This is a genomic window from Cohnella silvisoli (assembly GCF_021190915.1).
Lineage (GTDB): Bacteria > Bacillota > Bacilli > Paenibacillales > Paenibacillaceae > Cohnella > Cohnella silvisoli.
In genome coordinates, this window is record NZ_JAIOAP010000004.1 from 57672 (window position 1) to 288357 (window position 230686).

The following is a 230686-nucleotide window of genomic DNA, read 5'->3' on the forward strand; positions in this document are numbered from 1 at the left end:
TGGGCTATGATCTCCGTCATTATCGCTAACGTTTGGTATGGCGTCGCATTTTTCGCCATCATGCTTCTGGCTGCTTTGCAATCCGTCCCTTCCGAGTTGTACGAAGCTGCGGTCATGGACGGGGCAAGCTCATTTCGCAAACTGTGGAACGTAACTCTACCCTATATTATGCCAACGATCATCGCCACTACGCTGTTAAGGGCGATTTGGATATTCAATGATCCCACGATCATCTACGGATTAACGAACGGCGGTCCTGCGGGCAGCACGCATATTTTATCTTCATTGATGCTGGACAAAATCATTTACGGTGGAGATTACGGAGCCGCCTCGGCAATCGGGATCATCATGATCATTATTTTGCTGTTCTACACGATCTTCTTCCTATCGGTCACGAAGGCAGAGAAAGCGGGGGATTTCTAATGAAGCAGCGAATTCTGGGCCTGTCCAAGTTCGTCTATCTGGCGGTCTATCTGCTGATTATGGTTTTTCCGCTTTATTGGATCGTAATCACGTCGCTTAAGCCGCAAAAGGATATTTTCTCATTTCCGCTTAAATATTGGCCCGAGCGCTTTACGCTGGACAATTACGTGCACATTTTCAAAATATCGAAGTTCCACATTTACATCGGCAACAGCTTGCTGGTAGCCATTACATCCGCCGTCGTCGTACTCGTTATCGCGATCCTGAGCGCTTACGTGCTGGCACGCTTCAAGTTCCGGGGGCACAGGCAGATCATGCTCGCGTTCTTCGCTACCCAGATGCTGCCCGGTTTCGTTGCGCTTGCGCCGTTGTACTTGATGATGAGCAGCATGAACTTGATTAACAACCGTTTCTCTTTGGTGCTTATGTATACCGTTATACTCATCCCTTTCTCCACCATCATGCTGCGCGGATTTTTCCAACGGATTCCCGCCAGCCTGGAGGAAGCGGCGATGATCGACGGTTGCTCTCGGTGGTCGGCATTGGTGCGAATCATCATTCCCGTCATGCTGCCGGGGATCGCTTCGACCTTCATCTTCGCCTTCGTGCAGAACTGGAACGAATTGTTCCTAGCCGTTATGTTCATCGATAACGATGCGCTGAAGACGCTGCCGGTGGCAATGAACTCATTTATTCTTAAATTCGACGTCGATTGGGGTGCAATGTCGGCTGGAGCGGTGTTATCGATCATACCGACCATTCTTTTATTTGCTTTCGCCCAAAGATTCATCGTAGAAGGATTAACGCAAGGAGCAGAAAAAGGATGAGCAATCGAGAAGAACAATTTACTAAGGCGGCTTATGATCCGAGAGATGCCAGACATCACGGAGCCATTCATGTGCCGATTTATCAGAATAGCTTGTTCGCGTTCGATCGTCACGATCAATTCGACGATGCGATGAAAGAACTGCTAAATCATCACGTTTATTCGCGGGGCAACAATCCTACCGTTCAATATTTGGAACAGAAACTTGCGGACATGGAAGAGGCGGAATCGGCTAAATGTTTTGCCTCGGGAATGGCCGCGATCAGTTCGGCAATATTGTCCGTTGTCGGACAAGGAGATCATATCGTATGCGTTCATCAAGCTTACGGCCCGACGCGGGAGTTTCTTAGCTCCTACTTGAGCCGTTTCGGCGTGGAAACGACGTTCATCGACGGGAGCTCAATCGAGCAATGGCGCGGTGCGGCACGTCCGAACACGAAGCTGTTCTATCTGGAAAGTCCGACAACGTCTTTCTTTGAATTGCAGAATCTTCGGTTGTGCGCCGAACTCGCTAGAAGCTTGGGTGTCAAAACCATTATCGACAATACTTGGGCGACTCCGTGTTTTCAGAACCCACTTACTCTTGGCATTGATTTGGTGGTCCATTCGATCACAAAATATATCGGCGGGCACAGCGACTGCATTGGCGGAGTAGTTCTAGGCTCGAAGGAATTGATCGATCGGATCGGGTATATGGAATATATGCTGCTTGGCGGCATTATGACCCCGCAGACGGCAGCGATTGTATCCAAGGGATTGCGGACGCTCCCTCTTCGCATGCAAAGGCATGAAGAAAGCGGATTGCAGGTGGCGGAGTATATCGGAAAACAGAGCTTCGTAAATCGCGTCAACCATCCCGGACTGCCCTCCCATCCTCAGTATGAGTTGGGTTTAAGTCAGATGTCGGGCTTCAGCAGCCTGTTTTCTTTTATCTCGACGGAACCGATCGCGAAATTAAAAGAATGGGCAAACAGACTGAAGTATTTCAAGATCGGCGTTAGCTGGGGCGGATTCGAAAGTCTGGTAACGGTCAATCGTGTTGGAAACGAAGAAGCGGGGGAACAACCCTCTTCCGTCGTGAGGTTATATGTTGGAATGGAAAGTCCGAAGGACCTCATCGCTGACATGGACCAAGCTTGGAAATCGATATAGTGCCTAACCTTTACCATGTTCAGGGTGCCCTTGGGGTGCCCTTTTCGCATGTTCGGCGGATATAGGTTAGAATTGAGTAATGAAAGCAAATGGGAGCTGTAAATATGTCTAACGATGAAGTGATATTAACCAAAGAGGGTTTAGCTAAACTGCAGGCCGAACTAGACGATCTTAAATACGTTAAACGCAAAGAATTGGCCGCCCGTATTAAATTAGCGATCAGTTACGGCGATCTCAAGGAAAACAGCGAGTATCATTCGGCCAAGAACGACCAATCGTTCATGGAAACGAGAATCATCGTCCTGGAGAAAATGTTGAACAAGGCGCGCGTCGTCGATTCGGATGACTTAGACCTGACAACGGTCCGGGTGGGTGCAATGGTCATTCTAAATGACATAGAATTTGCCGAGAAAATCGAATATCGGATTGTCGGTCCCGCGGAAGCAGACGTTCTGGAAAATAAAATTTCCTATGAGAGCCCTCTTGGCAAGGAACTCGTCGGTAAAACGGTAGGCAGCATAATTAGCGTCAATGCCCCGATGGGGATCGTTAAATATGAGTTGCTTGAAATAAGGGCAGTCTAATGGAATATTATCCGAAGGTAGGAGTGCGCGTTGAAAAAACGGATTGGTTGCTTGCATGCCCATTATTCTAACATTGAGTATATTGAACAGGCGTTCTCTGCGTGCGAAGTCGAATTGCTTCATTTTGTCGATCCTGCTTTGGTTTACAGAGTATCGTCGGACGATACGTTTAGCTTAATGGATGCTCAGAAAAAGGTTATTGAGCAGATCGATTGGATCGTGCAAGCCCAAGTTGACGTTATCCTGATCACGTGCACGAATTACATTGCCGTACTTCATGAGGACCAGCTTGCAGTAACGGTCCCGATTATTAAGATCGATGAACCCTTTTTCAGCTACATATGCAACATAGAGCAACCGCAGATATTACTGTTTTCTAATCCCGCCACGGTAGAAGGCACAATGAAGCGGCTGAATGAGTATGCGCATGCTAATGATAAACACCCGGAAGTGGAAGCGCGAGTAATTGAGCATACTTTCGAACTAATCATGCAGGGAAAGAAAGAACAGTACCTCATTGTATTGTCTGGATATATACGCAATTTGCTGGCAACGCATAATAATAATGCTATATCCGTAGCGCAATTATCGATGGTGGAAGCAGCTAGGGATATTCAGAAAGAAACAAAAATTAATATCGGAAACCCCTTGGAAAGCTTAATGGCTTATATCGGTGAGAATTTTAGGTGAAGAGGGAGCTAGGAAAGCCGACCGCATGGTTGGCTTTTTTGACATGGAGCAGGGCGAGTGCACCGCATTTAATATTGACACATATAATATGTATATATATAATATGTATAAATATTGAAAATGAGGTGGGAAAAACATGTGGGAATTTGAGCATACGGTAACGACAACGGCAAAAGCGGAGACGATTTGGAAGCTGTACAGCGATATTACCTCTTGGGTGGAATGGGACAAAGGCATTGAGTATGCTTCGTTAGATGGGGCGTTCGCCGCGGGTACCCGGGGGATTCTGCAGCCGGAAGGACAAGAGCGTCTGGCTTTCGAGCTCACCGAGGTCGAACCTTTGCGTGGATTTTCGGACGTTACGGATATTCCGGACGCGGGCATTCGAATTCGCTTCGTACATCGCCTGCAACAAGCAGCCGAAGGAACGAGCGTTACGCATCATGTGACGATCACCGGTCCTAATGCACATCAGATTGGGGCCGGTATGGCCCAAGGCATTCCGCATACTATAGAAGGGCTTGTCGCATTGGCGCTGGAAAAGGAGCGTCAATATGCAGGCTGAACGGTTAAGCGAACAAACGCGATACTGGGTAGGCGTCGTGTCCGCATCCCATGTGAAGCTAGGAGTACAGGGCGGTTTCGCCCAGCTCTGCCACGGCAAGTCGGTTCCGTTGCGGCGGATGAGTCCCGGCGACTGGCTCGTCTACTACTCACCTCGCACCGACTTCACGCTAGGGGAGCCGCTGCAAGCATTCACCGCTATCGGACAAGTAGAGGATGACAGGGTCTACGAATATCGGATGTCGGATTCCTTTGTACCTTTCCGCCGCAATATTCGCTATACTCGGTGTAAGGAAACGAAGATCGGCAACTTGCTGGAGCACCTAAGCTTCACGCGAGGCAATCGGAATTGGGGATATCGGTTCCGTTCGGGTCATTTTGAGATCGGGCGGAAAGATTCTCTGACGATTGCGGGTGCCATGCTGGAGGAGCAAAATGAGTTCAGAATACAGTGAATCGAAAGAAAGCCCCGGATTTCTGCTGTGGCAGGTAACGAATATATGGCAAAAGGACATACGGCGCGCTCTGGAACCGTTCGAATTGACGCACCCTCAGTTCGTGCTGCTCTTCTCGTGCCAATGGTTGAATGACAAAAACGACAGTGCCGGCGTGACTCAGGTCCAACTAGCCCAGCATGCGCAAGTGGACGTGAACGTCACGTCCCAAGTGCTGAGAACGTTGGAGAAAAAAGGGTTCTTGAAACGCAGTCCCCATCCAACCGACACTAGAGCGAACATCATTACGATGACTCCGTCCGGAAGCGAACTCGCTTTCCGCGCCGTTCAAGCCGTCGAAACTGCCGATCGAACCTTTTTCGCCAGCATTGGCGACGACAGAGAGCAACTGATCCGGCTTATGCGGCAGCTGACGAGGCGTTAGATTAAGCAAGGTACAATAAGAGTTCATGGGGCATCCAATCGGGTGTCCTTTTTTTAGTCGACAAATTCATCAATAATAGTGTATATAAATACATATATAACCTTTTTCCGACAAGGAGATTACTACAATGATGCATCCGCATACGGAGCTTCGTTACATTGACGAGAAGATTGGCTTCGGAGTATTTGCTACCCAGTTTATTCCTAAAGGGACATTAACGTGGGCGCTCGATGATCTGGATCAGATTCTGGAGCCTGAGGTTGTAGACGCCTTGGATGAAGATCGCAAGAAATTGGTTTTGAAATACTCTTACCGCAACCAGAACGGAAAGTTCATCCTTTGCTGGGACAACGGGCGCTACGTGAACCACAGCTTCCATGCCAATTGCATCGGCACGGCGTATGAAGTTGAAATCGCCGTCCGCGATATTTATCCCGGGGAGCAGCTAACCGACGACTACGGTTCGCTCAACGTGGATGAACCGTTTGATTGTTTACCGGAGGAAGGTACCGATCGAAGCAAGGTCATGCCCGGCGATTTACTTCAATACGCGGAGGTATGGGATGCTCAGGCGATTGATGCTTTCAAGCAATATGATAAGGTTGAGCAGCCGCTCGCGCATCTGATTCGACCGGAGTTCAAAGATAAAATGGAAATCGCAGCCAAACAGCATAAACTCGTGGATTCTATTCGCGCCATTTACTTCGACCGACTCTCCATGAATTCCGCCAAATGAGGGGCATGCTTAAGTAGATCTTGGAAAAATTCACGCTGCAGCGTAATGAATACAACAGGCGTCAAAGTCTGAATGGAAGCCGTACGGGGAACGTTGCGCAACAAAGCCACTTCCCCGAAAAAATCGCCATCGGACAGAACCGCAACCCGCGCATTTCCTCCTAACTCATCCTTTTTCAATACCTCGACCTTACCTCGAACAATGACGTAAAATTTGTCGCCCGGATCCCCTTCGTGAATGATCGTCCGGTCTTTGGCATAGGATTCGGTCGCAAAGAAATGAGAAATTCCCTGTAAAAAAGAATCATCCATATCCGCGAAAATAGGAAACAATTTAAGTCGTTCCGCGCTAACTTCCACATGATAACCGTCTTCGCTGATCTCAAATCCGGTTTGCTTCTGCCAAGATTGCTTATACCGACCTGCCGGCAGCTTCAGCAATTGTTGGTGAGAGCCTTGTTCCGCAACTTCCCCTTGATTGAGCACATAAATGCAATCCGCATGCTCGGCCGAAGCGAGACGGTGGGTTACGGAAATGACGGTTCTGCGTGCGGTTAATCGTTGCAACGTTGCGTTGATTGCTACTTCCGTGGCCGGATCCAGTGCGGAGGTCGCTTCGTCTAATATGAGTATAGCCGGCTCTCGAATGATCGCACGGGCGATCGCAACGCGCTGTCTCTGCCCGCCGGACAGACGTCCTCCTCGTTCCCCGACATCCGTGTCGTATCCATCCGGAAGACTCATAATGAAATCGTGTATTTCCGCCGAACGCGCGGCTTGAACGACTTCTTCGTCGCTGGCCTCAGGCTTGCCTAGGCGAATATTTTCCCGAATGGAGGATCGGAACAGAAAGCTTTCCTGAAAGACAATGCCGATTTGCGAGCGAAGGGATTGCAGCGCGATTTGGCGGATATCGGTTCCGTCATAAAGAACGGCTCCTTGCTGCGGATCATAAAACCGCATCAATAAATTAATAATAGTGCTTTTACCGGAACCGCTGGCTCCGACGAAGGCGGCATAGGTACCTTTCGGAATCGTAAGGCTAATCCCGTTAAGGCTTAATTGCTCTGGGGTATAACCAAATTTGACTTCACGGAATTCAATTCCGCGTTCGAAGTGTGGGAGGTCGCGGGCTGTTTCGCTGTCGTATATGGATGGCTGTTCTTCAAGGAGCTCGCGGACGCGCTGCATTCCGGACGTGGCTTGAATAAACTGCGGAGCAAGCCATGTGATGGCTGCCACTAAATAGCTCAAGCTAATCAGAATAGAGCTGAACGCAAGAAGCGAGCCGATAGATAGAATTCCATGGTAAGCAAGCAACGACCCCACGCAGATCGTCGTGAGGTTCAGAATCATCGTACCCATATTCGTCGTACGATCTATAAGGAAGTTAGAAAAGCTGGAACGGCTGGATAGATTTCGATAATGGGTCATATGATCATCGAAACGCTTAATGAACAACGACTGCAAGCCGAATGCTTTAATAACGGGTTGGGCGCTGACATTTTCCTGAACGGCTGTAGCAATGTTTGCTTGTTCTTCTTTCAGCTTATAACTAGCGTCGTAAGCTTTCGGGCCGAATAACTTCGGCCCGACCAGACAGAGCGGCAGGCCGATTACGGCAATGAGGGCAAGCTGCCATTGCAGAATGAACAGCACAGCGACGTTAAAGATTAGCCCGAACAATGACAGAAGCGCATAGGGGATCAGCATAATGAAAGTATCGATGGAAATCAGGTCGTTATTGAATCGCGAAACAATGTCCCCTCCATTGGTACGGTGGTAAAATTCCGTTGGCAGGCTTTGGAGCTTCTCGAACAGTTGTTTATAGTAATCGGTAACGATGCGAGAACCCAGCTTCGTGAACATGCGGTCGCGCAGTATTCCAATGACGACTGAAGCGAGAGCCCCGGAAACCATTAGGCACAAAATAATGACAAGCAGAGTATATTCCCTGGGAACGATGGCAAAGTCGATTATAAATTTGAAGCTAAGCGGCATGAAGGTTTCGTAAGCGAGTTCAACAACGATGGCCGCTAGCAGCAACGCGGTCGGGAGTCTATATCGCAAGAAAGAAGAGACAACGATACGAACAAAGGAAAACATCGAGTACCCCCTGAGGAATTAGTCCGGCGGATATGCTTATCCTATATTAACATCAGGGATTAATTTGGGGTATCCCTATTCCGCTCACCCATTTTTCCGTTCGTTCCTCCCCTTTGCGCCGATGTTACATAGACTAATTTATTATGTCTGAGCTGCATTCGATGATGAGCGAGGAGGGAATTAAATCATCTACCAATCAAAGCTGGGGCGAAGGTTTAGTTCGATCGTGCAAGTGCTTACGGATAAAGGAAAGTTCTTCTTGAAACCTTTTTAGGGTCCGAAAACGCGCCTTGATCGCGTGTATGCCAGAATGGTTTGGTTTAATAATCATGTTTTCACAAACATGCCCCGATGGCTTAAAACGAGCAAAGGCAAACATTGGGTAAGAAGTAACGGGCGGCTTTATTATGTATCGGAGTAGATTCAAGGGACTAAATTGGACGAAAACGAGCAGGATTATGAGAGACTCGGTGAGGCGCTGGCACGGCTTCATCTTGTTCCTCATTTTGCTCCAGCCGAGGAGGGGATTGGCATTGTCGATAACCCGTGACATCGAGGAAACCTTTCCCGTGACGATAAGAAAAACGACGAGAATCCGCGACGTGTATCGGGTGTTGACAGTGAAGGGGCGTTTGCTTTGCAGTAAAAGCTACGATATCCCTGAGCCGGAGATGCATTTTATCGCACGAGTGATGATGCATCTTGCCGAAGCCGGATTTCATTACGGGCCGCGAATAATCCAGACTAAGAGCCAAGCTCAATGGGCGATAAGAAAAGGAAAACCGTATATGATCACCAACTGGGTACGGGGAAGGTCGCCCAACTTCAAGGAGCGGTCGGAGTGGAAGAAAGCAATTCGAACGTTGGCTGAATTCCATCAACATGCGGAAGGCATCGCGCTGGATGAGATACCCGCGGGAAGAGATCGAGTCGTTTTTTTGCCAAACATGATTGAACATTATCGTGCAACGATAAGCGATCATAAGGGAATTGGGGATATAAGCGCATTCCTTTCCCTCTTCGATATTGCAACTTCCTATATCAACCAACCGAAGAGCCTAGAGGCGATCGATCACGAAAAGTCCGTACGCGCATTCGCGCATGGAGACTATAATTATCCCAATCTTGTTCTCGATCGGAAGGATGCTATCCATCTTATTGATTTTGAGAACGCATCGCTGCAAGCAAGAATGACGGACCTTGCTCATATTTTACATCGTAATCATGCCTGGAACGGAGAAGATATGTTGCGATGGATCGAGTATTACGATCGTATAAGGCCTTTAAGCAACGAAGATAGGCATTTGTTATACGCGGTACTGCACGTCCCGAATCCGCTCGTTCGAGCGATTCGCTTAAATAAAAGCAATAAAACAATTGAAAACGAGATACCTCAAACGACGACGATCGATCAATATGTCACTGCACTAAGAATAATGATATGAACAAGAGAGTCCACGGGAATGGGAAATTTCCTTTGGGCTCTCTTTGTTTAGGAATAATGATTATCCAATAAAGAAATGAATTGTTTGGCCGCCGGGGAAAGATGTTTGCTGCGATGATAAATATAACAGATCCCCCTGTGAAAATTTACTCCTTTTATAGGGACCTTAACTAATATGCCGTTTTTGATCTCCTGTTGGATGGCGAAGTTAGAAACGATGGATACGCCGAGCTCATGAATGACGCCTTGTTTGATACCCTCCAGATTACTGATCTCCAGATATTTGGGGGAGCTAAATCCGTATTCTTTGAATTTTTCTTCCAAGAAAATTCGGGTAGCCGATTTATCCGGTTTAATAATTAAAGTTTCATTGACCAAATCCTCTAGCGTACACTCCTTCTTATGCGCAAGCGGATGTGAGGGATTGACGATAAGGACAAGCTCATCCTGATAAAAGGTCGTGCGTTGAAATCGCGATTCATCAATCATGACCCGATCGGAGAGAACCAAAAACTCTACTTTGTTGGATTCCAGCATGTGATTGAGGTGATGGGAGGTTGTAATATTCATGTTTATCTTAATATCCGGAAATTTTTTAGAATATTCCCTTAGTATCTTCGGGAGCAGATAGACGCCAACGAAATTGCTTGCTCCGAACGATAAGGTTCCGTAGGATAAGTCCTCCAGTTGCCTAATATGATCTTTAGCCGAATGAAGCAAATTAATAATTTGCTCCGCGTATGGCTTGAAATGCTCGCCTTGTTTGGTTAAATAAAGCTTTTTGCCGATCCGGTCGAAGAGAGGAACCCCTAAATCGTCCTCCATACTCTGAATTTGCATACTTACGGACGGTTGAGAGCAATAGAGCCGTTCCGCAGCCTCGGTAAAGTTTAAGCACTCCGATAGCGTGATAAAGGTTTGCAGTTTGTTGACGTTCATATCCTCGGCCCTTCCCCAAATGAGATTAGTAACTATAAGGTTATATTATTGTTTACTAAATATAATCAAATTGTTTAATAATTTTACTATGGATATACTGAAAGTGCAATCAACCCAAATAATGGAGAAAGGAGTAAACCGTGTCATACAGGATGCACTAGGAATCGGTATGAAAAAGGAGGGAATAGGATGGCAAAACCTTTTCAAATCATAGAGTTTGATGAGAGGGATGAGCTTCCTCTGCGGTTCCGAATGACAATGCAGCCCATACGTGATAATCCTAAAAATATCAACTTAAATGGGTTTGCAGAATTAAACATTTCAGGCAGTGGACAGTTTACAGAAGGCGGTTTGGCCGAAATGAGAAAGAGGTTCGGCAAAGTTCATTGCATCATTATAGATTTACGACAAGAAAGTCATGGCTTTTTTAACGGGAAAGCCGTTTCTTGGTTTGGAATTCATAATGAAGCGAATCAGGGATTAACCGGCGAACAAGTGGAACAGGATCAGAAGGAGAAGCTGAATTTTCTGGCAAATGCCACGTCCGTTCGGTTTGACCAATTGGAAGGGAAGTCAGTTGATTGGGACGGCGAATTAAATCCGATAAAGGTAAGCTCCGAGAAGGAGCTAGTGACCTCACAGGGCTTCCAATATGTTCGATTCTATGTAACAGACCACCATCGACCTGATGACGATGTTGTCGATCTTTTCATCGCATTTGTGAATGCGCTTACAGAAAACCCTTTGCTTCATTTTCATTGCAGGTTAGGAATTGGTCGAACAACGACCTTTATGCTGATGTTCGACATGATGCGAAACGCAAAGGATGTATCTTTCGATGATATTCTCGGTAGACATATTTTGATCGGTGGGCGGAATATGTACGAGATGGACCCCGTCAATGAACCTTATAAATACAATTCTGCTGTAAACCGACTAGACTTTATTCGTCAATTTTATGCATATTGTGCCGAGAATCAAGATCGTTTTAAAACGGTATGGTCAGAATGGATTGAACAATTGGAAGCTACTCCATTTACTAAAATGGAGCTTCAATAAAGATATTTAAGAAAATAAGGGGAGGTATTCAAGTGCGAAAAGCAAAAGAGAAGGGCAGGCTTACTGCGGCTTTATTGGTTACACTGGTGTTGGTCATGGCAGCGTGTTCAAAGAGTGGCACTAACACTAAAGAAAGTGCTGCCACGGCCTCTGGTACTGCTGCTCCTACTACTGCAACTGCAACTTCTGATCCGGGAAGCAGCAACTCAGGGGGGGCGGCAGTGCCATCATGGGGCGAGCAAGTTGGCCTGAACAAAGAGGAAACGGCTGCAGAGATTTATGAGAAGGCTAAACAGGAAGGCAAAGTGGTTGTTTATTCAGAATCCAGCAGGGTCAAAGACATTAAAGCGACATTCGAGGAGAAATATCCCGGAATTATCGTAGAGGCTTATGATATGAGCTCAGGGGAAATTGTTGAAAAAGTGATTCGCGAGCAGGAAGCTGGAATTTTCAATGGGGATGTCGTTTTTGTTAAGGATTCAAGCGGCTCTGTTTCCAGTGAAGTTCTGCCAAAGGGTTATTTAGTGCCCTATCTGCCTAAAGATATTACAAGCCTCATGATAGAGCCGTACAAAAGCTCTAATCTTGGAATTGTGCCTTACGTGTCTCTACGCGCCTTATACTACAATACGGAAGTCTATGACAAATCTCCAATCACTAACTATTGGGATCTTACCGACCCGAAATGGAAAGGCAAGGTTGTGATCCAAGATCCCTACCAGTCTGCTGACGCTTTGGATCATTTCCTCACCATGGTGGAGCATTCCGACGAGATGGCTGAAGCATATAAGGAAAAGTTTGGAAAAGAAATCGAACTTAACGGGACAGAAAATGCCGGATACGAATTCATCAAACGTCTATTAGCCAATGACCCGGTGTATATGACGGATACGGAGGAGATTGTAGATGCGGTTGGACAACCCGGGCAGAAGGAACCGCCTATCGGTATTTCAGCATCCAGTAAACAAAGAAATATTGAAAGTAAAGGATTGTCTGCAGCAGCGTCGTATGACGTAAAACCGAGAATTTCCAACATGCAGCCTTCTTATGTATACGTGATCAATAAAGCACCTCATCCAAACGCAGCCAAATTATTTATTCGCTGGATGACCGGAGAGGCTGATGGCCAAGGAAAAGGCATTGATCCTTACAATGTTATCGGTTCATGGCTGACTCGTTCAGATCTGGCTCGTAAAGATCAGCCTGGTTTGGAAGAGATAAAAACATGGGCTTACGACGGAGAATTCCTCTACAAAAATGCGGTGAAATTTAGAGATTTCTGGGTTTCAAATCAATAAGCCATAACCGTACTATAAACGGCTATGGGTTGCCTGACCATACGTCAGGCTGCTCATAGCCGCATAGATTATGTAAAGGAGTGCTACCGTGCAGGAATACGAATATGCAAAAACACAACCGCACAAGAGATTTACCCGATTAAAAAATAGAATAACGGGCATCTTGACCAATCCCTTTCATGTCATAAGCATCATTGCTCTCATCTTCCTCGTGTATACGATCGTCTTGCCGATGCAGGATATTATTAAAAATACGTTCATTTGGCAGGATTCGGATGTTCGATTGTCGAGTGAAGCCGATCCAGGCAGCTTTACGCTTTTTCATTGGATAAAGGTTTTATCCGGCAACATCAGTCATGCGATATTGTATTCACCCTTGTTCCATTCTCTGAGTATCGCCTTTACAGCTACATTTATTTCTTTGATTCTAGGTGGAGGATTAGCTTGGCTCGTCACCAGGACGGATATTCCTTACAAGAAAACGATCTCTTTCTTTTGCGTTGTACCGTATATGCTTCCGTCTTGGACGAAAGCGTTTGCTTGGCTCATCGTATTCAAGAACGATCGTATCGGAGGATCCCAAGGACTATTGCAAAACCTATTTCATCTCAATCCTCCCAATTGGCTGTCGTATGGATTCCTTCCCATAACACTCAACTTGTCGGCTCACTATTTTGTATTTTTCTTCTTGTTAATCGCTGTGGCTTTAAGATCGATAAACAGTAGTTTGGAGGAAAGCGCAAATATTCTGGGGGCAAACAGAGTTTCAATTCTGAGGAAAATTACATTTCCTCTGATCCTTCCGGCGATTTTATCCGGCATGATTTTAACCTTTTCCAAAGTGTTGGGGACGTTCGGCGTGCCGGCATTCCTTGGATTGCCGGTTAAATATTACACCATTTCTACGATGCTTTACGGCAGCATGAGAAACAGAATGGTTACCGAAGCCTATATCTTGTGCTTAATCTTGATTCTCATCTCTTCGATCATGATCTTTATTAACCAACGGGCGATCGGGAAGCGGAAGAGCTACGAGACGATCGGGGGCAAAGATTCTAGAAAAACCTTGACACCTTTAGGCAAATGGAGAATTCCCACTTTCTCGGGGGTAATCTTATTCTTGGGATCGGCCGCTATATTCCCGCTTATCCTTTTGCTTCTACAGTCCTTTATGTTAAAGGATGGAGATTACAGCTTAAGCAACCTAACCGCTCATTTTTGGACCGGTGAATCTAATCTGTCCATTGCCGCGGGCGAGGTTGGTGTGTTAAGAAATGCCGCAATTTGGTCCGGTGCTTTCAATTCTTTTAAAGTCGCTCTTATTGCTTCAGCCATAGCGTCAGTTATGGGATTAATTATGGGATATGTCATAAGCAAAGGAAGAAAGACGCTTTCCGCCAAAATCACGGAGCAGCTTTCCTTCTTGCCTTATTTGATTCCAAGTGTCGCGCTTTCCGCCATTTACTTGAGCATGTTTGCGAAACCACAGTTTTTATTGCCAAGCTTATACGGAACTTTAGGTTTAATTATGTTGATTACGATAGTGAAGGAGTTGCCATTCGCTACCCGTTCAGGAACTAGTACGATGTTCCAAATTGGCGGCGAATTGGAGGAAGCGGCCAAATTGGCCGGTGCGTCATGGTTTAGACGATTCTCTCGCATTATGGTCCCATTGTGTAAACAAGGATTGTTCAGCGCATTCCTATTACTTTTTATTAGCGCGATGAAGGAATTAGATTTAATCATATTGCTCGTTACACCAAAGACGGCAACATTAACGACACTTACTTTCCGCTATGCGGATCAAGGTTTTCACCAGTTCTCGGAAGCTATCATCATTATCATTATAGTCATTATATTAATCACATATTTCTTGGCAAGCAAGATTGGTAAAGCCGACATTTCCAAGGGCATAGGAGGATAACATGAGCCGTATTGTACTTAAAGGAGTTAATAAGCATTTTAACAATAATCACATTTTGAAGGATCTTGACCTGACGATCGAAGAAGGCGATTTCATGACATTGCTCGGTCCATCGGGCTGCGGCAAGACAACGACCCTGAGGATTATTACTGGGTTGGAAAATCCGGAATCCGGAATCATTACGATCAGTGACAAAGAAGTGGTTAACGGAGAGCTGCGCCACTATACGAAACCGTCAAAAAGAGGCTTGAATCTTGTATTTCAAAGCTATGCCCTATGGCCGCATATGACCGTATCGGAAAATGTATCGTTTGGCTTATCAGTTCAAAAATATTCGAAAGCCGAGACGAAAGAAAAAGTGGGCAATGCACTGGAAAAAATGCAAATTTTACATTTAAAGGATCGGTATCCCTCTGAGCTTTCCGGTGGACAACAGCAGCGTGTTGCTATAGCCAGAGCCATTGTAACAGAACCTAAGGTGCTGCTGCTCGACGAGCCCTTGTCCAATCTTGATGCGAAATTGCGGTTGGATATGAGGGCGGAATTGAAGAGGCTTCATCACGAATTAAAGACAACGATTATTTACGTTACGCATGATCAGGTCGAAGCCTTAACCATGTCTACAAAAATTGCGGTCTTCTTCGAGGGAGTTTTGGCGCAAGTGGCGCCGCCTAGAGACATTTATCGTTATCCTGCTAATATTCGGGTCGCCAGCTTTATTGGGAATCCGAAAATCAATTTTATTGATGCAGATTGCGAGGCGGTAAATACAGGAACATTAAAGATGGAAACCTCTTTAGGAACATTGCATATTCCATCTAAAAATGTTTACAGCGGAAAAGCGGATCTTGCCATTTATCCTGAAGATATTCAAATTTCTACTGAAAGGACAGCAAATGGAATACCATGTGCGATTTATTCCGTTCTGCCGGCAGGATCGGAGACATTGGTTCAGCTAACGACGAAAAGTAATTTGAACCTGCTGGTCAAAGTGATAGGCGAATTGGATGTAGAAATCGGCAAGACGGTTTGGATTGATTTTCCTATGGATAAAGTCAATGTTTATGATCGAGAAAATGGAGAACTTGTGCAGCTTCAATGAAAAACCAACAAAGGGAATGAGCGTAATTGACATTTTTCGGTGATCAAATATGGACGATCAGTCATTATGACTTGATTATACGGATGGTTATTGCGTCCGTTTTGGGCGGATTAGTTGGAATTGAGCGCGAGTGGAGCAATCATGCGGCGGGACTTCGAACTCACATTCTCGTCTGTTTAGGTTCCGCCACGATCATGCTTATGTCGATTTACGGATTTTCCGATTTTGTATATGAAGCAAATGTCAGGATTGACCCCGCCCGATTAGCCGCGCAAGTCATCAGCGGCATTGGTTTTCTTGGCGCGGGGGCTATTCTTCGCAACGGCAATATCATTAAAGGCCTGACTACAGCGGCATCCATTTGGGTGGTAGCCGCAATCGGATTATGCGTCGGAGCAGGATTTATTATCGGAGCCATTGTCTGTACGTTTCTCGTTCTGATTAACCTTTATTTCTTAAACAAATGGGAAAAGCACATGCATCGGCGTAAAAAAATCGATCAAGTAGACATTATGATCAAAGATGATCCAGGAGCAATGGGCAGGGTGATCGCGATATTGGAACAACAAGACATTGTCATTTCCAACTTGAAAATCACTTCCGTTGAAAAAATAGGGTTGGGGGATCGGGACAACCTGAACATGCATCTTACATTTAGCTTAAAAAGCCAAAAAAAGAAGAATGTCTTGGCAGCGCTAGAAGAGTTGTTGTCATTGGATTCGGTGATTTCCCTGGAAGCCCGCAATCCGGAATCATTCGAAAGCAATGAAGTTCTCCGCAACAATGGCGGTAAGATGACGATATAAACGGATATGCGAATAAAATAATGAGGGAGATGCTTAATCTTTATCCCTCATTATTTTTATTTATGAAAGGTCATTATTGAAGGAAAGGAAGTGATGCGATTATGAGGAAATCTATTCATTTCATGAACCCTTTGAAATCGGTAGGGATGAAGTTATTCATTATTTTCTTTGTTAGTATCGTAATGTTTGTTTTTGTTTCCGGTTATATTTCTTATACGGTATCCAAACAAATTTTGGAGGAAAAAATCTCGGATGCCTCGCACACTACCGTTACACTGGCCAGCCAAAAAGTCGATTTAATGCTGAAAAGCTATGAACAAATGACTGCGGAACTGGTCACTGGAACAGATTTTAAATTAAACGTATCCCATTTGAGTAATAAAAAAAATACATCAATTGAAAGGCTGCAACATCAAAGGCAATTACTAGATACGATCTCAAATCGCGTAAATATTAACAGTATGATCTCTTCGATAGCACTAATTCCATTAAATCAAGAAGATTTACCTGCGATCTCTTACATGAACATGGAGGTTAAAATTGATAGAAACAGTGATTCTTATAAGCGAGTTTTGGAAGGAAATGGACATGCGATTTGGTTAGGAATAAGTGAAAATCAATTTATAGGTAATTCCAATAATCCGGTTATTACTTTGGGTAGAACTATAAAAAGCATTACGACAAATGAAATGGAATATATGTTGGTTTTACAAATCAAAATCGGTGCGATAGATGAAATGTTCAAAGATGTTCATATTAGCGATTCAAGCGCAATCCAAATTGTAAACAATGAGAATGAGCTCTATTTTTCTACCCATTTGTCTGAAATGTTTCAACCGAGTTCCGTTGAATTTCGGGCAAGTGTGACTGAAGAGCCGTACATCGCGATGGATCAAAACGGTACGGAGCAAATCGTTGCATACCATCGATCGGAGTATATGGGGTGGAATGTGATGGCCATATCTCCTGTTGAAGAACTAGTTCGGGATACCAACGTTATTGAGAACGCAACACTCATCATTGCGGGTACCGCAGCGTTGCTAGCGATAGTCATTGGTTATTTCATTGCTAACATGATTGGGAAGCCATTAAGGAAATTAAGAGATTTAATGTTGAAAGGTGCTGAGGGGAACCTCGCTATCCGGACCGAAACTAGCAGATCGGATGAAATCGGGCAGGTTGGAGCAGGTTTTAACCAAATGATAGAGCAAATCACGCTTTTGGTCGAGCAAACGAATCGATCTGCTCAGGATGTGCTGGCTACCGCAGCAGAGCTATCCGAAGCATCCAAACAGACATCTATTTCCGCTAAAGAGATTGCCGTTGCGACCGATCAAATTGCCAATGGGGCGAGTGATTTAGCGATTGATGCGGAAAAGGGAAATGAAATAGCGTTTCGGATGGGCGTTAAAATGAAAAACGTGATGAATTCCAATGCAGAGATGGGTGAATCTGCTTCAGAGGTGCGCAAGGCGAGTGAACAAGGTACGATCTTTATGAATGAATTAATTGCAAAAACGATCGTAACCGAAGAATTGACACGGAATATGGTCGATAAGGTAGATAAGTTGAAGGAAAGTACGGCCTCTATCCGACAAATATTGGAATTGTTAAACAGCATTACAAAGCAAACGAACATATTATCTTTGAATGCAACCATTGAGGCAGCCAGAGCCGGAGCAGCGGGTAAAGGATTTATGGTCATAGCCGATGAAATTCGCAAGTTGGCAGATCAATCCAAGCAATCCATTCATGTCGTAGGTCAGATCGTAGAAACGATCCAGAATGAAATCAATGAAACTGTAAACGTATTATCCGAAGCGTATCCTATTTTCGAAGCACAAATTCATGCGGTGAAAGAAACGGATTTAATTTTCAAAAACGTACAAATTCAAATGGGCGGGTTTGAGACCTGTCTAAATGAAGTGACTGATTCTATCCAACAGCTGGATCAATCGCAGACGGTGTTATCGGAAGCTATGTCTAACGTAAGTACTATAGCTCAGCAATCTTCCGCAGCATCTGAGGAGGTTGCATCATTAAGTTCTCAGCAGCTAACGATAAGTGAAGATTTGGTCGGTCTTTCCGCGAGGCTTGATGCGTTATCCAGTGCATTGAAAGATTCGTTATCCCGTTTCCACATCTAATAAGCCCTGCATGCAGAATCATAACGAAAACTTATCATATACAAAATATAATCAAATTGTTTTATATAAATCCTATGAATATACTTAAAGTGCAAATAAATCACAGGTGAAGGTTGGGGTAGGATGGTTGATAAATATTTCATTCGATATTTAGCGTATGGGGATGAGTTGCTTTGAGATTAGGAGTTGGAGTAAGCGGAACGGGGAGAATCGGACGTCTATTAATTAGAAAAATATTATCGGATAATACCTGTCCAATTCTATTGAAGGCCATTAACACGTTATATCCTATTGAGACTATCGTCCATTTATTAAAATATGATTCCGTACATGGGTTATGGGAAGCTGAATTATCCATATCCGATAATTCCCTTGTTGTAAACGGTCGGCGAGTGGAGGTCATCCGCGAGAGAGAACCAGAGCTCATACCATGGAAAGACTTCGGTGTTGACATAGTGGTAGATGCGACAGGTAAATTCAATGATCGTTCTGGGGCTTCGAAACACCTTGTGGGCGGAGCATCAACCGTTGTATTAACCGCCCCGGGAAATCAGGTGGATCAAACGATAGTGATGGGTGTAAATGATCAAAAGTATGATCCTGCGAACCATTTTTTACTTTCGGCGGCTTCTTGTACCACTAACTGTTTGGTGCCTCTTCTGAATATTCTAGACCAATCGTTTGATGTGAACCGAGTTGGGTTTACAACGATTCATTCTTATACGAGTGACCAAAGACATCTTGATAATCCTCACCAAGACTTGCGCCGGGCTCGCGCATGCAGCCAATCAATCGTTCCTACCAGTACCGGGGCAGGAGATTCTATAAAAGATATTTTGCCTAGACTCGCTCCATTAGTCAGCGGATTTTCCATAAGGGTGCCTACGCCCGATGTATCTCTGCTTGATTTAACGGTCGGTGTGAGTCGTCGCTTATCGTACTCAGAGGTGCATGCCGCGCTGCTGTCGGCAGTTAGCGGGGAATATAGCAGTTATGTAGATTATATTGAAGCGCCATTAGTGTCAATAGATTTTGTCGGTTGTGATAAATCGGCGGTCATAGACGGATTGTCGTTAACGGTTAGGGACGATCAGATCAAGCTCCTAGCTTGGTATGACAATGAATGGGGATATGTAAGCAGAGTAATGGATTTAGTAAGTATGGTTATTCACAAAAAAACGGGAAGTGCTTAATTGATATGAACGGTGATAAAGATACATCAGTCGTGTTGGGGGTTATTCTGTGCAAGTATTGCGGCAGCGAAATCGCAACGGTAGATACGGAAAAAGTCGTCATTTATTATAGCGATTGCAAGCTTGAAGTTTGCCTGGATCAGAGGAAAGGGAAAGAACAGGAATGATAACAATACGTTATAGTTATCAGAAGTAAATCAAATTGTTTTATGATTGAAGATTGGATAAGATGAAAGCGGTAACATCACACATTAAGGAGGATGCAAGATGACTGAGGTCCCAGAGACCGTACAGAAGGATGGTAACAAGCCTTCTCCCGAGAAGAAAAGTAAGACGGAAGAAGTCATGAAGAAGCTTGGAATACCACTCGCAGTTATTGCTGCGTTACTTCTGTTCTTCATGCCTACACCGGAGGGCATGAGCTTAGAAGCCCAAAGAGCAATCGCTATATTTACCGGAGCGCTGATTCTTTGGATTACGACCCCGATCCCCATTTATCTAACGTCAATAATCGCGATTTTATTGCTTCCTTTGGTTGGAGCGGTTGAAGATCAGGAAGTCGCATTCGGGACATTAGGGTTTGACGTCATTTGGTTGATGGTTTCCGCATTTATCCTTACCTCTGCCATGATTAAATCAAATTTAGGCAGAAGGTTATCGTTATGGATGATCACGAGATTCGGGAAAACGCCGAAAATGACGTTGCTCGTATTGGTCATTATTAATTTTGTTCTAGCTTTCTTCGTTCCTTCCACAACTGCAAGGGCTACGCTCATGGTACCTATATGCTTGATTTTGCTGGAAGTCTACAAAGCCCTGCCCGGTCGAAGCAATCTTGGAAAAGTAATGATGCTTCAAGGGGTTCAGGCCGACGCTCTCGCTACTTCGGGTGTCATGACGGCTACTTCGGGCAACATCATTGCAGTCGGCTTCATCAATGACCAAGCGGGCGGCAACATCGGTTATATGGATTGGCTTCTAGCCTCTATGCCTACTGCGATCATCACGATGCTGATTACTTTCTTCATTGGCTTAAAGCTATTTTCGTTGAAGGATGAATCTAATTTCCACAATGCAACGAATACGCTGAAGGATGAGTTAAAGAAACTAGGTTCCTTTTCAATAGACGAGAAGAAGGCAGTGACTATCTTCATCTTTACCGTCATCCTGTGGGCTACCGGAGATTATCAGAAAGATTGGATCGGTTTTGAATTCAGTACGGAACAGACGGCCGTTCTTGGAGCACTCTTGTGCCTGCTTCCTAGAATAGGTTTGCTGACTTGGAAAGAAACGAATATCAAATGGGAGCTTATGATTTTTGCCGCAGGCGCCTATGCGGTAGGCAATGCGCTCGATAAATCGAAAGGCGCGGAATGGATCATCGGCAAAGTAGTCGGCGCATTGGGGTTGGAACAGATGAATCATGCCTTGGTTTACGTGGTCGTAGTCTTCCTTAGCATGTACAGCCATCTCATTTTTACGAGCAAGACAGTACGGGTCACGATTTTAATACCGGCTTTCATAGCGCTGGCCAAGACATTGGGCATGGACCCCGTTCCTCTTGCACTAGCCGCCGCCATGACCATGACGTATACCATTACGCTTCCACCGCATTCGAAAGTGAATACCATTTATTTCGGAACCGGTTATTTTTCGGTATTGGATCAAGTGAAGTATGCGATCGTAACTTGTTTTATCGGGGCTTGCGTAATTAGTTTGGCTTTATTTACTTGGTTTAAGGTGATCGGAATATAGATATTAGGAGGAAACCATGCTGCACAGAAAAGTCATCTTGGCGATTGCCGACGGGTTGGGGGACCGTCCGCATCCTTTATTGGAACATAAAACCCCGTTGGAATATGCCGAAACGCCTAATCTGGATAGACTAGCTTCGATGGGGATTACAGGTATGATGGATTTGATTGGTTCAGGCATTCCCGTGGGGACGGATATGGGGCATTTGATCTTATTTGGATACGAACCCCATCATTATCCGGGGCGTGGACCGATTGAAGCTTTAGGAATCGGAATGGACGTGCAGTCGGGAGATATCGTGCTTCGGTGTAATTTCGCTACGGTGGATGAAAACGGGATTGTCGTTGATCGCAGGGCAGGACGAATACGCGAAGGAACAGTTGAAATAGCGGACGCCATTAATGGTTTAGAGTTTGAGGGGGTAAAGGTTTATTTTAAACCGGCTACGGAGCATCGGGCTGCGCTTATCCTGCGAGGAATCGGATTAAGCGATAAAGTTAGCGATTCCGATCCCAAAGCGCCGAACGATGGAAGTCCTTATCACTTAGTAAGGCCGCTTGACTCTTCCGAAGAGTCCAAGAGAACGGCAGCGATTCTCAATTTATTTCTTGCGAAGGCTCATAGAATATTATCGCGTCATTCCGTTAATGCAGAGCGTCTTGAGAAGGGAAAATTGCCGGCTAATTTTATACTGACAAGGGGAGCTGGCCAGATGGCGCAGCTTGAACCCATAACGGATGAGCTTAATATAAAGGGGAGCTGCATCGCCGGGGAAAGCACGGTTCTAGGTGTTGCCCAATTAGCAGGCTTTGAGCCTATTACGGATAACAGCATGACAGGCAATATAGATACGAATATAGAATTGAAAGCCAAAATGGCGATCGAAGAAATTGCCAAGAAAGACATGGTTGTGGTACATGTAAAAGCGCCGGATCTTAAAGGCCATGATAATGAACCGTTTGAAAAAGCAAAAGCCATTGAACGGTTTGATCAGATGGTAGGCATTATCGCACAGGGATTACCCGAAGATGTGTACTTGGCCTTGGCTGCCGACCATTCTACGCCTTGCGAAGTCGGAGAACATACCGGCGACCCTGTTCCGATCCTTATTTACGGGCCCAGCATTCGTAGAGATCGAGTCATGCAATACAATGAATTGGATTGCGCTTATGGGGGATTAGGGCGGTTATCGGGAAATGAATTTATCCGAACACTGCATGGGTTAATGGGACGCGTGAAAAAACAAGGCAATTAGAATACTCCCAACCGTTTGATGAGGACATGAATAACGGCACCGTTCCTGGATTTCAAGGACGGTGCCGTTGTCGTTGCAGTTTAGTTACATGTGCAATTGCTTAATAATGACGTGCGGTAATAAATCGGTTTTTCCAATAACCCGAATTCAAATCGGAAATCGCAACGCCGGTACTAGGCGAATTGCCGATGAACTTACCATTGCCTATGTATATCCCTACGTGATTGATACGGCCTGGCGTGCTAATGCTGAACATGATCAGATCGCCGATGCTTAAATGGGCTTTGTCGGGAACCGGAATGCCGAAACGGGTTTGCGCATTGGATCCCCAAGGAATATCGATGCCGTTCTGCTTGAAGACGAATTGCGTAAAAGAAGAGCAATCAAAAATCAGACGTTGGGGGTCTCTGGTAGAAAATTTGTACTTCACCTTACCTATGTACGACATCGCTATACTTACCGTTCGATCTCCGTGAGTTGCATAAATTTCTTGGGCAGAAGCAGTGGATGGCATAGTCAAAGCGGAAGTAGAAAAAAGGAGGGATAAAGCGATCGCTGATGCAGCCACTATTTTTTTCACTGGTAACACCACATCCTTGTCCTATAATTGGTGAAATGCAGTACCCAAGGAGTAGTGTACCATGTCAAAATTTAAAGCGCCTTAGCGGGTTGTTGGGCTTCGAGTAAATTTTATCCACATTTAAGGTTGGCTGAACGGCTGGTCCGTTTTAGTTGGAAAAGCAGGTCTCATATGATATGTTTGATATGTATTGTTCACCGATCATTTATGAACGCAGTGTTGGAGGCTAGCAGGCATGAGCATGGACAGGGAACCCCTCTATATTCAGATTCAGAACCACTTTAAGGAATTGATCCATTCCAGGCAGCTTCAGGAAGACGATAAGATCCCGACGGAAAAGGAGATTCTGGAGCAGTTCAACGTAAGCCGGATTACGGTGGCCAATGCGCTGAACGAGCTTGCGAGGGAAGGTTGGATCTATCGGATTCCGGGGCGTGGCACATATGTGAAAGGCATTCCCGAGAAATATATTCCTAAGGTCGCCTCGATCACGGCTCCTCTCTCCACCCCAAACCGCTCGGAACTGCCTAAGATCGGCCTCATTATTCCCTTTGTCGGGGATTATTTTGCCATTCGGCTGGTTAGAGGGATTACGGTTGCCTTGGAGAAGGGCGGGTTTACACCGCTGTTGATGTTTACGTTCAACTCCAAGGAACGGGAAAAAGAAATGATCCAGGATCTCAAGGACAAGGTGCAAGGCCTGATCATCTTCCCGGTAGATGCCGAAGTGTATAACGAGGAAATCATCTCCCTTAAGATGATGAATTATCCTTTCGTACTCATTGACCGATACTTGCCGGGAGTCGAGACGAACGCCGTCTATGCGGATAGCGCGCTGGCGGCCAAGCTGGCCGTAGACCATCTGTGGAGCTTAGGCCATCGCGACATTGCCATTTGCTCGGATTCGCCGAGTCTCACGGTTTCGGTGGATGACCGGGTGAACGGTTATACCAATGCCCTTAAAGAAAAGGGCGCATTGATCAATCCCGCGCTCTTCCTGACCGAGTTCGCAACCAAATCTTCGGACATCGACCCGGAGCACCCGCTTTACCGATTTATCAAGAATCGAATGGCCACGGCATATATTGCTCTCAACGGTAACCTGGGCGTACAGATCTGGTCGATTGCAAAGCGGCTTGGTCTTCGCATCCCCGAGGATCTGTCTATCGTGACATTCGACAATCCGAGTCCAAACATTGAAGAATTCGGTTTGTTCACTTACATCGACCAATTCGAGGGAGACATAGGGAAGAAAGCCGGGGAGCTCATTCTTGAAGTCGTGAAAGCTAACCCGCAATCCGTTAAAAACCGCAAAATCGTATTGGAGCCCGCCTTGGTTGTTAAACAATCGACCGGCCCGATTTCTTTGCCGGAATAAAGCGTCCGAAAAAGCAGCACCTTAACATATAGCGACACGAATGAAATGCACTCCTTAGGGGTGCATTTTTCTTTGTAAATAGAATTGAATTAGCTGATATATATGATATATTAATACTATCGAATTTTGCGCAGCTCTCATAAGAATAAAATTAATTTGCACGACTACACAATTATTTAACCTTAAGGATGGTGCAACAGCAAGATGCCTTACACACCCATTAAAGTAGACACGCTTAAAGACACGCTCGAACGAATAGAGAAGTTGATTTATACGAAGGTAGCTCCATTAACGGTCACCGCTTTCGTTACGAAGGAGCCCGTAACCTTCTCCGAGAGAATGACCGGACAGCGCTTGGATATCCAGCCAGGAGAGAAATGGGGAGAACTGTGGGATTGCGCCTGGTTCCGTTTTCAAGGCCAAATTCCGCATTCCGCCGCAGGAAGCAAGATCGTGCTGCTCTTGGACGTTAATGGAGAGTTGTGCTTGGTAGATGAAGAAGGTACGCCTACGCAAGGACTCACTAACGTTAACTCGGAGTTTGACCTTTCGCTCGGTTTGCCGGGTAAACGCGTCGCGCATATCGCTGCATCAGCATCCGGCGGGGAGGTTATCGATCTTTGGGCGGACGCCGGTAACAACGATTTATTCGGATATTATCGGAGCGGAAAGCTTAAGGAAGCCGATATCGCCATCTGCAACGAAGAGACGAGACAGCTGTATTACGATTATGAAGTGTTGCTGGATCTGGCCGTGAATCTGGGAGATCAGTCCGCTAGAAGGGCGAAGATTCTACAAGCTCTCTACGATGTTCACCTTCTATTAAAAGGAGTATCGGAAGATCCTATCGCGCAAGCCCGGCGTATTCTGGCTCCGCAATTAAGTAAGCAGGGCGGGGACCCGACGCTCACCGCAACCGCGATCGGACATGCGCATATCGATCTGGCGTGGCTGTGGCCGATCCGCGAGACTTACCGCAAGGGCGCTCGGACTTTCGCCACCGCTCTGCGAATGATGGAGCAGTATCCCGATTATGTGTTCGGGGCCAGCCAGCCTCAATTATACGAGTGGATCAAACAGCAGCACCCGAAGCTGTATGAACAAATCAAGAAACGCATTGCGGAAGGCAGATGGGAAGTACAAGGGGCCATGTGGGTAGAGCCGGACTCCAATATTGCCGGCGGAGAAGCGCTCGTGCGGCAAATTTTGTACGGGAAACGGTTTTTCCGGCAGGAGTTCGGTCAGGATATGAAAATGCTGTGGGTTCCGGATATTTTCGGCTATTCGGCCAGCTTGCCGCAGCTTCTGCAGAAGTCCGGGGTCGAATACGTCATGACGCAGAAGCTGTCGTGGAACGTTCATAATGACCACCCTCATCATACTTTTTTCTGGGAAGGGCTGGACGGCAGCCGCGTGCTGACGCATTTGCCGCCCGAAGATACCTACAACGGCCCAGCGCTGCCAAGGTCGATCTTAAAAGCGGAAAGGGACTACTTGGATAAGAACGTGTCCGACCACTGTTTCGTCGTATTCGGGATCGGCGATGGCGGCGGCGGACCCGGGGAAGAGCATCTGGAACGGCTCTCTCGGGAGCAAAATCTTCAAGGCCTTATCCCAGTCAAGCAGGAGCCGGCCCTAAACTTTTTCGAGAAACTTGCCAACAACAAAGAACGCTACAAAACCTGGAAAGGCGAGCTGTACCTGGAGAAGCATCAAGGAACGTTCACCAGCCAAGCCCGCAATAAAAGATACAATCGGAAGATAGAGAAGGCGCTCAGAGAACTGGAATTCGCCGCTTCGCTTAATTACGCATACGGCAACGAATATCCGTCCGAAGAGCTGGACGTCATCTGGAAAGAAGTGCTGTTGTACCAATTCCACGACATCCTGCCCGGGTCTTCCATCAAGCGCGTGTTCGATGAATCTCTGGCCCGTTACGAAATTTTGCTGGCTAGGGTAAATGTGCTTACTCAGCAAGCGTACCAAGGTTTGGCATCCGGTATTCGGACCCCTGAAGCCGGGCGGCAAGCCGTCATCTTCAACTCCCTTCCTTGGGAGCGCAGCGAGTGGACGCGTATCCAAGATCAATGGGTGCGTGCAACGGTTCCGTCTATGGGCTACCAAATGATAGACACGCTCGCGTTGCCGCCGGTAACTTCAATTGAGCTCAAGGCGGCGGACGACGTACTGGAGAACGAGCTAATTAAAGTTACCTTCGGGGAAAACGGCAGCATTCGTTCGATTGTCGATAAGGTGCTGGGAAGAGAAGCACTGGCTGCCGGCGGGTTGGCCAACGTATTGTCCATCTATGCCGATGACGGCGACGCTTGGGATTTCCCGGAGGATTATGCGGGCTCTGTACCTGCGAAGATGGCGTTAACGGAATCGGTCGCTTATGTCGACGGTCCGCAGGCCGTGGTCAAGCAGATTTATCACTATGGCAAATCGGTGCTGACGCAGAAAATCATCCTGACGGCGGGCAGCAAACGAATCGATTTCGACACGGACGTCGACTGGCAGGAGGACGGCAAGATGCTGCGCGCTTCATTCCCGGTCAACGTGTACGCGGAGCAGGTCAACTGCGAAATCCAGTTCGGCCATCTGAAAAGGCAAACGCATCGCAATACATTATGGGATTATGCCAAAGACGAAATTTGCGCGCATCAGTGGATTGACCTTTCCCAGCCTGATTTCGGCGTCGCTCTTCTGAATGATTGCAAATATGGATACAGCGTCAACCGCAACGTGATGGACATCAATTTGCTCCGCAGCCCTTCGCATCCCGATCCGACTTGCGACCGTGCGCGCCATCAGTTCGTGTATGCGATCTTGCCTCATGCAGGCGACTTCATCCAAGCCGAAGTGTTCAAAGAAGGTTATGCAATGAACTCGCCGCTTACCAGCGTCTTGGCAAGCCCGGAAGCGGGCGCTAAAGCAAACAATCTACAGGAACAGTATTCCAGCTTCGAAATCGAAGGCGGCAGCGTAATGATCGAAGCGGTGAAAAAAGCCGAAGACGAAGACGGTGTTATTGTCCGGCTCTACGAAACTTCGGGTGGGAACGCGGATATCCATCTGGCGGTCAATCTTCCCAACAAAGGTGCGGCGTTAGTCGATCTGATGGAGAATACGTTGGAGTCGCTTAACGACGAGGGCGGGAAGTATAAGCTGTCCTTTGCTCCTTTCGAAATCAAAAGCGTTCTCGTCCGTTTGTCCAACTGAAGATCTCCCATCTCTAGCTTCTCAAGCTTCCCCAACATCAAATGCCTCCAATACCGCCACATGCCAGCGGTTATTGGAGGTTTTTTTACGACGTATTCCTTTGAAATGGATTGTGGTATCGTTATCGTAGGTTAATAAAATAGCTCGGAATCGGGGACTATGCTGATGAGAAGGTTCTGGAAATTTACGCGAAAAGGGATGTTATATGGACTCGCTCTTCTTATAGTTTTATTAGCAATCGGTTTTACGTACCAATGGGCAAGCGCTAGACACGATTGGGATAAATATAAACCCGTCGGCAGCCAATACGATGTTCTTGGTCATAAGATGCACATTTATACTGGAGGCCAAGGCGATACGACGGTCGTATTCAATGCAGGGTGGGGGACGGTTAATCCGTACGTCGATTTTTACCCGCTGTATGACAAGATCGAGAAGGACGCCCGATTTGCGGTTATCGACCGCTTTGGTTACGGGTATAGCGACATGACGGATCGCAAACGCGATATCGACAATATCGTCGAAGAAACTCACGAATTGCTAAAAGCATCGGGTGAACATCCGCCCTACATTTTCGTCGGACATTCTCTAGGCTCTCTCGAGACTATCCGCTACGCGCAGAAGTATCCCGAAGAAGTGAAAGGAATCGTGCTGGTGGATGGCGGAAGCCCGGAGTATTATGCGAAACAATCGCCGCTAACGGCTATTTCGTTGTTCCAACGGTTTCTTGTCCGATCGGGCGTGGCAAGGGCGTTGTATCATTTCGATGGATTTACTGAATCGGTGGCGAGCGAGCGAAACGGACTAAAGCTTTTGCCGGATGAACTCAAGGAGCTCGATCGCCTATCCACGCTGCTCAGAGCCAATAACAGAAATATTACCGACGAAATGCGCCAAAGCCAGAGAAATGCCCAAGAGGTTGTAAAAGGAAAGAAGCCCTTGGACATTCCGATAACCGTCCTAACAGCGGGGAGTTACGGCAAGGCGGCAAGCGATTGGCTGGAAAGCCAGAAAGCTCTACCCTCATGGTCCGTGCAGGGTAAACAAGTGATTGTAGAAGACGCCGAACATTATATTCATCACTATCATCCGGAACGGGTAGCCGATGAAATATTGGAACTGGTGAACGGTTAAACGTTGTAATTGACAACATAATTTTGCATTTCCGTATTATAGTAGCCTTCGCTGTATTCGATCACATCGCCCGTTTCGTCATAGGAATAACGCAATCTTTTCAATAAAGGTGTTTTCTCCTGCACGCGTAATTTCTCCTCGACAAGAGGAGGGGCGAACGCTACCGCAAAATGATCCCGATATTTCGCTAACGTTATCTCTTGCTCCTCAAGCCACCCGTACAGAGACTGAGCGTTCAGATCCGATTGTTCGATGTCTCCGATTCGCATGGTCAAATAATGCATGTAATGGATATAGGGTACGTCATTAAGGCGATACAGACGTTCTATGCGGACGCACTGCTCACCGAATAATCGATGCGGTTCCGTGCCTTCTTCCGTCTGTATCACTTCTACTTGCAACAATTCCTTCTGGATCTGATGGCCTTCTTCTACCAACAATTCCGTGAACCGTTTCCACGTAGACAGCTTGGAAGTAGTCGTATTACGAATAACCTTCGTCCCTTTGCCGCTGCCCTTCTCCAAGTAACCTTCTTGACATAGTTCTTTGATGGCGTTGCGGACCGTAATCTTGCTGACGTTGAACTCGTGCTCCAATTGGGGCTCCGAAGGGATATTCGACTCAATAGGATACACGCCGTGCAATATTCTATCCTTCAAAATATTTTTGATTTGCAAATATAATGGCCTTTGATTCCGGGATAAGTTCACTGCGGCATCCACTACCTTTCTACGTCGCCTATTGAGTCCGACATGGCCCGGAGTATCTCACTCTCCGATGACATCGGGGTATCTCCCGCAACCGTGTGCGCGAGCATGGCCGCCGCCGCGGCAAACTCGACTGTTCGGGCAGCCGGGAATCGTTCCAACTCGCCATGCACGATCCCGCTCGCGTAGGCATCTCCAGCCCCAATTCTATCATAGACGGAGAACGTGAGCGTTCTGGAGAAGGTGAAAACCTGATCTTTGAAAATAAAGCCCTGCAACGAATGCGTATTGTCGCCGTTGATGGAACGGTGGGTGCCTGCGATGACCGAGATATTATATTTTCGGGCAACGGCTGGAATAAGCTCCATGAGTTGCTCCTGCCGGTTTTCTTTATCCGTTTCCATCCTCAGGATGAATAGGGCATCATTCTCGTTCATCATGACGATATCCGCCAACTGAAGCATATCCTCATAGAACGGTTTTGCTTTCGCATATCCATCTTCTCCCCAGTGGGCAGTGCGGTAATTGCAGTCGAAGACAACCGTTCCTCCGTTCTCTTTGACCGCTTGCGCGAAGCATTTCATGTGATGCCGGACGGAATCGTTCATGGCTAGGGTGATCCCACAGAAGTGGACGACATCAACTTGCTTGGCGATTTCCGCGAAATCATACGTTCCATCGGGTGCGGTATTAAAGCTGCTATCCTGTCGATTGGAATAGGTAACGCGACTAGGCCGCGCGCCGAAACCATTTTCCAAGAAGTACATTCCGACGTAGTTGCCGCCGCGAACAACGAATGATTGCGTGATACCTAGCTTTCGAAGATACGAAACGGCAGCATCGCCAACCGAATTGGCGGGCAAAGTGGTGACGAGGTACCCTGTATGCCCGAAGCGCGTTAGCGCCGAGGATATATTCACCCCCGACCCAGAGAAAGAATAGCTTAGCGTGCTGGCTTGGGACAGCAAATCAAAACCCGGCACCTGCAAGCGCATCATGACCTCTCCGAATGCCGCGATTTTTTTAGCCATCGGAATCAACCAATCTTTTCATCGTTTCAAGCAGTTCGCGAACATCCTCGACCTTGGTGTTCCCCGTTTCCTTGTCGATAATCGAGGAGTACACATGCTGGATGATTTGAGGGACGTTAGCCTCCAAGCAAATACGTAAGATCGCCTCGAAATTGTCCTTGTCGATGCCGCCCGTCGGCTCTAGCGCGAACCCTTCTTCTCCGCAGGCTTGCGCGACTGCTCGGAGCTCGTCTTCATGGCTTAACCCGCCCATCGGAAAGTATTTCAAAGCATTGCCGCCCATGTCGCGTACGAGCGCAATCGCCGTCTTGACGGGAACAATCGCATGTTCGTCCTGCACGGCGCTGATAGGGCCTGTTGAGATGTTCACATAGCCAACGCGCCCGGAAGGAGATACCAGGCTGTTAATCCAACTATCTTGTCCGCCAAGGTTGGCGCGGGTAGCCCCCACGGAAGGAAACACTTGATTGATATGGCTTCCGGGATAGTGCTTAGCGATCTCCGCGACTACCGCGGCTTGGCGATTATCGCCCGCCCCTAATCCTATCGATACCGCTTCATCTATTTTTTTGCCGTATGCCTTCATCGCACCGACGGCTTGTTCGACCGTTGAATAATCTTTGGAGAGGACTCCGACCAACACATATCCTTCCGCCGCTTCGAACACTTCTTTGGCGTTGTCTACGTGGTTGGCTAAGACGTTTAATGCGGCGCGGCCTTTGTAGAAACGTTTGGTTATGTTGGACATCTTATTTGCCTCCCGCCAATTCGCGTATTCTAGATTCGATGACATGGATATCGTCCCCTTGAAGCGGACGCGGATCGATATCGAAATAGCCTTGTCTGACGCCGTAATCCCTTGTGTAGATCGCAATTTCGCCATCGCGGAGCTCCGTTACGACTTTCTTTGCGTCCGTGTTTGCTCGCTCTGGATCAATTTGAATGCGGGCTCGGAAAATGGCTCGACCGGCTTCATCCTGCACGATCGTCACCTTGATGCCTGCGATGTCATTCAGCGGCATTAACGCTTGCAACGCATCTTTCTCTTGCTCGCTTTTATCTTCCTTGACGCTGTACTCGTCAAGCGCTTGAAGCAAACCGAACGAGGTTTCTTTGCCGACCTTCATACTCCGCCCGATGCCATGCAATTGAACTTTAACCCATTCGATATAGTTTCTTTTACCGCCGACAATGCCCGAGGTAGGACCTTCGATAGCCTTGGAACCGCTGTAGATCGCAAGGTCGGAATATTTGACGTACTTCTGCAAGTCTTCTTCCGCCGCCGCATCCAAGATCAGGGGAACGCCATTTCGCTGCGCGATCTCCCAAGCTTCTTCGATGGAAATCATGTTTTTCTGGACGGCATGGTGCGACTTCACGTAAAGGATTGCTGCCGTATATGCAGTAATGGCATCTTCGATATGCTCAGCTTTTCCTTCATTGGCATAACCGACTTCGACGAGCTTTCCTCCGCCTAAATAGACCATTGTTTCAACGGGTGCCCCGTATTGGACGTTGTGGCCTTTCAATATAATGATTTCTCGCTTAGGAATGACATCTTGATGGAGACGCTCGCTCAACCGGCGATTCCCTTGCGTTACGATGGCCGCAACGGAGAGCGCAATGCCGCTCGATGCCGAATTCACGATAATGGCGGCCTCCGAACCAACAATACGCGCGATATAATCTCCCGCTTTATCTACCAGATCCGCGATCTCGACATAACTTTGACCGCCATGCTTCATCGCGTCCATAACGGAATCCGTCGGAGCGGATACCCCAAGAATACTCATCCGTCCGCTTGCATTGATTACGCGTTTAAGCCCGTATTTAACATTCAATGAAGACACCATTCGCAACGACTCCTTTGGCTTCTATGCTCCTATCGGCTACACGCTTGTCCCCTTCGGAATCAACAAGTGTAATCGGATCATTCTTTATGGCGAAGAGGGTTAAGTTGGCAACGTCCCCAACTTGTATTCGGCCAAGCTCCGGTTTCCCGAGCCAGTTGGCCGCATTTGTCGTAACGGCTGAGATCACTTCTTCAAGCGAGTATCCCAAGTGAAGAAACTTCGAGAGAACGTTGGCCATATTGTGCACCGGGCCATTTAATCGGTTCCCGCGGTAAATGTCCGTGCTGATCGTATTTAAGCCGATGCCATGCTGCTTGGCTGCCTCGGCAATCTTAAATGAAAAGCTCGCGGTACCATGGCCAACATCCAAATGAACGCCGCGTTCAATGGCATCTACTAATACTTGAAGGGGATTACCCTGATCATTGAAGAGATTGTTTTCTTTCCCGTGGAGATAGTGAGTGATAACGTCTCCCTTCTCTAAGAGAGGGATGATCTCCTCAATGCTCGGCGGCCCGGAACCGATGTGGACAATTAACGGCAGCGAGGTTTCATTAGAGAGTACTAGCGCCATCCTCAATGGTTCAATACCGGTTTCACCCACCACGCTTTTGCTGATTCGCGCTTTTAGTCCCACTATGAAATCCTTATGCTCGTTTACCGCCTGAACGACTTTGTTCGTATCTATCCATTGTAGATTGGATAATTCATCGATTCTTTGCAGGCCCACTCGCGAAATGTTCAGAAAGGCGAATAAGTTGGTTCGGGCATGCTGTTTGCTTGCGGCTAACGCTGCAATCCGGTCCGCGCCGCAGCTTCCGGCATCCACGATAGTCGTTACGCCTAGCTTAATTCCGATCTCATCGATTTCATCGCCATAAGGCTCGAATTCGGGAAACGCATGGGCATGCAGATCGATCCAACCGCTCGATACGTATAAACCTGAGCAGTCTATTATGCGCTGTCCTCGTCCGCTGCCGGCTGTTGTGATCTCGGCAATTTTACCGTCTATGATAACGATATCGATAGCTTCTCCATTCACGAGCTTTAGATTACGTAACACAAGCGGCTCTTTCATGCGCTTCACCTTTTTCCGCAGCTCGATTTAAGAACGCTTACAAATAGATTATTTTCTTAAGTTAAAATAATTATAACGTTATAATGTTAAGGTAACACAGGCACGGAATAAAGTAAATAAAACATTATAATGTTCCGTAATGGGGTGAACAGCGATTGAATAAAAATTAATATTAAAGTATATTTATACAAAAACAAGCGGGGGATTTTATAATGAGTAAGACAATCGAAGAGTACTCACTCAATGCCTGGCCAGCGCTGCAAACGCTTGTTCTAGACGGGTGGCTATTACGTTTTGCTGACGGCTACACGAAGAGATCGAATTCTATTAACGCAATTTATGCAGGAATGGAAGAGAACATCGGGGAGAAAATTACGAAGTGCGAAGAGATATATTCTAGATCAGACTTAGATGTCGTTTTTAAGATCACTCCTTTCGTACCGGATTTATTGGATAAAACGCTGGAGAATAGGGGGTACAATGTCCTCGACCCTTCGAGTGTAAAAACATTAGAGAGCTTAAAAAATATTAAAGATCCATTTATGAAAGACGTTGAGAATGCTGAATGCTTGAATGATAAATGGCTCGAAATAATGTCTGAATTTAACGGTCTTTCGGAGAGAAATAAATTCATTACGCAGAAGTTATTATCCGGCTTACTCGTGAGGAAAGGTTATTTTATTCTGTATAACAATTCGATTCCAGTGGCATGCGGGCTTGGGGCTGTAGAGGGAAATTACGTAGGATTATATGACATTGTCACGTCTGCACACTATAGAAATCACGGGTATGGGGAGCAATTAATCTTAAATATCCTTAATTGGGCGAAGTCTATTGGAGCAACTAAAAGCTATTTATTGGTCGTTCAGAATAACATGCCTGCAATAAAATTATATGAAAAGTTAAATTATCGAGAGATCTATACGTACTGGTATAGATGTAAGAGAATTCTGTAGTTTGGATCAATAAATGGAATAATTCGAGCATTTGAATCCTCATAATCGACCTCTAAACCCCATGAACGGTTGTTCAATTACTTCAATGGATTCATTTCCTGTGAAGAAGATATAGAACTCTCTCTGCGGATCGGCAAGGTGAAATTTTTTATATTCCCTCCACGCTTCTCTTGAATCTGGGAATTCCGACATAACAGACATCTCCTCAATGATTCGATGATTATTAACAGAGGAAGCCTTAATTGCTTCAACTAAAACCCAAGTATTTGGGTAGTGATCTCGAATGGTAGGCCATTTCATAAGGAAAACCTCCCAACAATTTTGATATGCTTTTATTTTATCATAAGGTAACAATTTTGAATGTAATTTGAAAATGTAAAACACACCTTAAGGAATACATTCCTAGAGGTGTCTCTTTGTTATACAGATTAGCAGTAGTTGGAAATAAGCAATAAGAGTACAATTGTTTCATAAGGGAGGGCGTTATTGTGGCTGCCACGCAATTAAATACGCAAATGGCAATTAAGCGTAATCCTCGGGTATCGACTCCAAAACATTATATTACCATTGTGTTCGGCATGTGGTTGATCGGCGGGATATTCGTAGACGGTTATGCCCATAATCACGGTGTCGTTGAGACGTTCTTCACGCCGTGGCATGCCATTCTGTACTCCGGATTTATAGCTTCGGCAATATGGATGACATGGCTCCTATATCTATCTAGACGGGCAACCGGTCTGCCATGGCTGCAAGCGGCGCCGATAGGTTACGGCTTAGGATTGGTTGGCGTTGTCGTGTTTCTTGCAGGCGGAGTCGGCGATATGATCTGGCATATCGTCTTCGGGATCGAACAGGATACTGCTGCGCTGCTTAGTCCCACTCACTTGGTATTGCTGGTAGGAGCCGTGCTGATCTTATCCAGTCCATATCGGGCCGAATGGCATAACAAGGAGAGCAAGGAACCAAGATGGCGAGAATTTGCCCCTCCGTTTCTCTCCGTAGTCATTACGATGGGCGCGGCCAGCTTTTTTCTCATGTACGCTTGGATGTTCCGCTTTAACCTGTCGGCCCAACCGGTTGTCGATTGGTATTGGAGTACTTTCTCCAACGAACATATTATCGAAGTGAACGAAACGCGCGGGCTTACCTACACTCTCTTGGACACGATATTGTATATGTTCCCGATTCTCCTCCTCATGAAAAGATGGAAATTGCCGTTTGGTGCGATCATGGCGTTATTTGCGATTATTACGATCATGATGAACGTATTGGACGGATTCGAGGGCTGGCGCACGATTCTAGTAGCGATGGCTGCCGGTTTGATTGGAGATCTGGTCTATCATGGGTTGCGCCCTTATGAGGGACGGATGTGGGCTTACCGGGTCGTGGCGTTTATAACGCCAGTCGCTTTGTGGACTATCTATTATATTTGGATGTTCATGCTGACCGGCATCGGGTGGTCGGTCGAGCTGTGGACCGGGTCCGTCGTTGAAGCTGGACTCGTGTCGCTGGGGCTTAGCGTGTTGGCGTTGTCGCCGAAAAGGGAATAGAGATGGGGAAGCGCAAGCTAACTTTTATTGTCGCGTGGATCATGGTCGGCACGTTCATTCTCGGAGGATGCTCCGATCCTAAGATTGTTAATGTAGACATTAACCCTCCGACCAAAGGTCTTCTGCATTACCTAAAGCAGGATCAAATGGTGAACGTGTCCGACAATGGCTACAAGGTGCGCGTGGAATCTTCCACTGCCGAAGTGAACAGCGAAACCGAAGTGAAGTTAACGTTGCGGGTACTGGACTCATCCGGACTCCCGGTTCGGAAGTTCTCCGAGGATATGACCAAGCTTATGCATTTAATCGTGGTGAGCAGCGACTTGTCGTCGTTCTCTCATTTGCACCCGGAATATAAAGGGAAAGGGATTTTCTCGGTTGCCTATAAGTTCCCTTTCGGAGGCGACTTTCTGCTCATCTCGGAATTCATGCCGGATAAGCAGGGAGTTACCGTCTATAAGCAATGGATTAGCGTGAAGGGCAAGTCCCCGCTGGCCGAGAAGCTTATCTCGGATACTGCGACTAAGCAGACGGTGGGCGGTCTGGATGTATCGTTGTCGATGATGCCGGATGCGAAGCATTTGGCGGCGGGGCAAACCGCCATGCTGAATTTCCGGTTTACCGACGCGAAGACGCATAAGCCGGTTAAATTGGAACCGTATTTAGGCACGGCCGGCCATTGCGTCATATTAAACGATACAGCGAACCAATACTTGCACGTACATGCTGCAACCGATATGAGCTCCGGCGAGAACGTTATGTTTCATACCCAGTTTCCGGCTAGCGGCACCTATAAGCTATGGGCTCAGGTTCAATATGGGGGCAAGGTCAATGTCGTTCCTTATGTTATACGGGTTCAGTAAGCTCTTGTTACCAATGGATGATACCCGTTCTGCATGGAAATGATGGTGGAAACGGAATCCCTAATTCAACAAAAGATGAGGTTAATAGATGAGCGACAATCAACGTTTCGCAGATTACGGCTTAAGCGAAGAGATTATCCGGGCGCTTGGCGGCTTAGGTTACGAGCAGCCGACGGAAGTTCAGCATAAAGTGATCCCTCTCGCGCTGCAGAACAAAGACCTGACCGTGAAATCGCGGACGGGAAGCGGCAAGACCGCCGCATTCGGAATTCCGGTCTGCGAGCTCGTTCAATGGGAAGAGAATAAGCCTCAGGCGTTGATCTTGACTCCAACGCGAGAGCTCGCGGTGCAGGTGAACGAGGACATTACGAATATCGGGAGATTCAAACGGATTAAAGCGACGGCTCTGTACGGCAAAGAGTCGTTTGCTAAGCAAACCGCGCAATTAAAACAGAAAACCCATGTCATTGTCGGTACGCCAGGCCGCGTAATGGATCATATCGATAGAGGAACTCTGGAGATGGATCGGATCGAATATTTGGTCATCGACGAAGCCGACGAGATGCTTAACATGGGATTTATCGAGCAAGTGGAGAAGATCGTCGGGAAGCTGCCTAAGAATAGGATGACCATGCTATTCTCGGCTACGTTGCCCAAAGATGTAGAGAAGCTCTGTCATAAAATCATGAGGAATCCGGTCGATATCGAGGTGTCAACGGCGGCGGGAGCAACGAATACCCTGATCGACCACTCCTTGATCACGGTGAGAGAGGGCGATAAACCGAACTTGCTTCACGATATTCTCGTCGTCGAGAATCCGGACAGCTGCATGATATTCGGCCGAACCCAGGAGCAGGTCGACCGAATCTATAAGCAGTTGGACCAACTTGGTTTCCGAACGGGCAGAATTCATGGAGGCATGGAGCAAGAGGATCGGTTTAAGGTGATGAATGAGTTCCGCAGAGGGGCTTTCCGTTATTTGGTCGCAACGGACGTGGCTGCACGGGGCATAGACATTGAGAATATCACGCATGTCATCAACTACGATCTTCCCCAAGATGCGGAAAGTTACGTGCATCGGACGGGGAGAACGGGCCGCGCGGGCAAGACGGGAGAAGCGATCAGCTTCGCCGCGCCGAATGAGGACAAGTTCTTGGCGGCTATCGAAAGCTACATCGGGTTTGAAATCCGCAAGCGGAAAATGCCTTCCAAGGACGAAGTCGCGCTTAGGCAAGCTGCCTTCGAGAAGAAGCTGAGCGTTCAGCCGACGATCAAGAAGGACAAGAACGAGCAATTAAATCAAGGCATCATGAAGCTATATTTCAATGGCGGCAAGAAAAAGAAGCTAAGAGCCGTAGACTTCGTAGGTACGCTTTCCCGAATCGAGGGCGTTACGGCGGAAGATATCGGCATCATTACGATTCAAGATAGCGTTACCTTCATTGATATCCTGAACGGCAAAGGCCCGCGCGTCATCGAAGCGATGAAGGACACGACGGTGAAAGGGAAGCTGTTAAAAGTACAAGCAGCTAAGCCTAATTCGTAGTAAAGAAAATAGGAACGGATGTAATGATTTTCAGGAAGAAGGGGGAGATTAATGTCCATAAAGGCAAAGGAGGATAACAAATGAAACGTCTTGTCATGATCTTAATCTTGGTATTGCTGGCGGCTTGCGGGAAGCAGAACACACCGATGAAAGCACAATCGCTTACTCGGTTGAGTTCGGTGGATACGACGCTCCCCGCCAACCAACATGTCGTTCAGAAAAATGAAACGATAAGGGATATCGCCGATCGATACCATGTGAGCATAGACGAATTGCTAAAGCTGAATCCGAATTTGGGGCAGAACATTAGCGCAAATCCTGAAGGGTCGGCCGACGTGCCAATCCAACCGAATCAGACGGTTACGCTCCCTGCCAACCAGAGCCTCGACGGCTATGAAGCGCAAGTGTTATCGCTAACGAATCAAGAGCGGCAGAAAGCGGGATTGTCGCCTTGCGCAGGGAACGATTCAAACCTTAATCGGTCTGCCCGGGCGAAGTCCGAGGATATGGCGGCCCACAACTATTTTTCCCACGAATCGCCTACCTACGGCGACCCGTTCGTAATGATGCGGAATTTCGGCGTGCAATATCAATCGGCCGGAGAGAATATCGCGAAAGGCCAACCAACCCCGCAAGAGGTCGTGACGGCTTGGATGAACTCGCCCGGACATCGGAAAAATATAATGAACGGTTCCTATACTCATCTGGGAGTCGGTTATGTACTAAAGAACGGGGAAGCCTATTGGACGCAGCAATTTATCGGAAAATAAAAATAATCCTCGACGTCCGCACGTCGAGGATTATAATAGGTCATCCCTTATTTAAAAGTTGGTTGCGGGGGCAGGATTTGAACCTGCGGCCTTCGGGTTATGAGCCCGACGAGCTACCGGGCTGCTCCACCCCGCGGCATTAATGAAACCGGCGACATCTTCACCACACTCGACCGGAGTTCTAACTCTATAGCATTCCCGCTAAATATGCAAGCCCATTAAATCACTAATTGTGGGTCTTGAAAAAAATATTTGGCATACGCTTGCGACATTTGAATATATATGTTATAGTTGAAATCTTACAAACAAATTAAAACCCTTGGAATCACATATTGCAAAGGTTATCATTTGTTCGATGATATCTTTTCCAATGTGTGATTTTTGTTTGAACGAAAAAAACATGTTAATAAATTTGTGGAGGTTATCTATTATGGAAACAGGTTCAGTGAAATGGTTTAACGCAGACAAAGGCTTTGGCTTTATCGAAGTGGAAGGCGGAAATGACGTATTCGTACATTTCTCCGCTATTCAAGGCGACGGCTACAAATCCCTTGACGAAGGCCAACGCGTTCAATTCAATGTGGTACAAGGCAATCGCGGACCGCAAGCAGAGAACGTTGTAAAGCTGTAAATTTCAACGAACGCAACTGCCCTTAACCTGGTTAAGGGTAGTTTTTTTTCACTCAAAGGAGGGGTTGGCGTTGTATTTTCGCAAAAAATCAACAGAGGATCTCCCTCATGAAGAAACAGCGATTTGGTCTTGCAATACCGCAGGATGCAAGGGCTGGATTCGCGACAACTTTGCTTTCGAGAACTTGCCGACCTGCCACTTATGCCTGTCTCCGATGGTAAGCGGAGTGAGAATGCTTCCGTTGCTTGCCAATACGAATAAAGATATGAAGACCCTTAAGCAAGGTACGCTCATTTCGTAAACGGTTCAATCAAACCACATAAATACGCATCGGGTTGTTGAGAGAATTTTCTCGACGGCTTTTTTGTTTTTAGGGCAGGAACATCTCCATGAAATGGCGGGCGCTCTTGGAGAGATGGCGGTTCTTCAACCATACGATCCCGATGTCGCTGTGAAATTCGGCATCCGAGATCGTCTTTTGTTTCACGTTCGGCGAGGCAAACGAGGTCATCACCGATTTAGGCAACAGGGCAACTCCGATTCCGGAAGCGACAAGCGCAACCGTAATGGCGACGCTGGAACATTCGCTCACGATTCGCGGTTCCAAGTTTTGCTGCTTGAAGGCTTGAAAGACGAGCTCATGCATTCCCGTGGTTCTATCCGTCTTTAAGGTAAGGAGGGGATAACGGGCTAGTTCTTGCAAGGACAAGGTCTCTTGAGCGGAGTTCGTGCACCATTCGCTGGGAATGAGGGCGACAAAAGGATCCGAAGGGAGAGGCAAGACGGAATAGTGCTGCGACTGGAAGTCGGATTCGAAAGGAAGGCGGCTTAAGATCAGTTCGATATCCCTATTCTCGAGCCATTCGCCCATCTGAAAATGGTCCCCTTCACGGATTTTGAAGGTCACCTGCGGATATTTTTCCGAGAACGTTCGTATGGCTTTGGGTAATAAGGAGATACAAGAAACGACGGCCCCGATCGATAAGACGCCCTGAACGCCTTCGCCCAGCTCTTGTACATAGGTAATCGTTTCATTAAACTGATGAAGCAGGGCGATCGCCTTCTGGCGCAGCCGTTCCCCGGCATGCGTAAGCTGCAATTGCTTCCCGTTGCGATCGAACAAGACAACCCCCAGCTCTTGCTCCATAAGCTTAAGCTGACGGCTTAAAGGCGGCTGTTCCATATTGAGTTGCTTGGCCGCGCGGGTAATTTGCCCTTCGTTCGCTATATACTTAACGCTCTGCTATCATTCAACTATAACCGACAGAGGCAAGGAGAAGATGTTTAAATGGGACTCACAATCGTGGTAGAGCGTACGACGGCGCATAAAGCAAAGCCGGCAATCGATCAGCTTAGCTTCGGGAAGTATTTTACGGATCATATGTTTATTATGGATTACGATGCGGGCAAAGGCTGGCATCATCCGAGAATCGTTCCTTACCAGCCGATTCTTCTGGATCCCGCGGCCAAAGTATTCCATTACGGGCAGACGGTGTTCGAAGGAATGAAGGCGTATCGGACCCCGAAGGGCCAGATTTTAATGTTCCGCCCCTATAAGAATTTACAGCGGCTTAATCGATCGAATGCGCGGTTAAGCATTCCGTCCCTTGATGAAGGACTGGTCATGGAAGCCTTAAGACAGCTCATCAAGGTGGATGAGGATTGGATTCCCGCCGAACAAGGAACATCGTTATATATTCGTCCATTCGTTATCGCCACGCAGGCAACGCTCGGCGTATCTCCTTCAGAACAGTACCATTTCATCATCATCCTATCGCCGGTGGGCTCTTATTACGAAGAAGGAATCAACCCGGTCAGCATCTATGTGGAATCGGAATATGTCCGGGCCGTTACGGGCGGGGTTGGCAACGCCAAGACCGGGGGTAATTATGCGGCAGGGCTTAAAGCGCAGCAAGAAGCGACCGACAAGGGATATTCTCAAGTGCTGTGGCTAGACGGCGTCCACCGGAAATATATCGAGGAAGTCGGCAGCATGAACGTATTCTTCAAAGTAGGCGATAAGGTCATTACGCCTGCTCTGAACGGCAGCATATTAGACGGAGTAACACGGGATTCGGTCATCCGTTTGCTTAAGCATTGGGACATTGAAGTCGAGGAGCGTGCGATCTCCATCGATGAATTGGTTGAAGCCTATCGAAGCGGCTTGCTGCAGGAAGCTTTCGGTACCGGAACGGCAGCCGTCATCTCGCCGATTGGGGAATTGAATTGGCAAGGCGACAAGTTGACGCTAAACGAAGGCCGGACAGGACCTGTTGCGGCCAAGCTGTATGACTTCATGACCGGAATTCAAAGAGGGGCGATAGAAGATCCGTTCGGTTGGGTCGTGGAAATCAAATAAAAGCCAACCTTCAGCAGAAAAAAGAACATTTTTTGACAAAAATCTTACATGCTATTGAAATGAATGCGACTATAAACATATAATAAGAGGATAAGAGCCTGTAAATAGGTTTCGGGATTCAAATCTCATAGTAATAAAGTTGTAAAAGACCTACCCACTAACGAGACGCACACACGAAAAGGCAAACCTCTTGAAAAAGAGGGACGCAAAGCTATGGGCCTAAGGAACTAACGTTCTACGGTCGCCAAGCTGCCGAATGGGGTGTAAGACATCTTCCATTCGGGGGATGTCTTTTTTTTGGTTTATAAACCGCATACATTTCGCACAATTCCATCAGTTTGTGATTCGAGAGGTGCAATTCATGAAGAAGTATATTTCCGAGGCAGAGCTGACTACGCTAATCAATCAATTAAACCTGGATGAAATGGACGATTATTCGGGGAGCGAAGAAACAAGCGTAGACGCCTCAAGTTCAGATAAGCACAATAATAAACAAGATGGATGGATTCGCATCGTAAATCAGCAAATTTACGTGCAAAATCCGATCAACGGCGGAGATTATGCCATTATCTATCCGATGAGTCCGGTTAAATTGTACATAAACGACAAGGAAGTTGCTTGGGAATCCAAAGTGACCGCGGAAGATAGACTATCCTGGGTCATTGAAGAGCAGCCCTTGTTCGATATATCCATTTCCGAGGATAAATTATTGGCCCACTTGCTTCTGCACGCGAAAGAACGATTTCCTTGGCGGCTCGTCGACGGCGGGCCAGCCAATCGACTCATGCTAAGGGTAGAAGAGGATCGAGACATCGTATTAAAGACGGTCCAATTGGGCGACGTGGTCTCCAAGCTCGAGGAGATGTCTATTAAGGCGCGTATTGAATTTGCCGCTATCCAACAAGAACTATTGCTGCCCACCTACCAACCCGTCATCGTCGCCAGAGGAAAAGAGCCGATACCCGGCAAAGACGCGCGGTTGGAAATTTATTTTGCCCAGCAGGTGGAAAGCCAGTTTTTCGAAGTGGAAGGCACGATTGATTACCGGAACCATTTAAGAATTCCGTCCGTCCAGAAAGGAGAGGTAATGGCGAGAAAAATCCCATTGGTCGACGGGATTGCCGGATATGACGTTCTTGGAAGCATCACGATACCGAGCACGCCCAAAGACTTGTTCATCGTGGCGAAATCGAATGTCGAACTGACCCCGGATGGAGCCGTAATCGCGCGGATACAAGGGAGACCCAGAATGACGGGGGGGAAAATCAAAACCTTCGACGTTTCTACGTCTTATATCGTGTCGGGGAACGTGGATATCGAAACGGGCAACATTGTATTTTCCGGAGACGTTGTTATATATGGGGACGTTACGGATAATATGATTATAGAGTCGCTTGGCAACGTGTATGTTTACGGAAACGTATACAACTCTACCATAACGGCCACCGGCAGCATTAACGTCAGAGGGAACGTTGTCGCGAGCAAGCTTTACTCGGGTTATTTTGGCGTATTGTTTAATCGTCTCTATCATACTTCGAAACTGTTATGCGACTATATTGAGAGGCTGTTGGCCGCGTCCAAACTGCTGGTAGAAGCGCTCGAATCCAAAAGGCAGGCCGTTCGTTACGGGCAAATCATTTTGCTGCTCATGGAAACGAAGATGAAAGAAATTCCCGATACGATTAAAGAATTACAGTTCGTCATCTCGAACATTCAACACATCAAACAAGAGGAATACGAGAAGCTGAAGGAAATATCCGGAATATTCTCGCAGCCTACGAAACTGCTGGAAGTAGCGACTTACGGTTTCGTTCAGAGTTTCCTGACATTGCTTCAGGATACCCATAAGGAAGTAGCCAGGATGCAGGAAGAGAATGTGGAAATCAGTATCAATCAATGCCACAACAGCGAATTGAAGTCCAACGGCGACATCGTGATTCACCGCGACGGGGTGCTGTTATGCGATCTGTATTCTGCCAGGAACATTATCTTTATGCATGATAATTCGATATGCCGCGGTTCCCGGCTTGAGGCGGGGGACAGCATATCGGCCAAAGTAATCGGGGGGCAAACGGGCGCCAATTCCGTCCTTAAGGCCAAAAGAAAAGTACAGGTTAAGAAGATGTATTCCGGACGGGTTTGCATAGGCAAATATTGCAAGGATATTTTTGAACCGGTCGATAATACGACTTTCGATATTCAGACCCTGAAGAAGAATGCTTAGACCGCACGAGAAAAGTCTGATAACGGAAAGTGGATGGTGAGATGAATAAGGATCAATCGCGACAGGATCTATATATGGGTATGCGCGTAAACAAGAACATATATAATGACCTGGGAACGCTGGTTATTCCGAATTTCACGGTATTGACGCAAAAAGATATCACATTGCTGGCCCAACAGCAAATTGCACTGTTCGATGACGACGTCGAGCCTGTGGCCATTATGCACCTAGTGGATTCCGCGATTAAAGAGGTCAAGGATTTATTCGATAAAGCAAGAAACGGGGATCAAATTCCGTTTATGGCCGTACGCGATAAGATTATCCCGATGGTTATATTCATGAGCAATCACCCGAAACTGAATCAAATATTCATTCATTTGGAGCAACGGGATGAGTATGTATATAGGCACAGTATCGGCGTAGCGATATTGTCTAAGTTAATCGGCAAAGCCCGGGGGTTAGACGAAGGGGAGTTGTTTGAACTAACGACCGCGGGTTTCTTGCATGACATCGGGAAAGCCAAGATACCGCTTGCTATTCTGAACAAGCCGGGGAAATTATCGGACGAAGAATACGAGATGGTTAAAGAACATACCGTCTACGGTTACGAGATCATCAGGCATTCGTCGGGAATATCGGAGCGATATGCTTATGTCGCGCTGCAGCATCATGAGCGAGAAGACGGTAGCGGATATCCCTTCGGCTTAAAGGGTTCTGAGGTCGATATTTACAGCAAGATCGTTGCGGTAGCGGACGTCTTTCACGCCATGGTTTCCAAGCGGGTGTACAAAAATCCGGTTCCGTTCTACAAGGTGCTTAAGGAAATGTCGGACAATGTGTACGGGGCACTGGATCCGGCGATAACGCTTAGCTTCTTGAAAAGAATCATGGATATGCTCATCGGGAACAGGGTTGTCTTATCGGATGGAAACGAAGGGAAAATCGTAATGGTGAGCGCTCATGATCCGGTGCATCCCGTCGTTGAGGTAAAAGGAAATTATATCGATCTTAGCAAGGAGCAGGAGCTCCATTTGGAAAGGCTTATATGATATCGATTGTTCATGCGTTATGGCACGTAAGCCCCTTCAACCGTTATGGCGAAAGCAGCTGGTCTTTACCTCGACCAGTCTTCACTGGCTAGATTTGCCCGACTTGGCTAGGCGCGAACTGTATTTACTACAGTTATTTTGCTTGAAAACGAGATATTCCGCAATCAAACTGTATTTCCTACATGTGTTCTAGCCCGAACCGGCTAATATGGCTCTCACTAACCCCAAACACCTGTACTATTTGCAGTTAAACGGTTAAAAAAACATTTTTTGGCGAATCAGCCTGCACTTTTTGCATTTTGTCATGCGAAAACATCCAGGCGTTAATAGACCAAAAATACAAAATGGTTGGGCAGGAATAAATCACTGCACAACCATTTCTTTCAGCATTCGCGAACAACTGCTTTAAGGCGGTCACGGAGTGACCGCCTCTCTCTTATTAATCCGTTAGTTTACTTCTACTGCAAGATGGTGTTTTTTGAAAACTTCGATCATAGCGGATTTGGCTTCCGTTTCGTCCGGACCATGAATCTCAAGCTTGTAGGTATCGGAATTTAGCAGAGTTATGCTCAAGCCAAGAATACTTTTTACATCAACCATTTTATGATTAATTTGGAGTACGATGCTTGATTTGAAGTTGGCGGCGGTTTGATTAATATCAACGATAGTTTTAATGCCAGCGCTCATTGGCGGCAGCCTCCTATGACTATAGTCAACGCTAAACGGCAAGCGCGTATTTATTCGGAAATAGGTTGATAGGATGCTTTCTTCTTAGCGGAAACCGTTTTTCCGATGATAACAACGAGTAAAGCCAACCCGATCGGAATGATATAATGGCCTATTTGGAAATTGGATTCGACAAAGCGATCAATCGCTTTATCGTTCAATACCATCTCTCCCGCCGTGTAGCCCAATAAACCTGCCCCTAATAGAACGATAATCGGGAAGCGATTCATTAGCCGCATCAACAGCTGACTTCCCCATATAATCAACGGTATGCTAATCGCGAGTCCAAGTCCGATCAACAATAGATTGCCATCCGCTGCGCCGGCCACGGCAAGGACGTTATCCAGACTCATGATTAAATCGGCAACGATAATCGTTTTAATCGCTTCGCCCATTCTGGTGCTTGATTTTAAGTTCTCCTCGTCTCCATCGTTTTTCAACAGCTTAATCGCAATATAAATGAGCAGCAGTCCGCCGAAGATTTGAATATAAGGAATTTGTAACAACCAAACGGCTATGAAAGTTAAAATGACCCGTAAACCGATTGCACCGACGCTGCCCCAGAAGATAGCCGTTTTTTGCTGATGCGCCGGGAGGTTGCGGCATGCCAATGCAATGACGACGGCATTATCACCGCTTAAGACGATATTAATGACCATAAGTTTAATCAAGCCGACTAATAAATCGCCAACCACGTTCATCTACCCCTCATCTGTACTCTCTAGGAATTCTCCGCGCCACGCCGGTCTTCATAGCGGCTTTAATAACGAGATCCCGAATCGCTTTCACGACTTGTTGATTAAACACGCTGGGTATAATATAAAACCGATTTCTTTCTTCATCTGTTATCGACGAGGCGATAGCTTCAGCTGCGGCAAGCTTCATTTCTTCATTGATCGTCGTAGCCCTGCAATCCAAGGCGCCGCGGAAGATGCCTGGAAAACACAATACGTTGTTGATTTGGTTAGGGTAATCCGATCGGCCGGTTGCCATGACCGCGACGATATCTTCCGCCTCTTCCGGCCTAATCTCCGGCGTCGGATTGGCCATCGCAAAGACGACCGGATTTTCGGCCATTTCCATGACGTCCTCACGGTGCAGAAGTCCGCCCGCCGAAAGGCCGATGAATACATCCGCGCCTTGAATGGCTTCTTGCAGAGAACCCTGAATGCGATAAGGATTGGTGTGCTCCGCATACCACTGCCATATGGCGTTGTCATACTTCTTATCGGCAGTTAAGGCACCATCCCGGTCCACGCCAACGATCTCTTTGACCCCTGCGGATAGAAGAATTTTACTGCAAGCAACGCCTGCCGCGCCAATACCGCAAACGACTACCTTAATCTCGTCAATGGATTTGCCTACGATTTTTAAAGCATTAATCAATGCCGCATATAAGACGACCGCCGTGCCATGCTGATCATCGTGGAACACGGGGATATCCAGCTCTTCGCGGAGCCGTTGTTCGATTTCAAAGCATCGAGGCGAAGAAATATCCTCGAGGTTGATCCCGCCGAAGCCGGGAGCGATGGCTTTGATCGTGGCGATAATCTGTTCCGTATCCTGCGTATCCAAACAGATCGGGTAAGAATCCACATCGGCGAATTGCTTGAAAAGCATGGATTTCCCTTCCATGACGGGCATCGCCGCGTAAGGGCCGATATTGCCAAGACCTAACACAGCGCTTCCGTCCGATATAACGGCAACGGTGTTTCTTTTGACGGTTAACGTAAAAGCTTTCCTTGGCTCTTCATGAATAGCCATGCATACGCGGGCGACATCCGGAGTATAGACACGAGAGAGGTCATCCCGATTCTGAATGGGCGTTTTCGGTTTGATTTCGATTTTGCCGCCCAGATGCAACAGAAAAGTTCTGTCGGATACGTTTACCAGGCTGACGCCTTGCAAGTTCTTGACCGCTTCCGTGATTTTATGGATATCGATCGCGTCGGCAACGGTGATCGTGATGTCTCGCACGGTCATGTTCTGGCTCGTCTGAATGACGTCCATGGCAACAATGTCGCCGCCTGCTTCGAATATTGCCGCTGCTACCTTGCCGAATTTGATTTCATGGATATTGATTTCGAGTCTGAGAATAATGCTTTTTCCGCCGAGCATGTTGTTGTCCATTGTAACCTCCATCTGGTTTCTTGATCTCGACGTGAATTAACCTTCTTCATTGACGATTACTTGTTTTCCTCTCTTTTTCATCAAGAGCGGGACAATAATCCAGAGCGCCGCGATCAGCAAGAACACGGCGGACATCGGTTTTTGCAGGAAAATCATAAAATCGCCGTTGGAAGTGGTCAGCGCTCTGCGCATATTATTCTCAATCATCGGTCCGAGCACTAAGCCGAGCACCAAGGGGGCTAAAGGATAGTCGTTCCTTACGAGAAAATAGCCGGCAATACCGCAGCCAAGAAGCAGCATGAGATCGAAGATTTGCGCTTGAACCGCATATACGCCGAAGATGGAGATCGCTACAATGATCGGAATTAAATATTTCGCCGGCGTCTGAATGACTTTGGCGAATACTTTAACAAGCGGCATATTGAGAATAAGAAGCATCAAGTTTCCGATAAACATGCTCGCAATCAGCCCCCAAGCCACTTGGGGATGTTCATCGAATAATAAAGGACCCGGCTGGACGTTATACATGATTAGGGCACCCATTAGAATGGCAGTTGTACCAGAGCCGGGAATTCCTAAGGTGAGCAGCGGGATCATTGCTCCGCCGGATGCCGCATTATTGGCGGATTCGGGAGCGGCAACCCCGGCGATATTCCCTTTGCCGAACGTTTCGGGCCGTTTACTCATTTTCTTTTCCATAATATAGCTGAAGAAGGAAGCCAACGTAGCGCCGGCGCCCGGCAATATTCCAATAAAGAACCCTAATAACGAGCCCCGGGCTATGGGAGCTGCGCTGTCCTTGAGATCCTGTTTGGTCGGTAAGACTCGCCCTATCTTAGCTATTTTTCCGCTGGAATAGTCTTTTTCCAGAATCGTTTTAAATACTTCGCCCAAAGCAAACAAACCGACCGCTACCGTCAGAAATTCGAGACCGGAATAAAGCACCGGTATGTCATAAGTGAATCGTGCGACACCGGAAACCGTATCCATCCCGATGGTGGCCAGAAGTAAGCCTAGCACGGTCATGATCAACGCCTTAGTCATCGATTTCCCGGCCAGACCGCTCACGGCGGCAAGTCCCAGAAGCATTAAAGAGAAATAATCCGCGGGTCCGAACTTGATCGCTACTGTAGATAAAGGCTGCGCTAATACAACAAGCGCGATAAGCGCGAACAATCCGGCAACAAAAGATCCGATCGCTGCTATGGCTAGGGCCGCTCCAGCCCTTCCTTGCCGAGCCATTTGATAACCGTCCAAGGTAGTCACGACAGAGGAGGATTCCCCTGGCGTATTTAATAAAATGGAGGTGGTCGATCCCCCGTACATCGCACCGTAATAGACGCCTGCCAGAAGAATAATGGAGCTTGTCGCCGCTTCTTCCGGTCCAAGGCCTCCGGTCATCGACGCCGTAATGGGAATCAGCAAAGCTACGCCGCTCATGGGGCCGATTCCGGGAAGAACCCCGACAGCCGTACCGATTAATACCCCTACAAAAGCGAATAGTAAATTATGCCACTGGAGAGCGGTTGCGAAACCATGCGCCAGATAGTTTAAGGTTTCCATTCAAATACCCCCTAGGATAAAGATAGCCAAGAAGGAAAGCCTGGCATCGATCCTTCCAGAATAACGACAAACAAGACGTAAACACCGACTGAAAACAGGCTGGCAATAAGCAGCGACTTTAGCCATTTTCCTCGTTCCAGTACTTGGAAGCTGAATAGGAGAAAGAGGAAGGTGCCCAGGATATAGCCGATGTCTTCAAAGAAGAAAGCATAGAGAACAGCCGCGGCAAAAATCATCAAAAATCTTTTGTAGTCGAGTTTTTCTTTTTCTCCGCCATGATCTTTAGCCTTTAATACTTCGTAAAATAAGCGGATACTTAGCAGGATAAGCAGCGACCCAAGCCCAAGGGGAAAGATATTGGGCCCCACGTTACTGCCATAGGACGAAGCGCTGATCGTCGTACTCTGCCACACGAATCCGATTCCAATCAGTAGATAGACGAAGCTGGCGTAGCGATCGAATTTTTTGTTCAAGATTGTGCACCGCCTTTGGATAAATAAAGAAAGGGGGAGGAAGGACCTCCCCCGATATAAGCTGATTATTTCTGCATGCCGAGCGCCGTCAGCAACTCTTTTACGACCGATTCTTGGCTTGCCAGAAAGCTTGCGAAGTCGGCGGAATTTTTATATTCGCTTTGCCAATCGTTTGATTGCAGTTCCTTTTTCCATTCTTCGTTCTCGGAGAGAGCCTTTAATTTGCCGTCCCAATAACTAAGTTCATCCTTGGTCATTTCTTTCGGGCCAAATACGCCGCGCCAAATCGTAAATTCCGCGTCGATGCCCAGCTCTTTCAAAGTAGGAACATCCTTAAAATCTCCGCCGAGTCTTTCGGTTGAAGTAACGGCGAGGATTTTGATTTTTCCGGCTTTGAGATAACTGCCTAAAGACGAAACATCAGTTCCGATGGCATCGGCATTATTTCCGAGCAGAGCGGCTATCGCTTCGCCTCCGCCATCGTAGGACAAGTATTTAACCGATTTCGGATCGATTCCGGATTTGAATGCAGGCAGGATGGAGATTAGATGATCCATGGAACCGGGCGCCGACCCTCCCGCAAACGTGAGCTTCGTCGGATCTGCTTTAATGTCGTCGATTAAGGATTTGAGATCGTTGTATTTAGAGTCGGCAGATACCGCGATCGCGCCGTAATCTTTGGTTAGCTGAGCCAGCGGTGTCGTATCTTTATAACCGAAAGGGCTGTTTCCTTCTTTTTTAAGATTGTTAATGAGAATAGGCGGTGAGCTTACGAACAGTTTATAGGGGTTATTTTTGTCTTCTGTAGCATAAGCTGCCAAGAATACGGCGCCACCGCCGCCCGGTTTGTTTTCCACGGTCATCGTTTTATCCACGAGCTTCGTTGCGCCCAGCACTTTGGTAAGGGATCTTGCTGTTTTATCCCATCCGCCGCCAGCGCCTGAAGGCGCAACTACGGTAATGGGCTTCTCCGGATACTTGGAAGCGGGTTCTTGCGTTCCTGCGTCCTTTGTATTAGTCGTACCGCATGCGGTTAGACTAACAACAAGGAGAGTCGCAGTCATCATGGTTTTCCAATTCATTAATTTGTGTCCTCCCTTAAATTAGAATGCGTATTTGTAAACGCTTTCTTTTCTTTCTGTCCTTAATATAAACGCCCTCTGAATGCGCTGGATAGTATAACGAAATAAGTTGAAAAATAATCATAAGGCGTATTTTGTTCATAAAATTCACGGCTGCAATTATAGTGCCGTGTTATCATATATTCAACGAGCCCTTTTGGAAGGAGTGACTTGTATGCGGTTACAAACCAGGTTGATCCTGCTGATTGGCGCCCTTTTATTTATTATTATCAGCGGTCTGGCCTTTACTTTTGAAAGACTGCTGGAAACTACGCTCAAAGGGCATATCGGTTCTTCTGCGCTCAAGATCGCTAAGACGGTAGCCTCTATGCAAGTCATAAAGGATGCTTTTTCCGAGCCTGATCCATCGAAGATCATTCAACCGATTGCGGAAACGATCCGCATAGAAACCGATGCGGAATTCATCGTAGTCGGCAACTTAGACGAAATCCGTTATTCTCACCCGGTTCCGAGTCAAATCGGCAAGGAAATGGTCGGCGGGGACAACGGGCCGGTATTGCAAGGACAATCGATTATTTCGGAAGCCGTCGGCTCTTTAGGACTTTCTTTGCGGGGAAAGGCGCCTATCTTTGATAACAACAAACAAGTCATCGGTATCGTATCGGTCGGATTTCTGGTGGAGGATATTAATAAAACGGCCGTTGCTTATCGGAACAATTTGATCCTATTGGCGGCAATCGCGATTATGATTGGAAGCGGAGGGGCTATCTTTATTGCGAATGGCGTGAAACGGTCCATCTTCGGGTTGGAACCGAAGGAAATTGGTTTGCTGTATCAAGAAAAGAAAGCTATTCTCGAGTCCATCCATGAAGGAATCATCGCCATCAATAAAGAAGGATCGATTACCCTGGCGAATCAAGCCGCATTAAAGCTGTTGAGTCCGCACGAGGAAATGGATATTTCGGGGAAACCTATCTTGGATGTATTGCCGGAATCCCGTTTGTTGGAGGTCATGAATACGGGGGCAGCCGAGTTTGACAAGGAAATGATTATTAACGATAGCTTGGTGGTAGTCAATCGTTTGCCTATCCTTAATCATCAGCAACAAGTCATTGGTGCCGTATCCAGCTTTCGTAATAAATCGGAGCTGCTCCGGTTAACGGAAGAGCTCTCTCAGGTGAAACGTTATGCGGAAGCGCTGCGTGCGCAAACCCACGAATATTCAAACAAGCTGTATACGATTTACGGGCTCATCCAATTGGAATCGTATCAGGAAGCCATGGATCTTATTACGCATGAAACAGACGTTCATCAGGGTCTCATCCACTTTCTGATGAAAGAGATTCCGGACCCTATCCTTGGAGGAATTCTAATCGGCAAGTTCAACCGCGCGAATGAGCTTAAGGTGCAATTGGAAATTGATCAGGAAAGTACGTTCCGAGATGTCCCCCATTCCGTGAGTCGCAATCATCTGGTCACCATCATCGGAAATTTAATTGATAATTCATTTGACGCCGTGCTTGCCGCTGATCGCGAAACCAGGAAGGTTAAGCTATTCATGACCGATCTCGGCGATGATTTAATCATCGAAGTGGAGGACAATGGGGTAGGCATACCGCCGGAAGCAGAGGATCGTATTTTCGAGGTCGGGTTTTCCACTAAAAATGGGACTGAAGGCGGTTTTGGCCTTGCTTTAGTCAAGCAGGCGGTGCAGCAATTGAACGGCTATATTACGTTTCAAGCACATCCTCACGGGGGAACGATTTTTACTGTGGCCATTCCAAAAGGAAGGAAGTAAAAGGATGATCCAAGTGCTAATTATCGAAGATGACCTCCGCATCGCGCAGATCAATCGCCGGTTCGTGGAAAAGGTAGAAGGATACGAAGTCGTTGGCATCGCAACGGACGAGCAGCAGGCGCGGGATCATCTGGAAATATTTAAACCCCATTTGGTGCTGTTGGATTTGTATTTTCCGGATATGAAAGGCCTTGATCTTCTGCGCGATATTCAAAAAAACGATCCGCTAACGGATGTTATCATCATTACCGCGGCCAAGGAAATTGATGCCGTAAGAGAAGCCATACGCGGCGGCGTGTATGACTTCATGATTAAACCGGTTGTTTTCGATCGATTTGAAACAAAGTTGAAATCTTATCAGAAGTACCGTCAAAAAATGCGCCAATTAGAGGACGCCAATAAACAAGTAGATCAGGAAGAGGTTGACCAGCTGTTATGGGGAACGAACGAGAAAGGATACAAGGACTCCTACCTTCCTAAAGGAATCGACAAGCTTACGATGGAAAAGATTGCTTCAGTCATCCATCGGAGCGCGGAGGAATTGACGGCGGAAGAGCTGGGGAAAAGGGTCGGCGTCAGCCGTTCAACCTCCCGTAGGTATCTGGAGTATTTTGTGGCAAAAGGCGAGCTGATCGCAGATATCTCGTACGGAACCGTTGGAAGGCCGGAGAGAGTATACAGAAGCACGCGGCGTGAAGAATAACCCTCGCTACGGAGAAGAGCGACTTAATTCCGAGTATTCTTCTTGACAATATACAAGTTAACCGATAGGATATAAAATTATGCTGACTGACTAGTCGATCAAGAGGTGAGGATGATTCCGAATTCGGATCGCGATGATTCATACAGCAACGAGCGTAGAAGGCATCTCATGGAAATTGCTCTTAAACGCTTCGCGAAGGACGGCTACCACCCGACCAAAATATCGGATATCGTCGGCGAGGCGGGTGTAGCTCAAGGTACGTTCTATTGGTATTTCAAGAGCAAAGAAGCGGTTGCCCTCGAAATCGTTGAGGATGGACGAAATCAGTTGCTTGACGTTATCGCCCAAGGTTATCGTCAGGATTCCGGTACGGTTCAAGATATGGTGCAGGCTTCGGAAACTTTGCTTTGCAGGCTGTTCCTCTTTGCCGAAGCCAACCGACATCTGATGGAATTGCTGCTGGGAAGCATGGCCGCAAGCGACACGATCCGTCAAGCGATCGGGGAAACCCGTATCGCGATGGAAAATGCGTTTCTGCTTAATATCGAACGGGCGATTGAACTGGGAATGCTACCGGCGACAATAGACGCCAAGCTTAGGTCGGCGTTTCTTATGAGCTTGATTGAGGGAGTCATCTCGCGTTGGCTGTTCGCGACGATGTTGCCCGGCAACGGTACCCAGGCCAAAACGGCTCAACAGCTTGCTTCCGAAACGGCCCGATTTGAATTTTTCGGATTGCTGGGCATATAACGGTTGATGGTTTTAACTGGCGAGAGCCGGGCACCTTATAGACAAATAGATAACAGGGAGAGAATAACCCATGCTTACCAAATCAAAGAATTCATTGATCCTTACGATATCCGTCATCCTGCTTGTTGCGCTGGCGCTCGCCGGATGCGGCTCTAAGTCCAACTCCAATGACAATCAAGCTGCAAGCTCGCCTGCGGCTAGCGATAGCGGAACTGCGAACACCGATAATCTGCTGAACCAAGTCAAGAGCGCCGGCGTCTTGAAAGTAGGGCTCATGGGCACATACGCACCCTATAACTTTCTGAATGAGAACAAAGAGATCGACGGTTTCGACGCAGACATCGCTAAAGAAATCGCCAAGCGTCTCGGGGTTAAGGCCGAATTCGCCCCGCAGGAGTTCTCGGGGTTGATCCCCAGCCTGCAAGCCGGCAAAATCGATGCGATCATCAGCCAGGTGACGATTACGGACGAACGCAAACAGCAAATCGACTTCACGCAGCCGTACATTACGAACGAAGTCAAAATCATCGTCCGCCAGGATAACGATTCGATTACGAAGCTGGAAGATTTCAAAGGTCGAAATATCGGCGTAGGTCTCGGCACGAACGATGAAACTTATTTGCGTAAAGAAGTGTTGCCTAAAATAGGGAAGTTCGATATCAAAACCTACGACGACGTCATTACTTCGCTTCAAGATTTGAATGCCGGACGGATCGATGCCACTATCAACAACCTGTATGCTTTGAAGCCAATCGTCGATAAGAACGGATTCAAGATCAAAGCCGTCGGGGAAGCCCTTAAGGCCGATAAAGCCGGAGTCGCGGTTCGCAAAGACAATCCCGAATTCCGCGATGCGCTCGATAAAGCTTTGACGGACATTAAAGCGGACGGAAACTACAAAACCATTTTCAAAAAATGGTTCGGCGAGGAACCAGCGGCGGAATAACAAGGGAATCAGAAGGGAATCGGCGGTTATGGATCTTTTATTGGATAACGGGTTCTTCCTGCTTAAAGGAGCCTATTATACGCTGTTGATCACCGTCATATCGATTTTTTTCGGACTGATCATCGGCATCGCGGTTGCCTTAGCCAGATTGAAAGGCAGCCGTCCAATCCGGTGGCTGGCGCGCGCTTACGTATCCGTCATTCGCGGTACGCCCGCTCTCGTGCAAATTTTTATCGTTTATTACGGGCTGGTGGATTACGGCATTACCCTTGATTCGTTAACCGCTGCTTGCATGGCGCTAAGCATCAATGTCGGCGCTTATTTGTCCGAGACTTTCCGCGGCGCGATTCTTTCCATACCGAAAGGGCAGACAGAGGCGGCTTATGCGTCGGGGATGACTTCGTGGCAGGCTCTGAGAAGAATCGTCTTTCCTCAAGCTGCCCGCGTGGCCATCGCGCCGATGGGCAACACTTTTATCGGGATGCTCAAAGAATCTTCGCTCGTTGCCGTTATTGCCGTAACCGAGTTGCTCCGGTCCGCACAATTGCTGATCGCACAGTATTATGTGAACATGCCTTTTTATCTGGGCATTGCTGTTATGTACTGGGTGATGAGCACCGTATTTTCGGCTATTCTGGAGCAGATCGAGAAGCGGCTTTCCAAGGCATATTGAGGTTGGGACGTGAACATACGATGATTCAAACGATCGGACTATCGAAAACATTTCATGACGCGGAAGTGTTGAAAAATATCGATTTACGGGTTGCCAAAAGCGAGATCGTCGTTCTGCTCGGTCCCAGCGGATCAGGGAAAAGCACGCTTTTGCGCTGTCTGAATGGGTTGGAGGAACTGAGCGGAGGCGTCGTCGAAGTGAACGGTATCCGGGTGGATGCGGCTATGAAATCTCGGGAGAAGCATGCGAAATTTCGGGAAATTCGGCGGCAAACCGGAATGGTTTTCCAACAGTTTAATCTGTATCCGCATAAGACGGCACTCGGTAACGTGATCGAATCGCTGCTGATCGTTAAGAAAATGCCGCGCGAACAGGCCGTGCAGGTCGGCGAACAGCTGCTTGAGCGGGTCGGGTTGGCCGATAAGAAGGATGCATTTCCTTCCCGGTTGTCCGGCGGTCAGCAGCAACGGGTGGCCATCGCCCGGGCTTTAGCCATGGAACCGGCCATTATGCTGTTCGATGAGCCGACATCGGCGCTGGATCCGGAATTGGTCGGAGAAGTACTAGATGTCATGCGGCAGCTGGCGAAGGAAGGGATGACGATGGTTGTCGTCACGCACGAGATGAAGTTTGCGCGTCAGGTTGCGAATCGAATCGTGTTTATGGATGGCGGAAGCATCGTAGAGGAGGCTGAGCCGGCAGCCTTTTTCCGGGAGCCCCAAACTGAAAGAGCGAGAAGGTTTCTGAACCAACTCAGCGATTATTAACTGTATTATCACTAATCTCACGTGAGAAAGCGGGTATACACAATGAGAGTAACGACAACATGGCAAGGGAAACGCGCATTTTCTTCGGTGGGGGATTCTGGCTATCCGATCGGTATGGATGCGACGGCTGCCTACGGCGGCGATGGCAAGGGCGCGACACCAATGGAACTGTTGCTAGCGGGTTTAGCCGGTTGCATCGGGATTGACGTTACCATGATCTTGGAACAATTTCTGGGAACGATTCGGAATATCGAGATTGATGCCGATGGAGCCCGTAAGGAAGAAATGCCGACAGGATTCACGTCGATCGAGTTGACCTTCAAAGTGGACGGGGATATTCCGGACTACAGAATTTGGAAGGCGATTGAAATGGGGAGCAAAAAGTACTGCGCGGTATCCGACTCGCTCAAAGCCGATATCCGCTACAAACTCATTTTGAACGGCGTCGAAGCAACCAAAGGTTAAGAATGAGTTATAACTGCACTTCTTGAACGGGTTGGGCAGCATCCTCTTGATTTCGGCGGTTGGGCTTGTTTTTTTTCTCGGAAAACATCTTTCGGTCTGAGATTTTAATGAGATCGTCCAGGCGATTGCCTTCATCGGGATAGACGGAGTAGCCAAGGGAGACGGAAATCTCGATTGAAGTATAGCTGCTAATGTGACTCAATCTATTCTCGAGGTTACTATACAGCAGGGTAATGGTCTTCTCGTCTACTCGCGGCATAATGACCAGAAACTCATCCCCGCCCCACCGGATGACATAATCCGTATTCCTGAAGGAATCGGTAAGGACATTGGCAACTTGCCGTAACACTAGATCGCCCATCTCATGATCATGCTTTTCGTTAATGGACTTGAAATTATCGATATCAAGGACGAACACCATTACCTTCTCAGACTTCCTATCGGCTGAAAGCTTGAGCTTTGGAAAGATTTGAAGGGCATAACGTCGATTGTAAACTTCGGTTAGCGCATCATTCTCGGAATTGTATTTGGCTTGGTCATATTTTTTTCCGAGCGACCAGCTAGTAAACGCATAGATAACGGACATGCAGGTCAACGCAACTACAGTATAATCTTGTTCTAAATAATAATCGGCAAACAGAAGCACAGAAATGGCAACGGCAATCTGAAGCGTTAGTATTCTGCCTCTGTAATTCATGATCGAGGCACCGTCCTTCTCGAGGTTATATGACGACTAGCAGGACTTCGTTGCCGATGAGCGACTGCATGATTTTCCCCAGAAATAATCGCGTGATCTCCGGATCCAGCGCCCCGAAAGTATCATTCTGCATTTGCCTCAGAATATCGTAGAACGGCGACGCATTGCGGTAAGACCTTCTCGAGGACATCGCATGGAAAATATCCGCAACCGCTATGATTCGGCTAAAGAGGTCAATGTCGGACGATTGAATTCCATGCGGATAACCGCTTCCGTCTTGCCTTTCATGATGCTGCAGAGCGACTAACGCCTGTCTGTGATTTGTCCCCGGCGTCTGTTTGATGATTTCATATCCGAATTCGGCGTGTTTCTTCATCATGGCGTATTCTTCATCCGTTAGCTTGCCTGGTTTGTTCAGAATGTCCAAAGGGATTTTCACTTTGCCTACGTCATGAAGCGTTGCCGCCATCGTTAATTCCGATAGATCGGACTCCTCCATATCGAGCCATTGGCCAATCAGGGTAGAGATGACTCCAACCCCTAGATTGTGCCGATACGTATAATCGTCTTTGGATTGCAACGTAGCAAATAAACCGAACAGGTTCTGGTGCTCGGTCGTGTGATGAATCATCGGTATGATATTGTGGCTGGCGAATATCCAGAAGCGGTACTTCTTGCGTGTGGCGCATCCCCTGAAAAATCCCTTCCATTTGCAGGATGCATTCATCCATCATCGCGCTTTGCTCGAAGTCTACATCCTCTACAAAGGAAGGGGTAATCGTGACATCGTAATCTTCCAGTAAAATTTGATGCTTTTCTAATAGGCTTAATTGCTCCCGGTCAAGCACCGAATCCGCAGGGACGACAAGAAGCATGGACTGATTGTACACGTCCCGGTTTAACCGTTCTCCGAGAAATCTGTCGTTCGTGTATAAGCTCTGACCGATCATTCTCATCCCGCCGAGTCGAATATTAAATTTTACTTTAAATATAGACCTGTACGCGGCAAAAAAAACTATGACGGCACAATTAGCGAACGCATATTTGTTCCCACCGATCCTCAAGTTGCTGTAGGTATATCTGTGGAGATCGATTAAATCGTCTTCGTTGGACGCCGTCAGGAAGGCGAGCGCTCCACTGGACCTTAAGCGCAGCATAGGTTTCGTAGCTCACGGATTGCAAACGAACCTTGACGTGTTTTTGGCGAAGCGCATCATCCAACATGTTCCCTGAGACTTAACACTTGTTATACAGCTACAGAGAAGCCTCCAATGCCACGAATGTGACTGGAGGCTTCTTTCTTAAAGTTCATGTATTTACCGATACGTAAAGGCGTATAGAACCTCACCGGAGTTTGCGTCAACGACGACATTGAACTCGTGATTAACGACAGGTTCTTGACCTCTGAGGGCATGCCCTTTTTTTGTAATTCCTTTGAAGGTTACGATATAGACTGGAGTATCTTTCAGGAAACCTTCTTCATTGAGTTTCGGGTTTTTTTCCTTGGCTGCATCCGAGAACAATGCAAATTGATTGTTCGTCATGAGTTGGTACTCCGCATTAATCTCATTGGCTTCCTTCGCATATCCTGGCGCGTATTTCGAGGCAATCGAAATGGCTTGGTCATTGCTGAGGGCAGTAGCGACATCCGGTTTTTTGAGCGTCACGCCATCCAATAGAAGCTCAGCTTGGTCTTGTGCCGTTATCGGGGAGTTATCCTGCCCCGCATTCGCCTTAATGGCATAACTTGAAACAGCCGTCACAGCAGCGGCAAGCATAAGTACAGTTATCCAATTTTTTCTTTTCATGGTCAGTCACCTCGTCCTTTCAGTTTTCTAAGTATCCCAAGAGTACCAGTAGCCGCTAGAGCTCCAATTGGATGTACTGATGGAGCTGCCCGTATCATTAGTGAAGGTAAGAGTAGGCTTTTTCCATACCCACTTTGACATGTCCGAAGAGGAAGCACTGCCATCCCAGTAAGTTACACTTTCTATTTTCATTTTATCCGTTGAAGTGCCGATGTAGCTCGTGCTTGACGAATCATTTTCGTTATAGTACTGAATGCAGTTGGGCGCAATCGAAGCGTTGGTCGAAGAGATTAGGGTAGACCCGACATAACCTTCCCAATAACCGCTACTCGACTTTTTAACGATATAGACATGTGAACTGCCTCGAGCCGGACCAACGGTGGATGTGACTTCATGGTAGGTACTTGAATTTGGCATCCACCCAAAAAAGTAATGCGGATCTTGGATCCCAAGATCAGGTTCAAAGGCAAAGCCCGTCTGAGCAATCGTCATGGTAGTATAGTTACCAACCGCGCTCCATGCCGTAGTCATCTCTGAGCCTGTAATGGACGGATAATTATTCGGCGTTACAATTGTAGCCTGGGCACCTTGTACTACCTGAATTGGTCCCGTTAAGCTAGCACTCTGGCCTCCAACAGAAACATTTGCACTTGCGAGAGACGGAAAACTTAGAAGCATGACGGATGCTGCAGCTACTGCCCATTTCTTAAACAACGCTCCTCGCCAACTCATTTGATCATCACTCCCATAATTTTTTATATATTACTATATTTAGTATATTTGGAATACCCTTTTTTTTACAGGGACTTTAGAATCAATTTCAAAATTATGGGACTTCACTTGTTTAGACTTCTACAATACCGGAAATGTTGCACTTTTTTTCTACGACTGACCAATGCAGGCTCCGCGTTTTTTTTCTACGACGGCTCAATTATCTAACAGATTTTTCCTATCTATTGTCGAAGGTATAAGGGACAAAGAATTTAACAAGAGTTGGTCCCTTATGCTATCCAAAAATCGACTCGGTTCTGCGCCGAAAGTATACTTCAGACCTGAATTGCATAACTGCCCGCATTGCGGGATCAAGCTAACACGTTCCCAAAACGCATGGAACAAGAAAATTTCAACGCTAACCGGGGTCGTTCATGCATGGAGCATGGCTTACGCATGCCCCAACGAAAGCTGTTCGTATGCTGGCGTTGCCTATAAATCAGCGGAGGCGGAAGCGCTCAGCATGAAGCATTCTTCTTATGGTTACGACGTGCTCTGCCTCGTTGGCGAGCTGCGCTTCAAGCAGCACCGCGCTTGCAAGGAAATTGCGGATGCGTTGAATGAACGTGGCATTGTGACCAGCGAACGATATGCACAGACGCTATATGAACGTTATCAAACACTGTTAGCAGCTAGCCTCGACGATCATGTCAGACAAAGCTTGGCGGAGACAACTGCTGAAAATGGGGGGAGCATCCTTTCCATGGACGGTGTCCAACCCGAGAAGGGAAATGAGATGCTGTATGTCATTCGCGAAGTCTTCAGCGGCACGATTCTCGTAGCTCAGAACATGAAGAGCGGAGCCGCTGCCGAGCTGAGAACGCTGATCGATCCGATTATCGAAATGGGGTATTCCCGTTGTAGGCATCGTCAGCGACGGACAGGTTTCCATCCGGCAGGCTTTCGAATCCCTCTTGCCTGACGTGCCGTATCAATACTGCCAGTACCATTATCTGAAAGACATTGCCAAGCCCGTCGTGGATGCGGATCGAAAGCTCAAAATGGAACTGAAAAAGAGCATGCGCGGCTTGCGGGATGTGGAGCGAAAAATCGAGAAGGCCGAGAAAAAAACAACGGAAGCCGCACAGACAAACGAGGATGCGACTTCTGACTCATTGGGCGCAGCAGCGGAAAAAACCGTGCCCTCGGAAGTGCAGGTGGCGAAGGGGTATGTTGCCGCTATCCGCGCATTGCTCTTGGAAGACGGTGAACCGCCACTCGAGTTACCCGGCATGTTGATCTATGAACGCGCCCAGGCCATACAGGCGTCGCTTGCGTGATGCTTGACTAAAAAAAGAGCCACATCTCCTTCAAGGTCTATTCAGAATTTTCAGTAAACTTGATGAACAAGCCTCAAGATATGAAGCCGTAGGCCGCTGGGCGACGCCGATTGCCTACATTGCAGCAGCACTGGAACTAGGCGAAGATAAGACGAGCGAAACCGTAGAATGGGAAATGGCCCATGTGTTGAGCTGGCTCAAACAGACCTATACGGAAGAGAATGATTCCGTCATGGTCGATAACGTGACCAGCTATTCCCGCGGGTTCTGGAAAGGGCTGTTTACCTGTTACGATCATTATTACATTCCGTGAACGAACAACGATCTGGAACAATTTTTCCGCCGAACGAAAGCAGGTCATCGCCGAATCACGGGTCTTCGTAATTGGAACAGCTACATCATTCGAAACGGAGAAATGATTGTACTTGTGGACGACGCGCTTCGTCAAAAACACGTCATCGCCCGTCTGAGAACTGTCAGCTATGAAGTATATGCAAAGCGCAGAGCACGATGGGCCGAACGCCTTTCCGAAGGTGTTCAACGCAGACGGTTTAACCGGAATCCTCACACTTTTTTGCAACAGCTAGAGGCACAGTGGGATCAAATAGATATTGTTCGTTAATTGTGCCGTCGTAGAAAAAAAATCCCCCAAATAGGGGAGGAAGGGGGGGAGCGTGACTTAGAGTTCGAGCCACCACACGCCCGCGCATTCGGGTAAGCGGACGAGATTTTGTTCAATGACCCGGTCGGCTACCTCGTCTCCGAAGAAAAACCGCGTCAATCGCTCGGCTTGTTGAATGCTGTCGAATTCATAGTCCGTTCGAATCCAGCGGTGAGAGAAGCCGTAAGTGTCTACCAACGCAGAATAGTATTGTTGCAGAAAATCGGGAGCATTGGGCGACTCAAAGCAAGTGCCTAACGTCTCGAAAATAATAACCGTCCCATTCGGTCTAAGCACACGTTTGATTTCCCCTATAACTTCGCTTATGTTTTGTTCCCAGTTATTTACGTTCGTGCTTCCCAAGTAACAGATTGTCCAGCCGGCGACGATAAGGTCCGCGCTTTGATCGGCTAGCGGGAGCTTCCGATGATCGGATACTTGCGTTGTCCAGTTCGTTAGATCCGCTTGGCGAAGCCTTTCCGCCGTAATCTCTAGCATCGCTTCCGAGGCATCGAGCGCGACTATCGATTTGGCTTTAGGCGCGAGAACCGTTGTCAGCCTCCCCGTTCCTGCTCCGATATCAACAATGTCCAATCCGCTGATCGGCCTGATTTCCTCGATGAATACGGTTAAATCAGGCTGTTTCGAGATTAGCTCGTGATAGTTGGCCGCTTCCTGCTGATAGATGTGATCATGATCCGGCATCGTAGCATTCCTCCTTGTAGGCATATAGGATATGAAGCAGAGGGTTGATTTGATGAGATTTTACGTGGAATCCATTGGATTCAAACCAATCATTCAAGATTTGAATGGAAGGGTATTGATCGATGTTTTCATCGCTAGGAGCATTCGAAACCATGAGATCGGCTATGCAAATACGCCCATGAGGCTTAAGAACCCGCCGCATTTCTTCTAATGCCAGCAGCTGTTGGACATCGTTCAGGTGATGAAAGGCAAAACTGGATACGACGAAATCAAATTGTCCTTCGAGATAGGGGAGGGCAAGGAAATTCCCTAATCTCGTTTCCAGAGCGGGGTATTTTCTTTGGCAAAGCCGCAGCATTTCTTTGGACTGATCAACGGCCGACATAGCGATATTCAGCTCCATAAACCTCGCGGCCAAATTCCCCGTTCCCGTTCCAATGTCCAAGCCCAGTTCGTTTTGAGCAGGCGCAATCGATTCAACGATTATATCCAGCGCCTCATCATAATCCGCATAATGTCCGGAATGACTGGCTACTTGTTCATCATGGGTGGAAGCTAATAAATTGAAATCCCATTTATCCGTCCAACTGCTTCGTTGTTCCCGTAATTTCTTGGAAGCTTCCGCAAGTCGGTAGATATGTTCTAGGGGTAAGGACTTCTCGGTTTTGAGAAGCGTGATCATCTGGTCCGTCGTGTCAATCACCTGTTTGATTTGCAACCACTCGGACATCATGACCGTTCGCTGGAGCTCAAGATAATATTGAAGCTCCTCTTTGTTGTTCTCGTCCCATGTTTCCAATGCGCTCTTAATATCCGATATGGACATTCCGGCTTCACGAAGAGAAATAATGGTTTGCAGTCTCCATACATCCTTTTCGGTAAAGGTGCGATAGAGATTGTTTGCCTGCTTAGCGGGTGAGAACAAACCTTTTTCTTCGTAGAAGCGTACTGCTCTCGCAGATATTTTAAGCTTGGCGGCTACTTCATTAATTTTCATTCTAAACGATCCCTCCATAACCATTGTAAACTGTAACGTTACGTTAAAGTAAAGGGGTTATTGAAATCGCCGGATAAGGTTATATAGGTCTGCCGTTGCAGCTTTGTCATTCAAGGAAGTGACAAAAACGATGACAGGGGTCACTATTAGGTAAAAAAATCCAGAAATATAATGAGTAGGAGGAAACAATCGCAAAATTCGGGAGGAGCATCGCATAATGGTCGTTAACCCAACAATTGCACTAGTAACAGGAGCTAATAAAGGAATCGGGTTTGAAATCGCACGGCAGTTAGGAGAACGAGGAATTACGGTTTTGGTGGGGGCGAGAAACGAGAAAAGGGGAGAAGAGGCCGTACAGAAGCTCATCGCTCAAGGAGTGAACGCATATTTCGTACCATTGGATGTAACCGATCAACAGACTATAGATGACGCTGCCGCTCATATCTTAACGACCTTCGGCAAGCTGGATATCCTAATCAACAATGCGGGAATATTTTTGCAGGAAAGCCCGCCGAGCAGCCTCGACGTGGAAACGATGAAAGCCGTGTACGATACGAATGTTTTCGGTGTTTTTAGGGTTACGAAGGCGATGATCCCGTTGCTGCGGCGTTCCGAAAGCGGAAGGATCGTGAATATGTCCAGTTCCCTGGGCTCGCTTGGGCTAAACAGCGATCCTAACTTCGAGCTGGCGTCGTTTCTCGTTCTTGGCTACAATTCTTCCAAAACAGCCGTTAACGCGATGACCGTATTCTTCGCGAACGAGCTGAGGGGTACCTCCATTAAAGTAAGTTCAGCGGATCCCGGCTACTGCGCCACAAGCATGACCAACTACTCCGGTTCTCGCTCTCCGCAAGAAGGCGCCCAAACGGCAGTCCGTTTGGCTACTTTGCCGTCAGAAGAAGCTACCGGCGGCTTCTACAATGAGAACGGAGTTGTGAGTTGGTAATGTAGTGATAAGACAGGGGGATCTTATGAATTATTTAACAAGCTCAAACGTTATTGATTACGATCACGCAGTTATTGATGATTTGTTTGATGAACTCAACACGGACAATTCCGACGCTACTTTTGTCAAAAACGCGTTTCATTTCGTTAGAGACTCTATTCAATTCGAATTTAGTCCTTTTGAAGATAAAATCAGTGATACGGCAATCAAAAAGAAGGGGCAATGTTACCATAAAACAAACCTTCTAGTTGGCCTATGCAGAAAGAAAGGCATAAAAGCCGGCATAAAATATAGCATTATTGATATTCAAGTGATGGAACCCGTTTTCTCCGAGGAAATACTGGAATTGTTTAAAAGCGAACCTATAGGTCATTTTTTTCCTGCCATTATGATTGAGGGCGAGTGGGTTTCCGTAGATCCCATGTTTGATACGGAGCTATTGGAATATTCGAATAGGCTGAATTGGGATAATGCCAAAGATTGGGATGGGAATCAATTTGCCAAGCTTCCCGAAAGCCTTATCCTATCGGAGCAAAGTGAAGTACTAGAAAGTGCGTTTAAGGAGAATGAAATACCGCATAATCCTATTGTGGATAAAATGAATGAAAGATTGAAAAGTATCAGGAACGGTATTGCGAAATAGAGTCATTAAGGGGTCGCACCATTACTCTTCGTAGGAAAAGAAGCCGTCAGCATTCTCCATATGGAGAATGCTGACGGCTTCTTCTTATGATCTTCTGGAGCTTCTATCTATCGCCCGCCGACGAACGGATATTGATCAGCACATTGATCGCGAACAGGAGGACGCTAAGAACAACCAGAATCGCGCCGATCGGAATGAGGAACTCGAATGACTCCGCTCCGCTGATCAACAGGAACAATCCTAGCATCATCGGGGGCAGACCGATATTGTGCAGCAAGAAGTGAATGACGGACAACCGACTGCGCCCCGCCCTTGAAACAAGTGATAGACGATGCCCGCCACCGCAAACCCGAAGGTATTATACCTTAGTATAATATTGATCCTCCGATGGGGCAGATGCTTATGCACGCTGGCTCAAGACTTGCCGACGAGAAGCTTGATCAAATGATTGCGATTCTTTACAGCCAGCTTGCCGAATATGGAACCCATATGCTTCTTCACCGTAACCACGCTAATATAGAGCGCATTGGCGATTTCTCCGTTGGTCAAGCCTTCAAGCGCGAGCAGGGCGACCTCGCGTTCCCGCTCCGTCAGTCGCTCAAGCATGCCATCCGGCAGGCGTGGCCTAGGATCGGAATATCCACCCTGCTTAAGCAGAAATCGAAGAAACTGCTCAAGCTTCTCTCCGCGGGTGTCGAGCACGAATGTAGGTGTCGGCGTCCTGCCGTCATAATGAAGATGGAAGATGCCGGGCGCAATTTTGAAGCCCATATTCAGATGAGCGGATTTAAAAAACTCCATAGGCGGCGGTGAAGCGATGAACAGGCCGCCCGAACACAAGTAGGAGAAAATCAAATACATCGATTCGATGATCAGATCGACATTTTGCCAGTCCACGTAGTCAATCGTGCGAATAAACCATCCCGATTGCCCCGAAGGTTCAACCGCCAGAAGTTTCAGGTCCTCCGGTGGCAGGGAAGACAGATATGGAGAGGAGAAAGGGTCGGTCATCAAATAAGGCAGGGTAGCTGAATGGATCGGGATAATCGAGGCAAGTCCGACAGCTTCACCGCTTCCCGAGCGAAGCAGCATGACCGACTGCCGATCGAGTTCGACCAGTGAATGCAGATCGAAATCCTTGATCGTCAGTTTCATATCCTCCATGGCTACGAACTCATGATAGCGCTGATCCGTCTCGGAGTTCGATCCGGAGAGCAACAGAGCTGTCGCTGCTTCCCCTCTTCTTCGCAGGTAAGCTTCGCCTTCCCTGATATTGGTCATCGTCAGCGCCTCCCAGGCGTACTGGCCTCTGGAGGAGGATTGAATTAAAGCCCGCACCATGCTGTTCCCCGTCGTATAGTAGAACAGCTCGCCTACTTCCCATTCCGTGCTGCGGGAGCCTGAGATCCGTCGGAGCAGATCGGCATAATAATACGCCGATCTGCCCATCAATCGGTGCAAATATTCCGGTGTCCGCTCCTCCAACTGCTTGCGTGCGGCCAATCGCATCAGATCGTGCAGCATCCAGCCGCGTCTTGTTTTGCGTACAAAGGACAGGGAGATCAGCGCGTCGAACGATTCATCATTGACGTCTGCCTCCATTACGAAGGCCAGCACTTCTCGGTTGACATGCAGCAAAACGGCTGCCGCCTCGACCATACGGCGGAGCCGATCATCCGGTACCTCGCGCAGCCAGGCTTTTACCAGAAGGTCGAACCAGCTGGTATCTTCCGTCGGCTGATCTGTCCATTCGACTCGCAGAGGCATTGAAGCCGCAAGCGATAGCGCGAGCGGATGTCCGCCGGTTTTCAGTTGAATTTGCGCGATCTGCCTGTCATCTATGATGCCGGAACGGCGAAGGTAAGCTTCGCACTCGCCGTCGGTCAGATTCCCAAGCGGAATATAGAGAATTCGCTCTCTCAGAGCCGGGGACAGAATCCACTGGTCACTCAGCATATAGCGGCCGGCAAGAATAAGCAGCACGTTGTCCGGGAGCCGCTTGAACAGCCTCTCCCGCAGCCAACCGTCTAGCTCCCCCATTTCCTCATACGTATCGAAAGCCAGCACGACCCGAGTCGTCTGAGCCAGCCGTTTCAGCTGAGCCAAGCAAGCCTCCAGCGGCAGCAGCTGCTCGTCGCTGTTGCCTTCCTCCTGCTGCGGAAGCAGCTGACGGAGCAGTTGACGGCACAACAGCTCGCCCTTATGATTGAAGTCGCGGCTGTCCAGATGGAGCATGGGGACACCCGCCAGCCGCGCTTTCCGGCGAAACGAATCGAGGAGGAAGCTCTTGCCTACGCCCGCCGTTCCGTAGATGTTCCAGATTGAATGTTCTGAGTCGCTTTCCCCGGTCAGATAGCGGTTAAACCGCTCCAGTTGCCCCTTCCGACCGACCAGAAACTGTTCCTCCCGTATGTCGAATCCGCTCATCATCCCGTCGGTTTCTATTTCATGCACCATGATCACCCTTCTTCTAGCTCGGGATTTTAACTGTTGTGCAATATTTTACCATAGGCAGAGTGGGGAGCTAAATGGACGATGTTAGATAATCTATATCAAATTTTGTCCATCTTGCTGTTAGCGGCGGTGTTATGGGCTTCGCTGTCTATCGTATACGTAAGCTGGAAGAACGGAATTTCCCCGATGCCTTCATCGGCTCCTGTGCGTCAAGCCGTGGCGGAAGAGATTAGTCGGTTATCGAAAAAAGGTGTAATCGTAGAGGCGGGCTCGGGCTGGGGGACGCTTGCGCTTCATGTCGCGAAGCGCTGTAGAGGTTGGCGGATTGTCGGCATTGAGAATTCAGCGGTCCCTTTGTGGGTTTCTCGGCTTATAGCGCGGCTCTCCCGTGCGTCGGTTACTTTTGTCCGGGGCGATCTCTACGCTTACTCGTATGAGGAAGTTGAACTTGTCCTCTGTTACCTATACCCAGGCGCGATGAAGCGGTTAAGCCCTATTTTTCAAGAACAACTGAAACCGGGAGCACGAATAATAAGCGTCTGCTTCTCGTTGCCCGGTTGGCAGCCGGACAAAATCATTACATGCAGGGACCTCTATCGCACGAAAATTTATGTATATGACGTAAAGAATAGCGTTATCGAAAAATAGCCAGTCACCGCCCATGCAATCAAGGGAAGTGACTAGCTATTTTTCTTTTATTTGACCACGGAAGAATGGGCCTGGCCCGATTCGATTAACTGTTCGACGGTTGCGAATTCATAACCCCTCTCTCTCAGGTCCTTAATGATGATAGGAAGAAGCTTCACGGTATGATCGATCGCATGCTTGCGGCCGCCGAATGAATGCATGAGGATGATTCCGCCTTTATGGGTGTGGGCGAGCACGTTTTTATGCATTTCCGCGACAGAACTGCCAGCCCAATCTCTAGTGTCGACGGTCCAGAAAACATGCTTCATGTTTTCTTGGTGAACGGAATTCAATAAAGCGTTGGATATCGCCCCGTAGGGTGCCCGCATCAATAGCGAAGTAACTCCCGTAGCATTTAGAATGACTTGTTGGGTTTTGTTGAGCTCGTTATCGAGCGCTTTGCTTGAGAGCTTCGACAAATCCCTGTGCGACCAGGAATGATTGCCGATGGAATGTCCTTCTTCCACGATTTTCTTCGCGATTTCCGGATACTTCTCAACCTGTAAGCCGACCACGAAGAACGTAGCTTTAACGTTGTACTCCTCTAAGATTTCTAGAATCTGCTGCGTATATTTGCCGTCGGGACCGTCGTCGAACGTTAAGGCGACGAGTTTTTTATTTTTGTACTTTTCCGGGTTCGGTACGATTGGAAAAGGCGCCGGTATTTCCTTATCGGGCGGTTTTACTGCCGGTTGCTCCGGCTTGACAACATCCGGCGTCGCTGTTTCATTCGGTACGGATGTTTCCGTCGCGGGAGCGGCATCCGCAATGCCGGGCCCCGACAATCCGTTGCCATCCCATTGCTGCGCGATTGAGCATCCGCCCAACCATACGGCAAGCGCCATAAAGACGAGCGTACGCGATAATGCGTACGTTCTGTTTGTTCGTTTTCCCCGCATAACCTGTTCCTCCACAATTCCACTTTCCAGTCAGAAACGAGAGGCGTTTGGGGATGATCTGCGCAGGAGGGATCCCCATCCCCGCCCGAGAAGACCGATTTCGCTTTCTGTTCTTATTGGTTATCTATTAGACGGAGGAAGACAGGGAAAAGTTAGAGGGAATTCGTCGATTTATTAGAAAAAAGAACGAAAAAAGCCGCGTTTTTTTGCGGGAGTCGAAGTTTTATCTACGATGGGAAAACGAAAGTCACTTTCCGGTGCCGAAGGCTTCGTTCCCGTTCGTTGCATATTTTCCACGGAGGCTGCCAACTGCGCGATCGCTAGCCGCAACTCATCAAGCTCGGCACGGTGCTGCAGAACTTGGGCGGATACGACTTCATCGGCTTTCTGTTGCAACGAGCGTTCGACTTCGCGAATGCGGGATATTACGTCATCATCTTCGCGAGAAGCAGGGACTAACCCAATCTTCCGTTCGGACGGGGAAACGAGGTTTACCGGAAGCGTAATGCGGCCCAAAGTGTTTCCTTGCTCGATTTGGTCCTTAATAAATCGGAGCAGACTGATTTCATGGTCGGAGAATAGATAATGGCCAAAGCTGTCCTTCTGGAAATAAGGGGAATAATAAGAAACCCATCTTTTGACGGTCGTCTGGCTGACACCTAGCAACTCGGATGCATCCTTCGTTTTTACGGTCATCATAACCACTCCATTCGAAAAGGTTGCTTACTAATTCGAGGCTGGCGGTCTGCAACCTTCAAGGGTGACAAAGGAAGTGTCGATTCGATAAATAAAGTGATATTTCGTGTGATAAATTGGAGGGCTAGGTATTAGGCAGCGGGTTGTGGTTTAATAAATTAGCAATGGGAAGGTGGAGAACAATGCCCGCAAAGCTCAGGAAGAAACTGCTGGATTATTATTACTCGCTGTCGATCAAGAAAAAAATGACTCTCGCATTTATGTTTACATTGTCGCTGCTGATCATTTTGCTGGCGATTTTTACTTTTCGCATTTCATCGGGCATCCTTATCGATAAAGCCATTGAAAACACGGCGCAAAATCTGAAATTGGTATCCGAGAAATTGGAAATCATATTCGAGAATGCAGAAAATTACTCCAATATCGCGATTACGAACAACACGATTCAGCAAATCGTAAGCGAGCCTCCGACGGATATTCCGTTGGAAAATTACAATAAATATTTCGCCATGCAGGAATCGTTGAGAAATATCGTGGATTCCAAGACGTTCGTCGATGCCTTGATCGTTTACGATCTTAACCGCAAAATATACGACTCGGGAAATCTCGGCAACATATCCAATATAAGCGTTACGTACTTCAGCAAATTCGCCGGTTCCTTCTACGGGCTCACTTGGGAGGATACCCATGCAAGCAACTATTTGAAAGGCAATGACAGCCGCAACGTCATTTCATTGTTCCAGAAATTCAATTCGGCGAGAACGGGAAGCCCCTTGGGGTTGCTCCAACTGTCCATCGATGAAAGATATGTCGCCAATCAATATGCGAATATCGACATCGGTGAAAGCGGAAATATTTTTATCGTCAATAAAGAAGGAATGGTCGCTTCCGATACCCGCAAAGACAGGCTGTATTCTTCCATAAGCAAAGATGTTTATTTTCCGTGGGCGCTCAGCCATGAAGGCGGGAAAATATTTCATATGGACGGACAAGATGTGCTGGTCGTATCGCGAGGGTATGCGCGGTTGAATTGGGTCATCATCGGGATCGTTCCGATCTATGAGATTACGAAGGACAATCAAATTCTGACCGAGAAGTTTTTCGGAATCGGCGCTCTTTTTGTCATTGCGGCTGTCATCCTTACGTTGTTAATCGCCAAGTCGATCACGCAGCCTTTGAATAAAATTAAAAAAACTGTTCAGTCCGTTCAGGATGGCAACCTCGACGTTCGGCTTGATATCAAATCGAGGGATGAGATCGGCGCCTTGGCGAAAGAGTTCAACAAGATGGTCGGCAATACCAAAGTATTAATGGAGAACATCATCGACGAGCAGAAGAAGAAGAAGGAATATGAGCTCGCCGTCATGCAGTCGCAAATCAATCCGCACTTCTTATATAACACGCTCGAAAGCATTTGCGGCCTTGCCGATCTGAAAAGAAATGCGGACATCGTGAAAATCGTGAACCAGCTCGCTCTTTTTTACCGCGGAGTGCTGAGTAAAGGAAGCCCTATTATTTCGGTGGAGGACGAGATCGTCATTACGCAAACGTATTTGGAAATCTTGAAGATCCGTTACGGCGACCAAATTGACTACACTTTGGATTTCGATCCGCAGGTATATAAATATAAGACCATCAAGCTGCTGCTTCAGCCGATCGTGGAAAATTCGATCTACCATGGTTTAAAGAACAAACGGGGGAAAGGCCATATTCATATTCAAGGCAGCGTCAAAGGCGAGCAGTTGGTCATTAGCGTTGAAGATGATGGGATCGGCATCAAGAAGGAGCAGTTGGACAAAATCTTCAGCATTGGGGATACGGATTCGGATACGGATTCGGATTATAAGAACAGAGGCTTCGGTCTGAAAAGCACGGACGAGCGGATCAAACTTTATTTCGGGCCGGAGTACGGCTTGGTCATTCATAGCGAATACGGCAAAGGCACAAGGGTTACGCTGACATTGCCGACTTTAGAGACGCGGGGTGAAGCGTAATGATCAAAGTGTTAATCGTCGACGACGAATATTTGGTCCGGGAAAGATTAAAGCAGGTCGTGGACTGGAACGAGCTCGGCTATGAAATCGCTGGGGAAGCCGCCAACGGCGAAGATGCGCTGATGATGCTCGAGCATATTCCGGTGCAGCTGGCGATCGTAGATATCAACATGCCGATCATCGACGGTTTGGAGTTTGCCCAAGCGGTGCAGGATCGCTATCCGGACGTGAAGATCATCATTCTGACAGGTTATAGCAGCTTTGATTATGCGAAATCCGCCTTGAAAGCAGGCGTTTCCGATTATTTGCTGAAGCCGATTAATATGGACGAACTGTTGCAAGTATTAAAGAGGCTGCATGAACGTATCGAGGCGGATAGGCAGCAGAAGCATTTGAACGTACATTTGCAGCAAAGCTTAGTGGAAAGCGACAGCATCCTGAAGAGGAAATTTATTCAGTCGTACTTGGAAGGGACCGCCGCCGGAACGGCAAAAGATAAATTCCTAATCTATTGCCCGCAGATGCGGGACGGACCTTTGTTCGTTATCGCCATCAGTATCGACAGGACCATAGGTGCGGGGTCTGAGAGCAAGCCGTTATGGAAAAGGTTTGCCGTATCGAATATTTTTAACGAGATATTCGTAGAGGGTGGAGTCAAACCTTTCGAAATGACTTATGACGAAGAAAATAGGATCGTTATGATAATCAACGTACATGCGAACGACGGCGTAAATGCGGAGCTTGGATTTATGCTGAAGACGTGTCAGAATGCAATCCGCGCGGTAAACGGGTTTTTGAAGTTTACGGTGACGGCGGGGGTTGGATCCGTCGTGGAGAGCATCGCGGACGCAGCGGCTTCTTACAGAGAAGCGGTTGCGGCATGCAAGCATAAAACGATTTACGGAGGAGACAGGATCATCCGCTACGATACCCTTCCGGATATGAAGGTATCCGATGATCTTTCGTACATCCGTGAAGATATGATCATTAAATTAAGATTAGGCAATGCTACAGCGTTAGAGGCGGAATTGCACAAGCGGCTTCATACGATAGTGGAGCACAAGCAATCTATCGACAAACTTTATTTGACTCTCTATGAGCTCATCGTCACCTTGAACATATTCGCCGCGGAAAATAAGGTCGATTTGAGCCCGTCAATCAGCCAAATCAACCCGGCCCGGCTCGTCGACGAACTGGAAACGATAGAGGAGATCGAGCGCTGGATTCAGGACACCTATCGCAACGTGCTCCTTCAGGCGAGCAATCTTAAGCAATCGACCCCTGCTAAGCTGGTGGAGAAAGCCAAGCAGTATATTGACCTTAATTATGCCAATGCGGAGCTGGATTTAACTGAAATCGCCGGAAGCATCTTCGTGAATCCCAGCTATCTCAGCCGTATTTTCAAGCACGAATCGGGTTACTCCGTTGTCGAATATTTAACGAAATGCAGAATGGAAAAAGCCAAAACTTTAATGGAGCAAGGCTGCAAAAACTTGTATTTTATCGCGGAAACGGTTGGTTATAAAGACACTCATTATTTCAGCAAACGATTTAAGAAACATTACAGCATTTCCCCGTCACAATTCATCGCTGCCGATTAACGAATGTTAAAAATATTCCCCCTGCGGTAAAGATATTGCATTTAACGAAGGAAGCGCCGTCCTTATAATAACGTTATGTCGGGCCGACAAAGAGTTTCATATTTGTATCCGCATTCAGAAAAGGGGAGGCAACCTATCGTGACCAAAAAGACACTTTCATTGATTCTTATTTCCATCGTTGTCATGGCCACCGTTTTGGCCGCCTGTGGGAATTCCAAAGACAACTCCACAACACCTGCACCGTCGCAAAGCGAAGGAAATCAAAGCACGGGCAGTACAGACGAGAAAGTTACGTTAAGGATTATGACGAGGACTGCCGGTACAAGTCCGACCGTAACCGCCTATCAAGGTTTGCTGAAAAAGTTCATGGAAGAAAATCCGAACATTACGGTAGTGGACGAATCCTTGAACGATGAAGCCGCTTTTAACAATAAATTCAAAACAGGCCTGGCAACAGGAAACCTGCCGGAAATTTGGATGAACTACGGCGGGGAATCGTTTAAGGAATATGCGAAGAACGTCGCTTTGGATTTACAGCCGTTCTTGGACGCGGATAAGAAATGGTCGGGAGACTTCTTGCCGCTGCTAGGCACATGGCAATATAAAGATGTACCGGGTACATTCGGTGTCCCAACAGAATTTTACAGTGTAGCTGTTTATTATAACAAAGAACTATTCGAGAAAGCCGGTGCGGAAGTGCCGAAAACAGTAGAGGAAATTCCTGCGTTGGTAGAAAAGTTCAAGGCAGTCGGTGCAGTACCGATGGCAATGGGAGAGAAAGAAAACTTCCGCGGAGGACACTTGATCTCCAATCTGGCGCTTAAGAAATACGGCTTCCAGAAAACGCAGGATCTGATTAGCGGAACTGCGAAGTGGAACGATGCAGATATGGTTTCCTTGCTGACGACGATGAAGGAATGGCAGGATGCCGGCGTTTTCGGTAAAAATATCGTGACGATGGATGGCAATTCGGCATCTACAATGTTCTTTGAAGGAAAAAGCGCGATGTACTTCGAGGGAGTATGGGCATTGTCGCAAATGGCGGCTTCCCCGATTGCAGATAAAATCGGCGTCATTACGTTCCCGGGTTATAAAGACAAGCCCGATTTGAAAGACAACTGGTTCGGCGGCGCAGGCGGATATTCCGTATCCAAAGCGGCTACCGGTGCCAAGCAAGACGCGGCGATCAAATTGCTTAAATATATGACATCGGCTGAAGCGTTCCAGTATTACTTGAAGGAAACCAAAGGCGGAGTTTATCCGGTTAAGATGGAAGTGGATCCGGCTACGGTAGATCCGATTACGGCTCAATATATGGCGGCGCTCAAAACCGCATCAGATTTCAAAGGCGAGATCACGGAGTACAGCCCGATCACGCAGTTGCTGGATAAAACCCGCAATGAAATCCAAGGCATGTTTGCCGGCAACAGCCCGCAAACAACAGGCGATGCGATCCAGAAGTTCGTTGATTCCAACACCAAGTAAATTGAACGCAACTACACATCATACCGCCTGTCTTCGGGCGGTATGATCCATCTTAAGGGGTGGATTCGGGTTCTAATGGAGGGATTCATGTGGCGAAGAGAAGACCTTATTTGATTGCGGCTGCCTTCTTGCTGCCTGCATTTTTTTTGTACACGCTCGTATACGTCGTTCCTATGTTTCAGACCGCGTACATGTCTTTTTTTACTTGGAATGGCATAAAGAGCGTACCTTTGGAGTTCGTCGGCTGGCAAAACTACAACGAGATGTTTCATAAGCCGGAGTTTTATCGCTCCTTGAAAAACATCGGCGTATTTATCCTTGCTTCGTTTGTCTTGATTTTGCCCATTGCGTTCACCTTTGCTCTCATTATTACGAGCAAGTTGAAAGGCAAACGGTTTTTCAAAGTGGCTTTTTTCATGCCGTCCATTCTTCCGCTCACCGCTGTCGGCTTAATGTGGCAGTTTCTGTTGAAGGGAGACGGAGGACTTGTTAACGCCGTGATCTCCGCGCTGGGCATGAGCTCGTTAACGAGGGATTGGCTCGGGGAACCGGCCATAGCCATCTACGTGGTCGTCATCGTAAACGCGTGGATTTATTGCGGATTGAACATGATTATTTTCGCCAGCGGACTTGTCGCCATTCCGGAAGATCTTTACGAGGCGGCGTCATTGGACGGAGCGACCGGCTTTAAGAAACTTAAATACATTACGATACCCTTGATGCAGGAAACGATCAAAATTTTCTCGATCTTGGCTGTGACGCAGTCACTGAGGGTATTCGGGCAAATTTTCGTTATGACGAACGGCGGTCCGAACGGGGCGACGGATGTACCTACGACATTGCTGTATTACGAGTCATTTAAATACAACAATTTCGGAGTAGGGAACAGTATAGGAACATTTATTATCGTTGCGGCTTTGCTATCGACCGTCCTCTTAAATCAGTTGATGAACACCCGTGACGCAAGATAATCGAGATCGGCAGGTGATACAGCAAATGACAAGCATTAGAAGGTTGGGCGTCTACAGTTTCTCGGCGATATGTTCCTTGGTATTAATATATCCGCTCGTTTTTTCCTTGTTATCCTCCTTTAAGGACAACACGGGTATCTACAGCAGTAAAATATTCGCTTTGCCCGACGTATGGCTTTGGAGCAACTTCAAAATGGCGTTTACCGATGCGCATATCCATTACGCCGTTCTAAACTCGTTTTTATATGCGATTGCCGGTACGGTAGTGACGCTTTTTTTAGGTACTATGGCATCGTATGTGCTCTCGAGATTTAATTTGAAAATAAACGGATTCGTATATATTTATTTTATTCTTGGTTTGATGATCCCGGTGTTCTCCTTGGTCATTCCGATTTCGCGAATGATCGGCAGCATTAGCGGCTTTAATAACTACTTCGTGATGATGGTTCTTTACGGCGTATTCGAATTGCCTCTGGCGATTTTCTTGATTACCGGATTTATGAAAGGCATTCACAAGGAAATCGACGAATCCGCATTAATGGATGGTTGCGGTCCATTCCGGTTTCTGTTTCAAATATTGGCTCCATTGGCGATGCCCGCGATTTCGACTGCCGGAATTCTGGCGTTTTTCAGCATCTACAATGACCTCCTATGGAACGTCATTCTGATCACGGACAGGGATATGTACAACATCTCGATGGCCTTGATGTCGTTCGTCGGAGAACGGGGATCGGCCCAGATGGGACCTACTTTCGCGAGTATTATGCTAACGATCATTCCAACGGTTGTCGTATATTTGCTGTTCCAAGAAAAAGTCGAAGGCGGTCTGAGCTCGGGCGCCGTGAAAGCATAGTAAAGTGTTAGGGAACGTTGAAGGGAGAGAGATTGAGGATGCGGTTTAGACAAATACACTTGGACTTCCATACGTCCGAAATGATCAAGGATATCGGCAAGCGGTTTTCCAAGTCGCAGTTTCAAGAAATGCTGAAGGCAGGGCACGTCGATTCGATTACGATATTCGCCAAATGCCATCATGGTTGGGCTTATTTTCCTTCGGAAACGAACGAGATGCATCCCCACCTCGATTTCGATTTGCTCGGGGCACAGATTGAAGCCGCTCATGAGATTGGCGTAAAAACTCCGGTGTATCTATCGGTAGGGTTTGACGAGAAGTTGGCGCGGCACCACCCGGAGTGGTTGATGCGGGACGAGAACGACCAGACGAACTGGGTTAAAGGGTTTATGACGGCGGGCTGGCATCAATTTTGCCTGAATTCGCCTTATCTTGATCTGATGGTTAGCCAAGTAGAGGAAGCCGTGCGGAAATATGACGGCGACGGCATTTTCCTGGATATCGTAGGGGTACGTACTTGTTATTGTCATACTTGCGTGGCTGATCTGAGAGCAGAAGGGAAAGATCCTCGCAACAAGAGCGACGTGGTCGCTCAAGGTGAACGAATTTATGCCAACTATACGCGCCGGATTAAAGAAGCGGTTCATGCCATCAAACCGGATATGCCGATCTTCCATAATGCGGGACACATTTCCCAAGGGCGCAGGGATTTGGCGGCAATGAACTCTCACCTGGAGTTGGAGTCGTTGCCGACCGGCGGTTGGGGTTACGACCATTTTCCGCTGTCGGCCCGTTATGCTCAATTGCTCGGCATGGATTTTCTGGGGATGACCGGCAAATTCCATACGTTCTGGGGAGAGTTCGGCGGATACAAACATCCGAACGCTTTGCGTTATGAAACGGCATTAAGCCTGGCGAACGGGGCGCGTTGTTCGATCGGAGATCAGTTGCACCCCGAAGGCTTGATGGATCGAGGCACTTATGAGCTGATCGGTGCGGCTTACTCGGAAGTGGAGCAGAAAGAGGCTTGGATTACGGATACGGTTAACATCGCGGATGTTGCTTTATTGACGGCTGAGGCAGCCGGAGTAGGCAGCGCGGATAGCTCTATGTTTACCGGCAGAGCCGATGCGGGAGCGGTGCGGATGCTGCTGGAAGGCAAATTCTTATTTGATGTCGTCGATCTGGATGTCGATTTCAAAGCGTACAAAGTATTGGTTTTGCCGGACCAGATCGTTATCTCCGATCAATTGAAAGCTAAGCTGGACGATTTCTTCAATCAAGGCGGGAAAGTGCTGGCGACGGGCAAATCCGGATTGGATCCGACGGGGAATGAATTTGTCATCAATCTAGGCGTTAAGCGCATCATGGAAAATCCTTATCAGCCGGATTATTTCCGCCCAGCGTTTTCGTTGGCCAACTTAGGCGACTCCTCTTTCATCATGTACGCGAAAGGCCAGAAGGTTGCTTTGAATGGGGGAACGGAGATCGGACGGCGCGAGGATCCGTATTTTAACCGCGACGTATTCACGTTCTGCTCGCACCAACATACGCCAAGCAGCATGAATGACGGCGGCCCTGGTATGGTCGAGAGCGACAAGGGCATTTATATCGCGTGGAACCTTTTTGAGGATTACGCCGTTAAAGGAAGTTTGTCGCTTAAGGAAACGGCGGTGTATGCTCTAAATCGGCTGCTGCCGGACAAGACGCTAACGACCAACCTTCCTGCGCAGGGTATTGTTACCCTTCAGGAGCAGCAAGCGCAAGGAAGAATCGTTAACCATTTGCTCTACGCTTCTCCGGTTAAACGGGGAGAGAATGTTGAGATTATTGAGGATATATTACCGGTGTATGATATCTCGGTGAGTATAATCGTTCAGGATATGGCGAAACAGGTGTATTTGGCTCCGCAGATGACTCCGATTCCTTATCAACAAAATGGCCAGAAAATCGATTATGTCGTTCCGAAGCTGGAATGCCATCAGATGGTCGTTATTGATTTCGAAAGCCGGAGTAGTAACTGAATAGTTAGCGAATCAGCACTGCCACTAGGTAGTGCTGATTTTTTGGCCAGAGCTGCTTGAATCGGCTCCTGAGATGGTCAACTTTCTTTTACATAGCGTCAACAGTCCAATAATATGGTTAATATTCTTATTGGGTACAATATAGATAAACGTCCACAAAAAGGAGTCTTTATGACAACTGACCAAATCTCCCAATTCGAGAAGAAAATCATCATCCGTAATATTGAACGAGAAGACTTCGATAAAATCATCGAGCTGCAAAACATTTGCTTCCCCAATATGCACCCTTGGACAAAGGATCAACTAGAGAGCCACATTCGAATATTTCCCGAGGGACAAATCTGCGTCGAGCTGGATGGCGAGATTATTGGCTCTTGTTCGAGCCTGATCGTTAACTTCGACGATTACCTGGAGCAGCATACGTATTCGGAAATTACGGACAAGGGTTACATCCGGAATCATAACCGACGCGGAGAGAGCCTTTACGGGATGGAGGTCATGGTCCACCCAGACTTCCGTCGCATGAAGATCGGTAGACGATTGTATGAGGCGCGCAAGCGCTTGGCGGAGAAACTCAACCTGAAGAGTATTATCGTAGGGGGACGCATTCCGGGTTATCACCATTATAGCGACAAAATGTCACCCAGAGACTATGCCGAGGAAGTGCTGCAGCAGAACATTTACGACCCCGTCCTTACTTTCCAGATGATGAACGGGTTCACCCTGAAGCGGATTATAACCAATTATTTGTCCGACGATGCGGATTCCAAGAACTATGCGGCTCTGCTAGAATGGAATAATATCGAATACAAACCGAACATCAATAAAACTCATTATAAAATGTCTTTTCCCGTCCGCATCTGCGTCATTCAGTATATGATGAAGAAGATCGACTCCTTCGAGGAATTCGCCACGCAATGCGAGCATTACGTTGACGTCGCGTCGGACTACAAATCGGATTTCGCCGTATTTCCGGAAAATTTCAGGATGCAGCTGCTTTCTTTTCTGGATGAACGCTCTCCGAGCTTGGCGATTCGGAAATTAAGCACGTTCACGACGAATTACGTGGAACTTTTCTCGGAATTAGCGGTCAAATATAACGTGAATATCGTAGGCGGATCTCACTTCGTGGAAAATAATAACCGCATCTACAATGTGGCGCATTTGTTCCGTCGGGACGGCTCGATCGAGCAGCAGTACAAGCTCCATATTTCCCCGAACGAGCGCAAGTGGTGGGGCATCAATGGCGGCTCCAAGCTGCAAGTGTTCGATACGGACTGCGGCAAAATTTCAATCCAGCTCAGCAGCGATATCGAGTATCCGGAAATTTCCCGTATCGTCGCGGAAGAAGGAGCGCAGATCATCTTCGTGCCCTTCTGCGCGGAGGATAGGCAAACATTCCTTCGGGTCAAGTATTGCGCGCAAGCAAGGGCCATCGAGAATCAAGTGTTTACGGTCACAGCCGGCACCGTAGGGAATCTGACCCACGTAGACAACGTAGATATTCAGTACGCCCAATCGGGCATCTATACGCCGGCGGACTTCTCGTTCTCGCGAGATGGAATTGCGGGCGAATGCAGCGAGAACACGGAAACGGTTATCATGGTGGAAGTGGATATGGAAACGTTGCAGCGGTATCGTAAGTCCACGGACGCATTGACGTTCAGAGATCGCCGCACCGATATTTATTCGCTACAAATACGTTCATAACTAGACAGAGGTGCAGACATTGGTTCATATGAAAAATCTTACGATCGCAACGACACAATACGGACTTACCGATATTCAATCGGAAGAGCAATTTTGGACGGGAATCACGGCGAAGATTCGCGATGCATCCGAGAAGGGGGCGGCGATTATCGTTTTTCCCGAATATGTGACCGCGCATCTGCTTAGCCTTGAACATACGATGCTCCATGATGAAGCGTGCCATTTTCTCGATCATCGTACAGAGCAATACGTGCAGTTTTTCCAACGGCAGAGCAGGGAATGGAATATTGCCATCCTTGCTGGAACGCATATTTGCAAGGCTGAGAAAGACCACGAGTACGTAAACAAGGCGTTCCTCTTCTTCCCCGATGGCCGGATCGAGACGCAAAGCAAGCTGCATCTGACGCCGGAGGAGCAGATCCGCTGGCCTTTAGCGGCAGGGGATGAGCTGAATGTTTTCGAGACCGAGTGGGGCAACATGGCTATACTGACCTGTTACGATATCGAATTTCCTGAGCTAGCCAGGGTTGCGGCCCTTAGGGGGGCGGAATTGATACTTTGTCCGTCCTACACCGATAGCACTCATGGTTATTATCGCGTGCGGCATTGCTGTCAGGCTAGAGCGATCGAGAATCAGCTCTTCGTCGTGTTGAGCGGATTGGTCGGCTCTCTATCGGAGGATCGTCCTCAGGTTGACCAAGGGTACAGCCAAGCAGGTGTGTTCACGCCATGCGATACTCCTTTTGCCGCGGACGGTATACTGATAGTCGGGGAACTGGGCGATGATATGACGGTGATCGCGGAAGTCGATTTCCACAAGCTTCGCGAGAACCGCGAACGCGGCACGGTAGCTCCTTTCTACGACCGCCGGCCGGAGCTGTATGAGCAGGAGCATCGCAAAACATTTAGTTAGGGTTGCTGAACCAAAGAACGCTGACCGCATTCGGTCAGTGTTTTTTTGGGACGATCATAAAGTATAAAATTGAATGTCTCTATACTCATCTGATCGCTCGATACAAACGTTTACCGCCGTTTATTTGACAGTTAAGAAAGTTTAAGTGATTCATCACGCTCCTAGTGCCCCCAACCAACCTTTTGCCCGAAATCCCGCTCGCTCAGGACTGATTATTTTACCCGAAATCCCGCTCGCTCAGGACTGATTAATTTATGGATAAAACTTGAAATATCGCTTGCAGTACGAACGTATGTTTGGTAAAATTTAGATAGGAACAAACGTTCGTGATAGGGGTGTGCGTGATGGAAAATGTTTCTTTCGAAGCTTTCTGCGACCTGTATGCCACAGAGGCCGACTGCATTTCCGCTTTGTTCGCGGCGAAATGGCCGGACGGTTTCCGCTGCCCACGCTGCGGGCACTCGCAAGCTTATCTCATCCATACGCGTCGTCTCCCCCTCTATGAATGCCGCGCTTGTAAAGCCCAGCCTTCCTTGACCTCCGGTACCGTTATGGAGCGCACCCGCACGCCTCTTCGTTTGTGGTTTCAGGCTATCTATCTTCATGCGCGCCCGGATGGCATTAACGCTTTGCGACTTTCTCAGATCATTAGCGTTACCTATAAAACAGCCTGGCTCATCTGCCACAAGCTACGCTATGCCATGTCTCAGGCGGAGGCAGAGGTATTGCTGAGCGGGCTTGTCAAAGTGACCGATGCGGTACTTTATCCTCGAATTCCGCTAGCAAGCGGGGAGTGGCAGAAGAAGGAGCAAGCGCTGCTGGCCGGCGTTTCGGAAGCCGAAGATGGAGAGAAGACCCACATTAAAATCAAATGGTTCGACAAGAAGACGCTTCCGGACAGGCGGACCTCGCCAGATGTAGCGCCTTTTATCGCGCAATTCGTGGTCCCTGCGGCAAAGACGATCATTGCTCGTCGCTATGACAAAAAAGAGAACCGAATCCTCGGACATCCACTGCGCGGCGTATGCGGAGCGGCAGGATGGTGGCTTGGTTGGAAATTCGGGGGCATAGGTCCTAAGCATTTGCAGGTGTATTTGGATCATTACTGCTATATGTATAACCGTAAAGGGGAGGCCATCTGTCAAATCTTGTTACAGGATTGTGCGACCCGATCGACGATAACATACCCGGAGTTGATTGCAACGACGAACCGTCGATCCTATCGCCTTCCTCGAACAGCCGTTCAAAACCATGTCATCGCCAGCTAGTTCATGATTACGGAGGATAATCGTTTGTTGAGCAACAATTCCTATGGAGGGAATCTGGTTCGTATAGCAATAAACGTTGCTTCAAATATTTCCCTGAGCGACGGGGATTTCGGGCAAAAGGGGTTTGAAGGCATACTTCGCCTAACGGTGCTTGATCGACGATTCGCCTGAGTGACGGGGATTTCGGGTAAAAGGGAAGTTGAGGATATAAACGAGGTAGGATTCACTGAGCCGATTGGGTTACCGAACAGCGATAACAGCTGAGAAGTCAGACTAACAGATGTTAAGTTACACCTATGAGAGTCCTAAATAAGGTGCTCTTTCGGAGGAAACCAAATCGTGCGAAGATTCACCCAGCCTTGTGAGTTAAAGGTGACTCCCCGAACGGATGGAAGAAAAGCGGTGGGCAGAGGTTTTTCAGATAGAATGTACAATTGGTGCTCTTTGATAAGAACCTGCTCGATTTTGTCGAGATAGATCGCCCGGGTTCTGGGATCTGGCTCCTTCTTGGCAGCGGCGAGGGCTAGCTCGATATCGGTTCGGGTATGGGGCTCGACGTGCTCGGCTATCGTCAAATAGAGGTCGAACAGGCGAAGTTGCTCGTCCTGATCGCGCAGCAAGGAGAACAAGATCAAGTCCGACTCTAACCGAACGGCTCCTTTGAATTCCTCGGGGGAAACGGATACGACTTTGCACGCATAACCGGATTTCCCCAGCTTGTCGGCCAAGGCATCTGCGTCTTGTTGGTATTGAGGAATCGTAGCGATTTGAATGAGAGTGAGCTGAGTAGGCTGATCGCATGGGCGGTCGCCGTCCTCTACTGCAGACACAGGCACCTCCGTACGAAGGCAAGCAAATAAACGCGCGCGAACGGTCGGATCGTTTAACGGTCCGGCCTTTTTGGTATTGCACGTAATGAACTTTCGGACGGTCGTCTCCGAGTGGATGTAGCTTAAGGTATTGGCCGCGGTGGAAGGGTTAGGTATGACATGAAAGGGAGAAAGGTTATCGTTGTATCCGGTCTCGTTATCCAACGGAACGTGCACGATTTCCACCCGATCGAGATGAGCTCGTCCCTGGAAATAAGGACTGAACACCTCCAATACGCAAATCCCCTCATTCATCTCCGTAATCTTGAACGGTCCCGTCCCTACAGGTGATTTGCCGAAACGCTGACTGCCCAAATGATTCAAATTTTTCGGAACGATGGCAGCCCGGCTCGTGCATAAGAATGGAAGGAACAACTCGTTAGGCTCTTCCAGCTCAAAGCTCACGGTCAGAGGGCTAAGGGCACTGACAAGCTTGATTTGCTTGAAAATAAAGCTGTACAACGTTCTGCGCGACGACCGGATCAATCGCTCGAACGTATAGACGACATCATCGGCGGTCATTACTTTGCCATGATGGAATAAAACCTCTTTCCGCAGGTGGAAAGTCCACTTCGTACGAGCGGCATCCACCTCCCAAGCATGGGCGATACCCGGAACAATCCCATCGCGCTGATCGGTTCTTCGTGCAAGTCCGTCGAACACGTGGCTGGACACAAAGGATTCGGCTAGGAGATTCATATAGAGAGGATCGACGGTGTGAAGCTGTTGACGAATCGGAATGCGAAGGGTGTCGATCTGACGGTCGCTCCTGATCTCGGAGTGGTGGCCGAAATACGTGAGCAGCCAGTCTTGCAGATGCCCTTGCAGGGCAGAGGATTGCCGATGGATTCTAATCTGATCAATTGCGCGCGTGATGTCCTTCCGGTTGATGGCTTGCATCATGGATTGTACCGCGATTTCTTCGGGCTGAACAAGGAACCGCAGGTGGGAGCGGCGTCCTCGCCCACGGTAGGCGTCCCAGGATATCCAACCCCAATCGCTCATCTTACGGACAATATTCGTCGCATTGCGATGGGTACATTCCAGCACTTGGGCGAGCTCATCCAAAGTCATGTCGACGGACGGCATACTTCCATAATGGGAATGGAGCCGAAGGAATTGCTGATGCAGCTTCATACCGAAACGAACCTCCCGCCATCAAAGCGTAAAATAGGAAAAATATCCTCGAGTTATTTCTCTTTATTTTCCTATTTTAGCATCTACAATAGGCATTAGAAAGTCAGGAAGCGGAGGTATTATGTTGAACTTAAGAAGAAAACCAGCCATAGAGCGCTCCTTTATGGCTCTGATCGGTGCGTTCGTGCTGGCCTTTGTCCATCAGTATTTGTTTTACGGCAACGATCTCGGAGTGTCTTTCCCTATTTTCGTGCTGCTGTTTTACTTGTACATGGTTCACGACATCAAGGACCGGCTGCGTCTCATTCCGTGGTTTGGGTGGTTCTTGTTCGTGATCATTCTGATGCTCACTATGACTTACGCGATGTTTAACAACCCCATCTTCTACGCCTTGAATTTCGTCGTGGTCCTGTCGCTCATCTTCGCGCATCTCGCCTATATCCGCAGTGAGAAGAAATTAGAGTGGTGGGATATCCGGTTAGTCGGCAGCGCGCTCGATCATCTTATCCCGCAGAGCCTGCGGCATATTCCCACGGTTCTGCGCATCCTGAAGATCTCGACCGTCAGGAAGATGGGAAACCGGCAGAAGAGCGCAGTTGGCAAAGTACTCATCGGGCTCGTCATTGCGGTACCGCTGCTCGCTATCGTAATTAACTTGCTGGCCTCGGCTGACGGTGTCTTTAATCGTTTGCTGATGGGGTTTCCGGAGTGGTTAAGCCATCTCTCCATAGGCGAAAGTATCGCTCGTGGTATCTGGATAGTGATTTTCGGCGTCGTATTCTTCGGTTATCTGTGGGGGTTCGTTAAGCCCAAATACAGTCGAAGGGTAGTCGAAGCTGAGGACGGGGAAACGGGCAGCGAACGCCTCAAGGTCGATCCGATTATTCTAGCCACCGTGTTAATATCGGTTAACGTTGTATATGTCCTATTCGTGTGCGTGCAGTTTGCTTATTTATTCGGCGCGGGGAACGGGGTGTTGCCGGATGGAAAAACCTATGCGGAGTATGCGAGAAGCGGGTTCGTCGAACTCGTAGTCGTAACGGTTATTAATTTTGCCATCCTCATGGTGACTCTCGTTTATAGCGGCATGAAAGAATCCGGTATATTGGGGAAAATAAATGCGATTCTGCTTTACATATTGGTCGGATGCTCAGGCGTTATGCTGTACTCGGCCTATATGCGGCTCATTCTGTATGAAGAGGTTTACGGCTACACGTATATCCGTTTTCTCGTGCATGCTTTTATGATCTATCTCGGAATTTTACTGGTTATCGCGGCGCTGCGGATATGGAGCGAGGCGATTCCTCTTGCGAAGTGTTTCATCGTCATCAGCTTGTTCGCATATGTGCTAATCAATTACGTGGGAGTAGATCGGATTATAGCGGAGAACAATATCGAGCGTTTCAGGGAAACCGGGAAAATAGACGCAAGGTACTTAAGTGAACTCTCTACCGACTCGATTCCCTTGCTTATTCGGTTCAGCAAGGAGGAATACCCCGAAATGAAGCCCTATTTGAAAAAAAGGTTTGCGGAGCTAGTGGAAGTGGATTACGATTGGCAGTCTTTTAACGTTTCGCGTCACCGAGCGGTCAAGGAGTTATATTCTTTCATTGAGGTACCTTAATAAGTGTATAATGGTTATGAGGTATAGGAAGGATGAGGACATGCTTACGATTGCGGAATACAGCGTGGAGCTGGTGAAGGACCCGTTTAAGATTTTATCGGGCAAGCGGTACGAATTTAAGCTCGATTTGGAAATCGAAGAGGACGATGAGCTTTACTCCGAGAACGGAATATACGTGAAGGTTGTTTATAAGGTGGATGAGGAGCAGGGCAGCATCGTGACCTACGACTTGATCGAGAAATCGACCGACCGTTACCTCGACCTCGACATGGAGGCCGAAGAGGAGGAAGCATTGGCCGCTTTCTGCAAGGAGCATTGTTCGGAGGCATAGTAATGTAGACGGCAGCGGAAATATATCCACTGCCGTTTTTTACGGTTCTTTTATGTGAATAACGTCCACCCGGAAGATCAGGCAGAGCAATAAGGTGATGAAGAAAAAGACAAAGACGGCCAGAGCCGGTCTCTTCTGATGCAGAATGACGAACGGAAAAGCAAGGCAATTAATGACAATGGACCACCACATATTCCATCCGTCATTGTACTTGAACACCCCAAGCTTAACGACTATCCATTCGTGAAGGCTAAAGACTCCAGCCCAGAGCGCAAGATACAGCGCTTGCTTGAGTCGCGATTTCTCGGGATAGTGCGACAGAAAGAGCATGATTGCGAACGGCGTCGCGCATAGGCTGATCAGGACTTGTATAAAATGATGCGAAAAATGAAACGTCGGGGATAAGAACATCCATAGATGATGGTTTTTCGTCAGAAGATTGTATAGGAAGTCACCGATGATGACCACGTATATACTTGCCCGGAATTCTCTGAACCTGCTCCAGTCCGCCCATCTCCAAGCGCTCCAGGTCCACCCGACGATACCTGCCATATAAATCAATTCCACTATCGTATACTGCCCCCGCTATTATGGCATACCCATCATTCCCAACGTTGTCTAGAGTATTAACTCCAAGCTTTAAATGTATTCAAGATGGACTGCGTCAGCAGGATATGAATGCTGTATAATTCACTTCTCCACAGGAAATCACTTTTCGATTTTCACCCGACCTCAAGGCGTACCTTCGAGAACCTCGTCTAGCACCGTATTCTCCCATTGGCCATTCGCTTTTCAGTCCGGCACAACAAACCATTTATAAGATCACATTTTTCGGATACAATAATAATATGCAATATATAATAACAATAACGAGGTGGTTGTATGTCGAAAGCAAAAAATGTAACCTTTAATCTACCGCCGGATTTAATTGACAAATATAAAGTATACGTTAAACACAAGTATATTCCTTCCGTTAATGCTGGCGTTAAAGAAGCGCTTGAAGAATATTCAAAGCGTATTGAAAAGGAAATGTTGAAAAGCGAGATGATAAAAGCTGCAAAAGATCCGCTCTTTATGGATGATTTGAACGAAAACATGAAGGCTTTTGAAGAAAGTGATGCTGAGGCTGAGAAGGGGAACACGGAATGGTAACCTATCAATGGGGGATTTTTTGGGCTGACTTGAATCCAACCAAGGGATCTGAACAAACGGGGACAAGACCGGTACTTGTCGTATCCACGGAAGAAGTTAATGAAGTACTTCCCATAGTAACGATTATCTCCATTACAAGCTTAAAACAAGGAAGACGAGTGTATCCAATTGAGGTTTTGTTAACAAGTAATGAAACAGGACTATCCAAAGATTCAATTGTAATGGCACATCAAATTCGGTCCATAAGCAAAGAACGACTTGGTGTAAAATGTGGTTTTGTTGGATCTGAAGAAATTCGAGAATCAATAAAGAAAGCAATAAAATTATATTTAGATTTGGAGTAGGCGGAATCAGCTGGGTTAAAGGGAACCAATTCCACTCCTCACGATTGATACGAACATATGTGCTGTGATATTATCATAAGGTGGTAAATTTTTTTGGAACGAGGTGGAATGATTGTCCTTTGTCGCTCGGCTGAAATGGTTTTTCAAGGATAGGTGGGGCAGCTATGCGATAGCCGTTTGTCTTATGACCGCTGTCAGCTTGTTATCCACGATCCCGCCCAAGATGATTGGGAACACGATTGATTTAATGAATAAAGGAACTCTCACATCCTCTGCATTAAACCAAACCGTTCTGTTGCTCGTCTGCCTCTCTTTGCTCTTATATGTGATGGTATACATATGGATTACGACCTTATTCGGCAATTCCGCGTTGATCGAGATGATGTTAAGAGGGCGGCTGCTGAAACATCTCACGAAGATGACGCCGGCATTCTTTCAACGCAACAGCACGGGCCAGCTGATGGCGCTCGCGACCAATGACATCCTGGCGATCGGACAAACGGCCGGGTATGGCGTTATGACATTAGTAAACACGTTGGTAGGGGCTTCCGTCGTCATTGCGATGATGCTTTCATTTATAAGCGCCAAGTTAATGATCGCGGCGTTAATTCCTTTGCCTCTTCTTGTTGTGGTCATTAGCAAGTTAGGCGGTAAAGTGAGAACTCGGTTTATCGCGGCGCAAGAGTCGTTCGGTAAAATGAACGATCATGTGCTGGAATCGATTTCCGGTATTCGCGTTATTCGTTCGTATGTGCAGGAAAGTCACGATCTTAACGCATTCGATCGAATGACCTCTGAGGTTATGGACAAGAACAAACGCGTATCTATCTTAAACGCGCTGTTCCAACCGCTAATCTCGCTTATCGTTGGCGTGAGCTATAGCATCGGAATCGGTTACGGGTCCTACCTCGTTTTCCAAGATGAAATTTCGCTCGGCCAGCTGATTTCATTCAACATTTACCTCGGAATGCTCATATGGCCTATGATTTCTTTCGGAGAGTTTATCAACGTTCTGCAACGGGGCAGCGCCTCTGCGGACCGCGTAGAAACCGCATTTGCCCAACAAGCGGATATTCAGGATGCGTTGGAACCGGTCCGGATCGAAGTGCCGACCGTTATCGAGATGAGAGATTTAACCTTTACTTACCCGACGGCAAACCATGCAAGCTTGGACAGAGTCTCTTTCCGGCTTGAGCGCGGGCACACCTTGGGCATCGTCGGCAGGACGGGAAGCGGGAAAAGCACGCTGCTTAAGCAATTGCTGCGCCAGTACCCGATCGAGCGGGAAAAGTTGTTCATCTCTCATATTCCCATAGAGAATATAGAATTGGACCAAGTGAAGCGATGGATCGCTTATGTTCCGCAGGAGCATCTTCTGCTGTCCAAGTCGATTCGCGACAATATCGCGCTGGGCAAGCCGAATGCCACTCCGGATGAAATCGCCCGCGCGATAGAGATGGCCTCCTTCACCCAGGATATCGCCCAGATGCCCGAGGGGCTTGGGACGATCGTCGGCGAGAATGGCGTTATGCTGTCAGGCGGACAGAAGCAACGTCTAGCGATTGCGCGCGCGTTATTGATAGATTCGGAAATATTGCTCTTAGATGATTCCTTGTCGGCCGTAGACGCACGGACCGAAAGTCGAATCATTCGCCAAATCCGTCAGGAACGCGCGGGCAAAACAACCTTGATTACGACGCACCGGCTGTCCGCGGTTAGCCATGCCAATTGGATTCTCGTGCTTGATGAAGGCCGAATTCGGGAAGAAGGCACGCACGACGAGCTTATGCTGCTTGGCGGCTGGTATAAGGAACAATGGGAACGTCAGCAAATGGAAGCCAGCCTGGAAGAATAAACAAACGCATTCGCCCATCCTACAAAGGAGGCTTATATGATCGACAAACCATCCACGTCGAGAAGACTTCTCGACTACGCCTTACGGTATAAGTTCAGGATTATAGGATCGTTGCTCGTTCTTTGTTTAGCCGTAGGAGCGGAGCTTGGCGGGCCTTATATTATTAAGACCATCATCGATAAGCATCTGTCGATCCGAACGGGCGAGATAACGCCCGTGCTTACGCTGCTTGCCTTTTATATGGGACTTATCATAATCGCGGGTATTAGCAATTTTACTCAAGCCTACACCTTGCAATCCACCGCTTTGAGGATCATCAAGAACATGCGGATGGATCTAATGAAGCATATTCAGCGGATTCCGCTCCGTTACTTCGACAATACGCCGATTGGACAGGTTGTATCGCGGATTGCCAATGATACCGAGGCGGTTCGGGATTTGTTCATGAGCTTCATGGCGACGTTCGTCGTCAGCTTCGTGCAACTGACCGGTATTTTCATCGCGTTGTTCATTTTGGATGCGCGACTCGCCGTGTTTTGTCTGCTGCTGCCTCCTTTGTTCGTGCTTATCATGTACATTCATCTTAAATACTCGAAGAAATATATTTCCGTCATGCGCGCCCGGTTAAGCGATATGAATGCCATGATTAACGAGTCGATCACCGTTATGCCGGTTATTCAGGCATTCCGCAGGGAGACGGTTACTCTGGATGAATTCGAGGTGCTTAACAACGATCGTTACGTCAACCAAATCAAGCAATTTCGCGTGTTCTCCTTGTCCTCGCGCAATATCGTGGGTACGATCGGAAGCTTGGTTACAGCGATGGTCATTTGGTATTTCGGCCGGGGTTCGCTGCTCGAAACGGGCATTACGTTCGGTGTGTTTTATGCTTTTATCGATTACCTCGGCCGCGTGTTTAACCCGATCATCGGGATTTTCGATCAACTGACGAATGCTCAGAGAGCGTTCGTGTCCGCGGACAAAGTATTCGCGATTATGGATATGGAAGGCAAGGAAGTCGAGGAAACCGATCAAGTGAGCCGTCCGCAAGGCATAGTGAAGTTCGACGACGTTACGTTTGCCTACAATGAAGGCGATAACGTGCTGAAGGGAATTTCCTTCGAAGCTCGCAAGGGCGAGACGGTAGCGCTGGTCGGCCACACGGGCTCAGGCAAAAGCTCGATTATTAACTTATTGCTCGGCTTCTATGAACCGGGCGCAGGCAAAATCACGATTGATGGCGAGGACATTTCCTCTATGTCCAAGCAAGCTCTGCGCAAGCATATGGGCATCGTGCTGCAAGACCCTTACCTGTTCGCGGGAGATATTAAGTTTAACGTGAGCTTATACAACGAAGAGATTACGCTGGACCGGGTGAAAAAAGCTTTGAAAGACGTAGGCGCGGCAACGTTCATCGAACAGCTTCCGCACGGTTATGACGAGCAGGTGGTGGAGCGGGGAAGCACGCTGTCTTCGGGCCAACGGCAACTGATTTCCTTCGCCCGGGCGCTTGCTTTCGATCCGGCTATTCTTATCTTGGATGAAGCGACAGCCAGTATCGACAGCGAGACCGAGGGTCTTATTCAACAAGCGCTGAAGGTTGTTAGCGAAGGGCGAACGACGTTAGTTATCGCGCACAGACTGTCAACGATCAGGGAAGCCGATCAAATTCTCGTGCTGCATCGCGGAGAGATTGTCGAGAGGGGCAATCATGATGCGCTAATGGCGCTCGAAGGCCGCTATTACAAGATGTATCAGCTGCAAAAAGGGGAAAAAGCTGTATTGTCTGCATAGAGGTTTGCTCGCTATCGCAAAAGCGACTGCTCACGATCACGGTTATACGTGCTTGTGCAGTCGCTTTTTCTATGTTTCTAGCGTGGAACGGGATAACGCTGCCGGAGACGCTCGGACATCTCCATGATGGAACGGGGCTCCGGCATGTGAATCCTGGCATTCGTTAAAGCTGCATTTCCAGAGGCCGTCTGGAAATCGCTTAACGTCCGTATCACCGCATTCGTGAAAGCGTCTACGCCGCCATTGCCGATAACCGAATTTTCCAGCAGGCTGCGCATGCTCTCGGGAACGATTATCGGAAATGAACCGGGCCGCGCCCCATTTCCCGCACGTTCATAGAAAGCTCTAACCCTCTCGGCGCGAGCCGGTGCCGAACCTTCGACAATTACGAAAGCTTGAATAATCATCGCCCGTACTTGCCTGCGCTGCGCAATGCCGCAAAATTTCAAACCATCGATATGTAAGTCGTATTCCCCCGGGCAATAGGAACCTTGTACTTCTCCTTTACTCACCGTGTAGCCATATGCCGAAGCTGCAGCCCCGCTTATTAAAGCGTACATCCGTTCAAAGTCATTGCGGAATCCGAATGCATATTTTTCAGACATCGGCATGATCAGTGAAAGGTTAATAACGCCCGCATCGAGTGGCACCGCCGCACCTCCCGAATGTCGCACGAGCACCGCATAACCGGCTTCCTCCAGCTGGCGCACCGCATCGGCAGCCTTAGGTAATCGGCTGTCCCTGCTCCCCATGACGAAAGCGCGAGGGTGGCGCCAGAGGTGGCAAACAGGCGGGCCTCCTTCTCCGGCTTGCTTGCACAATAGCTCTTCTAAGGCAAAGGGGTAGCCGATGTCCGTATTATCCGTGTCGTTCGTGCGGTCTAACAACAGCATATTTTCAGTCCACGAATAATCGTTTTCGCTCATGCGCGTACACTCCATTAGGTTGAATTTTGCTTTTTGAGTATCAATGTGCCAAAGTTGAACTTAGGCTCACGTACATTCTACCAATAATCAAGGAGGAATAAGCAAATGAATGCATTTGAATTATTTAACCCGACCAAGCTCGTCTTCGGACCGGATAAGGTTCAGCAATTAGGCGAGTTGGTTAAGCCATACGGCACGCGGGTCCTACTTGTATATGGCGGTGGAAGCATTAAGCGGTCAGGCCTTTACGAGGACGTGTTGTCTCAACTTGAGGGCATTGGAGCATCCGTCCACGAATTGTCCGGGATAGAACCGAACCCGAGACTAACTACGGTTAACCAGGGGATTGAGATCTGCCGTGCGGAAAATATCGAATTCGTGCTCGCTGTCGGAGGAGGCAGCGTTATCGATGCGGCTAAGGCCATTGCGGCCGGAGCTTTGTACGAGGGTGACGTATGGGATTTTACGGTGTTCAAAGCGGTTATTCAGAAAGCATTGCCTCTTGGAACGGTATTGACCTTGGCAGCGACCGGATCGGAGATGAACGGCAACGCCGTAATCACTAATTGGGAGACGAAGCAGAAGCGGGCGTTTGGCAGTAAGCTCGTCTATCCTAAATTCTCGATCCTAGATCCGAAACTTACATATACGGTGCCCGTGAATCAGACGGTTAACGGAATTGTTGATATAATGTCTCACGTGTTCGAGCAATACTTCAGCCTAACGACGGATATCCCGCTGCAAGAAAGGTTCGCGGAGTCCATCCTGCTGACGGTGATCGAGAACGGCGAGATAGCGCTGGCGAACGGCTCCGACTACGATGCTCGGGCCAACCTGCTTCTCGCCGGAACGTACGCGCTGAACGGGACGTTGGCGACCGGCGTAACGTCGGATTGGGCGACGCACGGGATCGAGCATGAGGTTAGCGCGATCTACGATATCGCCCACGGCGCGGGACTTGCGATTCTTTTCCCGAATTGGATGAAGTATGTGTACAAGGAGCGGGTAGGTAAGTTCGTGCAGTACGCGGAGCGGGTGTGGAATATCGACGCGAATGGCAAGAGCGAAGAGGAAGTTGCTTTAGCGGGCATAGAGGCGACCCGGGCGTATTTTACGCGTATCGGCGCTCCGGCAACGCTGGGTGAGCTCGGCATCAACGGCGATCAGCTCGATCGAATGGCCGAGGAAGCGACCCAATTCGGGCCGATCGGCAACTTCAAGAAGCTGTCGAAGGAAGACGTGCTGAGCATTCTGGAAGCTAGCCTGTAAAGGCGGCGGACTTTAAGCCGCTCCCAGCGGGTTAAGAGATGGATTCAGTCCATCAAAAACTCATTTTACACGCCCAAAGCCTGTTGTAGTCCCCTCACTGGGTGAAGTAGAACAGTGAGGGGAGACATTTACAGTTCAACCAATGCCATGCTCTGTATCATACGGTCACATTTCAAAGATTCGGGACTGCCCCGCTGATCTTTTTAGACCTTAGGGACAGCCTCCTGATCTATATTTGTCACATACCCAGAAGCAGCTTGCGTGTTTTCAAGACGCCTTCTAGTCCGGTTGGGTCGGCAGACACCTTGTGGGCAGCGAATCGCTCGCCTGCTTCCGACGTGCGCAGGCGCAACGGCTTGACTTCCTTATTGACGAGGTCGAGCACGACATCCGCGACGGATTCTGATGTTTGCGGAACGGAGTTTCTCTTGGAGAAAGTATCGATATAGGCATCCAGAAACGGTTTATATTCGTCGTTTAGAACGCCGCCGGTGCTGCCGATATGTTTAAGTACGGTTTGATTGAAATTCGTAGCGATGGCGCCGGGCTCAAGCAACGTAATATCGATGTTGAATAGCGGTTTATAGTAAGTAGCCATGCTTTCCAGCAAACCTTCCACCGCAAATTTACTGGCACAGTAAATTTCATTGAAGGGCTGGCCGACCAATCCGCCCACGCTGGAAGTCGCGATAATATGCCCGGAGTCGGACTTGCGAAGAAGCGGGAGTGCTGCCTTAATCGTATGCATAACTCCGTATACATTCGTATCGAACACACGCTCAATATCCTCGATCGGCGCTTGGCCTAGAGCTCGCAAATATCCGAATCCCGCATTGCAAAATAGAACGTCAAGCTGATCATGCGATTGGCCGATTTCTTCGAATGTTTTGCGTAGAGATGCTGGACTTGTGACTTCCATCTCCATAAAATGAAGATTAGCCTCTTCCCCGTATAGCCCTCGATCCCGAACCACGTCACGCGTTCCGGCATACACGATCCAATCGTTCCTTGCGAATGTAAGCGCCGTTGCCAATCCGATACCCGACGAAACGCCGGTAATGCAAATGGTTTTTTGCATGGCCTATAACAACTCCTTTTTCATCACAAATTGCTTAATTACTAAACAGTATATTATCTAAACATATAAGTCAATGCAGAAACAACAAAATCCCTACCAAGGCGGTATGGGATTCATAGAGGTAATTTATCCAATAGCTGTCTTAACAAAGCCAAATCGTCTGAAGAGTAGGGTTTAATTAATTTATCAATTTCTTGATTATATGCATTCAGGATGGCGTCGACGAGCTCGTTACCTTTGTTGGTGATGTGAATTTGCAGGCTTCGACGGCTAGTCGGATGGGGCTTGCGGATAACGAGACCTTGCTCCTCTAATTTATCGAGCAACTGCGTAACCGCGCCGCGTGTCAGTCCGAATTCATTGGCGACATCAACCGCTTTGGCTTCGGCATTTCTGCGAAGAAACTCGATGGTATACATCATAATAGGAGTAATCCCATACTGGGGAAGCACTCTGACTAAATAACCAGAGAGCATATTTTTGATTTGTCGGAGCTTGTAGACGATCACTTCATTATCGTTCATGCTTTACTTCGCCGCCTTTAATTGCTTACTATCTATACAGTATAGCAAATTCGTTTCGATTGGGAAGCCGGGAGGAAACCGCGAAATGCGGGGAGAATAAATAGAACAGCTAGAGTATGCGGTTATCGCATCCAACTGAACGGAGAGATGGTTATGACAATTACGCTGGAAGAAGTCATGGGCAAGCTGGAGGAAATGGGATCCGAACAGACGAAGAACACGTTCCTCCGCCACGGGGCGAAAGAGCCTTTTTTCGGAGTTAAAGTCGGGGATATGAAGAAGCTGGTCAAGGACGTAAAGAAGGACCAAGATGTCGCTCGTGCTTTGTACGCAACGGGAAATAGCGATGCGATGTATTTGGCGGGCTTGACCGTAAACCCGAAGACGGCAACAAAAGAAATGCTGCAGGAGTGGGCGCGAGATGCTTATTGGTACATGATAGCGGAGTATACAGTCGCCTGGATTGCTGCCGAAAGCCCCTATGCCATGGAGTTGGCTAGAGAATGGATTCAGTCGCCCGATGAGCAAATCGCGACATGCGGATGGAGTACTTACGCGAATTTTTTAGCGATCACGCCTAATGACCAATTGGATTTGGAGGAGATCAGCGTACTGTTGCGGCAGATCGAAGACGGCATTCACGAAGAACGAAACCGGGTCCGCTATAACATGAACGCATTCGTCATTGCCGTAGGCTGCTATGTTCCGCCCCTATTCGCGGAAGCGGTCAGAGTAGCCGAGAAAATCGGTAAAGTACACGTAAACGTTGGACAAACCGCCTGTAAAGTGCCGCTTGCAACCGAATATATCGATAAAGTGGAGCAGATGGGCAGAGTCGGGAAGAAGAAAACGACGTGCATTTGTTAGTCATGAAGGAAACCTCGACTGACGAGGAGAATAGATTGTAAATGAATGCGTTTGCAATCTATTCTCTCGGAGGTTATAAGATGAGGCAAAAGCTTCTGAATTCCCCGATGATGTATGCGTTCGGGATGTTGGCGATGATGATTCCCAGCACTGCGTTCAGTTCGTTCTATAGTTATTATTACGTGGAAAAGCTAGGGCTGGGAATCGGACTCGCGACGTTGGCGCGCACGATTTTCTTGATCTGGGACGCCGTCAATCAGCCGTTAGCCGGTTATTGGTCCGATCGCACGAATACGAAGTATGGTCGAAGGCGTCCGTGGTTGCTCGGGTCTATTCCATTCTTCATGCTGACGTTCATTATGATTTTCTCCCCTCCCCACGGTCTGTCCGAGATGGGGCTTTTCACGTGGTTCCTCATCGCGCTTGTGTTATTCGAAGCTGTGGCAACCGTTATCTGGGTCAACTATGGCGCGCTTTTCCCTGAGTTGTTCCGAGGAGATCGGGTTCGCGCGAAGGCTTCCGCCGTTCAGCAAGGTTACCAGATCGTCGCGTTGCTCATCGGTACTGCCCTTACGCCATATTTGTACGACGCGATGGGCTTTAGCAACATGTCGATCGTCTATGCGCTGGCTTTTGCCGTATTTATGCTTCTCTGCATACGATATGTGAAAGAAGACGAGGAAGCACGGAAAACGCCGACACTTAAATTAAAGGATGCATTCCGCGAAACGTTGAAAAATAAAGCCTTCTGGGTGTTTAATATCGCCAACTCGTTCGCGCAGACGGTTAACGGGCTGCTTAGCTCGATCATCCCATTTTACGCCAAGTATGTACTTAAGATTCCCGAGGCTCAAGTGACGTTTCTGCTCGCTTCCATCTTCGTATCGGTTATTCCGCTTGTCTTCGTATGGTACTGGTTAATCGGCAAAATGGACCCGTTAAAAGGCTGGAGGCTGTCGCTATTCGCCTATGCGCTTTCCGTCATCCCGCTATGGTTCGGCAGCAATCTGTTAAGCGGCATTCTCGCGGGCGTGTTGGTCGGATTCGGGTTGGCGGGTTTCCTTGTTACGCCGCCTATCGTCAGCAGCATCATTATAGATCGGGATTTCGCCAAAACCGGCAGCAGGCGCGAAGGGACCTATACCGCGGTCGCAGGATTCATTACGCGTTCGAGCGGGCTCATCTCTGCTCTGGCTTTTTTCATTGTCGGGATCGTATTCGGTTATGAGAGCGGGGATAAGCCGGGCCCGGATCCGGAGTCCACATTCCGTTACTTGATCAGCGTCGTTCCGCTAGGTTTGCTCCTGATTTCGATTATCGTCTCGCTCTTCGTGAGATTAGAAAGGAAACATGCGCATGAGTCCTAAGCATCTCATTATCAACTGCGACGATTTCGGCCAAAGCCCGCCGATGAACGAAGCGATCCAACATCTGCTGGAGGAACGCAAAGTTTCTTCAGCAACGATCATGGCCCCGGCTCCCGGCTTCGAAGAAGCGGCCGAATGGAGCAGGCGCAGGGGGCAGCCGAATATCGGTCTGCACTTGACGCTAACGAGCGAATTCAACGCGCTTCGCTGGCAAAGCATGACCGGCCATCCTTCGCTGCACGATGAGAGCGGTCATATGCATAAGACCGTCGAAGCATTCGAACGAAACGCCGATACCGACGCCGTCATGAAGGAAATCTTGGCGCAATATGAGGCGGTCGTGCGACATGGAATCCCGCTTACTCATGCGGACAATCACATGGGCAGCTTGTATGGCATGGCCGTTGGCCGCAGCCATATTCCCCAAGTGCTGAGACAATGCGCAAAGTGGAAACTGCCCTTCCGCCTATTTCGGAAAGTACATCCCACGGATACGCTGCTCTCTTCCATTCCCGGAGTGGAGCGGATCGTCGCCAAAGCGTCCTCCCTTGCCGGCGTTCTTGGCGTGGCGATTCCTGATTATTTGTTATCCCATTCGTTCGAGGTCGAGGAAGGCGAGACTTATGAGCGATTCAAGCAAACAATGATTACGAAAATGTACAACTTGCCGGATGGAATAAGCGAAACTTACATTCATCCTGCGGTAGAAGACGCCGGAATGCGGACCTTAATCCCGCATTGGGAGAAGAGGGTTTGGGAATATAGGCTGATGTTGGACGACGATTTCGCCTACGCCATTAAGGATGCGGGAGTCGTGCTAACGAATTACGATTACATCCGCAAGTACGGACGGGCGTCCAGAGTGGGTTCGGCCTTCGCTTTGGCTCGGGAGCTATTAAGGAAATAGTGTGTAGACATTGATAATATAAATAGCGAAATATATGTAATTAATTGTAGAATTTTAGCGAATGATAAGGTATATTTTGTAAAAGAGATACTATTCATGTAGTCAGACAGAGCGGGGTTGACGTGACCATTGTCCCTAGAAAAACTGCTGGGCAAAAGAGCTAAGCACGACGTCCTAAATGCAGTTGGCCTAATGCTTCTTCCTGCCCACGTCATTATCGACGAAGGGTACATTCACCTGCTCGAACAACATCATATCCATTATTCGGAAATTATGCTTTTGGACGACGGACCTGATGCGCCAACTTTCATTCCGACTGAAGTTGTGCATGAGGCTGCCCGTTATTCCAAGGATTTGTTCGATAAAATCAAAGTAACGAAGAAGCTGCCGCTGTTAGAAATTACGCACGAGCTGCTCCCTTTGGTCGAGCAAGTCTCCTCGCACCCCGATGTTTTCCAGCTTTTCGAATCGGTCAAGGCCAAGGATGAATATACCCATCAGCACAATATCGGGGTCGGCGTGTTGTCCACTCTGATTGGGAAGTGGATGAAGCTGAGCGAGGCTGATATCGCGATATTATCAATGGCGGCTACGATGCATGACGTGGGTAAGATTCTTATTCCCGATGAGATTCTGCTGAAGCCCGGGAAACTAACGACCGAAGAATTCGATGAGATGAAACGTCATACGACCTATGGTTACGAAATCCTGAAGGAAACCGAAGGGCTGCACCCCCGTATCCCATTAGTTGCTCTGCAGCACCATGAACGTGCGGATGGGACAGGCTATCCTCTTAAGGCGCAGGAGCATGACCTTGACCCTTTTAGCAAAATCGTGGCAGTGGCGGATGTATTTCATGCCATGTCATCCAAGCGGCCATACCATGATCCTCTGCCCTTTCACGAGGTTGTGAGTCGGATGAGGAAAGGCTCTTTCGGCGAGCTCGATCCCAATGTAGTGTCCGTATTCCTGAAAATGATGATCACACACCTAGTCGGCAGCAAAGTTAAGCTAACGGATGGCAGATGGGGAGAAGTCGTGTTTATTAATCCGCACGATGACACGCACCCATTAGTTAAAATCGAGGATACATTTCTTGACCTCAGTCTGGATCGCCAAATCCACATCCTAGAAGTCGTCGTTTGAAGAAGCAATCATAAGTATTAAGATACAATCCCCAAAAGACTGCCGAATTTTTCGGTGTCCTTTGCGGGATTTTTTTGAACTATCAGAAGATACATACGTATACCGCCGTGCCAAGGAGAGCCCGTTTTACTTGTACGAACAGGGAGTTTATGACCAGCTACTCATCTGGGAAATATAGGGATAAACCGGCACCTAATTACCGTGTCATTTCGGAGAAATCGTACCATTATCCCCTTGCCTCAGAAGTGCGTTGCCAATGAGCGGATATTCGAATGTCATGATTTGAGAGGTAGTTGTCAATCAGCAGATATTCGAATGCCATGATTTGAGAGGGAGTTGCAATCAACGGATTCCCAGATATCACGCACAAGTTGCCGTTTCATGAATTGAATTAGAATGGAACGGGTTATCGACAACTCAAAAAGCAGGTATCCTAAGCATCAAGCGTTCCATAGGGTGAGATATTTTCCTTTCCACTTCGCTTTGCTCCCCCAGACCACCCAGGGAACGGTGAGAACCGGTTTGCTGCGGGTCAGATCTTTGTAAGTCAAGGTTGGCGTCACGGCGCACCAATGGAGCAGTTGGCTGAAGACCGGGGCATGGCGGAGTTTTAAGTTCAACCGGAAACAAAACTCGTCTAAATAAGCCTGCAAATGTTTGGCCCCGATGCCATTAAACGTAAAGTTCAGCCACGCGGTCACCTTCCACTTGATGGGGTTCAAAGCGGGGTGAAGTTTGCCGCGCGAAACTGTCACGGCCTCTCCATCCGTATGATCGTTTACGAACGCTTGGACGCCAGGTTTTTCAATCCACCTCAACGCGTTATTCACATGGCTGGGATCCGGTTGTTTGATTTTGACCTGCTGAGGCTCGTCTCGCTCGTCGAGAGATCCGCCGATCAACAGCGGCTGCTGGGCCTCGCTATAATACGTGTAACCGTAAGAGATAGGGTCAACTCGCACAACACCCGTGAGCGGGTCGGCTTCATCGGCTTGTTGCAGGGCATGGCGGATTTTTCTTGCGATGAGCCACGCGGTCTTATAGGTGACCTGAATCACTTGTGACAGGCGGGAGGCGCTGATGCCGGAAGGCCGGGAGATGAGAAACATCGCTTGGAACCAGCGGGTCAACAAAGTGGGGCTGCCTTCCATGATGGTGCCGGCGATGACAGACGTCTGATGGCGACAGGAGCAGCATTCGTAGAGAGGCAGTCTGCGCGTACGGATGAGATAAAAGTGAGGATGAAGACAAGTCGGGCAACAGAAGCCGTCCGGCCATCTGGCTTCGAACAGCGCCTCGGCGCAAGCCTGCTCGGAGTTGAATTGCTGGCAGAATGCCTCGAAGGTCAGATGATCCGGAAACATGTATGCCCCTCCTAAAATAGAACATTTGTTCTTATTCTCATCATACCAAACGTGCGTTCTATTTTCAAGAGGCATCGGGTAAAATTTCAACGTTCCGGGTTTGTTTTCAGAAGCATGAACAAGGGTTTTCCCCCTTATCGGATGGGATAATGGTACGTTTTCGCGGAAAGGAGGTAGGGGAGGCTGCGGTGGTCCTGTTTTCCTTCTGATGCGGGGGGATAAAGGTACGTTTTGGCGAACAGCCGCAGGCATGAACAGGAATGCCGGACCGGTCGACCCCCAGAATTACAAGGGAGTTCATGGGTATGATTGCTTTATTACGGATATCCGCCAAAAGTAAAAGGGCCGGTGGCAGTACTCCCGGTTGTTCTTAATCACCCTCGAGCGAGAGAAGGCCTAATCTGAATGAACTTACCAACTAAAGGAAACCGTAGAAGGGTCAGTAAACATAGCCACTAAGAAATTAACTTCACATGGAGGCAGAGCATGCGTGTAATTAAGAAAGCTTGTTTGGTAATGGCGGCGATGACCCTTCTCCTCTCGTTGGGGAACTTAACTGCCTTTGCGGCTAAGCCGCCGCTTTCCCTTAAAGCGGCATTCGTGCGCGGAGGAGATTTGTGGATCAAGACAGGCGGCGTCGAGCAGAGACTGACCAAGGGACAATATATTCGAAGCCCGAAATGGTCAATCGATGGGAAGTGGATCGCCTATACAAGGGGGCAGGAGGGGCGGGAAGTATGGCTGTGGCACGTCCCAACAGGACAAAATCATCTTGTTACCTCAGCAGGAGATGGGAGCTATCAATGGGCTCCGAACCAAGATATTGTAGCCTTTGTGGCAGAGCAGAAGCTGAACTGGATCCATCCGGATAAACCGGACAAACCGGTGGAAGTTGCGCCTGGCATCGGCAATTACTCTTGGTTGCCAAACGGAAGCGGGTTTATCGCTTCGACCGCCGCGGAATTGCTCCCAAGCGGTTGGACACAGGTTCGTATTCTGGAAATCCCTTTAACGGACAAGGCAGATCCGAAGTCAATCAAAACCCTGTACGTGCTCCCTAAGCAATCCAACGGCTTCTTTGCCGTGGGCACAAGCATCTTCAAGTTTTCGGCAACGGGGCGGTGGATTGCTTTCTTGGCAACGCCTACGGCATCTTTATCCGCCGACAGCAACACCTTATGCGTGTTGTCGTCAGACGGCGCTGTTTTCAACAAGGTCGATGAGATGGCTAACAACGACCAGTGGTTTAATTGGGCAGAACAAGACAATACGTTGGCTTATATCGGAGGCGTCGGAAGGGAGGCCACGAGCAATAAACAGCTCAAGGTAATCGAGGTTCCCGACGGGAAACCCGTCTCGTATACGCCTTCGGGATTTGTAGACCAGAGCTTCACTTGGCAAGGCGCTAAGAGTATAGTTGTTTCAAGAGCTAAGGAATTGCAAGCGTCTAGCGGTACTGCCGCCAAGCCGTTTCCGTTCTTAGTCGAGGTGAAGCCGGACAAAGAGCGGAGCAAACGCGTGACGCAACCGTCCAATGCCCAGGGCGATTTCAATCCCCAATTTCTTTCGAAGCCGCAGCGGCTTACATGGGTCCGGTCAAATAGAACGACTGCTAGCGTCATGGTAGCGGAAAAAGAGGGCAAACAACCCTCTGTCTGGATCACCAACATCGATCTAGGGGCTAACTTTAACGAGCAGTGGAGATGGAGCGACGTTCTAAGCTTCTATTCGCGATAGGGAGTTAACGATCAAGACCAACGCCTAATTCGTGAAGAGTAACCTTGCTTCGGCCTTCGAACTGCGGGCGGGGTTACTCGGAACGAATAGACTAAATCCGCACGAGCTTACGATCATCCCGGTCCCAACGCCAAACATCATGATTTCCCTGTAGATGAACGCCGCCGAACCAAGTATCGATACCGTTCAGGGATAACCAATCTTGGTCTTCGGCTACAATGTGACTGCCCAGATCCGTAAGCCGTATGCGGGTGTTTAGAAAATCGTCTGCAGATTGAGAATACTTCGGAAATATCACGTCATTGTTGACAAGGATTAAAGGGTGAGATCCTTGCGACATTCGGCGTAAGCTGAGCCAATATTGCAAATCTCCCATTCCAAGCTCATGCAGCTTGTCGCCTACACGTTGAAAAAATTGCAGCGGCGTGTCATAACCTTCAAGCAAATATTCGAGAGTCGTTTGTTCGACGATCCCAAGCCCGTTGCGAGCGGATGGGTAACGATTCAATTGGAGTTGGAAAGTATTATGCAAATAAGGAAGCGCGCTCGTATCCTCATGAAGTAAAGACAACAAATCTCGCGGCTCCGTTGAAACGTAAGCCTCCCAAGCTTTTTTCCCAAGACTTAGTTCTTCTTGCCCGACCTCGTGCCGCTTGCTCGCCAAAGAAGATAACTGTCCGACCGACAATTGTCCCATCCCACGGAAAACCTCAATACCCGGATAGTCCCCGATACAAAGCAAGCTTAGCTTGGTGTTGCCGAGAGTTTGGCTGGAAAACCAATGAAGAAGGTAACCTAACATCGTTTGGTCGAACAGATCATGCTCAAACCACAACACGACTTCCTCGTAATCTGTAAACTTCGCTAACCTTTTTTCCTGAGCCTCGCTTGAGCTAACCCATTCTTCCCGGGGAATTCCGAGCTCGCGCTCCAAGTAATTAGCCCGGATATTCCGATGCTCTGCTGATCTAGGCTGCAAGAACAATGGGCCTTCCGTATAAATTTCTCTCCACACCAAGATATCGCCATGAATCGCGGCTTCCTTCAGTTTATTTGCTACGGAGTCGCCGTTTACGATATGAAGCATTCGATTATCCCCTTTATCAAGAGTGTGAGCGAGACCTTTATGAAGCTTATTATCGGCTTTAATCGGATGAGTGGCAACAAGTTGCAATTGGATTTCGTGTTCAATTCGGTATACGATATTCGTAATGGAATATGAGGCTTAAGCAGACGGCCCGATTATGCTGCGGAAAGAGGTTGGCTAAGATGTGGATTGCAATCTTTATTATTGTCGGAATAGTTGCTGCGGGTTATCTCATGGTGAGAAATTATCCTGCCCTCGGTGGAACAGCGTCGCCGGATCGGCGAATTGAAATCGACCAATCTCCTAACCGATCCAAAGGGAAGTTTGTTAATCAAATTCCAACGCCAATGGATATGAACCTTCGGTCGACGATCAAAGTCCTTTTCCAATTCATTAAAGGAAATCCTAAAGGGAAGCCAATCACGCCCATTCAAGCTGTACCCTTGCCGCGGCACCTCATAGAAACCAAAGGAAATAAGCAACCGACCGCAACATGGTTTGGTCATTCGGCGATATTGCTGCAATTAGACGGTAAAACGCTGTTCATAGATCCGATGTTAGGCAAATCGCCTTCTCCGTTCCCGCTATTCGGAGGGCGCCGCTACAGCAAGCAATTACCGATCGAGATCGAGGATCTTCCTTCCATCGATGCCGTCCTTCTGTCGCACGACCATTACGATCATCTGGATTACGGCTCGATTAAGAAGATGAAAAATAAAGTCGGCCACTTCTTCGTCCCGCTCGGCGTAGGAGCGCACTTAATCCGGTGGGGCGTAGACCCGGCTAAGATTACGGAGCACGACTGGTGGGATGAGTTCGAATTTGCGGGGCTCACTTTGGCGAGCGCGCCGGCGCGTCATTTCTCGGGCAGGAACGTCGGCGATAGGGACACGACTTTGTGGTGTTCTTGGGTGATTATGGGGGAGCAGGCTAAAGTCTTTTTCAGCGGAGACAGCGGTTATGGGCCTCATTTCGCGGAAATCGGGGAGAAATACGGACCGTTCGATCTAACTTTCATCGAATGCGGGCAATACGACGAACGTTGGTCCGCGATCCATATGTTGCCTGAGGAAACCGTACAAGCGAATCTGGATGTCGGAGGGAAAGTGATGATACCGATCCACTGGGGTGCTTTTACGCTGGCGTTGCACGATTGGACCGATCCTGTCGAGCGTGCGACTAAAGCCGCGAAAGAACGGAAAACCAACCTATCTACTCCTAGAATCGGAGAAACCGTCCTGATCGCTTCTCCGGCGTATCCTAATTCTGCATGGTGGAGATAGGAAGCGCGAAGAGGAGCCACAACTGGTGAAATATGCTAGAATGGGCTTACAAATGTCTGTCCAGATGGGGGAGAACAAGGTGAGTGATCATTCCGTTCCGGAAACACAACATCAAGTGACCTTACAGAGCGATGACGACAGAAAAATCAACCACTACGAAAAAGTAAAGGAAGACGTCAGAAGCGAGATTAAGATGCGGATTAAGCAAAGGGACTATTTTGCGATCCAATTGGTTATTATGCTGGTGCTTCTTTGTGCGGTCGGTTTTGCGGACAAGGGGTATACGCAAGTGCTGATCGTCGCTCCGTTGTTATCCGTATTTTACACGATGCTGATTTTACATAGTTATCGGAAGCATGATGCATTAGCGAGGTATGCGAGGGATGTGCTCGATCCTCAATTAGCGGAGTTATGCCAAATCGATCCGGCGCACGAGTGGCATTCTTTCGATTTCAAGACAGCTAAATCCGGCGTTCTTAGAGTCTTTTACCTCTGGGCGATGTGGGTCGTTTGTTTGGGATCAATGACCTTCCTGTGGTTTAATGCGGCTTCCGGCTTTAGGCAAACCATCTCTATCTTCGCAGGCGTGTACATTCTAGCGATGCTATATATAACGTTGTCCTTCATGGGCGATGCGGAAGTGCGAAGAAAAGCAAAACATAAGGGATCGCCCCATAACTCCGGCGTGTACTTATCATAGAAGGAGGGAATGTTCGATGCAGCCTTTCACGGAACAAGTGATTCAGATCATCAAGAGCATACCGGAAGGTTATGTCATGACCTATGGCCAAGTTGCGGAGCAGGCGGGAAGCCCAAGGGGGGCCAGGCAGGTCGTAAGGATCTTGCACTCGCTAAGCGCGAAGCATAACCTGCCTTGGCATAGAGTCGTGAATGCGAAAGGGGAAATCGCGATCCAGGAAGGGGAAGGGCGATACATGCAGCAGCTCTATCTGGAAAATGAAAACGTCGAGATCGGCTTGGGCGGCCGCATCGACTTGGATGTCTATCGATTTATTCCGCAGCCGGCCTCCGTTCAAAAAGCTTAACGATCTCGATGATCACGTTAGTCGCTTTAATCATCGTGTCTACCGAGACGTATTCGTATCTTCCGTGGTAATTCTCGCCGCCCGTGAATATATTCGGCGTCGGCAATCCCATATAAGACAACTGGGAGCCGTCGGTCCCTCCACGGATCGGCCGAATGATCGGCTCGATGCCCAGGTTTACCATTGCTTGATGGGCGATATCGACGATTTCTTTGACAGGCTCGATTTTCTCGCGCATGTTGAAATATTGGTCTTTGAGTTCCAGTAAAATTCGTTGTTCCCCGTAAGTCTCTTGCAATTCCTCCACTATGCTAATAAGCTCGGCCTTTCTCCCGTCAAACCGTTCCCGATCGAAATCCCGAATGATGTAGTGAAGCTTCGTTTCCTCCACATCGCCTTGTATGGAAATCAAATGGAAGAACCCTTCGTAACCTTCGGTATATTCCGGAGCTTCTTCCGCCGGCAAACGGTTGTTGATTTCCATCGCGATCTTCGCGGAGTTAACCATCTTGCCTTTCGCTGTACCTGGATGAACGATTTTGCCCGTACAGGTTATTCGAGCTACAGCCGCATTAAAGCTCTCGTACTGCAACTCGCCAAGCGGACCGCCGTCCATCGTATAAGCATAGCTAGCGTTGAAAGCTGCAACGTCGAAGCGATGAGGGCCTCTTCCGATTTCCTCGTCCGGCGTGAAGGCGACTCTGACTTTGCCGTGTTTGATTTCCGGATGTTGGATCAAATAAGCCATCGCGGTCATGATTTCGGTCATGCCGGCTTTGTCGTCGGCGCCTAACAATGTCGTTCCGTCCGTCGTGATTAAGGTTTGGCCTTTATAATCGGCGAGCTCCGGGAAGTCCCGCGGCGACAGGACGATGTTCTGCGCTTCGTTCAGGACGATATCCTTGCCGTTGTAGTTGTTGACGATTTGCGGGTTAACTCCCTTGCCCGTGAAGTCGGTTGCCGTATCGATATGGGCGAGAAATCCGATCGTCGGCACATTGTTGTCCGTATTGGCTGGCAAAGTGGCCATGACGTAACCGTTGGCGTCGATCGTGACTTCCTCCATGCCGATTTGCTTAAGCTCCTCGACCAGCATCCGGCCAAGCGTTAATTGACCTTCGGTAGTCGGGCAAGTCTGGCTGCTCTCATTGGACTGCGTGTCCACCTTTACATAAGAAGTAAATCTGGCTATGATCTCATTTTTCACGTTGGGCTCAGCTCCTTGATGCTATTTTACCAAAGTTCCGAATGGGTTTGAAATCATCGGCAAGATGGCGGCTATGGCGGGGGAAGGTTATACTTATCGTAGTTAGTTCACAACAGGAAGAAGGATCACCATTGCCGCGTCTTGTCTATGTTGCGCTTATTATGCTAAGTCTCATTTGGGGCGGATCGTTTTATTTTATCAAAATGCTGCTTCACGACTTCGGACCTTGGACGATCGCCTTTCTTCGTTCCGGTTGCGGATTAATTATCGTCGTGCTTATTATGCTTGCGCTTAGAAAACCGTTCGGATTCCGGGTCATTCCATGGTTCCCCATGATCGCGATGGCTCTGATCAACACCGCAATTCCTTGGTCCCTCATTGCCTTCAGTGAAACGCATCTGTCCAGCAGCATGGCGTCGATTCTAAACGCGACGACACCGGTATGGACGATCGTCATTGGAATTGTACTGTTCAGGCATGGATCGACCCGAAACCAGTGGTGGGGTATCGCCGTTGCTTCGGTGGGCTTGATCGTGTTGCTTGGCTTAAGGCCCGGATCTCCCTTGTCCGTTGATAAGATCGGACTCGTCTGCATGCTTTGCGCCACGTTCTGCTATGCCATCGGGTCGCAGTTATCGAAACGTCTGCTCATGGGCTACTCTATGTATCAGATAAGCTTCGGCACGCTGCTAACGAGCATGGTTGGAAGCGGCGGCATGGCTTTCGCGACGGAATCGTTCAGCATATCGGACCTATTTCCCGCAACTAACGTTCCTATGCTTATTGGTTTGGGCGCATTTGGATCGGGGTTTGCTTATATTCTGTTTTACTACATGGTTCAGAAAGGCAGCGCCGAGTTTGCGACGATGGTCACCTATCTGGTCCCTTCCACGGCTTTAATATGGGGATATGCTTTGTTAAACGAAGAGATCAAATGGAACATGTTGGCAGGGCTATTCATTATACTTGGGGGTGTATTCCTGGCGGGCAGGAAATCCGCATCGAACAAAAACGCATAAAACCATCCTGAATAGCCTGAAATTCTATCGCGCGTTGTCTGAAAGCTGGGGGACGTGAATAGAATATAAGGCGACTTCCGAAATGAAAGCGCAAACAAACTGGATCCTAATGCAGGATAGCAGGGGGCGATGGAAATGGGAACGCGTTTGTTGTCCGAGTATTTAATCAAGAAATACAATCCGCATCTGAGATATGTGCGAGTCCATACGAGCGGGAAAACAAGGCGACCTTATATGCATGGAACGATGATCTGCAATTGCCGGATAAAGACGTCGAAACGTTAAAGCGATTCGTTTCCGGATATTTGCCCTCTTATGTTTGTTTTCAGATTAAAGCCTATTCCATGATACAGGTGGATAGAGTACCGCAGGAATACGAGTTGCCGGACAGCATCGTACAGACGGCTATGATGAGGGACTTAGATCAATACGGTATCGCCGCTGCCATTAATAGCATGCTCGCAAGCGGCGGGATGGCGTTCAGCAGGTACGATATAAATACGGGAACGCTGCATTTCAATCTTCATACGACAACCGTCGTAACGGAGGTAGAAAAGGAACTCATTAGCAGGTATCTCTCGGAGATCATTCCGCTTGGCTTTCATTGCGAGGTTAGTTATTAAACGGAAATTGAACGGGCAACGGGTATTTGACGACGGGCCATTTTTGCTTGCGCAGGGCGTTCATTAGCTCCGGTCCAACTTGCAGGTTGCTTGACACTAATTGACTCGGGGTTAATGCCATCCATTGATTCAACGATAGATCCGCGAACCGATCGCTCTTAAACATTTCCAGAAACCATAGGCTTGTGTTTCCGGTGTTCTGGATGTAATGGCCGAAGGCGAAGGGGACGTAACCGACATCGCCCGCCCGATAGTCGAAAGTACGGGCCGTGCCTTGGCCTGCGAATACGGTCATGCGCGCCATGCCGGATAAATAATACTGCCACTCGTCGTTGTTGGGGTGCCAGTGCATTTCTCTCATGCCGCCCGGCTTAACTTCGACGAGCGCAGCTGCAATCGTGGTGGAAATGGGAAAATTGCTCGAGTCGACGATGCGCACCGTTCCGCCCGGCGTGACGATCGGGTCCTGTGCCAGCAAGCGATGCGTTAAGCTTAGGGGCATTGTGCCGTTCGGATCGCTGACTTTCTGGCTGTCTATCGAGCCGGGTACTGTGTCCTGGTATATATAACGCTGCTTATTCGGAATAAAAGCAAAGGCGTTCTCAGGTACTCCGAAATTCGCGGAGAGAACGTCTCTTGGCGTGTGAGCAAACCAGTCGGAGATCGACAAGGTGTTAAGATCCGAGAAACTGCCATCGTCGAAGACAAGCAGAAACTCGCAGCCGTCCTCCAGCCCTTGTATGGAGTGGGGAATTCCGCGAGGGAAGTACCATAGGTCGCCCATGCCGACATCGGCGATGAAATTTCGCCCATTCTGATCGACGGCGGTGATTCGCGCCCGGCCCAAGATCATAAAAGCCCATTCAGCCTGCTGATGCCAATGCATCTCTCGGACGCCGCCCGGCGTCAGGCGCATGTTCACCCCCGCCAGAGTGGTTGCGATCGGCAGTTCCCTTACGGTAATTTCCCTTGACCACCCTCCGTGATTTAATTGCATATGAGTATCGGAAAAGGCAAACTTCATGTTGGGCATCGTTCCTGCATCGGTTGCCGGAGGAACTAACATGTCGGGATTCTCTAAGTCACGCATCACGTCGCGTGGACCGAAATCCGTCGCTCCGGCGCCGTCTTTGCGAATAGGCTGCGGAATAACGCCATTCCACAATGGATTTGGAGGGTTGTTTTCCATGATTCGTACTCCTCTCGGCTTGCAATCGGATTGGAAAGCTGCACCATCATTCTAGAAATGTATGATTCAGGGCTTGCGTAAATACATGTCTGGATGCTGAATGCGTTCGGCGGCAAGTAAATCCATCTACACGGCTTGAGCCTTTGTTGCGGAACAACTATACGCGGGGGTACAATGTACCGATAGGGGGTGAGCTTCATGAACACTTCAAATCGGGGCAGTCAAATCGGTCCGCCGCGTTTTGCGATCGCCGTTCATATCTTGGTGTGGCTAGCAAAAAGCGGAAGTTTCCTTTCCAGCTCTGCCATAGCGGATCAAGTGAATTCGCATGCCACTTTCATGCGCAGAGTATTAGCGACGCTGGTGCAATCGGGAATCGTCGAGGCTCGCGAAGGCCGGGACGGCGGGTATAGCTTGAGATTGCCGGCTGAGAGCATAACTCTGGCTGATGTATATACGGCGGTAACATGGGTGACTTGCGAGGCAGCGGATTCGGGAGAAACCGGAGAGTGCGGCGAACAAGGCGTGCAATTGGACCAAGCTTTGCTCGAAATCATGAATGAAGCCGAACGTCAGACCGTAGAGTACCTTAAAGGCCATACGATCGCGAGTTTACTATAAAGGATTGACTTCTCAGGGAACAGGTTATAATATGTGCTTATAACAGGTGCAGTTAACTTCGCGTCGACTGCGCTTTATTTTAACCCATACTGTGCTTGAATTAGTATCAGTATTGGGTAAACGGGGGAAATCATGATGGATATCGCAGCGATCGTATTGGAGGCTTTACTGGGTTTGGCTTTTCTGATGGCGGGTGCGGGGAAAATGGCAGGCTCCAAAATGCATGTCGATAACTTCAAGCATTGGGGATTGCCGCAATGGTTCCGTATTGTGACCGCTTTGGTTGAATGGGTAGGAGCGATCGCCATGCTCATAGGTATTTGGGAGCCAAGTTGGGCTGCCGCGGCGGGCTTGTGGCTTGCATTCACGATGTTGGTTGGAATATTGGTGCATGTACGGGTTAAAGATTCATTTAAACAAACGTTTCCCGCAGTCATCCTATTTATTCTGCCGCTCGTCGTCTTTTTTATCCAGCAGTCTGAATTGTCCGCTTTCCCTGGGTTCTAAATCTGCTGTCAGCGCCTAAGAAATAAGCCTTCAATCCCACTTGTAGAGTGGTTTTGAAGGCTTATTGTTATTCTTGTTCATGTTTCATATAAAATTTGTCCGGTAAGAGACAGGTCATATCCTGCGATTGCTCGGAGTTCCTGTTTGAAGTCTTCGGACTGCAGAATGAGCATAAGACTGTCAATCCATGGCTGATTGTCTGCTCTTTTGATCATAACGAGATCATAGCGTTCTTGAATCAGCGGGATAAACTCGATATTTCCGACAATGGAGGCTGCTTTCTCTATCCCTAAGCCAACATCGGCTTCGCCTGAAGCCACTTTGGCCGCCACCCCTAAATGATTGGTGAGTTCATGATTGTATCCAATCAAATGTTCTGGCTTGATTCCATGCAGCCGAAGCTGTTCATCGAGAAGTATCCTGGCGCCGGATCCTTTCTCGCGATTAACGAAGCGCAGCTCTTGACGGTTTAAATCTGTCCAGTTCGTAATTTTGTGCGGATTTCCTTGTCCAACATAGAAACCGGCTCTTCTGGATAACAGATTAACGACCAAATACGAGAAACCGACAAGCAACTTGCGAATATAAGGGAGGTTGTACTCTCCGGTGTCACCGTCCAGAAGATGAGTACTGACTATGTCCGATTCGCCCTGGTACATGGTAATCAGGCTGTCGAGACTTCCGGCATAGGAGCGCAAGGGTCTAATGCCTGTCGTTTTTTTCTCTAAATGTTTGGCTAATATGTCCAGACTTATATCTTGGCCTGTAATGACAATAGGACGAATTCCTTGACTGACGATAGGAGTTGAAGAGGGAGCAGGGCGAGTCGGTAATTCATGTTGAGCTTGAACGGAAACACCTTTGCTTTTTTGTTTATAGGCTTCCAGATCAGATTCGTCGACTCGCATTTGTTTGCCGACCCGGTAGGAGGGCAGATCGCCCTTTTTGATCAAATCATAAATGGTAAGTTTGGAAACCTTAAGTATTTTTGAGATTTCTTCCGCGGTATATGAATTTTCGTGGGACATCTAATTCCTCCTTCTTATGACAGCTTAAATCCATATTCTTCGAAGATCGTGCTGGCTTCTTTTGTTTTTAAATACTTATAAAACTCTTTAGCCTCGGTGCTATGCTTCGAATCTTTAACAAGGCCCGCCGGGTATACAATCGGTGTATGTACTTCAGGAATGATTTTGATAGCGATTTTTACTTTCTTCGATGTAAGCGCATCGGTTTTATAAACAAACCCGGCATCCGCATTTCCGGTCTCAACATAAGTTAATACTTGACGCACGTCTTTCGCGTATACCAGTTTAGGCTCGAGATCATCCCATACTTTTCGGGAATTTAATGTTTCTTTGGCATACTGCCCGGCCGGTACCGATTCTGGCTGTCCAATCGCGATTTTTTTGATATCTTTGTCGGTCAGTTCTTTTACGGTGGTCCATTTCCGTTTTGAATCCAATGGGACGACCAAAACAAGCTCGTTTTTTAATAGGTTTGTGTTATCGGAAATGAGATCCTGCTTAACCAAGGCATCCATCTGCTTCTTGCCGGCGGAAATGAAAAGGTCGGCGGGCGCTCCTTGTTCGATTTGTTTTTGCAGAGTACCCGAGGAACCATAATTAAACGTCAAATTAATGTCCGGATGTACTTTCTCGTATTCTTTTTCAATCTCGTCCAAGCTGTCTTTTAAACTTGCCGCTGCGGAAATCAAAATTTCCGTTTTGTTTTTGGCAGCAACAGCCGGATGTACAGAAGTGGCCAGAACAGATAGCAGTAGAGCCAGTGTAAGAGCAGAAACCCATACTTTTCTCAACACAATCTCCTCCAATTATCATTAAAATATTTTATGTCAATCATTTTAACATATGGAAATGATGGTTTATACTATTTAAATATATTTAGAATATTACTCGACTTATAATCGGGTAAAATAGATATAAATAGAATGATTTAGATATGTTTAGAATAATTTGTAATTGCATAGATGTTTGCAAAAAAACCATGTTGACATTCAAACGCAATTGTATTATCTTAATATTAAGATATAAAACTAAAAAGATAACTAATCCAAGCAGAGGAAGGGGGCAAGCGGACAGGATGACGAACAATAATCAGGAAATCTCATTGGACCTTTTCATTGCCCTCAACCGGGCGATCCAGTGGATTAACGCGCACGCGGATCGGGATATTAAACGATATGGATTAAATCGTACCGAATTCGGAGTCGTTGAGCTGTTATACCACAAGGGCTCGCAGCCTCTGCAGCAAATTGGCGGCAAAGTGCTTATGAGCAGCGGGAACATTACTTACGTCGTTGATAAGCTGGAGCAGAAGGGCTTGGTAAAGCGCAGAGCTTCCGAAGAGGATCGTCGTCTCATCTACGCCGAGATTACGGATGCGGGCAAACAATTAATCGAAGAAGTGTTTCCCAAGCACGCTATGGTGATTAGTCAGGCTGTAAACGGGCTTTCGGATGATGAAAAGAAGGTCGCGAGCCAGTTGCTCAAGAAATTAGGCAAATACGCGGAAGCCGGTTTTAAGTAGCAGGGAGTAGCCATTATCCCACCGGCTCAGCCATCTTTATCAAGTATCTTAAATTAAAGACTCTCAAATTGGGCATAATACAATGTTGATCCGATTTCAGCAATTTCATAAAATAAACCTAAAGGGGAATAAACGAGATGAAACAACAAACTTCAGGAATTCACCACGTTACGGCTTTCGTGAGACATGCACAGGCAACGGTTGATTTTTATTCCGGTATATTAGGGCTTCGACTTGTGAAAAAAACGATCAACTTCGACGCGCCGGAAGTGTATCACTTATATTTCGGCAATGAGGCGGGAAGCCCGGGTACGATCATTACCTTCTTCCCATGGGCAACCTCCCGTCAGGGTCGCATCGGCGGCGGACAGGTGGGGATTACGACTTATGTCGTTCCCGTCGGAGCTTTCGAGTTCTGGAAAGCGCGCTTGGAGAAGCTGAATATTCCGGTTACCGTAACGACGAGATTCGGCGAGCAATATATTCAAGCGGCGGATCCGGACGGCTTGCAGCTTGAAATCGTGGAGCGGGAGGAAGGAGCCTTGAGCCAGTGGTCTTTCGGAGGCGTGCCCGCGGACAAAGCGATCAAAGGCTTCGGAGGCGCCGTTCTATATAGCACCGCCCCGGAAAAAACGGCTGCCGTTCTTGAGCAAGTGATGGGACTGGAGAGAATCGGGCAGGAAGGGGACTTTACCCGGTTCAAAGCAACAGGAGACTTGGGCAACCTCATTGATGTCAATATTACGGCAATGGCGCATGGAGTCGGTGGAGCAGGAACGGTCCATCATATTGCATGGCGCGCTAAAGACGACGAGGATCATGCGATTTGGAGACGACGGGTGGAGGAGAGCGGGCAGCATCCAACGCCTGTAATTGACCGTCAATATTTCAATGCGATATATTTTCGGGAAGAAGGCGGAATCCTGTTTGAAATTGCGACGGATCCTCCGGGGTTCGCTCGCGATGAGCCTGCAGAGACGATGGGAGAACAGCTGATGCTGCCGGAATGGCTTGAAGAGCATCGCGATCAGATCGTACAGGGCTTACCGCCAATTGAAGTAAGGGTACTGGAGGCTGATGGACAATGAAGCATATTTACAAGCAAGGAACGAACGAGAGCGCGCCGGTGCTTGTACTGTTGCATGGTACAGGAGGAACGGAGAATGATCTTCTGCCGCTGGCGGAGATCGTCTCCCCGGAGTCGTCGGTCATTAGCATAAGAGGTAACGTGCTGGAAAATGGAATGCCGCGCTACTTCCGAAGATTGGCCGAAGGGGTATTCGATATCGAGGATCTTATTTTCCGGACGAAGGAACTGAACGATTTCTTGGATCAAGCGGCCGCTGAATACGGGTTCGATCGCAGCAATCTTGTAGCCATCGGTTATTCGAACGGTGCCAACATTGCCGGAAGCCTCCTATTTCACTTTGAAGGCTCTCTGAAAGGAGCGATTTTGCATCATCCGATGGTTCCGCTTCGGGGCGTGAAGCTGCCTGATTTATCGGGCGTGCCGGTCTTTATCGCTGCGGGGGAAAACGATCCGATCTGCGTCCCTCAGGAAACGGAGGATCTAAATAAGCTGTTGAGCGACGCCGGAGCTGACGTATCGATCCATTGGGAAAGATTCGGCCACCGCCTGACCGCATCGGAAGTAGATGCCGCAGCTGCTTGGTATCAATCGCATTTCGTGGCTCAGCCATGATAGCTATCGACCCAACGAGTCTGAGCGAGCGGGATAACTATAAGCTGATGATCGGAAGCATTATACCGAGGCCTATCGCTTTTGTTTCCACTTTGTCGGTCAGCGGGGTATTGAACGCGGCGCCCTTTAGCTATTTTAATATCGTAACCGCTAATCCCCCGATGATTTCGATATCCGTGCAGAGGAAAAACGGGGCGCGTAAAGATACGTCGAAGAACGCCGTGGAGTCCGGAACCTTCGTCGTTCATATCTCCGATGAGTCCTACATTCGGCAGATTAATGAAACGGCTGCCAATTTGCCGCCGGAGGAAAGCGAGGTCATCCTTGCAGGACTGACCCCGATACCAAGTGAGAAGATTCCCGTGCCTGGCATCTCCGAAGCCAAGATTCGCATGGAATGCGTGCTTGAGCAAGCGATTCCCCTCGGGGGGACGGAAGGTGCGCCCGCATGCGACTTGCTGATTGGACGGATCGTGTGCTTCCACGTGGATGAAGCCGTCTATGAGAACGGGCGCATCGATCCCCAAGCGCTAAAACCTGTCAGTCGGCTTGCGGGTACCTCGTATTCCAAGCTGGGCGAAATGTTCTCGATTGAACGTCCACTATAGAAATGCCCGACACTATCACTGAAACCCTCAGTATTTATCGCTTCTTTGAAGCGGGACTGGGGGTTTATTTTATGTCGAATCTTGTAATTATTTGACTGCAATTATTCCCAAATATAGCCTATAATCATAAGTGTAATCTTCTTAGCGGAATAAGGCGTAGAAGGAATGAGGTTAACTAATGGACAAACAATGGTTGAGTGCCGCGAATTTTCTGATTATCGACGATCAGGAATACAATATTAGTTTGTTAGAGAGAATATTGCGCCGTGCCGGTTTCTCCAACCTGTTTAGTACGACGGATGCGACAAGCTTAGAGAGGCTCTATCACGAAATTCAGCCAGATATCGTACTGCTCGATTTACATATGCCGGAAGTAGACGGGTTTACTGCGTTGAGGCGCCTGAGGGAGCTGATCCAGGAAAGCAATTATCTCCCGGTTCTAGTGCTCACCGCGGACGTTACCCAGGAGGCGCGGCAGGAAGCTTTGCATTTAGGGGCCAACGATTTTCTTACAAAGCCTCTGGACAAAACGGAAGTCGTTCTGCGCATTAATAATCTTCTCAGAACGCGATTTCTCCATTTGCAGCTGCAGGATCAGAATCACCTTCTGGAACAGCGGGTTCTAGATCGGACGGGCGAGGTTGAGCAAGCCAAGCATGAAATTCTGGAACTGCTCGCGCGAACCTCTGAATTCCGCGACGACGAGACGGGGCAGCATACGCAGCGCGTAGGGATGATGGCAATGAAAATCGCATCGGCTCTAGGGTTGCCTAAGGCGGAGGTAGAACTCATTCAAAGGGCTACGCCCTTGCACGATATCGGGAAAATAGGCATTGCCGACAGCATTCTGTTAAAGCCCGGCAGATTTACTCCGGAAGAATTCGAGAAAATGAAGTTGCATACGACGATCGGGGCAAGCATACTCGAAGGAACCGTGTTTCCCGTCTTGCAATTGGCAGGAACGATCGCCTTATCGCATCATGAGAAGTGGAATGGCACCGGGTATCCTAATGGGCTGAGCGGGGAGGACATTCCGCTTGCCGGACGAATCGTGGCGCTCGCGGATTTCTATGACGCGTTGACCCATGAGCGTCCCTATAAGCAGGCTTGGACGCGGGAGCAGGCTTTGGAAGAAATCGAGCGACAACGCGGCGTCCATTTCGACCCCAATGTCGTGGATGCATTCATTCGTATTTTATTTAGCGAAAATCATTCATAAGCGAAAGGGAGTGCGGGCTTTATGAAAGGAATGGTATTCACCTCATTTCTGGAAATGGTAGAAAATAAGTTCTCGCTAGACGTTGCCGATCAAATAATCGAAGCCTCGAACTTGCCTTCAGGCGGTAGCTACACATCGGTGGGTACCTACCCCCACAACGAAATGATTCAGCTCGTTGTTCAGCTGGCCGAACGGACGGGCATTCCCGTGGCTGACTTGGTCCGTACTTTCGGCGAATATTTATTTACACAGCTTATCGCAATGTATCCGCAATTTATTCAAGAACATCAAACGGCTTTTAGCATCTTGCGGAAAGTGGACAACTATATTCACGTTGAAGTCCTCAAGCTTTACCCTGACGCGGAACTGCCGACATTCGAATATGAGACTTCGGAACCTGGTACGTTGATTATGATCTATCGCTCTTCTAGGCCTTTTGCGGATTTGGCTGAAGGTCTTATCCTAGGCTGCATTGAACATTATGGCGAGAACATTGAGGTCAAACGGGAACCTATGGACGAAGGTACGGCTGCTCGCTTTGTCTTGACGGAACGGAAGTGACGCCGATGCAGGAAATCGAAGTTCTGCGCAGACAAATTGAACGGGAGAAAAAGGCGCGTAAGGAAGCCGAGCAAATTGCGGAGCAGAAAACCCGTGAAATCTATTATGTTAATCAAGAGTTGCTGCAACTGAACGATCAGCTGGAGGAATTGGTTAAAGAGCGTACCGCGGAGCTGTCCCTTGCTCGCGATGAAGCCATCGAAGCCAATCGGATCAAGAGCCAATTTCTGGCCAATATGAGCCATGAGCTGCGAACCCCTCTTAATGCCATCATCGGCTACAGCGAAATGCTGAAAGAAGAGGCCGAGGATGAAGGCGTTGAGGGTTTTGTGGACGATCTCGGCAAAATTCATCATGCCGGCAAACATCTTCTATCGCTCATAAACGACATTCTCGATCTTTCTAAGATTGAAGCCGGTAAAATGGATCTTTACTTGGAAAGCTGCGACATCAATACGACGATACAAGATGTGTTGACAACCGTTTCCCCGCTCGTGGAGTCCAATGGGAACCGTCTTGAATTCGTCATTCTGCAGGGCGTGATGAGAACGGATATTACGAAGCTGAGACAGATTTTGTTTAATCTGCTTAGCAACGCCGGTAAGTTTACTAAGCAGGGAACGGTTTCATTAACGGTTAGCCTTGAAGCCTATCATGGGAAGCCCGGGGTTTCTTTTTGCATCCAAGATACGGGTATCGGCATGACTCCCGAGCAGATGGACCATTTGTTTCAGGCATTCAAACAGGCGGACTCATCGACGACTCGGAAATATGGAGGCACAGGGCTGGGTCTTGCGATCAGCCAAAGGCTGTGCCAGATGATGGGGGGCCATATTGCCGTCGAGAGCGTCTACGAGCAGGGGACGACCTTTACAGTGTGGCTGCCGTCATCAGGAAGCAACCCGGATTGCGAGTCTGTTCTGCCGGAGGAAGGCTCCCAATCGTATCTGGATGAAGGCCATAACACCATACTCGTTATTGACGATGATCCGGCGATGCTGCAGTTGATGCAACGCTACCTTAGTAAAGAAGGATACGCGGTAATTGTTGCCCGGAACGGGCAGGAAGGGATTCGCTTGGCGAAAGAACGGCGGCCTTCGGTCATTTCTCTGGATGTTTTAATGCCTGGAATGGACGGATGGACCGTGCTTACAACGCTTAAATCCGATCCGGAACTTGCCGGTATTCCTATTATTATGATTTCGATGACCGATGACAGAAATTTAGGTTATGCGCTCGGAGCATCCGACTTCCTTATCAAACCCGTTAATCGGGACAAAATCATCTCCGTTCTGGATAAGCACATTATGGAACGACAATCCGACTCCATACTGGTCATCGAGGATGATTTGGCGACCAGTCAGATGATGACCCGGATGCTGGTGAAGGAAGGGTATCGGGTCATTAGAGCCGGGGATGGAAGAATTGCCTTAGAATGCGTCGCACAATCGATCCCTCAATTTATTCTGCTCGATCTCATGATGCCGAATATGGATGGGTTCGAATTCGTAACCGAGCTGCGCAAACGCGACGAATGGCGATCGATTCCCGTAGTCGTATTAACGGCTAAAGACATTACGGCAGAAGATCGGATGCGCCTGAACGGGTACGTCGAAAATATTGTCCAAAAAGGTCATTGGCGGCGTGAAGATTTGTTAGAGGAAATACGCAATCTTTTGATCGGTGCCAGAACCAATCGATAATAGGGAGGTTGACCAATTTGCATTTCAAATTAAAAGGCAAGGATGGCAATAGCATCACCTCTTCTATAAATGCTGATCATAATGATAATAATCATATAATGTCAGCTCTAATAGTTGATTTTGATGCAGACCCAGAGATTCAGCAAATGATCGAGGAATCTGATCGAGCGATTGAGAAAGGCCATGTTTTCTCGATGAAAGAAGTAATTGAAATGATAAAAAACGGAGAAATCTAGGTCAATAACCCCCACTTAACTAACGTTTGAAGTGGCGGCTTGTGACTACCCAATCGTGCAAACGTCTTTCGACTCCGATCTTTGGCTGTTCATTAAGAACGTGGTGTCACATCTACGGAAAGCTTATGCTTACCGACGGGCAGATTGACAGCTGCCCTGCAAACATAGTCATGCTATGCTTGTACCTTCTTCAAGGTATTTCTTTCCTTTGGCTAGCAGGTTCATCGCTGCTATTCGGTCATCGTTGCTCTGATAGCCGCAATTCCGGCAACAAAAGTGATGCTTTATCTTGTCTCGATTGGCTTTCTCTTTGTGGTTACAAAGTGGACATTGTTGAGAGGTATATTTCGGGTCCACTGCAATTATCCTAGATCCTGCAAGTTGTGCCTTATACTCTACCATCTTGCGCAGTTGGTGGAACGCCCACGATACCGATACATAACGGTCTTTGAGCTTGACCTTTTCTGTCACGTTGCGCACGCCCGTCAAATCCTCCAGCACAAACAGCGTTTTCGCACCATATCGGCTAACGAGTGCCTTACTGACCGCGTGGTTTACATCGGTCATCCAACGGGTTTCTCGTTGCCCCATTTGTTTGAGCTTACGGCGGGCGGATGGCGTTTGCTTTTTCTGCAATTGCTGGCGCATTTGTTTGTATTTCGCCCGCTTGCGTTTAATCGCTCTACCCGGAAAGAAGATGGTTTTGCCTTGTGTGTCATAAGCTGTCGCGAGAAAGTTGATTCCCAGATCGATGCCTACAATCTGTGTCATCTCTTCCAAATGCGGCTCGGTCATTTGTTTGGACATTGGAATATGCAGAAACCACTTGTGATGCTTGCGGACAAGCTTCGCGGTTCTGAACATCCAGGAACCATCGAAGTAGGCCTCCATCGCTTTCCTCTCAAAGGGCACCTTGATTCTTCCTTGCAAGGTGTTCACTGAAAACAAACCGGAGGTTAACGAATAATCGCGATTCCATACGAGATCGTACTCCGGCTGCTTAAACTGAACTTGTGTCCAATCGTGACCATTGCTTTGATTGGTCTTGTATCTGGCGATGACGGTCTTCATGGCCGATTGGGACATCTGGGATCGGAGGCCAATGGTGCTGCGAAGCATGTTGTAAGTGATTTGATGCAGGGCAGGTTGCTTTAATTGTTTGGTGATAAACACCAACGAAGATACGAGATTGCAGCCCTTACGATAAGCGGAGACGGTTTCCAGCAGCGCTTCTGCATGAGCTTGCGTTGGCTTGATTTTTATTTTTGCCGTCACCGTTACGATCATACGTTCCCCTCCTCGCTATGCTGATTATAGCACATTTCAGAGGAGAAGGAAGCATCCGAAAAAGGCATTCAGGCTCACGCCTGACGCTCATTCCTCCCCGACTTATAGAAGATCGGAGTATCCTGCGCGTTTTCTGATGAATGTAGAATGGACCGAATAAAAAATACAATTAGTGAGACGCATTGAACAAAAGATTCTGCCGAGAACCATACCTATTTTAAGTGGGTAGAGGTTCTTTTTGTTTTGTTGGCTTTTTTGTTTCATTACCTCTTTTTTGGGCAGGTTATTATGGTGTTTGATTTCACTGTTCCAAAGGGGATGCTCATGCATAAGCGTCAAAAACCCGCTCGCGGTTCCGGGCGGCTGGATAAACAGACGGTGCTGCTGCTTATAGTCAACGGCCTTCTTATTACCGCAAATGCGTTATCCGGTACGTTTCTTGGGGTTTATATTTGGAAAGCGAGCAACAATTTCTTATTGCTCGGCTGGTTTACGTTGCTTACATACGTTTTCATGGCATTGACGTTCTGGATTGCAGGCAACGGGGTCAAAGAAGGCAACAAAATGGTTTTCTTGAGGCTTGGAATCGGAGTTTCGGCCGTTTTCTATTCCATCGTGCTTCTGCTTGGAAAAAGTGCATTCCATTACGTATGGCTGCTGGGAATCGTTCAGGGGTTGGCCATAGGGTTTTTCTGGCTGGCTTTCAATGTCATTTATTTCGAAGTTACGAATGCCGGAAACCGGGATCGGTTTAACGGGCTGGCGGGGGGCATCGGATCCATCGCCGGGATGATTGCGCCTTGGTGCTCGGGTTATCTGATTTCGCGCATGACTGGCGAGAGCGGGTATCGTATCGTATTTATGATCTCGCTGGGTATATTCGTGATAGGTATCGGCGTCAGTTTCCTCCTGCACAATAGGAAGACGGAAGGGAATTATGATTGGCTAATGCCCTTACGTATCTTGAAGAAGCGGCAAACCCCGTGGCGGCCGGTATTTGGAGCACTTGCTGCGCAAGGGCTGCGTGAAAGCGTCTTTGGCGTTATGATCGGCTTGCTTGTTTATATTCAAACAGGCAGCGAACTATCGGTCGGCAACTTTGCGTTGATTACATCGACGGTCGCGTTTATAAGCTTCTACGCAACCGGCAAATGGCTGAAGCCCATATGGCGAAGAAGAGGAATGTTGATCGGTACGATCGTGATGACCGCTGTCATCGTTCCTTTCTTTTTCGGCGTGAGTTACGCGACTCTGTTGACTTTCGGTATCGGCGCGGCGCTATTTATTCCGCTATATACGATTCCGATGACATCGGCGGTATTCGACCTAATCGGAATGGACGAGGATAGCGCGCGGGAGCGGGTCGAGTACGTGGTCATGAGAGAACTTGCGCTTAATGCGGGCAGAATAGCCGGAATGGTTATTTTTATCGTAACGCTCTATTTCAGCCGGGCGCCTTTGGTCATCAACGGCATGCTGCTTGTAGTCGGAAGTTCGCCGCTGCTCAGTTGGATGTTCATGCGTAATCGTCTTGTCCCCCAGCAAAAATAAACGCCAGTTTGTAAAACGGCTTCGCCGTCCTTAGGATGGCGAAGCCGTTTGTGTCGAGACCTGTCAGTAAGGAAACTGCGAGGAATAACCGCTGAATTGCTGTTGTGCCTGTTGAAGCTTCTGTTGTTCCTCGGCCTCGAGTTTGTACCACCCATTCTGAAACATCATATTGTATAGCTCTCGTCCGCTATGATGCGTTTCGGTCAGGATTTGAAGCAAATCGGCATGAAGCTGTGCATGGCTGGCTTCGCGCACGGCGACATTCAGGCTGTCGGTTAAGTATTTGCACGTGCTGAGCCCGTCGTTCAGGAAGTCCCGATCGTTCATCTCGGGCCCTTTCACTTGCGGTAATTGCGAGGACTGCGGATTGGCGATTTCATTCTGGTTTGTCATGGACAGCAACCCCCCTTACTGTGAAGACTGCTGCGTCTGATTGGGACGAGGCAGGTTGGCCATAGCCGTATTGTTGTCTACTTGCAGATGCGTGAGAAGTTTCTGGTAATGCTGTTGATGCATTTTGCCCGTCTTATCGAGCGCCTGTTTAATTTGCGGATTGGAAGCCTGTTGGGCGAAAAAATGAAACTTCTTAAAAGCGATTAATTCCCAAGACAACGCATCTTTGATGTAAAGCAGATCTTTGGTTGTAATGACACGCGGCGGGACCGGAATCGGCACTTGCGTTTGCTGGGCCGGAGGGTTCTGGGTAGTTGTTGTCATCATGCAGCTCCTTTGTCGTAAAGTCTGTACGTTTTAGAATTTACTAAATAAGGTCGATTATGCTTCGAAATTATAGGGCATAATAAAAATGAATTGACGCGAAACCATTTGGTTTCGTATAATGAGAAACGAAACCAAATAGTTTCCTAATTCAGGAGGTAATCACATGTCCAACAATTCGCAAAATACGCTGCCCGATATCCGCCAAACCTTAGTGCTGAAAGCGCCGGTACAGAAAGTATGGGCCGCCGTCGCGACATCGGAAGGAATTTCCGCATGGTTTATGCCCAACGACTTCAAGCCGGTTGAAGGCTATGAATTTCATATAGATGCGGGGCCTTATGGCAAATCCCCTTGCAAAGTGACGGTGATCGATCCTCCTAATCGTCTGACTTTCAACTGGGGCAAAGATTGGACGCTTACTTTCGAATTAGTCGACCAAGGAGACCAAACGGAGTTTACTTTGATTCACGGCGGGTGGACCGCGGACGAGGCTACGGAATTCGGAGAGGCGCATAGTCTTGTACGCGACCGGATGAGTCAAGGCTGGGTCGGCATAGTTAAATCTCTGACCGCTTACGTCGAGGCCTAAGATGGCCGAGCCATCACCGAAGCACGACGTGTTCCAAGCAATCGCCGACCCGACCCGCCGCAGGCTTCTCCGATTGCTTGACGATCAGGAAATGCCGGTGACCGTTATCAGCGGACATTTCCCCATGACCCGGACGGCCGTTTCCAAACATTTGCGCATCCTTGCGGACGCGGGGCTCGTCAAGGAGAAGAAAGTCGGCAGGGAGACGCGTTACCGGCTCGATCCCGAGCCGCTGCTGGAACTTAAGCGTTGGCTCGCGTATTATGAGCGATATTGGGAGAACAAACTGGGTGCGCTTAAGCGTTATGTTGAATCGGAAGCCGACAGTTGATACAATGTAAGCAATAGCATACAAGTCCGAATGCGTACGGGAGCATACGTTTGACGCGTTTCGGGAGAGGTTCTAGCAACACCCTCTATAAAAAACTAAGGAAACGGTATCTCCTTGGATACCGTTTTTCTATTGGCGGGAGGATTTATTAGATGAAATCAGGAAAAGCCGTCGTTGTGTTCAGCGGCGGACAGGATAGTACGACTTGCCTATTCTGGGCGAAACAAAGATTTGAAGAAGTGGAGGCGGTCACGTTCGATTATGGCCAACGCCACAAGCAGGAGCTTACATGCGCAGCCCGGATCGCGGCGGATCAGAAGATTAGACATCATGTGCTGGATATGTCGCTTCTCGGACAGCTGACTCCGAATGCGCTGACGAGACACGACATAGCCATTGAACAGAAAGAAGGCGAGTTGCCATCAACATTCGTGGATGGGCGGAATTTGCTGTTTCTGTCCTTTGCGGCCGTACTTGCGAAACAAGTTGGCGCTCGTCATATCGTAACGGGCGTGTGCCAAACCGATTTCAGCGGGTATCCGGATTGCCGGGATATTTTCGTCAAATCGCTTAATGTGACGTTGAACTTGGCGATGGATTACGAATTCGTCGTCGACACGCCGCTCATGTGGTTGACGAAAGCGCAGACGTGGCAATTGGCCGACGAACTGGGCGCTTTCCAATATGTGCGGGACAATACGCTCACCTGCTACGAAGGGGTCATGGGCGACGGATGCGGACAATGCCCGGCGTGCGTGCTGCGTTCCCGGGGGTTAAGCGAGTTTGAGACGGCAAGGAGGGAGGGACGCCGAATATGATTCAGCAAATTTACCCATCAACCCCTCATCCTTATCGCTATGAACTAAACAAAGACTTGCAGTTCGCCGCCGCTCACTATATACCCAGCGAGTACGCCGGCGACTGCGCCAAGATGCACGGCCATACTTATTTCGTTAACGTAACGATTGCAGGCAACGAGCTCGACGAGAGCGGGTTTCTCGTTAATTTCTCTCAAGTCAAGAAGCTGATTCACGACCGATTCGATCATTCGCTTCTGAATGGGCATGCGGAGCTTTTCGGAGACGATCACCCGAGCCGTTACCCGACGACGGAAAATGTAGCCAGAATACTGTGCGAGATCATCCAGCAATTTCTGAACGAAATGACTAACAAGCCGTTATGCGTGCAAATTTTCTTGCGCGAGACGCCTACCAGCTATGTGGTGTACCGTCCGGCTGCGGGAGGATCATATGGCGCCTAGTCGTTTGCCGGTTATGGAGATATTCGGTCCGACCGTGCAGGGGGAAGGGATGGTCATCGGGCAGAAGACGATGTTCGTTCGAACTGCCGGATGCGATTATAGTTGTGCTTGGTGCGATTCCGCCTTCACGTGGGACGGCTCGGGCAAAGATGAAATTCGGTTGCTGACGGCAGAGGAAATTGCGGCGGATCTAGATGCGGCAGCGGGCAACACCTTCTCGCACGTAACGATTTCCGGAGGCAATCCGGCGTTGCTGCCGCACCTGAACGAGCTCATAGACTTGCTGCACGGAAAAGGAATCAAGGTTGCCTTGGAAACACAGGGCAGCCGCTGGCAGGACTGGTTTCTATCGATCGACGAGCTGACTCTGTCACCCAAACCGCCGAGTTCAACGATGACGACGGATTGGAGCGTATTGGATGTCATAGTCGGCAAGCTTGCCGCAAGCGGGCGGAATTTCAGCTTGAAGGTTGTCGTGTTCGATGAGCAAGATTTACGCTATTCGACTACCGTTCATCATCGTTACAAGGATGTTCCCTTCTACTTGCAAGCGGGTAATGACGATGTGCAGGAGCAGGACTCGTCCGTCTTGCTAAACAAGCTTATTGATCGCTATAAGTGGTTGGTGGACACAGTGATGACATCAACCGAACTCACGAATGTTCGAGTGCTGCCCCAACTGCATGCCTGGCTGTGGGGCAATAAGCGGGGGTTTTAATCGACGATACCAACGTAAGCGAATATTAGCATAAACCCCAAACACAGCAATCCATAAGAAATCCCGCCTTTTCAGTAATGCTATAATGGGAACGAAAAACCCAATAACTGGACGGAGGGATAATGAAGGATGGCAATATTTAAACCTTTTCTGCATTCGGAGGATTCCAGAGCTCAAGCGAGTTCTATATTAGAGCGCTCGGCGGGGAGATCCAGTCCGTCATGACGCATGGAGAGGCTCCGGAGCCGAATGATGCGATCAAAGATAAAGTGATGCACATGTGCCTGATTGCCGGAGGGGTAACCTTCTTCATGGCTGATTCATTCGATCCCCTTACACGCGGGAACGGCATAAGCCTGAATCTGCAATTCGATTCTGGAGCCGAAGGCCGGGAAGCGTTCGATAACCTTGCGGCAGGCGGCAAAGTGATTCATCCGCTCGAGCCGGTATTCTGGGGCGGCATGTTCGGGCAACTGGAAGATAAATACGGCGTCTTGTGGATGATCAACTGCTAAGCTGCACCCGAGTAGCCTCTCCTTAATATGCGACTTCGACTTGTGAAGCGGAGCTAAGCGCCCTTGCAGGCAAATTGCGCGTTATGTTATCCTGAAGGTAATGAAATCAAGGAGGTGAAGGTAGGATGAATCGAGAGTTGGTCAATAACCAAGTGAGCCGGCTGCCCATTGCGATGGCTGGCATCGTTCATGGTTTCGTGAATGGCGGGAGAAGTCTGTCCATTTATGCCCATAGGTTATACCCATTCACGAGAAGACTCCTACCTTAACCGGAACGGTTTGCACCGACGGGCGTAGGGAATTTTCCCTGCGTCTTTTTCTATTGTTCTGGCGCCAGGCTAGGGTCTTCATTCAGGAGGATCCTTTATGTTAACGATTAATTGTCAAAATGTGAAAAAATACAACGGCGCGCAGCTTATTCTTGAGAATGTAACCTTCGACATCCATCACGGCGAGAAGGTGGGGCTCGTTGGCCGCAACGGGAGCGGCAAGTCGACTTTGCTCAGGTTGATTGCGAAACAGGATACGCCGGATGAAGGGCTGCTGACCGTTCGCAAAGACGCTCGCATCGGCTATCTGGAACAGATACCGGACGACGTGGTAAACCGAACCGTATATGATGTGCTGGCCTTGGGATTTTGCGAGTTACTCGCATGTCGGTTGTCTATGACCGAACTGGAGAGGGAGATGGCAGAGCCGAAAGCGGTAAATGACGAGGAGCGCCTGTCGTCTCTGTTAGCCCGGTATTCGGCGCTGCAAGAACGGTTTGAACGGGAGGGCGGCTACGAGCTGGATGCGAGAATCGATCAGGTCGCCAGCGGGTTGCGAATTGATCGGGATCGCTATGGCAGAACGTTCTCCTCCCTTTCCGGAGGGGAGAAAACCAAAGTGAGCGTAGCTTCTCAGCTTATTTATAAGCCTGACATTCTGCTGCTGGACGAACCGACGAACCATCTGGATTTGAGCGGGGTCGAATGGCTGGAGGATTTCCTCGGTAAATACGAAGGGGCTTGTTTGATCGTATCGCATGATCGCTATTTTCTGGACAGGGTCGTTACTAAAATCATCGAGTTGGAGGACGGGGAATCGACCGTATACCCTGCGAATTACACGAAGTACGTGAAGGAAAAGGAAGAGCGTCTCTTGCTGGAATTCGCCGATTATCAAGAGCAGCAGAAGAAGATCAAGAAGATGAAAGAGACGATCGCACGGTTGATGGAGTGGGGCCGGATCGGCGACAACGGCAAGTTTTTCAGAAGAGCGGCGTCCATGCAGAAAGCGCTGGATCGGATGGAGAAGCTTAAGCGGCCGGTTGTCGATCGCAAAGGAGCAGAGTTCGAGCTGAATCCCGTGGGTCGGTCGGGTAAGCGAGTCGTCGAATTCGATGGAGTGACGAAGAAGTTTGGTCATTTCAAGGTGTTGGACCAAGTATCCGGGTTGTTGGAATACGGGGAGAAGGTCATGCTGGTGGGAAATAACGGGTCCGGCAAAACAACGCTGTTAAAGCTCATTCTAGGCGAAGAGCGGGCTGACGAAGGGGAGTTGAATCTAGGCTCGAGGTTGGATATCGGATATCTTGCGCAGCAGGAGTATCCGGATGATCCGAAGAAAACCGTGCTGTCCTACTTCCGGGAGGAAGCGAGTCTCGAAGAAGGGGAAGCGAGGTCTAGGCTCGCGGCGTATTTGTTCTACGGGGCGGATGTGTTCAAGCCGGTAGGTCAGCTATCCGGTGGAGAATGGACGAGATTAAGACTGGCGTTGCTCGTGTTGCGCAAGCCTAACTTATTGGTTCTGGACTAACCGACGAATCATATGGATATTGCATCCAGAGAAGCGCTCGAGGAATCGTTGGAGGAATTCCCCGGAACGATATTGGCGGTTACGCATGACCGCTACTTGATCAATCGCCTGGCCCAGAAAATCTGGGAGCTCGACCAAGGTCGGATGAAGGTGTATTTAGGCGACTTCGATAGCTATAAGGACAAAAGCCGGCAGCAGCGCTTAAATAAGGAAGCCGAGCTTGCCGTCGCTGCTGCCGTCGTATCGACTAGCGTTTCCTCTCAGCGCACGAAATCTCAACGTTCGGAGAAGACGGAGGAATTCAGTCGTGACTTGCTGGAGTTTGAAATCGCGGAAGAGGAGCGCCGATTGCTGGAAATGGATATTTACCTGCAGGAGATGGCGAGTCGTCAAAATTCAGCGGAATTGGAGCGGAGATGGACGGAACGGGAAGCTGTCCAACTCCATTTAAACCGCCTGTATGAGCTTTGGATGGCGGAGTCGGGGGGTTAGCGAACGCGAGGATCGCATAATTCACGCTTATTCGGGTACGATAGGGTCGAAGCGTGTACAATCGAGCGAAGCGGGTGAAGCGATTATGGCGAGAAGAAGGAAGCTGGCCGTCCCTGGCGCGGAGCAAGGCGTTAGCAGATTGAAAGCGGAGGTCATGCGGCGAGAAGGGTATCCGGTCAACCCTGAAAGGCCGGATGACGTGAAGTATGAAGTGGCCGAGGAAATGGGCGTGCCGTTAAAGCCGGGCTATAACGGCAAGTTATCGACCGAAGATGCCGGCAAGGTTGGCGGTAAAATCGGCGGGTCGATGGTTCGCGAAATGATTCGGATAGCGCAGGAGAAACTGTCCAAGCGAACGTAGTTCTCTTATCATAAAGCAAGCTTGAGAGCGTAAGCAGCGCTCCGGCTTGCTTTTTCTTCTGACGCCGCATAACCTAATTCTCTGAATTAAACCTGCCTGAAGCGGCGAGACGCAACAAATGGTATAATGCGTACATCAATGATAAGTAGAAACAGGGGCATGCGGATCCATGGACATATCGGATATTTTGTCTAATCTCACAGAGGAAAATTTGAAAAACGTTTTGGAACAGTATCGGGATTTCGGTCCCTTTCCCGGCATTGCTCTGACATTCATGAAGTCATTCATCCCTCCGCTGCCAACGATCCTTATCGTCGGAGTCAACGCTGCGGTATACGGCTTGTGGCTCGGATTTCTTTACTCGTGGCTGGGAATCGTAAGCGGATGCCTAGTTACTTTCCTCATCGTCCGCCGAATCGCGGGACATCCCTACTTCCTCCGCTGGGCGCAGAAGCCGAAGGTACAGAAGAGCTTGGTGTGGGTTCGACGCAATGCGTTCAGTTACGTGTTCCTGCTCAGTCTCTTTCCCGTCGGCCCGTTTGTCGTTATTAATATAGCGGCTGCCATAGCAAGGATGAGACTTCGGTCTTTCTTTATCGCTATCGTGTTTGGCAAGGCCATCATGGTGCTGTCGGTTTCATTTATTGGCCATGACTTTGCGCGGTTCATCCAGCATCCGATCGAGTTAGTATATGTTGTATTATTCGTCGGAATCTCGCTGTGGATCAGCAAGAAAATCGAGGCGCGGTTTACTAAAGATACAGACCACGTCTTTTATAATCACAAGCAACTATAAACCGTGAGGCGGATGGCAACTATGTTAAGTTTTGAAGAGAAACTGACGATTTTGGAATCTTTCCCTGAATTAGAACGTCGGGATGTATCTCTCGGCCGCGTCAATTTCCATTACGAACAAAGCGTCTTCGAGAAGAAAAACGTCGGTTTCCATTTTCATCCTAATGGCAACGGCTATATTTTCGCGGGGGAGCTTGACGGGGTTCAGACGGATGACAAAGGTTTCGTTAACGTTCGCGATTATAGCGCTGAAGAGCTTCGCAGCCTCGTTGAACAGTCGATTCGTTCCCTGACGGGCGAAGCGCCTTGGAAGGAAGGTCAAGAGGAGAAGTGGGTCGATTCGGAGCAAGCATCGTTGGTGCTGAAGTACGAGGACGACATGTGGTACATCTTCTCGGGCCTCAACCTCGAGGCGGCATTCGAGACGTACGAGGAAGCAAGAGAGTACTTGAGGGATGAAGGATTCGCCCGGCAATAGTCGGAACCTAATGGACTTGCATCGGTTTTTCTATTTCCAGTCTGGAAAAATAGGGATTTTCGTGGTTAGTTCCTATATAATAAAGGACAAGGAACTCTAATCTATTACCTATTCGGGAGGAAACAATGAAACGTATTTTATTGTTTATCTTAACCAACTTATTGGTCATGGTGACCATCGGTATCATTTTGTCCGTATTCGGAGTCGGTTCGTATATTAACGAAGCGGGCGGGATAGATGTTCGCTCCTTGCTCATCTTTAGTTTAATCGTCGGTTTCACCGGCGCATTCATTTCCCTTGCCATGTCCCGTTGGATCGCCAAGAGAATGATGAATGTTCAGGTGCTGAATCCAAGCGGCAACCTGTCGCAAGGGGAACGCCAGATCGTTGAGATGGTTCATCGCTTATCTCAAGCCGCGGGCTTGCTTCATATGCCTGAGGTAGGAATCTATGAATCGAAAGAAGTAAACGCATTTGCCACTGGCCCATCGAAGAAGAGATCGCTTGTTGCAGTCTCGACGGGATTGCTAGAAGAGATGGATTCCGATGCCGTTGAAGGCATTATCGGTCACGAGGTTGCCCATATTGCGAATGGAGACATGGTTACCATGACACTCCTGCAAGGCGTCGTGAATACCTTTGTCGTATTCCTGTCACGCTTAGCGGCTTGGGCGGTTTCGCGATTCGTAAAGGAAGACGTTGCTCCGATTGTCCATTTTATCGCTGTCATCGTTTTTCAAATCGTTTTCTCCATTCTTGGCAGCTTGGTCGTGCTCGCGTTCTCCAGGTACCGTGAGTTCCATGCGGATGCGGGCGGAGCTCATCTAGCCGGCAAAGACAAGATGATCCACGCGCTTCAGAGGCTGCAAGCCTACACGGATCGCATGAAGGACGACAAGCAGACCGCCATTTCAACCTTGAAAATAAGCGGAAAGAAACGGTCGCCATTATTCTCCACGCATCCGGATTTGGAAGAAAGAATACGCCGTTTGCAAGCTAGCTAAGTCAATAAGAGTAGCCCAGCCTTTCTTCTACGGGAGACGAGCTGGGCTCTTTTCTTGAAACGCCTCAAAAAATTATTCTTGTAAACGGTGCCAACCCGTAATATAATAAGCGTAAAGTTTAATCGCTTTAACTTTTGGAGGATGGTTATAACTGGATATACTTTTAGGTGCTAGTGGAGTATATTTTTTTATCCCGAAAGTTAAAGCGATTAAACTTTTAGAGGTTATCGAAGGGGGATTCAGGGGTGAAGTCAACGAGGGAAAGCCGCCGTGAAGGCAGATTGTTTTACTTCTTCATTTCTCCGTGGCTGATTGGATTTATCGTATTTGCGTTGTTTCCGGTACTCGCCTCTCTGTACTACAGCTTCACGGAGTACGACATTATCCATACTCCCGAATTCATCGGATTCGGCAATTACACCGAATTATTCAAGGACGATCAGTTCTGGAATTCGATCAAAGTAACGCTCAAGTACACCTTCATCAGCGTCCCGCTTACGTTGTTCCTATCGCTTATTTTCGCAATCCTGATCAATCAGAAAATTCCGTTTCGCGGATTGTTCCGGACGGCGATGTATTTTCCAAGTATGATCTCGGGCGTGTCGATGGCGCTTCTATGGTTCTGGGTGTTCAACCCTCAGGCTGGGCTATTTAATTACTTCTTGTCATTTTTCGGGGTCGGTACGATCAACTGGTTCCTTGATGAGAATTACGCGATGTGGGCGCTTATCATTATGTCCTTCTGGGGATTAGGAGGCGGAATGTTGATTTTCTTGGCAGGCTTGCAGGGCATTCCGGCTCATTTGCTGGAAGCGGCGAAGCTAGATGGAGCAGGCCGCCTAAGAACGTTCTGGAATGTTACTTTACCGCTGCTCTCGCCGGTGTTCCTATTCCAGCTCATTATCGGACTTATCGACTCTTTCCAAGTGTTCACGCAAGCTTACACCATAACGCAAGGCGGTCCGAACTACTCGACTTGGTTTTACGTATACAACATCTACATTAACGCTTTCAAAAATTTCCGTTACGGCTACGCCTCCGCTATGGCATGGATACTGTTAATCGCCGTCACCATAATCACCTTCATCATCATGAAACTGTCGAACCGTTACGTCTATTACGAAGGGGGGCGTGAGCGTTGAGCAACTTGGCACTTACGAAACAACTACCCGTCAAGCCGAAAAAAGCAAGAGCGGAGATGGCCCAAATTATTGGTTTCCTAATCCTATTGCTCGTAACGGTCGCGATGATAATGCCCTTATGGTTCATGTTATCGACTTCTCTCAAAACAACGAAAGAAATGCTCGCTTATCCGCCATCCTTCATTCCTGACCATTTTGCATGGGGAAATTTCAAAGAGCTATTCATCAATACGGACATCAAATTCGGCCGGCAATATATGAACAGCTTGATCGTCGGAGTCGCAACGGTCATCGGAACGGTGTTCTCTTCCTCGTTCGTGGCCTTCGGATTTGCCCGGTATCGGGCTAAAGGCAGCACATTTTTCTTCATGCTCGTACTCAGCACGTTGATGCTTCCTTATCCGGCGATCATGATTCCGCAGTTTCTATTATTCACGAAGCTCGGCCTGCACGATTCCTTGCTTCCGCTTATATTGCCTTCCTTTTTCGCATCGGCGTATATGATCTTTCTATTAAAACAATTTTTCACGACGCTTCCCAATGAGCTTTACGATGCAGGGAGAATCGACGGTTGCAGAGAGATTCGTCTCTATTGGAGCCTGACCCTCCCCTTATCCGGTCCAGTGTTGGCGACGGTGGCGATCTTCTCCTTCATCTGGAGCTGGAACGATCTGCTTGCGCCCGTGCTCTATCTGGATTCCCAAGAAAACTTCACGCTTCCGATCGGGATGGCGGCGATGCTCTCCTCGAAGTTCAGGATCGCTCCATGGAACCTCATGATGGCGGCGTCGTTGCTGTCGGTGCTTCCGATCGTGGTGCTATTCGCCATCGCTCAAAGGCGTTTTGTCCAAGGTATCGTTCTTACCGGCATCAAGTAATCATTCACATAATCCAATACCACAACTATTAAGGGGGATAAACATGAGTAAGAAGACGGGCAAGTTCATGCTCAGCTTGACACTGGTATTCGGTTTGGTAGCAACGGCTTGTTCAAGCGGCGGCGGCAGCGGCAGCAAGGATGGGGAAACGGTTACGATCACTCACTATACGATCGACTCTCCCGACCGTACTTTCGTAGAGAAGCTGATTCCGGATTTCGAAGCGAAGCACCCGGGCATCAAGATCAAAGTCACGAAGGCGCCTTACGAGCAATTCGACTCCAAGCTTCAGTCTTCCATAGCGGCCAAGAACGCACCGGACGTCACTTCCCACTGGGGCTATGGCGGATTCATGGAGTACTATAACAAAGGCATGCTGATGGATATGACCCCCTATCTCGACGGGTTTAAGGCTTCCGACTACAACATTCCGGATGATGTCATGAACATCTATAAAGTAGACGGTAAAACTTACGGCATTCCGCTTAACAGCTACGTTACGGTTATGCTCTATAACAAGGACCTGTTCGACGCAGCGGGACTCCAATATCCGCCTACCGATTACGAAGATAAGAGCTGGACGTTCGACAAGATGGTGGATTATGCGAAAAAAATGACCGTTGATTCGAAAGATCTGGCTAAGGCGCAGTATGGCGTTGACTTCGGTTTCGGCGAGCGCGACCAAAGGCCGCAATACTTCGGCGCAGACGTCTATTCTGCGGATACTTGGACTAACGGCGGCAAGCCGTCCGAGATCAATCTGACGAAGCCGGAAGTCGTCGAAGCGTACAAGAAAATTTACGGCCTCATCTGGGATCAGAAGGTTTCCCCGACGCCGGCGTTCTCCAAGTCCGTATCCGGTCAATTCGGCGATCCGTTCCTCTCCGGCAAGATCGGGATGTCCGTCGTCGGCTCCTGGAGCTTGGCCGCGTCAAGCAACTTTAACTTCAAGGTCGGCGTAGCGGCGGTTCCGCAAGGTCCGAATGAGAAAGTGAGAAGCGTTCTGTACGTGGATCCGCTCTTCATCCTGAAAGATTCCAAGCATCCGAAGGAAGCGTTGGAATGGATTAAATACTTGATCACGACGGAAGTGCAAGAGAAGTCGATCGAGTTAAGCGGAGGCAATCCGCCGGTTAACCAGAAAGCTGCCGAGAAATATTACAGCAACTTTGAAGGCATCGATCCCGCGCAAATCAAGCAAGTATTCGAAGGAGCGTACAAATACGGCTTCGAGTCTTACAATCACTTGATCTCCAACTACTCGCAAATCAATGAGTTGTTCATTAATGAGTTGGCGACCGTCGAGAACGGGGATAAGAAGGTAGAGGAAGTATTGCCTAGTATCGAGGATAAGCTCAAGAAGCTGCTCGAGCGCGTGAATAAGTAAGCAAGCGGCGGAGGGGAAGCGTGATGATTTCGCTCTCCTCCGCCAGCCTTCGCTAAACCGATGCGGAAGCATGAATAATTGCATCGAATATGGTACGGTTATTACAAAATTTATTTCTTCATACAGGAGCGTACATCGATGAAAGTCAGTATCTTTGATGTTGCCAAGAAATCGGGTTTGTCCGTGGTAACCGTGTCTAGAGTGCTTAACAATTCAACTTCGGTTCGAAACAAGAATAAGGAAAAGGTATTGCAGGCCATGAAGGAGTTGGATTATCATCCGAATGCTTCCGCACGCAGCTTGGCGCGCGGCAAAACGGGCATCATCGGACTTACCTTAACGACTTTGCATGACTCGTTCTTCGATGCCGTCGTCAAAGAGGTTAACGATCGCCTCGCCGAACACGGATATTTTCTGGCGCTTTCGATTTCAACCGGCTATGAGGATACGTTTCATCGATCCTTGTTTCAGGAAGACCGCGTAGATGGGGTTATCCTTTTGTCCCCAATCAACGAAGACGAGTACGTCATGGAGCTTAAGAAGAAAAAAATTCCTTTTATCATGATAGATAACCAGCAGCGGAACCCCTCGGTAACTTCCATTATCGTGGACAACTTCAAGGGGGGGTACGAAGCCACTAAGCATCTCATCGAGATTGGCCATACGGACATCGCCCATATTGGCGGACCCGATCCCTTCCTCAGCAGTAGGGAACGGGAGCGGGGTTATTTGTTCGCGATGGAAGAAGCGGGATTAACATCCCATCGCATCGAACGCGGAACATTCGAAATTGCCTCTGGGTATCGGATTGCCAAGCAGTGGATCGATTCCGGGACTTTGCCATCGGCCGTATTCGCGTCGGATGATTATATAGCGCTTGGCTTCATGGATGCTTGCAAGAACGAAGGCATACGTATCCCACAGGACATTTCCATCGTCGGCTTCGATGATCAAATATTGGCTTCGGAATTTCGCCCGAGGCTCACGACGGTCCGGCAGCCCGCGGACAAAATCGGAAGCGCAGGCGTTGAGCTGCTATTGGGCGTCATTAACGATCCGGCCAAACGCAACGTGACTTTGCAAATGGAGCCTGAATTGATCGTCAGGGAATCTACGGCACGTAAAACATAAGTTGGCATAAGGCAGGAGTGAGTGCTTTGAAATATTATTTGGGCGTCGATGGAGGCGGAAGTAAAACCTACACGTTAATTATCGATGAGCACGGAACGATAGTAGGTAAAGGCAAAAGCGGCAACGGCAACCATCAGACGGAGTATAACGCAGCGAAAAGGAATATCCGCGAATCGGTCGAGATGGCTTTGCGGCAAGCGGGGCTTGCGCAAGAGGATATCGAGTTCGCTTATTTCGGATTGGCGGGAGCGGATCGGGAAATAGATTATAAGATTTTGCGGCCTATGATCGCCGAACTGGGTTTTCCTCGGCATCAAATCAATTGCGATACCATGATCGCACTTAGAGCAGGTACCAATCGCCCCTATGGCGTTGTATTGATATGCGGTACCGGAACGAATAGCGCGGGCGTTAATGCACAGGGACAATTTTATCAATGCGGCGGGTTCTCTTATCAGTTCGGGGATTTCGGCGGCGGCGGTTCCTTATCCGTTGAGGCTTTCCGCGCTGTTATTCGCGCGTGGGAAGGGCGCGAACAGCCTACGTTATTAACGCAGCTTGTGCTTAACGATTTGGGGTACGACAACGTACAGACGCTGTTCGACGATTATTTGGATCATAACAAGACACCTCCAATCCGCGTAGCGAAATTGTTGTTCCAGGCTGCAAGCCAAGGGGATGCCGTCGCTAAGGACATCCTGCGTAAACAAGGCGAGGAGTTAGGGATAACGGCAAGCGCGGTCATCAAACGGCTAGGCATGGAAGGCGAAAGCTTCGATGTCGTGCTTGCCGGAAGCATAATTACCCGCGGGGAAGGCGACTTCATCCACGCTTACATCGAACAAGCGGTTAGGGAAATTTCTCCTGGGGCATCGCTTGTTAAGTTGCAGGTGGAACCGGTTGTCGGAGCGGTATGGCTCGCGGTCGAAGCGAGCGGAATCGCGTTGCCGGAACAGATATACAATCAATTAAATTCCATATCGGACTATAGCTTGGTTTGACCTATTGGACGTTCTCATAGAGTATTCACCAAGGAGATGGAAATAGAGATGGCTAATGGATTGAAAATTGCAGTCATTGGCGGAGGATCCTCGTATACGCCGGAAATCGTAGAAGGATTTATACAGAAATACGAGCAATTGCCGGTCAGGGAGCTGTGGCTTGTCGATATCGAAGCGGGTAAACATAAGCTTGAGATCGTAGGCGAATTGGCTAAGCGCATGGTGGCCAAATCGGGGCTTCCGATAGAAGTCCATTTAACGCTGGATCGTCGCAAAGCGATTGAAGGAGCGGATTTCATCTCGACGCAGATGAGAGTCGGACTGCTTGAAGCGCGCAAATGGGATGAGCATATCCCGAACAAGTACGGAGTTATCGGTCAGGAGACGACGGGTCCCGGAGGCATGATGAAAGCTCTTCGCACGATTCCGGTATTGCTGGATATTTGCAAGGATATCGAGGAGCTTGCTCCCAATGCTTGGCTGCTTAACTTCACGAATCCGGCGGGGATGGTCACGGAGGCGATCAACCGTCATTCCAAGGTTAAGAGCATCGGATTGTGCAACGCTCCAATCGGTTTGTTTAAGTGGTTGAGCAAGAAGTACGAAACGCCGGCCAACCGCATCTACGCCGAATTTGTCGGTCTCAACCATCTGCATTGGGTAAGCCGGATTGAAGTGGCCGGGGAAGACAAACTATCGGAGTTGCTCGATAAGCGGGAAGAGTATTCGGGGAAAAACGTTCCCGCCTCGGAGTGGGACCTTGATTTTTTACGCAACCTCGGCGGTTTTCCGTCCTATTATCTGAAATACTTCTATATGACCGATGTAATGCTGGAGGAGCAGTTGGCTTCCCTGAAAGCGAACGGAACCCGCGCCGAAGTCGTGAAACGCGTGGAAGACGAGCTGTTCGATCTGTACAAGGATCCGAATTTGCAGGAAAAGCCTAAGCAGCTCGAACAGCGCGGCGGAGCTTACTATTCCGAAGCGGCGGTTAACCTGATGGATTCGCTATACAACGACAAGCGCGACATTCAGACGTTAAATGTACCTAACGGCCGCATCCTTGATTTTCTTCCGGAGGATGCCGCGATCGAGGTTAATTGCGTTGTTACCGGCAAAGGGCCGATAGCGCTTCCGGTTACGACCGTACCCGAGCAAGCGAAAGGATTGATTGCAGCGGTCAAAACTTATGAGAGACTGACCATAGAAGCAGCGATTTCAGGGGACAGGGGCATCGCGCTTCAAGCGATGGCGAGCCATCCGCTCGTACCCTCGGTCAACGTTGCCAAAGCTCTTCTCGACGAGATGCTGGAGCATAACAAACCGTTTTTGCCTGCATTTTTCAAATAGAAGGCAAAGTTGAGATTAAAGTGGAGTTCGTCAAAAACCTTCTCGAGCCTTCAGGAGTTAAACGTATTGCCAAAGTTGGGGAATAAGGTATGCCACTAAGAGTTCAGGGATCGGAGATCATTTCTCCGGTCTTTTTTTGTATATCGGAAAGTATAAAATTTCGCTATCCTTGCCTGAACCGAATAGAGCGTCTGAGTCGCTTTAAATCGGGAGATGAGGCATTTGGAGTGGGATACTTATACCGCCGTCTTCAGGCACCAACAAGCTGGGCGACGACTTAATCGTATTCATTCCTGAAGGAGCAACGGATCAAGAACTGCATGTGACCATAGAAAAATTAAAGCGGTGACCGTCATTCTGAAGCCGCTCGCATTGAAAAACTAATCGATCCCAAACTTTTTTCGATTTTACCTGTATTTTACCGCACATGATTACAATGGATTTGTACAAGCTCAAATCCGCATATTGTACGATAAATTATGTGACGAAAGGTAGAATGGAAATGGCTAAGGTGATATCGATTAAAGTTGCCAATCCCGGGGATGTTCTTGCCAGTAAGGTTACTTCTGCGAATGGCAGTGTCCTGCTCCCTGCGGGAGTGAGGTTGACGAGGGAGCATATTGACAAATTAAAAAGGTTTGGAGTTACTACTGTTGTTATAGGGTGAGCATAAGAAAGATAAGGGAAGAAGATAGAGTCGAAATCGGCTCTAGCTTATTGCTTATGTCAAAAAAGAGAAACCTCTCTCGAAAGGGTATTCCTCGTAATTATTGGGGTCATTCTGAAATAAACTTGGATAGAATCTGCGACGATTCTATTTTTTTTGACACAAAAAGATTTTTTTCTCCATTTTACTACTATTTTACCGTTGAAGATTAAACTGATGTGAAGAAATGAGTAATGCGCTTTTAATAGTAATCGGTTTAATGAAAATAAGGAGGGGTATTTTTGTTTTTTACTTATATTATTAAATGGGCGGGATCATGGTCCAGGGGATTAATTGTTGGATGTAGTCTCTGCATAGCTTATTTGGGTTTTTTTGCATCGGTGGCAACCGCAGCGCCAGCGACCGGATGGATGCAGAATGGGAGTCTTCCTGATTCATTATTCAGCGCGTCAACCGTAGCTGGATCAAATGGATATATTTACGCAATTGGCGATAGCTGGGATGGGAGCAATCAACAGAAGCTGTATATCTATAACCCGGCTACGGACACTTGGAGCATGGGGGCAAGCATTCCGAACACTGATAAGTTGACTGGCAATGCACTGGTTTATAGCGGAAGCACTCTTTACGCTATTGGGGGCGGCGGCCAATTTTCAGGGAATACGTTTTCGAGCGCGGTATACACATACGATGCTGCTGCAAACACTTGGTCGACTTCCTCGGTTAGTTTGCCCCAACCGCTTAAATATGTGTCAGCTAGCGTACAGTCTGATGGAACGATTTATGCATTCGGATTTTACAATAATGGAACAACCAATGGAGGAGCACTATATCACTTTAAACCTGGCGTTGATTCTAGTTGGACGCAGGTGACAGGACTTCCCGCCGGACTGAGCTTTCCCGGCCCCATGGCAGCTTCTAGCAGCGGAACCATTTACTTCATGGAAGCAAGTGCCACTGGAAAGTTTTATAGTTATATTCCAGGGACTAATACATGGACACCATTAGCGGATAGCCCATACAGAGGGAATTCAAAAGGAGTCACGATTGGCTCTTTCGTGGAATATAACGGGGTCTTGCACTTGCTTGGCGGTTATGACGCAAACAGCGGGAACGGTTTATACAGCACATTGATTTATAACATGAATACGAATACTTGGTCATATGGGCCAAATATGGTAAGGAATCTAAGCTATTTAGGTGCGGTTGTGAGTAATGATGTGTTATATACAGTAGGGGGAAGTTATGGGGGTGGTGGGCCGGTCAACTTCACTTATTCGTATTATGACGGGCCGACCGGATTAAGCCACAACAGTATGATGTCCAGTGGTTGGACGGAAAGTTGGAGTGCGGTCCCGGGAGCCGCTTCCTATAACGTTTATGTGGACGGAGTGCAGGTGAACGCATCGCCAATCATTGGTACGACGTACGATGTGACAGGCCAATCGCCGGGTACGACCTACTCGGTGACAGTGACAGCGGTGAATGGGACGGCTTTCATCGGTTCCAGTGCTTTGGAAAGCGTAGCGTCAAGTGCAGATAGTGTGGCGACCCTGCCATCAGCGCCGACGAATCTGTCTCATAGCAGCATCACCACGACTGGCTGGACGGAGAGTTGGGATGCGGTAACGGGAGCGACCAGCTATAACGTGTATGTGGACGGTGTGAAGGTGAACGGCGCTTCGCCGATCATAGGTCTAACGTACAATGTGACAGGTCAAGCTTCGGGTACAACTTTCTCGGTGACGGTGAAGGCAGTGAATGCTTCGGGAGAAGGCGCCGCATCGAGCGCAGACAGTGTGACGACTAAGCCCGGAGCACCAACGGGATTATCGAGCAGCGTGCACTCCACGACCGGCTGGACACAGGCATGGACAGCGGTGACGGGAGCTAGCGGTTATAACGTTTATGTAGACGGTGTGAAGGTGAACGGCGCATCGCCGATCAACGGTACAACGTACGATGTGACAGGCCAAACACCGGGTACGACCTACTCGGTGACGGTAACAGCGGTGAACGCTTCGGGAGAAGGCCCGGCGTCTAGTGCAAACAGTGTGACAAGCATTCCTTCTTCTCCGACTGGATTATCTCATGGTAGCATTACATCGACCGGTTGGACGCAGACGTGGACAGCAGTAACGGGAGCTAGCGGCTATAACGTGTATGTGGACGGTGTGAAGGTGAACGGCGCTTCGCCGATCATAGGTCTAACGTACAATGTGACAGGTCAAGCTTCGGGTACAACTTTCTCGGTGACGGTGAAGGCAGTAAATGCTTCGGGAGAAGGCGCCGCATCGAGCGCAGACAGTGTGACGACTAAGCCCGGAGCACCAACGGGATTATCGAGCAGCGCGCACTCCACGACCGGCTGGACACAGGCATGGACAGCGGTGACGGGAGCTAGCGGTTATAACGTGTATATAGATGGTGTGAAGGTGAACGGCGCTTCGCCGATCAACGGTACAACGTACGATGTGACAGGCCAAACACCGGGTACGACCTACTCGGTGACGGTAACAGCGGTGAACGCTTCGGGAGAAGGCCCGGCGTCTAGTGCAGACAGCGTGGAAACTATTCCTTCGGTTCCAACGGGATTATCTCATGGTAGCATTACATCGACCGGTTGGACGCAGACGTGGACAGCAGTAACGGGAGCTAGCGGCTATAACGTGTATGTGGACGGTGTGAAGGTGAACGGCGCTTCGCCGATCACTGTTCTAACATACGATGTGACAGGCCAAGCTTCGGGGACCGATTTCTCGGTGACAGTAACAGCAGTGAATGGTTCAGGAGAAGGTGCCGCGTCCAGTGCAGACAGTGTGACGACTAAGCCCGGAGCACCAACGGGATTATCGAGCAGCGCGCACTCCACGACCGGCTGGACACAGGCATGGACAGCGGTGACGGGAGCTAGCGGTTATAACGTGTATATAGATGGTGTGAAGGTGAACGGCGCTTCGCCGATCAACGGTACAACGTACGATGTGACGGGCCAAACGCCGGGTACGACCTACTCGGTGACGGTAACAGCGGTGAACGCTTCGGGAGAAGGCCCGGCGTCTAGTCCATATAGCGTGGAAACCATTCCTTCGACACCAACGGGATTATCTCATAGCACCATTACATCGACCGGCTGGACACAAACGTGGACAGCAGTAACAGGAGCGAGTGGCTATAATGTGTATGTGGACGGTGTGAAGGTGAACGGCGCTTCGCCGATCAGCGGTACATCGTACAATGTGACAGGCCAGACCTCGGGTACAACTTTCTCGGTGACAGTAACAGCAGTGAATGGTTCAGGAGAAGGTGCCGCATCGAGTACCGATAGTGTGACGACCATTCCTTCTGCTCCGACGGGATTATCGAGCAGCGCACACTCCACGACCGGCTGGACACAAACATGGACAGCGGTGACGGGAGCTAGCGGTTATAACGTGTATATAGATGGTGTGAAGGTGAACGGCGCATCGCCGATCAACGGTACAACGTACGATGTGACAGGCCAAACACCGGGTACGACCTACTCGGTGACGGTAACAGCGGTGAACGCTTCGGGAGAAGGCCCGGCATCGAGTGACGACAGCGTGGGAACTATTCCTTCGGTTCCAACGGGATTATCTCATGGTAGCATTACATCGACCGGTTGGACGCAGACGTGGACAGCAGTAACGGGAGCTAGCGGCTATAACGTGTATGTGGACGGAGTGAAGGTGAACGGCGCTTCGCCGATCATTGGTCTAACGTACAATGTGACAGGCCAAGCTTCGGGGACTGATTTCTCGGTGACAGTAACAGCAGTGAATGGTTCAGGAGAAGGTGCCGCGTCCAGTGTAGACAGTGTGACGACTAAGCCCGGAGCATCAACGGGATTATCTCATAGCAGCATCACTTCGACCGGCTGGACCCAAACGTGGACAGCGGTAACGGGAGCAAGCGGTTATAACGTGTATGTAGACGGTGTGAAGGTGAACGGTGTATCGCCGATCAACGGTACAACGTACGATGTGACAGGCCAAACACCGGGTACGACCTACTCGGTGACGGTAACAGCGGTGAACGCTTCGGGAGAAGGCCCGGCATCGAGTGACGACAGCGTGGGAACTATTCCTTCGGTTCCAACGGGATTATCTCATGGTAGCATTACATCGACCGGTTGGACGCAGACGTGGACAGCAGTAACGGGAGCTAGCGGCTATAACGTGTATGTGGACGGTGTGAAGGTGAACGGCGCTTCGCCGATCACTGTTCTATCATACGATGTGACAGGCCAAGCTTCGGGGACCGATTTCTCGGTGACAGTAACAGCAGTGAATGGTTCAGGAGAAGGTGCCGTGTCCAGTGCAGACAGTGTGACGACTAAGCCCGGAGCACCAACGGGATTATCTCATAGCAGCATCACTTCGACCGGCTGGACCCAAACGTGGACAGCGGTAACGGGAGCAAGCGGTTATAACGTGTATGTAGACGGTGTGAAGGTGAACGGCGCTTCGCCGATCAACGGTACAACGTACGATGTGACGGGCCAAACGCCGGGTACGACCTACTCGGTGACGGTAACAGCGGTGAACGCTTCGGGAGAAGGCCCGGCGTCTAGTCCATATAGCGTGGAAACCATTCCTTCGACACCAACGGGATTATCTCATAGCACCATTACATCGACCGGCTGGACACAAACGTGGACAGCAGTAACGGGAGCTAGCGGCTATAACGTGTATGTGGACGGTGTGAAGGTGAACGGCGCTTCGCCGATCATTGGTCTAACGTACAATGTGACAGGCCAAGCTTCGGGGACGGATTTCTCGGTGACAGTAACAGCAGTGAATGGTTCAGGAGAAGGTGCCGCGTCCAGTGCAGACAGTGTGACGACTAAGCCCGGAGCACCAACGGGATTATCGAGCAGCGCACACTCCACGACCGGCTGGACACAAACGTGGACAGCAGTAACGGGAGCTAACGGTTATAACGTGTACGTGGACGGTGTGAAGGTGAACGGCGCTTCGCCGATCAACGGCACAACGTACGATGTGACGGGCCAAACGCCGGGTACGACCTACACGGTGACGGTAACAGCGGTGAACGCTTCGGGAGAAGGCCCGGCATCGAGTGACGACAGCGTGGGAACTATTCCTTCGGTTCCAACGGGATTATCTCATGGTAGCATTACATCGACCGGTTGGACGCAGACGTGGACAGCAGTAACGGGAGCTAGCGGCTATAACGTGTATGTGGACGGAGTGAAGGTGAACGGCACTTCGCCGATCAGCGGTACAACATACAGTGTGACTGGCCAGAACTCAAGTACTACCTACTTCGTGACGGTGAAGGCAGTAAATGCTTCGGGAGAAGGCGCCGCATCAAGTGCAGACAGTGTGACGACTGCGCTCTTCGTAAGCAGCAACGCGGATTTGAGCGGTTTGACGCTATCTAGCGGTGCACTAAGTCCCACATTTGCATCTAGTACAGTCTCCTACACGTCTAATGTCGCTAATCCGATATCAAGTATTACTGTAACGGCGAACGTGTATGACACTGCTTCAAGTGTAACGGCCAGCGTGTACAACAGCGGCAATATTCTTGTATTCGGTCCGATTAATTTAACGGTCGGTCAGGCATCGGATCCGCTTCCGCTCGCCGAAGGCGGCAACCGAATTGCTGTGACGGTTACAGCTCAAGACGGTTCCCAACAAATTTATTATGTGAATGTGACGAGAGAAACTGCAACGACACCGTCACAACCGGGACCATCGCAACCAGGCGGACCATCGCAACCCAATGTACCATCTCCGCCAATCGTACCATCACCACCAACCGTACCGGCGGAGATAATTAAACTTTCCGGCGTCGTTATGGATGCCGTAGTGAAGAAAGAAACGACAAGCGGGGGTCAGCCTGTTACAAGGGTAACCTTGGATGCAAACGAGTTAGGCAAAGCGTTGTCTTCCGCGACGACCCCATCGGTTACCCTTGAAATCAAGAACAGTGATCCGGTGGTCAAGGTGGATTTTCCTGCAGCAGCTCTTCTGGATGCGGCAAGCAAGCAGCCTGATACCATCGTTCAAATCAAAGTCGATGGGGCAACTTACAGCCTTCCTGTCAACGTACTGAAAAATGTGCCGAAGGATGCGGTAATTACCGTTACGATTACGAAAGTATCCGGGAAAACAAGCAGCGATGTGGATGCAGCGGTCGATCAACAAGGGTCGAAGCATTTACTTGAAAATCCGATCGATTACTCGATGAGTTCAGATGGCGAGGAAGTTACGGACTTTAACGGAACGTACGTTGATCGGACAATAGCGTTGAATTCCTCTGTGGATTCCAGCAAGGTAACGGCGGTGTGGGTCGATGTGAACAACCAAATACATTTTATCCCATCCGTTTTTGCAAATAGCGGCGATATCGCGAATGTAACGATTCATTCTCCGCATAACAGCGTATATACCGTGATTCAATCCGACAAAACATTCGCTGACCTGAAGGGGCATTGGGCGAAAGCGGATATTGAATTGCTGGCGAACAAGCTGGTTGTTAAAGGGATAACCAACACCAAATTTGCGCCGGACAATAACATTACGCGCGCAGAGTTTGCGGCTTTGCTGGTACGTTCGCTAGGCCTAGTCGAAAACTCCGCGGCCAATGCGTATACGGATGTAAAGGCGACGGATTGGTATTCGGGAGCTGTAGGAGCAGCGCAGAAAGCCGGCTTGATCAGCGGGACTGCAAACGGAGCATTCATGCCGAACGCGAACATTACCCGCGAGCAGATGGTTTCGATGATTGCAAGGGCGCTGAAGCTCGGCGGGAAAGAGCCGACGGTAGATATGAACGTGCTGGATAAATTCACAGACCATTCTGACATTGCGGACTGGGCTAAAGAAGCAGCGGCACAATCCCTGGTCGCCCATATTATCCAAGGCACGACCGAAACTACATTTTCCGCTAAAGAGCGCGCGACGCGTGCTCAAAGCGTCGCAATGTTGAGAAGAATGCTGCAATATTTGCAATTTATTAACTGACCTATCTTACGGATTTGTGAGAGGCCCATGCAATTGCGCATGGGCCTCCTCCATTTTTACGGACAATTTTTTTAACCAATTAACTGCTATTTAACCGGGAGGAATTATCATTAGGAATAGGGGATATACGCTGCCGCAGTTTGAAAGTAAACGCTAGGTGGGGGATAAGATGGCGGTAATATTTATTGAGAAAGCCCGCGTGGGAATGAGGATCTGCAGGCCTGTTTACTCCAGTACCGGAGCAAAGCTGCTCACTATGGGGACGGTGCTCACGAAAGAAAATCTCCATATGCTGAAGAAGCATAACGTCAACCGGATTGAGGTGGACGATAGCGTAAGTCCTGTATCGGATCATAGAAATTATTATGCGAAAGGGATAAACGACGCTGCTCGGGCAAGAAACGAAAGGGCATTGCTTCACTCTACTATGAAGAAAATACCTTTATTCGCTAGCCTTAACAATGAGCATCTGGAACTGTTAACGGCGAATTTTCGCATAGAAAAGGTGCAGGCGAGCACCATTTTATTTCGTGAGAAAGAGCCTGGGGATTCTTTTTTTGTTATCGTAAGGGGCTCGACCAAAATATATACCCAAAGCAATGAGGGGAAAGAAAAGATCCTATCCGTTTTCCGATCGGGAGATAGCTTCGGCGAGCTTTCGCTTCTTGACGGAAAGCCGCGTTCCGCATCGGCGCAGACGCTTGAGGAAACGGAGCATATCGTCATTTCGCGAGACAGCTTTATGAAGGTGCTCCAATCCCATTTCGATATCGCAAAGATAATTATGAAGGAAATGATCCGGCGCATATCCGATACTAAGCAGCATGTTGAAGATCTAGCCTTTCTGGATGCTCATTCGCGTGTGGTTAAAAGCTTAGTCAAGCTAACGAACCGTTTCGGCAAAAGAACCGATTATTCGGTGGAAGTAGAGTTGCCGCTCGATTATAATGAGCTTGCTCAGATGTCTGGAGTGAAGGTGAGAGAGCTTCATGACGTTCTTTACGATATGGAAGAAAAACAACTGCTAAAAATGAACGCCAATTATTTCTCGGTCAATCTACTGCAATTGCGGCTTTAGCTTGTTGATCGTCACTGTCTACTCCGACTCTACAACGCCATAAGGATTAAACTTATAACCCAGACGATCGACCGTAATGATATACCGAGGAAGAGCCGGATTCGGCTCTATCTTCTTACGCAAATTAAAAATATGAACTTTAATCGTATCCTTGGAGTAGTTGACATCATTATTCCATACTTGACGATAGAGCTGCTCCGGATGGAAAACTTGATTGGGCTGCTTGGCGAGCGCTATCAACAGTTGAATGTCCTTGGCTAGCAGCTGCACGGGCTGGTTATTGACCGTTACCGTCATTCGATCGAGATCGATTTGAAGCCCTGGGAATTCCAACCTTTGCTTCTTGGTATCGAGTTCTTGATCGAGAAGGGCGCTCCACCGAAGGTTGGATTTCACCCGAAGGACGAGCTCTACCGGATCGAACGGCTTAGTTATGTAATCGTCGCCGCCGGATTGGAGGGATTTCACTTTGTCCTCTTGCTGCTTGGTGCCCGTAACAAAGAGTATCGGTCTATGGTACTGCTTTCTTATATTGTGGCACAGCGTAATCCCGTCCATATCGGGCATCTGAATATCGAGCAGCATGAGATCCGGCTCTTCCACGTCGAGCAAAGCGAGAGCTTGAGCGGCGCTAAGCGCGTTCCGTACGGCAAAGCCTTCATGAGCGAGAAAGGCGGTAACCATCTGTTGGATATCCGGATCGTCATCGACGATGAATATCAATTTTCCTTCCATACGAGTCCCCTCGATCCATACAAGAATAAACATTTCCCTTCCTATTTTATCATTAATTGTCGAAAAAAATAAGGAATAAAAAGCTATGAACTAGTAGGAGTAGTTGCTAGAACGGGGAGAAATAAGATGAGGAAGACGATCGCAGAGCAAAATCTGTTGTTTATTTTATCCATACTGGCTCTTCTCGCGGGGGTCGCATTGGTATGGATATATTTTGTTCCCGAGAAGACGGTATCCGCTCCCGGTAACCGCATGGCTTTGACTGACGAAGAGAAAAATTACAAGATCAACGCACAGATGGACATTCTCCCGGATGAGGAAGGGCAGTGGACCTTTCAAGAAGCCGCATCCCCGTCCTTTAGTAAAAGCTATCAGTCAGCATTAGGCAAATCTGCTTTCGGCCTATCCGCTAGAACCTATTGGATAAGGGTGACGGTAGAGAACCAGTCTTCTCGCGAGGAATGGGTAATGCGCCTCTTTAACCCGGTCGTGGATGAGTTTGATATTTATATAGGCAGCAAAGATGGTTCAGGGAACGACTTAGCCTTCGTTGGGGATCGTATCGAGGATCATTATTGGTCCCAAAAGCTTCATCTACCCTCGAATCAACCGGTAACCCTTTATATGAGAGCGTCAACGGACGGTTCCATGATTCTGCCGATAGAATTAATGGACGACAATACGTTCCGGAATCAGATTCGGGATGAATATATACTGTTTGGCTTGTACTACGGTTTTGTTCTGCTGATGGCCGCATACATGTTCGCCACGTATGTTAACATGCGCATGATCGCCTACCTATACTACTCGATTTATATCTTATGCTTCGCCCTGTCTCAACTCGTCTGGAATGGTCTGTTACAGGAGATGCTTGGCAAAAGCCATTGGATTCTTAAGGTACTTCTTGATCTGTTCGATACCTACGAAGGCGTGTTTTTGTTTTTCTTTATCCTGTGCCTATGGTTCGTGCTGCTGTTCCTATCGAAAATGCTGCAATTGGAAATCTATGCTCCTCGCATGCACATCATACTCAAGGTTCTCAACGTGATTTTCCCTCTGATCCTCATTGGTTTGCTATTTCATTGGCCAGGATTCTCTTCAATCGCGATTTATTACGAATTCATAGTCGTAATGACGCTGTCCATAGCCATATTCAGGAGCGTATTCAAGGGGAATCGGGCGGCCAGATATATCCTTCTTGCTTTGATTCCGTTAATGGGATTGGCGAGCCCTTCCATTTTATATACGTTTAGCTTAATGAATTTCAGCACGCTGACTCATTACGGTTATCAATTCGGTTCCATTGCCGAATTTATTATACTGGCATCTGCGTTGTCTTACCAATCCAGGCAAAATCAGATTGGCAAAGAAAAGGCGCAGGAGCAAATGATCGCTAACCAAGAGAAGCTGGTCCGGACGTTGGAGCATTGGAACGAAGAGCTCGAAGTCACCGTCAAGGAACGCACGGAGAAGCTTGTTCAATCTCAGAAGGAGCGTAACGAGCTGCTGCAGAACATCTCCCATGACATCCGCTCCCCGCTAACCGTCGTGCAAGGAGGCATTCGGGCGATGGTGCTCGGAATTGAAGTCGAACCGGGCGAGAAGAACAAATACTTGGAGAAAATTTATGAGAGGGTTCTCTTCATTACCCGGTTCATCGATGATCTGTTCCAACTCAGCAGATACGATCAAAAACTGGACGATGCAGCTTTCGAAGCCGTTCAGGGCCGGGAATGGATAGCCCACGAATTCATGATCCTTGCCGAGGATATCCGGATGACCGGCAGGACATACGAGGTGATCTTACCCGCTGAAAGCCAGGGGATCATGGTCATTGACCAGCATGGCATCCGGAGGGTGCTCTCTAATCTTGTTCATAATGCTTGTAAATTCTCGCCCCCGGGAAGTACGGTCGAGCTTGAAGCGGCGATGGGCTCGGATGAGATAACGATTAGCGTAAGGGATAACGGAGAAGGAATCCCCGCGGAGCACATGGATCATGTGTTTAATAGGTCTAATAGAGGCGGGCAGACGGATAATTCCACCGGGAGCGGGTTAGGGCTTGCTATCGCGAAGGAAATTGTTGAGAGGCATGGCGGGAAAATCGGCGTGGAGAGCGCGACAGGTAAGGGAAGCCTATTTTACTTCACGTTGCCTCTCGAGCAATCGGAATGAGGTGCCTGCCTGCACGGATATGACGTCCTTGGACGATTAAAGGTGTATAATGAAGCGAAAAGCTCGTTAAGCGAACAATCCAGAAATAAATCTTACTTGGGAGATTGTGCCTCATGCCGGATTTGATTGCCCTTTCAGTGAGAACCCTCGTTGAGCACGTGTTCCGCAGCGGGAGCTTGGATTCCGGGTTTCGAACCGTAAGCACGCTTGCGGAGGGTACGAGGATTCATCAGAAAATACAACGCCAATATAGCGAGCAAGATCAGAAAGAAGTGTATTTAAGCGCGGAGATCCCTCATGGGGATCTCCTTTTCGTCATCGACGGGAGATGCGACGGCCTGCTGATTGCGGAAGACGGCGGGGTTATCATCGACGAGATCAAATCGACTTCGCTGGAGCTGGACTCCGTGACCGAGGAAATGTACCCCGTGCATTGGGCGCAGTCCAAAATGTATGCTTACATGTATGCCAAGGAGAGTGGGGTATCCCAATTGCGTGTCCGCTTGACCTACGTTCAGGTGGATACGGAAGAGCAAGTCAGGTTTGAGCAAGGAGTTCGTATGGACGAGCTTGAATCGTACGTGGCGGACATCGTCCAACGTTATGCTCCGTATGCTCGGTTGCTAAGCCGAAATAGACGGTTAAGGGACGAGAGCATCGAAGCGTTGGCATTTCCCTTCCCCGCGTACCGCGAAGGGCAAAGAAAGCTGGCTGGGGCGGTCTATAAATCCATCGATGAAGGTCGGAAACTGTTCGCTAAAGCGCCTACGGGCATCGGGAAAACGGTGTCAACGCTATTCCCCTCGATCAAAGCGATAGGCCAAGGGAAGGTGCAGCATCTCTTCTACCTGACGGCCAGAACGATTACGAGAACCGCAGCCGAGGACGCATTGGCGCTAATGAAGTCGCAGGGTTTGCGATTAAGCTCGGTGACGATTACGGCAAAGGACAAAATCTGTTTCCAAGAGGAAGTGGATTGCCGCAAAGAGAAGTGCTCGTTCGCGGACGGCTACTATGATCGGATTAATGAGGCCATTCTGGATCTACTCACCCATGAAAGCTTGATTACTCGGACGGTGATCGAAGCTTATGCCCGTAAGCACTCGGTGTGCCCGTTCGAATTTTCCCTCGATGTCGCTTATGCGTCTGATGCGGTTATTTGCGATTACAATTATGTATTCGATCCGCGCGTATCCTTAAAGCGGCTGTCCGGCGAGCATAAGAACAAGACCGTTCTTCTCGTGGACGAAGCGCATAACTTGATCGACCGTTCTAGGGAAATGTTCTCGGCGGCGTTGGAAAAGAAGGATTTCCTGGAGCTGGAGCGGGAATTTAAAGGCGTTCCGACAGGTGCTACGGGGGGTGTACATGCAGCGGCCAAAGCGATCAACAAGTATTTCATTCAGCTTAGGAAACAAGCCGAAGGCCAAGTTGTCATCATGAAGGAACTACCGTCCGAACTGTTGGAGTTGGCGGATGTTTTCGTCGTCCAGGCGGAGCGGGAGCTTGCCGGAAGGGGGCCGGGCGCAGGGAATGCTCGGCTGCTGGAAACCTATTTCTCAGCGTTGAGCTTCCTCAGAATCGGGAAGTTGTATGACGAAAGCTATGTCACTTATGCAGAAGTCAATCGCAACGAAGTCCGGCTGAAGCTATTCTGCCTTAATCCTTCGCATTTGCTTCGACAGATGGGCAAAGGCTATCGTTCGCACGTATTCTTCTCGGCGACGTTATCCCCGCTTAGCTATTTCATGGACATGCTTGGAGCGGAAGAGGAGGATTATTCGGTTACGCTGGCTACTCCCTTTGCCAAAGAACAATGGGAAGTGTCGGTAGTGCCGATCTCTACGAGATATGCAGATCGCGAACGGACGAAAGAACCTCTAGTCAGCGCGCTTCGTAAACTGTCGGAAGAGCGTCCGGGCAACTATCTGTATTTTTTCCCGTCGTATGAATATATGAATGGCGTATATGAAGCTTTCATGGCGGGTTGCGAAAGCTCAATTCGTACAATGCTGCAAACGTCGGATATGGCGGAAAACGAACGAGAGAGCTTTCTCGCAGCCTTCGACGTGAATAATGGCCCGGCATTAATCGGGTTTGCGGTAATGGGGGGAATCTTCTCAGAAGGCATTGATTTGGTGGGAGACCGTCTTCAGGGGGTCGTGGTTGTCGGGGTCGGCATGCCTCAGATCGGTTTGGAGCGGAATTTAATTAAAAGTTATTTCGACGGGGAAGAACGCAATGGGTTCGATTACGCCTACGTGTACCCCGGGATCAATAAGGTGCTGCAGGCAGGCGGAAGATTGATCCGATCGGAGCAAGACAAAGGCGTGCTCGTGCTGGTGGACGACCGGTATCTGCAGCCGCAATATCGACGGTTATTGCCGGAGGAGTGGGGGGTATAATGGCAACCATCCATCCATCGATCGAGCCATCCTGCTATCATTGGTAAAAGCCTTCAAAGCCACGAGAACCGCGGTTTTGAAGGCTTTTTATTGCAATTCGTTTATTCAGACGCGGAAGCCGGTGCGCTTGCGGACGGGCTTGGGCTTTCCATGCCTGTGCCGGAATCGGGTACGACAGCATCCGTGCCGTCATTGTTATTATTGTTGCTGCTGCATGCGGTTGCGCCGAATAGCAGTGCGATGCTCATTGTGGCGGTCATTAGCAGCGTGATCCATTTCTTATTGTTCATTGCGGATTTCATGGCGGAAGTCCCCTCTCTGTTCACGTGAAATATTTTTGCGGTGCTGAGAGTTTAATACCCTTCCTGGAATGAATGTTAAACATTAGAATTCTGAAAACCGGATAATAAACCCGTTGAGCGGAGCCATATATTGTGATATATTAGGCGCAAAAATGCGGAATAATGGTCAATGCAGATGAAAGGGGCATATCACGATGTCCGTGCTCAATATTTTACCTTTTGGAGAATCCATCCTGCGCAAGAAGGCCAAACCGGTGGAGGAGATCACGCCGAAAATAATTAAATTGCTAGATGACATGGCCGAGACTCTCTATGCGACGGAAGGGCGGGCAGGTCTTGCCGCACCTCAAGTCGGGATCATTCGACGGGTCATTGTAATGGATTGCGGGGAAGGCTTGATCGAGCTGATCAATCCGGAAATCGTTCATGCGAGCGGGGAGCAAGAAGGCGCGGAGGCATGCTTGTCTTACCCGAACTATCACGGTTATGTGAAGAGAGCCAATTACGTTAAGGTGGTTGCGCTGAACCGTCAAGGGGAGACGGTTCAGCTAGAGGGGGAAGGTTTCCTGGCTCGCTGCTTTCAGCACGAGATCGATCATTTGAATGGAATATTGTATGTCGATCATGTTCAAGAGCCATGGCTGTATCACGATCAGACGAAACGCAAGATTAACCTCTTTGAAGTCGTGCGCCTAACTAACAAAGGGTTGTGAACGAATAGAGGAACGGTGTGGAACATCCCGCGCATGCAAGCTTGCTGTGCTTATGCGGGGTGTTTTTTATTTTGCTGTAAATGAAATTAAATAAGTCAATTCGCTTGACTATAATGAGAATAGGGAGTATAAATAGTAAACAAGTCAATTCAATTGACTATATAAAAGGAGGAAGAAAAGATGAGTAAGACGAATCCTAATATTGAGATTGTACGCGGGTTTATCAAGAAATTCTGGAATGATGGAGATTTCGAGTGCGTGGCTGAGTGGCTGACGGAGGACTATGTGGATCATGCTTATGTACCCGGCAACAGGGAGGGCTTGTTAAACATGGCGCGTATTCTCCATTCCGCATTCCCCGATCAATCGTCTACGGAAGAAAACATAGTTGCAGAAGGTGATCGGGTAGTTGTGAGGCTTAGGATGACAGGCACCCATCAAGGAAATTTTCGCGGCACGGAGGCGACGAATCATCCGATAGATGTCCGGCTTTATCGGGAATATCGCATTTTGGATGGAAAGATTGCAGAACATTGGGCATTGTTCGATACGGCAGCATTGCTTCGGCAGATTGGAGCGGAGCTGAATGAGCAGCCGGCCTGTCGAATCGACAAACATAAAATAGATTAGCGAAGGTAGGGGCATATATGCAGGATGCGAAGTCGCCGAATTATGAATTAACCTTGCTGTTTTCCATGGCTTTTCGGACAGCTATTGACGAGTTGCATGCAGAATTGGAACAGAGGGGCTTCGGCGACGTTCGGCCGTCTCACGGGTTTGTATTTCAGCGGCTTGCCGCGCAAGGCGCGACCGGTATTGAATTGGCCCAGCATATGGGGATTACGAAGCAAGCGGCCAGCTTAACCGTAGATTATCTGGAGCAGCATGGGTATGTAAAGCGCGAGCCTCATCCTACGGACCGGAGAGGGAAGCTCATCGTCTTAACTGCCCACGGATGGGAATGCATCCGCGAAACCGAATCGATCTTCACGGCGATCGAGAGCCGATGGCGGGATCTTCTCGGTGAAGAGACGATGGAGAAGATGCGGCTGGACTTACGGCGTATTATTCAATCGTCCAAAGCCGCGAACCCGTATTCGTTCAGACCGCCGGTTTGGTAAACTAGGTTTCGCATGCTCGTTAATAGGGTACAAATAAGCTTGTCGGCTTCGGAGATTGATCGCTGTTCTCCTACCTTTTTCGTATGTGCACGATGCGGTCGTTATGCTACAATATGGAAAACGCGGCGCATTTTCGACAAAGTTTTCAGGGGGATTGCAGCATGAACAACGGCAATAAACGGCGTTCCTTGACATCCGAGATGATGTTGTGGATTTTAGTGCTGGTCGTATTGCCTGTGATCGTGTTGACATTCTACTTCTATATTACGATTACTTCCGCGTTAAAGGAGACCGGCTACGAGAAGGAATTGCAGACCAACCATACCACTCAGAGGTCTATTGAAGCACTAGGCGAGACGATTCTGGGCGTGACGATTACGAACGGCTACTGGGAGGATAACCGGCAGGCGCTGCTAGCCCGCGATATGGAATGGTTGGAAACAAATATCGCCGATATGCCGAACGTCGTACCGAATATCGACTTTGTCGCGGAAGCCGACCTGGAAGGCAACGTTCTTGTGCAGTCCGGCGATGTGGATTCGTTCACCGATCGTGTAAAGGTTCCTTATATCTTTACGAAGTTCGAGACGGCGAAAACATTCTCGGGGCTGCTCGATACCTCTAAGGGCTTAGCTATAGTGGCGATCTCGCAAGTAACGGGCGACAAGGGCGACAACGGAACGGCGGGGTTGCTCATTACGGGTCATTTTCTGAATAAAGAAATATTGGCTCGCCTTCATGACACGATGCAAACCGATGTCGCCCTGCTGCTCGGATCAGGGCAGTTCCTCTCCTCGACGAATGAGGTAAAAGCGGATGATCTCCAACGATTCCTAGGGGAGAAGAAGGTAGGGGATTCGCTGGAGATCGTGGCCAACGACGATGTCAGCCTCACTAAGTCCGCCGTGGATCTTCGGGATATGTCGGGAAAAATCATTGGGGTCCTCTACACGCAAAGCCAATCTGCAACGGCCATGAAGACGGTCAGCGGATTAGGCAAGTTAGGCTTATATTCTCTGATCGTAATGGCGTTTCTGCTCCTATTGGTCGCTTACCTGCTAAGGCGCAGAATCATGCTCCCGCTGCGGCACCTGACGCTAGTGTTAGAACAAGTTGCCGCAGGCCAGCACGTGGACGATATACCGAGACATGTCAAACAAGCGGACGTAGAATTGCTGCAAGCCATCGGTAGAATCGGGAGCCTGAACCAGCAGCTGGAGTACACGGTTCAGAAGCGCACGGCTGCCATACAAAATCTATTGAACTATGCTCAGCAAGGTTTTTTCACGGTTCACTCGGATTTGATAGTCGGTGAAGAATATAGTGCTCCATGCACGAGAATATTCGGGCGCGACATTGCCAGAGTCTACCTCCCCGAGTTGTTCTACCCGGACAATGAGCAGGAAAAGGATCTGCTCAAGGAAATCTTCGAGGAATGTTTCGTGCAGAAGGATGAGCTGAAGCGTGAGCTTATTGTATCGTTGCTGCCGGAGGAACTGTTGATCGGAAAGCTAACGGTAAGCGCGGAATATAAGGTTATCGAAGATGAGTTCGGCGTCACTGCGGAGATGATGGTCGTTCTAACCGATATAACCGAGAAGCGAATGATTGAACGGCAGATGGCCCGGGAGCGGCTTGTGTCGCAGATGGTTGTCCAAGTCGTCACCCATTTGGAAGAAACCCATCAAATATTGGGCGAATTCAAGCGTTTCTGCGAGATGGGCATCGTAGACAACATGAACAGCCCGCTTCCGCTGGAACAGAAATTGCTGTCCGTTTACAAACGAATACATACGTTTAAGGGAAGTTTCTCCCTGCTTCAATTTCCGAATATCGTACCCCGGTTGCATGAATTGGAAACTCAGCTTCAAGAGAAAATCTCCCAAGCTGATGGTTCCGGGGAACAAAGCTTGCAATTTTTACGATCCCTGCAACTTCACACTTGGGTAGATGAGGACTTAAAGGCGCTAACCGATATTCTAGGCGAAGAATTGCTGTTCCAGCAACAGCGCAACGAGACTGTAACGATCCCGCGCAAGGATTGGCTTATGCTCGAGAGTAAGTTAACCGAAGCTTTAGCGGAGCCGCAGCATCTTGATTTGTTGGCAGAGTTGAGGGAAGTAAGGAATAAGCCGTTTAGGGAGCTTGTCGCGCATTATACGGATTATCTCGTCATTTCCGCCGAACGGTTAGGCATCAGGCTGCATCCGATGCGGTTGGAAGGAGGAGAGGTTTCCGTCGACGGTCAGCGGTTCCTGCTTTTCTCCCAGTCGTTGATCCATGTTTTCCGCAATATCGTCGTACATGCCATTGAACCGCCCGAAGAGCGCATCAATCTAGGCAAGGATAAGAGGGGCACGGTCGAATTGCAGGTGAAGCAAGCCGGCGGCGACCTCGTCGTTACGATTAGCGATGATGGCAGAGGCATCGATGTTGGGAAATTACGTCAGCGCCTTGTGGATAAAGGAATATGCGATGAACAGACACTGCTCCATCTATCCGACAAAGAGGTCATTCCTTATATTTTCAGGGACGAGCTGACGACGACCGAATCCGTATCCGAGCTTTCAGGCCGGGGCGTAGGGTTATCGGCGGTAAAGGATGAGGTTGACAAGCTGGGAGGCTCTGTAATGGTAAACAGCGTATCGGGTCATGGGACTGTATTTACTTTTACGATTCCGCTTGAGGAATATAGGAAGGAAACATGGGGAGGAGTAATAACGTGAGGCAAAAGGAAGCCGACTTTTTCTCTGAGCTTACGATTTCCGCCGAGAACAACATCACTCAGCTAGGCATTACGGCTAAGTTATCGCCGCAAGCTTCGACGCGCGAAGGGAATTTAGACGATTATACATCCTTTATACAGGTAAGCGGAGCCATACAGGGCGGGGTTATTTTCACTGTAGAAGCGGAGTTGGCATTGCTATTGGCGCAAAGTTACTTGCTCGATCCCGTAACGCCCGATGAAGCGAAGACCTACGCGGTTGAAGTCGTCGCCGAGCTTTCCAACGTCATCTGCGGCAATGCGATTACGGAAAGGGGGCCGCACCCCATATACTTGGGAAATCCTTTAATTTTCGTAGCGCAGCAAGCGGAAATTCGTACTCGGTCGGCGCAGCCACTCGCGCAATATTACGACACCGACAACGGTTCATTCCAAATCATGTTTATTCCAATGGATCAAGAATCCGAACTTGCAACCATATTGAACGTCCAGTAGACCAAAAGGGGGAAAATAAAGTGGCAAAATTCATGATCGTAGACGATTCGGCAGTCATGCGGAAAAACATCCGTTCCATTCTGGAAAGCGAGGGTCATGAGGTTGTGGCGGAAGCGGCGGATGGCCGCGAAGTCATGGTCAATTACGTTAGCTATAGGCCGGATATCGTAACGATGGACATTAGCATGGGGAATATGGGGGGGATCGAGGCGCTGCAGTTGCTGCTTAGAACCTATCCAACCGCCAAAGTCGTCATGGTGAGCGCGATCGGGCACAAGCAGCAGGTACTCGAGGCGATCAAGCTCGGGGCCAAATCTTATGTAGTCAAGCCCATCGAAAGAGTCCGGTTTCTCGACATCGTCAATAGGGTTGATGCGCAAAGCTGAACGTCCGGACACCTTCGTGGGTGTCTTTTTTTTGTGAGATCGGAGGTTCAATTGCGGGCGACTCGGTTAAAATGTTAAGGAAAAACTAAATCCGTGCTAGGAGGAATTCAGATGACCGAATACAATCATGTTGTGGACAAAGACGGTGACGTTGATCCAAGCAAGGTGGAACGCGCGATTTCGAGTATCGACTCCGGGGAGAAGGAGCGGATTCTTCGCGATTTCGATGAATTTAAAGGTTATCTTGGCAAACGGATCAAGTTAGGCGAGAGCATCGGTTTAGGCGAGGAGCAAATGGCCGTCATTGCCCAGAAAGTAGCCGATTACTTGGCGAGCCACGAGGATCCCCGCAATAGCGAGGAGAAGCTTCTTCAGGAGCTGTGGAAAGTAGGCACGGAAGAAGAGCGCCACAAGTTGGCGCACATGCTCGTTCGCTTGGCGCAGCCGGAGCGTAGGCATTAGATTGGCGGAAAGCTCCCCTTTCAGGTTTCGAGGGGGAGCTTTTTTATAAGCGGTAGGGAATTGATCGAAAAATTCGAGTAATTCCTGTGCAGAACAAGCCCCTCACCTTTGAGAAAGTGAAGGGGCTTGCCGTTATTTGTTAGTGCTATGCTGCTTGCCCGGCAACTTATTGCCGGGATCTTCTTCGTTTTGCCGCTGCTTGTTCTTCTTATCTTTCTTCTGCTTATCGTGTACTTTTTCTACGAATTCATGGGTGTCGTCCATTTGGGAGAAGGCCTCCTTGAGTGGTGGTAACCTCCCTACTATTCCCATTTAGACGGATTCTATTTCGATTTAAATGGCTATTTACTTGAAATCAATGGAGCCCGCAAGCAGAGGTCCATTCTCGCCGGCATGATAGACGGAAAGGGTGTCTTTGCCGTCGTCCACGACCAGGTAAGGGCAGCAGTCGTAAAGGATGAGGCCTCTCAGATTGCCTTTCACGCGGATCGATTCATGGAACCCTTTCTTGATGTCCTTGAAATCGTTAGCGGTATAGGCGACGATCTCATCGCCGACTTTCTCGGCGTAGTGATGGCCGGTTTTGCTGACGATCTTCGTTTGCGTTGTCGGTAGGACGCGGCCGCTGTAGTAAGCGGCGATCGGGTCGTTCTCTTTGCCTTTGGCAAACTCGGGCCATAAGTCGCTGAACACCATATATCCGTTTTTCGCGCTTTTGATGAGGATAAAAGGAAGCTGCTCAGGGCCGTATGGAAGAATAAACAGATCCGTCAAATCGCCGACGCGCTCCTTGCCCTTCGTTTGATACAATTGTCCATCTTTATTGTACACATAGACTTGATTGCCGACTTGCACAGCCGCGAAGCCGCCTTCTGTTTGCACACTCGCTTTAATGGGAGCGGCAGGAGCGGCTTCCTTAGCTACTTCTGCGGCATGGGCAACCGCTGGAACCATAAGCGCGCAGACAATAGCCGCCGTGGTAAGTAATCGAATTGTTTTTTTCATATTAATAATAACTCCTTTTCATTGCGTCCGATCGAGGAACCCCTGCCGTGCACTGCAAAGGCTTCTATCAGTTCCGCCCGGAGTCATTATATTCCATTTTCCGTAATTGCAGTAAGTTACCGGAGTCATCGTTTTGGTCACATTACTGTCATTTTATCATCTGGCCGCTTCATCAAATAGGGATAAAGCATAATTAAGCCGGCAATATAGAGGGCGATGGCGAAATATGCAGGAAGAAGATGCAGGAAATCGGTGTAACTAATGTGATAATGCACGCTTAATCCGGCGATAAAAGCAGGGGATCCACCCGCGAGCAGCGTCCACCAGAGCCATCGCTCTCCTTGTTGAAGTCCCCAAAGAGCAACAATAAGCAACATGACCGCGTCGGAAAATAAAGCGCCGCCGAAGCCGGCACGATCGTGGGCGATCAGCGGAATCAAATGTGGATTGGCCTGTTCAAGCTGCTCGCGAGTGACCCCCATGAAGGTTAAATCCTGCGGGACGAATACGTGCGTAACGCCGACGCCGGCGATTACGATTCCGCCAATGCTTAACGCCACGCCTAATACTACGAAGCATAGCTGACCTCGCATTGCCAGTCGCCACTCCCGGCTGTTGCGAGTATTGACCGGGTTGCGGGAAGGCCGATCAGGGTTTCTTCGCATAGCTAGAATGAACATAGGAAATAAGATAGCTGCAGCAATTGCATGAATTGGATCAAAAAATCCGTAGCCCAAATACAGAAAAAAGCTTGGGAATCCCACGATCCCCGACATCAATAAGGCGGTTCTCGCCCAATGCAGTCCGTACTTGAGTCCATTTTTGGCGAGTTGATAATATAGAATCCCGATTGAAATCATCGTTCCGGCCAGCGTAATTCTATCATGGGACATGAAGTGAAGCAGGTGCTCGTTAATTTGTTCGAGCTCGGAGCGGGACATGCCAAGGAATGCTTCGTCATAAGGCAGTAAAACCGACGAGGCAGCTATGATCCACGCAATGATACCCCCTGCGATCATCCCTATTCCGAGCAAGCACATCCATCCCCAATGCTTCCAGAACGAGGGTTCTTCCGCTGGAGGAGTTTGACGTATTTTCTCATAAATAATGGCTTCGTTTACCCGTTTGGGCAGTCCGGGTCCGGCGTATACGAGTCCGCTGTTCAACAGCACAAAGTCGGCTCCCGCCTGAATCATATCGAGCGCGTCCTGCGGCTCATGGATGCAAGCCGACGATTTAATGACGGAATCACCGGGCGATATTGTCCGAAGGAATTCGATTTTGCTCAAGGCAAGTGTCTTGCCGTCACGGCCAATCCGTACCCCATCGCGCTCCCGTAGAGAGCTTCCAATGACGAACCCTTGCCATGCGGAAATATCGGTACCGCGCAACGTTTGCTCCAGCCGATCGTCCGGGAAATCCAAAGGGATATAGAGGAACATGGGCTTCCGGGTTGTTTGATAGGCGTGTATGGCAAGCGCTGAGGCTTGTTCCAACAAAAGCCGGGTTTGTTCCAAGCTCCGTTCAATGGACAACACGTCAAGGTAGAAGCCGGCCGCGCCCGTGAGCGATAACGTTTCTAGTAGAGTCCGAAACTCATCCACGGCTTGTGCGACGGAGACTCCGGGCATCGGGGCGATTCGGACGAATTGGGGCAGGGAATGGAGCGGATTATCAATGATGCGCAGCGATCGGATTAATCCTTCGTTCTCATATTCATTGGGATAGAAGATGGATTCCCGCTCGCGATCATTGAGGATGGGGGAATTGCTCTCGATGGGATGAAGGGTAACTGGCCCGACCTCTATGAAACCGATCCCGAACTGGGAAATGGCTGTATGAGCGATCCCTTGCGGATCCACTCCGCCGGATAAACCGACGGGAGTCGGAACGGGTATTCCGGCAATCGCGCTTTCTAATAGCGGGGAAGGCTCCATGTGGCCCATTGTTTTAATAAGCAGCGTTCCGCCCGGCAGGAGACTGACTCTACGCATCGCATTCAAGGTCAAGCTGCGAGCGACTCTAGAAGGCAGCCAGAACAATAGGGGGCGAAACAACGTTTGATAAGACCAATCCGGCACAAGCTCAGCTCCCCGTACTATTTTCAGAATGAGTATACCACATCTTATAAGGGCGCTAGGCAATGAGAAACGACTAAGTCTGGAGAAGGGTTGTCGTGCGATATTGAACCTGATAATATTCGGTTAGGCCTAAATAATTTAAGTCAGCCGACAGGGAGCCGAACATGAAATTCGCCATTCAATATTTATCGTTTTTCGTTATTCAGAGCGAGGGTTCCGATCCGGACGGCCCTAAGAAATACAAGCATTATCAAACGTTAACTCATGAAGAGTACCAAGATAGCGAGCTAAAGGCGTTCCTCGACGGAGAGTTCAAGCGTATCGCCAAGCGCAAAGCGGAGGTCAATGCGGCATCCGAGCAAGTCCCGACGAAGATTGGACGTTTCATTGTAGAACCCGGATATGATTTGACGAGCAATCCCAATTACAACTTGTTTCAACGTTTAAGAATGGCAGCGGACAAGGCGGAGTTCCACAATTTCAGCGACGACCTTCTTCGCATTTACATGGACACCAACTCGGTTAGAGGCGGGGCGTTCGTCCTGGCAACGGCTAAGCTTAACGAGCTGTACGATGAGCCGTTTCTTTTTCTGTTCAAGTGTGATTTCGAATCGAAGATTGCCCGGGTTTCGGATGAGAAAAGCTTGATCTCGCAAGTGGAAATGGCGATTAACGCCAAGAACATCAAGTCTATTCAATATCCTCATATGCCAGAAGAGGGGATGCTGGAGGAGTGGGAGCTGAAAATCCATCAGGCTTCCCACGCTAGGTATTTTGAAGATTTTCTTAAGTATGTCAGCTACGAGAAGTCGAAGCCCGAGATCGTCGCGGACCAGGTGATGGAGATGGTTCACCATTACATGGAAACGAAATGGCAGGGAACGGAAGCGGCGGAAGGCGCCGACGAGACGGAAGAGACAGTGGCGATGCGGGAAGAGAAGCAGCAATTCGATGTTTGGGCTGCCGGAGAGAAGCGCGAGCTGCAGGAAAAATGGACCCATGAGCATGTCGTTGAAGCGGCAACGCGAATCGTGGAAGTTCAGCCTGAGTTGGAGCTTAAATTCAAGCTGGACGATGTTGTGGTGAAAGGGCAGATGGCTGACTATGGCAACAACATTCATATCGCGAGGGTGAACGGGCGGTATGTCGTGCTCATCGAGGGAGATTCTTTCCAATTCGATAAAGGCGTGTCGCCGATCGAGCTGCTACATCCTGAAGATTTGGATGAAGTTTTGCGCCGAGTCGGCAAAGGTTATCGCAGAACGCCGATCGGAGAAGCGCCGGCGTTAGACTAATAATTGCTAGACATTGGAGTACGTGAACGGCTTTCATTCGGTTTATAATTAAGGTAGCGAGTGAGTCTAACTTCTACCGAGGCGAATTCAATGAATCTTGAATATATCGAATCAAGCAAAAACAAAAGGTTTGTAATCTGGCTTCAGCGGCGATTGTCCGGAATGTTGGTTAGGGATACCCGGCTATGGAGATTTGTGATCGGCGCAATGTGGGTGTTTAGCGGTGCGGCGGTCGCGATAGCGACGTTGGGTATGCCCACAGGCTTTGGTACAGGGTTCGATGTCGTAACGGTCATTTCGATGAATACGATTGCGATGCTGTTAGCTTCCTTCTGTATTGCGGCCGTCCTAGCAATCGTTGGGCTGGCGGTACCTCGATTCACCGTTGGCAGCTTGATTTATACGGGCGTTGTGGCCTATTTCTTTTTCGTCTTCTCCGAGCTTGGCGTTATAGGCTCGGTTATTTTTTCTGCTGTTTATATTCTATTCGGGGCAGGTATGGGGTTTCTGATCGGGTTGTTGGCGCCTCTGCGTTTTCGCATCAGTCGCAGGAGATTAAGGTGGACGTTTGTACTTACGGGCATCGTTGCTTTAATCGTTGTTTACGCGGTTTCGGGATTTCCTCGGTTGCTTCCCGCAATGTCGGGTTCTGACAATGATCGGGCTGATCGGGCTGACAGCGCCGACGGCAAAGATGTGCATTCCCTATCTTCAAACCTTCCCGATCCTTCCGAGCCGGGGATCTACCATTACGAATCCTTCACATACGGCAGCGGGGAAGATCGGCATCGCTCCGAATTCGGAGAACGAGCCGATGAGCTATCCGATCCGGTCGATGCTTCCGCTTATATTCATGAATGGCCTTGGCTGCGGAGCAAATTCTGGGGCTTCGACGAGACACGGCTCCCGCTGGACGGTAGAGTTTGGATGCCGGAGGGGAATGGCCCCTTTCCGCTAGTTCTTATGGTTCATGGCAATCACTTGATGGAGAAATTCTCGGATGAGGGCTATGGTTATTTGGGCGAACTATTGGCAAGCAGCGGCATGATCGCGATCTCCGTCGACGAGAACTTCCTGAATTATTCGGCATGGTCGGGAATTCCAGATCAAGATATGAAGATGCGAGCATGGATCCTGCTCAAACATATCCAGCAAATTCAGAAATTCAGCCATGAAGCCGACTCTCTTTTCTACAATAGAGTGGACTTTCGGCAGATTGCCTTGCTCGGACATTCGCGAGGCGGACAAGCTGCCGCTATGGCTGCGGATAGAAGTCTTTGGTTTCAGAAAGACGGAAGTTTGCCTGAATCGGACAGCTACTCGATTCAGGCGGTCATTGCCCTTGCGCCAACGGATACGTTAGTCGATGGCAAATCGACGCAATTGATGGACATTTCCTATCTAACGCTGCAAGGAGCTAAAGATGCGGATCTCGTTAACTTTTACGGTGACAGGCAGTATGGGAGAACTACGTTCTCTGAGAGTACCGAGGCCTTTAAGGCTTCGCTTTATATAGAAGATGCCAACCATAGCCAATTCAATACGGAGTGGGGCGAATCGGATAACGCTTTGCCGGCCGGGCTGTTCATTCGTCCCGCGGAATTGCTGGAGCCGGACGAGCAGAGGCAGGTAGCGAAGGTATACGTTGCTGCATTCCTAGAGACGGTAATGCATGGGTCCGAACAGTACGACCTCCTGTTCCGCGATTATCGGGAAGGTCTTGATTTTCTTCCTTCAACACGTTATTTTAACCAATATGCAAGCGGAAGTTTTCGCCGGATTGCCGATTTCAAGGGCTCAGACCGTACGATACTGTCCCCGGGCGTAACCGCGGAATCAACGGACTTGACCGACTGGCGGCATATGGAAGCATTGGATCGGCAGGGCAAAGGCAAGGGGAACAATGGCGTTGCGCTGGAGTGGAAGGATGAAGGTTCTTATACGATCCATCTGAGTCCGTCATCGATCGGCAGCGTTGAGGAGGAGACTATCCTAATGTTCTCTTTGGCGAATATGGAGAAGGATTTGGAAGATGAGGAAGGTTTCGAGGAGTTGGAGGAATCCTCCGAGCTATCGATTGATATAGAGGTGGAAGATCGATCGGGCATTGCCGTAAGGCTTCCGCTCAGTCAATTCATGGAGACGGAGCCGCAAGTGGCCACTCAATTTACGTGGTTGCCGGGAATGGAATCCGTTATATCGGAAGGTAAATTCAAAGACGCAGAGGAGCCTGTGTTTCAAACCTATGAGCTTCCGTTGGACGAATTCGTGACCGCGAATTCCGAGTTCAGCCCGTCCGAATGGTCAGCGATTACTTTTTATTTTAACGCCGGACCGGGTAAAATCATGCTCGATAATCTGGGTTTGATGCAGGAATGAGCCGTTTTCCTTGTAAAGAAGGTATACTTAGGAGAGGGAACGGAATGAAGGGGGATAAGCCAATGGCACTCGAAAGAAAACTCATCATTAAAGGCGGGGTTGGCAGAGCACTGCTCGATACGTCAAAGCTAGGCTGCAGGTTTGATTTGGAGCCGTCGGAGCGTGGTTGGAAAATGAGAATCGAGGGCGCGGGAGCGGAGCTGGCGGAATCGATAAGCAGGTTAGTGGAGGAAATTCACATTTTCTACTACGAGGACGATATGGAGCAACAGCATCATAAGAAGTGGTGGTTAAGCGATCTTAATTGTCCGGTTTTGTCCTATGATCCACAGGGGGATATTCTCACGATCGAAGTGTCCGAGCGGGTAGGGTTTACCGTCGATAGTTCGGAGCATGGGAAGCCATAATGTAGAGGTGAAAATAGTGATTATCTGGATCAACGGCGCATTTGGTTCCGGCAAAACTCAAACGGCGCATGAATTACATAGAAGAACAGCTAACTCGTACGTATATGACCCCGAGAATGCGGGTTATTTTATTAGGAAGAATATTCCCAAACTCATAAGCAAAGACGATTTTCAGGATTATCCCCTATGGCGTGAATTTAATTATTCGATGCTGAAGCACCTGGATAGAGAATATGAAGGATTAATTATCGTACCTATGACTGTCGTAAGCGTTCCGTATTTCAATGAAATCGTGGGGAGGTTACGAGAGGATGGGGTGAGCGTAAATCATTTTACGTTGTTCGCTTCCAAGGAGACATTGAAAAAGCGTTTGAGCAGCAGGTTCGAGGGAAGCCATTCGTGGGCTGCCAGGCAAATCGATCGGTGCATGGAGGGCTTGTCCCAGGACACGTTCAAACATCACGTCGACACCGAAAAGATGTCCGTTGCGGATAACGCGGAATACATTGCTTCCATGGCAAATATTGAGCTGTTGCCTGATCCTAGAGGTACAATAAGAAAAACGTACGATCGGTTGGCGACGCAAATTAAACATATTCGTTTTTTTCGGATAATCATTCAATTTCTTCATTTTTCTTGATACATGAAGCCTTCTTATGGGGCTTCATGTTCTTTTTGTTGGGGAGCCGATTTCGTCCGATATAAAGAAAAATGGCTCATATGCTCTCAAGATGAGCAATATTTTCCGATAAGGGAATTAAACACATTTGGTATTTACCTACATGCAGAAGGCGGGGAGCATCGTGGCTGAAGGTCATCGAATTGGTGTGATTGCCCCCCACTTGGATGGGGAGTACTATGGTCGGCTATTGCCTTTTATTCATCAAGCGGTCCGCGAGAAGGAGTCGCAGCTGTTCGCCATACAAGTAGCGGACGACTATCTCGGCATAACCGCATTGGAAGAACCCATCGCATTCGGGATTGTCGATGCATGGATTCTGATTCTGCCCTCGGCAAGCGCGGCTTTTCTAGAATTACTCGGGCAAAGCGAGAAACCTTTCGTTTGCGTCGGGTTTCAATCGCCTTTTCCTCAGGGGCATTCGGTTCTCATCGATAATCGCGTGAGCATGAGCAAAACGGTTAATCATTTGATAGAACACGGGCACCGGGAAATTGCTTTCGTCGGCAACCTGGATCAATACGATTTGTATGAACGCTACTTAGGATATCGGGATGCACTCGAACAGCATGGGCTGCCTTTCGAAGAGCTTCGTGTCATCAATGCGGACGATAATTTATTGGAAAGCGGCATATTGGCAACGGAGAAGCTTCTTCAGAGCGGGGTTTCATTCACCGCCGTCGCTGCAGGGTCGGATTTGAACGCGCTTGGAGTCATTGATTGCCTGCAGTCGAAGGGCTACTCTGTTCCTCAAGATTATGCCGTTACCGGCTTTGACGATATCCATCAGGCCGCCGCTAATTATCCGTCCCTGACGACTGTGAGGCAGCCTTTCGAGGCGATGGCCAAGGAAGCCGTCCGCAGAGTGTTCGATATGCTGGAAGGACGGCAGTTTAACGAAACCGAGGCGTTGATTCCCGCGCAATTCATCGTCAGATCTTCGTGCGCTTGCGCCGAGAGAACGCAGTTCTCGTCGTCGGATGATTTCGATAATTACATGCAAAGCCTCTCTCAACTGCGAACTTCCCTTCATAAAATAACGGTCAACAATTATAAAATGACGAGAGGATTAATTATAGCCACGAAGGAAGAGAAAATTCATATCTCCAATCTGTTCTGGAATTTATGCCACTGGGGCTGCTTAGCCTTATGGGAGGAAGACGACAAAGGTCAAAGGCACCTGGTCGTGCGCCAGGTGTTCAGCAAGAACGGGGATGCGGTGCCGCCGGAAGGGGAGAAATATCAGCTCGACAGCTTCCCTCCGATATCCTATCTCCCCCCTAGTACCCGGCTTGGCGGAGAAGATATCGTTATCCTCCATCCGGTTAAGTCCGATCTTCAGAACTGGGGATATATCGCGTTGGCCGGCCCGCTGGATCCTTTGAACAATTTTGTCGCTAACGATTTATCCCGTCACAGCTTTACGATACTGGCAGTCGCATTGGAACGCGAGCTGCTCTTTCGCCAAGTACGATCGATCGCCGAGAAGCTGGAGATCGTAGCGAGAACGACGAACGATGGGATATGGGACTGGGATTTAGAGACGAATAAGATCGAGTGGAACATACGCGCGCATAAAATTCTCAGCGGGTCGAAGGTGGAATTATCGGATGCTCCCAGCTCCTTGATTGAGTTAGTTCATCCGGAGGACCAATCGGCCCTCAGATTCGCCTTTATGCGGCCTTACGAGAAGGACCATCCGATTCAATTGGAGCTTCGCATTCGAGGGCTGGATGAACAGTTTATTTGGGTATTCCTAGCGGGGGACATCGTCTGGAATGCCGCGGGTAAAGCGGTTCGAATCATCGGATCCTTAACCGACATAACGGAGAAGAAAGCGAACGAGGCCAGAATCACCCAGTTGGCTTATCAAGATGCGCTTACCGGTCTGCCTAACCGGCTCTTGTTCAAGGATCAGTTGCAGCAAGCGATGGAAGATAGAGCTCGCGACGGGGAGAAACTTGCCGTTATGATGATCGATCTGGATCGATTCAAAATCGTAAACGATACGCTCGGCCATCAGACAGGGGACTTGCTTCTCCAACGTGCGGCGCAAGGACTTAGGGAATGCGTAGGAGAACTTGATATCATCGCCCGCCTGGGCGGTGACGAGTTCATTGTGTTGCTATCCAGAATCGATGGAGTAGAGGACGTAGCTTGCGTAGCCGACAAAATGCTTCGGATGTTGACGAAGCCGTTTCTGTTGGAAGGGCAGGAGTTTTTCTTGTCGGCCAGTATCGGGGCATGTATGTATCCAAGTCATGGTTCGGACGTGGATTCGTTGATTAAATTCGCCGACTTGGCGATGTACCACACCAAGGAAAATGGCGGCAACCGCTTAGGGATTTATACGGAAGCGCTAAGCTCCAAGAGAGTGGAGAGATTCAATATGGAAACCGGGCTTAGGTATGCAGTGGAGCGGCAGGAACTCGTACTGCATTTCCAGCCGCAGGTATCGCTCTCTACCGGTAAAGTCTATGGAGCGGAAACGCTGCTCAGATGGCATACTCCGGACGGTAAAATCATTCAGCCTGACGAGTTCATTCCGTTAGCGGAGGAAACGGGGCTCATAATCCCGATCGGGCAATGGGTGCTCGAACAGGCGTGTATGGAGTGCAAGCGATGGATAAACGCAGGAATGCCCGCATTGGTCATTTCCGTTAATTTATCGGCGCTGCAGTTTCAACAGGAGCATTTTCCGGACATCGTCCGCAAGGTTCTTAAGGACACGGGAATTCAGCCCCACAACTTATGCTTGGAAATTACCGAATATACGGCTGTTCAGAATCTGGAGCATAGTATTCGAATGCTGGGCGAACTAGTGGATATCGGCGTAAAAATCGCCATCGACGATTTCGGCATCGGCCAGTCTTCGCTTCTATGGCTGAAGAAACTCCCCGTGCATACGGTGAAAATCGATCCGTCCTTTATTCTCAATATGATCGAGGACTCCGATGGCGATGCGATTGCGAAAGCCGTCATTGAAATGTCGCATAGTCTTGGCCTGTCGGTTACGGCTGAAGGGGTCGAGACGGAAGGTCAATTGATGAGGCTGCAGCAGTTGCAATGCGACCGGATTCAAGGTTTCTATACGGGCAGGCCGATGTCTTCGGACCATTTCATCGCGTATTTCCAAGAAATATCAAATTGGGTGGGCTAGCGTCGCAATAGGCAGATTGGTTCAAGGGCACCCTAGATTGGGTGTCTTTTCATATGAAGGCTACATATTTTACACTTTTTTTAGAATTGTTTTAGAGAGGCTTTACAGGTAGGAGTTACAATAAATTCGGAAAGGAGAATGTCTGTTCATGTCCATACGCAGGAAACTGTTGCTATCTTACGCGGCGATGATCATCATTCCGCTTATCTTGTTCGGAGTTTCGATTTTTTTAGCGTCTTCCTTATTCATTAAAGATTTCACCGGCGGCAAGGCATCAAACACCCTCCCTGCCAAGGAGCATGCTCCGTTCGCGGCTTTCGGGCAATGGTTCGGAGGTCGGAATGAAATGATATCCGGCATTAAGTATATCGCCAAGTATGACCCGCGCTTATTAAGCGATCCTGAGTTCATTAAGGAAGCGGATGCGCAGCTAGCGAAATTCAGCGCAACGATTGTCGTTACGATCGGTGAACGGGTGGAGTATGCGTCCAGCAGCTTAGACCCCGGAGAAATCCCGCAAGCACAGAAACATGGCTACTCTGCGGAAGAAATTCCTTTTCAGCTTGAGAACGGGCAAAACGGTAAGTTGATTGTGGCCACCGACATGCAGCCGATTTACAACTTTGTGCGCAAGTTCATTCCGACGGTTTTGCTGGCCTTGCTCTGCGCGCTTATCTTAACGAATGGCGTTCTTACTTATGTCGTATCCAGAAGTATCATTAAACCGCTATATGCCCTGAAGAATGCCGCTGAGCAAATTAGGGAGGGCAATCTGGAGCATGGAGTCAATCTCGGGGGGCGGGGGCGTCACGATGAAATCGGGCAGCTAGGAGCGGTTTTCGAGGAAATGCGCGTTCGGTTGAAGCAATCGATCGGAGTTCAGCTGCAGCTCGAGGAAAACCGTAAAGAACTGCTGGCGAACATCTCCCATGACCTCAAAACCCCGATTACGGCTATCCAAGGCTGCGTGGAATGCTTGCAGGACGGCGTGGCGGATTCCGATGAGAAGCGAGCTAAGTATGCGGGCATGATCGCCAAGAAGGCGTCCGACATGGATCGGTTAATCGACGAGCTTTTCCTGTATTCCACGTTGGATATGAAAAAACAGCCTTTCCACTACGAAGTCATCGAGTTGGAGGACTACTTGGGGCAAACGATAGAGGAACTGAGGATCGACCCAAGATTGAGCGGGGTTGAAATTGACTACGGAGAGCGAGATTAACGACGGTCCGATATGGCTAGAGGCGGATCGCAAGAAGCTGCATCGTGCCATCTCGAACGTCATCGATAACAGCCTCAAGCATATGGACAAAAAGGAGAGGAAGCTGGAGATAGGCTTGCGGGTCGAAGGAGAAGGGGTCGAAATTCGGATTTCCGATAATGGACCGGGCATTCCTCCGGATGCACTGCCCTTCGTGTTCGAGCGATTTTACAGGGCGGAGCCGTCTCGCAATTCCAATACCGGAGGAAGCGGATTGGGTCTGGCTATCGTTAAGCAAATCATCGAGGAACATGGCGGAACGGTTACCGTGAAGAGCACGCAAGGGCAGGGCACCCATATTTATTTTAAGCTGCCTAAGATGACGAGCCGGAAAGGAGAGACGACATGAAGCGTATTCTCATCATTGAAGATGACCCTATCATCGCGGAAGTGCAGAAGGACTACATGCAAGCGAGCGGCTATTCGGTGGACGTGGCGGAACGGGGGGATATCGGTTTGGAAATGGCTCTCCGGGAGAGCTACGACCTGATCCTGCTTGACCTTATGCTTCCGCACACGGACGGTTACGAAATATGCCGGCTAGTTCGTCAAGCGAGTAACGTGCCCATTCTCATCGTGTCGGCGAAGAAAGAAGAAGTGGACAAAATCCGCGGATTCGGATTGGGTGCCGACGATTATATTCTCAAGCCGTTCAGCTTGGGCGAGCTCGTGGCTAGGGTGAAGGCGCATTTGGCGAGGTTCGAGCGGCTAGTCGGAAGCGGGGAGTGGCGCAAGGACGAGATCCAGCTTCATGGAATTCGCATCGATAAAAAGTCCCGGAGGGTATACGTGAACGACGTGGAGGTGGCTTTCACCGCCAAGGAATATGAGCTTCTGCTCTTTCTCGTTTCGCATCCCAATCAGGCGTTCAGCAAAGAGGATTTGTTCGAGAGGGTGTGGGGATTGGATGCGCTAGGCGACCATGCCACGGTAACCGTGCATATAAGCAAGCTGAGGGAGAAAATCGAGCGAGACCCCGCCTACCCGCGTAACATCGAGACAATATGGGGCGTCGGTTACCGTTTTAACCTATGAAGAAGCTGGAGGTGAAGTCTAGGAGAGTGCTGCTGACGCTTCATCTGCTGTTCGTTGCTATCCTATTCGGCGTACATGTCGTGCTCATTACGGTTAGTTTGACGGCAGCCGTAACCTCTGATGAATCGGTTCTTAAAGCCTGCTATACTGTGATGCATTTGTTGGCTGCGACTAGCATAAGAGCCTCGACGATCGGCACTGTAGTGACGGGAATCTTGTTATCGGTATTTACCTCGTGGGGATTGTTTCGCTTTTATTGGATTATCGCTAAGGAAATTTTGACCTTGTTATGCATGGTCATCGGGCTCGTCGGGATTTATGATTGGACGCTCAAGGGGGTAAGGGTGACGGATAGCTTCGGTATGCTGGCGCGGAGCAGCCCGGATTTCACGGCAAACCAAGCTTTTCTGTTCACGGGGGTTGTTCTCCAACTCCTCTCTATGGTGGCCATGTACGCGATTTCGGTATGGAAGCCTTGGGGGAAGGTAAGCAGGTTTGGCGGGTTCTAGGTAGGAATTTCCGAACTCCTTCGCAGCGATTAGGCTGTTCGGGAGTCGGTTTTTGATCTTGTTGGACATTTTCCAACTAAGTTTCAGTCCGTTATAAAACCAGCCGGCGTCCCGATGTTAGGGAAACCCGAGGCTAAGATGAATATCCCGATGATGATGGCGATAATCCCGCCTATTCGGGCCGTTATAAGCGCGGCTTGGCTCGGTTCGGCATTCTTGTACTGCCAGCCGTATTTCATAAACCATGACGCTCTCGGAAACAGCACATTCAGTACCCCGATCAGGATGAACATAATAGGCACGAGCTTAAATAAAAACAAATGAACACCTCCACGGATCAATAAAACCATTTACGTATCCCGCCAAATTCCGTTTCAGTTCAAGCTTAAGCGACCGGTACTTCGCTCGTCAGCGCATGTACGTTGCGGTCCGGGTCGTAGAAGAAGGCCATCCATACGGTAAACCCGTTGAACTCGGCTATTTTGTGCGGGGGGCTGACGAAATCGACGCCGCTGGCAAGCAGGCTCTGATGGGCTTGTTCAATGTTCTCCACGCGAAAATAGACGATGGAGCTGGGATGATCGAACTCGGGTTTTTCCGGTATACTTAACAGCAGGCGAATTCCGTTGCAATCAAGCAAGGCCATGTTGGATTGCGAGAATAGAAGCGGAAGCCCTAAAGTCTCGTTGTAAAATGAAACGGATGCCGCGACATCGTGAACGCGAATGGATAGTTGGGTAATGCCTTGGATGGAAACGGGTGTGTTAGACAAGAAAATTCCTCCTCAATGAGTGGTTAATACACGGTTTCGACGCACGGGGTGGTTTTCCTTTTAATCGGTGCATAGTGGGAGTTGGGAATCGTGACAGGAAGTACTGTAAACAGCAAGGTGGCACTGTCGTGGAGCGGGGGCAAGGACAGCTGTATGACGCTGGACAGGCTTGTTCGAGCAGGGTACGAGGTTGTTTGCTTACTGACGACGGTGCCGCAGGAAATCGGGCGAACGTTCGGACACGGAGAGAAACTGGAACTGATTCGGGCGCAGGCAGAGGCGTTGTCCTTGCCGTTGGAGTTCATAGCTTGTACCTTCGAGACGTATACGGATGATTACATAAGCGCGCTCCAAGGATTCAAAGACCAGTACGGATTGGAGGCGATCGCATTCGGGGATTTGTTTCTCGAGGAGCACAAGGAGTGGGGGACCGGGGTGGCTGAGGCCGTAGGAGTTGAGGCGCTTTATCCGCTTTGGATGAAACCGGACGGAACCCGCGATGCGCTGAAAACGTTCGTTGACTCCGGATTTAAGGCCGTTGTTATCCGCGTTAGCGATCGTGCTCTCTCGGAAGAGTGGCTCGGCAGGGAGGTTGACCAGGCCTTTTACGACGATATTGTACGGGAACGACAGGTTTGCCCAATGGGGGAAGGCGGGGAATATCACACCTTCGTATACGATGGACCGCTGTTCAAGCATCCCGTATCGTTCGAGAAGGGGGAGATACTCCAACTTGAGACGACCAAAAGGTTGGAGCTCGCGTTGTATCCATGATATACACTGTATCCCTACTCGCTTTCGCTCCCGTACAGCGAAACCACCGCTTTGCTTTCTTCATACACGCTATGGCACAGTAGCGCGGGAGAGAGAGCTTGCACATGCCGCCCATAGCCAAGGATGATCTCGCATGCGGATTCCAACGTATTGAATTCCACGTCGGCCTTCACCCATCCCTCATCGTCTACTTTTTCGCTAGTTAGAACGGTCACATACCTTTCCTGGCTGAATCTGCTCCAACGTGCCGAAGCTACTTTTACGCTCGCGGGAAAACGGGGGAGATTCGATTTGAAGTTTTTCGTCGATTGCTCCCAGTAAGCGGCAAGGTCGAAGCCGCCAGGGCGGGAAAATGTTTCTTCGAGCATAGAGGCATTCTTTAATCGAGAGATCCGGTAAGTGCGGATCTCTTCTTCCGTTTGGGCGATCAAATACCAGATGCTTTGTTTGGCGACAAGTCCGAGCGGGCAGACGAAACGTTCTGTTTCCGAGACGGAATCCCAACTGCGATAGACAATCTTCAACTTCCGCTGCGCCCATATCGCTTCTTGAACAATGGGTAAACAAGGCATTTCAGAGTGGATGGAGGAATGCCAGCCGGCGCCATCGACGTGGATGAGTTCCCTTACGGTTTCCGTTTCTCGTTGAACGGTCAACGGAAGAGCAGAGAACAGCTTGCGGAACGCCGTCTGTACTTGGTCTTGCAGTCCGAGGTCTCTCACGACGCTGGAAGAGTGCAGGAGCAGCAAGGAGCGAATTTCATCCGTTGTCATCCCGGTCATCTGATTGCGGTAACCTTCCGACAGAGCCCAGCCTCCCTTGGGGCCTCGTTCCGCATAGACGGGAATCCCGGCTACGCTAAGCGCCTCCATATCGCGGTGAATCGTCCGTTCGGACACCTCAAGCTGAACCGCCAATTCCCGCGAAGACAGCTGCCCGTGGGTTTGCAGCAAAGACATAATCATAAGAAGCCTATCCGCTCTCATTAATGCAACTCCTCCGGTCCTTTGGTTGTTTCTAGTATACCATCTATATATGACAGAGGCTGTCATCTATCGGGATTATACTTAAGAAGTAAAGGACATACAGAAACAGAGGAGGCGTTTCTTTTAATGAAACCATTAGAGGGCAAAGTGGCGGTTGTAGCCGGAGCGACGAGAGGCGCGGGGCGGGCGATAGCAATGATGCTTGGGGCGGCAGGCGCAACGGTATACGGGACAGGACGCAGCGTTAGGGGTAATCCATCCGACATAGGTCGGAATGAAACGATCGAAGAGACGGCGGAGCTTGTGAGCCAGCAAGGCGGTAAGGGCATCCCAGTGCAAGTCGATCATACGGTCGAAGAGCAAGTAAAGGCTTTATTCGAGAGGGTCAAGGTAGAACAAGACGGCAAGCTGGACATTCTCGTCAATGACGTATGGGGCGGCGAAACGTTGACGGAGTGGGGAACCCCGTTCTGGGAAGGGTCGTTAAGCAATGCGCTGCTCATGCAACGGCGAGCCGTTCATTCCCATATGATTACGAGTTATTACGGAGCTCCGCTCCTTGTTAAGAGGGGCGAAGGCTTAATCGTGGAAATTACGGACGGATACGACTATCGATACCGCGGCAACTTACCCTACAGCTTGGCCAAAATCTCGGTTATCCACCTGGCCGAAGCGCTGGCGGCGGAGCTGCGTCCGCATGGAGTGGCTGCGGTAGCGGTAACGCCCGGCTTTCTGCGGTCGGAGCAAATGCTGGATCATTTCGGCGTTACGGAGGACAACTGGCGGGATGCGGCAGACAAGGACCCTCACTTCTTGGAGTCGGAAACGCCCTTCTTCGTTGCCCGAGGGCTGGCGGCATTGGCTGCGGATCCGGATCTCTTGGGCAAATCGGGGAAAACTTTTACCTCTTGGGGTTTATCCGACGATTATGGCATTGTCGATGTCGATGGCCGGCGTCCTCACTGGGGACGGTATGCCGAGAAACAGGGATTCTAACAAGGTTAGTTGGGCAGACTTCCCCGCTTTCGCAAGTAGAAGTGCAGCCATATAAATCCTAGCGAGACGATTACCGCGAAGAACGCATCGAGCGCGATGTGAAGCTGATAATTTCCGAGCGCGTCGAATAATATCCCGGCAAGCAACGCAGCGATGACCCCTCCTCCTTGATGGAAAAGGAGGAGAAATCCGGTCTGGGTCGCGGAGCCTTTGGTTGTTTCCTGCGCAAGCAGCAGGCTCCCGGGAACCGTCGTGTTATAGGCAGCGCCGAACAATACGGAGAATAATACCGGCGTTGCATCCAAATGCAGAAACAGGAAGCCAAACCCGATCGTCCGGATGCCATATAGCATAGCGAGCGCAAGGGCGCGCGGAATTTTATCGAGCATATATCCGAATACGAAAGAACCCGCAACCTCCATGAGACCGAGCAAGCTGACGGCTAACGCGATTTGCGAGGAGGAAACGTGCGCATGCTGATGGATGGCGACCATGTTCATCTCAACGGTGCCCATATGGAATCCGCAAGCAAACAGCGCCATTATGATGATGGGCATGACCGGGGTAGAGATAGCCATAGATAATTGGTGTTTCAAATTTTGCCAGCGGTTGCGTTCTTTCTTCTCTACGGTTAATGTGACGTCATCAGACACGGAGTCGGTCTTATCGGCAGGGCCATTGCGCATGAAAGCCGTTGTAAGCGGGACGACGAGACCGAAGCTGAGCAAGGAGCTAAGCAGAAAGGCGACATTCCATGTCAAGCCTTCGGCTTGAATGAATAGAGGTGTCACTAGCGCTAACCCTAACGGGGAAGCGCTGTTCAGTATGGTTAAAGCCATGCCGCGGCGGCGTTTGAACCAATGCACGACCAGCGTGAAGGAGGTTGTGGCCCCAAGGCCGATCAAGCCGGATAACAAACCGAAGGCGAGGAAGAAGGTGACCGGGTTCGGAAAAAGATATACGAGCAAGGAGCCGATAGCTCCGATGATTACGCTGGTGATTAAGATTAACTTAGCGCCGTATTTATCGACCAGGTAGCCGCCGATAGGGGCTGAGATCGCCGCTATGAGCAGGTTCGACGACCAGGCGACGGAGATGAAACTGCGGCCGACTTCGAAATCTTCGGCAATGGTCGCTTGATAATAAGCCATGACGAAGCGGGATAAGGCGCCAATGCAACCGATGATCCAGAGAATGCCAAGCAGTCCCCATGCATATTTTCTTTCGCCGAACCACATCCGCATTTCCTGCCTCTCGCAAACAAGAATAGAGCCTATTATAGTCCATAATGCGAGAATCGCACAGGACAATAATAGGCTTATACGAGTAGGCCAATTCGGCATCAACTCGTAAACTTCTCGATTTGCCGTTGCAGAGAGTAGGAAAGGTTTTTCAGCATTTCCGCTTGTTCCGACAATTCTTTCATGGCAGTCAAATTCCTGGAAGAAACGTCGTTCATCTGGTCTGCTTGCTCGGAAGAACCTTTGGCAATGTCGGCAATTTGTTGAATGGTTGCCGACACCTGCTCGGAAGAAGCCGACATCTGCTCCGAAGCCGCCGAGATTTCTTGGATTTGACTGGCAATGCTGCGCGTTGAGGAGAGGATGAGCTGGAAGGTTAGGCCTGCATCCTGAACGGCACGACTTCCCAATTGGACTTCCTGCTGCACGTCGTTCATGGCTTGATACGACTGTTCGCCGGCCGATTGGATTTGACTGAGCAAATCTGCGATCCCATCCGCAGAGGAGCCGGACAATTCCGCCAGCTTGCGTGTTTCGCTCGCTACAACGATGAATCCGCGTCCGTGCTCGCCGGCTCTAACCGCTTCGATGGAAGCGTTCAATGCAAGGATATTGCTTTTATAGGCTATTCCTTTAATAAATTCGGCCATTTGCCCGACTTGCTGGGCAAACCCGTTCAATAACCCGATCGATTGCGCCGTTCCGTTAACCGACTGCTGAATAGCCCCCATCTGGTTAACGACCCGATCCAGAGCGAGCTTGCCTTCCTCTGCTTGTCCGGCGGATTCCAGCGATACTTGCAAAGCGCTTCCGGTCGTCTCGGCTATACGTCCGATCCCGATCGCCATCTCGCTAATCGCTTTGGCTGAATCCATCGTGCTCTGCAGCTGCATATTGGTGCCTGATGCGGTTTCTTGGATGGAGGCCGATAACAAGGCGTTGGATTCGGAAGAATGCTTCGCGATGTCGGCCAATCGCGCGGAGGTGTTGGCGGCTTGCTCGGCGTTCCGGCTGCTTGCGCCGATCAGTTCCCGCATTTCAGAGACCATGTGGTTGAAGGACTGGGCCGCCGACTTCATTTCATCGCGCGTTGCTATGGGCATTCGGGTTTGCAACCGCCCTTTGGACACTTCTGTCGTCGAGTGGAGCAGTAACCGGATCGCCCTCATGATGGAGGCGTAAAATCCGATGAACATGTAACAGACGATCGAGATGAGAATGACCACGAAGGAAATAACAAAACGTTTGACCTGAGAGTAATGGATCTCTCTTGTCTGAATTAATCCATCCAATTGTTTAGCATCGACAACGTATAAGGCATTCGTGGCTTTAATGGCTGCCTGGGAAGCTTCAGTGTATTGGTCGTAAGTACCGGTTACCGTATCATTTGTGAGATAACCTTCCTTCAAAGCGGCCAGGAATTGCTCCGCGCTCGTTTGGAATTGCTGCAGGGTTTGTTCCAATTTAGCTTTCAATGGCGGATTCTGCTCGATGATTATTTTGTAACCGGTCCCGATGGCGTTAACCGCAATCCGTATTTCCGTTGCTTGTTCCGTTAAATCCGTCAATTGTTCGCGAGTAAGCGTTTTTTTCTCGGCCAGTTGCTTTCCTTGGTCCCTTAAGTCGCCGATTTGTTTCGCCAGCAAGGGAAGGCGAATGACGGTTGCGTCCATTAAATAATAAGAATCCAGATCGGGATCCAGAATCAGCTTGGACGTATCCCCGACATGCGAAATAAGCGCCGCTCCTTCTTCCAAGAGGAGGGCGTGCTCTTGACTCGATTGTTTCGCGGACATTGCGGCCCCCGATGTCTTAATCATTGTCCAATGCTGCTTCAGTTTCTCCCAGTCTTTCGAAGCCTCAAGAGCGGCTCCTAAATTACGGTCGGTTATATCCATCTCCGCGATCTTCCGGTCGACCAAAGCTTCCGCGGTTTGCGCTTGATCCCCGCCCGAGACGGCTAATCGCCGGTGCTCATCCACGGCTGACATCATCGCTTGCAGCCCCAAATTGTATTCGACGCCTGTCCGCTCGTCATAAGCGAACTCGTACCCTCGGTTTAATTCCACGACTAGATAATACATCGTTACCGCGAGAGGAATTAGGATCAGAATGCCAATAAGTAAGAATTTGTAACCATACTTTAATGAATTCAGAATAAAGAGTGCTGGCTTCAAAATCATTTGCATGGCTTGGCTGAGCTCCTTGTCGAAGTAAATTAAAAGGATCCTATGTAAGTAAAACTAACACAAAATCCCATTTTATTCGACAATTTTATTCGCGCGGCATTCCCATCCCCGCTTCGCGCGCCAGCAGAATCGCTTCCGATCGATCTACGACCTGCAGTTTGTTCAGAATATTGGAGACATGATTGCGTACGGTTTTCAGAGTTAAGCCTAACTTGCGGGAAATTTCCGCATTGCTTAGGCTGGAGGCGATTCACCCCTTCCTCGGCAGCTCATTCAGGGTGATTAAGGGTTTCGCTCCCGACGGTGTAAGGTGTCGTGACTCCTTCGTACATCAGATGCATGGACATTCCGACGGCGGCATGCGTCAGATTGTGGCAATGGTCCATCCATAGTCCGGGGTTATCCGCGACGAAGCCGACTTCATACGTATCTCCGGGCTTCACGTCCAACGTATCGGAGTACCAAGGACTGCCGGTCACCGGCTCGCCGTTATAGGACAACACCAACATGTGGTGGCCATGCAGATGCATCGGATGATCGACGGCGCCGAGGTTTACGATCGTTGTTTTCACAAGATCGCCTTCGCGGACCATGAACATGGGGGTATCCGGAAATACTTTGCCGTTCAGCGTATACAGAGAGTTGAATTGGCCATTGTAGAAACCGATTTTATTGTCGAGAATCAGCTGGAACTCCCGGTCAAAATCGCTTTGCGCATTTATTTGAGTTGCGACGGGGGTGCCATAATGGGTTAAATCGAAAACTTCGGTTTTAGGAATATCAGGAATTTCCCCGGTGCCATCGCGGCTTAACAGGATACCTAGCTTCTGATCTCCTCCAGCGCTAAGAAAGACGGGATGATCCGGCATGACAAACGTCAAATCCGCTCTGCCGCCCGTCGGTAATTCGAGGTGCGTATCTTGTAATTGTCCCGGTTCGTTAAGGTCCGTTCCATCTACGGCGGCTACTTGGAAGGGGGTGCCCGTCAGAACATACTTCTGCCTCACCCAGTCTTGGGTATTGATCAACCTTATACGTACCGGTGTCCCGGGAGTCATCTTCTTGCGTTGAACGCCGGTATTTGCTCCTATAGAGAAACCCGCGTTTTCCCATACATGAGTAATAACCGTTATGTCTTCAACCGGGGACGTTTCAACCGGCGTTTCGGGCTCGACGATCAATGGGCCGAACAAACCCTTTTCCACCGCTTCTTGGGAATCTTGGTGCGAATGGTACCAGAAAGTTCCTGTTTGCTCCGCTATGAAGCGATAAACGTGCTGCTCTCCCGGCATAACGGCGTCTTGAGTCGCTCCGGCAACCCCGTCTTCTGCGTTGGGCACATCAAGTCCATGCCAATGGATCGTTGCGCCTTCTTCGATGTCCCGGTTGATCAAAGTAACTTCGACCAACTCCCCTTGCTTCATCCGCAGCTCCGGGCCGGGAATTTGTCCGTTATACGTCCAAGCATCTACCTGCTCTCCGGAGCTTAAGGTTATCGTCTTTTTCTCCGCCGTTAAGGTGAACTTCCGATCCGGCGTCCCTTCTCGAGGGCCCGTCAGCATAGCAACTGAAATGGCTCCCGGCGCATTGTGCGCAAGTGCCGGTCCTCCGCCGAACTCCATCGGCCCTTCAGCCATATTGAGCTGATCAGGGAGGCGGCTGTTCTGGCTCTCGATAACGAGAGCGGTTGCGCTTAGCCCTGCCGCGACGAAGAAGATTCCTAATCCTCTGAGCGCTCTTCTCCAGGGCTGGTAAACGATGACTGCCTCCGGGTGACTCACCCTCTGAAATCGGCGGTCATGTACGAACCATAGCGCTACGATCGCGGCGGCCCAGATGAGGATAGGGACGATTGCTTTCGTTAATTGGAGGGGTACGGGAGTGACGAGCAAGTAATAGAAAACCGTAACCGCGCCTAGCGCCGACATTTGAAAAGGAACGATGATCAGAGGGTGCGCGGCTTGCCTGCGGATGTCCGCCGACAGCGGGGAGCCGGTTAGTTTGCGCGTTTCCCGCCAGAGCTTCCATAACCTCGGCATGGACAAAAACCAGATCGCCAGCAGAGGCACCACGGTGAGTGGAAGGTGGAGAAGCACGCGATCCTCCCAGAATACGGGGCTCATGGATTGGGTCATGAGGAGAGTGGCGACGACAAGGCTTGCGGCAGGCAGAGACGCGTAAGCGGCCCATACCATTTGTTTGCGGGTTTTGCGGCTTAGCCTTTCGGCTGAACCGCCGTACAGCAATCGGGAAGCTTTGCTTCCGGCGATCCAGGATACGATTAGTATGAGAAGTGCGCTTGCGAAGATAGTATTGGTAAGGATGGAGAACAAAGGGTTTACCTCCTTGAACTAAACCGCATTCGCGCGGTAAATTTCTTCTACGTTCATCTTAGCGCTTGCTGGGGAATGCTCGTAACCGTCTGGGGATTGGATTCAACCCCGACTAAAGTTGGATATGAATACCCGCCTTGCATCGGTAATAGACTTTTATCCGCGCATAACGAAACACGCCGTATTTCTCGAGCGGTCATGAGAAAATACGGCGTAGGCTAAGGTGCGATCATTTTCGATAATCGATTCTATTGTTGTTCGACGATAATATTTCCGCTATCCGTTCTGACCTTCACGTAGTCTTTCGTATCCCTCTTAGGTTCTGGAGAACGAACCAAACCGGAGTCGGCCTGCAAATCATAGAATCCCGCAAAAGCAGCAGGAACTTGCACGTAAACGTTGCCCGAATCCGCAGACAACTCCGCGCTTGAAGTGTCCAGCTTATACAGCTTAATGTTGCCCGAATCTACGGATACGCTGGTACGTCCCGTCATGTTCTCGAATTTGATATTCCCAGAACTAGCGGTAGCCGTTAGATCGGTTGTAACTTTGTTACCATTGATTTTGCCCGAGTCGACATGGACATTCAATCGGTCGCTTTTGAAATTGTTGATCGTAATGTTGCCGGAGTCCGCGGTCAGGTCGGCGTCGGCAATTCGCAGAATAGCTGCGTCCGTAATGTTCATAGTGCCTGAATCGACTTTCACGTTCAAGGAATCCAGAACGGAATCATCCGTCACGGAGATAACGAAATCTTCATTAACGCTGTCAAAGTTGAAATCGAAGAAGTTGATATATTTTTTAGGCAATCGGGTGAGATCAAACTTTAAGCTTTGGCTGGAAATTTCGGTTTTCATCGCTTTTTCGATCATTTTATCGGTTCCATGTCCCTTGAGTTGAATGGAGTTGGTGCCGTCCGTGCTTTTAACGAAAGAAATATTTACGTCATAATCGCTTACAATGTGCAGTTTGCGCAGATCGGCGGCCGCGAAAGTCCACGTTTTCTCGAATTCCGGCAGTTTGTCGCTTGTTGATTTCCATCCATAAGATGCGACGCCTGCGAGCCCGATTAGGATGAGGGCGATAGCGGTAAGGTACCAAAGCTTTTTCATTTCAATGACTTCCTCTCCATGTCTTGTAATTCCATTTGGCATAGTTCAATGTGATGAACACCAGCCATTTTCCGATAGATTTTGCGGCAACGGCGAGCAGCATGCCGATACCGACCATTCCGATCGCGACGAACCATTTACCCGGCATATAATTACCGTACAGTACGGTTTCCGCCACTAAAGCAACGGGAGCTAAGAAGCAGCTAAGCGTCGCTGCACATATCGCGATGAAAGCCGCCCATATCGAAGCAAAGACTGGAATCGCAAACATCACGTTCAGGAAAAAGAGCAAAATCGATACGCCGATGAAACGCGGAATGTCCCGACGGGACGGCGACCATGGCGGCGGGGGCAAGAAATCCGGGCCAATGGCTTCCCGAGCCAACGCTAACGGGTCTCCTAACTCTCTGGCGATTTCCGTTTCGGACTTTCCATTCTGCTGCCCGTAGATAAAGTGCGCTTCGTAATCGCGCAGCAGCTCGTTCCGTTCATCCTCCGGCAATGCGGCCAGGTAGTAGCGGAGCGTTTCGATAAACTCCAATTTATTCATGGGATTCTCCCTTTTCCGTTTCCGTTATTTTCAATCATCATACCTTGTAACCATTCAATCCGGTAACCGACGCGAGTTCATGCGCAACCCCGACTAAAGTAGGGGTTTGAGGGTGAGAAGGCCGTCAGGCCAGCTTCATTCTTTGGGAAACTCGCCTTGCTCGATCAGATTAGCCACGTTATGCACGAAAGCGTTCCAGGCTGTAATCAACTCCTTGGAATACTGCAATCCCTCGGGCGTCAACTGATAATATTTGCGCGGCGGGCCTTCGCTTGATTCCTGCAAATAAGTGGTGCAATAGCCGTCCTTGACTAAGCGGCGAAGCAGCGGGTAAAGCGCCCCTTCCGCCACTTCGACGTGTTCCGATACCGCTTCAGCAAGTTCGTAACCGTAACGGTCGTGCTTCTGGATGAGTACAAGGACGCAAAGTTCGAGTACTCCTTTTTTGAATTGGGTGTTGATATCCACGGCTCTTCCTCCACTCTCTGTCCTAGCTTCTATATGCTTGTATATTCAGTACTGAATAAACTACAGTAGCTCTTATGGATATAATTTATCACACGGTATTGAACAATGCAAGGTAGTGTGAAAAATAATATAGCGGAAATAGTTGTCGAGAAACGTTTCCCTCTTGTGGTACAATATGTAAATGTTTAATAGGGCTGGGAAAGAGAGGTGTTGTATGGAAAACGCAGCATTGTAATAGATACATAGACTATCAAATTAAGGAAGTGAGCATATGAGTCGTAACCGAATCGCTATGTTTATTTTATTCATTACCTTGTTTACTGGCGTGCTTGCCGGCTGCAGTACTGGCGGGAATGATTCCAAGGAGAATGTTAAGACGTCGATTAAAGTGATGTATTACGACGAAAGAAGCTTCTATCAGCAATATGGAATGCTGTTCGCCGCTATGAACCCTAATATCGAGATAGAAGTCGTCTCTACGCAAAGCGTCCGATACGAAGAAGGCAAAGACATGAAGAAAGCGATGCAGGATTTTCTTGACGAGCAGAAGCCGGACGTTCTTATGCTAAGCACCGAGGAATACAAGCGGATGGCAGGAGAAGGCAAACTATACAATCTGGAATCTTTCATCAAGAAGGATAAATATGATCTAGAAGGTATCGCTCCGGGTATCATCGATTACATTAAACAGCAAAGCGACGGCGTTCTGTACGGGTTGTCCCCGAACTTCTACAGCCAGGCGCTCTTCTATAATAAAGACTTGTTTACCAAATACGGGGTTCCGTTCCCGGAAGACCGAATGAGCTGGGAGAGCGTGCTTCAGCTTGCGGCCCGATTCCCGACAACGGGAACGAAAGAGAATCGAATATACGGATTGAAACCGGGTTATAACCCTAATTTGTATTATTTCGGTCTTTCCATAGGTTCATCCCAAGGTCTAAGCTACATTAATCCAACTACGAAGCAGATGACGATCAATACGGATTCATGGAAAGCCGCGTTCGAGCTCGCGGATAAAGCGATGAAATCCGGCGCGCTCTATACGGAAGATCCTAATGGCCAGATGACTCAAAACTCCACTTATGAGAGCTATCTGCTTAGAGATCCATTCATCAGCGGTAAAGTGGCCATGACTATGGAAGGCAATTATATAATGGATCAGCTCAAGGAAGCTAAAAATGTCCTCAAGGATAAAGGAATTAAGAACTGGGATGTCGTGACGGTGCCTGTAAATCCGCAGCAACCCGATGAAAGCACGGGGATGTCCATCAACCAAATTTTCTCGATCGATGCGAAATCATCGAATACCGACGCCGCGTGGAAATTCATTAGTTACGTAAACGGGGATGAATTCGCCAGGGTCACGTCCAAAGTGCAGAATGGCGGATTTCCTGCCCGTACCAAATACCTCGACAATGGAGAAGGGCATCATATGGAAGCCTTCTATAGTCTGAAACCGGTGCAGTCGAATATGTACAAGGATTTCGATAAGCTGCCGCAGGACTTTTTCCAGAAATTCGATGGAGTGACGCAACAAGAGATGCAAGGAGTAACGGACGGCAAGACAACCATCGCGGATGCGCTGGACAACATTCAAGCCAAAGGCCAGCAGCTTCTGACCGAAGAGAGCAATAAGGCCGGTAAAGACGGCAAAACGGATCCGCAGCCATCTGAGTCATCCAAAGCGGTTGAGCAGTCATCGGGAGTGACCTCCTCGGCGGTTGCGCAGTAGCCATTTTCTGTAGATACATGCGTCAGTACGCGTGCATGAGCCCAAATTTGTCGCAAATGTGAATTCCGACTTTAATCTGTCACAAGTATGTGCTAAAATGTTCACATATAGCGCTTACACGAGAGAGGTTGGACCTCATGAAAAATAAGGAAATGTCACGCATGCTGAAATGGGTCGCAATGATTGTCATCGGCGTCGGCATCATCTGTTGCATGATGAACATCGCGCAGTTTAACGATCGCAACCTCGGTTTAATGGTTGGGATCGGATTCTTGATCGGCGGAAGCCAGATTATGCTGTTCGGCGTAATCGCTCCCCTGATGCAGAGAAATCAAGAACCTGCCCAAACGGCTGCCACTGAAGAGCTTGCTTAACTTAATGGTCATTTAAGAACCGCCGCGACAGAAGGAAACTTCTGCTGCGGCGGTTTTTTGTTACGAAAGTATGTACTTTATTTCACAATTCGTCGAAACGGTGAACATTGTATTGCGAAATTTCAACGAATGTTTGACGCCTTTGTTAACTGTGCGGAACCTCGCTTATCTTTCTGATATGTTGGTTACAGATGAGGGAAGGATGAATTTCTGACGGCCCTCGGCAGTCATGTTTTGTGGAGATGGGGGAGATGGAAATGAGGAAAGGGCTTCGGCGTCTAACGGCGGTTCTGTCGTTGATAACCATGGCGATTCTAATGACGGGCTGCAGCGATAAGGTGATCGTGCTGAATCCGAAAGGGGCTATCGGCAAGCAGCAACTGGATCTGATGATCATATCTACTGCGCTTTGCTTAGTAGTTATTGTGCCTGTGTTAATACTTACTTTCTATATTGTATGGAAATATCGTCACCAACCCGATAGAAAAGCGAAATACGATCCCAATTGGGAGCACAGCACGAAGCTTGAAACGATCTGGTGGAGCATTCCAATTGTCATTATAGTTATTCTTGCAGCCATTACGGTCAAATATACTTATTTGCTTGAACCGTCCAAGCCGCTTGAACACGAGGCTAAACCGCTGGTCATTCAGGTGACGTCGCTCGACTGGAAGTGGTTGTTTCAATATCCGGAGCAAGGCATCGCAACGGTGAATTACATTCAATTTCCTGCGAATGTCCCGATCCGTTTCGAGCTGACTTCAGACGCGCCGATGAACTCCTTCTGGATTCCGCAGCTGGGCGGCCAAATTTACACGATGTCCGGGATGGCGATGAAGCTGAATCTTATTGCGGATGAGCCGGGGTCCTACTTAGGCATGGGGGCCAACTTCAGCGGACGCGAGTTCGGGAAAATGCAGTTTACCGCAGAAGCGACATCGCAAGAACAATTCGATGCTTGGGTTCAAGGCATTAAGGGTTCGTCTCCGGCCTTGACTAAGGAAGGCTACGAGCAATTGGCGATACCCGGCGTATCGGAGGTTGAAAGCTTTTCTTCGATTCCCGCAGGCCTGTTCCAGCAAATCGTAACGAAATACGGCGGTCACAATCATGGTTCAGGTAGCGGCGAAGGTGCGACGGAGCATCATCACGGTTCCGATTCAGGTGAAGCGGATGCAACCGATAAAGCTCCTGCGATGGATATGAACATGGATATGGGCGATGGCGCCTCCATGAATCACGAAGGTCACATGAATCATGAATAGAGGGAAAGAGAGGTGCCGTCATGTTGGACAAAATTAAGGATTTCGCGTCCGAATTTTTCGTTACGGGCGATCCGCTTATTTACGGGGCCGACGTTTCCATCGGGCTTACGATAATTGCGGTCGTTTCCGCGCTCACTTTTTTCAAAAAATGGAATTGGCTATGGAAAGAATGGTTAACGACCGTCGATCATAAGAAAATCGGGATCATGTACGTTATCGCATCGCTGCTCATGCTCTTCCGGGGCGGAGTCGATGCGCTTCTCATGCGGACGCAATTAGCGATTCCGGATTCGGAATTCCTATCTCCGGAGCACTATAATCAAATCTTTACGACGCATGGGGTCATCATGATCCTGTTCATGGCGATGCCTCTGATGTTCGGGTTATTCAATCTCGTTATTCCGCTTCAGATCGGAGCGCGCGACGTCGCGTATCCGTTCCTGAACTCGCTCAGCTTCTGGCTCTTCTTCTTCGGGGCGATGCTGTTCAACATGTCTTTCGTTATCGGCGGTTCTCCGGATGCGGGCTGGCTCGCCTATCCGCCGCTATCCGAGCTGTCCCATAGCCCGGGAGTCGGGCAAGACTTCTATATCTGGGGGATCCAGATTTCCGGGATCGGAAGTCTGATGACGGGGATCAACTTTATCGTGACGATCCTTAAGATGCGCGCGCCGGGCATGAAACTGATGAAGATGCCGATGTTCACCTGGTCGGTGCTTTCGAGCTGTTTGACGATCATACTGGCGTTTCCGATCTTAACGGTCACGTTGGCGCTGTTATTTATTGACCGTTATCTCGGTGCCCACTTCTTCACCCTCGACGGCGGCGGCAACCCAATGATGTACATTAATCTCATCTGGATGTGGGGACACCCCGAGGTCTATATCGTAGTATTGCCTGCGTTCGGGATTTTCTCCGAAATCGTGGCGACCTTCTCCAAGAAAAGATTGTTCGGCTACAAGTCCATGGTATTCGCGTTAATGAGCATCAGCGCATTCTCGTTCTTCACGTGGGCGCATCACTTCTTTACGATGGGTTCGGGGGCGAGCGTTAATGCGTTCTTCGCACTGACGACGATGATCATCGCAATTCCAACTGGCGTTAAAGTATTTAACTGGTTGTTCACGATGTTCCGAGGGCAGATAACATTCCAGACGCCGATGCTTTGGACGATCGGGTTCATTCCTTGTTTCGTCGTAGGCGGGATGACGGGGGTATTGCTGTCGGTCGCGCCTGCCGACTTCCAGTTCCATAATAGCTACTTCCTTATCGCTCACTTCCATCAGGTGCTTATCGGAGGAGTAGCGTTCGGTTACTTCGCGGGCTTGTATTACTGGTGGCCTAAGGTGTTCGGCTTCAAACTTAATGAGAAAATCGGCAAATGGGCTTTCTGGACTTGGAATATCGGGTTCTATGTGTGCTTCATGCCGCAATATATACTCGGTCTGATGGGGATGACCCGCCGCGTAAGCAGCTATGGCTGGGATAAAGGCTGGTGGGAGCTTAATTTGGTGTCCACTATCGGCGGTTTCCTCATGGGAATCGGATTCCTCTTTCAAGTATGGCAGATCCTGCACAGTATCAAGTTTATGGAACGCGATACGACCGGCGATCCGTGGGGCGGTCGTACGTTGGAGTGGTCAATCCCTTCGCCTGCGCCGGTATATAATTTCGCGACATTGCCGCATGCGGACGAGAAGGATCCTTGGTGGGAAGAGAAGCTGCGGCTTGCCGCAGGCGGAACACCCAAACCGCAGCCATCGCTTGAACCCATTCATATGCCGAAAAACTCGGGTATACCTTTCGTGATGTCGTCCTTCTTTTTCGTGGCGGGCTTCGGTTTCGTCTTTGATTGGCTGTGGTTAGCTATTCCTGGACTTATCGGAGTTGCGGCTTGCATGCTCGTTCACTCTTTCCGCTATAAAACGGACTATTATATACCGGTCGATGAAATCAAACGCACGGAAGCTGCGGCGAGGAGGGTTGTCTAATGGCGGATAATAGGAATGCCCATGCCCATGAGGGGCATCATGATCTCGAAGCGCTGCGAATGATGGGCTTCTGGATTTTCTTGATCACCGACTGTATCCTATTCGGCACCTTATTCGCGACTTACGTCGTTTTGAACGGAAATACGGCCGGCGGCCCGACGGTATCGGAATTGTTCGAGATGCCGGGCGTTATCGCCGAGACGTTCATCTTGCTGACGAGCAGCTTTACGAGCGGGTTGGCAGTGTTGTCGATGAACAAGGGAAATCGCAAGGGACTTATCGGTTGGCTGATCGTGACGGCGTTGCTTGGAGCTTCATTTATTTCGCTGGAAATAACGGAGTTCGTGAAGCTCGTTCACGAAGGCGCGGCAATATCGACGAGCGCTCAATGGTCTGCTTTTTACACATTGGTCGGCACTCATGGTTTGCACGTATCGGTCGGCCTCGTGTGGATGATCGCCATTATGATTCAATTAGGGCGCCATGGGATTAATTCGGTCACCCGGCGCAAAGTGAATATCATAAGCTTGTACTGGCATTTTCTCGACGTGGTATGGATCTTCGTCTTTACGATCGTCTACCTGATGGGGGTGATGTAAAATGGCGCAACGGCATTCGGCCGCAGGGGCTCACGATTCTCACGGAACGCCGGGTACGCATGACTCTCATGATTCGCATGAGGCGCACGGTTCGCTTAAGTCTTACGTTATCGGCTTTCTGATGTCGCTCGTGCTGACCGCGATTCCGCTCATCGTCGTCCTGAACCATTTGTTGGAGGGCAAGGCGGCGACATTATTGTTGCTCGGATCGGCGGTGCTGCAATTTGTCGTGCAGTTGGTCTACTTCATGCATCTGAAGGAAGAGGGCAAACCGCGTTACAACCTGATGGTGCTTATTCTCGGCTTGTTCATCGTATTGACCATCGTTGCCGGGTCGATCTGGATAATGACATACAACAAAGTGGCTTAGTTTGCCGAGCGATATGCGAAGAGGTAGTCTCAAGGTCGATAGGACCAGAGGGACTACCTCTTTTTTTGTTAGACATGAGGGGTGTACGCCGACGGTTCCCAGGGATTTAAGTGGATCATGACCTCCACGACGTCGGGGTCATAGTCCATGATCAGCTTTTTGAGCTGCCTGCTAATATCGTGTCCCTGTTGGATGGTGTAGTCATGGGGGACACCTACCCGGACGTCTACGATAATGTAATGACCGTGCTCGCGCGCTCTTACCCGGTCGATTCTTTTGACATTGTCCGCCGTGCGGATTAAGGCTTCGTAGTAGGCTAATTTCTCTACCGAAACATTACGCTCCATCAGAATGTCGACGGAATCCCGCCCGATTTCATAAGCCAGCTTAAGCACGAGCAACGAAACGACGATACCGGCGATCGGATCACCGTAGGCTGCCCAATCCCAATTTAAACGATCTCCCAATAGCCCGAGTCCAATGCCGATAACCGCGGCCAGAGAAGCGTAAACGTCGGCAAGGTGATCGTAAGCCGTCGCCAGCACGCTTTTGCTTTTGGTCGCGTTACCCACGCGGATCGTGTAAATATATAAGGCTTGCTTCCATAGGAGAGAGATGGCCGCTGCTCCGAGCGCCAGCCAACTTTCCTCGCCAGGGGGTTTGAATAAAGCGCCGATAGACTGGATTCCGATCCAGAAAGCGGCCAGCACGAGGATGACCGCGACGAATGCCGACGCCACAACCTCAGCTTTACCATGTCCGTAGGGATGATCGTCGTCCGCCGGTTTTTTGGACACCATAGAAGAGGTCAATGCCGCCACTGTCGCGATGATGTCTCCGGCATTATGCACGCCGTCCGCAAGGAGCACGGGACTAGCGAGTACAAGTCCTGCTGCGATCTTCAGCGCGGTCAATATAATGTTGCTAATCAAGCTGATCCATATCGCCAATAATCCTGAATGATGCCTATCCGCCACAAAGATTACCCCTTCAAAGAAAGTTTGCCCCGCGCAAGAAATAAAACAGGCTTTCAACCTTGGGGTTGAAAGCCTGTTTTCGTCCATATATAGGTTCGCTTGCGATTCGGTTTCATGGGTGACAACCACCCTCTCCAAAAATACGGTCTCACACAACATATTTATTTTAACACAACGTAAGGTTTCAAGCTAATTTTTGCGACAAAGAAAATGTGTAACTTTAACATAACTAATAATGTCATATACATGTAAATTAGACAGAAGAATATAGCGAATTAATGTAACTATTATTGACATCACTATATCAACGGAATATGATTGGAATAAAACCCATTATGGAGAGGGAGCCGTTCTACATGGAAATGATGAACGAAGTATCGGTTACTTCGCCTTCCTCCCGTTTTTACGATGAGATGTATAACGGAGCTCAGGTTCGCACGCATTACGGTAAAGTCCACCAGATGCTTTCCCGCATGTCCTTGGAGGATCGGGTAACCCGGCAAACGCAGATGAACGGTCGACTGCTGGAGGAAGGGATCACTTTCACCTTGTCGGGAGGAGATCAGCCTGAGGCGCTGGAACGGACGATTCCGTTCGATCTGATTCCCCGGATCATCCCGGCAGAGGAATGGGATACGATCGAGCAAGGCACAAGGCAGCGGGTACGGGCGCTAAACGCTTTTCTGGCAGACATTTATCACGAGCAATGTATCCTGAAAGACGGACTCGTTCCTCGTCGGATGGTAATGGGAAACCGGTATTTCCGGACGGAGATGATGCGGCTTCAGGTGCCAGGGGGAACATACGTTACGGCTTCCGGAATTGATTTAATCCGCGATGAGAAGGGCGATTATTATGTTCTTGAAGACAATTTGCGTTCTCCCTCGGGATTTTCCTACGTATTCAAGAGCCGCTCGATCATGACCCATGACTTCCCCGAATTGTATTTCTCTTACCCTGTACGGGGTATCGAACGCGCGCTGCACGAATTCCGTTCTTCATTAAGAAATCTGGCCCCTACGGACAAAGCCGAGCCCGTCATTGCGCTGTTGACGCCGGGAAGCTTTAATTCCGCGTATTTCGAGCACACTTTTCTCGCACAGCAGATGGGGATGGAGCTCGTCGAAGGCCGGGACCTCGTGTGCCGGGACAATAAGATCTACATCCGCAAGCTGTCCGGACTAAAGAAAGTCGACGTGCTTTATCGCCGGATCGATGACGATTACCTTGATCCGCTCGCGTTCCGCCCCGATTCGATGCTCGGAGTCGCAGGTCTGATGAACGCATACCGCTTCGGAAACATTACGATCGCCAATGCGCCGGGCACAGGGGTTGCGGATGACAAGGCCATCTATACTTTCGTTCCGGAGATGATACGTTACTATCTGAACGAGCGCCCTATATTGAACAATGTACCAACTTACTTGATGAGCCGTCCGGACGAACGGGAGTTTGTCCTCTCCAAGCTGGAGGAGATGGTCGTCAAGGAGACTTCCTTATCCGGAGGGTACGGAATGCTCATAGGCCCTTCATCCACGGAGTGGGAACGCGAAAGATTCGCCGCCAAAATCAAAGAGAACCCGGACAACTATATTGCCCAACCGACGATTAAGCTATCTACTTCCCCCATTAGCGTTAACGGGCAGATGGCTCATCGACACATTGATTTAAGGGTTTTCGCACTGGCCAATGGCCGGGATGTGCATGTGCTGCCGGGCGGGCTGACGAGGGTGGCAATGAAGGAAGGATCATTGGTCGTTAACTCCTCTCAAGGCGGCGGTGTTAAGGACACTTGGGTGCTGGCGGATTAAAAAATAGACAAATTGAATCGTGTCCATAAGGAGTGGAGCCTTATGTTGGATCGCATAGCGGAATCGTTGTTCTGGATCGGACGGTACACCGAACGCGCGGAAAATCATGCCCGGCTTCTGGACGTTTATTATCATTTGCGCGAGGAAGGCAGCGGGGAGGCGGAAGCGGTCTGGAAACGGATTGCCGAGGCCATCGGAGATTGCAAGTTGTACGAGGAGCGGCATGACGCTTACCGGGAGCACGACGTGCTTTACTTCCTTACCTTGGACCTCACGCAGGACAATTCTATTCTGTCTTGCGTCGCGCAAGCCCGCGATAATCTGAAAAAAATCCGCGAGCAGCTTCCCTCCGAGTTATGGAACTTGCTTAACGGCTTCTACTTGTGGCTGAAGGGAGTTCAGCTCGAAGAGGTCATGCAGCAATCGCCGCATCGTTTTTTCCAACGGGTGAAGGAGGGCCTCGCGGCTTTCCAGGGAACGGCGGTGTCCATATCGCTGAGGGATGAGTCGTGGCATATGCTGGAGAGCGGGAGATATTTGGAACGATCGGAAAATGTCGTCAGACTGCTGCAGTCTGTCAGCAATATTGCACCGGAGAAACGTAAAGCCTCCTACGCCTATACGATGGCGGTGCTGAAGTCGGTCGGCGGCTATGAAGCGTTTCGCAGGTTGGATCTTGAAGAGTTGTCCTTGGAGGAAATATCGAGGTTTCTCGTGCTTCAGGAAACGTTCCCCCGCTCGGTTCATTTCGCGCTCGCGACCTTCGAGCAGCACTTGAAGGCGATGCGCGGGCAGTCCGATAGGTCGAGCTCCGGTCTCGAACGGATGATTCGGCTCGCGGGCAAAGCGCGGTCCGAGCTTGGCTGGTTGGATCGCAACGATATTACGATGGAAACTTTAACCGCGGTCTTGCAGCAATTGCTCCATACGAACAGACAGCTTGGCGAAGCGGTTGCCAAGACCTTTTTTTCCCCTGGACAGGAGGTTATCGCATGAAGCTCGATATATGCCACGTGACCAAATACCGCTACGACTCGTCCGTGACGGACAGTGTCAATGAAATTCGGCTGACGCCTCGTACGGATGAGCGGCAGGCCTGTTATCAGCATCGCCTTATTATCGAGCCGAATGTGCAGTTGCTGTCCTATGAGGATTATTTCGGCAATCGCGTCCATTCTTTTACGGCTAACGCCCCGCATCGGGAGCTTACGATTACTTCCCATTCAACCGTCGTCACTCGGGATCGGGATGTCGTTTGGAAGGCGGCATGGGGACCGGAGCAATCATGGGATCGACTGCGGAGCGCGGACTTTATTGACGGGTATGCGGAATATTTGCTTCCGTCCGCTTATGCGACATTTCACCCGGCAGTAGAGGCATACGCAAATGGCATTCGAGGCGAAGAAGATGGGGTGTTCGGATTTATCCGATATGCGGCCAGCGCGATCTATGGCGACTTTGAATACAAACCTTATTCTACCGGCGTGCACACGACGGCGGACGAACTGATCGGAATCGGAACGGGAGTATGCCAGGATTTCGCTCATTTGCTGCTATCGGTTTGCAGGCTGCGCGGGGTGCCTGCCCGGTATGTGAGCGGTTATCATTTTGTCGGCGATCTTCAGGGCCGGGACGCGGATTTCGAGCAGGCTTCGCATGCTTGGGTCGAAGTGTACATTCCGGGAGTCGGCTGGCAGGGGATCGACCCGACGAACAACAATTTGATCGATTGGCGATACGTGAAGCTAGGTCATGGGCGGGATTATACGGATATCGTACCTGTGAAAGGGATTTACAGGGGGACTTCTGGACAGTCGCTTCAGGTGACGGTGGACGTTAGGCTGGCTGAGACGGGGTAAAATGATGGGGTGGGCACGATGGGGGAACCAATGGGGTGGGCCCAAGAACTAGGTTGGTTAACGTAAATCTGTGTAAGCTGTTCCGTGGAGGTTAAGAAAGTGTCTCCGCGGAGCGTGTTGGCCCATCGATGAAACCGAGTAACTCCCGCCGAAAGTCCCTGCCACGCACGAATTACTCGAATAATTAGAACAACTCCCGCCGAAAGTCCCTGCCACGCACGAATTACTCGGATAATTAGAACAACTCCCGCCGAAAGTCCCTGCCACGCACGAATTACTCGAATAATTAGAACAACTCCCGCCGAAAGTCCCTGCCACGCACGAATTACTCGAATAATTAGAACAACTCCCGCGGAAAGTCCCTGTCACACACGAATTACTCGGATAATTAGAACAACTCCCGCCGAAAGTCCCTGCCACGCACGATTTACTCGAATATTTAGAACAACTCCCGCCGAAAGTCCCTGCCACGCACGAATTACTCGAATATTTAGAACAACTCCCTCCACAAGCCAATGCCACGCACGAATTACTCGAATAATTAGAACAACTCCCGCCGCAAGCCTCTACTACGCACGAATTACTCGGATAATTAGAACAACTCCCGCCGAAAGTTCCTGTCACACACGAATTACTCGAGTATTTAGAACAACTCCCCGCCACGGCCGCTATTCTCAAAAATAAGTGGTGGAATTATGCGACTCGGTTAAGAATTTGCATATATGCGGAGGTTGGCGGAATTAATGTTCGGAAATGATGATAAAAATGCACATAAATGTATGCGATGAAATTATATATGAATTTATAACCGAATGTTAAAGACGACATCCCATTGACTTGTACGCCAATATCAATTACTCTACATAATGAAAATGATTGTTACAACGATTCATCCATTCGTATATCCTCGGCAATATGGGCTGGGGGTCTCTACCGGGAACCTTAAATTCCCGACTACGAGGGGATGTGGGATAACCACACCCTTCTACGTCGGGAATTTTTTATATTTTCCGCACGCTGAAGGAAATCAGGAGGAGATATACGGATGAGCATGTATGACGTTATCGTGGTTGGAGCCGGTCCGACCGGTATTTTCGCTTGTTACGAGTTAACGAGAACTTCCCCACATCTGAAGGTATTGCTGGTCGACAAGGGGCATGACATCAAACATCGCCACTGTCCCATCCTGGAAAATAAAATCGAGCTCTGCCCGCCGCCCGCCGGGAAAAAAGAATTCGCCGGCTGTCTGCCCGCGTGTTCGATTACGGCTGGTTTCGGAGGCGCAGGCGCATATAGCGATGGTAAATTCAACATTACGACAGAGTTCGGCGGATGGCTGACGGATTACTTAGCTCCTTCTCAGGTGTTGAACTTAATCCGATACGTGGATGAAATCAATTTGGAGCACGGAGCAACGTTAAATCTGACCGATCCGACCACCGATTTTGTAAGAAACATAGAGCATAGAGGTTATGCGGCGGGGTTAAAGCTGCTGAGGGCGCAAGTGAGGCATCTGGGCACGGAGCAGAACTTGGAGATTTTGAAATCCATCTACGTATATTTGGAAAGCCGCATCGACATGCGTTATAAGACGGAAGTCGCGGATCTGCTGACGGTAAAAGAAAATGGAACCCATCGAGTACGAGGGATAACGCTCAAGAACGGCGAAGAGATCGAAGCGGATACCGTTGTGGTCGCTCCGGGCCGGGATGGTTCTGCGTGGCTGGCGGATGTTCTGAAACGCCGAAGGCTCGCTATGGTGAACAACCAAGTCGACGTGGGTGTTCGGGTGGAGACTTCCGATGTGGTTATGCGAGAAATTAACGAGCATTTGTACGAAGGTAAATTCGTATTCAATACGTCCGTAGGCACTCGAGTGAGAACGTTCTGCAGCAACCCGTCGGGTCATGTCGTTGTCGAAAATCATAGCGGGGTCATGGCGGCGAACGGTCATGCATTTAAGGATCCGGCGCTCGGCTCGTCCAATACGAACTTTGCGCTGCTCGTCTCCCATAAATTCACGGACCCGTTCGATAAGCCGAACGAGTACGCGCGAGAAATTTGCAAACGGGCGAACGATCTTTCGAGCGGCGGCGTCATCGTGCAGAAGTTCGGGGATATTATTCGCGGACGACGTTCAACGGCAGGGCGCATCAAGGAAGGGTTTATCGAGCCGACGTTACATGAAGCGGTGCCGGGAGATCTCGGTTTGGTGCTGCCCTACAATACGATGAAAAGCTTGATCGAAATGGTCGAAGCGCTCGATAAGGTAACGCCGGGTATCGCCTCCGAGCACACGTTGTTCTATGGCGTTGAGGCGAAGTTTTACTCGGCGCGTCCTAAGCTTAGCGAGACGCTGGAGACGGAAATTTCCGGGCTATACTGTGGCGGCGATGGTGCTGGGGTTACTCGTGGCTTAGCCCAAGCCGGCGCAGCCGGAGTCTGGATCGCTCGGGCTATTGCGGATCGAAAGGCACAGTAAGTAAGGCCCTATATTACAAAGACATGTAAGTTAGAATCGACAGCAGCAGGGAAGCAATGAGCATGGCCGTGAATGGGCGAAGGGCGCGGGTACGAAAATCTCGTAGACTAACGTTCAGCCCGAGGCCCGCCATGGCCATTCCGAGCAGCAGCGTAGTTACTATCGATAAACCGTGTAATAGCATGGCGGGCTCGGGCAGAATAACGGGAACAACGTAACTCCCGAATAGGCTCATAGCGACGAAACCAAGCAAGAACCAAGGAAATGGGAACTTGGTCACCGCATTCACTCTCGAATTTCCCGCTTCAGTCGTTTTCGAACGGCCACGAAGCTTTGCCAAGCTCAATATTCCGATGCACAGCGGCACTAGCAAGGCTACGCGGCACAGCTTAGTAAGCAGTCCATCGGCTAACGCATCCGACCCTGCCGGTGCGGCGGCCATCGCGACATGCGCGATTTCGTGTAAGGTAAGCCCAGACCAGATCCCATAGGCAGCAGTATTTAGAGGTAACCAGGGTTGAATAAGCGTATACGCCGGTGCGAATACGGTTCCGATCAAGGCGATCAACCCGGCGCTAATGGCGGTATCCTCGTCTTTGGATTTAAGCAGCGGCGATACGGCGGCTATGGCCGCGGCTCCGCAGATCGCGGTCCCGATCGCAAGCAGCATCGTCAACTTGCGATCCGCGCGAAACAAACGTCCTAGCGCCATAACCGCTGCGAGACCAAAGACAACGGTTCCGCAGCTTCGTGCTAGTAAAGGGAGACCCTGCTGCAGTAAGTCTCCAATGTTAAGCTTAAGTCCGAAAAGAATAATGGCAAGGCGCAGCAACGTTGCGGAAGAGAAGCGGATGCCGCTGGTAATCGCGCTCGGGTATCCGAATCGGTGTCTGTAAGCGGGGGCTAGAAGCAAGGCGCACGCCAGCGGACCGAGTCGTTCCAACCCAGGAAGTAAAGACAAACCCCACCCGGCAAGCGCGAGTAATAAAGTCAATAGAACGCCGTATATTCGAGCTGGCAATGCGGGAAGAGCGGCGGTCGTTGGGGGAGTTATTTTGGCTAGCATGATGTCTGATTCCTCCGATACTGTTAGCTGTAAAAGAAGCCGGATAAGACTTCCTCTGTTACCTTCAGCATACGCCGGTTTTAATAATAAGAAAAATTAATTATAATTATATTAATCATAATAAATAACTTATAAATGAGGGGGTAACGCGCATGGATCATTCTCTGCTCGTTTTCGCTGCCGTAGCGGATACGCGCAACTTCTCCCGCGCAGCGGAGCGGCTGCATATGACGCAGCCTGCAGTTAGTCAGCATATTCGCGCTCTGGAGGAGCGGCTAAAGGTTAGGTTGCTTGAGCGCAATAATAAGTCCGTCGCTCTCACCAAAGCGGGAGAAATCGTGCTGCATCATGCGAAGGAAATCGCGGGCTTATATCGTAAGATGGAAGAGATGGTAAGTGAATTGATGCACTATACGGGTGGTCCGTTATCTATTGGGGCCAGTTATACGTTCGGGGAGTATGTACTGCCGCTGACTCTAGCGCGTCTGAATACGAATTTTCCCGATATTCGTCCGGCTGTGACGATCGGCAATACGGCGGACATAGCGGAGCAGGTTCACAATCGCGTATTGGATGTCGGTATCGTGGAAGGCGAGGAAATCGGAACGGGTCTCGTCGTGGAGAAATTAGCTGAGGACGAAATGGTTGTGGCCGCGGGAGCGCTGCACCCTCTTGCGAGTCAATCCCGGATACCGCTGGCTCTTCTAGAGGAGCAGACGTGGCTTGTGAGGGAACAGGGCTCGGGGACAAGGGCGGCTGCCGATAAAATGTTCGCGATGCTTACTCTGAATCCAACGCGTTTAATGGAAATGGGAAGCACGCAATCGATCAAAGAAACGGTAGAAGCTGGGCTCGGAGTTACTTTGCAGTCACGCTGGGCGCTACGCAAAGAACTCGGGCTCGGCTCCTTGAAAGTACTGAATATAGAAGGGCTTCCCGTTACAAGAAGCTTTCACATCCTGCTGCGTAACGGCGATCTTCGTACCCGGACGATAGAGGTTTTCCTGCAGACGTTGCGCACAGTAACGGAAGAAAAATTAGCGACTCAGCTCTCTTGAGAGATTTTCTTGAATGCTTCGAGAAACTGCGCGGACGGATAAGCGCCGGACAGCGCGAATTTATTGTTAATGATGAAGAACGGAACTCCACTGATGCCGAGCGCTTGGGCGGATGCCTGGTCCTGCTTGATATCGTCGAGGCCTTCTCCCGCCTCAAGAAGTCGTCGCGCTTCGTCGGCGTCAAGTCCGAGTTCAGCGGCGATATCCATCAGAACGTCTAGCTTGGCGATATCCCGACCGTCTTCGAAATAAGCTTTCATCACCGCGTCCAGCCAGTAAACCTCATCTTCTTCCGGCAGCAGCGCCGTGATCCGGTGCGCCAGCACGGTGTTCGGCATGCGCTCTACCTTGTCGAAATTAAAGGTAACGCCAACCGCGGCTCCCGCATCGGTCACCCTCTGAAGCATAGGCCTAAGGCGTTCGGCCCCGCCCATTTTTTTCTCCATCACATTGTTGAATGGCAAGCCTTCGGGCGGGAGTTTAGGATCAAGTTGATATGCATGATATTTGACTTCGACCGTCTGCCCCGTCGATTCGTTCCAAGCTTCGATCGCATCGCTCATATTTTTTTTACCGATCCGGCACCATGGGCACACCATATCGGAATAGACATCGATTTTCATCGGAATCACCTCTGGACTCATAATTTGTTTCCCCTAGTATGGCAGAGAACATACCGGCATTCAACGTGCGGAGCGCAACCTCTCGTGATAAAATGGGAAAACATGCAAAATAGACCGACGAAGGAGGATTTGGAGATGTCTTTAACGATAAATTCGACGGTGGAGCTGCTGAACGGAATAGAAATGCCGTGCCTTGGTTTAGGCGTATGGCGTGCCAAGGATGGCCAAGAAACGGAAAATGCGGTATTAGCCGCATTGCAAGCAGGCTATCGCAGCATCGACACGGCTTCGATGTACCGCAACGAACAAGGTGTCGGCCGTGCGGTAAGGGCTTCGGGCATTCCGCGCGAGCAGATTTTCGTCACGACTAAAGTATGGAACGACGAGCAAGGCTTCGATAACACGCTTAAAGCTTTTCGTAACAGCCTTGATCGGCTGGAAATGGATTACGCCGATTTGTATTTGGTCCATTGGCCAGTCGTAGGAAAATACAAAGAAACTTACCGCGCGCTCGAGGAACTGTACGATCAAGGGCTTGTGCGAGCGATCGGCGTCAGCAACTTCAATATTCACCATCTCGAGGATTTGATGGGAAGCTGCCGGATTAAACCGATGGTCAACCAAGTGGAAATGCATCCCTTGCTTACGCAGAAGAAGCTGTTTGCCTTCTGCCGCAAGGAAGGGATTCAGCTCGAATCGTGGAGACCGCTTATGCAGGGCCGTTTAGACTTGCCGCTTATCCAGCAATTGGCGGCTAAGTACGGCAAAACTTCGGCTCAAATCGTCCTTAGATGGCATCTTCAGCTTGGCGTCGTGACCATTCCGAAGTCGACTCAGGAAGGGCGCATACGCGAGAATGCCGATTTGTTCGACTTCGAGTTGGAGCCTGAGGATATGAACCGGATCGACGGACTTAACGAAGATCAGCGCTTCGGTGCCGATCCGGATCATATTGATTTCTAGGCCATGGTACTCGGATAAAGGAGAACCGAGCTTGAAATAATACAAGATGGGGAGCCCCTTGACAACCTTAACTGTAACTGATATTATTACAGTACCACCAAGGAGGCGGCGCTCGTTATGAACAGTGAATTCATCATAGCTGTCCACAGCCTTGTACTCCTGGCGCATCGTCCTGACGGCATGGCGTCAAGCGAAGAAATCGCAACCAACGTGTGCACGAATCCGGTTCGCGTTCGCAAGGTCATGAGTTGCTTGCGCAAGAATGGATTTGTGGATACACGGGAAGGTTCCGGAGGCGGCTATAAGCTTTCGCAGGAACCGGGCGAGGTGACTTTGGCGGATGTTTATCGCGCTTTGACAGCGGGATCGCTTGCTCCAAGTTGGTGCAGCGGAGATCCGACATCGGATTGTTTGGTGGGCTCCAACATGGGGGACGTCATGAATTCCGTTTTCTGCGGAGCTGATCAGCAGTTGGAGACGTATTTCGAGTCGATTACCATCGGTCAGATGCTGTCTAGACTAACCGCCATGGCGAAAGCGTAAGCATCAAGTAAGTGATTGTACTTGGGGTGGAGCGGGTAGTTAGGATTACCCGATCATCATAGGGTTTAATACATTAGTTAAATTTGGATAGGAGAGATGTCACATGGCAGTCGTAGTCACGAAAGACAACTTCGCTGAAAATGTAGCGCAAGGAGTTTCCTTGCTGGATTTCTGGGCACCTTGGTGCGGACCTTGTAAAATGCAGCTTCCTATCGTTGAAGAGCTGTCCGAGGAATTGAAAGGCACGGCAACGATCGCGAAAGTTAACGTTGACGAAGAGCCCGAGCTCGCAAGCCAATTCGGAGTCATGAGCATTCCTACGCTGATTCTGTTCAAAGACGGACAGCCGGTTGATAAGCTCGTTGGACTGCAAAGCAAAGCTTCCCTGCAAGCGAAAATCCAAAACCAACTGTAAGAATAAAGTTGGACGTGGAACACCGCAAGCCTTCTTTATGAGGGTTTGCGGTGTTTTTTAATTCGTTGTTGCAAACGCTAATCGAACGTGATATGATCATTTTGACCGAATGACCAATAATGAATTTTAGTCACTTTGTATTGAAAGGAGATGCCTGAATGCTCATTGATCGAAGAAAACTGATCGTGGATGCGGCGTCGCAATCGTTCGCTTTGTTCGGATATAAGGCTACGACGATGGATCAAGTCGCTAAGCTTGCCAATGTCGGAAAAGGTACGATTTATACGTTTTTTTCCAATAAGGAAGAGTTGTTCGACGAAATCATGAACCGCCTGATTCAAGAGATGAAGCTGGTGGCGGACGAGGAGTATGATGCGGACCGGACTTTTTTCGATAACTTGAATCGCATACTGTATCAAATTCTCGATTTTCGGGAGAAACACCAACTCGCCATTAAGATGGCCCAAGAAGTCAGGGATATGGGGACGCCGAAAGCGATCGAAGGTCTGAACAAACTGGAAGGCGCGATCGTGTCCTACATCCAAGTTAAGATTCAGACGGCAATCGACAAGCAAGAGCTCAAGCCTTGCGACTCTGAAGTCACGGCATTCGTCATGCTCAAGCTGTATCTCGCATTGGCTTCGGAATGGCAGAAATCGCATGCTCCGCTTGAGAAGGAAAAAATTACCGAGCTGTTCCAACTTTACTTAATGAAGGGATTGGCCGTCGTGTAGATGGTTTTGCGGCGGCGTAACCATTCTTTTTATGAAATAAATTGACCAAATGAACAAAATAGTCATAACGTATAGGAGTGTTGATCATGAAAGGGTTCAAGCAGTTTGTTAAAGAAATGGCAGGGATTGGCCGCAACCCGAAAGTACTTATTCCGGTGCTGGCGGTACTCATGGTTCCGGTATTATACAGCGCGATGTTCCTCGGTGCCTTCTGGGATCCCTACGCCAAGCTGGATGACTTGCCGGTTGCCGTAGTCAATTCGGATCAAGGTACGGTATACGAAGGCAATTCCATGCATGTCGGCCAGGATTTCACGGAAAAGCTGAAGGAAGGCAGCAATTTCGAATATAGCTTTGTCAGCAAATCGCAGGCAGAGGAAGGCTTGAAAAATAATACGTATTACATGGCGATCGAGATCCCGGAGGATTTCTCGGCTAAGACGACGACTTTAACGTCCGAACAGCCAACTCCGGCCCAAATCGTATTCATGCCCAATGAAAGCTTCAACTTCTTGGCGGCGCAAATCGGAAATACGGCTATCGAGAAAATGAAGAACGAGCTGAGCAGAGAAGTGACGAAGGCCTATACGCACACTGTATTTGACCAGATTCAAACGTTGGCGGACGGCTTAAGCAAAGCTAGCGATGGTGCGAGCCAAATCGCCGTGGGCACCGACAGCGCTAAGAATGGCGCAGCGCTTATAGAAGCGAATCTGAACAAGCTGGCATCGGGTTCGCTTACCATGCAGAGCGGAATCACCAAGCTTGTGGATGGCGGCGGCAAGCTCGAGAAAGGCGTTAGCGAGCTGCAGCAAGGAGCGGGTTCTCTGGCTAGCGGATTATCGCAATTAACGGATGGCAGCGGCAAGCTTAAACAAGGTGCTGTACAGGCGAATATAGGCGCAACGAAGCTTGCCGACGGACTTGCGCAGTCAGCTGCGGGGGCCGATAAGTTGGAAGCAGGGGCAAAGGGGCTGGCAGGCGGGTTAGAGCAATATGCTAAAGCTCATCCAGAGCTTGCCGACGATGCGAGTTTTCAGCAATTGATAGCCGCGAGCAAACAGGTTGCAGGCGGGCTCAGCGCAGCCAAGCAAGGGCAAGACCAGCTCTCCGCAGGCGCGGCGCAGCTAAGCAAAGGCACGACTCAATTGGCGGGCGGACTTGAACAGTTCGGCGATAAGCTGAATACGGCAAGCGCAGGCGGCGCCAAGCTGGCGAAAGGCGCAGATCAGCTTCACGGCGGCGCAGCTCAACTGAATCAGGGACTAAGCAGTTTGTCGAAAGGCTTTAACGTCTTCGTAGACGGTTCCAGCAAACTGGATCAGGGCGCTCAGCAAATGACTCAAGGGTTAGTGACGTTGACAGACGGAACGGGAGAGTTATCCAGCAAGTTAACCGATGCAGCTCAGAAGACTTCCAATATTAAAGGCGGGGATTCGGTCATCGATATGTTCGCCAATCCTGTAGATCTGAATGTGGTCAAAACCAAGGAAGTACCTAACTATGGAACGGGTTTCGCCCCTTATTTCATCTCTCTTGGCCTGTTTGTAGGAGCTCTTCTTCTGACAATCGTGTATACGGTAAAAGAACCGGCAATTAAGCCGACAAGCGGCTGGAGTTGGTTTATCGGCAAACTGATGACGATGGTGTTCATCGGTACCGTGCAAGCGATCATAGCCGACCTCGTATTGCTATACGGGCTTGGACTTGAAGTGCAAAGCATGCCGTTGTTCATTCTTTTCAGCATCATTACGAGCATAACGTTCATGGCTTTGATTCAATTTTTGGTAACGGTGCTTCAGCATCCGGGACGGTTTATCGCTATCGTTATCTTGATCTTCCAATTAACCAGCTCCGCGGGTACGTTCCCGTTGGAATTGATTCCGAGCTGGCTGCAAAATGCGAGCGCATGGCTGCCGATGACGTATTCGGTCGCTGGGCTGAAAGCCGTCATCTCAAGCGGCGATTACTCCTTCATGTGGGATAACGTATGGATTTTGCTAGGTTATATCGCACTCTTCGCCGCAATGACTCTCACTTACTTCGTAGTGGCCTATCGTAGAGAGTTTGGGGGAAAACACAGCCAAGACCATACGGTTGCGGTTTAAGAATATCGTCATCATCACATTACCGCTCCTCCAAAGCAGACGACTCTGCTGGAGGGGCGGTTTTGTCATTTGCAATAGCTTGAAGAAGCAGCGCGAGGATAATCAAAGAATAAGGCATATGTAAACGTAACCAAAGAGCTTCTACCGCCTAATTTGACTTGTTTTTTTCTGAATCGAGGTTTTACAGTTCAAAACGTCCGAGAGTATGATGAGTGAGTTCATATCGCTGAGTTTCCGAACTGGGAAAACGGGGGAACCGAGCGCGGCGCTAAGTTAAAGCATCGCATGGGGTGAATCTTCAATTGATTTTGAAGTAGGGCGACTCTCGCCGTCCGAATCCGACAGCTAACCTCGTAAGCGTTGAAGGGAGAGGTGTAAGATGGATGTATTTACATGCGTCCGCAGAGGCCTGTTCTTTGCGGTTTTTTGTTGTTCGCGAGAGATAATACGTACGATAACTGATCTGGACTCGGGGAGCGACAAGTTCATATGGTAAGCAGAATCAAACGTTTTCTAATCGGTAAGCCCATGAAATCGACAGACATCGAAGAAGAGAAGCTGGGAAAGCTGAAAGCGCTAGCGGTGTTATCTTCGGATGCCTTATCTTCCGTTGCCTATGGAACGGAACAAATCCTACTCGTGCTCGTTGCGGTTGGTTTTGCGGCAGTATGGTATTCCATTCCGATTTCAATTGCCGTACTTGGGTTGCTTGCCATTCTTATTCTTTCTTATCGTCAAACGATATTCGCTTATCCTTCCGGCGGCGGCGCTTATATCGTCGCCAAGAATAACCTAGGAACGACTACGGGGTTAATGGCCGGCGGATCGCTGCTCGTCGATTACATCCTAACCGTAGCCGTTAGCTCCTCGGCCGGGACGGACGCTATCACCTCCGCGTTCCCGTCGCTGCATGATTATCGCGTCATCATCTCGTTAGTGATGATCGCCTTCTTGACGATATTGAATTTACGTGGAGTTACAGAATCCGCGTCGATACTTGCAGTTCCCGTATATTTGTTCGTTATCGCGATCTTCATCCTCATCATTGGCGGATTGGTAAAATTCGTTACTACCGGCTTTCATGGGAGCGTACCGGAGTTGGGGACGGCTGTCAACAATATCAGCTTGTTTATCTTGCTGAAAGCATTTAGTTCCGGCTGCTCCGCTCTTACGGGAGTGGAAGCTGTCTCTAACGCGATTCCGAATTTCAAGAAACCTGCCGAACATAATGCCGCGGCAACGCTCGTCATGATGGGCGTCATCTTGGGAAGCATGTTTATTGGTATCAGCTTTCTAGCGTACGGATTCGGGATCGCGCCTGATCCTAAGGTTACTGTCGTCTCACAGATCGCCGAGGCTACATTCGGTCGCGGAGCGGTGTATTACATCATACAGATCGTAACGGCCTTGATATTGTTCCTGGCGGCGAACACGGCTTATGCCGCTTTCCCGCTGCTCGCCTTTATGTTGGCGAAGGATAAGTTCATGCCTCATATGTTCAAGGTGCGTGGAGATCGCTTGGGTTTCTCAAACGGCATTATTATGCTCGGCGTATTGTCAGCCGTTCTTATCACAGCGTTCCAAGGGGATACGGAGAAGCTCATTCCGTTGTATGCCATCGGGGTATTCATCCCGTTCACTTTATCTCAGCTTGGCATGATGGTTCGCTGGATCAAGCTGAGGCCGCCCGGATGGACAGCCAAGCTGATCGTGAACACCATTGGAATGATTACGACGCTCACGATTTCGCTTATTTTTATTTTCACGAAATTCCATCAGGTGTGGATGGTGTTTATCTTCCTTCCGATCGTCATGTTCGTTTTCATGCGGATTTACCGGCATTATACGAACATCGCCGACGAGCTGCGGATTAATATCGAACGGGATAAACCGCAGATGAAAGGGAGCACCATCGTAATTCCCGTAGCGGGCGTCACACGCGTTGTGCTGAATTCCATCAGTTACGCGAAGTCGTTGTCCGATAACATCGTGGCGGTATACATCGGTTTTGATGACGAAGAGATTCAGAAAATGGAGGAGAAATGGGAGCAATGGAATCCGGGCGTCCGGCTCATCGTGCTTCGTTCCCGCTATCGGAGCGTCATGAAGCCGCTCATTCGCTTTATCGAAACGGTAGAATGGAAAACCGCGGAAACCGACCATATTACCGTGCTCATTCCTCAATTCATCACGAAGCATTGGTGGGAAAATATTTTGCACAATCAAACGAGTTTGCTCATTCGGGCTTATCTGTATAACCAGAAGGACGTCGTCATTGCGACGGTTCCTTATCGCCTTCATCGTTAGATAGTTGGATAGCACTAAAAAAGGTTGAGCAGGGGGATATCCCTTGCTCAACCTTTTTTAGTGTGAAGACCTTACGTTGTCCATTGGCCATGTACGATCGCGACGAGCTTCCAGTCGTCCGCGGCGCCGGGAACGAAGACGAGTACGAGGCTCTGCCAATCCATTCCGCCCAGTTCCTTGTCGAAGCCCGGGAAATGATACTCGACGTAGGAGGCGTTCGGATAAACCTCTTTGCCGTTAAATTCGACATTACCCGTCCCGACGATTTTGTTGACATTCACGTTGGGTGCGTCCGCGTAATCCTGATTATATACGAATTTCTCGTAATAATCCCGGAACGATAGCTCGATCGCTTCTCCGCTGCCGTCCGCGGTTCCCCACTTGAGCTTGGTCGCATCCTTAAAAGCAGGGAGTTTATCCGCTTTGAAAACAAGGTCGGTATCCTTATTGATATGCGAATACGGAGAAAACCTTAGTCCTTGCTCCGGGTCAATCCATTGGGCGAGGGACTTTAAGTCTCTTTCGCGGAGATATTCGATGACTTCTTGGGCGGCAGCCTTCAATTGAGCTTGCGGTACTTTGGACGTATCCGTCTCTTTTGTTATGGATGGGTTACTCTCTGAGGGCGATGCCGAAGCTTCGTTGCTAGTTGTAGCGGTGACGGTCGGCTCAATCCCTTGGGACGAAGCGACGGGCGATTGGGATTCGGGAACAGCATTCGGAACATCGGTTGTTCCGCCATTATTGGAGTTGGCTCCGCAGCCAGCCAATATTAGAGCGAGAAGAGCCGCAATGAGAAGCGGGTACATTCTGCGCATTATTCATACCTCCTAGCAGTTAAGTAATCAGTTAGACGCAGAAGATGCCGAGATGTTCCGGTGGAAAATGCTGTGGGATAAGATTTAGTTAGCAGCGGAATGCCGTAGCTGTACTCTTATTTCCTTGTGTGGGATAACGTGGAAAGTTTAGGGTGATAAAGGGGCACTTTTATTACTTTTATTACGGCACCCCTTAGGGGCGGCCTTGCTTATGCTATAATTTGGTTATGTGGATTCATCTCGAATAAGGGGGGCAAGCATGAGTAAACGCAAACCGGGATTTGGCAAACAGTTGGCGGAATTGCACCGTTGGAACGGATGGATCGTACTCATTCTGGCGATTACCGGGCTGCTGTTGTCGTGGGAAACGGTACGCGGCTGGTTGAGTGGCCATTTTCGCAATCCCGTTAAACAACTCCATATTATTCTCGGTATCCTTTCCGGCGTACTGATCTTTCTGTATCTCCCGCTGATGAAACGCCACCTAAAACAAATTAGGCAACGGCCGAAGCAAAAAGGCAATCTAAGCTTCGTTATGGTGCTGCTCATAGGTTGGCTTCTTTCCGGCATCGTGCTGTGGCAAATCCGTAAATTTCCTCCGGAGTGGGCGAACGGCGCGCTTATCGTTCATGATCTGCTAACTTGGGCTGGGGTTCCGTATATTATTTATCATTCCGTTACACGTATTAAATGGATGAAGAAGCCTGAACGAAGAGCGATTAAAACAACGGATGCTATAGACGATCCAATAACCCAAGCGCCTTCGGTGGCAGCTCACACTAAGGTGCCTTATTCCGAGCCGACCCCATGGATCAATCGCCGCCAGTTTCTAAGATGGTCTTTGGGGGCCGCGTTGACGGTCGCGATTGCGCCGTCCTTCTTTCGGTGGTTAACGACAGCGACCGGAGGGACGATATCTACTGCGCCTGGGGGAATGAAGGACGTATCGGATGCCGCGAACGGGATGCTTCCCAATCCAACGCCATTGCCGGATTCGGTAAATGTCGTCGGTGGCGGGGCGAAAGGTTATTTTCGCGTGTATACGGTGACGCCGTTGCCCACTTTCGATTCCAAGACTTGGAGCTTTACGATTAACGGTTTGGTCGATAAGCCGGCGACGTGGAATTGGGAGCAGTTTCTCGCGTTGAGTCGCACCGTGCAGGTGAGTGATTTCCACTGCGTAACAGGGTGGTCGGTGTACAAAAACACTTGGGAAGGCATACCCCTCTCGGCATTGCTGAAGCAAGCCGGGTTGAAATCCAATGCGAAATTCGTCAAGTTTTACTCCGGCGATGGAGTTTATACGGATACGCTGACTTTAGAGCAAGCGAACATGGATGACGTGATGGTCGCCGTGCTGCATGACGGAAAGCCGATTCATCGGGACTACGGAGGTCCAGTGAGACTGATCGTTCCGAAAATGTACGCTTATAAGTCGGTGAAGTGGCTTGACCGGATCGAGTTGATCGATAAGGATCATATCGGTTACTGGGAAGAAAGAGGTTACGATACGGATGCATGGGTTAATACTTAATTCTATGCTTTGTTGTTCTCGACATCGGGGTATGTTAACGTAGAGGAACGGATTCCTAGGTTTTTCTGAACGCACAAGCGGCTCAGCCCTCAGGGCTGAGCCGCTTGTGCGTTGTTAATCCGTTTCCTTCTTGATCGTCGGAACGGGAGCGACGGACTTGGTTCTCTCCAGCGTATCGTTGACGTACGCCATGTCTTGGTTCCGAGCTTTCATATTCGTCGTTCCTTTGTAATTGCCTTTATGCGATTTATTTTCCACGGGATTCCCTCCTCCCTCTGACGATCGAACGCGGCACAGGCTTCGCTTGATCGATCGCATCCTTTAGACGACATCGACATTGTGCGCAATCCTCTTCAACGTTATCCGCAAGGAGGTTATTCATCATGAATTTCTTGAAAGCATATCGAAGCCGCCTTCGTACGTATTTGACATTGGTTGTTGTCGTGATTCTAATATTCCTTACAGCATGCCAGGCAAGTAAACCGTCCGCTTCATCACCTGCAGCTCTCTCTCCAACTCCTTCCGAAGTTTCGGCAGAGGACAATGCATTGGAGTGGTTAACGAAGGCCAAGGCGGCCGCCCGGAAAATGAATAAATACGGGTTCGAGTTGCAAATGAATCAGGAGCTTGGCGGCGGAGCTAATGATAAGAATCATTCCAAAGTGGAAATTACGATGCAAGGCCGCGTGGAACGAACTCCGCTTAAGTTGGATCAGACGATAAAGAGCAATATCGATGGAGAGGAATCGACCTTGCGTATGATACTTGTCCCAGATGCCAATTACATGTATCTTCCCGAATTCGAGGAATGGAGCAAGCTATCCAAAGAAGTCGCCGACGAGAATGTGAAGACGCTGTCTGATTTCCAGGTTAATCCGGAGCAAGCGCTCCAAGAAATTCAAGCACTGGGCAGCCCGCTGACCGCCGAACGGAGCGGACAAGTCGTAACTATTCGTTATGACGGCGTTAGTCCGGAAGCGACCACTTTCGTCGCGGGAATATTGGAAAGTACGATGGGGCTGTCGGGCATGGGGGCCGATATTCAGAAGAGTCTTGCCATCCAGAAGCTCAAAGTAGCTTTAACCGTGGATGCTGAGCGATATTGGCCGCTCTCCTACCGAATTGAATCGGATATGACGATTGAATTTGAGCCCGGGAACAAATCCGCCGTTACCCAGACGCTTGCCGGCACTTACAGCAAACCTAATCTTTCCGCCGCGGTAACCGTTCCTAAAGAAGCCCAGCAGGCGATAGATCCCGATAAAATCAATGAGCAGTGACGACTAGATATGGACGTTGCCTCGTAGTTCCGTTATAATGGCGTGAGAATTGAACAGCTTGACGATCGGCCCTGGCGAAGCCTGCGGACAGCGATCGCAAGGAGTCAGGAGTGTTAGAACAATGGCACTGTCGTGCGGAATTGTCGGGCTTCCCAACGTGGGAAAGTCGACCTTATTTAATGCAATTACACAAGCGGGAGCGGAAATGGCTAACTATCCATTCTGCACGATCGATCCGAATGTCGGAGTCGTCGAAGTGCCGGATGAGCGTTTGCAGAAGCTCGCCGATATCGTTAATCCGAACCGGATCGTGCCTACGGCATTTGAGTTCGTAGACATCGCCGGCCTTGTGAAAGGCGCTAGCCGCGGAGAGGGCTTGGGCAATAAGTTCCTTGCCAACATCCGCGAAGTCGATGCGATCGTCCATGTCGTGCGTTGTTTTCAAGACGAGAACATCACCCATGTTTCGGGCAAGATCGATCCGATTAACGACATCGAAGTCATCAATTTGGAATTAATCCTAACGGATATCGATTCGGTCGAGAAACGGATGGAGCGCACGCGCAAAGGGCTTAAAGGCGGCGATAAGAAAGTTGCCGAGGAACTTGAGGTTCTCGAGCGCATGCATGCAGCCCTAACAGCAGAGAAACCGGCTAGAAGCGTAGAGCTTACTAATGAAGAGAAGCTGCTTGTTCGCGACCTTCATCTGCTGACGATCAAGCCTGTGTTATACGCTGCCAACGTTAGCGAGAGCGAAGCGGCAAATGCGGATAGCAATCCTTACGTGCAGAAGGTTCGCGAGTTCGCGGCTGCGGAAGGCTCGGAAGTTGTTTCCATTAGCGCGAAGGTGGAATCGGAGATCGCCGAGCTTGAAGGCGAGGATAAAGAGCTGTTCTTCGAAGAACTGGGTTTGACCGAGTCCGGTCTTGACCGTTTGATCCGCGCTTCGTATAAGCTGCTCGGCTTATACACTTATTTTACGGCGGGCGTGCAGGAAGTTCGGGCTTGGACGATTCGCAAAGGAACGAAAGCGCCGCAGGCTGCGGCAGTTATTCATACCGATTTCGAGCGGGGCTTCATTCGCGCCGAAGTCGTTTCCTATGAGGATTTAACCAGCACCGGGTCCATGAAAGCCGCCAAGGAAAAAGGATTAACGCGCCTTGAAGGCAAAGAGTACATCGTAGCTGACGGAGACGTCATGCATTTCTTGTTTAACGTATAATATCGATTTGCTGAAGCGGCTTAGTGGGGGTTACTCCTGCTGAGTCGTTTTTTTGTTAAAATATTCTAATGTAACCTTTCCGAGCTTATATGCGTCTTAGACACTGACAACCAGGCAAACAACAATAACGCTATAAGCGAAGGGAGAAACAAAACATGCAGAAGAAAAAACTATTGATCCTCGTAACGGCAGTCGGACTACTTGGAACAACTGCCGCGGTAAGCGCAGGCGGTTTGATAAGCAAGGTCAACGGGGTATTGCATAATGAAATCGCGGTTTCCGTCAACGGCACGGATACAACACTGCACCCCGTATACATTAACGGCAAAGCTTATTTGCCGGCACGCGACACGGCAGCGGCACTTGGCTATAACTTGAACTGGAATACCGCCGGCAAAGAAATTGAGCTTACGGGCCAGAAGGAAGAAGCGGAGAAATACATTCAGTCGATGGGTGTAGTCGTGAGCGTAAATCCTTTGGAAAAAGACGGTGCCTACCGGATCGAGCTGCTCGGCAAAGGGGAATACAGCTGGATTATTCTCATCGCGGACAAAGATACGATATTGACGGATGAGAGCGGTCAAGCGTTTGCCGTTAAAGACCTTAAAGTAGGCACGAGGATTACGGCCGAGTTCGGTCCGATGGTTGCGATGAGTTTCCCGGGCCAGTCCCATGCGCACAAAATCGTCGTAGGCAGCGAAAGCCTGGTTAAAGAAGACGTAATCCAATCGATCGAGAAAACCGACGATGGCTGGCAAGTACGCTTCGGCGAGACGAAAGACGGGGTAGCAACTCCGACGCTTGTATTAAATGCCGGCAAAGAAACGAGCGTGTTAACTTCGCAAGGCGAATCGGTTGATTTTGCCAGCTTGAAGGCCGGCACTAAAGTTACCGCTTACTATGGCCCGATCATGACGAAGAGCATTCCGCCGCAAAGCCCGCTTCATTATCTCGTCGTATCCGCGCCTATAGCTGGGAAATTAGCTCCGGCAGCCGCTCAGGAATATCGCGAGTTGGCTTGGAGCAACGTACCGGAAAGCGAGAAATCCCACTTGACGACTAAGAAAGACGAGGCTCAAGTATCGATTATCGAATCGAAGAACGCAGCCATTATAGCCGTAACGGATGCGCAGAAGAAAAAGCTGGCTGAAATTCAGGCCGTGAACGGTCCCCTTATCGAAGTCAGATACAGCACCGATCAAGACGCGCTTCTTGGGCCTTTGACGATGGCATTCGATCCGGATACGAAAATGCTCGTCGGGTTTTTCCAACGGATGTAGATAGACGCAGTAAAACGTAAAATCGAGTTAAAGAAGTAGGCGATTCCTGCAAGCGGTGCAGGGATCGCCTCTTTGCCATTAATTCCATTCCCGCACGAATGAGCCTTAATGTGGTATAATAATTCATAGTATGTCTTGCCGAATGAATGTGAACGAAGGCCCACAAGGGTAACGGAGGATGAGGAAAAGTGTTAGACCGTCTGCAAATACTTGCGGATCGATATGAGAAGCTTAACGAATTGCTTAGCGATCCCGACGTGGTGAACGACTCGACGCGGCTGCGTACTTACGCCAAGGAGCAATCCGGGCTTGAGGAAGCTTACCGCGCTTATGAAGAATACAAGCTTGTGCTAACCCAACTGCAGGATGCCAAAGTCATGCAGGAAGATAAATTGGACGACGAAATGCGCGAGATGGTGAAGATGGAGATCGAAGAACTCGATAACCGTCGGACCGAGCTTGAGGAGAGGATCCGTTTTCTGCTGTTGCCTAAGGACCCTAACGACGGTAAAAATGTTGTCGTGGAAATCCGCGGCGCGGCAGGCGGAGAAGAGGCAAACTTATTCGCTGCTGAGTTATATCGGATGTATGCGAAGTATGCGGATAGCCAAGGCTGGCGCACCGAGATGTTGGAATCCAGCGTCAGCGATCTCGGCGGATTCAAAGAGGTTATCTTCTCGATTAGCGGGCAAGAAGCTTTCCGGAAGATGAAATACGAAAGCGGGGCTCACCGAGTTCAGCGGGTTCCCGAGACGGAGTCGGGCGGACGTATTCATACGTCGACTTCAACGGTCGTAGTTATGCCGGAAGCGGAAGAACTGGATATCGTTATTCATGACAAAGATATCCGCGTAGATACGTTCTGCTCCAGCGGCGCAGGCGGTCAGTCCGTTAATACGACCAAGTCTGCCGTTCGCGTAACTCATGTACCGACGGGGATCGTGGCCACCTGTCAGGATGGCAAGTCCCAGAACGACAACAAGGATAAAGCTCTTCAAGTGTTGAGGACGCGGATCATGGATGTGAAGCGCCAGGAAGAGGAAGCGAAGTATTCGGGTGAACGCCGGGAGAAGGTCGGTACCGGAGATCGCAGCGAACGCATCCGGACCTATAACTTCCCGCAAAGCCGCGTCACCGATCATCGTATCGGATTGACCCTTCACCGTCTGGAATATGTACTGAATGGCGATATGGAAGAGATCGTTAAAGCGTTGTCGCTTGCCGAACAAGCGGAAATATTGGAACGCGAGCAAATGAAATAAGCAAGGAGGCGCTTGGCGTGAGCCTGGAACACGAACTTAAGCCTCTGGCGTTAGGCAGTGCTTGGCGTCAGGGCGCGAACAGCTTGCGGCAAGCCGGAGTAGAGGAAGCGGACGCGGATGCGGAGCTTCTTCTTCTTTATTTGCTGGGAATAAGCAAGACGGAGCTGCTGCGAGATTGGCGCGATCCGTTCCCGAAGGCGAAGCTGGAAGCTTGGAACGGGCTCTTGGAGCGCAAAAGGGCAGGGGAGCCCGTGCAATATATAATCGGGGAGCAGTATTTTCACGGTCGAGCGTTCGAGGTTACGGCTTCGGTGCTCATACCGCGTCCGGAAACCGAATTATTGGCAGAAGCCGTGCTGGAAATCGCGGATCGATTATGGCCTGCACCGAAAGGGATAAAGCCCACCGTGCTCGACGTAGGCACAGGGAGCGGAATCCTCGCCATTACGCTGGCCGCCGAACGGTCTGAATGGCGGGTTGCTGCATCCGACTTGTCGGTCGATGCGCTCGAAGTTGCGCGTCGTAATGCTGAACGTAATGGAGTAGGGGATCGCATTGCCTTCATTCAGGGTGATTTACTAACCCCGTTTCTCATGGGCGGTACGATTGGTGATCAATTGAAGATTGATATACTAGTATCCAACCCCCCGTATATCCCTTCCTCGGATATTCCCGGCCTGCAGCGCGAGGTGCGTGATCACGAGCCTCATTTAGCGTTGGATGGCGGCGAGGATGGGTTGAATCCTTATCGAATGATGGCAAGCCAATTAAGGAGATTGCCACATCTCCCGCGAGTTGTCGCATGGGAAGTTGGAGCGGGACAAGCCGAAGAGGTCTCTAACCTCCTTCGTGCCTCCGCGATGTGGAATGAGATTCGTTTCGTTAATGATTACGCGGGCATTGACAGACATGTTCTTGCTATAAGATAAAAAAGAAGACCGCTATGTCCGGGAAACGGATTGCGCGGTCTTCTTTGTATAGGTTTAGATCGGCTTTACGAGACGATTCCTTGCTGTTTGCTCCAGAAGCGTCATGGCAATCTCGCCTAATAAAAGCTCGTGCCTTTCATGCATCAGCCTGGATTCGGTTACGTCTTCCTTGATCTGGCCGACCCAATCGATTGTAGTATCAATCCGTTGTTCCAAGCGTTCTGTTCGAGCTTCCATTTTTGTTAGTCTAACGTCTAACTTACGTACGTCTTCCTTCAGAATTTGTACGTCTTCTTTAAGGATTTGTACATCTTGCTTAAGGACTTGCACGTCTTCTTTAAGGACCTGCACGTCTTCTTTAAGGACTTGCACATCTTGCTTAAGGACTTGCACATCTTGCTTAAGGACTTGCACATCGTCTTTAAGGATTCGTACATCTTCTTTAAGAACATGTACGTCATCCTTAAGTCCTCGCACATCATCCTTCAATATGCGAATATCCGTTTTCATTTCAGCCATGTCTACCTGCATAATGTTTACGGTGCCTTGCAGCGATATTACGGCATCTAGAATCTTATGCATGATTGGCTCTTCCATAATCTGCTCTTCCATACTTTGGCCCCCTCGCCCGTGTCAATGATTGCTTTCGATTGACCGGTGCTTCCGGATCTTAATTGTATGGTAGCATAGGGTAGAATTGGACGTCTATACCCATTTCTTACATGAACAGTATAAGCTTTAAAGGCCTGCGGGAACGAAATCTAAAAACCGTCTAGCTTGAGCCGGCAAAGCCTCTTTTCTCTGGTGAAGGGAGATGGGATTAGTTAATCGTACGTCTTTTACGTAAATCCTTCGAAGATCGCCACGCTCTACCTCTTCACGAGCCTCCAGCGCCGATAGAAAGGCAACCCCATAGCCTTCCGATACTACGCGGATCAACTCGCTAAAACCATTCAACTGCAAACCGACCTTCGGCAACTCTAATCGATGGAGTTGGCACATGGCTAACAATTGTTCTCTGGAGTAACTGCCCTTTTCCCGGAATGCAATGGGTTCTTTTATCACTTCTGCCAATAAAGTTTCTTGGGACGCGAGCCTATGATTTTTATGGATGACAAACCACATTTCGTCTTCAATCCATTGCTTACTGTCAAGCGAAGGGTGTGATTGCCGGGCCCCGCCAATGAACGCGATATCCGCCTCGTAGCGGAGTAGAAGGTTAATGGCATTGGCGGAGCTTGTTGTCGTAAATTGGACTTCGACATTGGGATAATGCTGCTTATATTTGGCAATCGATGCGGGCAGCAAGAAATTTGCGGGAAGATAGGTGGCTGCAATGAGCAACCTACCCGCATTTCCTTGAATATAATCGTCGATAGTCTGCTCGATATTCCGTTCCAGCGCAAATAATCTCCCTGCTTCCGCCGCCAACCTCTTTCCGGCCTCCGTAAGAAGAATGCCTCTACCTAGAGGAGACAATAATGGCAGACCAAGCTCGCGCTCCAATTTCTTGATCTGCGATGTTACTGCTGGCTGGCTAATATTTAATTGATCGGCTGCTTTCGTTACGCTTCCTTGCTCCGCTACGTGATGGAATAGCCTAAGCGCATGCAAATTCAACATAGTACGTTCAACCTCATCATTCATATTTATTAATTATGATTACTTAATAATTATATATTATATTTATAATTTAATATCCCTTATTCTAAGCTTGTAGACCGGTTGCGGGCAACCCTTATAACGGAAAGCAGGGATGCAATTGAAATTCATTTGTTGTGATTGTCATGTCGGGCAAGCCGGGTTCGATTACCGATGTTCATGCGGAGGTTTATTGGAGGTTGTTCATGATTTTAAGCATTTGGACGCCGATCATCTGAAAATATTATTTCATCACAGGTTATCGGATCGGATGAATCCGTATGCGAGCGGGGTGTGGCGGTACAAAGAGCTTATTTATCCGGAGTTACCGGAGAGCGACATCATAACGAAGTATGAGGGCAATACGGGTCTCTACGCTTCCAATCTCATTCAACAATCGCTGGGCATCCGCAAGGTTTGGTTGAAGGCGCAAAGCGAGAATCCCAGTGGGTCATTCAAGGATAACGGGATGACGGTCGCCGTATCTCATGGTCGTTCTCTCGGGTATAGGCGATTTACGTGCACATCGACAGGCAATACTTCTTCTTCACTGGCGATGTATGCCGCGCTTGGCGAATGCAATTCGTATGTGCTCGTTCCTAATGAACAAATCTCAATCAATAAAGTGCTTCAAACAATGGCTTACGGTGCCAAAGTTATCGGCTTCGACGGGACCTACGACGACGGAATCCGCTTTTACGAGAAGCATGGAAGAGAGCTTGGAATGTATATTTGCAATTCGGTAAATCCTCTCCGCATAGAAGGGCAGAAAAGTATCATTTATGAAATCGCCCAAGGATTGAATTGGGAAATGCCCGATTGGATCGTCATCCCCGGGGGAGCATTAAGCAACTTATCAGCACTAGGAAAAGGCTTGAACGATCTTAGACAACTAGGTCTGATTAATAAAATACCTCGAGTGGCGTTAATTCAGGCGGAGGGTGCGAGTCCCTTTCATCGCATGATATCAAGAGGCGAGAGCGAAATAGTGCCTATTCCCCGACCATCGACGATAGCTTCCGCCTTAAACATAGGCAATCCGCCGAGTTGGAGGAAAGCCCGCCAAGTTATGAAGCAAACGGAAGGGATTACCTGCTCCGTCTCGGACGAGGAGATTATGGAGGCGAAAACTCTCATAGACAGGAGCGGGATCGGATGCGAACCGGCATCTGCGGCGACGGTTGCGGGATTGCGGAAACTGCTGGCTGAGAAAAGAATCGATAAGAACGAAACCGCGGTGTGCATACTCACGGGGAATTTGCTGAAGGATACCGATGTTCTTCGAGAATATCAAATGAGTCGGCTATTATATGCGGATCTAACCCTCGAATCCGTGGGGAAATGGCTGTGAGGACCCCAAAAAAACGCAACTTGCCACCCGTTCGAGGGCAAGTTGCGGCTTCCTATTGAAAATGAAAACTAACTAATGCAATTTAAAGCCAGACAACACGTTGTGCAAATCCTCGGCAAGTTTGGATAAGGCTTGGGAGGAGGAGCTTATTTCCTCCATTGTAGCAAGCTGCTCCTCCGTGGAAGCGGAGTTGCTCTGGCAGGATGCGGCTACCTCATTGCTCGCAGCGGATACGCCCTCAACCATCGCCACGATTTGCTTGCTGGATGCAGCCAATTGCGTCGTCGTTGTCGCCGTTTGTTCTAATTGCGAGTTTACGGCTGAAACATTAGTACCGATAGTGTGGAATACTTCGTCTGCTAATTCCGCCCTGGATAGCCCCAGATTTACTTTCTCCGTCCCATTATGCATGGCGGTTACGGCTTTCTGGGTTTCAATCAGGATGCCTTCGATCAGCTCGGAAATTTGCAGGGTAGATTCTTTGGACTGCTCTGCCAGCTTCCGGATTTCTTGGGCAACGACGGCGAAACCTTTGCCGTGTTCGCCCGCCCGGGCTGCCTCTATACCGGCATTAAGAGAGAGCAGATTGGTCCGGTAGGCTATGTCCGTTATGATGTTCGTGATTCCGCCTATTTGTTGCGAGCGGTCGCCCAACGACTGAATGGCCGATGCCGCATGCCGAACCGTTTCTTGAATTTCCTTCATCCCTTGGAGGACGTCTTGAACGGCGTGAATTCCCTGGGTTGAAGCATCCGACGCCGAGTGGGCAAGACGGAATACTTCTTCGTTGCTGGCGGACACTTGCCCAATACCTGCCGACATTTGTTGAACAGCCGCAACTGCTTCCGCAACGTGCTGCTGTTCTTTTTCCGCGCTGACCGTTATCAATTGGGTCGCTGCCACGATTTGTTCCGTTGCCAAGGTCGTTTGCTCCGCGCTGGCCGTCAGCTGTTCAGAGGATGCCGCCACTTGAATCGCAGTATCTTGGGCCTGGGACAAAATAGAGCGTAAATTGCGCACCATGCGGTTAAAAGAATGGGCGAGCTCGGCAATCTCGTCTTTAGAGCTTAAAATAATTTCACGACTGAGATCGCCATGGCCTTCGGCTATTTCTCTAATCTGGACTTCTACCTGGCGCAGAGGTCTCGTAATCGAACGGGCTAATAACAAGCCGATGATGATCGCGATGATAACGCTTATAGCGAAAATAACAAGCATGGTCATGTTATGACGATTATTTTCCGCCTGACGATCTAACAGATCTTGATTCATTTCGGTGACCAATTTCTCAAGCAAAGGGTCGATGACGGCGTTTAGATTTTTGCGTGCTTCCCTTTCGTTCGAAAAATGCAGAGTCTCCGCTTCGCTTGCTTTACCTCTGCCGATGAAAGATAGTACTTGCTGACTCACTTTGAAATATTTTTCGTATTCCTCCTCGGCTCGAGCCATCGTTTCAAGGTCCGACGAATCAAGCGTTGGATTAGATTTAATGGCGGACAGCAGGTCTCGCATCTGTGCATCCTTCTTGGCGATTTCTGATTTAAATTGGGGATCCCCGTTCAGGATGAAAGCCCTTTCGTCGTTAGACATCCCAGCAAGCTGGAATTGAACCGATTTGAGATCAAAGCGAAATTCAGCATCCCTCAACATTTCTTGATGAGCAGCCCGGGTTAGTTTCGTCTGATTGAACGTGTACAAACCTAGGATTAAAAGCAGGACAATCATTGCGGCAAAAGCGATTAGAAGCTTAATGCAGATTTTCATCTGATCCCTCTTCTCATAGGCGCTTTTCGGCAAAAAATATTTTAATAGGATATATTTCGACATTTTTCGCGGGTTTCATTAGATATTAATTGAGAGGGGTATAGTTGGCGGCATCTAAATTTTATTTAATAGGTTTATAGAGTTCAAATCCGGACATAATGAGGGCTAAGACGTTCCGGAACGCATAGCGATGCACCGACGGGTGCTTCAAGGAGCGAGAACCTATGCGGCACAGCCATCATTCCCAATCATTCTTTTTTCTTATCGCAAGTAAAATGACACTAGCAGGCTTTGCAATCTTTCTAGGCCTATCCGCTTTAATCGGACAGTTCGCCTCGGCGAGCTCTGGTAAGCTTATTCCCGACGATGCGATACGCATTCGCATAATCGCTAATTCCGACAACGATTCGGATCAACAATTGAAAGTTAAGCTACGCGACGATGTGGCTGCATTGGTTGAGTCTTGGGGCGCTATGCCCGCTTCTCATGATGAAGCCCGCCAATTGATCAAAGCCCATCTCCCCCAAATCCAGCAACTAGTAAACGCTAAGCTTATTGAATATGATGCGTCGTATGGCGGCAATGTGGAGTTGGCTAAAGTTCCTTTTCCGGAAAAAATATTCGACGGAACAAGCTACGCGGCGGGAAACTACGAGGCATTGCGAATTACGCTCGGCCAAGGCGCGGGAAAAAACTGGTGGTGTGTATTGTTCCCGCCCTTATGCTTAACGGCAGCAACGGCGAAAGACGACGATGCGTCTGCATCGAAGGTAAAACAAATCTCCACGAAGAAAGATCTTGCGAAAGCAAAAGCAGATAAAAACCAACCCGCCAACGAAAAGCCGCATGCGAAATTTTTCCTCTGGGAACTTATTAAGAAGATCATTGCATTCCTAGGCTCTTTGTTCTCTTAGAGGCTGTGCTATAATAACGGAAACGAGATGGTTCGGCTGCCCGAATGACAGGCGACCGACGAGGATGGAAGACGACATGACGGTGGAGACCAAATATTGGCCTGCGGAGCAATCTCAGGCCGGATTAAAGGAAGCCGCCGCGGTACTCGCCGCTGGCGGCGTTATTGCATTTCCGACGGAGACGGTATATGGGCTTGGCGGGGATGCCCGGAGTTCAGTGGCAGTAAAACGGATTTTCGCGGCGAAAGGAAGACCTTCGGACAATCCGCTAATCGTGCATTTGGCGGACCGCGAAGAGGTGCACACCCTCGCGGAACGGATAAATGACGTGGAACAAGCGCTAATGTCGGCTTTCTGGCCAGGTCCGCTAACCCTTGTGCTGCCCGTAAGAGAGGGAGCTGTATCTAAGCTTGTGACTGCGGGGTTAGATACCGTAGCGGTAAGAGTTCCTGCGAATGAGTTAGCTAGGCAGCTCATCGAGCAATCGGGCTGTCCGCTCGCGGCGCCCAGCGCGAACCGTTCAGGTCGGCCTAGCCCGACGCAAGCCCGACATGTGATGGAGGACTTGGACGGGCGGATCGACGGGGTGCTTGATGGCGGTGCGACCGGCGTGGGGTTGGAATCGACCGTTGTTCGGGTTTTAGAAGGGAAGATTTATATTCTTAGGCCCGGAGGAATTACGCGCGAACAACTTCAAGAAGCTGTCGGAAAGACTGTAGAGGTTATCGTTGCGGCAGAGGATCGGGTTCAGACCGAGGCTCCAAAAATGGAAATCGCCTTTGATTCCGTCGCCGGACGCACGGAAGCCCCTCGGTCCCCCGGCATTAAATATACCCACTATGCTCCTAAAGGCGAGATGCTGCTCGTAATCGGACAAAATAGGGACAAGCTGATCGCGTTCGTTCAACAGCAGGCGAATGAAGCAACGCTCAGGGGCTGCCGTGTTGCAGTACTATCCTGTACGGAACACGTGTCTCGCTACCAAGCGGAAGCTGTGTTTGATTGCGGCTCCATGACCACACCGATTAAGGCAGCTCAATCTCTATACGCCAATCTTCGAGAATGCGACGAGCGCGGATTGGATTTCATTATCGCGGAAGGTTATCCTGAAGAAGGAATCGGAGCCGCGCTCATGAATCGGTTGCGCAAAGCTTCCGGAGGAAATGAGATCATCGTTTGACGATTAATCGCTGTTTGCGTTTGGCTCAGTCCCTTTCAAGTTCCTCGCAGTAGTGCATGTTCCCCCTCTTGTCCGCATATGTTGGAGAGAGGACTAGAGTGTACGAACGGCGTAAGGTGACGAATAGGGGGGACAAGCTATGTTCGACGTGTCCGCGGCAACCGGGCAGATGTTGACCATACTCGTGATGGCGGTCGCTCTGGGCATGGACGCTTTCTCGCTTGGAATCGGCATCGGCCTGAAAGGCGTCAGGCTTCGCGACGTGTTAAAATTAAGCTCGATCATCGCCGTATTCCACGTGCTCATGCCGCTCGGCGGGATGATTACCGGACAATACGTAAGCGGGCTTCTCGGCGGAATCGCGACTTCTGTCGCGGGTGCGTTGCTTTTGCTGCTCGGAGGACATATGGTATACAGTTCCCTGCGCGGGGAAGCGGTTGACTCCATTGATCATCGCACGGTGTGGGGGATGCTCGTATTTTCTTTCAGCGTCAGCATCGATTCTTTTTCCGTAGGCGTCTCTTTGGGGATGTTCTCCGCGCACTTGCTGCTTACCGTCCTTATGTTCGGATTTTTCGGCGGAATGATGAGCGTGTTCGGGTTATTGTTAGGACGGCGGGCAAGCCGTTCCTTGGGAGGATATGGAGAGGCGCTTGGCGGTGTTATTTTATTCGCATTTGGTCTATTATTTCTAGTATAAGCTTTGGAACTCATCCAAGAGCAAGGAGGGGAGAAAATGAACCGAATCTTAATCGTATGTACGGGCAATACTTGCCGCAGCCCGATGGCTGAAGCGATGCTCAAGGATTTGGCGGCGCGCGGCGGGAAGCCGCTCGAGATTAAATCCGCCGGAGTTTCTACGGCAAGCGGGTTGCCGATTTCTCCCCATGCGGCAGCAACGCTTAGAAAACGTAAACTGGTATTGCCCGGCCCATCCACGTCATTATCCGCGGAAGAGGTTGCTTGGGCGAATTTAATTTTGACGATGACCGCTGGGCATAAGCGCGCGATTCTGCAGAAGTTTCCCGCAGCCATCTCAAAAACTTTCACACTCAAAGAATACGCGCTGCGCGGGGACCCCGTCATGGACGACGTGGCAGAAGCCGAAAGATTATATTCCGAATGGCAGGTCAGGCAGGCTTTAGGCCAGAATCTGAATGCCGAACAACGTGCAAGACTGTTCGAGCTTCAACGGAGCATACCCGATTTCGATATCGCCGACCCGTTTGGCGGGCCATTGTTGCTATATGAGCAGTGCGCCGATGAAATCGAAGATATTTTATTGACCTTAGTCGACAAATTGGATTCGGATCCCCAAGAACAATGATTGATTTTTGCCTTCTCCTTAGGTATGATTAAGCTATAACTTCAAGGTTCCGATGTAACTGGCGACGACAAGTGGATCAAACCACGGTGGAGCATCGGAATGACGGCCGGTCGCCTGGGCAAAGAGCAACGTGCGGAAGCACGTTTGCTCTTTTTTGTCTTTATCAACCTGTGTGCGGGCGAACGGGGAGGGATGATCTGACGCGCTGCGACAAACCTTGGGAAGCCAAACTGTTTGAGGCAGGGGAATTCAGGTATAATACCTTTGTTAAGAGAGACCAAGCTCAGGATCATCCAGTTTGCGGTTGGTCGTCATGATTAAGGAGGTTTATTACATGAAAATAGCGATTGGTGCCGATCATGCCGGTTACCGGCTGAAAGATGAAATTGCTCCGTTCTTATTATCGCTTGGCCATGAGCTTGTAGATGTCGGCTGCAGCTGTGGCGATTCCGTTGATTATCCGGATTATGCCGTTCCGGTATGCGATAAAGTCGTCAGCGGGGAAGTCGAGCGGGGAATTCTCATATGCGGGACGGGAATCGGGATGTCGATTGCTGCTAACAAAACGGCAGGCATCCGTTGTGCTCTGGTACATGACATGTTTTCCGCCAAAGCGACGAGAGAACATAATAATACGAACGTACTCGCAATGGGCGAGCGCGTGATCGGACCCGGGTTGGCGCAGGAAATCGTCAAGATTTGGATCGAAACCCCGTTCTCCGAAGGCGAAAGACATAAGAACCGTATTCATAAAGTCATGGCGATCGAGGCTCATCAGTCCTAATTGGGAGGTCTAGTCATGGCAGACAATTCTCAGTCTATAACCGAACAAGTGGAATTATTGCTCGAAGAATTGGTGCAGATCGGTGGATTGCGTCCGGGACGAATCATGGTGTTCGGAGTGAGCACCAGCGAAGTGCAGGGCCAACGGATCGGCACCTCGGGAGCGGAAACCGTAGCCGAGCAAATCTATATCGGCGCGGAACGGGTTCGGGAGCGAGTCGGGTTTCATATCGTGTGGCAATGCTGCGAGCATTTGAATCGAGCGCTCGTGACCGAACGGTCCGTGGCGGAAGCGCAAGGATGGAGCGAGGTATCGGCCGTTCCCGTTCCTAAAGCCGGCGGTTCTATGGCTTCATTCGTCTATCGGCAGATGGACGATCCATGCTTGGTCGAATCGGTGCAAGTCCACGCGGGCATCGATATCGGCGAAACGATGATCGGGATGCATCTTCGTCCCGTGGCTGTTCCGTTAAGGCCGTCCATCCATTCGATCGGGCAAGCAAGAGTGAACATGGCGATGACCCGTCCTCGGCTGATCGGCGGAGCGCGTGCCGTATACGTTTTGCCTGAGGAACGGTCGACTTTAGAGGCGAAAGATGCCGTTACGAAAACTTGTGATTAATGAAATATCCATATAACTAAACACTTGGGAGGCTTCATTACTATGTTGGAAAATTTACGCAAGCAGGATCCTGAAATCGTTAAAGCACTGAATTTGGAATTAAAGCGTCAGCGCGACAACATCGAATTGATCGCATCCGAGAATATCGTAAGCGAAGCGGTTTTGGAAACGATGGGCACCGTGCTCACGAATAAATACGCTGAAGGATATCCCGGCAAGCGCTACTACGGCGGCTGCGAGTACGTAGACATTCCGGAAGAGATCGCCCGCAACCGCGCCAAAGAATTGTTCGGAGCCGAGCACGCGAACGTGCAGCCTCACTCCGGCGCGCAAGCGAACTTGGCGGTTTACTTGGCGGTGCTCAAGCCCGGCGATACCGTCCTCGGGATGAACCTTGCCCATGGCGGACATCTGACTCACGGAAATCCGGCGAACGCTTCCGGCTTGCTGTATAATTTCGTTGCTTACGGCGTAGATGAGCAAACCTTTACGATCGATTACGAAGAAGTGCGGAAAGCGGCTTTCAAGCATCGTCCCCGCCTTATCGTAGCCGGAGCATCTGCATATCCGCGGACGATCGACTTCGAGAAAATGGGCCAAATCGCCAACGATGTCGGCGCGTTGTTCATGGTCGACATGGCGCATATTGCCGGTCTCGTTGCCGGCGGAGAGCACCCGAGCCCGGTTCCGCATGCGCATTTCGTCACGACAACGACGCACAAAACGCTTCGCGGTCCTCGCGGCGGCATGATCCTATGTCGCAAGGCATGGGCGGCGGCTATCGATAAAGCCGTATTCCCTGGAACGCAAGGCGGACCGCTTATGCATATTATCGCTGCTAAGGCGGTCGCATTAGGAGAAGCGTTGCAGCCTTCTTTCAAAGACTACGCTCGCAACGTAGTCGTTAACGCTAAAGCGTTGGCGGATGCATTAATCGCCGAAGGCCTCAACATCGTATCCGGCGGCACCGACAACCACCTGATGCTGATCGACACGCGCAACTTGAACATCACGGGCAAAGTGGCGGAACATGTTCTCGATTCCGTTGCGATCACGGTTAACAAGAACGCCATTCCATTCGATCCGACTAGCCCGTTCGTCACGAGCGGCATCCGGATCGGTACGCCGGCTATCACGACGCGCGGAATGGGAGTGGAAGCGATGAAGACAATTGCCAAGGTAATGGCACTGACGCTGAAAAACCACGAGGACGAAGCAACGCTCGAGAAAGCCCGCGGCATTGTTGCCGAACTGACCGCGCAATATCCGCTGTATCCAACGTTGGGATATTAAGTGAGATGAAGTAAGTCTACCGATATTGAAACAAAAAAAGCTTTCAATACCACTGTCTGAGTGGGTTGAAGGCTTTTTTCTTACGTCTTTTTTGAATGGCCTGGGTTAATCCGACGCACGGAGGAACTTTAAATCAAAAGCGTAATAACCAAAAGCTCGTACAAGACTAGCGTCAGTATAGCGTTCGAGGCATAGGGTCCAAAAAAACGTGCGTCACCGGTCATGATGTGCAAGTAAGAATTGTCCGAGCCGATGACGACGCCTTCGTAGGTGTGGCCGTCCAATGTCTGCACGCGAACGGCGCGGTTCATGCATTGACTGCAGATCCCGGCGAGCTTCTGGCGCGTTCTGCGCACTTGATCGGACCACTGGTTATCCGCTTTGTAAATTTGGGCGGGGTCATCGTTATTACGGGCTTGCATAGGCATCTCTCCCTAGAATGATCTGCTTCATGCTATGCAGATAAGCTGGGTTCGGTCCCATCTTAACTCAAGGAGCTGTTCCAGCCCCCTCCTCGGAATATACTCCGTCGGTAACGGTATCATCTTCGGCAGTGGTATCTTCGGGTACGGTGTCGCTGTGGTAAGTAGAATAGATTGTTTTTCCGGATGGCAATTTATAATTCTTAAAGGCATCGTCGGAGAGTTTGAACACGAAGCCGCGGTTTGCGGACAATTTGGTTGAGATATCCTTCGCTTGATCAGGCTTGATAAGGTTGTTCTTGATCGCGGCATTCACGGCATCCTTTACCCAATTGGGGCTTCCGGCGCCTTTCTCCACTTTAGTGCCGAGAAATTTCTCCAAGAGAGCCAGCGCTTCTGCGGTAGTGAGTTTATTGTCCGGGCCGAATTTACCGTCACCCAAACCCAAATTAAGGAATTTTTATAGACAATTTTCGACGAAGTCCACGAAGCGTGGAGCGGATGTTATGCACCTGATCGGAGACAATGATATAATGTACGGGCAAACTACATAGGACAACGTCGGACTTGCGGCTGTACATGCCGTAATAGGTTCGTTTAAGAAAGGGAAGAACTCAATGGGGCGTCTCGTCATATGCGATCATCCGCTGATCCAACACAAAGTAACTTTTATCCGCGACAAAATGACTAATACGAAACAATTCCGCGAGCTGGTTGACGAAGTGGCCATGCTGATGGCTTACGAAATTACGAGAGATGTGCCTCTTTCCACCGTCCGGGTGGATACGCCGGTCCAGATGGCGGAAGGAAAAGTCATTGCGGGCAGAATGATGGGCCTCATTCCGATCCTTCGAGCCGGACTCGGCATGGTAGACGGGGTGTTGAAAATTATTCCGTCGGCTAAAGTCGGGCATATCGGTTTATACCGCGACCACGAAACGTTGCAGCCCGTTGAATATTATTGCAGCCTGCCCTCCGACGTTGCCGAGCGGGAATTGATCGTAATCGATCCGATGCTGGCCACCGGCGGGTCCGCGAACGCGGCGATCGATATGCTCAAGAAGAGAGGCTGCCGACCGACGAAGCTGATGTGTCTGATCGCCGCTCCCGAAGGGGTTAAGGCGGTTCAGGATCAGCATCCGGACATCGACATATACTTGGCCGCATTAGATGAGAAGTTAAATGAGCATGGCTACATTGTACCGGGTCTAGGCGACGCCGGAGACCGCCTGTATGGGACTAAATAAAGGGAGATAACCGACTTGAGCGATAAAATTAAAGTAATGACTATATTCGGGGTGCGGCCGGAAGCGATTAAAATGGCCCCGCTCATCTTGGAGTTGCAGAAGTATCCCGAACATATTGAACCTATAGTTTGCGTAACAGCCCAGCATCGTCAGATGCTGGACCAGGTTCTAGAAGTGTTCGACATCAAGCCCGACTACGACTTGGACATCATGCAGGCGAGCCAAACCCTTAACGATATTTCCATCCGCGTCCTGCAAGGTTTAGAACCGGTGTTAAGGGAAGCGAAGCCGGACTTGGTGCTCGTTCATGGCGATACGCTTACGACGTTCCTTGCGAGTTACGCTTCATTTATGCAGCAAATTAAGGTTGGCCACGTCGAAGCGGGATTGCGCACATGGAACAAGCTCTCGCCTTATCCTGAGGAGATGAATCGGCAGCTAACCGGAGTTCTGGCCGACTTGCATTTCTCCCCGACCGATTGGTCGGCAAGCAATCTGCGCAAAGAGAACAAAAGCGAAAATCAAATCTACATTACGGGCAACACGGTTACGGATGTGTTCCAATATACGGTGCAGCCGGATTTTACTCATCCTGTCTTGGACTGGGCAGCGGGTAAGAAACTCGTCCTAATGACCGCGCATCGCCGCGAAGCGCAAGGCGAGCCGCACCGCCAGATCTTCCGGGCGGTGAAGCGAATTGCCGACGAATTCGAGGATATCGCCATCGTCTATCCCGTTCATCCAAGCCCGGCCGTTCGAGGACCGGCGCAAGAGATTCTCGGGGATCATCCTCGCATTAGGCTGATCGATCCATTAGACGTGGTCGAGCTACAT

General features: G+C 49.2%; 222 protein-coding genes, 1 tRNA gene, 1 pseudogene and 5 riboswitches (2 of these 229 only partly in view). Of the genes and pseudogenes, 158 read left to right on the forward strand and 66 right to left on the reverse strand.

What is annotated here, in order from left to right:
- The 9 genes from K7P76_RS09380 to K7P76_RS09420 form a co-directional block, all read left to right on the forward strand.
- On the forward strand, positions 1–423 hold the 3' portion of the coding sequence (locus K7P76_RS09380; RefSeq protein ID WP_232185033.1) for a carbohydrate ABC transporter permease. Its footprint begins 459 nt before the window's first position; 423 of the gene's 882 nt are visible here — the last part of the coding sequence; its start codon lies off the left edge, out of view; the stop codon is at positions 421–423.
- Positions 423–1250: a carbohydrate ABC transporter permease gene (locus K7P76_RS09385; protein WP_232185034.1), complete on the forward strand. Its 828-nt coding sequence runs from the start codon at positions 423–425 to the stop codon at positions 1248–1250. The genes K7P76_RS09380 and K7P76_RS09385 overlap by 1 nt, the downstream gene beginning before the upstream one ends.
- On the forward strand, positions 1247–2401 hold the full coding sequence (locus K7P76_RS09390) for a trans-sulfuration enzyme family protein (protein WP_232185035.1): 1155 nt from the start codon (positions 1247–1249) through the stop codon (positions 2399–2401). Before K7P76_RS09385 ends, K7P76_RS09390 begins: the two co-directional genes overlap by 4 nt.
- 104 nt (positions 2402–2505) lie before the next feature.
- Positions 2506–2985 carry a transcription elongation factor GreA gene (greA, locus tag K7P76_RS09395; protein WP_232185036.1) on the forward strand — a complete coding sequence of 160 codons (480 nt, stop codon included), beginning with the start codon at positions 2506–2508 and terminating at the stop codon, positions 2983–2985.
- A 30-nt stretch (positions 2986–3015) separates the two neighbouring features.
- On the forward strand, positions 3016–3675 hold the full coding sequence (locus tag K7P76_RS09400) for a hypothetical protein (protein ID WP_232185037.1): 660 nt from the start codon (positions 3016–3018) through the stop codon (positions 3673–3675).
- A 136-nt stretch (positions 3676–3811) separates the two neighbouring features.
- Positions 3812–4240: an SRPBCC family protein gene (locus K7P76_RS09405; RefSeq protein ID WP_232185038.1), complete on the forward strand. Its 429-nt coding sequence runs from the start codon at positions 3812–3814 to the stop codon at positions 4238–4240.
- Complete coding sequence (locus K7P76_RS09410) at positions 4230–4694, forward strand: EVE domain-containing protein (protein ID WP_232185039.1); 465 nt, start codon at positions 4230–4232, stop codon at positions 4692–4694. The genes K7P76_RS09405 and K7P76_RS09410 overlap by 11 nt, the downstream gene beginning before the upstream one ends.
- Positions 4675–5118, forward strand: coding sequence for a MarR family winged helix-turn-helix transcriptional regulator (locus tag K7P76_RS09415; protein WP_232185040.1), 444 nt, complete (start codon positions 4675–4677; stop codon positions 5116–5118). The genes K7P76_RS09410 and K7P76_RS09415 overlap by 20 nt, the downstream gene beginning before the upstream one ends.
- A 127-nt stretch (positions 5119–5245) precedes the next feature.
- Positions 5246–5854, forward strand: coding sequence for an SET domain-containing protein (locus tag K7P76_RS09420; RefSeq protein WP_232185041.1), 609 nt, complete (start codon positions 5246–5248; stop codon positions 5852–5854).
- Here the strand turns inward: K7P76_RS09420 and K7P76_RS09425 are convergent.
- Positions 5818–7959, reverse strand: coding sequence for an ABC transporter transmembrane domain-containing protein (locus K7P76_RS09425; protein ID WP_232185042.1), 2142 nt, complete (start codon positions 7957–7959; stop codon positions 5818–5820). The genes K7P76_RS09420 and K7P76_RS09425 overlap by 37 nt on opposite strands.
- A gap of 533 nt (positions 7960–8492) precedes the next feature.
- On the opposite strand from K7P76_RS09425, the gene K7P76_RS09430 reads away from it, so the two are divergent.
- Positions 8493–9404, forward strand: coding sequence for a phosphotransferase (locus K7P76_RS09430; RefSeq protein WP_232185043.1), 912 nt, complete (start codon positions 8493–8495; stop codon positions 9402–9404).
- Positions 9405–9451: 47 nt separating this feature from the next.
- Here the strand turns inward: K7P76_RS09430 and K7P76_RS09435 are convergent, their stop codons facing one another.
- Complete coding sequence (locus tag K7P76_RS09435) at positions 9452–10342, reverse strand: LysR family transcriptional regulator (protein WP_232185044.1); 891 nt, start codon at positions 10340–10342, stop codon at positions 9452–9454.
- Between the two features lie 189 nt (positions 10343–10531).
- Between K7P76_RS09435 and K7P76_RS09440 the strand changes: the two genes are divergently transcribed.
- The 10 genes from K7P76_RS09440 to K7P76_RS09485 all read left to right on the forward strand — a co-directional run bounded on the left by K7P76_RS09440 (position 10532) and on the right by K7P76_RS09485 (position 22881).
- On the forward strand, positions 10532–11401 hold the full coding sequence (locus K7P76_RS09440; RefSeq protein WP_232185045.1) for a phosphatase domain-containing putative toxin: 870 nt from the start codon (positions 10532–10534) through the stop codon (positions 11399–11401).
- A 32-nt stretch (positions 11402–11433) separates the two neighbouring features.
- On the forward strand, positions 11434–12699 hold the full coding sequence (locus tag K7P76_RS09445) for an ABC transporter substrate-binding protein (protein WP_232185046.1): 1266 nt from the start codon (positions 11434–11436) through the stop codon (positions 12697–12699).
- An 88-nt stretch (positions 12700–12787) separates the two neighbouring features.
- The gene (locus K7P76_RS09450; protein ID WP_232185047.1) at positions 12788–14623 is read left to right on the forward strand and encodes an ABC transporter permease; all 1836 of its coding nucleotides are present in this window, start codon (positions 12788–12790) and stop codon (positions 14621–14623) included.
- A 1-nt stretch (position 14624) separates the two neighbouring features.
- Complete coding sequence (locus K7P76_RS09455; protein WP_232185048.1) at positions 14625–15725, forward strand: ABC transporter ATP-binding protein; 1101 nt, start codon at positions 14625–14627, stop codon at positions 15723–15725.
- 83 nt (positions 15726–15808) lie between these two features.
- The gene (locus tag K7P76_RS09460) at positions 15809–16531 is read left to right on the forward strand and encodes an MgtC/SapB family protein (RefSeq protein WP_432643696.1); all 723 of its coding nucleotides are present in this window, start codon (positions 15809–15811) and stop codon (positions 16529–16531) included.
- 101 nt (positions 16532–16632) lie between these two features.
- On the forward strand, positions 16633–18678 hold the full coding sequence (locus K7P76_RS09465; protein ID WP_232185050.1) for a methyl-accepting chemotaxis protein: 2046 nt from the start codon (positions 16633–16635) through the stop codon (positions 18676–18678).
- A 173-nt stretch (positions 18679–18851) separates the two neighbouring features.
- Complete coding sequence (locus tag K7P76_RS09470; RefSeq protein WP_232185051.1) at positions 18852–19871, forward strand: type I glyceraldehyde-3-phosphate dehydrogenase; 1020 nt, start codon at positions 18852–18854, stop codon at positions 19869–19871.
- Between the two features lie 5 nt (positions 19872–19876).
- Positions 19877–20038, forward strand: a complete 162-nt coding sequence (locus K7P76_RS09475) for a GapA-binding peptide SR1P (RefSeq protein WP_232185052.1) — start codon at positions 19877–19879, stop codon at positions 20036–20038.
- Between the two features lie 100 nt (positions 20039–20138).
- Positions 20139–21626 (forward strand): SLC13 family permease, encoded by a 1488-nt coding sequence (locus K7P76_RS09480; RefSeq protein WP_232185053.1) that lies wholly within the window; start codon positions 20139–20141, stop codon positions 21624–21626.
- Between the two features lie 16 nt (positions 21627–21642).
- Positions 21643–22881, forward strand: coding sequence for a 2,3-bisphosphoglycerate-independent phosphoglycerate mutase (locus K7P76_RS09485; protein WP_232185054.1), 1239 nt, complete (start codon positions 21643–21645; stop codon positions 22879–22881).
- A gap of 100 nt (positions 22882–22981) precedes the next feature.
- Here the strand turns inward: K7P76_RS09485 and K7P76_RS09490 are convergent, their stop codons facing one another.
- Positions 22982–23461, reverse strand: a complete 480-nt coding sequence (locus K7P76_RS09490) for a C40 family peptidase (protein ID WP_232185055.1) — start codon at positions 23459–23461, stop codon at positions 22982–22984.
- Positions 23462–23696: 235 nt separating this feature from the next.
- Between K7P76_RS09490 and K7P76_RS09495 the strand changes: the two genes are divergently transcribed.
- The 3 genes from K7P76_RS09495 (at position 23697) to K7P76_RS09505 (ending at position 29195) form a co-directional block, all read left to right on the forward strand.
- The gene (locus K7P76_RS09495) at positions 23697–24839 is read left to right on the forward strand and encodes a GntR family transcriptional regulator (RefSeq protein ID WP_232185056.1); all 1143 of its coding nucleotides are present in this window, start codon (positions 23697–23699) and stop codon (positions 24837–24839) included.
- 204 nt (positions 24840–25043) lie between these two features.
- Positions 25044–28061: an alpha-mannosidase gene (locus K7P76_RS09500; protein WP_232185057.1), complete on the forward strand. Its 3018-nt coding sequence runs from the start codon at positions 25044–25046 to the stop codon at positions 28059–28061.
- 165 nt (positions 28062–28226) lie between these two features.
- Positions 28227–29195 (forward strand): alpha/beta fold hydrolase, encoded by a 969-nt coding sequence (locus tag K7P76_RS09505; protein WP_232185058.1) that lies wholly within the window; start codon positions 28227–28229, stop codon positions 29193–29195.
- On the opposite strand, the gene K7P76_RS09510 is transcribed toward K7P76_RS09505, so the two are convergent.
- From K7P76_RS09510 to K7P76_RS09530, 5 genes are read right to left on the reverse strand one after another with little or no spacing between them, the layout of a single operon-like run.
- Positions 29192–29917: a GntR family transcriptional regulator gene (locus tag K7P76_RS09510; protein WP_232185059.1), complete on the reverse strand. Its 726-nt coding sequence runs from the start codon at positions 29915–29917 to the stop codon at positions 29192–29194. The two genes, K7P76_RS09505 and K7P76_RS09510, sit on opposite strands and share 4 nt — an antisense overlap.
- Positions 29917–30933, reverse strand: coding sequence for a sugar kinase (locus K7P76_RS09515; RefSeq protein WP_232185060.1), 1017 nt, complete (start codon positions 30931–30933; stop codon positions 29917–29919). The genes K7P76_RS09510 and K7P76_RS09515 overlap by 1 nt, the downstream gene beginning before the upstream one ends.
- A complete protein-coding gene (gene dagF, locus K7P76_RS09520; protein ID WP_232185061.1) occupies positions 30926–31681 on the reverse strand; it encodes a 2-dehydro-3-deoxy-phosphogluconate aldolase in 756 nt (251 codons plus the stop codon). The genes K7P76_RS09515 and dagF overlap by 8 nt, the downstream gene beginning before the upstream one ends.
- A gap of 1 nt (position 31682) precedes the next feature.
- Complete coding sequence (locus K7P76_RS09525) at positions 31683–32786, reverse strand: DgaE family pyridoxal phosphate-dependent ammonia lyase (protein ID WP_232185062.1); 1104 nt, start codon at positions 32784–32786, stop codon at positions 31683–31685.
- Positions 32764–33864, reverse strand: a complete 1101-nt coding sequence (locus K7P76_RS09530; protein WP_232185063.1) for an amidohydrolase/deacetylase family metallohydrolase — start codon at positions 33862–33864, stop codon at positions 32764–32766. Before K7P76_RS09530 ends, K7P76_RS09525 begins: the two co-directional genes overlap by 23 nt.
- A 212-nt stretch (positions 33865–34076) precedes the next feature.
- Here K7P76_RS09530 and K7P76_RS09535 point away from each other — a divergent pair, with 212 nt between their 5' ends.
- Positions 34077–34820 carry a GNAT family N-acetyltransferase gene (locus K7P76_RS09535; protein WP_232185064.1) on the forward strand — a complete coding sequence of 248 codons (744 nt, stop codon included), beginning with the start codon at positions 34077–34079 and terminating at the stop codon, positions 34818–34820.
- 39 nt (positions 34821–34859) lie between these two features.
- On the opposite strand, the gene K7P76_RS09540 is transcribed toward K7P76_RS09535, so the two are convergent.
- The gene (locus tag K7P76_RS09540; protein WP_232185065.1) at positions 34860–35120 is read right to left on the reverse strand and encodes a hypothetical protein; all 261 of its coding nucleotides are present in this window, start codon (positions 35118–35120) and stop codon (positions 34860–34862) included.
- Positions 35121–35308: 188 nt separating this feature from the next.
- Between K7P76_RS09540 and K7P76_RS09545 the strand changes: the two genes are divergently transcribed.
- The 4 genes from K7P76_RS09545 (at position 35309) to K7P76_RS09560 (ending at position 39549) form a co-directional block, all read left to right on the forward strand.
- Positions 35309–36370: a hypothetical protein gene (locus K7P76_RS09545; protein ID WP_232185066.1), complete on the forward strand. Its 1062-nt coding sequence runs from the start codon at positions 35309–35311 to the stop codon at positions 36368–36370.
- Between the two features lie 2 nt (positions 36371–36372).
- Entirely contained in the window at positions 36373–37233 is an 861-nt protein-coding gene (locus K7P76_RS09550; RefSeq protein WP_232185067.1) for a DUF8832 domain-containing protein, read from the forward strand.
- 88 nt (positions 37234–37321) lie between these two features.
- The gene (locus tag K7P76_RS09555) at positions 37322–38779 is read left to right on the forward strand and encodes a DEAD/DEAH box helicase (protein WP_232185068.1); all 1458 of its coding nucleotides are present in this window, start codon (positions 37322–37324) and stop codon (positions 38777–38779) included.
- 80 nt (positions 38780–38859) lie between these two features.
- Positions 38860–39549, forward strand: coding sequence for a CAP domain-containing protein (locus tag K7P76_RS09560; protein ID WP_232185069.1), 690 nt, complete (start codon positions 38860–38862; stop codon positions 39547–39549).
- 59 nt (positions 39550–39608) lie between these two features.
- Here K7P76_RS09560 and K7P76_RS09565 read toward each other — a convergent pair.
- A tRNA-Met gene (locus K7P76_RS09565) sits at positions 39609–39685 on the reverse strand.
- A 294-nt stretch (positions 39686–39979) separates the two neighbouring features.
- Here K7P76_RS09565 and K7P76_RS09570 point away from each other — a divergent pair.
- Together K7P76_RS09570 and K7P76_RS09575 are read left to right on the forward strand one after the other, a co-directional pair.
- A complete protein-coding gene (locus K7P76_RS09570; RefSeq protein ID WP_232185070.1) occupies positions 39980–40180 on the forward strand; it encodes a cold-shock protein in 201 nt (66 codons plus the stop codon).
- Between the two features lie 70 nt (positions 40181–40250).
- Positions 40251–40481 carry a cold-shock protein gene (locus tag K7P76_RS09575; protein ID WP_232185071.1) on the forward strand — a complete coding sequence of 77 codons (231 nt, stop codon included), beginning with the start codon at positions 40251–40253 and terminating at the stop codon, positions 40479–40481.
- A gap of 69 nt (positions 40482–40550) precedes the next feature.
- Here the strand turns inward: K7P76_RS09575 and K7P76_RS09580 are convergent, their stop codons facing one another.
- Positions 40551–41408, reverse strand: coding sequence for a LysR family transcriptional regulator (locus K7P76_RS09580; RefSeq protein ID WP_309244751.1), 858 nt, complete (start codon positions 41406–41408; stop codon positions 40551–40553).
- A 60-nt stretch (positions 41409–41468) separates the two neighbouring features.
- Here K7P76_RS09580 and K7P76_RS09585 point away from each other — a divergent pair, with 60 nt between their 5' ends.
- The 3 genes from K7P76_RS09585 to K7P76_RS09595 all read left to right on the forward strand — a co-directional run bounded on the left by K7P76_RS09585 (position 41469) and on the right by K7P76_RS09595 (position 45812).
- Positions 41469–42539, forward strand: coding sequence for a branched-chain amino acid aminotransferase (locus tag K7P76_RS09585; RefSeq protein ID WP_232185073.1), 1071 nt, complete (start codon positions 41469–41471; stop codon positions 42537–42539).
- 170 nt (positions 42540–42709) lie between these two features.
- Positions 42710–42796, forward strand: a riboswitch (cyclic di-GMP riboswitch).
- A 104-nt stretch (positions 42797–42900) separates the two neighbouring features.
- Positions 42901–44763, forward strand: coding sequence for a FapA family protein (locus K7P76_RS09590; RefSeq protein WP_232185074.1), 1863 nt, complete (start codon positions 42901–42903; stop codon positions 44761–44763).
- A gap of 41 nt (positions 44764–44804) precedes the next feature.
- Positions 44805–45812, forward strand: coding sequence for an HD-GYP domain-containing protein (locus K7P76_RS09595; RefSeq protein WP_232185075.1), 1008 nt, complete (start codon positions 44805–44807; stop codon positions 45810–45812).
- A 247-nt stretch (positions 45813–46059) separates the two neighbouring features.
- On the opposite strand, the gene K7P76_RS09600 is transcribed toward K7P76_RS09595, so the two are convergent.
- The 7 genes from K7P76_RS09600 to K7P76_RS09630 all read right to left on the reverse strand — a co-directional run bounded on the left by K7P76_RS09600 (position 46060) and on the right by K7P76_RS09630 (position 51786).
- Positions 46060–46230 carry a hypothetical protein gene (locus K7P76_RS09600; protein WP_232185076.1) on the reverse strand — a complete coding sequence of 57 codons (171 nt, stop codon included), beginning with the start codon at positions 46228–46230 and terminating at the stop codon, positions 46060–46062.
- Positions 46231–46259: 29 nt separating this feature from the next.
- Positions 46260–46499, reverse strand: coding sequence for an HPr family phosphocarrier protein (locus tag K7P76_RS09605; protein WP_232185077.1), 240 nt, complete (start codon positions 46497–46499; stop codon positions 46260–46262).
- Positions 46500–46549: 50 nt separating this feature from the next.
- A complete protein-coding gene (locus K7P76_RS09610; protein WP_232185078.1) occupies positions 46550–47239 on the reverse strand; it encodes a TerC family protein in 690 nt (229 codons plus the stop codon).
- 7 nt (positions 47240–47246) lie between these two features.
- Positions 47247–48668 (reverse strand): NAD-dependent malic enzyme, encoded by a 1422-nt coding sequence (locus tag K7P76_RS09615; RefSeq protein WP_232185079.1) that lies wholly within the window; start codon positions 48666–48668, stop codon positions 47247–47249.
- A gap of 36 nt (positions 48669–48704) precedes the next feature.
- Positions 48705–50231 carry a tripartite tricarboxylate transporter permease gene (locus tag K7P76_RS09620; RefSeq protein WP_232185080.1) on the reverse strand — a complete coding sequence of 509 codons (1527 nt, stop codon included), beginning with the start codon at positions 50229–50231 and terminating at the stop codon, positions 48705–48707.
- A gap of 11 nt (positions 50232–50242) precedes the next feature.
- Positions 50243–50704, reverse strand: coding sequence for a tripartite tricarboxylate transporter TctB family protein (locus K7P76_RS09625; protein WP_232185081.1), 462 nt, complete (start codon positions 50702–50704; stop codon positions 50243–50245).
- Positions 50705–50769: 65 nt separating this feature from the next.
- Positions 50770–51786: a tripartite tricarboxylate transporter substrate binding protein gene (locus K7P76_RS09630; RefSeq protein ID WP_232185082.1), complete on the reverse strand. Its 1017-nt coding sequence runs from the start codon at positions 51784–51786 to the stop codon at positions 50770–50772.
- A gap of 214 nt (positions 51787–52000) precedes the next feature.
- Here K7P76_RS09630 and K7P76_RS09635 point away from each other — a divergent pair, with 214 nt between their 5' ends.
- From K7P76_RS09635 to K7P76_RS09665, 7 genes are all read left to right on the forward strand, one after another.
- Positions 52001–53584 carry an ATP-binding protein gene (locus tag K7P76_RS09635; protein ID WP_232185083.1) on the forward strand — a complete coding sequence of 528 codons (1584 nt, stop codon included), beginning with the start codon at positions 52001–52003 and terminating at the stop codon, positions 53582–53584.
- A 4-nt stretch (positions 53585–53588) separates the two neighbouring features.
- A complete protein-coding gene (locus K7P76_RS09640; protein ID WP_232185084.1) occupies positions 53589–54287 on the forward strand; it encodes a response regulator in 699 nt (232 codons plus the stop codon).
- Between the two features lie 111 nt (positions 54288–54398).
- A complete protein-coding gene (locus K7P76_RS09645; RefSeq protein WP_232185085.1) occupies positions 54399–55037 on the forward strand; it encodes a TetR/AcrR family transcriptional regulator in 639 nt (212 codons plus the stop codon).
- 70 nt (positions 55038–55107) lie between these two features.
- Positions 55108–55983: a substrate-binding periplasmic protein gene (locus K7P76_RS09650; RefSeq protein ID WP_232185086.1), complete on the forward strand. Its 876-nt coding sequence runs from the start codon at positions 55108–55110 to the stop codon at positions 55981–55983.
- A gap of 28 nt (positions 55984–56011) precedes the next feature.
- Positions 56012–56656 carry an amino acid ABC transporter permease gene (locus K7P76_RS09655; protein WP_232185087.1) on the forward strand — a complete coding sequence of 215 codons (645 nt, stop codon included), beginning with the start codon at positions 56012–56014 and terminating at the stop codon, positions 56654–56656.
- 20 nt (positions 56657–56676) lie between these two features.
- Positions 56677–57423 carry an amino acid ABC transporter ATP-binding protein gene (locus K7P76_RS09660; protein WP_232185088.1) on the forward strand — a complete coding sequence of 249 codons (747 nt, stop codon included), beginning with the start codon at positions 56677–56679 and terminating at the stop codon, positions 57421–57423.
- Positions 57424–57465: 42 nt separating this feature from the next.
- Positions 57466–57888, forward strand: coding sequence for an OsmC family protein (locus K7P76_RS09665; protein ID WP_232185089.1), 423 nt, complete (start codon positions 57466–57468; stop codon positions 57886–57888).
- Between the two features lie 7 nt (positions 57889–57895).
- On the opposite strand, the gene K7P76_RS09670 is transcribed toward K7P76_RS09665, so the two are convergent.
- The 4 genes from K7P76_RS09670 to K7P76_RS09685 all read right to left on the reverse strand — a co-directional run bounded on the left by K7P76_RS09670 (position 57896) and on the right by K7P76_RS09685 (position 61125).
- Complete coding sequence (locus K7P76_RS09670; protein WP_232185090.1) at positions 57896–58585, reverse strand: GGDEF domain-containing protein; 690 nt, start codon at positions 58583–58585, stop codon at positions 57896–57898.
- A 25-nt stretch (positions 58586–58610) separates the two neighbouring features.
- A complete protein-coding gene (locus K7P76_RS09675; RefSeq protein ID WP_232185091.1) occupies positions 58611–59312 on the reverse strand; it encodes an HD-GYP domain-containing protein in 702 nt (233 codons plus the stop codon).
- A gap of 589 nt (positions 59313–59901) precedes the next feature.
- A complete protein-coding gene (locus K7P76_RS09680; protein WP_232185092.1) occupies positions 59902–60393 on the reverse strand; it encodes a PepSY domain-containing protein in 492 nt (163 codons plus the stop codon).
- Positions 60394–60420: 27 nt separating this feature from the next.
- The gene (locus K7P76_RS09685; protein WP_232185093.1) at positions 60421–61125 is read right to left on the reverse strand and encodes a hypothetical protein; all 705 of its coding nucleotides are present in this window, start codon (positions 61123–61125) and stop codon (positions 60421–60423) included.
- Positions 61126–61396: 271 nt separating this feature from the next.
- On the opposite strand from K7P76_RS09685, the gene K7P76_RS09690 reads away from it, so the two are divergent.
- The 3 genes from K7P76_RS09690 (at position 61397) to K7P76_RS33090 (ending at position 62757) form a co-directional block, all read left to right on the forward strand.
- Positions 61397–62086 carry a transposase gene (locus K7P76_RS09690; protein ID WP_232185094.1) on the forward strand — a complete coding sequence of 230 codons (690 nt, stop codon included), beginning with the start codon at positions 61397–61399 and terminating at the stop codon, positions 62084–62086.
- The gene (locus K7P76_RS09695; protein ID WP_232185095.1) at positions 62079–62444 is read left to right on the forward strand and encodes a hypothetical protein; all 366 of its coding nucleotides are present in this window, start codon (positions 62079–62081) and stop codon (positions 62442–62444) included. The genes K7P76_RS09690 and K7P76_RS09695 overlap by 8 nt, the downstream gene beginning before the upstream one ends.
- 184 nt (positions 62445–62628) lie before the next feature.
- The gene (locus tag K7P76_RS33090) at positions 62629–62757 is read left to right on the forward strand and encodes a hypothetical protein (protein WP_255678434.1); all 129 of its coding nucleotides are present in this window, start codon (positions 62629–62631) and stop codon (positions 62755–62757) included.
- Between the two features lie 366 nt (positions 62758–63123).
- Here K7P76_RS33090 and K7P76_RS09700 read toward each other — a convergent pair whose 3' ends face one another.
- Together K7P76_RS09700 and K7P76_RS09705 are read right to left on the reverse strand one after the other, a co-directional pair.
- A complete protein-coding gene (locus K7P76_RS09700) occupies positions 63124–63810 on the reverse strand; it encodes a class I SAM-dependent methyltransferase (protein WP_232185096.1) in 687 nt (228 codons plus the stop codon).
- The gene (locus K7P76_RS09705; protein WP_232185097.1) at positions 63797–64807 is read right to left on the reverse strand and encodes a MerR family transcriptional regulator; all 1011 of its coding nucleotides are present in this window, start codon (positions 64805–64807) and stop codon (positions 63797–63799) included. Before K7P76_RS09705 ends, K7P76_RS09700 begins: the two co-directional genes overlap by 14 nt.
- Before the next feature lie 217 nt (positions 64808–65024).
- Between K7P76_RS09705 and K7P76_RS09710 the strand changes: the two genes are divergently transcribed.
- Positions 65025–65753: an SDR family oxidoreductase gene (locus tag K7P76_RS09710; protein WP_232185098.1), complete on the forward strand. Its 729-nt coding sequence runs from the start codon at positions 65025–65027 to the stop codon at positions 65751–65753.
- A 25-nt stretch (positions 65754–65778) separates the two neighbouring features.
- Positions 65779–66396, forward strand: coding sequence for a transglutaminase domain-containing protein (locus K7P76_RS09715; protein WP_232185099.1), 618 nt, complete (start codon positions 65779–65781; stop codon positions 66394–66396).
- Between the two features lie 103 nt (positions 66397–66499).
- On the opposite strand, the gene K7P76_RS09720 is transcribed toward K7P76_RS09715, so the two are convergent.
- Entirely contained in the window at positions 66500–66691 is a 192-nt protein-coding gene (locus tag K7P76_RS09720) for a hypothetical protein (RefSeq protein WP_232185100.1), read from the reverse strand.
- Positions 66692–66810: 119 nt separating this feature from the next.
- On the reverse strand, positions 66811–68853 hold the full coding sequence (locus K7P76_RS09725; RefSeq protein ID WP_232185101.1) for a helix-turn-helix domain-containing protein: 2043 nt from the start codon (positions 68851–68853) through the stop codon (positions 66811–66813).
- Positions 68854–68931: 78 nt separating this feature from the next.
- Between K7P76_RS09725 and K7P76_RS09730 the strand changes: the two genes are divergently transcribed.
- Positions 68932–69498 (forward strand): class I SAM-dependent methyltransferase, encoded by a 567-nt coding sequence (locus tag K7P76_RS09730; RefSeq protein ID WP_232185102.1) that lies wholly within the window; start codon positions 68932–68934, stop codon positions 69496–69498.
- A gap of 47 nt (positions 69499–69545) precedes the next feature.
- On the opposite strand, the gene K7P76_RS09735 is transcribed toward K7P76_RS09730, so the two are convergent.
- Together K7P76_RS09735 and K7P76_RS09740 are read right to left on the reverse strand one after the other, a co-directional pair.
- Complete coding sequence (locus tag K7P76_RS09735; RefSeq protein ID WP_232185103.1) at positions 69546–70436, reverse strand: polysaccharide deacetylase family protein; 891 nt, start codon at positions 70434–70436, stop codon at positions 69546–69548.
- 174 nt (positions 70437–70610) lie between these two features.
- Complete coding sequence (locus tag K7P76_RS09740) at positions 70611–71132, reverse strand: MerR family transcriptional regulator (RefSeq protein WP_232185104.1); 522 nt, start codon at positions 71130–71132, stop codon at positions 70611–70613.
- A 182-nt stretch (positions 71133–71314) separates the two neighbouring features.
- On the opposite strand from K7P76_RS09740, the gene K7P76_RS09745 reads away from it, so the two are divergent.
- The 9 genes from K7P76_RS09745 to K7P76_RS09785 all read left to right on the forward strand — a co-directional run bounded on the left by K7P76_RS09745 (position 71315) and on the right by K7P76_RS09785 (position 83951).
- Positions 71315–73126: a sensor histidine kinase gene (locus K7P76_RS09745; protein WP_232185105.1), complete on the forward strand. Its 1812-nt coding sequence runs from the start codon at positions 71315–71317 to the stop codon at positions 73124–73126.
- Positions 73126–74727 carry a response regulator gene (locus K7P76_RS09750; protein ID WP_232185106.1) on the forward strand — a complete coding sequence of 534 codons (1602 nt, stop codon included), beginning with the start codon at positions 73126–73128 and terminating at the stop codon, positions 74725–74727. The genes K7P76_RS09745 and K7P76_RS09750 overlap by 1 nt, the downstream gene beginning before the upstream one ends.
- A 138-nt stretch (positions 74728–74865) precedes the next feature.
- A complete protein-coding gene (locus K7P76_RS09755) occupies positions 74866–76212 on the forward strand; it encodes an ABC transporter substrate-binding protein (protein ID WP_232185107.1) in 1347 nt (448 codons plus the stop codon).
- Positions 76213–76301: 89 nt separating this feature from the next.
- Positions 76302–77183: a carbohydrate ABC transporter permease gene (locus K7P76_RS09760; protein WP_232185108.1), complete on the forward strand. Its 882-nt coding sequence runs from the start codon at positions 76302–76304 to the stop codon at positions 77181–77183.
- 25 nt (positions 77184–77208) lie between these two features.
- Positions 77209–78036, forward strand: coding sequence for a carbohydrate ABC transporter permease (locus tag K7P76_RS09765; protein WP_232185109.1), 828 nt, complete (start codon positions 77209–77211; stop codon positions 78034–78036).
- Positions 78037–78074: 38 nt separating this feature from the next.
- Positions 78075–80060: an alpha-amylase family protein gene (locus K7P76_RS09770; protein WP_232185110.1), complete on the forward strand. Its 1986-nt coding sequence runs from the start codon at positions 78075–78077 to the stop codon at positions 80058–80060.
- A gap of 171 nt (positions 80061–80231) precedes the next feature.
- Positions 80232–81770: a bifunctional GNAT family N-acetyltransferase/carbon-nitrogen hydrolase family protein gene (locus K7P76_RS09775; protein WP_232185111.1), complete on the forward strand. Its 1539-nt coding sequence runs from the start codon at positions 80232–80234 to the stop codon at positions 81768–81770.
- 28 nt (positions 81771–81798) lie between these two features.
- On the forward strand, positions 81799–82683 hold the full coding sequence (locus tag K7P76_RS09780; protein WP_232185373.1) for a carbon-nitrogen hydrolase family protein: 885 nt from the start codon (positions 81799–81801) through the stop codon (positions 82681–82683).
- A gap of 344 nt (positions 82684–83027) precedes the next feature.
- On the forward strand, positions 83028–83951 hold the full coding sequence (locus K7P76_RS09785) for a transposase (protein ID WP_232185112.1): 924 nt from the start codon (positions 83028–83030) through the stop codon (positions 83949–83951).
- A 305-nt stretch (positions 83952–84256) separates the two neighbouring features.
- On the opposite strand, the gene K7P76_RS09790 is transcribed toward K7P76_RS09785, so the two are convergent.
- Positions 84257–85957 (reverse strand): ABC transporter substrate-binding protein, encoded by a 1701-nt coding sequence (locus K7P76_RS09790; protein WP_232185113.1) that lies wholly within the window; start codon positions 85955–85957, stop codon positions 84257–84259.
- Between the two features lie 121 nt (positions 85958–86078).
- Between K7P76_RS09790 and K7P76_RS09795 the strand changes: the two genes are divergently transcribed.
- Both K7P76_RS09795 and K7P76_RS09800 read left to right on the forward strand, forming a co-directional pair.
- A complete protein-coding gene (locus tag K7P76_RS09795; protein ID WP_232185114.1) occupies positions 86079–87581 on the forward strand; it encodes a DUF4153 domain-containing protein in 1503 nt (500 codons plus the stop codon).
- A 40-nt stretch (positions 87582–87621) separates the two neighbouring features.
- Positions 87622–87912, forward strand: a complete 291-nt coding sequence (locus K7P76_RS09800) for a DUF6509 family protein (RefSeq protein ID WP_232185115.1) — start codon at positions 87622–87624, stop codon at positions 87910–87912.
- A gap of 39 nt (positions 87913–87951) precedes the next feature.
- Here K7P76_RS09800 and K7P76_RS09805 read toward each other — a convergent pair whose 3' ends face one another.
- Positions 87952–88479, reverse strand: coding sequence for a CBO0543 family protein (locus K7P76_RS09805; RefSeq protein WP_232185116.1), 528 nt, complete (start codon positions 88477–88479; stop codon positions 87952–87954).
- 315 nt (positions 88480–88794) lie between these two features.
- On the opposite strand from K7P76_RS09805, the gene K7P76_RS09810 reads away from it, so the two are divergent.
- The 4 genes from K7P76_RS09810 (at position 88795) to K7P76_RS09825 (ending at position 93057) form a co-directional block, all read left to right on the forward strand.
- Positions 88795–89064 carry a hypothetical protein gene (locus K7P76_RS09810; protein ID WP_232185117.1) on the forward strand — a complete coding sequence of 90 codons (270 nt, stop codon included), beginning with the start codon at positions 88795–88797 and terminating at the stop codon, positions 89062–89064.
- Positions 89058–89408, forward strand: a complete 351-nt coding sequence (locus tag K7P76_RS09815) for a type II toxin-antitoxin system PemK/MazF family toxin (protein WP_232185118.1) — start codon at positions 89058–89060, stop codon at positions 89406–89408. Before K7P76_RS09810 ends, K7P76_RS09815 begins: the two co-directional genes overlap by 7 nt.
- A 112-nt stretch (positions 89409–89520) precedes the next feature.
- Positions 89521–91263 carry an ABC transporter ATP-binding protein gene (locus tag K7P76_RS09820; RefSeq protein ID WP_232185119.1) on the forward strand — a complete coding sequence of 581 codons (1743 nt, stop codon included), beginning with the start codon at positions 89521–89523 and terminating at the stop codon, positions 91261–91263.
- Positions 91264–91299: 36 nt separating this feature from the next.
- Positions 91300–93057, forward strand: coding sequence for an ABC transporter ATP-binding protein (locus K7P76_RS09825; RefSeq protein ID WP_232185120.1), 1758 nt, complete (start codon positions 91300–91302; stop codon positions 93055–93057).
- Between the two features lie 77 nt (positions 93058–93134).
- Here the strand turns inward: K7P76_RS09825 and K7P76_RS09830 are convergent, their stop codons facing one another.
- Positions 93135–93983 carry a lipoate--protein ligase family protein gene (locus tag K7P76_RS09830; protein ID WP_232185121.1) on the reverse strand — a complete coding sequence of 283 codons (849 nt, stop codon included), beginning with the start codon at positions 93981–93983 and terminating at the stop codon, positions 93135–93137.
- Between the two features lie 105 nt (positions 93984–94088).
- Here K7P76_RS09830 and K7P76_RS09835 point away from each other — a divergent pair, with 105 nt between their 5' ends.
- Positions 94089–95252 carry an iron-containing alcohol dehydrogenase gene (locus K7P76_RS09835; protein WP_232185122.1) on the forward strand — a complete coding sequence of 388 codons (1164 nt, stop codon included), beginning with the start codon at positions 94089–94091 and terminating at the stop codon, positions 95250–95252.
- Between the two features lie 238 nt (positions 95253–95490).
- On the opposite strand, the gene K7P76_RS09840 is transcribed toward K7P76_RS09835, so the two are convergent.
- Complete coding sequence (locus K7P76_RS09840) at positions 95491–96330, reverse strand: SDR family oxidoreductase (RefSeq protein WP_232185123.1); 840 nt, start codon at positions 96328–96330, stop codon at positions 95491–95493.
- A gap of 113 nt (positions 96331–96443) precedes the next feature.
- Entirely contained in the window at positions 96444–96854 is a 411-nt protein-coding gene (locus K7P76_RS09845; RefSeq protein WP_232185124.1) for a MarR family winged helix-turn-helix transcriptional regulator, read from the reverse strand.
- Positions 96855–97013: 159 nt separating this feature from the next.
- Here K7P76_RS09845 and K7P76_RS09850 point away from each other — a divergent pair, with 159 nt between their 5' ends.
- The 4 genes from K7P76_RS09850 to K7P76_RS09865 all read left to right on the forward strand — a co-directional run bounded on the left by K7P76_RS09850 (position 97014) and on the right by K7P76_RS09865 (position 101141).
- Positions 97014–97721 (forward strand): DNA alkylation repair protein, encoded by a 708-nt coding sequence (locus K7P76_RS09850; protein ID WP_232185374.1) that lies wholly within the window; start codon positions 97014–97016, stop codon positions 97719–97721.
- Between the two features lie 80 nt (positions 97722–97801).
- Positions 97802–99088 carry an MFS transporter gene (locus K7P76_RS09855; RefSeq protein WP_232185125.1) on the forward strand — a complete coding sequence of 429 codons (1287 nt, stop codon included), beginning with the start codon at positions 97802–97804 and terminating at the stop codon, positions 99086–99088.
- Positions 99078–99995 carry a polysaccharide deacetylase family protein gene (locus K7P76_RS09860; protein WP_232185126.1) on the forward strand — a complete coding sequence of 306 codons (918 nt, stop codon included), beginning with the start codon at positions 99078–99080 and terminating at the stop codon, positions 99993–99995. Before K7P76_RS09855 ends, K7P76_RS09860 begins: the two co-directional genes overlap by 11 nt.
- 129 nt (positions 99996–100124) lie before the next feature.
- Entirely contained in the window at positions 100125–101141 is a 1017-nt protein-coding gene (locus tag K7P76_RS09865) for an HD-GYP domain-containing protein (RefSeq protein WP_232185127.1), read from the forward strand.
- Positions 101142–101581: 440 nt separating this feature from the next.
- Here K7P76_RS09865 and K7P76_RS09870 read toward each other — a convergent pair whose 3' ends face one another.
- Positions 101582–102505 (reverse strand): transposase, encoded by a 924-nt coding sequence (locus tag K7P76_RS09870; RefSeq protein WP_232185128.1) that lies wholly within the window; start codon positions 102503–102505, stop codon positions 101582–101584.
- Between the two features lie 486 nt (positions 102506–102991).
- On the opposite strand from K7P76_RS09870, the gene K7P76_RS09875 reads away from it, so the two are divergent.
- Positions 102992–104242 carry a TolB family protein gene (locus K7P76_RS09875; protein ID WP_232185129.1) on the forward strand — a complete coding sequence of 417 codons (1251 nt, stop codon included), beginning with the start codon at positions 102992–102994 and terminating at the stop codon, positions 104240–104242.
- A gap of 91 nt (positions 104243–104333) precedes the next feature.
- Here K7P76_RS09875 and K7P76_RS09880 read toward each other — a convergent pair whose 3' ends face one another.
- Complete coding sequence (locus K7P76_RS09880) at positions 104334–105329, reverse strand: DUF1835 domain-containing protein (protein ID WP_232185130.1); 996 nt, start codon at positions 105327–105329, stop codon at positions 104334–104336.
- Between the two features lie 182 nt (positions 105330–105511).
- Between K7P76_RS09880 and K7P76_RS09885 the strand changes: the two genes are divergently transcribed.
- From K7P76_RS09885 to K7P76_RS09895, 3 genes are read left to right on the forward strand one after another with little or no spacing between them, the layout of a single operon-like run.
- Positions 105512–106612 (forward strand): MBL fold metallo-hydrolase, encoded by a 1101-nt coding sequence (locus K7P76_RS09885; RefSeq protein WP_232185131.1) that lies wholly within the window; start codon positions 105512–105514, stop codon positions 106610–106612.
- A gap of 25 nt (positions 106613–106637) precedes the next feature.
- Positions 106638–107312 carry a hypothetical protein gene (locus tag K7P76_RS09890; RefSeq protein ID WP_232185132.1) on the forward strand — a complete coding sequence of 225 codons (675 nt, stop codon included), beginning with the start codon at positions 106638–106640 and terminating at the stop codon, positions 107310–107312.
- Between the two features lie 16 nt (positions 107313–107328).
- Positions 107329–107658, forward strand: a complete 330-nt coding sequence (locus K7P76_RS09895; RefSeq protein WP_232185133.1) for an MGMT family protein — start codon at positions 107329–107331, stop codon at positions 107656–107658.
- Here the strand turns inward: K7P76_RS09895 and pepT are convergent.
- Positions 107624–108865: a peptidase T gene (pepT, locus tag K7P76_RS09900; protein WP_232185134.1), complete on the reverse strand. Its 1242-nt coding sequence runs from the start codon at positions 108863–108865 to the stop codon at positions 107624–107626. The two genes, K7P76_RS09895 and pepT, sit on opposite strands and share 35 nt — an antisense overlap.
- A 131-nt stretch (positions 108866–108996) precedes the next feature.
- Here pepT and K7P76_RS09905 point away from each other — a divergent pair, with 131 nt between their 5' ends.
- The 3 genes from K7P76_RS09905 (at position 108997) to K7P76_RS09915 (ending at position 110507) form a co-directional block, all read left to right on the forward strand.
- A complete protein-coding gene (locus K7P76_RS09905; RefSeq protein WP_232185135.1) occupies positions 108997–109884 on the forward strand; it encodes a DMT family transporter in 888 nt (295 codons plus the stop codon).
- Positions 109885–110019: 135 nt separating this feature from the next.
- Complete coding sequence (locus tag K7P76_RS09910) at positions 110020–110169, forward strand: hypothetical protein (protein ID WP_232185136.1); 150 nt, start codon at positions 110020–110022, stop codon at positions 110167–110169.
- Positions 110142–110507 carry a hypothetical protein gene (locus tag K7P76_RS09915; RefSeq protein WP_232185137.1) on the forward strand — a complete coding sequence of 122 codons (366 nt, stop codon included), beginning with the start codon at positions 110142–110144 and terminating at the stop codon, positions 110505–110507. Before K7P76_RS09910 ends, K7P76_RS09915 begins: the two co-directional genes overlap by 28 nt.
- Here K7P76_RS09915 and K7P76_RS09920 read toward each other — a convergent pair.
- Positions 110497–111696, reverse strand: a complete 1200-nt coding sequence (locus K7P76_RS09920; protein WP_232185138.1) for an oxalate decarboxylase family bicupin — start codon at positions 111694–111696, stop codon at positions 110497–110499. The two genes, K7P76_RS09915 and K7P76_RS09920, sit on opposite strands and share 11 nt — an antisense overlap.
- A 198-nt stretch (positions 111697–111894) precedes the next feature.
- Between K7P76_RS09920 and K7P76_RS09925 the strand changes: the two genes are divergently transcribed.
- Positions 111895–112317, forward strand: a complete 423-nt coding sequence (locus K7P76_RS09925; RefSeq protein WP_232185139.1) for an RrF2 family transcriptional regulator — start codon at positions 111895–111897, stop codon at positions 112315–112317.
- Positions 112318–112449: 132 nt separating this feature from the next.
- The gene (locus tag K7P76_RS09930; RefSeq protein ID WP_232185140.1) at positions 112450–112824 is read left to right on the forward strand and encodes a DoxX family protein; all 375 of its coding nucleotides are present in this window, start codon (positions 112450–112452) and stop codon (positions 112822–112824) included.
- 77 nt (positions 112825–112901) lie between these two features.
- Here the strand turns inward: K7P76_RS09930 and K7P76_RS09935 are convergent, their stop codons facing one another.
- Complete coding sequence (locus tag K7P76_RS09935) at positions 112902–113852, reverse strand: substrate-binding domain-containing protein (protein WP_232185141.1); 951 nt, start codon at positions 113850–113852, stop codon at positions 112902–112904.
- 14 nt (positions 113853–113866) lie between these two features.
- Positions 113867–114658 (reverse strand): molybdate ABC transporter substrate-binding protein, encoded by a 792-nt coding sequence (gene modA, locus K7P76_RS09940; RefSeq protein WP_232185142.1) that lies wholly within the window; start codon positions 114656–114658, stop codon positions 113867–113869.
- Between the two features lie 269 nt (positions 114659–114927).
- On the opposite strand from modA, the gene K7P76_RS09945 reads away from it, so the two are divergent.
- The 8 genes from K7P76_RS09945 to K7P76_RS09980 all read left to right on the forward strand — a co-directional run bounded on the left by K7P76_RS09945 (position 114928) and on the right by K7P76_RS09980 (position 121403).
- The gene (locus K7P76_RS09945) at positions 114928–115374 is read left to right on the forward strand and encodes a MarR family winged helix-turn-helix transcriptional regulator (protein ID WP_232185143.1); all 447 of its coding nucleotides are present in this window, start codon (positions 114928–114930) and stop codon (positions 115372–115374) included.
- 137 nt (positions 115375–115511) lie between these two features.
- Positions 115512–116462, forward strand: coding sequence for a ring-cleaving dioxygenase (locus tag K7P76_RS09950; protein WP_232185144.1), 951 nt, complete (start codon positions 115512–115514; stop codon positions 116460–116462).
- The gene (locus K7P76_RS09955) at positions 116459–117076 is read left to right on the forward strand and encodes an alpha/beta hydrolase (RefSeq protein ID WP_232185145.1); all 618 of its coding nucleotides are present in this window, start codon (positions 116459–116461) and stop codon (positions 117074–117076) included. The genes K7P76_RS09950 and K7P76_RS09955 overlap by 4 nt, the downstream gene beginning before the upstream one ends.
- Positions 117073–117684 (forward strand): flavin reductase family protein, encoded by a 612-nt coding sequence (locus K7P76_RS09960; RefSeq protein WP_232185146.1) that lies wholly within the window; start codon positions 117073–117075, stop codon positions 117682–117684. The genes K7P76_RS09955 and K7P76_RS09960 overlap by 4 nt, the downstream gene beginning before the upstream one ends.
- Positions 117685–117862: 178 nt before the next feature.
- Positions 117863–118903: an HD-GYP domain-containing protein gene (locus tag K7P76_RS09965; protein ID WP_232185147.1), complete on the forward strand. Its 1041-nt coding sequence runs from the start codon at positions 117863–117865 to the stop codon at positions 118901–118903.
- A gap of 21 nt (positions 118904–118924) precedes the next feature.
- The gene (locus K7P76_RS09970; RefSeq protein WP_232185148.1) at positions 118925–119464 is read left to right on the forward strand and encodes a heme NO-binding domain-containing protein; all 540 of its coding nucleotides are present in this window, start codon (positions 118925–118927) and stop codon (positions 119462–119464) included.
- A 5-nt stretch (positions 119465–119469) separates the two neighbouring features.
- The gene (locus K7P76_RS09975) at positions 119470–121167 is read left to right on the forward strand and encodes a hybrid sensor histidine kinase/response regulator (protein ID WP_232185149.1); all 1698 of its coding nucleotides are present in this window, start codon (positions 119470–119472) and stop codon (positions 121165–121167) included.
- Between the two features lie 17 nt (positions 121168–121184).
- Positions 121185–121403 (forward strand): hypothetical protein, encoded by a 219-nt coding sequence (locus K7P76_RS09980; RefSeq protein ID WP_232185150.1) that lies wholly within the window; start codon positions 121185–121187, stop codon positions 121401–121403.
- A gap of 168 nt (positions 121404–121571) precedes the next feature.
- Here K7P76_RS09980 and K7P76_RS09985 read toward each other — a convergent pair whose 3' ends face one another.
- Positions 121572–122690 carry an RNA-guided endonuclease InsQ/TnpB family protein gene (locus tag K7P76_RS09985; RefSeq protein ID WP_232185151.1) on the reverse strand — a complete coding sequence of 373 codons (1119 nt, stop codon included), beginning with the start codon at positions 122688–122690 and terminating at the stop codon, positions 121572–121574.
- Between the two features lie 324 nt (positions 122691–123014).
- On the opposite strand from K7P76_RS09985, the gene K7P76_RS09990 reads away from it, so the two are divergent.
- The gene (locus K7P76_RS09990) at positions 123015–124241 is read left to right on the forward strand and encodes an MFS transporter (RefSeq protein WP_232185152.1); all 1227 of its coding nucleotides are present in this window, start codon (positions 123015–123017) and stop codon (positions 124239–124241) included.
- A gap of 63 nt (positions 124242–124304) precedes the next feature.
- Here K7P76_RS09990 and K7P76_RS09995 read toward each other — a convergent pair whose 3' ends face one another.
- Together K7P76_RS09995 and K7P76_RS10000 are read right to left on the reverse strand one after the other, a co-directional pair.
- A complete protein-coding gene (locus K7P76_RS09995) occupies positions 124305–124634 on the reverse strand; it encodes a spore coat protein (protein ID WP_232185153.1) in 330 nt (109 codons plus the stop codon).
- Positions 124635–124649: 15 nt separating this feature from the next.
- Positions 124650–124961: a ferritin family protein gene (locus K7P76_RS10000; RefSeq protein WP_232185154.1), complete on the reverse strand. Its 312-nt coding sequence runs from the start codon at positions 124959–124961 to the stop codon at positions 124650–124652.
- A gap of 163 nt (positions 124962–125124) precedes the next feature.
- Here K7P76_RS10000 and K7P76_RS10005 point away from each other — a divergent pair, with 163 nt between their 5' ends.
- The 20 genes and pseudogenes from K7P76_RS10005 to K7P76_RS10100 all read left to right on the forward strand — a co-directional run bounded on the left by K7P76_RS10005 (position 125125) and on the right by K7P76_RS10100 (position 148955).
- Positions 125125–125550, forward strand: coding sequence for an SRPBCC family protein (locus K7P76_RS10005; protein WP_232185155.1), 426 nt, complete (start codon positions 125125–125127; stop codon positions 125548–125550).
- A gap of 1 nt (position 125551) precedes the next feature.
- Positions 125552–125881: an ArsR/SmtB family transcription factor gene (locus K7P76_RS10010; RefSeq protein ID WP_232185156.1), complete on the forward strand. Its 330-nt coding sequence runs from the start codon at positions 125552–125554 to the stop codon at positions 125879–125881.
- Positions 125882–125941: 60 nt separating this feature from the next.
- Positions 125942–125986, forward strand: a riboswitch (PreQ1 riboswitch).
- A 47-nt stretch (positions 125987–126033) separates the two neighbouring features.
- Complete coding sequence (gene queC, locus K7P76_RS10015) at positions 126034–126699, forward strand: 7-cyano-7-deazaguanine synthase QueC (RefSeq protein WP_232185157.1); 666 nt, start codon at positions 126034–126036, stop codon at positions 126697–126699.
- Positions 126696–127142 carry a 6-carboxytetrahydropterin synthase gene (locus K7P76_RS10020; protein WP_232185158.1) on the forward strand — a complete coding sequence of 149 codons (447 nt, stop codon included), beginning with the start codon at positions 126696–126698 and terminating at the stop codon, positions 127140–127142. Before queC ends, K7P76_RS10020 begins: the two co-directional genes overlap by 4 nt.
- Complete coding sequence (gene queE / locus K7P76_RS10025; protein ID WP_232185159.1) at positions 127132–127860, forward strand: 7-carboxy-7-deazaguanine synthase QueE; 729 nt, start codon at positions 127132–127134, stop codon at positions 127858–127860. Before K7P76_RS10020 ends, queE begins: the two co-directional genes overlap by 11 nt.
- Before the next feature lie 221 nt (positions 127861–128081).
- Positions 128082–128375 (forward strand): VOC family protein, encoded by a 294-nt coding sequence (locus K7P76_RS10030; RefSeq protein WP_309244749.1) that lies wholly within the window; start codon positions 128082–128084, stop codon positions 128373–128375.
- 125 nt (positions 128376–128500) lie between these two features.
- The gene (locus K7P76_RS10035; RefSeq protein ID WP_232185160.1) at positions 128501–128644 is read left to right on the forward strand and encodes a hypothetical protein; all 144 of its coding nucleotides are present in this window, start codon (positions 128501–128503) and stop codon (positions 128642–128644) included.
- A 97-nt stretch (positions 128645–128741) separates the two neighbouring features.
- Positions 128742–130667, forward strand: a pseudogene (gene abc-f / locus K7P76_RS10040) (ribosomal protection-like ABC-F family protein).
- A gap of 85 nt (positions 130668–130752) precedes the next feature.
- Positions 130753–131028 carry an alpha/beta-type small acid-soluble spore protein gene (locus K7P76_RS10045; protein ID WP_232185161.1) on the forward strand — a complete coding sequence of 92 codons (276 nt, stop codon included), beginning with the start codon at positions 130753–130755 and terminating at the stop codon, positions 131026–131028.
- Positions 131029–131197: 169 nt separating this feature from the next.
- Entirely contained in the window at positions 131198–131824 is a 627-nt protein-coding gene (locus K7P76_RS10050; protein WP_232185162.1) for a TVP38/TMEM64 family protein, read from the forward strand.
- A 21-nt stretch (positions 131825–131845) separates the two neighbouring features.
- Complete coding sequence (locus tag K7P76_RS10055; RefSeq protein WP_232185163.1) at positions 131846–132301, forward strand: hypothetical protein; 456 nt, start codon at positions 131846–131848, stop codon at positions 132299–132301.
- 125 nt (positions 132302–132426) lie between these two features.
- A complete protein-coding gene (gene htpX, locus K7P76_RS10060; RefSeq protein ID WP_232185164.1) occupies positions 132427–133305 on the forward strand; it encodes a protease HtpX in 879 nt (292 codons plus the stop codon).
- Positions 133306–133550: 245 nt separating this feature from the next.
- Positions 133551–134447: a carbohydrate ABC transporter permease gene (locus tag K7P76_RS10065; RefSeq protein ID WP_232185165.1), complete on the forward strand. Its 897-nt coding sequence runs from the start codon at positions 133551–133553 to the stop codon at positions 134445–134447.
- Positions 134444–135325: a carbohydrate ABC transporter permease gene (locus tag K7P76_RS10070; protein WP_232185166.1), complete on the forward strand. Its 882-nt coding sequence runs from the start codon at positions 134444–134446 to the stop codon at positions 135323–135325. Before K7P76_RS10065 ends, K7P76_RS10070 begins: the two co-directional genes overlap by 4 nt.
- Positions 135326–135368: 43 nt before the next feature.
- Positions 135369–136712: an ABC transporter substrate-binding protein gene (locus K7P76_RS10075; RefSeq protein ID WP_232185167.1), complete on the forward strand. Its 1344-nt coding sequence runs from the start codon at positions 135369–135371 to the stop codon at positions 136710–136712.
- Between the two features lie 138 nt (positions 136713–136850).
- The gene (locus K7P76_RS10080; protein ID WP_232185168.1) at positions 136851–137843 is read left to right on the forward strand and encodes a LacI family DNA-binding transcriptional regulator; all 993 of its coding nucleotides are present in this window, start codon (positions 136851–136853) and stop codon (positions 137841–137843) included.
- A gap of 26 nt (positions 137844–137869) precedes the next feature.
- Complete coding sequence (locus K7P76_RS10085) at positions 137870–138844, forward strand: N-acetylglucosamine kinase (RefSeq protein WP_232185169.1); 975 nt, start codon at positions 137870–137872, stop codon at positions 138842–138844.
- 48 nt (positions 138845–138892) lie between these two features.
- The gene (locus K7P76_RS10090; RefSeq protein WP_232185170.1) at positions 138893–140194 is read left to right on the forward strand and encodes a 6-phospho-beta-glucosidase; all 1302 of its coding nucleotides are present in this window, start codon (positions 138893–138895) and stop codon (positions 140192–140194) included.
- 948 nt (positions 140195–141142) lie between these two features.
- Complete coding sequence (locus K7P76_RS10095; RefSeq protein ID WP_232185171.1) at positions 141143–147877, forward strand: fibronectin type III domain-containing protein; 6735 nt, start codon at positions 141143–141145, stop codon at positions 147875–147877.
- A gap of 169 nt (positions 147878–148046) precedes the next feature.
- Entirely contained in the window at positions 148047–148955 is a 909-nt protein-coding gene (locus tag K7P76_RS10100; RefSeq protein ID WP_232185172.1) for a Crp/Fnr family transcriptional regulator, read from the forward strand.
- Positions 148956–148973: 18 nt separating this feature from the next.
- Here K7P76_RS10100 and K7P76_RS10105 read toward each other — a convergent pair whose 3' ends face one another.
- Positions 148974–149690 carry a response regulator transcription factor gene (locus K7P76_RS10105; protein WP_232185173.1) on the reverse strand — a complete coding sequence of 239 codons (717 nt, stop codon included), beginning with the start codon at positions 149688–149690 and terminating at the stop codon, positions 148974–148976.
- Positions 149691–149816: 126 nt separating this feature from the next.
- On the opposite strand from K7P76_RS10105, the gene K7P76_RS10110 reads away from it, so the two are divergent.
- The 10 genes from K7P76_RS10110 (at position 149817) to K7P76_RS10155 (ending at position 160474) form a co-directional block, all read left to right on the forward strand.
- Positions 149817–151865 (forward strand): sensor histidine kinase, encoded by a 2049-nt coding sequence (locus K7P76_RS10110; RefSeq protein ID WP_232185174.1) that lies wholly within the window; start codon positions 149817–149819, stop codon positions 151863–151865.
- Between the two features lie 113 nt (positions 151866–151978).
- Complete coding sequence (locus K7P76_RS10115) at positions 151979–154270, forward strand: ATP-dependent DNA helicase (protein ID WP_232185175.1); 2292 nt, start codon at positions 151979–151981, stop codon at positions 154268–154270.
- 90 nt (positions 154271–154360) lie between these two features.
- Positions 154361–154600, forward strand: a complete 240-nt coding sequence (locus tag K7P76_RS10120) for a hypothetical protein (protein WP_232185176.1) — start codon at positions 154361–154363, stop codon at positions 154598–154600.
- Positions 154601–154766: 166 nt separating this feature from the next.
- Positions 154767–155285 carry a peptide deformylase gene (def, locus tag K7P76_RS10125; protein WP_232185177.1) on the forward strand — a complete coding sequence of 173 codons (519 nt, stop codon included), beginning with the start codon at positions 154767–154769 and terminating at the stop codon, positions 155283–155285.
- A 180-nt stretch (positions 155286–155465) separates the two neighbouring features.
- Positions 155466–155915 (forward strand): ester cyclase, encoded by a 450-nt coding sequence (locus tag K7P76_RS10130; RefSeq protein ID WP_232185178.1) that lies wholly within the window; start codon positions 155466–155468, stop codon positions 155913–155915.
- 17 nt (positions 155916–155932) lie between these two features.
- Positions 155933–156406 (forward strand): MarR family winged helix-turn-helix transcriptional regulator, encoded by a 474-nt coding sequence (locus K7P76_RS10135; RefSeq protein ID WP_232185179.1) that lies wholly within the window; start codon positions 155933–155935, stop codon positions 156404–156406.
- Between the two features lie 161 nt (positions 156407–156567).
- Positions 156568–159132, forward strand: coding sequence for an ATP-binding protein (locus K7P76_RS10140; protein WP_232185180.1), 2565 nt, complete (start codon positions 156568–156570; stop codon positions 159130–159132).
- A complete protein-coding gene (locus tag K7P76_RS10145; protein WP_232185181.1) occupies positions 159129–159626 on the forward strand; it encodes a chemotaxis protein CheX in 498 nt (165 codons plus the stop codon). The genes K7P76_RS10140 and K7P76_RS10145 overlap by 4 nt, the downstream gene beginning before the upstream one ends.
- Before the next feature lie 20 nt (positions 159627–159646).
- On the forward strand, positions 159647–160012 hold the full coding sequence (locus K7P76_RS10150) for a response regulator (protein ID WP_232185182.1): 366 nt from the start codon (positions 159647–159649) through the stop codon (positions 160010–160012).
- 111 nt (positions 160013–160123) lie between these two features.
- On the forward strand, positions 160124–160474 hold the full coding sequence (locus tag K7P76_RS10155; RefSeq protein WP_232185183.1) for a DUF3243 domain-containing protein: 351 nt from the start codon (positions 160124–160126) through the stop codon (positions 160472–160474).
- Positions 160475–160606: 132 nt separating this feature from the next.
- Here K7P76_RS10155 and K7P76_RS10160 read toward each other — a convergent pair whose 3' ends face one another.
- The 3 genes from K7P76_RS10160 to K7P76_RS10170 all read right to left on the reverse strand — a co-directional run bounded on the left by K7P76_RS10160 (position 160607) and on the right by K7P76_RS10170 (position 163560).
- Positions 160607–160738 carry a DUF4023 family protein gene (locus K7P76_RS10160; protein ID WP_232185184.1) on the reverse strand — a complete coding sequence of 44 codons (132 nt, stop codon included), beginning with the start codon at positions 160736–160738 and terminating at the stop codon, positions 160607–160609.
- Between the two features lie 81 nt (positions 160739–160819).
- Positions 160820–161479: a hypothetical protein gene (locus K7P76_RS10165; RefSeq protein ID WP_232185185.1), complete on the reverse strand. Its 660-nt coding sequence runs from the start codon at positions 161477–161479 to the stop codon at positions 160820–160822.
- 137 nt (positions 161480–161616) lie between these two features.
- A complete protein-coding gene (locus K7P76_RS10170; protein ID WP_232185186.1) occupies positions 161617–163560 on the reverse strand; it encodes a beta/alpha barrel domain-containing protein in 1944 nt (647 codons plus the stop codon).
- Positions 163561–163724: 164 nt separating this feature from the next.
- Between K7P76_RS10170 and K7P76_RS10175 the strand changes: the two genes are divergently transcribed.
- From K7P76_RS10175 to K7P76_RS10215, 9 genes are all read left to right on the forward strand, one after another.
- Positions 163725–164855: a DUF3900 domain-containing protein gene (locus K7P76_RS10175; protein WP_232185187.1), complete on the forward strand. Its 1131-nt coding sequence runs from the start codon at positions 163725–163727 to the stop codon at positions 164853–164855.
- 90 nt (positions 164856–164945) lie between these two features.
- Positions 164946–167234: an alpha/beta hydrolase gene (locus K7P76_RS10180; protein ID WP_232185188.1), complete on the forward strand. Its 2289-nt coding sequence runs from the start codon at positions 164946–164948 to the stop codon at positions 167232–167234.
- A 62-nt stretch (positions 167235–167296) separates the two neighbouring features.
- The gene (locus K7P76_RS10185) at positions 167297–167641 is read left to right on the forward strand and encodes a hypothetical protein (protein ID WP_232185189.1); all 345 of its coding nucleotides are present in this window, start codon (positions 167297–167299) and stop codon (positions 167639–167641) included.
- A 16-nt stretch (positions 167642–167657) separates the two neighbouring features.
- A complete protein-coding gene (locus K7P76_RS10190; protein ID WP_232185190.1) occupies positions 167658–168281 on the forward strand; it encodes an ATP-binding protein in 624 nt (207 codons plus the stop codon).
- Between the two features lie 163 nt (positions 168282–168444).
- Positions 168445–171480, forward strand: a complete 3036-nt coding sequence (locus K7P76_RS10195) for an EAL domain-containing protein (protein ID WP_232185191.1) — start codon at positions 168445–168447, stop codon at positions 171478–171480.
- A 148-nt stretch (positions 171481–171628) separates the two neighbouring features.
- Positions 171629–172702: a sensor histidine kinase gene (locus K7P76_RS10200; RefSeq protein WP_232185192.1), complete on the forward strand. Its 1074-nt coding sequence runs from the start codon at positions 171629–171631 to the stop codon at positions 172700–172702.
- Positions 172680–173090: a sensor histidine kinase gene (locus K7P76_RS10205; RefSeq protein WP_232185193.1), complete on the forward strand. Its 411-nt coding sequence runs from the start codon at positions 172680–172682 to the stop codon at positions 173088–173090. Before K7P76_RS10200 ends, K7P76_RS10205 begins: the two co-directional genes overlap by 23 nt.
- The gene (locus K7P76_RS10210; RefSeq protein ID WP_232185194.1) at positions 173087–173776 is read left to right on the forward strand and encodes a response regulator transcription factor; all 690 of its coding nucleotides are present in this window, start codon (positions 173087–173089) and stop codon (positions 173774–173776) included. The genes K7P76_RS10205 and K7P76_RS10210 overlap by 4 nt, the downstream gene beginning before the upstream one ends.
- Before the next feature lie 11 nt (positions 173777–173787).
- A complete protein-coding gene (locus tag K7P76_RS10215) occupies positions 173788–174285 on the forward strand; it encodes a hypothetical protein (protein WP_232185195.1) in 498 nt (165 codons plus the stop codon).
- Between the two features lie 83 nt (positions 174286–174368).
- On the opposite strand, the gene K7P76_RS10220 is transcribed toward K7P76_RS10215, so the two are convergent.
- Both K7P76_RS10220 and K7P76_RS10225 read right to left on the reverse strand, forming a co-directional pair.
- Positions 174369–174605, reverse strand: a complete 237-nt coding sequence (locus K7P76_RS10220) for a DUF6199 family natural product biosynthesis protein (protein ID WP_232185196.1) — start codon at positions 174603–174605, stop codon at positions 174369–174371.
- A 65-nt stretch (positions 174606–174670) separates the two neighbouring features.
- Complete coding sequence (locus tag K7P76_RS10225; protein WP_232185197.1) at positions 174671–175057, reverse strand: VOC family protein; 387 nt, start codon at positions 175055–175057, stop codon at positions 174671–174673.
- A 90-nt stretch (positions 175058–175147) separates the two neighbouring features.
- Between K7P76_RS10225 and K7P76_RS10230 the strand changes: the two genes are divergently transcribed.
- Positions 175148–175831: a Dph6-related ATP pyrophosphatase gene (locus tag K7P76_RS10230; protein ID WP_232185198.1), complete on the forward strand. Its 684-nt coding sequence runs from the start codon at positions 175148–175150 to the stop codon at positions 175829–175831.
- Between the two features lie 14 nt (positions 175832–175845).
- Here the strand turns inward: K7P76_RS10230 and K7P76_RS10235 are convergent, their stop codons facing one another.
- Positions 175846–176817 carry a helix-turn-helix transcriptional regulator gene (locus K7P76_RS10235; RefSeq protein ID WP_232185199.1) on the reverse strand — a complete coding sequence of 324 codons (972 nt, stop codon included), beginning with the start codon at positions 176815–176817 and terminating at the stop codon, positions 175846–175848.
- 126 nt (positions 176818–176943) lie between these two features.
- On the opposite strand from K7P76_RS10235, the gene K7P76_RS10240 reads away from it, so the two are divergent.
- Entirely contained in the window at positions 176944–177813 is an 870-nt protein-coding gene (locus K7P76_RS10240) for an SDR family oxidoreductase (protein ID WP_232185200.1), read from the forward strand.
- A 5-nt stretch (positions 177814–177818) separates the two neighbouring features.
- On the opposite strand, the gene K7P76_RS10245 is transcribed toward K7P76_RS10240, so the two are convergent.
- From K7P76_RS10245 to K7P76_RS10275, 7 genes are all read right to left on the reverse strand, one after another.
- Positions 177819–179057, reverse strand: a complete 1239-nt coding sequence (locus K7P76_RS10245; protein WP_232185201.1) for an MFS transporter — start codon at positions 179055–179057, stop codon at positions 177819–177821.
- Positions 179058–179155: 98 nt separating this feature from the next.
- Positions 179156–181243, reverse strand: a complete 2088-nt coding sequence (locus K7P76_RS10250; RefSeq protein ID WP_232185202.1) for a methyl-accepting chemotaxis protein — start codon at positions 181241–181243, stop codon at positions 179156–179158.
- Positions 181244–181328: 85 nt separating this feature from the next.
- Positions 181329–181493 (reverse strand): response regulator transcription factor, encoded by a 165-nt coding sequence (locus K7P76_RS10255; RefSeq protein ID WP_309244752.1) that lies wholly within the window; start codon positions 181491–181493, stop codon positions 181329–181331.
- A 19-nt stretch (positions 181494–181512) separates the two neighbouring features.
- Complete coding sequence (locus K7P76_RS10260; RefSeq protein ID WP_232185203.1) at positions 181513–183576, reverse strand: multicopper oxidase family protein; 2064 nt, start codon at positions 183574–183576, stop codon at positions 181513–181515.
- Between the two features lie 248 nt (positions 183577–183824).
- Positions 183825–184688 carry a DUF4097 family beta strand repeat-containing protein gene (locus K7P76_RS10265; protein WP_232185204.1) on the reverse strand — a complete coding sequence of 288 codons (864 nt, stop codon included), beginning with the start codon at positions 184686–184688 and terminating at the stop codon, positions 183825–183827.
- Position 184689: 1 nt separating this feature from the next.
- Positions 184690–185238 (reverse strand): HAAS signaling domain-containing protein, encoded by a 549-nt coding sequence (locus tag K7P76_RS10270; RefSeq protein WP_232185205.1) that lies wholly within the window; start codon positions 185236–185238, stop codon positions 184690–184692.
- Between the two features lie 135 nt (positions 185239–185373).
- Positions 185374–185706 (reverse strand): PadR family transcriptional regulator, encoded by a 333-nt coding sequence (locus K7P76_RS10275; protein WP_232185206.1) that lies wholly within the window; start codon positions 185704–185706, stop codon positions 185374–185376.
- A gap of 271 nt (positions 185707–185977) precedes the next feature.
- Between K7P76_RS10275 and K7P76_RS10280 the strand changes: the two genes are divergently transcribed.
- From K7P76_RS10280 to cyoD, 6 genes are all read left to right on the forward strand, one after another.
- A complete protein-coding gene (locus tag K7P76_RS10280) occupies positions 185978–187438 on the forward strand; it encodes an ABC transporter substrate-binding protein (protein WP_232185207.1) in 1461 nt (486 codons plus the stop codon).
- A gap of 137 nt (positions 187439–187575) precedes the next feature.
- On the forward strand, positions 187576–187812 hold the full coding sequence (locus K7P76_RS10285) for a hypothetical protein (protein ID WP_232185208.1): 237 nt from the start codon (positions 187576–187578) through the stop codon (positions 187810–187812).
- Between the two features lie 257 nt (positions 187813–188069).
- Positions 188070–189077, forward strand: coding sequence for a ubiquinol oxidase subunit II (cyoA, locus tag K7P76_RS10290; RefSeq protein WP_232185376.1), 1008 nt, complete (start codon positions 188070–188072; stop codon positions 189075–189077).
- 20 nt (positions 189078–189097) lie between these two features.
- On the forward strand, positions 189098–191068 hold the full coding sequence (locus K7P76_RS10295; protein ID WP_232185209.1) for a cbb3-type cytochrome c oxidase subunit I: 1971 nt from the start codon (positions 189098–189100) through the stop codon (positions 191066–191068).
- Positions 191068–191667 carry a cytochrome o ubiquinol oxidase subunit III gene (cyoC, locus tag K7P76_RS10300; RefSeq protein WP_232185210.1) on the forward strand — a complete coding sequence of 200 codons (600 nt, stop codon included), beginning with the start codon at positions 191068–191070 and terminating at the stop codon, positions 191665–191667. The genes K7P76_RS10295 and cyoC overlap by 1 nt, the downstream gene beginning before the upstream one ends.
- 1 nt (position 191668) lies before the next feature.
- Complete coding sequence (cyoD, locus tag K7P76_RS10305) at positions 191669–192037, forward strand: cytochrome o ubiquinol oxidase subunit IV (RefSeq protein WP_232185211.1); 369 nt, start codon at positions 191669–191671, stop codon at positions 192035–192037.
- A gap of 68 nt (positions 192038–192105) precedes the next feature.
- Here cyoD and K7P76_RS10310 read toward each other — a convergent pair whose 3' ends face one another.
- Complete coding sequence (locus K7P76_RS10310) at positions 192106–193014, reverse strand: cation diffusion facilitator family transporter (protein WP_232185212.1); 909 nt, start codon at positions 193012–193014, stop codon at positions 192106–192108.
- Between the two features lie 356 nt (positions 193015–193370).
- On the opposite strand from K7P76_RS10310, the gene K7P76_RS10315 reads away from it, so the two are divergent.
- From K7P76_RS10315 to K7P76_RS10330, 4 genes are all read left to right on the forward strand, one after another.
- On the forward strand, positions 193371–194825 hold the full coding sequence (locus K7P76_RS10315; RefSeq protein WP_232185213.1) for a circularly permuted type 2 ATP-grasp protein: 1455 nt from the start codon (positions 193371–193373) through the stop codon (positions 194823–194825).
- A 42-nt stretch (positions 194826–194867) separates the two neighbouring features.
- On the forward strand, positions 194868–195821 hold the full coding sequence (locus tag K7P76_RS10320) for an alpha-E domain-containing protein (RefSeq protein ID WP_232185214.1): 954 nt from the start codon (positions 194868–194870) through the stop codon (positions 195819–195821).
- Positions 195818–196684, forward strand: coding sequence for a transglutaminase family protein (locus tag K7P76_RS10325; RefSeq protein WP_232185215.1), 867 nt, complete (start codon positions 195818–195820; stop codon positions 196682–196684). Before K7P76_RS10320 ends, K7P76_RS10325 begins: the two co-directional genes overlap by 4 nt.
- Before the next feature lie 877 nt (positions 196685–197561).
- Positions 197562–197661: riboswitch (purine riboswitch) on the forward strand.
- Between the two features lie 68 nt (positions 197662–197729).
- Complete coding sequence (locus K7P76_RS10330) at positions 197730–199166, forward strand: NAD(P)/FAD-dependent oxidoreductase (RefSeq protein ID WP_232185216.1); 1437 nt, start codon at positions 197730–197732, stop codon at positions 199164–199166.
- Positions 199167–199179: 13 nt separating this feature from the next.
- Here K7P76_RS10330 and K7P76_RS10335 read toward each other — a convergent pair whose 3' ends face one another.
- Positions 199180–200232 (reverse strand): YeiH family protein, encoded by a 1053-nt coding sequence (locus tag K7P76_RS10335; RefSeq protein ID WP_232185217.1) that lies wholly within the window; start codon positions 200230–200232, stop codon positions 199180–199182.
- Between the two features lie 152 nt (positions 200233–200384).
- Between K7P76_RS10335 and K7P76_RS10340 the strand changes: the two genes are divergently transcribed.
- A complete protein-coding gene (locus tag K7P76_RS10340; protein ID WP_232185218.1) occupies positions 200385–201290 on the forward strand; it encodes a LysR family transcriptional regulator in 906 nt (301 codons plus the stop codon).
- Here K7P76_RS10340 and K7P76_RS10345 read toward each other — a convergent pair.
- Positions 201278–201934, reverse strand: a complete 657-nt coding sequence (locus K7P76_RS10345; RefSeq protein ID WP_232185219.1) for a DsbA family oxidoreductase — start codon at positions 201932–201934, stop codon at positions 201278–201280. The two genes, K7P76_RS10340 and K7P76_RS10345, sit on opposite strands and share 13 nt — an antisense overlap.
- Before the next feature lie 114 nt (positions 201935–202048).
- Here K7P76_RS10345 and K7P76_RS10350 point away from each other — a divergent pair, with 114 nt between their 5' ends.
- The 6 genes from K7P76_RS10350 to kimA all read left to right on the forward strand — a co-directional run bounded on the left by K7P76_RS10350 (position 202049) and on the right by kimA (position 208983).
- Positions 202049–202876, forward strand: coding sequence for an aldo/keto reductase (locus K7P76_RS10350; protein ID WP_232185220.1), 828 nt, complete (start codon positions 202049–202051; stop codon positions 202874–202876).
- A gap of 117 nt (positions 202877–202993) precedes the next feature.
- Entirely contained in the window at positions 202994–203419 is a 426-nt protein-coding gene (locus K7P76_RS10355) for an RrF2 family transcriptional regulator (protein WP_232185221.1), read from the forward strand.
- A 103-nt stretch (positions 203420–203522) separates the two neighbouring features.
- The gene (gene trxA, locus K7P76_RS10360) at positions 203523–203834 is read left to right on the forward strand and encodes a thioredoxin (protein WP_232185222.1); all 312 of its coding nucleotides are present in this window, start codon (positions 203523–203525) and stop codon (positions 203832–203834) included.
- A 158-nt stretch (positions 203835–203992) separates the two neighbouring features.
- Entirely contained in the window at positions 203993–204568 is a 576-nt protein-coding gene (locus K7P76_RS10365) for a TetR/AcrR family transcriptional regulator (RefSeq protein WP_232185223.1), read from the forward strand.
- 86 nt (positions 204569–204654) lie between these two features.
- A complete protein-coding gene (locus K7P76_RS10370) occupies positions 204655–206676 on the forward strand; it encodes a YhgE/Pip domain-containing protein (RefSeq protein WP_232185224.1) in 2022 nt (673 codons plus the stop codon).
- A 214-nt stretch (positions 206677–206890) separates the two neighbouring features.
- Positions 206891–207051, forward strand: a riboswitch (cyclic di-AMP (ydaO/yuaA leader).
- 114 nt (positions 207052–207165) lie between these two features.
- Positions 207166–208983, forward strand: a complete 1818-nt coding sequence (gene kimA, locus K7P76_RS10375) for a potassium transporter KimA (RefSeq protein ID WP_232185225.1) — start codon at positions 207166–207168, stop codon at positions 208981–208983.
- Positions 208984–209054: 71 nt separating this feature from the next.
- Here the strand turns inward: kimA and K7P76_RS10380 are convergent, their stop codons facing one another.
- Positions 209055–209801 (reverse strand): hypothetical protein, encoded by a 747-nt coding sequence (locus K7P76_RS10380; protein WP_232185226.1) that lies wholly within the window; start codon positions 209799–209801, stop codon positions 209055–209057.
- Positions 209802–210060: 259 nt separating this feature from the next.
- On the opposite strand from K7P76_RS10380, the gene K7P76_RS10385 reads away from it, so the two are divergent.
- On the forward strand, positions 210061–211335 hold the full coding sequence (locus K7P76_RS10385) for a molybdopterin-dependent oxidoreductase (RefSeq protein WP_232185227.1): 1275 nt from the start codon (positions 210061–210063) through the stop codon (positions 211333–211335).
- A 114-nt stretch (positions 211336–211449) separates the two neighbouring features.
- Here the strand turns inward: K7P76_RS10385 and K7P76_RS10390 are convergent, their stop codons facing one another.
- Positions 211450–211593, reverse strand: coding sequence for a hypothetical protein (locus K7P76_RS10390; RefSeq protein WP_232185228.1), 144 nt, complete (start codon positions 211591–211593; stop codon positions 211450–211452).
- 125 nt (positions 211594–211718) lie between these two features.
- Between K7P76_RS10390 and K7P76_RS10395 the strand changes: the two genes are divergently transcribed.
- The 5 genes from K7P76_RS10395 to prmC all read left to right on the forward strand — a co-directional run bounded on the left by K7P76_RS10395 (position 211719) and on the right by prmC (position 217308).
- Positions 211719–212615 carry a DUF6612 family protein gene (locus K7P76_RS10395; protein WP_232185229.1) on the forward strand — a complete coding sequence of 299 codons (897 nt, stop codon included), beginning with the start codon at positions 211719–211721 and terminating at the stop codon, positions 212613–212615.
- A gap of 121 nt (positions 212616–212736) precedes the next feature.
- Positions 212737–213837, forward strand: coding sequence for a redox-regulated ATPase YchF (ychF, locus tag K7P76_RS10400; protein WP_232185230.1), 1101 nt, complete (start codon positions 212737–212739; stop codon positions 213835–213837).
- Positions 213838–213992: 155 nt separating this feature from the next.
- Positions 213993–215117 (forward strand): stalk domain-containing protein, encoded by a 1125-nt coding sequence (locus K7P76_RS10405; protein ID WP_232185231.1) that lies wholly within the window; start codon positions 213993–213995, stop codon positions 215115–215117.
- 188 nt (positions 215118–215305) lie between these two features.
- Complete coding sequence (gene prfA / locus K7P76_RS10410) at positions 215306–216379, forward strand: peptide chain release factor 1 (RefSeq protein WP_232185232.1); 1074 nt, start codon at positions 215306–215308, stop codon at positions 216377–216379.
- Positions 216380–216396: 17 nt separating this feature from the next.
- Positions 216397–217308, forward strand: coding sequence for a peptide chain release factor N(5)-glutamine methyltransferase (gene prmC, locus K7P76_RS10415; protein ID WP_232185233.1), 912 nt, complete (start codon positions 216397–216399; stop codon positions 217306–217308).
- Positions 217309–217362: 54 nt separating this feature from the next.
- Here the strand turns inward: prmC and K7P76_RS10420 are convergent, their stop codons facing one another.
- Both K7P76_RS10420 and K7P76_RS10425 read right to left on the reverse strand, forming a co-directional pair.
- Positions 217363–217920, reverse strand: a complete 558-nt coding sequence (locus tag K7P76_RS10420; RefSeq protein WP_232185234.1) for a hypothetical protein — start codon at positions 217918–217920, stop codon at positions 217363–217365.
- A 126-nt stretch (positions 217921–218046) separates the two neighbouring features.
- On the reverse strand, positions 218047–218931 hold the full coding sequence (locus K7P76_RS10425) for a LysR family transcriptional regulator (RefSeq protein WP_232185235.1): 885 nt from the start codon (positions 218929–218931) through the stop codon (positions 218047–218049).
- 139 nt (positions 218932–219070) lie between these two features.
- Between K7P76_RS10425 and thrC the strand changes: the two genes are divergently transcribed.
- Positions 219071–220300: a threonine synthase gene (thrC, locus tag K7P76_RS10430; protein WP_373692369.1), complete on the forward strand. Its 1230-nt coding sequence runs from the start codon at positions 219071–219073 to the stop codon at positions 220298–220300.
- Between the two features lie 72 nt (positions 220301–220372).
- On the opposite strand, the gene K7P76_RS10435 is transcribed toward thrC, so the two are convergent.
- Positions 220373–222064 (reverse strand): methyl-accepting chemotaxis protein, encoded by a 1692-nt coding sequence (locus tag K7P76_RS10435; protein WP_232185237.1) that lies wholly within the window; start codon positions 222062–222064, stop codon positions 220373–220375.
- A gap of 224 nt (positions 222065–222288) precedes the next feature.
- Here K7P76_RS10435 and K7P76_RS10440 point away from each other — a divergent pair, with 224 nt between their 5' ends.
- The 7 genes from K7P76_RS10440 to glyA all read left to right on the forward strand — a co-directional run bounded on the left by K7P76_RS10440 (position 222289) and on the right by glyA (position 228183).
- Positions 222289–222978 (forward strand): stage II sporulation protein R, encoded by a 690-nt coding sequence (locus tag K7P76_RS10440; RefSeq protein WP_232185238.1) that lies wholly within the window; start codon positions 222289–222291, stop codon positions 222976–222978.
- Positions 222979–223054: 76 nt separating this feature from the next.
- Positions 223055–224158: an L-threonylcarbamoyladenylate synthase gene (locus K7P76_RS10445; RefSeq protein WP_232185239.1), complete on the forward strand. Its 1104-nt coding sequence runs from the start codon at positions 223055–223057 to the stop codon at positions 224156–224158.
- Between the two features lie 139 nt (positions 224159–224297).
- Positions 224298–224858, forward strand: a complete 561-nt coding sequence (locus K7P76_RS10450) for a manganese efflux pump MntP (RefSeq protein ID WP_232185240.1) — start codon at positions 224298–224300, stop codon at positions 224856–224858.
- A gap of 36 nt (positions 224859–224894) precedes the next feature.
- The gene (locus tag K7P76_RS10455) at positions 224895–225485 is read left to right on the forward strand and encodes a low molecular weight protein arginine phosphatase (RefSeq protein WP_232185241.1); all 591 of its coding nucleotides are present in this window, start codon (positions 224895–224897) and stop codon (positions 225483–225485) included.
- Between the two features lie 44 nt (positions 225486–225529).
- A riboswitch (ZMP/ZTP riboswitch) is annotated at positions 225530–225612 on the forward strand.
- A gap of 207 nt (positions 225613–225819) precedes the next feature.
- Positions 225820–226269: a ribose 5-phosphate isomerase B gene (gene rpiB / locus K7P76_RS10460; protein WP_232185242.1), complete on the forward strand. Its 450-nt coding sequence runs from the start codon at positions 225820–225822 to the stop codon at positions 226267–226269.
- A gap of 15 nt (positions 226270–226284) precedes the next feature.
- A complete protein-coding gene (locus K7P76_RS10465; RefSeq protein WP_232185243.1) occupies positions 226285–226890 on the forward strand; it encodes a TIGR01440 family protein in 606 nt (201 codons plus the stop codon).
- A gap of 42 nt (positions 226891–226932) precedes the next feature.
- Entirely contained in the window at positions 226933–228183 is a 1251-nt protein-coding gene (gene glyA, locus K7P76_RS10470) for a serine hydroxymethyltransferase (protein WP_232185244.1), read from the forward strand.
- A 128-nt stretch (positions 228184–228311) separates the two neighbouring features.
- Here the strand turns inward: glyA and K7P76_RS10475 are convergent, their stop codons facing one another.
- Together K7P76_RS10475 and K7P76_RS10480 are read right to left on the reverse strand one after the other, a co-directional pair.
- Positions 228312–228605 carry an LSm family protein gene (locus tag K7P76_RS10475; protein ID WP_232185245.1) on the reverse strand — a complete coding sequence of 98 codons (294 nt, stop codon included), beginning with the start codon at positions 228603–228605 and terminating at the stop codon, positions 228312–228314.
- Between the two features lie 67 nt (positions 228606–228672).
- A complete protein-coding gene (locus tag K7P76_RS10480; RefSeq protein ID WP_232185246.1) occupies positions 228673–229053 on the reverse strand; it encodes a hypothetical protein in 381 nt (126 codons plus the stop codon).
- A gap of 169 nt (positions 229054–229222) precedes the next feature.
- Between K7P76_RS10480 and upp the strand changes: the two genes are divergently transcribed.
- Together upp and wecB are read left to right on the forward strand one after the other, a co-directional pair.
- Positions 229223–229852: a uracil phosphoribosyltransferase gene (gene upp, locus K7P76_RS10485; RefSeq protein ID WP_232185247.1), complete on the forward strand. Its 630-nt coding sequence runs from the start codon at positions 229223–229225 to the stop codon at positions 229850–229852.
- Between the two features lie 36 nt (positions 229853–229888).
- Positions 229889–230686 carry the 5' portion of a non-hydrolyzing UDP-N-acetylglucosamine 2-epimerase gene (wecB, locus tag K7P76_RS10490; RefSeq protein ID WP_232185377.1) on the forward strand. 324 nt of this gene lie beyond the right edge of the window, so 798 of the gene's 1122 nt are visible here — the first part of the coding sequence; its start codon is at positions 229889–229891; the stop codon falls past the right edge of the window.

Coding starts and splice junctions, on each gene's coding strand:
- K7P76_RS09385 (WP_232185034.1), top strand. CDS start 423: ATGAAGCAGCGAATTCTGGGCCTGTCCAAGTTCGTCTATCTGGCGGTC.
- K7P76_RS09390 (WP_232185035.1), top strand. CDS start 1,247: ATGAGCAATCGAGAAGAACAATTTACTAAGGCGGCTTATGATCCGAGA.
- greA (WP_232185036.1), top strand. CDS start 2,506: ATGTCTAACGATGAAGTGATATTAACCAAAGAGGGTTTAGCTAAACTG.
- K7P76_RS09405 (WP_232185038.1), top strand. CDS start 3,812: ATGTGGGAATTTGAGCATACGGTAACGACAACGGCAAAAGCGGAGACG.
- K7P76_RS09410 (WP_232185039.1), top strand. CDS start 4,230: ATGCAGGCTGAACGGTTAAGCGAACAAACGCGATACTGGGTAGGCGTC.
- K7P76_RS09415 (WP_232185040.1), top strand. CDS start 4,675: ATGAGTTCAGAATACAGTGAATCGAAAGAAAGCCCCGGATTTCTGCTG.
- K7P76_RS09420 (WP_232185041.1), top strand. CDS start 5,246: ATGATGCATCCGCATACGGAGCTTCGTTACATTGACGAGAAGATTGGC.
- K7P76_RS09425 (WP_232185042.1), bottom strand. CDS start 7,959: ATGTTTTCCTTTGTTCGTATCGTTGTCTCTTCTTTCTTGCGATATAGA.
- K7P76_RS09435 (WP_232185044.1), bottom strand. CDS start 10,342: ATGAACGTCAACAAACTGCAAACCTTTATCACGCTATCGGAGTGCTTA.
- K7P76_RS09440 (WP_232185045.1), top strand. CDS start 10,532: ATGGCAAAACCTTTTCAAATCATAGAGTTTGATGAGAGGGATGAGCTT.
- K7P76_RS09455 (WP_232185048.1), top strand. CDS start 14,625: ATGAGCCGTATTGTACTTAAAGGAGTTAATAAGCATTTTAACAATAAT.
- K7P76_RS09460 (WP_432643696.1), top strand. CDS start 15,809: ATGGTTATTGCGTCCGTTTTGGGCGGATTAGTTGGAATTGAGCGCGAG.
- K7P76_RS09465 (WP_232185050.1), top strand. CDS start 16,633: ATGAGGAAATCTATTCATTTCATGAACCCTTTGAAATCGGTAGGGATG.
- K7P76_RS09475 (WP_232185052.1), top strand. CDS start 19,877: ATGAACGGTGATAAAGATACATCAGTCGTGTTGGGGGTTATTCTGTGC.
- K7P76_RS09480 (WP_232185053.1), top strand. CDS start 20,139: ATGACTGAGGTCCCAGAGACCGTACAGAAGGATGGTAACAAGCCTTCT.
- K7P76_RS09485 (WP_232185054.1), top strand. CDS start 21,643: ATGCTGCACAGAAAAGTCATCTTGGCGATTGCCGACGGGTTGGGGGAC.
- K7P76_RS09495 (WP_232185056.1), top strand. CDS start 23,697: ATGAGCATGGACAGGGAACCCCTCTATATTCAGATTCAGAACCACTTT.
- K7P76_RS09500 (WP_232185057.1), top strand. CDS start 25,044: ATGCCTTACACACCCATTAAAGTAGACACGCTTAAAGACACGCTCGAA.
- K7P76_RS09505 (WP_232185058.1), top strand. CDS start 28,227: ATGAGAAGGTTCTGGAAATTTACGCGAAAAGGGATGTTATATGGACTC.
- K7P76_RS09515 (WP_232185060.1), bottom strand. CDS start 30,933: ATGGCTAAAAAAATCGCGGCATTCGGAGAGGTCATGATGCGCTTGCAG.
- dagF (WP_232185061.1), bottom strand. CDS start 31,681: ATGTCCAACATAACCAAACGTTTCTACAAAGGCCGCGCCGCATTAAAC.
- K7P76_RS09525 (WP_232185062.1), bottom strand. CDS start 32,786: ATGGTGTCTTCATTGAATGTTAAATACGGGCTTAAACGCGTAATCAAT.
- K7P76_RS09530 (WP_232185063.1), bottom strand. CDS start 33,864: ATGAAAGAGCCGCTTGTGTTACGTAATCTAAAGCTCGTGAATGGAGAA.
- K7P76_RS09535 (WP_232185064.1), top strand. CDS start 34,077: ATGAGTAAGACAATCGAAGAGTACTCACTCAATGCCTGGCCAGCGCTG.
- K7P76_RS09540 (WP_232185065.1), bottom strand. CDS start 35,120: ATGAAATGGCCTACCATTCGAGATCACTACCCAAATACTTGGGTTTTA.
- K7P76_RS09550 (WP_232185067.1), top strand. CDS start 36,373: ATGGGGAAGCGCAAGCTAACTTTTATTGTCGCGTGGATCATGGTCGGC.
- K7P76_RS09555 (WP_232185068.1), top strand. CDS start 37,322: ATGAGCGACAATCAACGTTTCGCAGATTACGGCTTAAGCGAAGAGATT.
- K7P76_RS09560 (WP_232185069.1), top strand. CDS start 38,860: ATGAAACGTCTTGTCATGATCTTAATCTTGGTATTGCTGGCGGCTTGC.
- K7P76_RS09570 (WP_232185070.1), top strand. CDS start 39,980: ATGGAAACAGGTTCAGTGAAATGGTTTAACGCAGACAAAGGCTTTGGC.
- K7P76_RS09585 (WP_232185073.1), top strand. CDS start 41,469: ATGGGACTCACAATCGTGGTAGAGCGTACGACGGCGCATAAAGCAAAG.
- K7P76_RS09590 (WP_232185074.1), top strand. CDS start 42,901: ATGAAGAAGTATATTTCCGAGGCAGAGCTGACTACGCTAATCAATCAA.
- K7P76_RS09595 (WP_232185075.1), top strand. CDS start 44,805: ATGAATAAGGATCAATCGCGACAGGATCTATATATGGGTATGCGCGTA.
- K7P76_RS09605 (WP_232185077.1), bottom strand. CDS start 46,499: ATGAGCGCTGGCATTAAAACTATCGTTGATATTAATCAAACCGCCGCC.
- K7P76_RS09610 (WP_232185078.1), bottom strand. CDS start 47,239: ATGAACGTGGTTGGCGATTTATTAGTCGGCTTGATTAAACTTATGGTC.
- K7P76_RS09615 (WP_232185079.1), bottom strand. CDS start 48,668: ATGGACAACAACATGCTCGGCGGAAAAAGCATTATTCTCAGACTCGAA.
- K7P76_RS09620 (WP_232185080.1), bottom strand. CDS start 50,231: ATGGAAACCTTAAACTATCTGGCGCATGGTTTCGCAACCGCTCTCCAG.
- K7P76_RS09630 (WP_232185082.1), bottom strand. CDS start 51,786: ATGAATTGGAAAACCATGATGACTGCGACTCTCCTTGTTGTTAGTCTA.
- K7P76_RS09635 (WP_232185083.1), top strand. CDS start 52,001: ATGCGGTTACAAACCAGGTTGATCCTGCTGATTGGCGCCCTTTTATTT.
- K7P76_RS09640 (WP_232185084.1), top strand. CDS start 53,589: ATGATCCAAGTGCTAATTATCGAAGATGACCTCCGCATCGCGCAGATC.
- K7P76_RS09645 (WP_232185085.1), top strand. CDS start 54,399: ATGATTCCGAATTCGGATCGCGATGATTCATACAGCAACGAGCGTAGA.
- K7P76_RS09650 (WP_232185086.1), top strand. CDS start 55,108: ATGCTTACCAAATCAAAGAATTCATTGATCCTTACGATATCCGTCATC.
- K7P76_RS09655 (WP_232185087.1), top strand. CDS start 56,012: ATGGATCTTTTATTGGATAACGGGTTCTTCCTGCTTAAAGGAGCCTAT.
- K7P76_RS09660 (WP_232185088.1), top strand. CDS start 56,677: ATGATTCAAACGATCGGACTATCGAAAACATTTCATGACGCGGAAGTG.
- K7P76_RS09665 (WP_232185089.1), top strand. CDS start 57,466: ATGAGAGTAACGACAACATGGCAAGGGAAACGCGCATTTTCTTCGGTG.
- K7P76_RS09670 (WP_232185090.1), bottom strand. CDS start 58,585: ATGAATTACAGAGGCAGAATACTAACGCTTCAGATTGCCGTTGCCATT.
- K7P76_RS09675 (WP_232185091.1), bottom strand. CDS start 59,312: ATGAATGCATCCTGCAAATGGAAGGGATTTTTCAGGGGATGCGCCACA.
- K7P76_RS09680 (WP_232185092.1), bottom strand. CDS start 60,393: ATGAAAAGAAAAAATTGGATAACTGTACTTATGCTTGCCGCTGCTGTG.
- K7P76_RS09685 (WP_232185093.1), bottom strand. CDS start 61,125: ATGAGTTGGCGAGGAGCGTTGTTTAAGAAATGGGCAGTAGCTGCAGCA.
- K7P76_RS09690 (WP_232185094.1), top strand. CDS start 61,397: ATGCTATCCAAAAATCGACTCGGTTCTGCGCCGAAAGTATACTTCAGA.
- K7P76_RS09700 (WP_232185096.1), bottom strand. CDS start 63,810: ATGCCGGATCATGATCACATCTATCAGCAGGAAGCGGCCAACTATCAC.
- K7P76_RS09705 (WP_232185097.1), bottom strand. CDS start 64,807: ATGAAAATTAATGAAGTAGCCGCCAAGCTTAAAATATCTGCGAGAGCA.
- K7P76_RS09710 (WP_232185098.1), top strand. CDS start 65,025: ATGGTCGTTAACCCAACAATTGCACTAGTAACAGGAGCTAATAAAGGA.
- K7P76_RS09715 (WP_232185099.1), top strand. CDS start 65,779: ATGAATTATTTAACAAGCTCAAACGTTATTGATTACGATCACGCAGTT.
- K7P76_RS09725 (WP_232185101.1), bottom strand. CDS start 68,853: ATGGTGCATGAAATAGAAACCGACGGGATGATGAGCGGATTCGACATA.
- K7P76_RS09730 (WP_232185102.1), top strand. CDS start 68,932: ATGTTAGATAATCTATATCAAATTTTGTCCATCTTGCTGTTAGCGGCG.
- K7P76_RS09735 (WP_232185103.1), bottom strand. CDS start 70,436: ATGCGGGGAAAACGAACAAACAGAACGTACGCATTATCGCGTACGCTC.
- K7P76_RS09740 (WP_232185104.1), bottom strand. CDS start 71,132: ATGACCGTAAAAACGAAGGATGCATCCGAGTTGCTAGGTGTCAGCCAG.
- K7P76_RS09745 (WP_232185105.1), top strand. CDS start 71,315: ATGCCCGCAAAGCTCAGGAAGAAACTGCTGGATTATTATTACTCGCTG.
- K7P76_RS09750 (WP_232185106.1), top strand. CDS start 73,126: ATGATCAAAGTGTTAATCGTCGACGACGAATATTTGGTCCGGGAAAGA.
- K7P76_RS09765 (WP_232185109.1), top strand. CDS start 77,209: ATGACAAGCATTAGAAGGTTGGGCGTCTACAGTTTCTCGGCGATATGT.
- K7P76_RS09770 (WP_232185110.1), top strand. CDS start 78,075: ATGCGGTTTAGACAAATACACTTGGACTTCCATACGTCCGAAATGATC.
- K7P76_RS09775 (WP_232185111.1), top strand. CDS start 80,232: ATGACAACTGACCAAATCTCCCAATTCGAGAAGAAAATCATCATCCGT.
- K7P76_RS09780 (WP_232185373.1), top strand. CDS start 81,799: ATGAAAAATCTTACGATCGCAACGACACAATACGGACTTACCGATATT.
- K7P76_RS09785 (WP_232185112.1), top strand. CDS start 83,028: ATGGAAAATGTTTCTTTCGAAGCTTTCTGCGACCTGTATGCCACAGAG.
- K7P76_RS09790 (WP_232185113.1), bottom strand. CDS start 85,957: ATGAAGCTGCATCAGCAATTCCTTCGGCTCCATTCCCATTATGGAAGT.
- K7P76_RS09795 (WP_232185114.1), top strand. CDS start 86,079: ATGTTGAACTTAAGAAGAAAACCAGCCATAGAGCGCTCCTTTATGGCT.
- K7P76_RS09800 (WP_232185115.1), top strand. CDS start 87,622: ATGCTTACGATTGCGGAATACAGCGTGGAGCTGGTGAAGGACCCGTTT.
- K7P76_RS09810 (WP_232185117.1), top strand. CDS start 88,795: ATGTCGAAAGCAAAAAATGTAACCTTTAATCTACCGCCGGATTTAATT.
- K7P76_RS09815 (WP_232185118.1), top strand. CDS start 89,058: ATGGTAACCTATCAATGGGGGATTTTTTGGGCTGACTTGAATCCAACC.
- K7P76_RS09825 (WP_232185120.1), top strand. CDS start 91,300: ATGATCGACAAACCATCCACGTCGAGAAGACTTCTCGACTACGCCTTA.
- K7P76_RS09830 (WP_232185121.1), bottom strand. CDS start 93,983: ATGAGCGAAAACGATTATTCGTGGACTGAAAATATGCTGTTGTTAGAC.
- K7P76_RS09835 (WP_232185122.1), top strand. CDS start 94,089: ATGAATGCATTTGAATTATTTAACCCGACCAAGCTCGTCTTCGGACCG.
- K7P76_RS09840 (WP_232185123.1), bottom strand. CDS start 96,330: ATGCAAAAAACCATTTGCATTACCGGCGTTTCGTCGGGTATCGGATTG.
- K7P76_RS09845 (WP_232185124.1), bottom strand. CDS start 96,854: ATGAACGATAATGAAGTGATCGTCTACAAGCTCCGACAAATCAAAAAT.
- K7P76_RS09855 (WP_232185125.1), top strand. CDS start 97,802: ATGAGGCAAAAGCTTCTGAATTCCCCGATGATGTATGCGTTCGGGATG.
- K7P76_RS09860 (WP_232185126.1), top strand. CDS start 99,078: ATGAGTCCTAAGCATCTCATTATCAACTGCGACGATTTCGGCCAAAGC.
- K7P76_RS09870 (WP_232185128.1), bottom strand. CDS start 102,505: ATGTTTCCGGATCATCTGACCTTCGAGGCATTCTGCCAGCAATTCAAC.
- K7P76_RS09875 (WP_232185129.1), top strand. CDS start 102,992: ATGCGTGTAATTAAGAAAGCTTGTTTGGTAATGGCGGCGATGACCCTT.
- K7P76_RS09880 (WP_232185130.1), bottom strand. CDS start 105,329: ATGCTTCATATCGTAAACGGCGACTCCGTAGCAAATAAACTGAAGGAA.
- K7P76_RS09885 (WP_232185131.1), top strand. CDS start 105,512: ATGTGGATTGCAATCTTTATTATTGTCGGAATAGTTGCTGCGGGTTAT.
- K7P76_RS09895 (WP_232185133.1), top strand. CDS start 107,329: ATGCAGCCTTTCACGGAACAAGTGATTCAGATCATCAAGAGCATACCG.
- K7P76_RS09910 (WP_232185136.1), top strand. CDS start 110,020: ATGGGAACGCGTTTGTTGTCCGAGTATTTAATCAAGAAATACAATCCG.
- K7P76_RS09920 (WP_232185138.1), bottom strand. CDS start 111,696: ATGGAAAACAACCCTCCAAATCCATTGTGGAATGGCGTTATTCCGCAG.
- K7P76_RS09925 (WP_232185139.1), top strand. CDS start 111,895: ATGAACACTTCAAATCGGGGCAGTCAAATCGGTCCGCCGCGTTTTGCG.
- K7P76_RS09930 (WP_232185140.1), top strand. CDS start 112,450: ATGATGGATATCGCAGCGATCGTATTGGAGGCTTTACTGGGTTTGGCT.
- K7P76_RS09935 (WP_232185141.1), bottom strand. CDS start 113,852: ATGTCCCACGAAAATTCATATACCGCGGAAGAAATCTCAAAAATACTT.
- K7P76_RS09945 (WP_232185143.1), top strand. CDS start 114,928: ATGACGAACAATAATCAGGAAATCTCATTGGACCTTTTCATTGCCCTC.
- K7P76_RS09950 (WP_232185144.1), top strand. CDS start 115,512: ATGAAACAACAAACTTCAGGAATTCACCACGTTACGGCTTTCGTGAGA.
- K7P76_RS09955 (WP_232185145.1), top strand. CDS start 116,459: ATGAAGCATATTTACAAGCAAGGAACGAACGAGAGCGCGCCGGTGCTT.
- K7P76_RS09960 (WP_232185146.1), top strand. CDS start 117,073: ATGATAGCTATCGACCCAACGAGTCTGAGCGAGCGGGATAACTATAAG.
- K7P76_RS09965 (WP_232185147.1), top strand. CDS start 117,863: ATGGACAAACAATGGTTGAGTGCCGCGAATTTTCTGATTATCGACGAT.
- K7P76_RS09970 (WP_232185148.1), top strand. CDS start 118,925: ATGAAAGGAATGGTATTCACCTCATTTCTGGAAATGGTAGAAAATAAG.
- K7P76_RS09975 (WP_232185149.1), top strand. CDS start 119,470: ATGCAGGAAATCGAAGTTCTGCGCAGACAAATTGAACGGGAGAAAAAG.
- K7P76_RS09985 (WP_232185151.1), bottom strand. CDS start 122,690: ATGATCGTAACGGTGACGGCAAAAATAAAAATCAAGCCAACGCAAGCT.
- K7P76_RS09990 (WP_232185152.1), top strand. CDS start 123,015: ATGCATAAGCGTCAAAAACCCGCTCGCGGTTCCGGGCGGCTGGATAAA.
- K7P76_RS09995 (WP_232185153.1), bottom strand. CDS start 124,634: ATGACAAACCAGAATGAAATCGCCAATCCGCAGTCCTCGCAATTACCG.
- K7P76_RS10000 (WP_232185154.1), bottom strand. CDS start 124,961: ATGATGACAACAACTACCCAGAACCCTCCGGCCCAGCAAACGCAAGTG.
- K7P76_RS10005 (WP_232185155.1), top strand. CDS start 125,125: ATGTCCAACAATTCGCAAAATACGCTGCCCGATATCCGCCAAACCTTA.
- K7P76_RS10010 (WP_232185156.1), top strand. CDS start 125,552: ATGGCCGAGCCATCACCGAAGCACGACGTGTTCCAAGCAATCGCCGAC.
- queC (WP_232185157.1), top strand. CDS start 126,034: ATGAAATCAGGAAAAGCCGTCGTTGTGTTCAGCGGCGGACAGGATAGT.
- K7P76_RS10020 (WP_232185158.1), top strand. CDS start 126,696: ATGATTCAGCAAATTTACCCATCAACCCCTCATCCTTATCGCTATGAA.
- queE (WP_232185159.1), top strand. CDS start 127,132: ATGGCGCCTAGTCGTTTGCCGGTTATGGAGATATTCGGTCCGACCGTG.
- K7P76_RS10030 (WP_309244749.1), top strand. CDS start 128,082: ATGACGCATGGAGAGGCTCCGGAGCCGAATGATGCGATCAAAGATAAA.
- K7P76_RS10035 (WP_232185160.1), top strand. CDS start 128,501: ATGAATCGAGAGTTGGTCAATAACCAAGTGAGCCGGCTGCCCATTGCG.
- K7P76_RS10045 (WP_232185161.1), top strand. CDS start 130,753: ATGGCGAGAAGAAGGAAGCTGGCCGTCCCTGGCGCGGAGCAAGGCGTT.
- K7P76_RS10050 (WP_232185162.1), top strand. CDS start 131,198: ATGGACATATCGGATATTTTGTCTAATCTCACAGAGGAAAATTTGAAA.
- K7P76_RS10055 (WP_232185163.1), top strand. CDS start 131,846: ATGTTAAGTTTTGAAGAGAAACTGACGATTTTGGAATCTTTCCCTGAA.
- htpX (WP_232185164.1), top strand. CDS start 132,427: ATGAAACGTATTTTATTGTTTATCTTAACCAACTTATTGGTCATGGTG.
- K7P76_RS10075 (WP_232185167.1), top strand. CDS start 135,369: ATGAGTAAGAAGACGGGCAAGTTCATGCTCAGCTTGACACTGGTATTC.
- K7P76_RS10080 (WP_232185168.1), top strand. CDS start 136,851: ATGAAAGTCAGTATCTTTGATGTTGCCAAGAAATCGGGTTTGTCCGTG.
- K7P76_RS10090 (WP_232185170.1), top strand. CDS start 138,893: ATGGCTAATGGATTGAAAATTGCAGTCATTGGCGGAGGATCCTCGTAT.
- K7P76_RS10100 (WP_232185172.1), top strand. CDS start 148,047: ATGGCGGTAATATTTATTGAGAAAGCCCGCGTGGGAATGAGGATCTGC.
- K7P76_RS10105 (WP_232185173.1), bottom strand. CDS start 149,690: ATGGAAGGAAAATTGATATTCATCGTCGATGACGATCCGGATATCCAA.
- K7P76_RS10110 (WP_232185174.1), top strand. CDS start 149,817: ATGAGGAAGACGATCGCAGAGCAAAATCTGTTGTTTATTTTATCCATA.
- K7P76_RS10115 (WP_232185175.1), top strand. CDS start 151,979: ATGCCGGATTTGATTGCCCTTTCAGTGAGAACCCTCGTTGAGCACGTG.
- def (WP_232185177.1), top strand. CDS start 154,767: ATGTCCGTGCTCAATATTTTACCTTTTGGAGAATCCATCCTGCGCAAG.
- K7P76_RS10130 (WP_232185178.1), top strand. CDS start 155,466: ATGAGTAAGACGAATCCTAATATTGAGATTGTACGCGGGTTTATCAAG.
- K7P76_RS10135 (WP_232185179.1), top strand. CDS start 155,933: ATGCAGGATGCGAAGTCGCCGAATTATGAATTAACCTTGCTGTTTTCC.
- K7P76_RS10140 (WP_232185180.1), top strand. CDS start 156,568: ATGAACAACGGCAATAAACGGCGTTCCTTGACATCCGAGATGATGTTG.
- K7P76_RS10155 (WP_232185183.1), top strand. CDS start 160,124: ATGACCGAATACAATCATGTTGTGGACAAAGACGGTGACGTTGATCCA.
- K7P76_RS10160 (WP_232185184.1), bottom strand. CDS start 160,738: ATGGACGACACCCATGAATTCGTAGAAAAAGTACACGATAAGCAGAAG.
- K7P76_RS10165 (WP_232185185.1), bottom strand. CDS start 161,479: ATGAAAAAAACAATTCGATTACTTACCACGGCGGCTATTGTCTGCGCG.
- K7P76_RS10175 (WP_232185187.1), top strand. CDS start 163,725: ATGAAATTCGCCATTCAATATTTATCGTTTTTCGTTATTCAGAGCGAG.
- K7P76_RS10180 (WP_232185188.1), top strand. CDS start 164,946: ATGAATCTTGAATATATCGAATCAAGCAAAAACAAAAGGTTTGTAATC.
- K7P76_RS10185 (WP_232185189.1), top strand. CDS start 167,297: ATGGCACTCGAAAGAAAACTCATCATTAAAGGCGGGGTTGGCAGAGCA.
- K7P76_RS10200 (WP_232185192.1), top strand. CDS start 171,629: ATGTCCATACGCAGGAAACTGTTGCTATCTTACGCGGCGATGATCATC.
- K7P76_RS10210 (WP_232185194.1), top strand. CDS start 173,087: ATGAAGCGTATTCTCATCATTGAAGATGACCCTATCATCGCGGAAGTG.
- K7P76_RS10235 (WP_232185199.1), bottom strand. CDS start 176,817: ATGAGAGCGGATAGGCTTCTTATGATTATGTCTTTGCTGCAAACCCAC.
- K7P76_RS10240 (WP_232185200.1), top strand. CDS start 176,944: ATGAAACCATTAGAGGGCAAAGTGGCGGTTGTAGCCGGAGCGACGAGA.
- K7P76_RS10245 (WP_232185201.1), bottom strand. CDS start 179,057: ATGCGGATGTGGTTCGGCGAAAGAAAATATGCATGGGGACTGCTTGGC.
- K7P76_RS10250 (WP_232185202.1), bottom strand. CDS start 181,243: ATGCAAATGATTTTGAAGCCAGCACTCTTTATTCTGAATTCATTAAAG.
- K7P76_RS10265 (WP_232185204.1), bottom strand. CDS start 184,688: ATGAAAAAGCTTTGGTACCTTACCGCTATCGCCCTCATCCTAATCGGG.
- K7P76_RS10270 (WP_232185205.1), bottom strand. CDS start 185,238: ATGAATAAATTGGAGTTTATCGAAACGCTCCGCTACTACCTGGCCGCA.
- K7P76_RS10280 (WP_232185207.1), top strand. CDS start 185,978: ATGAGTCGTAACCGAATCGCTATGTTTATTTTATTCATTACCTTGTTT.
- K7P76_RS10285 (WP_232185208.1), top strand. CDS start 187,576: ATGAAAAATAAGGAAATGTCACGCATGCTGAAATGGGTCGCAATGATT.
- cyoA (WP_232185376.1), top strand. CDS start 188,070: ATGAGGAAAGGGCTTCGGCGTCTAACGGCGGTTCTGTCGTTGATAACC.
- K7P76_RS10295 (WP_232185209.1), top strand. CDS start 189,098: ATGTTGGACAAAATTAAGGATTTCGCGTCCGAATTTTTCGTTACGGGC.
- cyoC (WP_232185210.1), top strand. CDS start 191,068: ATGGCGGATAATAGGAATGCCCATGCCCATGAGGGGCATCATGATCTC.
- cyoD (WP_232185211.1), top strand. CDS start 191,669: ATGGCGCAACGGCATTCGGCCGCAGGGGCTCACGATTCTCACGGAACG.
- K7P76_RS10315 (WP_232185213.1), top strand. CDS start 193,371: ATGGAAATGATGAACGAAGTATCGGTTACTTCGCCTTCCTCCCGTTTT.
- K7P76_RS10320 (WP_232185214.1), top strand. CDS start 194,868: ATGTTGGATCGCATAGCGGAATCGTTGTTCTGGATCGGACGGTACACC.
- K7P76_RS10325 (WP_232185215.1), top strand. CDS start 195,818: ATGAAGCTCGATATATGCCACGTGACCAAATACCGCTACGACTCGTCC.
- K7P76_RS10330 (WP_232185216.1), top strand. CDS start 197,730: ATGAGCATGTATGACGTTATCGTGGTTGGAGCCGGTCCGACCGGTATT.
- K7P76_RS10335 (WP_232185217.1), bottom strand. CDS start 200,232: ATGCTAGCCAAAATAACTCCCCCAACGACCGCCGCTCTTCCCGCATTG.
- K7P76_RS10340 (WP_232185218.1), top strand. CDS start 200,385: ATGGATCATTCTCTGCTCGTTTTCGCTGCCGTAGCGGATACGCGCAAC.
- K7P76_RS10345 (WP_232185219.1), bottom strand. CDS start 201,934: ATGAGTCCAGAGGTGATTCCGATGAAAATCGATGTCTATTCCGATATG.
- K7P76_RS10350 (WP_232185220.1), top strand. CDS start 202,049: ATGTCTTTAACGATAAATTCGACGGTGGAGCTGCTGAACGGAATAGAA.
- K7P76_RS10355 (WP_232185221.1), top strand. CDS start 202,994: ATGAACAGTGAATTCATCATAGCTGTCCACAGCCTTGTACTCCTGGCG.
- trxA (WP_232185222.1), top strand. CDS start 203,523: ATGGCAGTCGTAGTCACGAAAGACAACTTCGCTGAAAATGTAGCGCAA.
- K7P76_RS10365 (WP_232185223.1), top strand. CDS start 203,993: ATGCTCATTGATCGAAGAAAACTGATCGTGGATGCGGCGTCGCAATCG.
- K7P76_RS10370 (WP_232185224.1), top strand. CDS start 204,655: ATGAAAGGGTTCAAGCAGTTTGTTAAAGAAATGGCAGGGATTGGCCGC.
- kimA (WP_232185225.1), top strand. CDS start 207,166: ATGGTAAGCAGAATCAAACGTTTTCTAATCGGTAAGCCCATGAAATCG.
- K7P76_RS10380 (WP_232185226.1), bottom strand. CDS start 209,801: ATGCGCAGAATGTACCCGCTTCTCATTGCGGCTCTTCTCGCTCTAATA.
- K7P76_RS10385 (WP_232185227.1), top strand. CDS start 210,061: ATGAGTAAACGCAAACCGGGATTTGGCAAACAGTTGGCGGAATTGCAC.
- K7P76_RS10395 (WP_232185229.1), top strand. CDS start 211,719: ATGAATTTCTTGAAAGCATATCGAAGCCGCCTTCGTACGTATTTGACA.
- ychF (WP_232185230.1), top strand. CDS start 212,737: ATGGCACTGTCGTGCGGAATTGTCGGGCTTCCCAACGTGGGAAAGTCG.
- K7P76_RS10405 (WP_232185231.1), top strand. CDS start 213,993: ATGCAGAAGAAAAAACTATTGATCCTCGTAACGGCAGTCGGACTACTT.
- K7P76_RS10420 (WP_232185234.1), bottom strand. CDS start 217,920: ATGGAAGAGCAGATTATGGAAGAGCCAATCATGCATAAGATTCTAGAT.
- K7P76_RS10425 (WP_232185235.1), bottom strand. CDS start 218,931: ATGTTGAATTTGCATGCGCTTAGGCTATTCCATCACGTAGCGGAGCAA.
- K7P76_RS10435 (WP_232185237.1), bottom strand. CDS start 222,064: ATGAAAATCTGCATTAAGCTTCTAATCGCTTTTGCCGCAATGATTGTC.
- K7P76_RS10440 (WP_232185238.1), top strand. CDS start 222,289: ATGCGGCACAGCCATCATTCCCAATCATTCTTTTTTCTTATCGCAAGT.
- K7P76_RS10445 (WP_232185239.1), top strand. CDS start 223,055: ATGACGGTGGAGACCAAATATTGGCCTGCGGAGCAATCTCAGGCCGGA.
- K7P76_RS10450 (WP_232185240.1), top strand. CDS start 224,298: ATGTTCGACGTGTCCGCGGCAACCGGGCAGATGTTGACCATACTCGTG.
- K7P76_RS10455 (WP_232185241.1), top strand. CDS start 224,895: ATGAACCGAATCTTAATCGTATGTACGGGCAATACTTGCCGCAGCCCG.
- rpiB (WP_232185242.1), top strand. CDS start 225,820: ATGAAAATAGCGATTGGTGCCGATCATGCCGGTTACCGGCTGAAAGAT.
- K7P76_RS10465 (WP_232185243.1), top strand. CDS start 226,285: ATGGCAGACAATTCTCAGTCTATAACCGAACAAGTGGAATTATTGCTC.
- glyA (WP_232185244.1), top strand. CDS start 226,933: ATGTTGGAAAATTTACGCAAGCAGGATCCTGAAATCGTTAAAGCACTG.
- K7P76_RS10475 (WP_232185245.1), bottom strand. CDS start 228,605: ATGCAAGCCCGTAATAACGATGACCCCGCCCAAATTTACAAAGCGGAT.
- upp (WP_232185247.1), top strand. CDS start 229,223: ATGGGGCGTCTCGTCATATGCGATCATCCGCTGATCCAACACAAAGTA.